Source organism: Pseudomonas hamedanensis, from assembly GCF_014268595.2.
In the GTDB taxonomy this organism is placed as follows: domain Bacteria; phylum Pseudomonadota; class Gammaproteobacteria; order Pseudomonadales; family Pseudomonadaceae; genus Aquipseudomonas; species Aquipseudomonas hamedanensis.
This window is the reverse complement of record NZ_CP077091.1, coordinates 2721337-2952022: the sequence shown is the minus strand read 5'-3', so window position 1 is coordinate 2952022 and position 230686 is coordinate 2721337. Positions and strand designations below refer to the sequence as shown.

The 230686-nt window shown below is 59.7% G+C and carries 196 protein-coding genes and 2 pseudogenes (2 of these 198 running past the window's edge); 119 read left to right on the top strand and 79 right to left on the bottom strand.

All coding sequences use genetic code 11. The features are described from left to right. The 4 genes from HU739_RS12810 to HU739_RS12795 all read left to right on the top strand — a co-directional run. A protein-coding gene (locus HU739_RS12810; protein WP_186547189.1) for an efflux transporter outer membrane subunit crosses the window boundary here: on the top strand, positions 1-831 show its 3' portion. Its footprint begins 669 nt before the window's first position; only the last 831 of its 1500 coding nucleotides appear in the window; its start codon lies off the left edge, out of view; it ends in the stop codon at positions 829-831. 138 nt (positions 832-969) lie between these two features. After that, positions 970-3162: an FUSC family protein gene (locus HU739_RS12805; RefSeq protein ID WP_186551331.1), complete on the top strand. Its 2193-nt coding sequence runs from the start codon at positions 970-972 to the stop codon at positions 3160-3162. After that, positions 3152-3352, top strand: coding sequence for a DUF1656 domain-containing protein (locus tag HU739_RS12800; RefSeq protein WP_186551330.1), 201 nt, complete (start codon positions 3152-3154; stop codon positions 3350-3352). Before HU739_RS12805 ends, HU739_RS12800 begins: the two co-directional genes overlap by 11 nt. A gap of 25 nt (positions 3353-3377) precedes the next feature. Further along, positions 3378-4244, top strand: coding sequence for an efflux RND transporter periplasmic adaptor subunit (locus tag HU739_RS12795; protein ID WP_186551329.1), 867 nt, complete (start codon positions 3378-3380; stop codon positions 4242-4244). A gap of 55 nt (positions 4245-4299) precedes the next feature. On the opposite strand, the gene HU739_RS12790 is transcribed toward HU739_RS12795, so the two are convergent. The 3 genes from HU739_RS12790 to HU739_RS12780 form a co-directional block, all read right to left on the bottom strand. Then, the gene (locus tag HU739_RS12790) at positions 4300-5574 is read right to left on the bottom strand and encodes a hypothetical protein (RefSeq protein WP_186551328.1); all 1275 of its coding nucleotides are present in this window, start codon (positions 5572-5574) and stop codon (positions 4300-4302) included. A gap of 175 nt (positions 5575-5749) precedes the next feature. Further along, positions 5750-6574 (bottom strand): SDR family oxidoreductase, encoded by an 825-nt coding sequence (locus tag HU739_RS12785; RefSeq protein WP_186551327.1) that lies wholly within the window; start codon positions 6572-6574, stop codon positions 5750-5752. Positions 6575-6609: 35 nt separating this feature from the next. Further along, positions 6610-7074 (bottom strand): multidrug transporter, encoded by a 465-nt coding sequence (locus HU739_RS12780; protein WP_186551326.1) that lies wholly within the window; start codon positions 7072-7074, stop codon positions 6610-6612. 169 nt (positions 7075-7243) lie between these two features. Between HU739_RS12780 and HU739_RS12775 the strand changes: the two genes are divergently transcribed. Together HU739_RS12775 and HU739_RS12770 are read left to right on the top strand one after the other, a co-directional pair. Next, a complete protein-coding gene (locus tag HU739_RS12775) occupies positions 7244-10075 on the top strand; it encodes an RHS repeat domain-containing protein (protein ID WP_186551325.1) in 2832 nt (943 codons plus the stop codon). Between the two features lie 114 nt (positions 10076-10189). Further along, positions 10190-12895, top strand: a complete 2706-nt coding sequence (locus HU739_RS12770) for an RHS repeat domain-containing protein (protein WP_186551324.1) — start codon at positions 10190-10192, stop codon at positions 12893-12895. A 78-nt stretch (positions 12896-12973) separates the two neighbouring features. Here HU739_RS12770 and HU739_RS12765 read toward each other — a convergent pair whose 3' ends face one another. The 13 genes from HU739_RS12765 to yaaA form a co-directional block, all read right to left on the bottom strand. Then, complete coding sequence (locus tag HU739_RS12765) at positions 12974-14425, bottom strand: mannose-1-phosphate guanylyltransferase/mannose-6-phosphate isomerase (protein WP_186551323.1); 1452 nt, start codon at positions 14423-14425, stop codon at positions 12974-12976. A gap of 155 nt (positions 14426-14580) precedes the next feature. Continuing rightward, positions 14581-15237 carry an alginate O-acetyltransferase AlgF gene (locus HU739_RS12760; RefSeq protein WP_186551322.1) on the bottom strand — a complete coding sequence of 219 codons (657 nt, stop codon included), beginning with the start codon at positions 15235-15237 and terminating at the stop codon, positions 14581-14583. 14 nt (positions 15238-15251) lie between these two features. Beyond that, complete coding sequence (locus HU739_RS12755) at positions 15252-16424, bottom strand: alginate O-acetyltransferase (RefSeq protein WP_186551321.1); 1173 nt, start codon at positions 16422-16424, stop codon at positions 15252-15254. Between the two features lie 10 nt (positions 16425-16434). Next, positions 16435-18000, bottom strand: a complete 1566-nt coding sequence (locus HU739_RS12750) for an MBOAT family O-acyltransferase (protein WP_186551320.1) — start codon at positions 17998-18000, stop codon at positions 16435-16437. Positions 18001-18211: 211 nt separating this feature from the next. After that, the gene (locus tag HU739_RS12745; RefSeq protein WP_186551319.1) at positions 18212-19336 is read right to left on the bottom strand and encodes a mannuronate-specific alginate lyase; all 1125 of its coding nucleotides are present in this window, start codon (positions 19334-19336) and stop codon (positions 18212-18214) included. Positions 19337-19344: 8 nt separating this feature from the next. Beyond that, positions 19345-20811, bottom strand: a complete 1467-nt coding sequence (locus HU739_RS12740) for an alginate O-acetyltransferase (protein ID WP_186551318.1) — start codon at positions 20809-20811, stop codon at positions 19345-19347. Between the two features lie 10 nt (positions 20812-20821). Then, on the bottom strand, positions 20822-22408 hold the full coding sequence (gene algG / locus HU739_RS12735; protein ID WP_186551317.1) for a mannuronan 5-epimerase AlgG: 1587 nt from the start codon (positions 22406-22408) through the stop codon (positions 20822-20824). A 26-nt stretch (positions 22409-22434) separates the two neighbouring features. Then, on the bottom strand, positions 22435-23916 hold the full coding sequence (locus HU739_RS12730; protein ID WP_186551316.1) for an alginate export family protein: 1482 nt from the start codon (positions 23914-23916) through the stop codon (positions 22435-22437). Beyond that, entirely contained in the window at positions 23913-25418 is a 1506-nt protein-coding gene (gene algK / locus HU739_RS12725) for an alginate biosynthesis TPR repeat lipoprotein AlgK (protein WP_186551315.1), read from the bottom strand. The genes HU739_RS12730 and algK overlap by 4 nt, the downstream gene beginning before the upstream one ends. 9 nt (positions 25419-25427) lie before the next feature. After that, the gene (locus HU739_RS12720) at positions 25428-26597 is read right to left on the bottom strand and encodes an alginate biosynthesis protein Alg44 (RefSeq protein ID WP_186551314.1); all 1170 of its coding nucleotides are present in this window, start codon (positions 26595-26597) and stop codon (positions 25428-25430) included. A 35-nt stretch (positions 26598-26632) separates the two neighbouring features. Next, positions 26633-28114, bottom strand: coding sequence for a mannuronan synthase (alg8, locus tag HU739_RS12715; RefSeq protein WP_186551313.1), 1482 nt, complete (start codon positions 28112-28114; stop codon positions 26633-26635). Positions 28115-28212: 98 nt separating this feature from the next. Further along, positions 28213-29529: a nucleotide sugar dehydrogenase gene (locus tag HU739_RS12710; RefSeq protein WP_186551312.1), complete on the bottom strand. Its 1317-nt coding sequence runs from the start codon at positions 29527-29529 to the stop codon at positions 28213-28215. Between the two features lie 811 nt (positions 29530-30340). After that, positions 30341-31120 carry a peroxide stress protein YaaA gene (yaaA, locus tag HU739_RS12705; protein ID WP_186551311.1) on the bottom strand — a complete coding sequence of 260 codons (780 nt, stop codon included), beginning with the start codon at positions 31118-31120 and terminating at the stop codon, positions 30341-30343. Between the two features lie 265 nt (positions 31121-31385). On the opposite strand from yaaA, the gene HU739_RS12700 reads away from it, so the two are divergent. The 6 genes from HU739_RS12700 (at position 31386) to HU739_RS12675 (ending at position 36671) form a co-directional block, all read left to right on the top strand. Beyond that, entirely contained in the window at positions 31386-32510 is a 1125-nt protein-coding gene (locus tag HU739_RS12700) for a polysaccharide deacetylase family protein (protein ID WP_186551310.1), read from the top strand. A 337-nt stretch (positions 32511-32847) separates the two neighbouring features. Further along, positions 32848-34242 (top strand): PhoH family protein, encoded by a 1395-nt coding sequence (locus tag HU739_RS12695; protein WP_186551309.1) that lies wholly within the window; start codon positions 32848-32850, stop codon positions 34240-34242. A 238-nt stretch (positions 34243-34480) separates the two neighbouring features. Further along, a complete protein-coding gene (gene moaC / locus HU739_RS12690; protein ID WP_007972660.1) occupies positions 34481-34954 on the top strand; it encodes a cyclic pyranopterin monophosphate synthase MoaC in 474 nt (157 codons plus the stop codon). Then, positions 34951-35193, top strand: coding sequence for a MoaD/ThiS family protein (locus HU739_RS12685; RefSeq protein ID WP_186551308.1), 243 nt, complete (start codon positions 34951-34953; stop codon positions 35191-35193). Before moaC ends, HU739_RS12685 begins: the two co-directional genes overlap by 4 nt. A 2-nt stretch (positions 35194-35195) precedes the next feature. After that, positions 35196-35648 carry a molybdopterin synthase catalytic subunit MoaE gene (gene moaE / locus HU739_RS12680; RefSeq protein WP_186551307.1) on the top strand — a complete coding sequence of 151 codons (453 nt, stop codon included), beginning with the start codon at positions 35196-35198 and terminating at the stop codon, positions 35646-35648. A 246-nt stretch (positions 35649-35894) separates the two neighbouring features. Further along, positions 35895-36671 carry an ABC transporter substrate-binding protein gene (locus HU739_RS12675; protein WP_186551306.1) on the top strand — a complete coding sequence of 259 codons (777 nt, stop codon included), beginning with the start codon at positions 35895-35897 and terminating at the stop codon, positions 36669-36671. 106 nt (positions 36672-36777) lie between these two features. Here the strand turns inward: HU739_RS12675 and HU739_RS12670 are convergent, their stop codons facing one another. The 5 genes from HU739_RS12670 to HU739_RS12650 form a co-directional block, all read right to left on the bottom strand. Further along, positions 36778-37404, bottom strand: a complete 627-nt coding sequence (locus HU739_RS12670) for a helix-turn-helix transcriptional regulator (RefSeq protein ID WP_186551305.1) — start codon at positions 37402-37404, stop codon at positions 36778-36780. Positions 37405-37495: 91 nt separating this feature from the next. After that, on the bottom strand, positions 37496-38623 hold the full coding sequence (locus tag HU739_RS12665) for an NAD(P)/FAD-dependent oxidoreductase (protein WP_186551304.1): 1128 nt from the start codon (positions 38621-38623) through the stop codon (positions 37496-37498). Positions 38624-38754: 131 nt separating this feature from the next. Beyond that, the gene (locus HU739_RS12660; protein WP_186551303.1) at positions 38755-39708 is read right to left on the bottom strand and encodes an ornithine cyclodeaminase family protein; all 954 of its coding nucleotides are present in this window, start codon (positions 39706-39708) and stop codon (positions 38755-38757) included. Positions 39709-39825: 117 nt separating this feature from the next. After that, entirely contained in the window at positions 39826-41304 is a 1479-nt protein-coding gene (gene rhlB, locus HU739_RS12655; RefSeq protein ID WP_186551302.1) for an ATP-dependent RNA helicase RhlB, read from the bottom strand. A 97-nt stretch (positions 41305-41401) separates the two neighbouring features. Next, positions 41402-42058 (bottom strand): alpha/beta hydrolase, encoded by a 657-nt coding sequence (locus tag HU739_RS12650; RefSeq protein WP_186551301.1) that lies wholly within the window; start codon positions 42056-42058, stop codon positions 41402-41404. A 467-nt stretch (positions 42059-42525) separates the two neighbouring features. Here HU739_RS12650 and HU739_RS12645 point away from each other — a divergent pair, with 467 nt between their 5' ends. The 4 genes from HU739_RS12645 (at position 42526) to HU739_RS12630 (ending at position 46688) form a co-directional block, all read left to right on the top strand. Next, on the top strand, positions 42526-43557 hold the full coding sequence (locus tag HU739_RS12645; RefSeq protein ID WP_186551300.1) for an amino acid ABC transporter substrate-binding protein: 1032 nt from the start codon (positions 42526-42528) through the stop codon (positions 43555-43557). A gap of 66 nt (positions 43558-43623) precedes the next feature. Beyond that, positions 43624-44805: an amino acid ABC transporter permease gene (locus tag HU739_RS12640; RefSeq protein WP_186551299.1), complete on the top strand. Its 1182-nt coding sequence runs from the start codon at positions 43624-43626 to the stop codon at positions 44803-44805. Between the two features lie 10 nt (positions 44806-44815). Continuing rightward, positions 44816-45910 (top strand): amino acid ABC transporter permease, encoded by a 1095-nt coding sequence (locus HU739_RS12635; RefSeq protein WP_186551298.1) that lies wholly within the window; start codon positions 44816-44818, stop codon positions 45908-45910. Positions 45911-45923: 13 nt separating this feature from the next. Then, positions 45924-46688 (top strand): amino acid ABC transporter ATP-binding protein, encoded by a 765-nt coding sequence (locus HU739_RS12630; RefSeq protein WP_016771581.1) that lies wholly within the window; start codon positions 45924-45926, stop codon positions 46686-46688. Positions 46689-46743: 55 nt separating this feature from the next. Here HU739_RS12630 and HU739_RS12625 read toward each other — a convergent pair whose 3' ends face one another. Both HU739_RS12625 and HU739_RS12620 read right to left on the bottom strand, forming a co-directional pair. Beyond that, on the bottom strand, positions 46744-47232 hold the full coding sequence (locus tag HU739_RS12625) for a type II toxin-antitoxin system MqsA family antitoxin (protein ID WP_186551297.1): 489 nt from the start codon (positions 47230-47232) through the stop codon (positions 46744-46746). Continuing rightward, positions 47229-47540 carry a type II toxin-antitoxin system MqsR family toxin gene (locus HU739_RS12620; RefSeq protein WP_186551296.1) on the bottom strand — a complete coding sequence of 104 codons (312 nt, stop codon included), beginning with the start codon at positions 47538-47540 and terminating at the stop codon, positions 47229-47231. The genes HU739_RS12625 and HU739_RS12620 overlap by 4 nt, the downstream gene beginning before the upstream one ends. 165 nt (positions 47541-47705) lie before the next feature. Between HU739_RS12620 and HU739_RS12615 the strand changes: the two genes are divergently transcribed. Beyond that, a complete protein-coding gene (locus HU739_RS12615) occupies positions 47706-48365 on the top strand; it encodes a FadR/GntR family transcriptional regulator (RefSeq protein ID WP_186551295.1) in 660 nt (219 codons plus the stop codon). Beyond that, positions 48355-49659 (top strand): CynX/NimT family MFS transporter, encoded by a 1305-nt coding sequence (locus HU739_RS12610; protein WP_186551294.1) that lies wholly within the window; start codon positions 48355-48357, stop codon positions 49657-49659. The genes HU739_RS12615 and HU739_RS12610 overlap by 11 nt, the downstream gene beginning before the upstream one ends. A 123-nt stretch (positions 49660-49782) precedes the next feature. Here HU739_RS12610 and HU739_RS12605 read toward each other — a convergent pair whose 3' ends face one another. Next, positions 49783-49974: a hypothetical protein gene (locus HU739_RS12605; protein ID WP_186551293.1), complete on the bottom strand. Its 192-nt coding sequence runs from the start codon at positions 49972-49974 to the stop codon at positions 49783-49785. A 687-nt stretch (positions 49975-50661) separates the two neighbouring features. On the opposite strand from HU739_RS12605, the gene HU739_RS12600 reads away from it, so the two are divergent. The 3 genes from HU739_RS12600 (at position 50662) to HU739_RS12590 (ending at position 52494) form a co-directional block, all read left to right on the top strand. Then, entirely contained in the window at positions 50662-51132 is a 471-nt protein-coding gene (locus HU739_RS12600; RefSeq protein WP_186551292.1) for a nuclear transport factor 2 family protein, read from the top strand. Positions 51133-51171: 39 nt separating this feature from the next. Beyond that, complete coding sequence (locus tag HU739_RS12595; RefSeq protein ID WP_186551291.1) at positions 51172-51474, top strand: GIY-YIG nuclease family protein; 303 nt, start codon at positions 51172-51174, stop codon at positions 51472-51474. Between the two features lie 84 nt (positions 51475-51558). Next, positions 51559-52494 carry a glutathione S-transferase family protein gene (locus tag HU739_RS12590; RefSeq protein WP_186551290.1) on the top strand — a complete coding sequence of 312 codons (936 nt, stop codon included), beginning with the start codon at positions 51559-51561 and terminating at the stop codon, positions 52492-52494. 116 nt (positions 52495-52610) lie between these two features. Here the strand turns inward: HU739_RS12590 and HU739_RS12585 are convergent, their stop codons facing one another. Both HU739_RS12585 and yejK read right to left on the bottom strand, forming a co-directional pair. Next, a complete protein-coding gene (locus tag HU739_RS12585; RefSeq protein WP_186551289.1) occupies positions 52611-52961 on the bottom strand; it encodes a glutaredoxin family protein in 351 nt (116 codons plus the stop codon). Beyond that, positions 52961-53965, bottom strand: coding sequence for a nucleoid-associated protein YejK (yejK, locus tag HU739_RS12580; protein WP_186551288.1), 1005 nt, complete (start codon positions 53963-53965; stop codon positions 52961-52963). Before yejK ends, HU739_RS12585 begins: the two co-directional genes overlap by 1 nt. Before the next feature lie 395 nt (positions 53966-54360). Here yejK and HU739_RS12575 point away from each other — a divergent pair, with 395 nt between their 5' ends. After that, entirely contained in the window at positions 54361-54642 is a 282-nt protein-coding gene (locus HU739_RS12575) for an HU family DNA-binding protein (RefSeq protein ID WP_186551287.1), read from the top strand. A gap of 210 nt (positions 54643-54852) precedes the next feature. Here HU739_RS12575 and rlmF read toward each other — a convergent pair whose 3' ends face one another. Beyond that, positions 54853-55872 carry a 23S rRNA (adenine(1618)-N(6))-methyltransferase RlmF gene (gene rlmF / locus HU739_RS12570; protein ID WP_186551286.1) on the bottom strand — a complete coding sequence of 340 codons (1020 nt, stop codon included), beginning with the start codon at positions 55870-55872 and terminating at the stop codon, positions 54853-54855. On the opposite strand from rlmF, the gene HU739_RS12565 reads away from it, so the two are divergent. Continuing rightward, positions 55871-56059 carry a hypothetical protein gene (locus tag HU739_RS12565; RefSeq protein ID WP_186551285.1) on the top strand — a complete coding sequence of 63 codons (189 nt, stop codon included), beginning with the start codon at positions 55871-55873 and terminating at the stop codon, positions 56057-56059. The two genes, rlmF and HU739_RS12565, sit on opposite strands and share 2 nt — an antisense overlap. Positions 56060-56104: 45 nt before the next feature. Here the strand turns inward: HU739_RS12565 and HU739_RS12560 are convergent, their stop codons facing one another. From HU739_RS12560 to HU739_RS12545, 4 genes are all read right to left on the bottom strand, one after another. Beyond that, entirely contained in the window at positions 56105-58951 is a 2847-nt protein-coding gene (locus tag HU739_RS12560) for a valine--tRNA ligase (protein ID WP_186551284.1), read from the bottom strand. A gap of 124 nt (positions 58952-59075) precedes the next feature. Further along, positions 59076-59456, bottom strand: a complete 381-nt coding sequence (locus tag HU739_RS12555) for a DNA polymerase III subunit chi (protein WP_186551283.1) — start codon at positions 59454-59456, stop codon at positions 59076-59078. A gap of 8 nt (positions 59457-59464) precedes the next feature. Next, complete coding sequence (locus HU739_RS12550; protein WP_186551282.1) at positions 59465-59893, bottom strand: DNA polymerase III subunit chi; 429 nt, start codon at positions 59891-59893, stop codon at positions 59465-59467. 56 nt (positions 59894-59949) lie between these two features. Next, positions 59950-61440 (bottom strand): leucyl aminopeptidase, encoded by a 1491-nt coding sequence (locus HU739_RS12545; RefSeq protein ID WP_186551281.1) that lies wholly within the window; start codon positions 61438-61440, stop codon positions 59950-59952. 307 nt (positions 61441-61747) lie between these two features. Here HU739_RS12545 and lptF point away from each other — a divergent pair, with 307 nt between their 5' ends. The 8 genes from lptF (at position 61748) to pdxJ (ending at position 70154) form a co-directional block, all read left to right on the top strand. Continuing rightward, a complete protein-coding gene (gene lptF / locus HU739_RS12540) occupies positions 61748-62869 on the top strand; it encodes an LPS export ABC transporter permease LptF (protein WP_186551280.1) in 1122 nt (373 codons plus the stop codon). Beyond that, positions 62862-63923, top strand: coding sequence for an LPS export ABC transporter permease LptG (gene lptG / locus HU739_RS12535; protein WP_186551279.1), 1062 nt, complete (start codon positions 62862-62864; stop codon positions 63921-63923). The genes lptF and lptG overlap by 8 nt, the downstream gene beginning before the upstream one ends. A 172-nt stretch (positions 63924-64095) precedes the next feature. Continuing rightward, the gene (gene lepA, locus HU739_RS12530; protein WP_186551278.1) at positions 64096-65892 is read left to right on the top strand and encodes a translation elongation factor 4; all 1797 of its coding nucleotides are present in this window, start codon (positions 64096-64098) and stop codon (positions 65890-65892) included. Between the two features lie 9 nt (positions 65893-65901). Further along, positions 65902-66756 (top strand): signal peptidase I, encoded by an 855-nt coding sequence (lepB, locus tag HU739_RS12525; protein WP_186551277.1) that lies wholly within the window; start codon positions 65902-65904, stop codon positions 66754-66756. A gap of 169 nt (positions 66757-66925) precedes the next feature. Continuing rightward, entirely contained in the window at positions 66926-67615 is a 690-nt protein-coding gene (rnc, locus tag HU739_RS12520; protein ID WP_024011703.1) for a ribonuclease III, read from the top strand. Beyond that, positions 67608-68510, top strand: coding sequence for a GTPase Era (gene era / locus HU739_RS12515; protein ID WP_016771562.1), 903 nt, complete (start codon positions 67608-67610; stop codon positions 68508-68510). Before rnc ends, era begins: the two co-directional genes overlap by 8 nt. A 171-nt stretch (positions 68511-68681) precedes the next feature. Further along, entirely contained in the window at positions 68682-69371 is a 690-nt protein-coding gene (gene recO, locus HU739_RS12510; protein WP_186551276.1) for a DNA repair protein RecO, read from the top strand. Positions 69372-69410: 39 nt separating this feature from the next. Then, positions 69411-70154, top strand: a complete 744-nt coding sequence (pdxJ, locus tag HU739_RS12505; RefSeq protein WP_186551275.1) for a pyridoxine 5'-phosphate synthase — start codon at positions 69411-69413, stop codon at positions 70152-70154. Between the two features lie 126 nt (positions 70155-70280). Here pdxJ and mltF read toward each other — a convergent pair whose 3' ends face one another. After that, a complete protein-coding gene (mltF, locus tag HU739_RS12500; protein WP_186551274.1) occupies positions 70281-71741 on the bottom strand; it encodes a membrane-bound lytic murein transglycosylase MltF in 1461 nt (486 codons plus the stop codon). Between the two features lie 285 nt (positions 71742-72026). Between mltF and purL the strand changes: the two genes are divergently transcribed. Together purL and HU739_RS12490 are read left to right on the top strand one after the other, a co-directional pair. Continuing rightward, on the top strand, positions 72027-75923 hold the full coding sequence (purL, locus tag HU739_RS12495; RefSeq protein ID WP_186551273.1) for a phosphoribosylformylglycinamidine synthase: 3897 nt from the start codon (positions 72027-72029) through the stop codon (positions 75921-75923). Positions 75924-75928: 5 nt separating this feature from the next. Beyond that, complete coding sequence (locus HU739_RS12490) at positions 75929-76240, top strand: Nif3-like dinuclear metal center hexameric protein (protein ID WP_186551272.1); 312 nt, start codon at positions 75929-75931, stop codon at positions 76238-76240. Positions 76241-76343: 103 nt separating this feature from the next. Here HU739_RS12490 and HU739_RS12485 read toward each other — a convergent pair whose 3' ends face one another. The 8 genes from HU739_RS12485 to HU739_RS12450 all read right to left on the bottom strand — a co-directional run bounded on the left by HU739_RS12485 (position 76344) and on the right by HU739_RS12450 (position 91878). Continuing rightward, positions 76344-82073 (bottom strand): membrane-targeted effector domain-containing toxin, encoded by a 5730-nt coding sequence (locus tag HU739_RS12485; RefSeq protein WP_186551271.1) that lies wholly within the window; start codon positions 82071-82073, stop codon positions 76344-76346. A 1198-nt stretch (positions 82074-83271) separates the two neighbouring features. Next, a complete protein-coding gene (gene nagE / locus HU739_RS12480) occupies positions 83272-84987 on the bottom strand; it encodes an N-acetylglucosamine-specific PTS transporter subunit IIBC (RefSeq protein ID WP_186551134.1) in 1716 nt (571 codons plus the stop codon). Positions 84988-85021: 34 nt separating this feature from the next. Beyond that, positions 85022-87535 carry a phosphoenolpyruvate--protein phosphotransferase gene (gene ptsP / locus HU739_RS12475; protein ID WP_186551133.1) on the bottom strand — a complete coding sequence of 838 codons (2514 nt, stop codon included), beginning with the start codon at positions 87533-87535 and terminating at the stop codon, positions 85022-85024. 34 nt (positions 87536-87569) lie between these two features. After that, positions 87570-88592: an SIS domain-containing protein gene (locus HU739_RS12470; protein ID WP_186551132.1), complete on the bottom strand. Its 1023-nt coding sequence runs from the start codon at positions 88590-88592 to the stop codon at positions 87570-87572. Further along, entirely contained in the window at positions 88573-89679 is a 1107-nt protein-coding gene (nagA, locus tag HU739_RS12465) for an N-acetylglucosamine-6-phosphate deacetylase (protein ID WP_186551131.1), read from the bottom strand. The genes HU739_RS12470 and nagA overlap by 20 nt, the downstream gene beginning before the upstream one ends. Positions 89680-89703: 24 nt before the next feature. Continuing rightward, positions 89704-90435, bottom strand: a complete 732-nt coding sequence (locus HU739_RS12460) for a GntR family transcriptional regulator (RefSeq protein ID WP_186551130.1) — start codon at positions 90433-90435, stop codon at positions 89704-89706. A gap of 282 nt (positions 90436-90717) precedes the next feature. Next, complete coding sequence (locus HU739_RS12455; RefSeq protein WP_186551129.1) at positions 90718-91233, bottom strand: L,D-transpeptidase family protein; 516 nt, start codon at positions 91231-91233, stop codon at positions 90718-90720. 93 nt (positions 91234-91326) lie between these two features. Beyond that, positions 91327-91878 carry an NUDIX hydrolase gene (locus tag HU739_RS12450; RefSeq protein WP_186551128.1) on the bottom strand — a complete coding sequence of 184 codons (552 nt, stop codon included), beginning with the start codon at positions 91876-91878 and terminating at the stop codon, positions 91327-91329. A gap of 147 nt (positions 91879-92025) precedes the next feature. Here HU739_RS12450 and HU739_RS12445 point away from each other — a divergent pair, with 147 nt between their 5' ends. The 5 genes from HU739_RS12445 (at position 92026) to purT (ending at position 95313) form a co-directional block, all read left to right on the top strand. Next, positions 92026-92625 carry a CoA pyrophosphatase gene (locus HU739_RS12445; RefSeq protein WP_186551127.1) on the top strand — a complete coding sequence of 200 codons (600 nt, stop codon included), beginning with the start codon at positions 92026-92028 and terminating at the stop codon, positions 92623-92625. A 46-nt stretch (positions 92626-92671) separates the two neighbouring features. Beyond that, the gene (locus HU739_RS12440; protein ID WP_186551126.1) at positions 92672-93196 is read left to right on the top strand and encodes a gamma carbonic anhydrase family protein; all 525 of its coding nucleotides are present in this window, start codon (positions 92672-92674) and stop codon (positions 93194-93196) included. Next, positions 93193-93408 carry a DUF1289 domain-containing protein gene (locus tag HU739_RS12435; RefSeq protein ID WP_186551125.1) on the top strand — a complete coding sequence of 72 codons (216 nt, stop codon included), beginning with the start codon at positions 93193-93195 and terminating at the stop codon, positions 93406-93408. The genes HU739_RS12440 and HU739_RS12435 overlap by 4 nt, the downstream gene beginning before the upstream one ends. Positions 93409-93563: 155 nt before the next feature. After that, positions 93564-94031, top strand: a complete 468-nt coding sequence (locus tag HU739_RS12430) for a VUT family protein (RefSeq protein WP_090281913.1) — start codon at positions 93564-93566, stop codon at positions 94029-94031. A gap of 100 nt (positions 94032-94131) precedes the next feature. Continuing rightward, on the top strand, positions 94132-95313 hold the full coding sequence (gene purT, locus HU739_RS12425; protein WP_186551124.1) for a formate-dependent phosphoribosylglycinamide formyltransferase: 1182 nt from the start codon (positions 94132-94134) through the stop codon (positions 95311-95313). Positions 95314-95402: 89 nt separating this feature from the next. Here purT and HU739_RS12420 read toward each other — a convergent pair whose 3' ends face one another. The 3 genes from HU739_RS12420 to HU739_RS12410 form a co-directional block, all read right to left on the bottom strand. Further along, on the bottom strand, positions 95403-96719 hold the full coding sequence (locus tag HU739_RS12420) for an MFS transporter (protein ID WP_186551123.1): 1317 nt from the start codon (positions 96717-96719) through the stop codon (positions 95403-95405). Positions 96720-97128: 409 nt separating this feature from the next. Then, positions 97129-98361, bottom strand: a complete 1233-nt coding sequence (locus HU739_RS12415) for a transporter associated domain-containing protein (protein ID WP_186551122.1) — start codon at positions 98359-98361, stop codon at positions 97129-97131. 12 nt (positions 98362-98373) lie between these two features. After that, positions 98374-99186 carry a cytochrome C assembly family protein gene (locus HU739_RS12410; protein ID WP_186551121.1) on the bottom strand — a complete coding sequence of 271 codons (813 nt, stop codon included), beginning with the start codon at positions 99184-99186 and terminating at the stop codon, positions 98374-98376. Positions 99187-99396: 210 nt separating this feature from the next. Here HU739_RS12410 and ffh point away from each other — a divergent pair, with 210 nt between their 5' ends. The 12 genes from ffh to HU739_RS12350 all read left to right on the top strand — a co-directional run bounded on the left by ffh (position 99397) and on the right by HU739_RS12350 (position 110453). Then, positions 99397-100773 (top strand): signal recognition particle protein, encoded by a 1377-nt coding sequence (gene ffh, locus HU739_RS12405; RefSeq protein WP_003221977.1) that lies wholly within the window; start codon positions 99397-99399, stop codon positions 100771-100773. A gap of 249 nt (positions 100774-101022) precedes the next feature. Beyond that, positions 101023-101274, top strand: coding sequence for a 30S ribosomal protein S16 (gene rpsP / locus HU739_RS12400; RefSeq protein ID WP_003185073.1), 252 nt, complete (start codon positions 101023-101025; stop codon positions 101272-101274). Between the two features lie 5 nt (positions 101275-101279). After that, positions 101280-101816: a ribosome maturation factor RimM gene (gene rimM / locus HU739_RS12395; protein WP_186551120.1), complete on the top strand. Its 537-nt coding sequence runs from the start codon at positions 101280-101282 to the stop codon at positions 101814-101816. Positions 101817-101818: 2 nt separating this feature from the next. Then, a complete protein-coding gene (gene trmD / locus HU739_RS12390; protein WP_090281920.1) occupies positions 101819-102571 on the top strand; it encodes a tRNA (guanosine(37)-N1)-methyltransferase TrmD in 753 nt (250 codons plus the stop codon). A 45-nt stretch (positions 102572-102616) separates the two neighbouring features. Continuing rightward, on the top strand, positions 102617-102967 hold the full coding sequence (gene rplS / locus HU739_RS12385; protein WP_003175895.1) for a 50S ribosomal protein L19: 351 nt from the start codon (positions 102617-102619) through the stop codon (positions 102965-102967). A 187-nt stretch (positions 102968-103154) separates the two neighbouring features. Then, positions 103155-104051 carry a site-specific tyrosine recombinase XerD gene (xerD, locus tag HU739_RS12380; RefSeq protein WP_186551119.1) on the top strand — a complete coding sequence of 299 codons (897 nt, stop codon included), beginning with the start codon at positions 103155-103157 and terminating at the stop codon, positions 104049-104051. Between the two features lie 254 nt (positions 104052-104305). Further along, positions 104306-105037, top strand: a complete 732-nt coding sequence (gene dsbC / locus HU739_RS12375) for a bifunctional protein-disulfide isomerase/oxidoreductase DsbC (protein WP_186551118.1) — start codon at positions 104306-104308, stop codon at positions 105035-105037. A gap of 130 nt (positions 105038-105167) precedes the next feature. Then, a complete protein-coding gene (locus HU739_RS12370; protein WP_186551117.1) occupies positions 105168-106472 on the top strand; it encodes a homoserine dehydrogenase in 1305 nt (434 codons plus the stop codon). A gap of 105 nt (positions 106473-106577) precedes the next feature. Beyond that, complete coding sequence (gene thrC / locus HU739_RS12365) at positions 106578-107987, top strand: threonine synthase (RefSeq protein WP_186551116.1); 1410 nt, start codon at positions 106578-106580, stop codon at positions 107985-107987. 120 nt (positions 107988-108107) lie between these two features. Beyond that, positions 108108-109481, top strand: a complete 1374-nt coding sequence (locus tag HU739_RS12360; protein ID WP_186551115.1) for a transporter substrate-binding domain-containing protein — start codon at positions 108108-108110, stop codon at positions 109479-109481. Between the two features lie 117 nt (positions 109482-109598). Continuing rightward, positions 109599-110006, top strand: coding sequence for a response regulator (locus HU739_RS12355; RefSeq protein ID WP_186551114.1), 408 nt, complete (start codon positions 109599-109601; stop codon positions 110004-110006). A 165-nt stretch (positions 110007-110171) separates the two neighbouring features. Beyond that, positions 110172-110453 carry a DUF3509 domain-containing protein gene (locus tag HU739_RS12350; protein WP_186551113.1) on the top strand — a complete coding sequence of 94 codons (282 nt, stop codon included), beginning with the start codon at positions 110172-110174 and terminating at the stop codon, positions 110451-110453. A 177-nt stretch (positions 110454-110630) separates the two neighbouring features. On the opposite strand, the gene HU739_RS12345 is transcribed toward HU739_RS12350, so the two are convergent. Together HU739_RS12345 and HU739_RS12340 are read right to left on the bottom strand one after the other, a co-directional pair. Beyond that, positions 110631-111551, bottom strand: coding sequence for a TIGR02285 family protein (locus HU739_RS12345; RefSeq protein ID WP_186551112.1), 921 nt, complete (start codon positions 111549-111551; stop codon positions 110631-110633). Further along, positions 111538-112737: a CaiB/BaiF CoA transferase family protein gene (locus HU739_RS12340; protein ID WP_186551111.1), complete on the bottom strand. Its 1200-nt coding sequence runs from the start codon at positions 112735-112737 to the stop codon at positions 111538-111540. Before HU739_RS12340 ends, HU739_RS12345 begins: the two co-directional genes overlap by 14 nt. Before the next feature lie 146 nt (positions 112738-112883). On the opposite strand from HU739_RS12340, the gene HU739_RS12335 reads away from it, so the two are divergent. From HU739_RS12335 to HU739_RS12325, 3 genes are all read left to right on the top strand, one after another. Further along, entirely contained in the window at positions 112884-113426 is a 543-nt protein-coding gene (locus HU739_RS12335; RefSeq protein WP_007908961.1) for a YaeQ family protein, read from the top strand. A gap of 55 nt (positions 113427-113481) precedes the next feature. Then, positions 113482-115191: a single-stranded-DNA-specific exonuclease RecJ gene (gene recJ / locus HU739_RS12330; protein WP_186551110.1), complete on the top strand. Its 1710-nt coding sequence runs from the start codon at positions 113482-113484 to the stop codon at positions 115189-115191. Between the two features lie 266 nt (positions 115192-115457). Further along, positions 115458-116564, top strand: coding sequence for an NADH:flavin oxidoreductase/NADH oxidase (locus HU739_RS12325; RefSeq protein ID WP_186551109.1), 1107 nt, complete (start codon positions 115458-115460; stop codon positions 116562-116564). A gap of 180 nt (positions 116565-116744) precedes the next feature. Here the strand turns inward: HU739_RS12325 and HU739_RS12320 are convergent, their stop codons facing one another. After that, a complete protein-coding gene (locus HU739_RS12320; RefSeq protein ID WP_186551108.1) occupies positions 116745-118373 on the bottom strand; it encodes a glucan biosynthesis protein D in 1629 nt (542 codons plus the stop codon). Positions 118374-118777: 404 nt separating this feature from the next. Between HU739_RS12320 and HU739_RS12315 the strand changes: the two genes are divergently transcribed. Then, the gene (locus HU739_RS12315; RefSeq protein ID WP_016771524.1) at positions 118778-118963 is read left to right on the top strand and encodes a hypothetical protein; all 186 of its coding nucleotides are present in this window, start codon (positions 118778-118780) and stop codon (positions 118961-118963) included. Between the two features lie 107 nt (positions 118964-119070). Here the strand turns inward: HU739_RS12315 and HU739_RS12310 are convergent, their stop codons facing one another. Then, complete coding sequence (locus HU739_RS12310) at positions 119071-119577, bottom strand: BRO-N domain-containing protein (protein WP_186551107.1); 507 nt, start codon at positions 119575-119577, stop codon at positions 119071-119073. A 484-nt stretch (positions 119578-120061) separates the two neighbouring features. Between HU739_RS12310 and HU739_RS12305 the strand changes: the two genes are divergently transcribed. From HU739_RS12305 to HU739_RS12295, 3 genes are all read left to right on the top strand, one after another. Continuing rightward, a complete protein-coding gene (locus tag HU739_RS12305) occupies positions 120062-120643 on the top strand; it encodes a ComF family protein (protein WP_186551106.1) in 582 nt (193 codons plus the stop codon). A gap of 5 nt (positions 120644-120648) precedes the next feature. After that, a complete protein-coding gene (locus HU739_RS12300; RefSeq protein WP_186551105.1) occupies positions 120649-121206 on the top strand; it encodes a hypothetical protein in 558 nt (185 codons plus the stop codon). 272 nt (positions 121207-121478) lie between these two features. Beyond that, complete coding sequence (locus tag HU739_RS12295; protein WP_186551104.1) at positions 121479-122201, top strand: tellurite resistance TerB family protein; 723 nt, start codon at positions 121479-121481, stop codon at positions 122199-122201. Positions 122202-122455: 254 nt separating this feature from the next. Here the strand turns inward: HU739_RS12295 and HU739_RS27010 are convergent. The 9 genes and pseudogenes from HU739_RS27010 to HU739_RS12255 form a co-directional block, all read right to left on the bottom strand. Continuing rightward, a pseudogene (locus tag HU739_RS27010) lies at positions 122456-122641 on the bottom strand (RHS repeat-associated core domain-containing protein); the annotation flags it as partial. 16 nt (positions 122642-122657) lie between these two features. Beyond that, the gene (locus HU739_RS12290) at positions 122658-122936 is read right to left on the bottom strand and encodes a hypothetical protein (RefSeq protein ID WP_186551103.1); all 279 of its coding nucleotides are present in this window, start codon (positions 122934-122936) and stop codon (positions 122658-122660) included. Between the two features lie 466 nt (positions 122937-123402). Then, positions 123403-123666, bottom strand: coding sequence for a hypothetical protein (locus HU739_RS12285; RefSeq protein WP_186551102.1), 264 nt, complete (start codon positions 123664-123666; stop codon positions 123403-123405). A gap of 590 nt (positions 123667-124256) precedes the next feature. Beyond that, a complete protein-coding gene (locus tag HU739_RS12280; protein ID WP_186551101.1) occupies positions 124257-124568 on the bottom strand; it encodes a hypothetical protein in 312 nt (103 codons plus the stop codon). 161 nt (positions 124569-124729) lie between these two features. Continuing rightward, complete coding sequence (locus HU739_RS12275) at positions 124730-125200, bottom strand: hypothetical protein (protein WP_186551100.1); 471 nt, start codon at positions 125198-125200, stop codon at positions 124730-124732. Continuing rightward, the gene (locus HU739_RS12270) at positions 125197-130230 is read right to left on the bottom strand and encodes an RHS repeat-associated core domain-containing protein (RefSeq protein WP_186551099.1); all 5034 of its coding nucleotides are present in this window, start codon (positions 130228-130230) and stop codon (positions 125197-125199) included. The genes HU739_RS12275 and HU739_RS12270 overlap by 4 nt, the downstream gene beginning before the upstream one ends. Continuing rightward, entirely contained in the window at positions 130227-130967 is a 741-nt protein-coding gene (locus HU739_RS12265) for a DUF4123 domain-containing protein (RefSeq protein ID WP_186551098.1), read from the bottom strand. Before HU739_RS12265 ends, HU739_RS12270 begins: the two co-directional genes overlap by 4 nt. Further along, a complete protein-coding gene (gene tssI, locus HU739_RS12260) occupies positions 130957-132999 on the bottom strand; it encodes a type VI secretion system Vgr family protein (RefSeq protein WP_186551097.1) in 2043 nt (680 codons plus the stop codon). The genes HU739_RS12265 and tssI overlap by 11 nt, the downstream gene beginning before the upstream one ends. Positions 133000-133133: 134 nt before the next feature. Beyond that, positions 133134-133649 carry an Hcp family type VI secretion system effector gene (locus tag HU739_RS12255; RefSeq protein ID WP_007949952.1) on the bottom strand — a complete coding sequence of 172 codons (516 nt, stop codon included), beginning with the start codon at positions 133647-133649 and terminating at the stop codon, positions 133134-133136. 749 nt (positions 133650-134398) lie between these two features. Between HU739_RS12255 and HU739_RS12250 the strand changes: the two genes are divergently transcribed. The 14 genes from HU739_RS12250 (at position 134399) to HU739_RS12185 (ending at position 149998) form a co-directional block, all read left to right on the top strand. Beyond that, the gene (locus HU739_RS12250; RefSeq protein WP_186551095.1) at positions 134399-136021 is read left to right on the top strand and encodes a methyl-accepting chemotaxis protein; all 1623 of its coding nucleotides are present in this window, start codon (positions 134399-134401) and stop codon (positions 136019-136021) included. Beyond that, positions 136021-136557, top strand: a complete 537-nt coding sequence (locus HU739_RS12245) for a chemotaxis protein CheW (protein ID WP_186551094.1) — start codon at positions 136021-136023, stop codon at positions 136555-136557. Before HU739_RS12250 ends, HU739_RS12245 begins: the two co-directional genes overlap by 1 nt. Further along, positions 136554-137825 (top strand): CheR family methyltransferase, encoded by a 1272-nt coding sequence (locus HU739_RS12240; protein WP_186551093.1) that lies wholly within the window; start codon positions 136554-136556, stop codon positions 137823-137825. Before HU739_RS12245 ends, HU739_RS12240 begins: the two co-directional genes overlap by 4 nt. Next, positions 137822-138505, top strand: coding sequence for a chemotaxis protein CheW (locus tag HU739_RS12235; protein ID WP_186551092.1), 684 nt, complete (start codon positions 137822-137824; stop codon positions 138503-138505). Before HU739_RS12240 ends, HU739_RS12235 begins: the two co-directional genes overlap by 4 nt. Next, the gene (locus tag HU739_RS12230) at positions 138502-140772 is read left to right on the top strand and encodes a hybrid sensor histidine kinase/response regulator (protein WP_186551091.1); all 2271 of its coding nucleotides are present in this window, start codon (positions 138502-138504) and stop codon (positions 140770-140772) included. The genes HU739_RS12235 and HU739_RS12230 overlap by 4 nt, the downstream gene beginning before the upstream one ends. Further along, complete coding sequence (cheB, locus tag HU739_RS12225; RefSeq protein ID WP_186551090.1) at positions 140769-141779, top strand: chemotaxis response regulator protein-glutamate methylesterase; 1011 nt, start codon at positions 140769-140771, stop codon at positions 141777-141779. The genes HU739_RS12230 and cheB overlap by 4 nt, the downstream gene beginning before the upstream one ends. A gap of 48 nt (positions 141780-141827) precedes the next feature. Then, complete coding sequence (locus HU739_RS12220; protein WP_186551089.1) at positions 141828-142829, top strand: response regulator; 1002 nt, start codon at positions 141828-141830, stop codon at positions 142827-142829. A gap of 226 nt (positions 142830-143055) precedes the next feature. Then, a protein-coding gene (prfB, locus tag HU739_RS12215) for a peptide chain release factor 2 (protein WP_099758102.1) occupies positions 143056-144151 on the top strand; the annotation gives its coding sequence in 2 pieces (ribosomal slippage) (positions 143056-143127 and positions 143129-144151; 1095 coding nt in all). 130 nt (positions 144152-144281) lie between these two features. After that, entirely contained in the window at positions 144282-145784 is a 1503-nt protein-coding gene (gene lysS, locus HU739_RS12210; protein ID WP_186551088.1) for a lysine--tRNA ligase, read from the top strand. 105 nt (positions 145785-145889) lie between these two features. Continuing rightward, positions 145890-146603: a TetR/AcrR family transcriptional regulator gene (locus HU739_RS12205; protein WP_186551087.1), complete on the top strand. Its 714-nt coding sequence runs from the start codon at positions 145890-145892 to the stop codon at positions 146601-146603. A gap of 147 nt (positions 146604-146750) precedes the next feature. Next, positions 146751-147305 (top strand): hypothetical protein, encoded by a 555-nt coding sequence (locus HU739_RS12200; RefSeq protein ID WP_186551086.1) that lies wholly within the window; start codon positions 146751-146753, stop codon positions 147303-147305. A 60-nt stretch (positions 147306-147365) separates the two neighbouring features. Continuing rightward, positions 147366-148616: a flavohemoglobin expression-modulating QEGLA motif protein gene (locus HU739_RS12195; protein ID WP_186551137.1), complete on the top strand. Its 1251-nt coding sequence runs from the start codon at positions 147366-147368 to the stop codon at positions 148614-148616. A gap of 150 nt (positions 148617-148766) precedes the next feature. Further along, entirely contained in the window at positions 148767-149672 is a 906-nt protein-coding gene (locus tag HU739_RS12190; RefSeq protein ID WP_186551085.1) for an alpha/beta hydrolase, read from the top strand. After that, positions 149669-149998, top strand: a complete 330-nt coding sequence (locus HU739_RS12185; RefSeq protein ID WP_039762415.1) for a hypothetical protein — start codon at positions 149669-149671, stop codon at positions 149996-149998. The genes HU739_RS12190 and HU739_RS12185 overlap by 4 nt, the downstream gene beginning before the upstream one ends. Positions 149999-150169: 171 nt before the next feature. Here the strand turns inward: HU739_RS12185 and HU739_RS12180 are convergent, their stop codons facing one another. From HU739_RS12180 to HU739_RS12170, 3 genes are all read right to left on the bottom strand, one after another. After that, on the bottom strand, positions 150170-150958 hold the full coding sequence (locus tag HU739_RS12180; protein WP_186551084.1) for an OmpA family protein: 789 nt from the start codon (positions 150956-150958) through the stop codon (positions 150170-150172). Positions 150959-151013: 55 nt separating this feature from the next. Beyond that, on the bottom strand, positions 151014-151418 hold the full coding sequence (locus tag HU739_RS12175) for a DUF4398 domain-containing protein (protein ID WP_186551083.1): 405 nt from the start codon (positions 151416-151418) through the stop codon (positions 151014-151016). A gap of 368 nt (positions 151419-151786) precedes the next feature. After that, positions 151787-152131, bottom strand: a complete 345-nt coding sequence (locus HU739_RS12170; protein WP_186551136.1) for a pilin assembly protein — start codon at positions 152129-152131, stop codon at positions 151787-151789. 212 nt (positions 152132-152343) lie between these two features. Between HU739_RS12170 and ppc the strand changes: the two genes are divergently transcribed. From ppc to HU739_RS12135, 7 genes are all read left to right on the top strand, one after another. Beyond that, positions 152344-154974 carry a phosphoenolpyruvate carboxylase gene (gene ppc, locus HU739_RS12165; protein WP_186551082.1) on the top strand — a complete coding sequence of 877 codons (2631 nt, stop codon included), beginning with the start codon at positions 152344-152346 and terminating at the stop codon, positions 154972-154974. A gap of 290 nt (positions 154975-155264) precedes the next feature. Beyond that, the gene (gene adk / locus HU739_RS12160; protein WP_186551081.1) at positions 155265-155915 is read left to right on the top strand and encodes an adenylate kinase; all 651 of its coding nucleotides are present in this window, start codon (positions 155265-155267) and stop codon (positions 155913-155915) included. A gap of 93 nt (positions 155916-156008) precedes the next feature. Continuing rightward, positions 156009-156683, top strand: a complete 675-nt coding sequence (tsaB, locus tag HU739_RS12155; RefSeq protein WP_186551080.1) for a tRNA (adenosine(37)-N6)-threonylcarbamoyltransferase complex dimerization subunit type 1 TsaB — start codon at positions 156009-156011, stop codon at positions 156681-156683. Between the two features lie 322 nt (positions 156684-157005). Further along, a complete protein-coding gene (locus HU739_RS12150; protein ID WP_186551079.1) occupies positions 157006-157314 on the top strand; it encodes a hypothetical protein in 309 nt (102 codons plus the stop codon). Next, entirely contained in the window at positions 157314-158174 is an 861-nt protein-coding gene (locus HU739_RS12145; RefSeq protein ID WP_186551078.1) for a DUF72 domain-containing protein, read from the top strand. Before HU739_RS12150 ends, HU739_RS12145 begins: the two co-directional genes overlap by 1 nt. 29 nt (positions 158175-158203) lie before the next feature. Beyond that, complete coding sequence (locus tag HU739_RS12140) at positions 158204-159040, top strand: isocitrate lyase/PEP mutase family protein (protein ID WP_186551077.1); 837 nt, start codon at positions 158204-158206, stop codon at positions 159038-159040. 2 nt (positions 159041-159042) lie between these two features. Further along, on the top strand, positions 159043-159735 hold the full coding sequence (locus HU739_RS12135; protein ID WP_186551076.1) for an extensin-like domain-containing protein: 693 nt from the start codon (positions 159043-159045) through the stop codon (positions 159733-159735). A gap of 3 nt (positions 159736-159738) precedes the next feature. Here HU739_RS12135 and HU739_RS12130 read toward each other — a convergent pair whose 3' ends face one another. Further along, on the bottom strand, positions 159739-160359 hold the full coding sequence (locus HU739_RS12130; RefSeq protein ID WP_186551075.1) for an energy transducer TonB: 621 nt from the start codon (positions 160357-160359) through the stop codon (positions 159739-159741). A gap of 92 nt (positions 160360-160451) precedes the next feature. Between HU739_RS12130 and HU739_RS12125 the strand changes: the two genes are divergently transcribed. Next, complete coding sequence (locus HU739_RS12125; protein WP_189684525.1) at positions 160452-161234, top strand: class I SAM-dependent methyltransferase; 783 nt, start codon at positions 160452-160454, stop codon at positions 161232-161234. Positions 161235-161348: 114 nt separating this feature from the next. On the opposite strand, the gene HU739_RS12120 is transcribed toward HU739_RS12125, so the two are convergent. After that, complete coding sequence (locus tag HU739_RS12120) at positions 161349-161984, bottom strand: TetR/AcrR family transcriptional regulator (protein ID WP_186551074.1); 636 nt, start codon at positions 161982-161984, stop codon at positions 161349-161351. A 94-nt stretch (positions 161985-162078) separates the two neighbouring features. Here HU739_RS12120 and HU739_RS12115 point away from each other — a divergent pair, with 94 nt between their 5' ends. From HU739_RS12115 to HU739_RS12105, 3 genes and pseudogenes are all read left to right on the top strand, one after another. Continuing rightward, on the top strand, positions 162079-163179 hold the full coding sequence (locus HU739_RS12115; protein WP_186551073.1) for an efflux RND transporter periplasmic adaptor subunit: 1101 nt from the start codon (positions 162079-162081) through the stop codon (positions 163177-163179). Between the two features lie 6 nt (positions 163180-163185). Further along, the gene (locus HU739_RS12110) at positions 163186-166254 is read left to right on the top strand and encodes an efflux RND transporter permease subunit (protein ID WP_186551072.1); all 3069 of its coding nucleotides are present in this window, start codon (positions 163186-163188) and stop codon (positions 166252-166254) included. 712 nt (positions 166255-166966) lie between these two features. Then, a pseudogene (locus HU739_RS12105) lies at positions 166967-168052 on the top strand (Fic family protein); the annotation flags it as partial. Between the two features lie 43 nt (positions 168053-168095). Here the strand turns inward: HU739_RS12105 and HU739_RS12100 are convergent. From HU739_RS12100 to plsB, 3 genes are all read right to left on the bottom strand, one after another. Beyond that, a complete protein-coding gene (locus HU739_RS12100) occupies positions 168096-168785 on the bottom strand; it encodes a DUF4197 domain-containing protein (RefSeq protein ID WP_110645885.1) in 690 nt (229 codons plus the stop codon). 25 nt (positions 168786-168810) lie between these two features. Then, on the bottom strand, positions 168811-169209 hold the full coding sequence (locus HU739_RS12095; protein ID WP_186551070.1) for a YbaY family lipoprotein: 399 nt from the start codon (positions 169207-169209) through the stop codon (positions 168811-168813). Positions 169210-169328: 119 nt separating this feature from the next. Continuing rightward, entirely contained in the window at positions 169329-171830 is a 2502-nt protein-coding gene (plsB, locus tag HU739_RS12090; protein ID WP_186551069.1) for a glycerol-3-phosphate 1-O-acyltransferase PlsB, read from the bottom strand. A 238-nt stretch (positions 171831-172068) separates the two neighbouring features. Between plsB and HU739_RS12085 the strand changes: the two genes are divergently transcribed. Beyond that, positions 172069-172278 carry a cold-shock protein gene (locus tag HU739_RS12085; RefSeq protein WP_186551068.1) on the top strand — a complete coding sequence of 70 codons (210 nt, stop codon included), beginning with the start codon at positions 172069-172071 and terminating at the stop codon, positions 172276-172278. Positions 172279-172505: 227 nt separating this feature from the next. Here the strand turns inward: HU739_RS12085 and HU739_RS12080 are convergent, their stop codons facing one another. The 4 genes from HU739_RS12080 to HU739_RS12065 form a co-directional block, all read right to left on the bottom strand. Further along, positions 172506-172883, bottom strand: coding sequence for a hypothetical protein (locus HU739_RS12080; RefSeq protein WP_186550146.1), 378 nt, complete (start codon positions 172881-172883; stop codon positions 172506-172508). Positions 172884-172958: 75 nt separating this feature from the next. Next, positions 172959-173768: a putative RNA methyltransferase gene (locus tag HU739_RS12075; RefSeq protein WP_186550148.1), complete on the bottom strand. Its 810-nt coding sequence runs from the start codon at positions 173766-173768 to the stop codon at positions 172959-172961. Further along, positions 173768-174919 carry a succinyl-diaminopimelate desuccinylase gene (gene dapE / locus HU739_RS12070; protein ID WP_186550150.1) on the bottom strand — a complete coding sequence of 384 codons (1152 nt, stop codon included), beginning with the start codon at positions 174917-174919 and terminating at the stop codon, positions 173768-173770. The genes HU739_RS12075 and dapE overlap by 1 nt, the downstream gene beginning before the upstream one ends. Before the next feature lie 238 nt (positions 174920-175157). After that, positions 175158-177749: a glycosyltransferase gene (locus tag HU739_RS12065; protein WP_186550153.1), complete on the bottom strand. Its 2592-nt coding sequence runs from the start codon at positions 177747-177749 to the stop codon at positions 175158-175160. A 213-nt stretch (positions 177750-177962) separates the two neighbouring features. Between HU739_RS12065 and tcdA the strand changes: the two genes are divergently transcribed. Then, positions 177963-178781, top strand: a complete 819-nt coding sequence (tcdA, locus tag HU739_RS12060) for a tRNA cyclic N6-threonylcarbamoyladenosine(37) synthase TcdA (RefSeq protein WP_186550155.1) — start codon at positions 177963-177965, stop codon at positions 178779-178781. Between the two features lie 104 nt (positions 178782-178885). Here the strand turns inward: tcdA and HU739_RS12055 are convergent, their stop codons facing one another. The 4 genes from HU739_RS12055 to HU739_RS12040 all read right to left on the bottom strand — a co-directional run bounded on the left by HU739_RS12055 (position 178886) and on the right by HU739_RS12040 (position 182071). After that, positions 178886-179290, bottom strand: coding sequence for a SufE family protein (locus HU739_RS12055; RefSeq protein ID WP_186550157.1), 405 nt, complete (start codon positions 179288-179290; stop codon positions 178886-178888). Further along, positions 179287-180492 carry an aminotransferase class V-fold PLP-dependent enzyme gene (locus HU739_RS12050; RefSeq protein ID WP_186550158.1) on the bottom strand — a complete coding sequence of 402 codons (1206 nt, stop codon included), beginning with the start codon at positions 180490-180492 and terminating at the stop codon, positions 179287-179289. Before HU739_RS12050 ends, HU739_RS12055 begins: the two co-directional genes overlap by 4 nt. Before the next feature lie 150 nt (positions 180493-180642). Then, positions 180643-181677 (bottom strand): 2,3,4,5-tetrahydropyridine-2,6-dicarboxylate N-succinyltransferase, encoded by a 1035-nt coding sequence (gene dapD, locus HU739_RS12045; protein WP_186550160.1) that lies wholly within the window; start codon positions 181675-181677, stop codon positions 180643-180645. 31 nt (positions 181678-181708) lie between these two features. After that, complete coding sequence (locus tag HU739_RS12040; protein WP_189684498.1) at positions 181709-182071, bottom strand: ArsC family reductase; 363 nt, start codon at positions 182069-182071, stop codon at positions 181709-181711. Positions 182072-182362: 291 nt separating this feature from the next. Between HU739_RS12040 and HU739_RS12035 the strand changes: the two genes are divergently transcribed. Further along, positions 182363-183994, top strand: coding sequence for a Na+/H+ antiporter (locus HU739_RS12035; protein ID WP_186550164.1), 1632 nt, complete (start codon positions 182363-182365; stop codon positions 183992-183994). A gap of 6 nt (positions 183995-184000) precedes the next feature. Here HU739_RS12035 and HU739_RS12030 read toward each other — a convergent pair whose 3' ends face one another. From HU739_RS12030 to map, 4 genes are all read right to left on the bottom strand, one after another. Further along, positions 184001-184735: a M12 family metallopeptidase gene (locus tag HU739_RS12030; protein ID WP_186550166.1), complete on the bottom strand. Its 735-nt coding sequence runs from the start codon at positions 184733-184735 to the stop codon at positions 184001-184003. A 165-nt stretch (positions 184736-184900) separates the two neighbouring features. Next, on the bottom strand, positions 184901-186100 hold the full coding sequence (dapC, locus tag HU739_RS12025; RefSeq protein ID WP_186550168.1) for a succinyldiaminopimelate transaminase: 1200 nt from the start codon (positions 186098-186100) through the stop codon (positions 184901-184903). 204 nt (positions 186101-186304) lie between these two features. Then, positions 186305-189007 (bottom strand): [protein-PII] uridylyltransferase, encoded by a 2703-nt coding sequence (locus HU739_RS12020; protein ID WP_186550170.1) that lies wholly within the window; start codon positions 189005-189007, stop codon positions 186305-186307. Positions 189008-189049: 42 nt separating this feature from the next. Next, positions 189050-189832, bottom strand: coding sequence for a type I methionyl aminopeptidase (gene map, locus HU739_RS12015; protein WP_186550172.1), 783 nt, complete (start codon positions 189830-189832; stop codon positions 189050-189052). A gap of 373 nt (positions 189833-190205) precedes the next feature. Between map and rpsB the strand changes: the two genes are divergently transcribed. From rpsB to ispD, 23 genes are all read left to right on the top strand, one after another. Beyond that, positions 190206-190943, top strand: a complete 738-nt coding sequence (rpsB, locus tag HU739_RS12010; protein WP_186533161.1) for a 30S ribosomal protein S2 — start codon at positions 190206-190208, stop codon at positions 190941-190943. Between the two features lie 190 nt (positions 190944-191133). Further along, entirely contained in the window at positions 191134-191997 is an 864-nt protein-coding gene (gene tsf, locus HU739_RS12005) for a translation elongation factor Ts (RefSeq protein ID WP_186533160.1), read from the top strand. Between the two features lie 208 nt (positions 191998-192205). Continuing rightward, positions 192206-192949: a UMP kinase gene (gene pyrH / locus HU739_RS12000; RefSeq protein ID WP_003222124.1), complete on the top strand. Its 744-nt coding sequence runs from the start codon at positions 192206-192208 to the stop codon at positions 192947-192949. Continuing rightward, positions 192946-193503: a ribosome recycling factor gene (frr, locus tag HU739_RS11995; RefSeq protein WP_186550174.1), complete on the top strand. Its 558-nt coding sequence runs from the start codon at positions 192946-192948 to the stop codon at positions 193501-193503. The genes pyrH and frr overlap by 4 nt, the downstream gene beginning before the upstream one ends. A 14-nt stretch (positions 193504-193517) precedes the next feature. Beyond that, on the top strand, positions 193518-194273 hold the full coding sequence (gene uppS / locus HU739_RS11990; RefSeq protein ID WP_186550176.1) for a polyprenyl diphosphate synthase: 756 nt from the start codon (positions 193518-193520) through the stop codon (positions 194271-194273). Beyond that, positions 194273-195079 (top strand): phosphatidate cytidylyltransferase, encoded by an 807-nt coding sequence (locus HU739_RS11985; RefSeq protein ID WP_186550178.1) that lies wholly within the window; start codon positions 194273-194275, stop codon positions 195077-195079. The genes uppS and HU739_RS11985 overlap by 1 nt, the downstream gene beginning before the upstream one ends. Continuing rightward, positions 195076-196266: a 1-deoxy-D-xylulose-5-phosphate reductoisomerase gene (gene ispC, locus HU739_RS11980; RefSeq protein WP_186550180.1), complete on the top strand. Its 1191-nt coding sequence runs from the start codon at positions 195076-195078 to the stop codon at positions 196264-196266. The genes HU739_RS11985 and ispC overlap by 4 nt, the downstream gene beginning before the upstream one ends. Before the next feature lie 54 nt (positions 196267-196320). Next, complete coding sequence (rseP, locus tag HU739_RS11975) at positions 196321-197673, top strand: sigma E protease regulator RseP (protein WP_186550182.1); 1353 nt, start codon at positions 196321-196323, stop codon at positions 197671-197673. 74 nt (positions 197674-197747) lie between these two features. Further along, complete coding sequence (gene bamA / locus HU739_RS11970) at positions 197748-200123, top strand: outer membrane protein assembly factor BamA (protein WP_186550184.1); 2376 nt, start codon at positions 197748-197750, stop codon at positions 200121-200123. A gap of 45 nt (positions 200124-200168) precedes the next feature. Then, positions 200169-200672, top strand: a complete 504-nt coding sequence (locus HU739_RS11965) for an OmpH family outer membrane protein (protein WP_003222140.1) — start codon at positions 200169-200171, stop codon at positions 200670-200672. A gap of 3 nt (positions 200673-200675) precedes the next feature. Next, complete coding sequence (gene lpxD, locus HU739_RS11960; RefSeq protein WP_186550186.1) at positions 200676-201731, top strand: UDP-3-O-(3-hydroxymyristoyl)glucosamine N-acyltransferase; 1056 nt, start codon at positions 200676-200678, stop codon at positions 201729-201731. A gap of 106 nt (positions 201732-201837) precedes the next feature. After that, complete coding sequence (gene fabZ / locus HU739_RS11955; RefSeq protein WP_016771469.1) at positions 201838-202278, top strand: 3-hydroxyacyl-ACP dehydratase FabZ; 441 nt, start codon at positions 201838-201840, stop codon at positions 202276-202278. Continuing rightward, positions 202275-203051 carry an acyl-ACP--UDP-N-acetylglucosamine O-acyltransferase gene (gene lpxA / locus HU739_RS11950; RefSeq protein WP_064364255.1) on the top strand — a complete coding sequence of 259 codons (777 nt, stop codon included), beginning with the start codon at positions 202275-202277 and terminating at the stop codon, positions 203049-203051. Before fabZ ends, lpxA begins: the two co-directional genes overlap by 4 nt. Before the next feature lie 2 nt (positions 203052-203053). Continuing rightward, entirely contained in the window at positions 203054-204184 is a 1131-nt protein-coding gene (gene lpxB / locus HU739_RS11945) for a lipid-A-disaccharide synthase (protein ID WP_189684499.1), read from the top strand. An 11-nt stretch (positions 204185-204195) separates the two neighbouring features. Beyond that, positions 204196-204822, top strand: a complete 627-nt coding sequence (rnhB, locus tag HU739_RS11940; protein ID WP_186550332.1) for a ribonuclease HII — start codon at positions 204196-204198, stop codon at positions 204820-204822. A 76-nt stretch (positions 204823-204898) separates the two neighbouring features. Next, positions 204899-208420, top strand: a complete 3522-nt coding sequence (gene dnaE / locus HU739_RS11935) for a DNA polymerase III subunit alpha (RefSeq protein ID WP_186550188.1) — start codon at positions 204899-204901, stop codon at positions 208418-208420. Between the two features lie 139 nt (positions 208421-208559). After that, a complete protein-coding gene (locus HU739_RS11930; RefSeq protein WP_186550190.1) occupies positions 208560-209507 on the top strand; it encodes an acetyl-CoA carboxylase carboxyltransferase subunit alpha in 948 nt (315 codons plus the stop codon). A 131-nt stretch (positions 209508-209638) separates the two neighbouring features. Beyond that, complete coding sequence (tilS, locus tag HU739_RS11925) at positions 209639-210967, top strand: tRNA lysidine(34) synthetase TilS (protein ID WP_186550192.1); 1329 nt, start codon at positions 209639-209641, stop codon at positions 210965-210967. A gap of 274 nt (positions 210968-211241) precedes the next feature. Continuing rightward, a complete protein-coding gene (locus HU739_RS11920; RefSeq protein ID WP_186550194.1) occupies positions 211242-212873 on the top strand; it encodes a CTP synthase in 1632 nt (543 codons plus the stop codon). A gap of 4 nt (positions 212874-212877) precedes the next feature. Then, entirely contained in the window at positions 212878-213723 is an 846-nt protein-coding gene (kdsA, locus tag HU739_RS11915) for a 3-deoxy-8-phosphooctulonate synthase (protein WP_007954807.1), read from the top strand. Positions 213724-213878: 155 nt separating this feature from the next. Continuing rightward, a complete protein-coding gene (gene eno / locus HU739_RS11910) occupies positions 213879-215168 on the top strand; it encodes a phosphopyruvate hydratase (protein ID WP_016771461.1) in 1290 nt (429 codons plus the stop codon). Between the two features lie 170 nt (positions 215169-215338). Next, positions 215339-215617 carry a cell division protein FtsB gene (gene ftsB, locus HU739_RS11905; RefSeq protein WP_007964293.1) on the top strand — a complete coding sequence of 93 codons (279 nt, stop codon included), beginning with the start codon at positions 215339-215341 and terminating at the stop codon, positions 215615-215617. Beyond that, a complete protein-coding gene (gene ispD / locus HU739_RS11900) occupies positions 215614-216321 on the top strand; it encodes a 2-C-methyl-D-erythritol 4-phosphate cytidylyltransferase (protein ID WP_186550196.1) in 708 nt (235 codons plus the stop codon). The genes ftsB and ispD overlap by 4 nt, the downstream gene beginning before the upstream one ends. A gap of 116 nt (positions 216322-216437) precedes the next feature. Here the strand turns inward: ispD and HU739_RS11895 are convergent, their stop codons facing one another. Beyond that, complete coding sequence (locus HU739_RS11895; protein WP_186550198.1) at positions 216438-217334, bottom strand: LysR substrate-binding domain-containing protein; 897 nt, start codon at positions 217332-217334, stop codon at positions 216438-216440. Positions 217335-217449: 115 nt separating this feature from the next. Here HU739_RS11895 and HU739_RS11890 point away from each other — a divergent pair, with 115 nt between their 5' ends. The 8 genes from HU739_RS11890 (at position 217450) to rpoS (ending at position 224689) form a co-directional block, all read left to right on the top strand. Next, positions 217450-218562, top strand: a complete 1113-nt coding sequence (locus tag HU739_RS11890) for an S-(hydroxymethyl)glutathione dehydrogenase/class III alcohol dehydrogenase (protein WP_186550200.1) — start codon at positions 217450-217452, stop codon at positions 218560-218562. Between the two features lie 88 nt (positions 218563-218650). Beyond that, the gene (gene fghA / locus HU739_RS11885; RefSeq protein ID WP_186550203.1) at positions 218651-219496 is read left to right on the top strand and encodes an S-formylglutathione hydrolase; all 846 of its coding nucleotides are present in this window, start codon (positions 218651-218653) and stop codon (positions 219494-219496) included. A 54-nt stretch (positions 219497-219550) separates the two neighbouring features. After that, entirely contained in the window at positions 219551-220024 is a 474-nt protein-coding gene (gene ispF / locus HU739_RS11880; protein ID WP_186550205.1) for a 2-C-methyl-D-erythritol 2,4-cyclodiphosphate synthase, read from the top strand. Further along, a complete protein-coding gene (truD, locus tag HU739_RS11875) occupies positions 220021-221079 on the top strand; it encodes a tRNA pseudouridine(13) synthase TruD (protein ID WP_186550207.1) in 1059 nt (352 codons plus the stop codon). Before ispF ends, truD begins: the two co-directional genes overlap by 4 nt. Next, positions 221067-221816, top strand: a complete 750-nt coding sequence (gene surE, locus HU739_RS11870; protein ID WP_186550209.1) for a 5'/3'-nucleotidase SurE — start codon at positions 221067-221069, stop codon at positions 221814-221816. Before truD ends, surE begins: the two co-directional genes overlap by 13 nt. Positions 221817-221857: 41 nt before the next feature. Beyond that, complete coding sequence (locus HU739_RS11865; protein WP_160768345.1) at positions 221858-222493, top strand: protein-L-isoaspartate(D-aspartate) O-methyltransferase; 636 nt, start codon at positions 221858-221860, stop codon at positions 222491-222493. 212 nt (positions 222494-222705) lie between these two features. After that, positions 222706-223575, top strand: a complete 870-nt coding sequence (locus HU739_RS11860) for a peptidoglycan DD-metalloendopeptidase family protein (protein WP_186550212.1) — start codon at positions 222706-222708, stop codon at positions 223573-223575. A gap of 106 nt (positions 223576-223681) precedes the next feature. After that, on the top strand, positions 223682-224689 hold the full coding sequence (gene rpoS / locus HU739_RS11855; protein ID WP_186550214.1) for an RNA polymerase sigma factor RpoS: 1008 nt from the start codon (positions 223682-223684) through the stop codon (positions 224687-224689). A 533-nt stretch (positions 224690-225222) separates the two neighbouring features. On the opposite strand, the gene fdxA is transcribed toward rpoS, so the two are convergent. Then, positions 225223-225546 carry a ferredoxin FdxA gene (fdxA, locus tag HU739_RS11850; protein ID WP_186550216.1) on the bottom strand — a complete coding sequence of 108 codons (324 nt, stop codon included), beginning with the start codon at positions 225544-225546 and terminating at the stop codon, positions 225223-225225. 163 nt (positions 225547-225709) lie between these two features. After that, the gene (gene mutS / locus HU739_RS11845; RefSeq protein ID WP_186550218.1) at positions 225710-228292 is read right to left on the bottom strand and encodes a DNA mismatch repair protein MutS; all 2583 of its coding nucleotides are present in this window, start codon (positions 228290-228292) and stop codon (positions 225710-225712) included. 211 nt (positions 228293-228503) lie between these two features. Here mutS and HU739_RS11840 point away from each other — a divergent pair, with 211 nt between their 5' ends. The 3 genes from HU739_RS11840 to HU739_RS11830 all read left to right on the top strand — a co-directional run. Further along, positions 228504-229238, top strand: coding sequence for a LexA family transcriptional regulator (locus tag HU739_RS11840; protein ID WP_186550220.1), 735 nt, complete (start codon positions 228504-228506; stop codon positions 229236-229238). 551 nt (positions 229239-229789) lie between these two features. Further along, entirely contained in the window at positions 229790-230212 is a 423-nt protein-coding gene (locus tag HU739_RS11835; protein ID WP_186550222.1) for a tail fiber assembly protein, read from the top strand. A gap of 142 nt (positions 230213-230354) precedes the next feature. Beyond that, positions 230355-230686: the 5' portion of a phage holin family protein gene (locus HU739_RS11830; protein ID WP_186550225.1), read on the top strand. The gene runs 7 nt beyond the window's last position; only the first 332 of its 339 coding nucleotides appear in the window; the start codon lies at positions 230355-230357; its stop codon lies off the right edge, out of view.

Here is a 230686-nt window from a genome sequence, read left to right as displayed (position 1 = left end):
ATCGGCACTCACTTCGAAGTCAGCCAGGCCGAAGCACCGCTGCCGGAAACCCATCGGCAACTCGATGCGCTCGATGAAGAAATCGCCCTCAGCCGCAACCAGATTGCCGCGCTGGCCGGGAAAGGCCCGGGCGCCGGTGCGCAGTTGCTGCGCCCGACTTTGTCCCTCGCGGCACCGTTGAAGTTGCCGTCGGCATTGCCTGCCGAATTGCTCGGGCAACGCCCGGACGTGGTCGCCAGCCGGTGGCAAGTGGCGGCGCAAGCCCGTGGCATCGATGTCGCTCATGCCGGGTTCTATCCCAACGTCGATCTGGTCGGCAGCCTCGGCTACATGGCCACCGGCGGCGGGGCGCTGGAGTTCTTGACCGGCAAGAAACTCAACTACAGCGTCGGCCCGGCGATTTCGTTGCCGATCTTCGACGGTGGGCGTCTGCGCGCTGAACTGGGTGAAGCGTCCGCTGGCTACGACGTCGCCGTGGCGCATTACAACCAGACGCTGGTCAACGCGCTGAAAAATATCTCCGACCAGTTGATTCGCCGCGAGTCGATGGACAAACAGCAGGCGTTCGCCGCCGAGTCCGTAGCCGCAGCGCAGAAGACTTACGACATCGCGATGATCGCGTATCAGCGCGGGCTGACCGATTACCTCAATGTGCTGAATGCCCAGACTTTGCTGTTCAAACAGCAACAAGTGCAGCAGCAGGTGCAGGCGGCGCGACTGAGTGCGCATGCCGAGCTGGTGACGGCGCTGGGCGGTGGACTGGGTGCCGGTTATGACGTGCCGACGACCGAGCAGACCCAGGCCCCGAAAACACCGGCGCTCCTGCGTTGAACACACAACCCCCTGTAGGAGTGAGCCTGCTCGCGATAGCGTTGTGTCAGGCAAAGCAAATGTCAGCTGACACACCGCTATCGCGAGCAGGCTCACTCCTACAGGGACCGTGTCATGCCCAAATTTGAGCGCTAACGAATGACCTCTTTGCCCGCCCCTTTACGCTGGCTCTACTCCCTTGAATGGCGCCGCGGTTTCTTCGACTGGGCACGCAGCGATGGCGTGACCTGGGTGTATATCTTCAAGGTGCTGATCGCAGCGTTCCTCACGCTGTGGCTGGCGATGCGTCTGGAATTGCCGCAGCCGCGCACGGCGATGATCACCGTGTTCATCGTGATGCAGCCGCAGAGTGGTCAGGTGTTTGCCAAGAGTTTCTACCGCTTCCTCGGCACGTTGGCCGGGTCGGCGGTGATGGTCACGCTGATCGCCTTGTTCGCGCAGAACACCGAACTGTTTCTCGGCGCGCTGGCGATCTGGGTCGGCCTCTGCTCGGCCGGTGCCGCGCGCTGCCGTAACTTTCGCGCCTACGGTTTTGTGCTCGCCGGTTATACCGCGGCGATGGTCGGTTTGCCGGCGCTCGCGCACCCGGACGGCGCCTTTATGGCGGCGGTCTGGCGGGTGCTGGAAATCTCGCTGGGGATTCTTTGCTCGACGCTGATCAGCGCCGCGATCCTGCCGCAAACCGCCAGTGCGGCGATGCGCAACGCCTTGTATCAGCGCTTCGGCGTGTTCGCGTTGTTCGTCACCGATGGCCTGCGTGGGCGCAGCAAAGCCGAGTCTTTCGAAGCCAGCAACGTGCGCTTCATCGCCGAAGCGGTGGGCCTGGAAGGGCTGCGCAGCGTGACCGTGTTCGAAGACCCTCACATGCGCCGGCGCAACGGTCGCCTGAGCCGTTTGAACAGCGAGTTCATGGGCATCACCACGCGCTTCAACGCACTTCATCAATTGCTCGAACGCCTGCGCGGCAACGCTGAAGAGCACGTGGTGGCGGCGATCAAACCGGGGTTGCAGGATCTCGCCGAAGTGCTCGACGGCTTCAGCGGTCGTGCCCTGACCAGCCCCGATGCGGCGCGTTTGGCCACGGCGCTTGCGACCTACAAGGAAGGCTTGCCGGCACGCGTGCGCAGCTTGCGCGGGATTTTTCAGCAGAGCGCGCCGAGTGAGGCTGAGCAGTTGGATTTCCACACCGCCTACGAATTGCTTTATCGCTTCGTTGATGACCTGCACAGTTATGCGCAGACCCACGCGTCGCTGGCCGATCACCGCCACGAACGCGAACGCTGGGACGAACCCTTCACCCCGCAAACCAACTGGTGGGCGGCTGCGGCTTCGGGGATTCGTGCTTCATTCATCCTGATCGTGCTGGGCAGCTACTGGGTCGCCACCGCGTGGCCGAGCGGTGCGACCATGACCCTGATTGCCGCTGCGACTGTCGGTTTGTCCGCGGCGACGCCAAACCCGAAACGCATGGCCTTTCAAATGGCTTGCGGGACGTTTCTCGGCGCTTTGATCGGCTTCGTCGAGATGTTTTTCATCTTTCCGTGGATCGATGGTTTTCCTTTGCTGTGCGTGATGCTCGCACCGGTGATCGTGTTCGGTTCGTTCCTCGCTTCGCGGCCACAATACGCCGGTGTCGGCCTCGGTTTGCTGATCTTTTTCAGCACCGGTTCGGTGCCGGACAACCTGACCGTTTACAACCCTTACGCCTTCATCAACGACTACATCGCCATGGTCATGGGCATGCTGGTGTGCGCGGCCGCCGGGGCGATTATTCTGCCGCCCAACAGCCGCTGGTTGTGGCAACGCCTGGAGCAGGACTTGCGCGGGCAAGTGGTCTATGCGATCAGCGGCAAGCTTAAAGGCCTGGCCTCGAGTTTCGAGAGCCGTACCCGCGATTTGCTGCACCAGGCTTATGGCCTCGCGGCCGGGCAACCGAAGGTGCAGAAACGTCTTCTGCGCTGGATGTTCGTGGTGCTGGAAGTCGGCCACGCGATCATTGAGTTGCGCAAGGAACAGGCGATCCTGCCGGTGCACCCGGCCTATGCCGAGTCGCAGCCATGGCGCCAGGCAATTCGTGTGATGGGCCGGGCGCTGGTGCGTCTGTTTCTGCAACCCAATGCGAGCAATCTTGAGCGCGCACTGGTCGCCGTCGATCACGCCATCAGCCGCGTCGCCGCCACCGATGAGCCGTTCGCGCCGCACTTCGACACGTCGGCGTTGCGCCGGGTGAAAAGCTATCTGCATTTCATCCGCACCTCGCTGCTCGACCCGCAATCACCGCTCGCCGAATTCGCTCCCGCCAGGCCCGAAGGACTTGCCCATGCCTCGTGAAATCGCCTTCCACGGCGTGTACATGCCGACCATGACCCTGATGTTTTTCATCGCTGCGGCACTGGCCTGGGCGGTGGATCGGTTTCTTTCGGGGTTCGACCTGTACCGCTTTTTCTGGCACCCGGCGCTGCTGCGCCTGAGCCTGTTTACCTGTCTGTTTGGCGCCATGGCGCTGACTATCTACCGTTGACTCTCTGTCTCTAAAGAAGGCTCTGATGAAAAAGTTTTTCAGCCTGCTCGCGACCCTGCTGGTGCTGGCTCTGGCGCTGTGGATCGGCCGCACCTTGTGGGAGCACTACATGAACACGCCGTGGACCCGCGATGGCCGTGTTCGCGCCGACATCATCAACGTCGCCGCCGACGTTACCGGCGAAGTGGTCGAAGTGCCGGTGCGTGACAATCAGTTGGTGAAGAAGGGGGACTTGCTGATGCGCATCGACCCCGAGCATTACCGCATCGCCGTCAAGCAGGCGCAGTCGCTGGTCGCTTCGCGCAAGTCGACCTGGGAGATGCGCAAGGTCAACGCCCATCGCCGCGCCGATCTGGACAACCTGGTGATCTCCAGGGAAAACCGCGACGACGCCAGCAACATCGCCGACGCCGCGCTGGCCGACTACCAACACGCCCAGGCGCAACTGGAGGCTGCCGAACTCAACCTCAAACGCACCGAAGTGCGCGCCGCGGTGGATGGCTACGTGACCAACCTCAACGTGCACCGCGGCGACTACGCGCGCATCGGCGAAGCGAAAATGGCCGTGGTCGACATGAACTCGTTCTGGGTTTATGGCTTTTTCGAAGAGACCAAACTGCCGCACGTTCGTATCGGTGACAAAGCCGACATGCAGTTGATGAGCGGCGAAGTGCTCAAGGGCCATGTGGAGAGCATTTCCCGCGGTATCTATGACCGCGACAACCCGGAAAGCCGCGAGCTGATCGCCGACGTCAACCCGACATTCAACTGGGTGCGGTTGGCCCAGCGAGTGCCGGTGCGGATTCACATTGACGAAGTGCCGGAGGGGGTATTGCTGGCGGCGGGGATTACCTGCACGGTGGTGGTGAATCAGACTCCGGCGAACCTCTGACAGACCGAGTCGCCTCATTCGCGAGCAGGCAATTGAATCCATTTTGATGGTGTTGTCAGCCGAGGTAGCTGTCAATTCGACCCAGACCATCCAGATGCTCGAAGTTGAAAGACAAAAGGATGCGGTTGTCGGAGCGCTTGATCAGTTGAAATGGGGGAAGCTGGCCCAAGTCCGCATTGTCCAGTTTTACCTGGCCCAGGTTGCCGAAATCCTTGTCGGGGATACCTTGAGGCAGAACGCGCGCCAGATACAGTTCGCTATCACCCGACAATGCCACCATGCAACCATTCGCTTGTACGTAGCCACAACGCCAGCGAGTGCCGGACTGTTGCGCGAGCTGCGTAAGCAGGGGATTACCTTCGTTAAAGCTTTGATCAGGCTTTCCATCCGGAGTCAGAAGGGTCAGCAGGCCTTGGCTTTCTGTCTCCAGGTCGGTCCCGCACTGACCAAAGCACGCCAGGCTGCCGTCGATTCTTTGATCCAGGTCGTTGAATCGACAATCCTTGTCATTGACTCTAAGGGTGTGCATTCCGCGTGTCTGCGGGTCGCCGAAACTGTCATCAAGTTGACCATCCGAAGTAAGTCGAGCGACATAAGCGGTGTCCAGACCTTCCTGAAGTGTGTTGCCAGCAATCAAGAGTCTGCCATCCTGTGACAAACAGGCGTTGACTGTAGTGAAGGGTCTTTGGGTGTCTTTGAAATCCAGTCGACCTGTTCGATTGAAATCCGTATTCCAGTCGCCATCCGGGTTGATACTGAAAATACTCCCGCTGAAGTGATCGGATGTTTGCGGATCGACGTAGTTTGCCGTCACCCAGAACTTGCCCTCGGCGTCGATGCTGAGCGATTGCGAAGTTTTTACCAACTTGCTTGTTGCAGTGTTTTCGATGACCAATTGTCCTCGGTCACCAAAACCCCCATCGACGTTTCCTTCTTGATCAAAACGGGCAATGACCAAATGCGCCCAACCGTCTTTGTAAAGTGTCCAGCCCAGTAACAGTAGTTTCCCATCGGGCAGCACCATTACTTTTTCACCACCACAGTGTTGACCATCGAGAAAGCTGCCGGATGTGATTCCTTTTGTGGCGAATGTGTCATCAAGGGCGCCATTATCATGCAAACGCATCAAAGCATAGACGTGAAGCCCCGGTACGCCGTTGAACAGTTCTGCCCCGACAATTATTTTCCCATCGGGTTGTAAAGCCAGGCCTTTAACCAGACGTGTTCCTTCAAATTCGGCGGGAATATTCAGTTGGCTTAGGGTAAGTTGACCCTGTAGTCCGAACTCCAGATCAGGGCTTCCGGTTTTATGCAATTGTCCAGTCTTCATGGCGCACCAAGGTTGAAGTTTCGTTGTTCAATGCCCTTCGGCATTGATCCGCGAGGCGTTCCGTCCCCGTGCGCTATCTTGTGACGTGCCTCCAAAGCGGTCTACTGTCAGAGTTGACAGGTGCTCTCGGCAAAAAAGTGTGAGTGAGTTTTCTCGACAACACGTGGGCGTGATGTCAGAGCTGCCCACGCAATCCGAAGCGCTTCATCAGCGTCGTTTCCAGCAAACCCTTGGGCACTAATGCCGCCAGCAACGGCAACGCCCGGCTGCCGTTACCGATGCGGATCAGCCGTGGCGGCTTGTTCCGCTGCACGGCTTGCAGCAACTGCGCAGCAAACTCAACCGTCGGTGTCGGTTTGTCCTGCGAGGCCTTGGCTCGTGCGCGAATGCCTTCACGCAAGGGAAACCACGGCGATTGCTCATTGATCAACTGTTCCGCTTCATGTCCGGCGTTTTTCGCGAAGCTCGATTCGATCGCGCCGGGCTGCACTTCCATCACACGGATACCGAATGGCGCGAGTTCCATGCGCAGGGCATCGCTCAACGCATGCACCGCCGCTTTCGAGGCGCAGTAGGCACCGGCAAATGGCGTGACCAGCACGCCTGACACGCTGCCGATATTCACCACCAGGCCTTTGCTCCGGCGCAGCATCGGAAACAGCGCGCGGGTGACGCCGACGATCGAGAATACGTTGGTTTCAAACTGCCGCTGCATGGCCGCCACGCCGCCATCGAGCAACGGCCCCATCGCGCCATACCCGGCATTGTTGATCAACACATCGAGGCCGCCATGTTGCTGGTTGAGGCGCTCGCCGAGTTGTTCCAGCGCTTTGCCATCGTTGACGTCCAACTGGACCGCAGTGAAACCGGCGACGCTGAGCGCGGCCACGTCTTCAGGCTTGCGCGCAGTGGTCCAGACTTCGTAGCCGGCCATCTTGAAAGCATCGGCAAGGGTGCGGCCAATGCCACTGGAACAACCGGTAATCAACGCAACGGGCATGGCGCATTCCTTGTGCAAAAAAGTGGGGGAGGGGATCAGTCGGAGAAACTACCCTGCAAATGCTCGGCGCGAAACTCCAGGGTTTGCGGCCGATAACCGGGGCGCAGCGGCGGCAGGGGCAAACAGTCTTCCCAGGTGCCGCCGGCCTGCAATTCGCCCGGGCCGCGGTAACGCGGCGCGGTGTATTGATTGTCGGCCAGGTTGACCGTGTCGCCGGGAGCATAGGCCGCAATGCGCCAGCGCAATTCGGTCAGGGGCACGCTATTGCCATTGCTCAGTTTCAGTTGTAACGGGCGATCCGCCGGGCATTGCTCGGGCGCATAGGCGATGCGCAAGTCCAGGCGCGCCAGTTGCTTGATTTCGCGATGGTCCAGCCACACCACCCACATCGCCACGAAGCCCAGGCCAATCGCCGCCGCCACCGAAACAGGCAGGGCCTTGGCCGGATAGCGCAGCAACAGGATCAGCCAGGTGATGACCAGCAGGATGCCGATGAACATGCTTGAACGCTCCGTCGGTGAATGAGCCCCATCCTACCGAAGGCGTCGCACAATGGATATTCGCGGCGGTTACCCGCACACCGCCCGTCGGAACTGTAATTTCTGACAGTGGGCGTCCCGGCCCGTTATTGCTCTTATGGAAAAAGGCACTCAGGGACGTTGACGGACTATGGGCATCCACAGCAACACGCCAACGCTTGCGGTGAGCGATCCGCGCGGGCTGGACATCGCGACAGTAAATTACTGGCGGGCTGAGGACACTCAAACCAATGCAACCCGGATCGAGCGAACCTTGCGCGACGCTGGCGGGCGTGCGGTCAAACAATGGGATGCGCGCCTGTGGGCGCTGCAAGCGACTGATCCGCAGGCACCTGCCAGCCTCCGCGCCGTCCATGGCTTGAACGATAGGCTTCTGCGCTCCGACAGTACCGATGCGGGAATGCACGTCCAGTTGCATGGCTTGGCTGGCGAGATGCTGTTTGGCTGGGATGGCCGGGGCACGCTTCGCGAAATTGGGTACGATGACTTGCTGCGACCGGTCGCTGTGTTCGAGGCAGGCATTGGCGTGCCGCGCCGCTGTGCCGAGCGTTTTACCTATGGCCGACCTGGCGCGGGCGACCCGCTGTGCAATCAGCTCGGTGAGTTGATTCGCCATGACGATCCGGCGGGCAGCGTCCTCTTCGCGCAGTTTGCAATCACCGGGCCGTGCAGCGAAAACACCCGTCACTTCAGCGCCGAGTTGGTTGCCCCGGATTGGCCTGAAGCCGTGGCTGATCGGCAGAAGCTGCTTGAACCCGGAGCAGGGGCAACCACACAGTGGCGCTTTGCGCCGCAGGGATCGCTGCTCGAACAGGTGGATGCCTGTGGTCATCGGCAGAGCTTCGCGCTGACCCTGGATGGGGGGCTGCGTGCGGTTGATCTGCTGCTCGAACCTCAGACCGAGGGGCATACGCTGGTCAGCGATATTCGCTACAACGCCGAAGGGCAGGTCACCCAGGAACGGGCGGGCAACGGTGTACTGACCGCGCTGAGTTACCGTCCCGAAGACGGCCGGTTGCTCACGCGTCATGCTCAGGACCGACTGGGCACGGTGTTGCAACACCTGCTGTATGCCTATGACCGGATGGGCAATGTAACAAGCATTGAAGACCTGGCATTGCCGGTTCGCCACTTCGCCAACCAGCGCATCGAGCCGATCAGTCGTTTCCGCTACGACACGCTTTACCAGTTGCGCCAAGCCACGGGTTGGGAGGCCGGCGCGGGTGGTGGCGGGCCGACAGCCGTGGCCAATTACACGCAGAACTATCGTTATGATGCCGGCGGCAACCTGCTCACGCTGACCCATGTCGGCGCGCAAAGTCCCGGTCATGATATGCAGGCCGCGCGCTACAGCAATCGTTGCCTGCCATGGCGCAACGGCGAGCCGCCCGATGAGGCAGAGATCGGCGCAGCGTTCGACGCACTTGGCAATTTGCTGGTGCTGGAGCAGGGACGCCAGTTGCAGTGGAATCTGCGCAATCAACTCCATTCAGTGGTGACCGTGCAACGTCAATCAGGCGCGGACGATTGCGAAAGCTATCGCTATGACGGCGCCGGTCAGCGGGTATGCAAAACGTACACGACACAGACGGGTGCGCGCAGTCTTCTGGCGCAGGTGCGTTATCTGCCGTCGCTGGAGTTGCGCACAGACACTGGCACGGGTGAGAGCTTGCAAGTGATCACCGTTCAGACCGGACTCAACAGCGTCCGCGTCCTGCATTGGGCAAGTCCGCCACCGGCGGGCGCCAATGATCTTTACCGATACAGTTTCAGCGATCATCTGGGTTCGCTCAGCCTTGAACTGGACGCTGATGCACAGCTGATCAGCCGCGAGCACTTCTATCCCTTTGGTGCGACTGCATGGGCCGACGAGCCTGATGTCAGCTACAAAACCGTGCGTTACTGCGGTAAGGAACGCGACGCCACCGGGCTTTATTACTACGGGTATCGCTATTACATGCCGTGGCGCCAGCGCTGGTTGAATCCCGATCCCAAAGGGTTTGTCGATGGGCCGAACCTTTACCAAATGGTCGGCAACTCGCCCATCCGCTACGTGGACAGTGATGGCGGCGGCAAGGCCGATACCTCAGCGCTGGCAGACAGTGCGCAGAAGCAAAGCGCTTTGCTCGAATCAATGACTTCGGCAGCCGCTGACGTCAGAAACGCGTTGCTCAACCATACCCAGGCGCGACATCGCTTTCGGGCGCTTGGCAGGCGAGTCGTTACGCAGTTGGCCAGCCACGCGGTGAGCGCGGGCGCTCAAACGTTAGGCGGGGCTATAGGCGGCGGATTGGGTGGCGCGCTCGGGCCGATGGGAAGTGCGCTGGGGACGAAGCTGGGTACGCAAGCCGGCGGCAAGTTGGCGGACGCTGCCATTGGTAAAGTCGTGAATACCTATCAGTTGAACCGCTCGATCAACTTCACCGGGCGGGAGATGAACCCCAAGGCTTTCGTCGAAAGCGTCGAACCCAAAAAACAGCAAAGTCTTGCCCAAGTGAAACTGCAACTGGTCGCACATGATCCTCGTACGCCAGAGGGACGATCAAGGCTGGTAAAAATCGCTCGCACCAAGGCTGAGGACAAGCTGATGTCGGTCGTCGGCGACACGCTTGGATCGCAGGCACCGGGGCTGATGAAGACGGGGCGGGAGTTTGCCCTTGCAGCCCGAGGGCTGAATGCAGAGGCGTTGAGTCAAACGTGGGAACACATTCCGGCAGACATTGATATGGCAACCTTCCGAACGCAGGCCATCGTGACCGAGCTGGCAACTGCCGGCAATCCGGACGCTGAGCTCTTCGAAGCGGTATCCGACCTGTCCATTCAAACATTGAGCACCGTTCAAGCGCTGGAGCGTACGCAGGACTTCATTGGCCTGGTGGCGCCAAAACCCTACGCGGGGAGGCAGCAATCAATGGGCGGCTATGCCCGGCCAAAACCACGACGGCAGAACACCCACAGCTGAAAAAGCCCCACTCAGCCGACAGCGGGCAGGAAAAGATTATTGACTATCAACGGACATGACCCGGCGTGCGTGACCGGATCTGCAAGGGGCGGGTTGCCCGAGGAGCTCTCAACAATGCCGCAAGCCATGCTCATTCATTGCCTTACGCCACAGGTAACAGCCTTCGACCCACGCCGCTTGACGATTCGTGCCGTGGATTATTGGCGTCAGGACAGCCGTCCCGCGCAGGCGCGGATCAATCGCGTGGCCCATGATTCGCTCGGTCGAATGACTGCGCAGTGGGACCCACGGTTCGCGCAGGCAGTGCAGCCGAATGTGGTCACGGTGAACTCGTTGTCTGCGAAGGTTACGGGCAGACTCTCGGTCGATGCCGGATGGCGTGTCGGCTTATGGGGCGAGAGTGGCCAGTTGCTGGAGGAGTGGGATGGCCGCGGCACCTGGCGCAAGCTTGAGTATGACGACCAGACGAGACCGCTTGCGATTACCGAAAATGGAGCAATCACTGAGCAGCTTGCCTATGGCGATGCAGCGTTGGGTGAACGCAACCAATGTGGACGCTTGATCCGCCACGATGATTCGGCGGGCACGCTACTGTTCAACGATTACGGACTGACCGGCGCGGTGTTGGAGCAGGAACGCCGTTTCACCGCAGGGGCGACTGCCGGTTTCGTCACCCGCATGCGCATGAGCCCGCTGGGCAATGTGCAGTCGCAAACCGATGCGCAGGCTAACGAGCAGCGATTCAGTCATTCGCTGGACGGCGAATTGGCCGCCGTGGATTTACGTTTGGGTGGGACCACGCAGTGGCTGCCGATGGTCGGCGCCATTGCCCGCAACGCTGCCGGTCAGGTTGAGACACAGGTGGCGGGTAACGGCGTAGTGACCCTTCTTGAATACGACGCTGAAAACGGCCGGCTGCGACGGTTGCTGTCCCGGCTCGGCCAGCAGGCACCGTTGCAGGACCAGCGTTTCGAGTACGATGCGCTCGGCAATGTGCTGAGCATCGAAGAAGCGGCGCTGCCGATCCGTTATTTCGCCAATCAGCGTATCGAGCCGACTCGCCGTTTTGTCTACGACACGCTGTCGCAACTGATTAAGGCGACCGGGTTTGAGGCGCTGACGTCCACTCACGGCCCTCTGTCCGAGCGCTCGGACAGTCTGGCTAACTACTGCCAGACCTACCGCTATGACGAAGGTAACAATCTCCTTGAACTGACCCACGTCGGAGCGCAAAGCCCCGGCCACCGGCTGGTCGCCGATGTCCGCAGCAACCGCTGTTTGCCCGTACGCGAAGGCGTGGAACCGAGCGAAGAAGACTTTCGGAACGGTTTCGACGGCAATGGCAATCTGCTCAGTCTGCAACCGGGACAAGCACTGTATTGGAACCTGCGAAACCAACTCAGCGAAGTGCGCACAGTCGTGCGCAATGACAGAGCGGAGCGAGCTGACGATAACGAATGCTATAGCTACGACGCCGCAGGCAAACGCGTGCGCAAGCTCCGTTCATTGCTGAGCAAATCGCAAACCAATTTCATCGAAACCCTTTATTTGCCAGGTCTGGAAATACGCACCCATAGCGGCACGGGTGAAAACCTGCAGGTGATTGACGTGCAGACCGGGCGCGGGAGTGTACGAGTGTTGCACTGGGTGACGAAAAGGCCGGAGCAGCTTGCCAACAATCAACAACGTTTCAGCCTGACGGATCATCTAGGTTCAATCACGCTGGAGCTCGATCAGGACGCCAGCATCATCTCGCGGGAAGCCTATTACCCATTTGGCGGCACCGCGTGGGTGGACGGCGATGCCGTGCAAGTCAGTTATAAAACGGTGCGCTATTCGGGCAAGGAGCGGGATGCAACGGGGCTTTATTACTATGGGTTTCGCTATTACCTGCCTGAATGGCAGCGATGGCTGAATCCGGATCCTGCCGGAGCGGTGGATGGATTGAATTTTTTCGCAATGGTTACGAATAACCCAGCCAGCAAAGTGGATGCTGAAGGACTGGTCGGTGAAAGATGGCGACACGTCCGTGACGTACTGCTTCCCGAAACGCGACCCGCTGCCTTGGTCCATCCCATGTTGGGCATAAAGCGTCGGGCTGAGTTTGTCGCTGAGAATATCTCAGACCCGTCACGCACACGGCCAGCCTCTCGCCAGTATCAAGGGGTGCATTATATGTCGCGAGAAGAACGCGCGGCCCACACCGTTTCGATAAAGGATAAGCGTATATATGCAACCTCGCCTTCAGGCGAAACAAGCCTTTTAACTTCTTCGGCCGAGTTCATCCATCGAGGAAAAGTTCTGACGGGAGAAACACCCAAAAAGACCAACGCGGATAATTGGAAATATTCGCAAATGAATTATGTACTGGGCTGGAGCGAAGAAGCACCGCATGACAAACAGCTTGTGATTTTCAAAAGGCAGGATAATAAAGTCCACCACAGCAGTGCTTTTGGTGGCGGCAGAGTTCTGGATGCAGGTCTGATGACACTTTATGAGGGACGCATAGCATTCATCGAAAATAAGAGCGGTCATTATAAGCCCCACATGGAGCAGAAAATGCACACGTTACAGTTTCTGCAACAAGCGGGCATGGACCTCTCGGATACATTCATATCGGACTTTGTGCCAATGATTCCGGCCGACCCCAAGGATCCGCATTCTTTTCCAACTCCGGATTTTGAAGGGGGGGATGTCTTTCGGGCAGATGACTTTTATAAAAAGAGAGGGGAAGGGAATATTTTCAAAGCCCCGGATTTCGACCCTGAGGACCCCAAGAGATTTACTACGCAAACACAGGTGTATTGGCCGATGCGCTAAGTAAAAAAGCCCCCGCCCAACCCGCTGCGGATAGGGGACGCAACGGGCTGGACGAGGGCTTCTTGTTTCAGCGAGCGATTACTGCGCGATGGTTTTCACCGACACGCCGCGTTCGATCGGGGTGGAGCGGCCGTAGATGTCTTCGAAGCGTTCGATATCGTCTTCGCCCAGGTAGCTGCCCGATTGCACTTCGATGATTTCCAGCGGGATCTTGCCCGGGTTGCGCAGGCGATGCACCGAGGCGATCGGGATGTAGGTCGACTGGTTTTCACAGAGCAGAAACACGTTGTCGTCGCAGGTCACTTCGGCGGTGCCGCTGACCACGATCCAGTGTTCGGCGCGGTGATGGTGCATCTGCAGCGACAGGCACGCGCCCGGTTTGACCGAGATGTGCTTGACCTGGAAACGCCCGCCCATGTCCACCGAGTCGTAGGAACCCCACGGACGATAGACTTCGCAGTGGTTCTGGGTTTCGCTGCGGCCCTGGGCGTTGAGGGTGTTGACCATCTGCTTGACGCCCTGGACCTTGTCCTTGTGGGCAATCATCATCGCGTCCTTGGTTTCGACCACGACGATGTTTTCCAGACCGATCACCGACACCAGTTTGCCGTTGCCGTGGATCATGCAGTTCTTGCTGTCCTGGATCACCACATCGCCTTTGCTGACGTTGCCGTTGGCGTCTTTCTCGTTGACTTCCCACAGCGACGACCAGCAACCGACATCGCTCCAGCCGGCAGTCAGCGGCACGACGCAGGCGCGCTGGGTTTTTTCCATCACCGAGTAGTCGATAGAATTGTCCGGGCAGCAGGCGAAGGTGGCTTCGTCGAAGGTGATGGTGTCGGCGTCCTGCTGGCTGCGCTCAAGGGTCAGCAGGCAGGTGTCGTAGATGTCCGGATCGTGCTTTTTCAGCTCTTCGAGGAAGCGGCTGGCGCGGAACAGGAACATGCCGCTGTTCCAGTAGTAGCCACCGGATTCGACGTATTCGGTGGCACGTTTGACGTCCGGCTTCTCCACGAAGTGCGCGACCCGGCTGACGCCTTCAGGCAGCAGCGAATCGGCAGTGGACTTGATGTAGCCATAGCCGGTTTCCGGTTTGGTTGCCGGCACGCCGAACAGCACCATTTCGCCGTTCTCGGCAGCGACGGTGGCCAGGGCGAGGGCGCGTTGCAGGGCTTTCTGGTCTTCCAGTACGTGGTCGGCCGGCAGCACCAGCATCAACTCGTCGCGACCTTCATTGACCAGCATCATCGCGGTCAGCGCCACGGCCGGCGCGGTGTTGCGCCCGAACGGCTCCATCAGGATGCGCTGGCATTCCAGATTGCGGTTGGCCAACTGCTCGTTGACGATAAAACGGTGATCCTTGTTGCAGACCACGATCGGGGTGTCCATGCCTTCAAACACCAGGCGTTCGAGGGTTTGCTGGAACAGCGTGTGTTCGCCGGTCAGGGCGAGAAATTGCTTGGGGAACTGCTTGCGCGAAAGAGGCCACAGACGCGAACCGCTACCACCTGACAAGATCACCGGAATCATAATGTTTACTCCATAAAATCAATTTGGTTAGAGCCCTGTGGGAGGGGGCTTGCCCCCGAAGGCGATGTATCAGTCGACATGAATGTTGAATGTCGGACCGCTTTCGCGAGCAAGCTCGCTCCCACAAGGGTTACTGCGTCAGTTCGGGAAAAGGGTTAGCGCGTCGACACCGGGCGTTTCACCCAGACTGGCGACAGGTTGCTGCCGGTGCCGGTGACGTACAGCACCGCTGCTTCACCGCGCTCCAGGGCGACCGGTTTCACGTCGCCGACTTTCTTGTCGCCTTCGTACAGCGCCAGGCTGACTTTCACCGGGTTGATTTCACGTTCGCCACGGCCCTTGGCGGCGACGTTCGGCACCACTTCGGTCTTGCCGTCGGCGGTTTTCAGGGTCAGTGGCTTGTCGCTGAGGTTCTGCACGCGCACCAGGGATTTCTGCTTGTTCTTGAAGGGCGGTTCTTCGATCAGTTGTGGCGCACCGGAAGCGTTGTTGACCAGGGTGTAGTAGTGGTCACCGGCGAGTTTCACAGGCAGGGTCTGGCTGCCGACCTTGGCGCTGTAATCGCCGCCCGGCATAAAGCTGAAGTCGCTGCTGGCCAATGGCGCAACATCGTTCAGGCTGGTGCTGCCGACGGTGGCGCTGACTTCAGCGTTGCTGGCGTTGTAGATGCGCACGAAGGTCGAGCCTTTCGGTGCGGTCGGGCCGTACAGCGCGGCGTCGCCGCCGGCGAAGGCCGGGACGGAAAGCACGCTGAGGCCAGCAACCAGTGCGAAGCTTTTAGCGAGACGACGAGGAGTTGTAGTGAAAGTCATGGTGTACCTCTCTTTCAGTTTTGCGCCCGATCGGGCGTCTCGGATTTAGTGTTGATGGCTACGTTTTGTTGGCGGGCGCCGGCTTGTTTAAGCTCTGCGACCCACTGCGGGTCGGCGTCGCCGATTTCGTTGTTCACAGGCAGATATCGTTCAGGAAACTCCCAGATCAGCACTTGCGGCGGGCTGTTCTTGAAGTCATCGCTTTTCAGGTAGCTGAGCATTGGCAGAATCGGGCCGTGGCCGTCTTCGGCGTAGTTGACGACGTCGCTGTGCAGCGCCTGTTTCAGCGCACCAACGAAGTTCCAGTTGGGGTTGGCGCTGTAGCTGGTGCCGATCAGCGCCACCGGCACTTCGCTGTTAGCAAACAGGGCGTCGTCACCGGCAGGTTGCTCGGCGGCAACGGTGTTGCGTTTCAGCAAAGGCTCAGGCGCCGGCATCATGTTTTCGAACAGCGGATCAAGCGGCAGGAACAGACGCAGGTCGCCCTTGTGCGTGACCTTCTCCGCCGGCGTGGTGACGAAGCGCTGCGGCTCGCCGCTCAGCGGGGATTGCTCGGCGATGGTTTTCGCCAGGGCATTGGCCGCGATTTCGGCGCCTTCTGGAGTCCAGTGGGTGTCGGTGCGCAGGAACACTTGCTGGCCGTTCTGCTTGGCCTGTTGCAATGGGCCGAGCAGGTCAGGGGCGAGGATCTTGTCGGCTGCCACTCGAGCGTGGAAATCCTGATAGAGGTTCTGGTGAATGCTCGAAGGCTTCACTTCATCCAGATGCTCCGGATACAGACGCACCTTGGCCGGCACGATCGCCATCACCAGTTTCACGCCTTTCTCTTTCAGGGTCTGGCGCACGCCTTCGACCAGCGCGTAGTTGCCTTGCAGGTTCAGCTCTTCATTGACGATCGGGTTGAATTCTTCATCGCTGTACAGCCACTGGTCGCGACCGAGCACGACACCCGGACGGCCTTCGTTGAACAGTTTGAAATCCAGCGCGGCCCAGAGGTTGGTGCCCAGACGCTTGATCGGGAATTCCTCGTCGTAATGGGTCTCCACAGCCTTGGTCCAGCGGCCGTTGAGCACCGTCGCGTCGGCGTTGGTGCTGAAGCCGAAGAAGCTGCGAATCGACCACAGACCGAGGACCAACAGCGTCACCAGAAACAGGGCGATGTAGAAGATGCGTAATGAGCGGGTCATGTCAGATCCCTCAGAACTGGAAGTAAAGGAACGGCGAGAAGCTTTGCGCCGAGAGTTTGAGAATCGAGGCGATGAACAGCAGCAGGATCAACCCGCGCATCACGTAGCGCGACCAGTCAGCGGTCCAGTAGGCGGGCTGCACCTGGGCTTCGACGCCGACGGTGTAGCCAGGCTCGTGGATGGCCGCCGGGTTTTCGCCGGGGGCTGCCTTGATCATTCCTGGGGTCGCGGTGGCAGGACCATCGGCCTCGACGTTGACTTCGGGTTTGGTCTTGGCGGGCGGCTGATTGGTGTAGAGGTCACGCAGGCCAAAGAACGCCAGCGTCACGTAAGCCACCACCAGGGTTGCCACTTGCAGACCGGTGAGGCTGGCCTGATTGAGTTCCGACAGCGACCAGTCGCCGAAGCTGAACATTGCGCCGTACATGCGGCCGGCAACGTGCAGGTTCTCGGCGCGGAAGATCACCCAGCCCATCACCACCAGCAGGAACGTCAGCGCCCAGCGGATCGGGTTGAGGCTGCGCGGCGAGGTGTTCAGCCCCAGCGCTTTCTCGATTGCCAGCCACATGCCGTGCCAGGCGCCCCAGATGATGTAAGTGATGTTCGCGCCGTGCCACAGACCACCGAGCAGCATGGTCAGGAACAGGTTGCGATAGGTCATCAGCGTGCCTTTACGGTTACCGCCGAGGGTGATGTACAGGTAGTCACGCAGCCAGGTCGACAGGCTGATGTGCCAGCGGCGCCAGAACTCGGTGATCGACTGGCTGATGTACGGCTGCTTGAAGTTTTCCATGAAGCGGAAACCCATCATCAAGCCCAGGCCGATGGCCATGTCGCTGTAACCGGAGAAGTCGAAATACAACTGCGCGGTGTACGCCAGTGCGCCAAGCCAGGCATCGCCCGTGGTCGGGTTCTGCAGGGCGAAGCAGTGGTCGGCGACCACGGCGAGGGTGTCGGCGATGAAAACTTTCTTGATGAAGCCCTGCATGAACCGCGTGCAGCCCTCGGAGAACTTGTCGAGGGTGTGCGTGCGGTTGTTGAACTGGTCGGCCAGATCGCGGAAACGCAGGACCGGGCCGGCAATCAGGTGCGGGAAGATCGCCACGAATGCCGCGAAGTCGATCAGATTGCGCGTTGCCGGCGTATCGCCACGGTACACGTCGATGATGTAGCTGATCGATTCGAAGATGTAGAACGAAATACCGATCGGCAGCAGCACGTGGGTGAGGATGAACGGCTCAAGACCCACCGACGTCATCATCGCGTTGATGCTGTCGACACCGAAGTTGGCGTACTTGAAGTAGCCGAGGATGCACAGGTCGACCGCCACGCCGAGCAACAGCCAGCGCTGCGCCGGTTTGGTTCTGACACCGGCGGCACCGACTTTGAGTCCGATCCAGTAGTTCCACAGCGTGACCGCTGCGAACAGCGCGAGGAAGTCCACCCGCCACCAGGCGTAGAACACGTAGCTGGCGATCAGCAGCAGCAGATTGCGATAGCGTTGCCCGCTCAAGTAGTACAAGCCGAGAAAGATCGGCAAGAACAGAAACAGGAACACGTTGGATGAAAATACCATCCCGATCTCTCCATGTTTGAATCAACAGTCAAGGGCCAAGGCCCCCCCAAACCCCCCGTGGTAGTGGAGGGGCAAAACGGTCGTGCGCTCGTTCCCACGCTCTGCGCGGGAATGCCTCATTGGACGCTCTGCGTCCGCTTCGGCATGGGACGCGGAGCGTCCCGGGCTGCATTCCCACGCGGAGCGTGGGAACGATCAGCCATCAATGTTTTCAGGAACCCTTGTTGCCCTTTTCATGGGACGGGTCGTAGACCTTGGTCAGGTCGCCGCCGAGGCGGAAAGTCTTGAACGGCTGCATGTCGCGCTTCTTCTCAAGCACATCCGGTGCACAGGTGTAGAGGGTGCAGTACGGTTCGAGCCAGGCGAATTTCATGTCCTCTTTGAGATCGGTCATGTCCTGTTTCTTGCCGTTTTTCTCTTCGAACGCGTCCGGGTCTTTCACCCCAGACAACACCCGATCACCCAGACGCTTGAGCGCGCCGTTGTTTTCCTGACGCAAATCGACACCGTTGACCTGGGCGAAACTGGCGATCATCGCCAGCGGCGGCAGGGCGTAGTTGTGATAGGCGAGGGCGCGTTGCTGACGCTTGAGTTCGTTGGGCAGGTAGCCGTCGGCATCGACTTGATTGACGCCGACCTTGTATTCCTTCACGGCCCAGTCAAACAGGTCGCGACGATTGGTCGCGACGGCGGTCGCCATCACCGACCAGGCAGCCCAGTACGAGTGGTTGTTGGTTTTTTCCAGCGGCAGGTTGTCCCAGTCGCTGACCACCTGATCGGCCATTTTGCTGAACCAGGCCTCGATCAGCTGCGCTTGCTGCTGATGCTCGGCCAGTGGATGCGAGTCGGAGAACTTCAGGTGAAGGTAGGAGGACGCCATGCTGCCCAGCGCCCATTTGCGCATCGACTTGCCGGTGTGGTTGAAGTCTTTCGACATCAACGCATCGGCCTTGGCCCACGCGGTCAGCCAGTCGAGCGTGCAGTCGAGCTGCTCCGGGCGACCGTCGCGCATGAATTGCATGACGCGCTTGGCGGTGCCGCGCTCCAGCGTAGTGATGTCCTTGGTGGTGTCGCGGAAGGCTTTTTCCGACTGCACGTTCAGCGTTGCGCGTGCCTTGTCCGAACCTTCGTATTTGCTGCGAAATTGCAGCGGACCGGTGTAGGGCGTCGGCATCGCGTCGCAGCCTTCGCTCTTGTCGCCGGTCTTGAATTTATCCACCGGTGCAAAGTAGCCCTGCGGTGGACGCAATGGCGCGGCGGCCTGGGTAGCCCCGGCGAACATCGCCAGGGTCAGCAGGGAAGGCGCAAGCAGGTGTTTGATCGTTCGATTTCGCATAGCAGACCTCATTGCCCGAGCTGCGCGGTCTGTTGACCTGCGCCCGGGAATACGTTGCGTTTGCAGATTTTCGCTTCGACTTTTTGTGGCGCGGCGCCGGGCTTGGCTTCAGGCCCCTGGACTTCAACGGCCAGCAGGTTTTGCGAGGCCCAGTCTTCGTCCGTGCGCAGCTCAAAGGCGAAACGACCGTCGGTGTCGGAGGTTTCCGGTTTCTCGATCTTGATGTCCTCGTGGCGACCGTTCATGTACCAGAGGGTGGCTTGCAGGGTTTTCACCGACGTGTCGGCGAAGCGGATGTCGACCTGATGGTTGCCGTTCTGCAGGTTGAGGTTTTTGCTGTTGACCATCAGTTCCTGTTTGCTGCCCGGCTTCAGCGTGGCGCTGCCGGACATTTGTGCATCTTTGCCTTCGCAGCCGTTATCGAGCAGCGCCATCATCTGGCGATAGATGGTTTCCTGGTCGAGGCGATACAGCGGCGAGAATTCCCAGATGAGAATTTTCGGCGGGGTTTTCTGAAATTCTTCGCTGCCCAGGTACTGCAGCATCGAACCTTCGAAACCGCCGCCGGGGAAAGCAACGTTGAGAATATCGGCGCCGATGGCTTCTTCCAGGAAGCCGGCGAAGTTGTAGTTCTTGCCGCTGTGCGAGGTGCCGACCAAGGTGATTTGCGGGTTGCCCGAATCGCCGAACAGGTCGCCGTCGCCTGCCTCGCCTTTCGGCTCGGTGGTGAACTGGTCCATGTACTGGATCGCGTAGCTGGTGCCGCACAGTTGCCCGGCCATGTTATGCAGGGTGCCGGTCTTGCCCATGCGCCCGGAGCGCTTGGTCTCGAACTCACGCTTGGGAATGTCGGCGAAGGCCGGGATCTGCTTGACCTTCTCGGCGACGATTTTCGCCGTGCGCTGGGCCCCGTATGGCGTCCAGTGCTGGTCGCCGCGGAAGTAGAAATCGTGAGCGGGCAGGGTCTCCGGCAGCGATTCGTTGGTCAGCGGCGACAGGTCCGGCACCACGTAACCCATCTGGGCGAAACGGCCGAGCATGGTCTTGTAGTTGCTCAGCGCTTTGTCGTAATCGAACGCGGCTTTTTCCTGCGGGTTGAGCTTGTTGCGGTTCACCAGGCCACGGGTCGGCTGGTAGACAATCACCAGCTCGACGCCTTTGCTCTTGAATGCATCGTGCAGCTGTTGCAGGCGCTTGTAGCCGGCCGCAGTGGTGTTGAACTCGGTGCGCAGGTCTTCCTGGGTGCGGAACAGCCAGTCGCCTTGCGCCTGCACCAGGGTGGTGAAGTTCTGCTGATAACGCGTGGTGTAGTTCTTCGCGTCATGGGCCGCCGGGCACAGGTTGCAGCATGGCTCGGCGGTGAATTTCGGTGGCGCGGCAGTTGCACCGCCAGCGTCGGCGCGCGCATTGCCGGCGGCGAGAATGCCAAGGGTCAGGGCCGAGAGGCTGAGCAGTTTGATCATGTGTGGGTGCATAAAGTTATCCTCAGTCCTGCATTTCGGTCTGGCGTTCGACAGGGTCGATCAGCACGGCTTTCTGCTGGCGCACCAGCAGGTCGAGAATTTCATCCTGGCGCTCGCCGAGGATGCCGTTGAAGCTGATGCCGCTGGATTTGGTCGGCGCCAGCATCGATACGCGGTACAGCTCGACACTCAACGGCGAGTCGATCGACAGCGGGCCGCTGCCATTGGCCGCCAGTTCACCGCCGACGACGATCAGCGACACTTGGGCATCGAACGGGTCGAGCTTGATGTCACGGTCGGTATCGGTCAGGTCCTTGATGTGGCCGTAGACGCCGGTCAGGCCGTTGGCCATGGCAATGTTTTCGTAGAGGCGGATGTTCACGCTGTTACGAATACGGATGCCGTGGCGCTGGTTGCTGATGACCTTGTTGCCCCACAGCAGGTTGTCGGCGGACTCGTAAAGGGTGATGCCGTCGGTGTGGTTCTTGTAGATCTCGTTGTAGGCAATGATGTTGTTGACGCTGTTACGGTCGATCACCAGGCCCGACAACTTGTTGTCGAAACTCTTGTTGTTGAAGATGAAGCTGTCGTTGACCTCACGGGAAATAATGATCCCGTGCTTCTTCTTCGTGCCGTAAACGGTGTTCTCGGCAATGATCAGGCGGTGCGAGCGGTCATGCGGGTCGATGCCGTAGACGATGTTGTCTTTGTAGGTGCTGCCCTTGACCACGAAGTCGCTGGTTTCGTAGCAGTAGAAGCCGTACCACATGTCCGAGAACTCGGAGCCGACGATCCAGCCGGTCGGCTCGGGACGCTTGAGAACTTTGGCCATGTTCGGCGTGTACTGGGAAATACTCACCCCGTACGACTTACTGTTGGCGTAGCCGAAGCTGGCCATCTTGCTGTTGACGATGTAGGTCTGCGTGCCGCCCCAGGCGAGCAGGAACGGGCGGAATTCCTTCGGCGAGCGGAAGGTTGCCGGGCCGTTGTCCTTCTCGCGCCAGCCAGTGACTTTGGTGTCACGCACAAACAGCTGGCCGTCGTTGACCAGGAATGCACCGGCCTCTTGCGAGAGGCGCAGTTCCTGAGTCTGACCGTCGATGTCGAGGATGCCTTTCTCGCCGACCACGATCGGCAGTCGGGCCAGGTACACGCCCGGCGAGGTCTCGCTGAAATACTGCTTGGGCAGTTTTTTCGCCAGATCCTTGAGGTTCATGTAGCCGTCGTCGATGAAGATCGCCTGCGGGATGCCGTGCTGACGCACCACCCATTCGGCCATCTTGTTATCGCCGCCGATGAAGTCCTTCAGGGCGTTTTCCTGCATCATCCGGCGCACGCTGATCTTGCCCGCTTTGCTGCGTACGATCTTCGCGGCCGCGGCCTCGGCGGTGTAACCGGAAAGGTCGGGCAGTTTCGGCTTGGCCAGTTCCAGCGCTTCGGTCGGTGCACTGCTGACCGTGTAAGTCTTGGCCTGCTGCAGCTCTTTGGTCATGGTCGCGGGCTTGCCTGGTTGAGGCGCAGCGGCCTCAACGTTGGCGAAGGCGCCAGCGCTGGCCAGCAGCATCGCGCCGGCCAGCAGGCTGAGTGAGCCTGTCCGGGTGCTGATCATGTCGGGCACTCCCTTGGCGGCTCGCATCAGAAGCGCCAGATCACGTCGATGAACGCACGGTGCATGTACGAATCCACCTGGCTGCCATAGGCATCGCCCGGTTTGAACACACCGCCACGGAAGCGCACCAGCGCCGAAGGCTCGTCGATCGACTGGCTCAACGCCGCCGGCAACAGGCCTTGCTTGAAGTACTTGGTGACCACCAGGTCCATCTCCTGACCCAGGTCCTTGTTGCCGTCTTCAAGCGGCAGCGAGGTGCTGGAGAGGATCGCGCCGGTGACGTCGTCGGTGTTGTTTTTCACGGCGTTGATGCCGTTGCTGCCCACCGGCTTGTTGCCGTCGACACGCCAGAACTTGTGGTAGATCAGGCTGGCGTCGTACTCGTCGTTGACCATCCACGAACCGAACAGGGTGGCGGTCTGCATGTTGTTCATTTCGCCACGGAACGCTTCGCCGAAACGGTGCACGCGCGAACGGGTGCCGGTGTAGTTGGAGCGGTTGCTCTCCAGACCGTTCTGTTCGTAGTCGGCACTGGCGCGGGCATAGGCACCGCCGACTTGCCATTGCGGATCGAGGCGCAGACGCACGCCGACATCGGCCGCCCAGCCGCTGATGTCATCACTGCGTTTGGCCTGTGCAGGGCGGCTGCCATCGGCGTTCAGCGCGTTGACCGTGTCGCGGTCGCCGCTCATGCCGGTGATGCTGCCCCAGTAGTTGACGGTGTTGGTGTTGCGCCAGTTGTAGGCGTCGCTGTCGGCGGTCAGACCGATCCAGCTGATGTCGCCGTTCTCGGTCTTGTCCAGCGAGTCGCGCGGGACGCCCGGCTCGGCGTAATCGAGTTTGCCGTCATCGTGGGTGTGATGACCACGAATGCCGACCCACTGGCCCGGCGTCCACTGATAGGCCGCATCGGCGTAGGCGTGCAGACGATCCTTGTCTTTCGGCGCCAGCTCTTTCAAGTCGGTGCGGTATTCGCTGAAGCGCTCGGCGACACCGGCGTTGGCACGCAGCAGGGTGGTGTCGAAGGTCCAGTTCAGCGCTTCGATGTTGGTGTCGCGCCATTGGCCGTCGTCATTGCGCAGGCGCTGGCGACCGAACTTGAGGATCTCGCCGGGGTAGGGCGTGAAGCCGCTGTAGCCGACCCAGAACTCGCGCATCGCCAGGTAGTTTTTCTTGGTTTCGCGATCACCGCTGTCGGTGGCTTGCGCACCGTCGGATTGTTGCAGGGTGTCGGTCTCGATGATGTCGGTCGAGGTCACGGCCTGGCCCATGGCGTAGGCGCTCCACGCGCCGCTTTCGCCGTAGACCCACGGACGCAGGTCGAGGCCGACGCCATTGACGTCGCCGCCACGGGCGGTGCCGAGGTCGCGGTCGTCTTCGGACTGGCCGGTGAGTTTCACTTCCAGGCCGAAGTTCTTGCTTTCAGTCATCGCGGCGAGTGTCGGGCAAGACCAGATCAGCGCGAACGTGAGGCCAATGCCAGCCTTCACAAATGGATTCAACTTCATAATTTTTCCTCGCCGTCTTCTTCTTGCAGGGCGTGCAGTTGCAGCGTGTTCGGGTTCAGGGCGCCGCGGCTGGCTTGCTCTTGTTGCAGCAGGCGGCGGGCTTCGGGCAGGCGCTCGGGCGGCAATTGCGCCTCAAGCGTGGCCGCCAGTTCATCGGCTTGCGGGGTGTTTTGCGCCTTGGCCAATTGGCTGAACACGTAGGCGTTCAGCGGGTCGGGCTTGGTGCCCTTGCCTTGGGAAAACAGCTGGGCGATGGCGAAATCGGCGCTGTTCTGGCCGTTGCGCGCAGCCGTCAGCAGATGATCGAGGGCCTTCTGCGGATAGACCTTGCCCAGGTAACCACGGCGGTAAATCTGGCCGAGGTAATAGTCGGCAGCGACCTCACGGCCAACGGCTTTCTGGAAATGTTCCTCGGCGACTTTGGCATCTGCCGGAACCACTTTGCCTTCGTAGTAAACCTTGCCCAGCAACAGCTCGGCGCGCGGCTGATCGGCGGCACGGCCGTTGTCCAGGTACTTCATCATCTGGTCGACATCGCCCAGTTCGGGGAAGTCGTAGAGCAGTTGCGCAAGGGTGACCCATGACGCCGGGTAGCCCGGAGCGATCGGCTCGAGCAGCGACTGCGCGGTTTTCTCGTCGGTCTTGCCCAGGGTCGAATCAGCCAGCACGCGGGCCACGGAATCGACCCGTTGCGCAGTGACGGTGCCACGGCTGTAACCGGCCTGCATCTGCTTGATCAGCTCGGCCTGTTGCTCGGGTTGGCCGCGTTTCTGATAGACCGTGGCCAGTTCGACATAGCAGATGTCGGTGGTGGTGAGCGCGGCCTTGCAGATTTTTTCCACGTCATCCAGGTGCTGATCGTAAGTGCCCTGGGTGCGATACAGCAGCACTTGGGCCAGACCGGCTTCCGGGTAACCGGCCTTGCGCCACTGATCGATTTGCTGCTGGGCGTTGACGTTGGGGAAGCTGTGCGGGTACTGCAAATAGAGCATCGCCAGCGGGATCAACGTATTGCCTTCGCCGTTGGCGGCAGCTTTTTTCAGCAGGGTTTCGGCTTCGTGGTGCTCGGCTTCGGTGGCGCCCGGTTTGGCCACGAGCAAGCGACCGAGACGGGCCTGGGCGCGCGGCGAAACACTGGCGGCGGCGCGGTAAGTCGCTTCGGCCTGTTTCATCTGCGCCGGGTCGCGGCTGTCGACCTGGATATCGGCCAGGCCCACTTGCGCTTCGCTGTAGCCCAGCTCGGCGAGTTGCTGGTAGTTCTGCGCCGCAGTGGCGGTGTCGCCACGCTTGAGCGCTTCGTTGGCCAGACGCTGATCGGGCAGACCGGCGCAACCGGCCAGAGACACTGCCAGCGCCAAGGCACACACCGTCCCAATGTAGGAGTGAGCCTGCTCGCGATGCAAGCGACTCGGTACATCAGACACACCACGGCGATCCTTTCGCGAGCAGGCTCGCTCCCACAGGGTCGGCGGTGTGTTCAAGTTATGAGTAGTCACAGGCATGTCCTCGACTTAAAGACCGGCAGCCATGGCTTTGTCGATCAGCCAGTTCAGGTTCGGGCCACGGTCGCTGTTCACTTCCACCGGGCGGCCGGCGAAGCTGCTGTCCAGCGGCTCGTCAGGCTGGATCTGCACACGGATGTCGGAAGACAGGTCGGCGCTCTTCAGGCTGCTGCTGCTGACGATCTTGCCGGTTCGGGTCTTGTCTTCGCCGGCGATCTGGAAGCTCACCGGGGTGCCCGGACGCACGTCGCCGAACTGGCGATAGGAGAAGCGCGCATCAACAGTCGCTTGAGTGTTGCGCGGCACCAGCTGGAAGATCACGTCGCCCTTGCTCGCGTACTGACCGTCAGCCACCAGTTGCTGGGCCACGGTGCAGTCGCACGGCGAAGTCAGGGTGCCGGTCATTTGTTTGCCGAACAGTTCTTCAACCTTGGCCGGGGCCAGTTGATCTTCCGCCAGATGACCCTTGAGGACGTCGAGCATGCTGGTGCTGAAGGTTGCCAGCGGGGCGCCTTTGGCGGCGACGCCGTCCGACTTGATCAGGCTCTGCACGGTGCCGTCGCGGGGCATGGTGATGTTCATGCCCGGCACGCTGACCAGACCGGCCTGGGCGTGGCTGACGAAGTACATGCCGTACACCGACTTGAAAATGAAACCGGCCGCCACCAGACCGACGGCGAAAATGCCGGCGCTGAAGGTCACCGCTTTCAGGCGTCCGAACGCGGTCATGCCATTGCCGCTGTCCTTGTTCTTGCGCGCCTTGGTGAAGTTGTCGCGCTGCAAGGTCGCCAGTACTTCGCCGATGCTGACGATGTCGCCGGCCAGGTGCGAAGTGATCAGGTGGCGCAGGGTGGAAATGTCCTGCGGCTCCAGGTTCTGGAACTGGCAACCGGTGCGGCCGGTCTGGCGATCAAAGGAGCGCACTTGCAGCTCGACGTCCATGGCGATGCCGAGGTTGTCGATGACAAATTGCAGGCGCGCCTTGTACACCTGGCCGACCGTCAACTGCAGCTGCCCGGCGTTGAACGCCAGACCACCGGCAGACAGGTCGATGACCCGAGCTTCGACCGGCGTGCGGTCAGGACCGAAAAAGCGCAGCTTGGCCGGGATTTTGACCCGGGCGTGTTGGCGCTGGGCTTCGGATTCATGCACTACGTTGACGTTCACGGCGGTATTCATAGGGGCGATTTCCTTGTTAATTCAATAGGGGCGGTTCAGACCATCATCAGCAACACGGCGACAAAAATGCTGCCGGCGGAGAAGGTCATGGTCCGAGACGACCAGGTGTTGAACCAACGTTGAAAGCTGGCGAGATCACGGGTCAGGGCGGTCGGTTGGCGAGTCCAGGACTGTTGGTCGAGACGGAAGAACACGTAGATCTTCACCAGCGCGCCAACGATCTGGTTGTAATACAGAATCGCCGGATAAGCCGGGCCGATGCGGTGACCGGAGCACGACAGCAGCAGCGTCAGGATCAGGCGGGTGATGCCGATCCACAGCAGGTACACCAGGATGAACGCGGTGCCGTACTTGAAGCTGGCGATGATTGCCACGGTCAGGCCGAGCAGCGAGGTCCACATCGACACGCGCTGATCAAACAGCACCACCGAAGTGAACGCACCGAGACGGCGGATACCCAGGCCCAGCGCGCGCGAATTCTGGCGCAGGTTGTTGCCGTACCAGCGGAACATCAGCTTGCGACTGGCCTTGATGAAGCTCTTTTCCGGCGGGTGTTCAACAGTGTTGATCGCCGCGTCCGGCACGTAAAAGGTGTCGTAGCCCAGGCGCATCAGGCTGAACCAGCTCGACTTGTCGTCGCCGGTGAGGAACTTGAAGCGGCCCAGACGCCAGTGCTGCAGCGAGTCGCTTTCGACGTCGGCGATGAATTCCGGGTTGGTCACTACGGACGCTTTGAACACCGACATACGACCGGTCATGGTCAGCACGCGCTTGGACAGGGCCATCGAGCACATGTTGATGTGGCGCTGGGCGAAACGCAGCTTGTGCCATTCGCTCATGATGTAGCCGCCGCGCACTTCGCAGAATTCGTTGGTGGTCAGGCCACCGACGTTGCCGAACAGCTGGAACCACGGCACGGTCTTGCGCACGACGCCTTCGCCGAGCACAGTGTCGCCGTCGATCACGGCCACCACGGCACGGTCGTCCGGCAGGTGGCGGGAGATGGCGCGGAAACCGAAGGCCAGACCATCGCGCTTGCCGGTGCCGGGAATGCGCACGAAATCGAGCTTGACCCGCTCCGGCGGATTCATCCGCGCCCACAGCGCCTTGACCAGCAACTCGTCGGACATTTCCACGATCGAGCAGACAATGGTGGTCGGCAGTTCGCAGTCGATGGCTTCGCGGATCACCGAGCTGTAGACCTGCGCTGTGGTCAGCGCGTCGATACGAAAGCTGGTGACCATCAGAAACACATGCGACGGGTCGGCCGCTTTACCCAGCTTGCGCACTTTGCGGCGCAGGTGCGGGTAAACGATGTAAAGAAAAATCATGCCGCGCACAAAGTGCGTTGCACCCATCGAGTAGCGCCAGATACCCACGGCGCCAATCAGGAAAATGAAGTCCTTCGACTCGGCGTCGAATGTGGACGTGGGCAGCATCAAGGCCAGGCCCATCAGCAGACTGAGATAAAAAAGCCAGCCGGCTGATTGCAGAAAAAAATGTTTGAGCTTGGTCATAACCGTCATCCGAAGGTGAGAAGGCTTCAAGCCGCAAGCCGCAAGCTGCAAGCGAAACGCTTTGGCTTGCAGCTCGAGGCTTGTCGCTCAGGGCTGCTTTACCAGCAGATACCTTCGGTGCGGCTACCGGCGCTGGTGGCCTTGGACATGAAGCCCACCAGGTCGATGACTTGCTTGCCCTGCGGCGCTTCCTGGGCCAGCGCACGGAATTTCTCGTCGCGGTTGCCGAGGATGATCACGTCGGAGTTGTCGATCACCGAGTCGAAGTCCGAATTGAGCAAAGACGACACGTGCGGAATCTTCGATTCGATGTAGTCCTTGTTCGCACCGTGGACACGGGCGTACTCGACGTTGCTGTCGTAGATGCTCAGGTCGTAGCCTTTGCCGATCAGCATCTCGGCCAGTTCCACCAGCGGGCTTTCGCGCAGGTCGTCGGTGCCGGCCTTGAAGCTCAGGCCGAGCAGGGCGACTTTGCGTTTTTCATGGCTTTCAACGATGTCGAAGGCGTTCTGCACTTGCGATTCGTTACTGCGCATCAGCGAGTTGAGCAGCGGCGCTTCGACGTCCAGGGAACCGGCTCGGTAGGTCAGGGCGCGCACGTCTTTTGGCAGGCACGAACCGCCGAAGGCGAAGCCCGGGCGCATGTAGTACTGGGACAGGTTCAGCGTCTTGTCCTGGCAGACCACTTCCATCACTTCACGGCCATCGACGCCGACCGCTTTGGCGATGTTGCCGATCTCGTTGGCGAAGGTCACTTTGGTGGCGTGCCAGACGTTGCAGGTGTACTTGATCATCTCGGCAACGGCGATGTCCTTGCGGATGATCGGTGCGTCGAGCTCTTCGTACAGCGATTGCAGAACGTCGCCCGAGGCGGTGTCGAACTCACCGATCACAGTCATCGGCGGCTGGTCGTAGTCGGCGATGGCGGTGGATTCACGCAGGAACTCAGGGTTGACCGCAACGCCGAAGTCGACGCCGGCTTTTTTGCCCGAGCAGTCTTCGAGAATCGGGATGACCACGTTGGCCACGGTGCCCGGCAGGACGGTGCTGCGCACGACGATGGTGTGGCGAGTGGTTTTTTCACGCAGGACGAAACCGATCTCGCGGCATACCGCTTCGATGTAGTTCAGTTCCAGGTCGCCGTTCTTTTTGCTCGGCGTGCCGACGCAAATCATCGACAGGTCGGTATCACGAATCGCCTCGGCGAAGTTGGTCGTACCGCGCAGACGACCGGTCTGGATTCCTTGTTGCAGAAGTTCTCCCAGGCCCGGTTCAACAATCGGCGATTTACCGGCGTTGATCATGTCGATCTTGTCTTTGGCAACATCGACGCCAACTACGTCATGGCCCCGTGCAGACAGGCAACCGGCACATACTGCGCCAACGTAACCCAAACCAAATATGCTGATGCGCATCGCAATTACCTCTGTATATATCAGGCCAAAGAGGCCGGAGTTAATGGTGTTCAGCGGACACTAGTGCACCCGAAACTGTGGCTTACAGGCGCCACAATGCCGTGTGCAGGCATACTAAGTTTCGAGTGTCTAAATAAGTGCACTCAAGATGTGCGCAACCAGGCCTTATAGTTATGACTTGCCCTGTTATGCAGCGGATCTTCTTTTCGGAAGACTCTTGTGCAATCGTCTTGCACGCTTGATGCGGGGATGAAAATCCCTGTAAATCAAGCGGTTCAGTGCTCAGGCGAGCACATTTAAAGGGGTACGACCATGGCCTTTGTAGGGGATATCAATGGTGCGTATCTCCTGCCCATCGTTTCGTTTTGAGACCCGTTAGTCACGTAGTCAAGTTGCTGTGGCAACTTGGTTACATGGCTATCTGCTCCGCGTAAGTTATCTCGTACATACTCGCCGAGAATCGTTACCGGTGGTATGAGCTACGCATTTGGACATAGTTCCTGTCCGCTCATCGTGCCAACTGAAATTTTTTGAAATATTGGTAAAGATGGCACTGCTTTCAAATTGATAGCACGCTCGCTTTCGCCCTTTAGTTTCGGGCCTTAAAATGCGCTAGATAGTTTTGTGCCACTACCTGAAAAAAATTTTGGTGCCACTACTGAAAAAACTGACGAGTGTCGAGTGAAACTAATCTTAGAAAAAACAGGGAGGTTTTTTTGGCGCCATTAAACTGGCGAAATGCGGCGGGGAATTTCTGACATCGTGCGCGGTGCACGACTCTTGCTGAAAAGAGTCGTGCAAACGGCATGCTTTATTCGGGGGCGTGGTCGCGCAGAAACACCAGATTGTCGGGTTTCGACTGTTCGGCGCTGTAGCGATAACCCTGCATGTCGAACTGCTTGAGGTGGGCCGGATCGTTGATTTTTTCCTGAATCACGAAACGGCTCATCAAGCCGCGGGCCTTTTTCGCGTAGAAGCTGATGATCTTGTACTGGCCGTTCTTCTGGTCCTTGAACTCGGTGTTGATGATCCGCGCGTTCAAGGCGCTACGCTTGACCGCTGAAAAGTATTCGTTGGAAGCAAGGTTGAGCAGGACATCGTCGCCTTGATCGGCCAGCGCTTCATTGAGCCATTCGCTGATGCGCGTGCCCCAGAACGCGTACAGATCCTTGCCGCGTGCATTGGCCAGTTTGGTGCCCATCTCCAGACGATAAGGCTGCATCAGGTCAAGCGGGCGCAACAGGCCATAGAGACCTGAAAGCATGCGCAGGTGTTTCTGCGCGTAATCGAACTCGGCTTCGCTGAATGATTGCGCATCGAGACCGGTGTAAACGTCGCCCTTGAATGCCAGCAGTGCCTGCTTGGCGTTCTCCGAGGTGAACGCCGGCGTCCAGCTGCCGAAACGCGCGGCGTTGAGGCCGCCGATCTTGTCGGACACGTGCATCAGCTCGCTGATTTGCGCCGGGCTCAGTTCGCGCAGTTGCTGGATCAGCTCCTGGGAATGGTCGAGGTACTGCGGCTGGGTAAAGCGCTGGGTCGCCGGCGGTGTTTCGTAATCGAGGGTCTTGGCGGGGGAAATCACCATCAGCATGAAGTCGTCTCCTTTAATCGTGGGGGCGATTCTAGGGGGTTGGCCGGGTTGACTCCAGCTATCAAGTCCATAGGTGATCGACGGCTCAACAGATTTCCAGTGTGGGAGGGGGCTTGCTCCCGAAGAGGGCGTGTCAGGCCATTCATTTGCTGATGGCCCACCGCATTCGGGAGCAAGCCCCCTCCCACAATGGATTCGTCTGGCTGCGGGAATCGGTGGCTTATCAGCTATAGTGCCGCGCGGGTTTTGTTATGGAGACATCCCTTTGCGCATTGTTCTTTTATTCACCGCGTGGCTGCTGAGCGTCGGTGCCGTCGCGGCGCCAGGTGATGTGGCGACGCTGGACCGCAGCACCTGGCCGGAGGCGCTCGGCAATCCGACCCTGTTCGACGTTGCGTCGCGAGCGGAAATTCTGATGTTCGCCCGCGGCCTGCTGGGCAGCGAGGCGCTCGACGAGGCGACCCTGGCCCAGCGCCTGGGCCTGCGCACGGTCAATATCGATGTGGTCAATCAGTTGCGCCTGCGCCTCTGGCAGCGTCTGTTGGCCAATTACAACCATGCCCAGCAAAGTTGTGATCAGGACGCTTCCTTCTGCTTCCTCGTCGAAGACTTGCCTACTCTGCGCGAGCAGGCCGCCAAGTTCGTGGTCAGTGACGACAGTTATTACACCCAGTGGGCCGAGCCGAGCCGGATCTTCCATTTGCACTACCTGGACGAGCTGCTGCGCAAGGCCGCGCTGTTCCCGCAGACCAGCAGCGAAATCGATCGTTTCGGCGACTACGAGCGCAATGGCGATGACATGCACGACCGCTTGTTTCTGCTGACTTTCGACAGCGCCGCCAATGTGCAACCGGACAACACCGGCTGGCTCACCGAATACCTGCGCAAGTCGAACCTGAGCGGTACGTTCTTTGTACTGGGCAAGGATATTCAGGCGCGCCTGAGCGATCGTTCGGTCAGCAGCCTGCAGGCGATGTTTTCACAGCAATGCGTCGGCGTGCAGGGCTGGGAGTTTCGTTCCCACAGCCACTGGCAGGACTGGCAGGACTCGGTGCGCCGCAGCGCCGATCTGGTGAAAAACAAATTGCCGGAAAACTACGTGCCGCTGTTCCGTCCGCCGGAAGGACAGCGACGCAGCGATGCTCAGGGTTTCTTCAACGCTCAGGGCCTGCATGTAGCGCTGTGGGACATCGATGCCCAGGACAGCGCCGGCAAACTCAAGGGCGCAGCGAGTGCGCAACGGGTGCTGACGCTGATGCTGTTGTGGCGCCACGGGGTGATCAGTTTCAACCTGAAACAGGACGCGGTGAAGACTTCGTTGCCGTGGCTGCTCTCGCAAACCGCGCAGAGCGGCATCGGTTGGGAAGACTGTCAGGACGGGTTTCGCTGAAAAACGGAAAAGGCCCGGAAACGTTGGGCTTTGGCTGATTTTTTCGGAAAATTCGATGCAGGCGGACTTCCGACTTTAGCGGGGTCTGGGGAGTCCGCCAAGGGCTTTTCGTCACTCTGCAAAATAAACTTAAAAAAACCGTCAAAGTACTTTTTTATGTCATGGGTTTTGGAGTATTACCAAGACAGACCGCCGAAACCTGCAACACAGGTGGCGTCTTCCAAGACCCGTTTGTTTGCAGTCACTTGAATCTCCGCAGGTGGGATTTCGGCAGTCACTTCGAGGCGCAGCACCGCTCAGGTATTGCGTCTACTGGCTCTGACAAAGGTGACCGAGTATGGATGATCACGGACGTAGCCCTTCCTCCAACCAGCCAATCCTTTATGTACTCGATACCAACGTATTGATTCACGATCCAAACGCCCTGCTTAACTTTGAAGAACACCACGTCGCGATTCCGATGACCGTGCTTGAAGAGCTGGACAAGCTCAAAAGCGGGCATCACAGCGTGGCCGCTGAATGCCGTCAGGCCATCCGGCTGATCGACAAGACCCTGGGCGATGCGTCCCCGGAGGACGTCGAACTGGGTGTGCCGATCCAGCGCGGCAAGGGTGGGCCAAAGGGCTTGCTGTCAATTCTGATGAGCAAGCAAGCCGAATCGAACCTGATTCTGCCCGAGCACCTGAACGACAACAAAATCATCAACCAGTTGATCGACCTGCACAGCCGCGATCCGAAAAAGCCCGTGGTGCTGGTCACCAAAGACATCAACATGCGTCTGAAGGCGCGTGCCTGTGGCATCGATGCCGAGGACTACAGCACCGACCAATTGGTCGACGACGTGTCCCTGTTGCCCAACGGCTATCACAACATGACCGGCTCTTTCTGGGACCGCGTGAGCAAGGTCGAAACCCGTCAGGACCACGGCCGCACCTGGCATCAGGTGCAATTGATCGACAACCTGCCGGCGGTGCACATCAACGAGTTCATCATCGACGAACAAGGCTTCGTCGGCTGGATCAAGGAAATTCAGCAAGACAAGCTGCTGATCCTCGACCTGCATCAGGAACCGCTGCTGCATCAAGAGGCCTGGGGGCTCAAGCCGCGCGACATCTATCAGAGTCTGGCGTTGTACGCGCTGCTCGATCCGGACATTCATCTGGTCAACCTGTCCGGCGCCGCAGGTTCCGGTAAAACCATTCTGGCGCTGGCCGCGGCTATCGAGCAGACCATGGTCAGCAAGCGCTATCGGCGCATCATCGCCACCCGCAGCGTGCAGGGCCTGGACCAGGAAATCGGCTTCCTGCCCGGTACTGAAGCGGAAAAAATGGAGCCGTGGCTGGGCGCCATCACCGACAACCTCGAAGCCTTGCACATGGATGACGAGAACACCCATGGCAGCGTCGACTACATCCTCAGCAAAGTGCCGTTGCAGTTCAAATCGCTTAACTACATTCGCGGTCGCAGCTTCCAGCAGAGCCTGATCCTGATCGACGAATGCCAGAACCTCACGCCGCACCAGATGAAAACCATCATCACCCGCGCCGGCGCCGGTTCCAAAGTGGTGTGCCTGGGCAACCTGGCGCAGATCGACACTCCTTACCTGTCCGCGACCAGTTCCGGGCTGACCTACCTGACCGAACGCTTCAAGGATTTCCCCAACGGTGTGCACATCACCCTGCAAGGGGTGCCGCGCTCGATCCTGGCCGAATACGCCGAATCGCATTTGTAACCCATCCCACAAAAACGGGCGGCCAAACGGCCGCCCGGTTTTTTATGCCGAACACAAATCCAGATGTAGGAGTGAGCCTGCTCGCGATGGCGGCGCATCAGCCACCAAGAATGTTGAATGTCATACCGCTATCGCGAGCAGGCTCACTCCTACAGGGATTTATGGTGAGTCGGTAATCGCGCTCGCGGATATCTGACCCACAGGTTTACAATCCACGCTCCTGATCAGGAGTAATCCCGTGCTGACTCATCTCGATTCCCAAGGTCGCGCCAACATGGTCGACGTCACTGAAAAAGCCGTGACGTTCCGTGAAGCGACGGCCCAGGCGCTGGTGCGCATGCTTCCCGAAACGCTGCAGATGATTGTCAGCGGTGGCCATCCCAAGGGCGATGTGTTCGCCGTGGCGCGCATCGCCGGGATTCAGGCGGCAAAGAAAACCAGCGATCTGATTCCCCTCTGCCATCCGCTGATGCTGACTGGCGTGAAAGTCGAGCTGAGCGCCGAAGGTGACGACAGTGTGCGTATCGTCGCCCGCTGCAAACTCTCCGGGCAGACTGGCGTGGAGATGGAAGCGCTGACCGCCGCCAGCGTCGCCGCGCTGACCATCTACGACATGTGCAAAGCCGTCGATCGCGGCATGACCATCGAAAGCGTGCGCCTGCTGGAAAAGGTTGGCGGCAAGAGCGGCCACTTTCAGGCAGAGCAACCATGAAGCTGAAGGTGAGGTTTTTCGCCCGTTATCGCGAAGCGCTCGGCGTCGATTCGATAGCGGTTGAAGGCGATTTCGCCACGATTGATGACGTTCGTGCACTGTTGGCGCAACGCGACGGCGCCGAAGTGTTGCGCGAGCAGAACCTGATGTGCGCCCGCAACGAAGAGCTTTGCCAGCTCGACGAGCCGGTGGTCGACGGCGATGAAGTGGCGTTCTTTCCTACCGTGACCGGAGGCTGAGCATGGCGATTCGGGTGCAGGCCACGCCGTTCGATCCGGGCGCTGAAGTCAATGCGATGCACGCGGCTAATGTCGGCATTGGTGCAGTGGTGAGTTTTGTCGGTTACGTGCGCGACTTCAATGACGGCCTCGACGTGGCCGGAATGTTCCTTGAACACTACCCGGGCATGACCGAAAAAGCCCTCGGCAAGATCGCCGTCGAAGCCGAACAGCGTTGGCCGCTGCTGAAACTGGAAGTGCTGCACCGCATCGGCGCGCTGGAGCCGGGCGAGCCGATCGTCTTCGTCGGCGCCGCCAGCGCTCATCGCCAGGCCGCGTTCGACGCCTGCGCCTTCGTCATGGACTACCTGAAAACCCGCGCGCCTTTCTGGAAGAAAGAAAACACCCGCGACGGACCGCGCTGGGTTGAAGGGCGCGACAGTGATCATGCGGCGGCGGATCGCTGGAAGAAATAGGTTCTGCGGTGCCTTCAAATCCGCTATCGCGAGCAGGCTCACTCCCACAGTTGAAATGGGTTCCCTGTGGGAGCGAGCTTGCTCGCGAAGAGGCCATCCGCAGCACCAGAATCCTTCCTGTTTCCCCGATTGACGATTTGTACATGTGAGTCCAATATGGATTTACAAGTACAAAAACAGCTTCTGTCTTGCCGCTTGTAGCTGCTCTTCTTCGCCAAACCAACAACAACCCGCGAGAGAACGAACATGAAGAAACTTCCCCTCATCACCGGCCTGGCCCTCAGCCTGTTGGCGTCGACCTGTGTGTTCGCCGCCGAGAAAACCCTACGCATTGGCATCGAAGCGGCTTACCCGCCGTTCGCTTCGAAAACCGACAAAGGTGAAATCGTCGGCTTCGACTACGACATCGGCAATGCCTTGTGCGCGCAGATGAAGGTCAAGTGCGTGTGGGTCGAAGGTGAGTTCGATGGGCTGATTCCCTCGCTGAAAGTGAAAAAAATCGACATGGCCCTGTCGTCGATGACCATCAACGAAGACCGCAAGAAATCCGTGGATTTCACCCACAAGTACTATTTCACTTCGTCGCGTCTGGTGATGAAGGAAGGCGCCAGCGTCGACGATCAGTACGCCAGCCTCAAAGGCAAGAGTGTCGGTGTGCAGCGCGCGACCACCACGGATCGTTTCGCGACTGAAGTGTTTGAACCCAAGGGCATCAACGTCAAGCGCTACAGCAACAACGAAGAAATCTACATGGACCTGGCGGCGGGGCGTCTCGATGCGATTTTCGCCGACACCATTCCGCTCAATGACTTTCTGACGATGCCGCGGGGCAAGGGCTACGCGTTTGTCGGACCGGAGCTGAAAGATCCGAAGTATGTCGGCGAGGGCGCGGGGATCGCGGTGCGCAAGGGCAATGCCGAGCTGGTCAGCCAGTTGAACAGCGCTATCGACGGAATTCGCGCGAGTGGCGAATATCAGAAGATCTCCGAGAAGTATTTCAAGACCGACATTTACGGCGACTGATAAACCGCTATCGCGAGCAGGCTCACTCCTACATTTGGAATGCGTTCCCCTGTAGGAGGGGGCTTGCTCCCGAATGGGCCAGACCAGGCGATACAACTTCTGGAATCTAGCCCTTCAATTCCTTCAAATGCTTGTACACCGTCGCCCGCCCCATGTTCAGCACATTGGCCACATAGTTCGAGGCGCTCTTGCCCTTGAACGCGCCCTCGGCATGCAGTGCCAGCACCAGTTCACGCTTGTGGTCGCGGGTCAGCAGATTCAGGCTCAATTGCCGTTCGCGCAGCCAGGCGTGGAGAAAAGTGTTGATGCGTTCCTGCCAGTCATCACGAAACAGTGAGTCCGGTTGTGCAATCAACTTGCTCGGCGACAGAAACAGATCCAGCGCAGCCTTGGCATTCTCGAACAGCGAAATATTCAGATTGATGCACAGCACCGCCAGCGGCAGGCCCTCGCTGTCGCGCAGCACGCTACTCAGGCTGCGAATTTTCTGACCATCCCAGTTGAGCTTTTCGTACGGGCCGATGTTGCGCTCGCTGACGTCCTCGCTGAGCATGTCCTCCAGCGAAGAGTCGTCGCCGATCTCTCGCTTGGACAGGTTGTTGGCGATGTAGTCGACCTTTTGCGTGCGCAGGTCGTGCAGCACCACCTCGGCATGGGGAAAGAACAGCGTGGCGATGGCATCGGCGATGGCGCGGAAGTTATCCAGCGCCGGGTCGAATTCAGAGGCGGTCATGACAGTGGAGCTCCAGGCAGCGTCAGCGCCCCGTGAGCAGGGGCGCTGCGAGTGTGCCGCAATCTTTTCAGTGAGTCATCCGCAGGTGCGTTCAGGACAGCCGGGCAGGGGACAGCATCGCGCTGTCGAGCCCGAACTCTTGCAAGTGCTCGGGCAACGGTTCGCCGCGCACCAAAGCCGCACTGGCCTGGCCCATCGCTGGCGATGTCTGAATGCCGTAGCCGCCCTGCGCCGCGACCCAGAACAGCCCCGGCACCTGCGGATCGAATCCGCTAAGCAAATCGCCATCGGCGACGAAACTGCGCAGGCCGGCCCAGGTGCGGGTCGGCCTGCGGATGGTCAGCGTGGTGGCTTCTTCGATCTGATAAATGCCCATGGCGATGTCGAGTTCTTCCGGCTGCACATCGTGAGGCTCCACCGGGTCGGCGTTGGCCGGGGAGCCGAGGAACATACCGGCATCGGGCTTCATGTAGAACGATTCGTCTAGGCTGACCAGCATCGGCCATTGGTGAATATCCACGCCTTCGGGGCCGGCGAAGATGAATGCAGCGCGACGTTTCGGTTGCAGGCCCAGCGGCTGCGCGCCGGCGAGTATGCCGATCTGGTCGGCCCAGGCACCGGCGGCATTGATGAGCACTGGCGCGCTGAAGGTCCGGCCATTGCTCTGCACCTGCCACAGACCGTCGTCGTTACGGCTCAGGCCGAGCACCTCGCAATCGGTGTGGACTTCGCCGTGGTTGCGACGGATGCCGCGCAGGTAGCCTTGATGCAGCGCGTCGGTATCGATGTCGCAGGCTGTTGGGTCATAGATCGCACCATGGACTTTTTCCCGCCGCAGGATCGGCAGTCGCGCACAGGCTTCGTCGGCGCTGAGCAATTGCATCTGCGGCACGGTGGCTTTGGCGCTGAGGTATTGGTTGTTCAGTTCGGCTGGGTAACCGATGAAATCCACGGTCATTTCGCCGCGCGGGGTCAGCAGCGGGTGTTCGCAAAAGCCTGTCGGCGGATGGTCGAAAAACGCCCGGCTGGCCTGGGTCAGCGCCCGTACTTGCGGCGTGCCGTAAGCCGCCGTGAACAGCGCGGCGGAGCGTCCGGTGGAGTGATAGGCCGGGTGGGATTCGCGTTCGAGCACGATCACCCTGGCGTGCGGCGACAGCCAGAAACCGGTGGAAGCGCCGGCAATCCCGCCGCCGATGATGATGAAGTCTGCCTGGCTCATGAAGGTCTCCGGTGTGTACACAATATCGAGAAATTACGCCGACCCCTGTAGGAGTGAGCCTGCTCGCGATAGCGGTCGATCAGCCGACATCAATATTGAATGTCAAACCGCTATCGCGAGCAGGCTCACTCCTACAAGGGATTTGTGCTGAGGTGATAAACCGCATTGGCCAAGGCAATGTCTTCCAAGCCCAAACCGATCGAGCGGAAGAACACGTGGCGGTCGTAATCCGGACGCGGGACTTTTTCGCTGAGCAGCTCGGCGAGGTCGCCAACGATCGAGTCCGGGTGCCAGCCATGCTGCTCGGCAGCAATCAACATCTCACCCGCCGACCCGGGCGTGGTCTGACGATAGTCGCAGAACACCTGCATATCGTTGAGGCTTTGCGGCGGTACTTCATGGGCGCGGGGGGCGTTGGTGCTGATCGAGGTGATCAGCGCCGGATTGTGCAGTTGCGCCGGATCGATCACCGGCCCGGCCGATGAGGTGCAGAGCATGATCACGTCAGCATCGGTGATGGCGGTCTCGCGGCTTTCAGCGATCTTCAGATCGGGCGCGATAGCTTTCAATACGGCCTGTGTTTCGGCATCTTCCAGCAGGGACGGCGAATACAGGCTGATGCTTTGCCAGTCGCGCAATGCCTTCACGTAGTGCAGATGCGCTTGAGCGACCTTGCCGCTGCCGATGATCGCCAGCCGTTGGGCGTTCAGCGGGGCGAGGGCATCGACCGCTACCGCTGTGGTCGCGGCGGTGCGCGCGGTGGTCAGTTCACCGGCATCGCAGAGCAACAGCGGCTGGCCGGTTTTCATCGACATCAACAGCGTCCATGCGGTCACCAGCGCGCCTTGTTCGCGAACGATGTACGGCGAGGTCTTTACGCCGTAGACGCCGTCCTCGGCCAGCACACCCAGATAGTTGATGAAGTCGCCGGCACCCTGCGGGAATTCCACCAGCTGCTGCGCCGGTTGCACGGCGTTGCCTGCCGCGAGATCGCGAAACAGCTGGCGCAGGATCTGCGGTACATCGAGGCGGGCCAGTGCCTCCCGGGCCTGGGCTTGGTCGATCACGTATGGCGCACTGGACATGTGAGGCTCCAAAATTAAACTTATTTTTCCATTATGGACTTTTACTTCTGTCGAGCAACCTCCGGGCGTAAAAAAAGCGCAGTCCGTTTCCGGCTGCGCTTTTTCGTTGAGTGGCGCTTACTGTGGACGCTTGCGCTCAACCGCACGCAGCAGATGCGTTGGCGGCGTTTCGCAGCTGATCTTGCGACCGAGCTTTTCTTCGATGGACGGTAACTGGTAGGAATCGTCCTCACCGGCGAAGCTGATCGATACGCCATCGGCGCCGGCACGACCGGTACGGCCGATGCGGTGCACGTAATCGTCCGGGACTTCTGGCAAGGTGAAGTTGATCACGTGGCTGATGCCGTCGATGTGAATACCGCGACCGGCCACATCCGTGGCCACCAGTACGCGAATCTTGCCTTCGCGGAAACCTTCCAGGGTCTTGATGCGCTTGTGCTGCGGCACGTCGCCGGACAGTTGCGCGGCGTTCACACCGTCGCGCACCAGGCGCTCTTCGATACGGCGTACTTCGTCCTTGCGGTTGGCGAACACCATCACGCGCTCCCAACCGTTGTCGTTGATCAGGTTGAAGAGCAGCTTGTACTTGTCGGCACCGGCAACGGCATAGATGTGTTGCTCGACGTTGTCGCTGGCGACGTTGAGTGATTCGATCTCGACGATGGACGGGTCGGTGGTCCATTGCTTGGCCAGGTTCATCACATCTTCGGTGAAGGTCGCGGAGAACAGCAATGTCTGGCGCTCGGCCTTCGGCGGGGTCTGGCGAATGATCTGTCGCACCTGCGGGATGAAGCCCATGTCGAGCATGCGGTCGGCTTCGTCCAGCACCATCACTTCGACCATGTCCAGGTGCACGTCGCCGCGCTGGTTGAAGTCGAGCAAGCGACCCGGCGTCGCGACGAGGATGTCGCAATGGCGCGCTTCGAGGTGCTTGAGCTGCTTGTCGAAGTCCATGCCACCGACGAAGGTCATCACGTTGAGGCCGGTGTACTTGGTCAGGTCAGCGGCGTCCTTGGCAATCTGCACCACCAGCTCGCGGGTCGGGGCGATGATCAATGCACGCGGCTCGCCCATGTAGCGTTCTTTTGGCGGCGGGGTCTGCAGCAGTTGAGTGATGATCGAGATCAGGAACGCGGCGGTCTTGCCGGTGCCGGTCTGCGCGCGGCCGATGGCGTCTTTGCCGGCGAGGGTGAAGCCGAGCACCTGCGCCTGGATCGGCGTGCAATATGGAAAGCCCAGGTCCTGGATGGCGTGCATCAGTTCGGGGGCGAGCTTGAAATCATGGAAGCGGGTTTTGCCTTCCTGCGGTTCGACGACGAAGTCTTCGAGTCTCCACGGGATGACGGCAGCCTTGGGCTTCGGTTCGCGACGCGGTTTTACCGCTTTCGGCGCTTCGCTGCGAGCCGGTTCGGCGGCGTCTGGCGCGATCGTGGCAAGTTCTGGCGAGTGTTTCGGGGGGGCGACGGGAGCGGGGCGGTCGGCTGCCGGGGCATCGTTGCGATGACCGGGGGCGTGCGACGGCGCGCTGGAAACTGGCGCGAGCTGCTCAGCCTCGCTTTTACCGAACATTTTCTTGAGTGCTTTGAGCACGGTCATCTCATCAATTGGTTAAGGAATGTACGCCGGCCAGTGTAATGCAAGAAACGGGCGCGGCGTAGTAGGAGGGATCAATGGGCCGACATTGGCCGCGAAATCAGCGCAAGCGTTCGCTCAGCCAGGTGCCGATGTCGCGAATCTCTTCGGGTAACACTTCGTGCTCCATTGGGTATTCCTGCCATGTCACGGTGACACCATGCTTCTTCAAATGCTCATAAGCGCTGCGGCCCATCGAGTTCTGTACCACGTTGTCGAACTGACCGTGCAGGCAAAGCACCGGAATGCGCTGCTGGCTGGCAGATAATTCCAGTTCATCGCTGAAGGTCGGCGCGTAGGTCGACAACGCCAGAACCCCACCCAAAGGTCCCTGCCACTTCAGGAATGCGGTGTGCAGCACCACCGCGCCACCTTGGGAAAAACCGGCGAGGAAAATCCGCGAGGCGTCTATTCCGCTGGCGCGCTCGGTTTCGATCAATTCGATGATGCGATCCGCCGACGCTTCGAGCTCGTCGCGGTCGATTGCCCGGGCCGGGCTCATGGCTTTGATGTCGTACCAGCTCGGCATGGCATATCCGCCATTTATCGTCACCGGACGCGTCGGTGCCTGCGGCAGCACAAAGCGCGTACTCAACAGACTTTCCTGCAGCGCTTCGGCCACCGGCAGGAAGTCGTAACGGTCGGCGCCGAGGCCGTGCAGCCAGATCACGCAGGCGTCTGCGGGCTTAACAGGCTGAAGAATCAAGGGCTCGGTCATGTTTGCTCCAAAAATGTGCGGGCGCTCTCATTGAGTGCGTGATGTGAGTGCGCGCCCGGTTGATCCGTTAAGAAGATGTCGCAAGGTTACAAGTTTTGCTATTGACGTGTGCATGAATCGACTTCGCAAGCGGTGTGGTACGGGCTTTGCTATGGGCTTTGCGTACGAAGCGTCCTACGCGTGGCGGTAACACTATCAGTGTCAGTCGCGCGATGGGATAGCAACGAATCCGGTGATGGATGTTCGCCAATGGCCGCTACGGGCTTAGCGAACGTGAAAGGGCTACAGCCCGTTCGGCCGATTGGTGAGAAGTGAGTGATCCATGATGTGGATTTTCTCCTACTAGACTCATAGCGAAGGTCTTACGTCGGTTGACCCCAAAAAAAGCCAACACGGGTCAACAACGCCTCAAAAGGGTGCGACTGGACTCAAGCTCCGACACAACAAGAGCAAAACTGGAGGTTTGAATGAAGATGTTGAAATCCACTCTGGCGGTCGTGACTGCTGCAGCAGTACTCGGCGTCAGCGGGTTCGCTCAGGCGGGTGCAACCCTGGATGCGGTACAGAAGAAAGGTTTCGTGCAGTGTGGCGTCAGCGACGGTCTGCCGGGCTTCTCGGTACCGGATGCAACCGGCAAGATCCTCGGCATCGACGCTGATGTCTGCCGCGCTGTGGCCGCTGCCGTTTTCGGCGACGCGACCAAAGTCAAATTCAGTCAGTTGAACGCCAAGGAGCGCTTCACCGCGCTGCAATCGGGCGAGATCGACATCCTGTCGCGCAACACCACCATGACCAGCTCCCGTGACGCGGGCATGGGCCTGAAATTCCCGGGCTTCATTACTTACTACGACGGCATCGGCTTTCTGGTGAACAACAAGCTTGGCGTGAAAAGCGCCAAGGAACTGGACGGTGCAACCATCTGCATCCAGGCCGGTACCACCACCGAGCTGAACGTTTCCGACTACTTCCGTGGCAACGGTCTGAAATACACCCCGATCACCTTCGACACCTCCGATGAAAGCGCCAAGTCGCTGGAATCCGGTCGTTGCGACGTGCTGACCTCCGACAAGTCCCAGCTGTTCGCCCAGCGCAGCAAGCTGGCCTCGCCGAAGGACTACGTGGTTCTGCCGGAAACCATTTCCAAAGAACCACTGGGCCCGGTCGTGCGTAACGGCGACGACGAGTGGCTGGCCATCGTGCGCTGGACTGGCTACGCGCTGCTCAATGCCGAAGAGGCCGGTATCACTTCGAAAAACGTCGAAGCTGAAGCCAAGTCGACCAAGAACCCGGACGTGGCCCGTATGCTCGGCGCTGACGGCGAATACGGTAAAGACCTGAAATTGCCGAAAGACTGGGTTGTGCAGATCGTCAAGCAAGTCGGCAACTACGGTGAAATCTTCGAGAAAAACCTCGGCAAGAGCACTCCGCTGGAAATCGACCGTGGCCTGAACGCCCTGTGGAACAACGGCGGCATTCAGTACGCACCACCAGTGCGCTAATGGTTCTATCACCCGGCGGGCCAACCGCCGGGTGATGTTCTTGTTCCATTTCTTCCGGGGCACTTCATGCAAAATTCAATCGGCGCACCAAAGCAGAGGCTCAGCCTCAGCGATCCACGAGTGCGTGCGTGGCTATTCCAGATCATCACTGTTGTGGCGGTGGTCTCGCTTGGCTGGTACCTGTTCGACAATACGCAAACCAACCTTCAGCACCGGGGCATCACCTCCGGTTTCAGCTTTCTGGAGCGCAGTGCCGGGTTCGGCATCGCTCAAACCCTGATCGACTACACCGAAGCGGACAGCTACGCGCGGGTGTTTGTCATCGGCCTGCTCAACACTCTGTTGGTGACCTTCATCGGCGTGATCCTGGCGACGATCCTCGGTTTCATCGTGGGTGTAGCGCGGCTGTCGCAGAACTGGATCATTGCCAAACTGGCGACGGTGTATGTGGAAGTGTTCCGCAACATTCCGCCGCTGCTGCAAATCCTGTTCTGGTATTTCGCGGTATTCCTGACCATGCCGGGGCCGCGCAACAGCCATAACTTCGGCGACACCTTCTTTGTCAGCAGCCGGGGCCTGAACATGCCGGCCGCACTGGCCGCTGATGGCTTCTGGGCGTTCGTGACCAGCATCGTGCTGGCCATCGTCGGCATCGTGCTGATGTGCCGCTGGGCCAACAAGCGCTTCGAAGAAACCGGCGTACCGTTCCACAAGTTCTGGGTCGGCCTGGCGATTGCGCTGGTGATCCCGACCTTGTGCGCGCTGATCTTCGGCGCCCCGCTGCACTGGGAAATGCCTGAGCTCAAGGGCTTCAACTTTGTCGGTGGCTGGGTGTTGATCCCGGAACTGCTGGCGTTGACCCTGGCCCTGACCGTGTACACCGCGGCGTTTATTGCCGAGATCGTGCGTTCGGGCATCAAGTCGGTCAGCCACGGCCAGACCGAAGCGGCCCGTTCGCTCGGCCTGCGTAATGGCCCGACCCTGCGCAAGGTGATCATTCCGCAAGCTCTGCGCGTGATCATCCCGCCGCTGACCAGCCAATACCTGAACCTGGCGAAAAACTCGTCGCTGGCCGCCGGTATCGGTTACCCGGAAATGGTTTCGCTGTTCGCTGGCACCGTGCTCAACCAGACCGGTCAGGCCATCGAAGTGATTGCCATCACCATGAGCGTGTACCTGGCGATCAGTATCAGCATTTCCTTGCTGATGAACTGGTACAACAAGCGCATTGCGCTGATCGAGCGGTAAGGAAAAGCGCATGAGTACTCATACTTTCAAACCCGACATGCCACCACCGAACAGCAGTATCGGTGTACTGGCGTGGATGCGCGCGAACATGTTCTCCAGCTGGCTCAACACCCTGCTGACGCTGTTTGCGTTTTATCTGATTTACCTCGTCGTGCCACCGATCATCAGTTGGGCAATCGTTGATGCCAACTGGGTCGGCACCACGCGCGCCGACTGCACCAAGGAAGGCGCCTGCTGGGTGTTCATTCAGCAGCGTTTCGGCCAGTTCATGTACGGCTACTACCCGACGGAACTGCGCTGGCGCGTCGACCTGACCGTGTGGCTGGCGGTGATTGGCGCGGCACCACTGTTTATTTCGCGGGTACCGCGTAAAGCGATCTACGGACTGAGCTTCCTGGTGCTGTACCCGATCATCGCCTTTATCCTGCTGCACGGCGGTTTCGGCATGACCACCGTGCCGACCAGTCAGTGGGGCGGTCTGATGCTGACCCTGGTGATTGCCACCGTCGGCATTGCTGGCGCCTTGCCGCTTGGGATCGTACTGGCGCTGGGGCGTCGTTCGAACATGCCGGCGATTCGTGTGGTCTGCGTGACCTTCATCGAGTTCTGGCGCGGCGTGCCGTTGATCACGGTGTTGTTCATGTCCTCGGTGATGCTGCCGCTGTTCCTGCCCGAAGGCATGAACTTCGACAAGCTGCTGCGGGCGCTGATCGGCGTGATCCTGTTCCAGTCGGCTTACGTCGCCGAAGTGGTGCGCGGCGGTCTGCAAGCGATTCCCAAAGGGCAGTACGAAGCGGCTGCGGCGATGGGCCTCGGTTACTGGCGTTCGATGGGCCTGGTGATTCTGCCGCAAGCCCTGAAGCTGGTGATCCCCGGCATCGTCAACACCTTCATCGCGCTGTTCAAGGACACTAGCCTGGTGATCATCATCGGCCTCTTTGACCTGCTCAACAGCGTCAAGCAAGCCGCTGCCGACCCGAAATGGCTGGGCATGGCCACCGAAGGCTACGTGTTCGCCGCCCTGGTGTTCTGGATTTTCTGTTTTGGTATGTCGCGCTATTCCATGCATCTGGAACGCAAGCTCGACACTGGCCACAAGCGTTAGGAGTTCTCTGTAAATGAGCGAAGCAATCAAAAAGCCAGTGGGTCCGGAAGGCATCATTCAGATGCAGGGCGTGAACAAGTGGTACGGCCAGTTTCACGTGCTCAAAGACATCAACCTCAACGTCAAGCAGGGCGAGCGTATTGTCCTCTGCGGCCCGTCGGGTTCCGGTAAATCGACCACGATTCGCTGCCTGAACCGTCTGGAAGAACACCAGCAGGGCCGCATCGTTGTCGATGGCGTGGAACTGACCAACGACCTCAAGCAGATCGAAGCGATCCGCCGCGAAGTCGGCATGGTGTTCCAGCACTTCAACCTGTTCCCGCACCTGACCATTTTGCAGAACTGCACCCTGGCGCCGATGTGGGTACGCAAGATGCCCAAGCGCAAGGCCGAGGAAATCGCCATGCATTATCTGGAACGCGTACGCATTCCGGAACAGGCGCACAAGTACCCGGGGCAATTGTCCGGCGGTCAGCAACAGCGTGTGGCGATCGCCCGCGCGCTGTGCATGAAGCCGAAAATCATGCTGTTCGACGAACCGACTTCAGCCCTCGATCCGGAGATGGTGAAAGAGGTTCTGGACACCATGATCGGTCTGGCTGAAGACGGCATGACCATGCTTTGCGTGACCCACGAAATGGGCTTCGCCCGCACCGTGGCCAACCGCGTGATCTTCATGGACAAGGGTGAGATCGTTGAACAGGCGGCGCCGAACGACTTCTTCGATAATCCGCAGAATGACCGGACGAAGCTGTTCCTGAGTCAGATTTTGCATTGATGGTTTATGTGTAAAAACCAAACCCGGCCACGTGCCGGGTTTGTTTTTTGGGATCTCAGGAGACGGAAAGGGATTCCTGTTCTTTATGCACTATGTGCTCGAAACCTCTCAAATCTGCACCTTCGCCGAGAGTCTTTGCATCGGTCAGCAAGTATGGGTAACGATCCAATAAACGCATCAACAGTATGAGTGCCTTGGGCGGTAATACTTCACCGCGCTCATAGCGAGAAAATGCGTTATGCCCCCCCCCAGACAGCAGCTGCACCGTCTCTTTTTGCGTCAGGTGCAATTTGCGACGGATACGCTTCATCTCGTTACCAATCATTTGTCTGGCAGCGATAACCAGCTCATCACCAGCATCGCAATAACGTTCCGCACTATCGGTGTCGGCATCCCATTCGATCTCACCGCAGTTCTGGCACTCCCAGCCAGAAAGATTATCAACACGACGCTCCATGCCTTTGACTCTCAGGGTTTCGCCACGACCGTGAAAATGCCTCATTCCCTCACACGCACCGCAGCTGACACATTGCCGGGTTTTCATGGGTTTTTCTCCTTGAAGGAGATTACCGGTGGGCTGCCGCCGGGGCGGTATGTCACCTTGATATAAATCTCCTGATCTTGTGAATGGGTGTGATACACGTCCTGCCAGACCCGATGATCGATGTAGGTAGTCATCGACTTGTACAACATCTTTTTTTGCAGACCGAAAACGGTCTCTTGCATCTCAACGACATTGAAACCTAACTTTTCCGCGGAATCGATCGAGGTCTTGGTGAAAGCTTTTTTGCCGAGCCGCCTCACCTCAGCTTTGATCACCGCCAAGTCGTAATGGGGCGTGTTCTTCTCCATAAGAAACCAAAACCCTGTCCCTGAAATTACCCTTAAAGGGTAATTTTGACCAATCGAAAATGCCGCTTCATGTGTCTCCGATTGACCCTAGGTGGTTGTCGTCCTACATGGGTCTGACTAACATGTCAGAAAATTCATCCTATGATTGGATGAAAAGGCGAGCTCATGTCTGAAATTTCTCCTCTGGTTAAACGATCCCTGGTCGATCAAGCCCTGGATCAATTGCGCCAGCGCATCAATAGCGGCGCTTGGCAAGTTGGCGAACGTTTGCCGACCGAGCCTGAGCTGTGCGCCGAGTTGGGCATCAGCCGCAACACTGTGCGCGAGGCCATGCGCGTTCTGGCGTTTTCGGGCTTGATCGAAATCCGCCAGGGCGACGGCAGTTATCTGCGCGCGGTGGTCGATCCCTTGGACACGCTCAAGGCGCTGTCCCGCTGTTCGCTGGAACAGGCCCGGGAGACCCGGCACATTCTTGAAGTGGAAGCCATCGGTCTGGCGGCGCTGCGCCGCACCGATGAGGACCTTGCCGCCCTGCGTGAAGCGCTCGGCATCAGCGGCAGTCACTATCATGGCGATCTCGACACCTATATCGCCTGCGATCTGGTGTTCCACCGTCGTCTGGTCGATGCCGCACACAACCCGACCCTCAGCGAGTTGTATCGCTATTTCTCCAGCATCGTCGGCGCGCAATTGCGCCAGACCCTGAACATCTCCCCGCGCCGTCAGGAAGTGTTCGACCTGCATATCGACTTGCTCGATGCAGTCGAGCAACGCGACCCGGAACGGGCCAAAGCCTTGTCGAGGCAGTTGATCAATGAACCTTGAAACCGAGAAAACCATGTCCCGCACTGAGTTATCCACAGCATCGAAGCGCACCACCGAGCTGGAAGAGCTGTTGATCGATGCCGAGGCCGATGATGAGCAAGTGCAGCAAAGCCAGCCGCTGGTAAAACGCCCGTGGCTGTTGCTGCTCGGACTGATTCTGGTGGCGTTGAACCTGCGCCCGGCATTGTCGAGCATGGCGCCATTGCTCAGCGAGGTCTCCAGAAGTCTCGGACTGTCTGCGGCGCAGGCGGGACTGCTGACCACGCTGCCGGTGCTGTGCCTGGGCTTGTTCGCACCGTTGGCACCGATTCTGGCGCGGCGCTTTGGCGCTGAGCGGGTGGTGCTGGGGATTCTGCTGACCCTGGCCTGCGGCATCATCCTGCGCAGCAACTTCGGCGAGATCGGCCTGTTCGCCGGCAGCGTGCTGGGCGGCGCCAGCATCGGCATCGTCGGCGTGCTGCTGCCGGGCATCGTCAAACGCGATTTCGCCAGACATGCCGGCACCATGACCGGCGTCTATACCATGGCGCTGTGCCTGGGCGCGGCGATGGCGGCGGGTTCGACCGTGCCATTGAGCGAGCACTTCGATAACAGCTGGGCGATGGGCCTGGGTTTCTGGGTGATTCCTGCATTGGTGGCTGCGGTGTTCTGGCTGCCGCAGGTCGGGCCGAAGCACGGCGCGCACAACGTGGCTTATCGCGTGCGCGGACTGCTGCGAGATCCGCTGGCCTGGCAAGTAACGTTGTATATGGGGCTGCAATCGTCACTGGCGTACATCGTATTTGGCTGGTTGCCGTCGATCCTCATTGGACGGGGTCTGACCCCTACCCAGGCCGGTCTGGTGCTGTCCGGTTCGGTGATCATCCAGCTTGCCAGTTCCCTGGCCGCGCCGTGGTTGGCGACGCGTGGCAAGGATCAGCGCCTGGCGATCGTCGTGGTCATGGCGCTGACACTGGGCGGTCTGTTCGGTTGCCTGTACGCGCCGATCGAAGGGTTGTGGGGCTGGGCGATTTTGCTGGGGCTGGGGCAGGGCGGCACGTTCAGTCTGGCGCTGACCCTGATCGTGCTGCGCTCGCGCGATTCCCACGTAGCGGCGAACCTGTCGAGCATGTCTCAGGGCTTTGGCTACACGCTGGCGTCGATGGGGCCGTTCGCGGTCGGCGTGGTGCATGACTGGACCGGCGGCTGGAATGCGGTGGGCTGGATCTTTGGCGTTATAGGCGCCGGTGCGATCATCGCCGGCCTCGGTGCGGGAAGAGCGCTGTATGTACAGGTGCTAAGCGAAAGATCATGAAGCAGGCGATCTCAAAGGGGGGCGCGTTCGAAACTGCATGCGTCAGGTTCGCGTAAGAGTGCAGCGGCTTGATCCCCTTGCGCAGGACAGCGTGCGCAAGGGAGGAAGCGGGCACTCGTCTGTTTAATTCAAGCCTAGAAGCACCATCAACTTTGGTGTGCCGTATATCGTTAGGCAAATAACAACGGGTATGGCGATCAGTTGCAGGTGTTTTTTCTGGATGATCGGGCCACACTTAAAGTTGATGGCATAAGCGATACCCTTGATCAACACCATCAGAATCAGGGCAAAAATTATGGAAACAGCGATTTGCATGGTCGAATTGATTCCAGACAATTTTTCGAAAGTGCGGGCTCTGGAGTTCTTCAGGTGCGATGACTCTGAACACCTCCAGGCCCATACATTGTTTAGAGCCAGCTGTTTATGAGCCGGTCAGTCGTCCTGTATTTCCGGTGACCACACCGCCACCGAAACCGACGCCCGCCATGCCCAAGGTACGACCTATGCCGGCAGGGCCCGTCAGGGCTCCGGACACAGCTCCAACCCCTACGGCGGCTGCAAACTCCCCGCCTTTGAATGTGCCTCCTCCGAGCAGGCTCCCGGCGTATGCCGTAGCACCTGCCAAGCCTCCGCCTACAGCACCAGGAACACCAAAAGCGCCGCCGATAGCTTCGGCTTCTTCCAATGTGATTTCACGCATCCTTACTCTCCTGCGGGGTTTTATATAAAGAGCAATTGGGCAAATTGATGTTCGTCCAATCAGGGTTAAACCTGCTGTGCAGGAATTCTGTGTTAAGTGGTTTGATGTAAATTTGAATGATTTTAACAGCCGGATCGGCACCCTGTTGCGCACATTTTTTGATGTGGTTTTTTCGGCGTGACCTTTAATACCAGTCAGCTGCGTTTCGTTTGTTAGCGGTATTCGAAATACGAATGCCGATAGTGTTTCGGGACGTTGCAGATTATCGTGATGGCCATCTGTATATTTTCCGGAGATTGTCCATGAGTGAAGCCCACGCCGCGTTGATCACCCGCTTCTACCAAGCTTTCCAGCGCCTCGACGCCGAAGCCATGGCGACCTGCTATACGGACGACGTGGTCTTCAGCGATCCGGCGTTCGGCGAACTGCGCGGCCGCGATGCCGGTGACATGTGGCGCATGCTCACCACTCGCGCCAAGGATTTCTCACTGACCTTCGACAACGTCCGCGCCGACGAGCGCACGGGCGGCGCGCATTGGGCGGCGACCTACCTGTTCAGCCAGACCGGCAACGTCGTGGTCAACGATATCCAGGCACGCTTCGTGTTTCGCGACGGCAAGATCTGCGAACACCACGATCATTTCGACCTGTGGCGCTGGTCGCGTCAGGCGCTTGGCTTCAAAGGTCTGCTGCTGGGCTGGACGCCGCTGGTGCGCAATGCCGTGCGGGCTCAGGCGCGTAAGGGACTGAAGGCATTTCAGATCGGTCGCTGATAAGATCGCGGCCTGTCTCCTGCATGTCTTGATTTCGAAGTGACCAGCCTTAGCGAAAAATCTGTCGATATTGCCGAACCGGTGAGCAAATCCTGGTTCGTCTACCTCGTGCGTGCAGCGAATGGCTCGTTGTACTGCGGGATCAGCGACGATCCGGTGCGGCGTTTTGCCAAGCATCAGAGCGGCAAAGGTGCGCGTTTCTTTCTCTCCAGCCCGGCCATGGCCCTCGTCTACACCGAGCGCTGCCTGGACAAAAGCGATGCGCTGCGTCAGGAACGGCTGATCAAAAAGCTGCGCAAAAGCGCCAAGGAATGCCTCGTGGCGTCTTATCAATCTGACTGATTGGTTCCCATCAGGCAGATCTGTAGGCCTGTCTGGCAATGCACGCTAAGCTGCGGATTCATTTTTCCAGCGGCGGAGCCGAGCATGTCCGAGTTGATTCTGCACCATTACCCGACCTCTCCATTTGCCGAGAAGGCCCGCCTGCTGCTGGGTTTCAAGGGACTGTCATGGCGCTCGGTGCATATCTCGCCAGTAATGCCGAAACCGGACCTCACCGCTCTGACCGGCGGCTACCGCAAGACCCCGGTGCTGCAGATCGGCGCGGATATTTATTGCGACACGGCACTGATCGCCCGACGCCTGGAACAGGAAAAAGCCCTGCCGACGTTCTTTCCCGAAGGTCAGGAAATGACCACCGCAAGCTTTGCGATGTGGGCGGACTCGGTGGTGTTTCAACATGCGGTGAGTCTGGTGTTCCAGCCAGAATCGGTGGCGGTGCGTTTCGGCAAGTTGCCGCCGGAAGCGATCAAGGCCTTTCTGGCTGACCGCGCCGGGTTGTTCAGCGGTGGCAGCGCCACGCGACTGTCTGCCGAGCAGGCCAAGCACCAGTGGCCGACGATCATGGCGCGGCTGGAGCAGCAGTTGCAGCGCGAGCAGGGCGACTTCCTCTTTGGCGAACCGTCGATTGCCGACTTCGCCCTGGCGCATCCGCTGTGGTTCCTCAAGGCGACCCACGTGACGGCACCGTGGGTGGATGAATATCCTGCGGTTGCGGCATGGTTGGGTCGGGTGCTGGGGTTCGGCCATGGTGCGGCGAGCGAGATGTCGTCCGCCGAGGCGCTGGAGGTCGCGCGTAACGCGACGCCGGCGGCATTGCCGGAGGAGCGGTTCGTTGATCCGAATGGTTTTGAGGCAGGGCAGCAAGTGGCGATCGCGGCTATCGATTACGGCGTCGATCCGGTGGTAGGTGAGCTTTTGTTTGCCGGGCGCGAGGAGTTGATTGTCCGTCGTGAAGACGAGCGGGGTGGGGTGGTGCATGTGCACTTCCCGCGCTTTGGTTTCCGTATCGAAGCACGCTGATTTATCAAATCAGCTGCAAAACCTTGTAGGAGTGAGCCTGCTCGCGATAGCGGTGTGCCAGTCAGCGGATTCATAGACTGAAACGCCGCAATCGCGAGCAGGCTCACTCCTACAGATTATTCCAGGGCCGCGAGGATTTCTTCCGGGTCAAACCCGCGAATCAACGTGCCGTTTACATCAATCAGCGGAATCCCGCGCCCGCCCAATGCCTCGTACGCCTTGCGCGCCTCGGCATCCTTCTCGATGTCGAACTCCTTGAACGGGATGCCCTTGCTGTCGAGAAAGCGTTTGGTCTGCTTGCAGTAGCCACACCAGTCGGTGGCGTAGAGCACGACACTGGCCTGCGCCCGCGTTTGTTCCGAGACCATTTGCGAGGGATTGAACACCCGCTCGATCTTGCCCCAGTTCTGATAAACCACGACCACCAGCAGAACCAGGGCAACCTTCTTCAGCACCTTGCCGAGCATCAGTTGCGCCGCTTCAACTGATCGGTCAGCGATGTCGGCAGACCCTTGATGATCAGCGTGCCGTTTTCTTCGTCGTACTCGATCTTCGAACCCAGCAGGTGCGCCTCAAAGCTGATCGACAGGCCCTCGGCGCGGCCGGTGAAGCGGCGGAATTGATTGAGGGTGCGTTTGTCTGCCGGAATCTCTGGCGACAAGCCGTAATCCTTGTTGCGGATGTGATCGTAGAACGCCTTCGGCCGCTCTTCGTCAATCAGCTCCGACAGTTCTTCAAGGCCCATCGGTTCGCCGAGCTTGGCCTGGCTGCTGGCGTAATCGACCAGGGTCTTGGTTTTCTCGCGGGCAGATTCTTCCGGCAGGTCTTCGCTTTCGACAAAGTCGCTGAAGGCCTTGAGCAAGGTGCGGGTCTCGCCGGGACCGTCAACGCCTTCCTGGCAGCCGATGAAGTCGCGGAAGTATTCCGAGACCTTCTTGCCGTTCTTGCCTTTGATGAACGAAATGTACTGCTTGGACTGCTTGTTGTTCTGCCATTCGGAAACGTTGATCCGCGCCGCCAGGTGCAATTGGCCAAGGTCGAGATGGCGCGACGGCGTCACGTCCAGCTCCTCGGTCACCGCCACGCCTTCGCTGTGGTGCAGCAGCGCGATCGCCAGGTAATCGGTCATGCCCTGCTGGTAGTGGGCGAACAGGACGTGGCCGCCGACCGACAGGTTCGATTCTTCCATCAGCTTTTGCAAATGCTCGACCGCGACTTTGCTGAAGGTGGTGAAATCGCGACCGCCTTCCATGTATTCCTTCAGCCAGCCGCTGAACGGGAACGCGCCGGATTCCGGATGAAACAGACCCCAGGCTTTGCCCTGTTTAGCGTTATAGCTCTCGTTGAGGTCGGCGAGCATGTTTTCGATGGCTGCGGACTCGGCCAGCTCAGTGTCACGTGCGTGCAGAACTGCGGGCGTGCCGTCGGGTTTTTTGTCGATCAGGTGGACGATGCAATGACGGATCGGCATGGGCTTCTCGGCTGTTGGAAGGGAGGAGGGCGGGCTCCCCCGAAAAAGCGCTCAGTGTACCGCAACCACTGGTTTTGGCGTGGGTTGCAGGGCGAAACCGGGGCGCGGGCCCGGCCTTATGCAGTTTTTTACCGATTTAGCGCAATAAAGCTGACCAAATGGGTAGCTAGAGGCGGATATTTAACAGGCGTTGTGCTAGTTTTGCCCGGTCTTACGCGAAGTCACTGCGTTAAGCGTGCATTCAGCATTTGTCAGGTCGAACCAAACCCTGATTTCGGCATCTATAACCCGACTCGTCGTGGTTATCGCCGAGGGTGCCAGATCCAGAAGATCGGGCTCGATGGCTGACACTGCACTCTGCAATCCATATGAATTTGATAGGGAAGGAACACTACATGGCTCTTACTAAAGACCAACTGATCGCCGACATCGCTGAAGCTATCGACGCGCCGAAAACCACCGCGCGTAACGCTCTGGACCAACTGGGCCAAATCGTTGCCGATCAGCTGGAAAATGGCGGCGAAATCACCTTGCCAGGTATCGGCAAGCTGAAAGTGACCGAGCGTCCTGCCCGCACCGGCCGTAACCCTTCGACTGGCGCTGCCATCGAAATCCCTGCCAAGAAAGTGATCAAGCTGGTTGTGGCCAAAGGCCTGACCGACTCTGTGAACAAGTAAGACGCAGCGAAAAAAAACCGTGCTTCGGAGTGATCCGGGCACGGTTTTTTTGTGTCTGTGATTTGGCGACTGACTCGCTGGGCCAAAAGTGGGAGCGGGCTTGCTTGCGAAAGCGGAGTGTCAGTCGACATGTTTAGTGACTGACCCACCGTATTCGCGAGCAAGCCCGCTCCCACATTCAGTCTCGCATTCCTTCAGAAATAGCTTGGTTTAGCGCACCCAGCGCTCACGCCGCCAGATCTGCTGCTCGGATTTGGTCTGGAACGTCCACGCCACGAAGCGGCTCTGCTTCTGGCCCTGCGACATCTCCACCACCTGGCTTTCCAGCACCCCAGCCTTCTTCAGCGCGGTTTCGATAGCCGGCAGGTTTGAAGCCTTCGACACCAGCGTGCTGAACCACAACACCTTGTGCTGAAAGTTGGCGCTCTCGGCGATCAGTTGCGTCACGAAGCGCGCTTCGCCACCTTCACACCACAACTCGGCTGACTGTCCGCCGAAGTTCAGCACCGGCAGTTTGCGTTTCGGGTCGGCCTTGCCCAATGCGCGCCATTTGCGCTCGCTGCCCTTGGTCGCTTCGTCCATTGAGGCGTGGAACGGCGGGTTGCACATGGTCAGGTCAAAGCGCTCGCCCGGCTCCAAAAGGCCGATCAGGATGTGCTTGCGATTCTCCTGCTGACGCAGCTGGATGACCTTGCTCAAGTCGTTGGACTGGACGATGGCTCTGGCGGCCGCCACGGCTGTCGGATCGATTTCCGAGCCGAGGAAGTGCCAGCGGTATTCGCTGTTGCCGATCAGCGGATAAACGCAGTTGGCGCCCATGCCGATGTCCAACACGTTGACGATCGCCCCGCGCGGGACCTTGCCGTCGTTCATGCTCGCCAGCAGGTCGGCGAGAAAGTGCACGTAATCGGCACGGCCCGGAACCGGAGGGCAGAGGTAATCCGCCGGGATGTCCCAATGCTGGATGCCATAGAACGCCTTCAGTAGCGCCCGGTTGAACACGCGCACCGCGTCGGGGCTGGCGAAGTCGATGCTTTCCTTGCCGTACGGGTTAGTGATCACGTACTTCGCCAGTTCTGGCGTGGTCTTGATCAGCGCCGGGAAGTCGTAACGACCCTGATGGCGATTGCGCGGGTGCAGGCTGGCCTTCTCGCGCGGCTCGACGGCTTTGCTCGGGGTCGCGGCGTCAGGCTTCTTGCGCGCAGGTTTGGGAGTGCGGGGGGCGTTCATGGGCGTGGTCGATTCGGGTATGGCTGAAAGTGGCGGGTATTGTCCCACATCTAAAGGCAACACCGTTCAAACTGTAGGAGTGAGCCTGCTCGCGATAGCGGTGTGTCAGGCGAAGATATGGCAATGGATAGACCGCGATCGCGAGCAGGCTCACTCCTACAAGGAATCTGTGGTGATCTGGGAATAAAAAAGGGAGGCCACTTGGGCCTCCCTTTTTTATTGCGATTTGCCGTTACAGGCTGGCAATCCGCGCATGCTGCTCGGCCAGCTTGCCCAGGGCCTGTTCAGCCTCGGCCAGTTTGGCGCGTTCCTTGTCGATGACTTCGGCCGGAGCCTTGTCGACGAATCCGGCGTTGGACAGTTTGCCGCCCACGCGCTGAACTTCGCCCTGCAAACGCAGGATTTCCTTGTCCAGACGCGCCAGTTCTGCGCCCTTGTCGATCAGACCGGCCATCGGCACCAGCACTTCCATCTCGCCGACCAGGGCGGTGGCGGACAGCGGTGCTTCTTCGCCTGCCGCCAGCACGGTGATCGATTCCAGACGCGCCAGCTTTTTCAGCAGCGCTTCGTTCTCGCTCAGGCGGCGCTGGTCTTCGGCGCTGACATTCTTCAGGTAGATCGGCAGTGGTTTGCCCGGGCCGATGTTCATTTCGCCACGGATGTTGCGCGTGCCGAGCATCAGTTCCTTGAGCCATTCGATGTCGTTTTCCGCCGCCGGATCGATGCGCTCTTCATTGGCCACTGGCCAAGGCTGCAGCATGATCGTCTTGCCCTGAATGCCGGCCAGCGGCGCAATGCGCTGCCAGATTTCTTCAGTGATGAATGGCATGAACGGGTGCGCCAGACGCAGCGCCACTTCCAGCACGCGCACCAGCGTACGGCGAGTGCCTCGCTGACGCTCAACCGGTGCGTTCTCGTCCCACAACACAGGCTTGGACAGTTCGAGGTACCAGTCGCAGTACTGGTTCCAGATGAATTCGTACAGCGCTTGTGCAGCGAGGTCGAAACGGAACTGGTCGAGTTGACGGGTTACTTCGGCTTCGGTGCGCTGCAGTTGCGAGATGATCCAGCGATCGGCCAGCGACAGCTCGTAGGCTTCGCCGTTCTGGCCGCAATCTTGGCCCTTGTCCAGAACGTAACGCGCGGCGTTCCAGATCTTGTTGCAGAAGTTGCGATAGCCTTCGACGCGGCCCATGTCGAACTTGATGTCACGTCCGGTCGAGGCCAGCGAGCAGAAGGTGAAGCGCAGGGCGTCGGTACCGTAGCTGGCGATGCCGTCGGCGAATTCGTCGCGGGTCTGCTTCTCGATCTTTTTCGCCAGTTTTGGCTGCATCATCCCGGAAGTGCGTTTCTGTACCAGCGCTTCCAGTTCGATGCCGTCGATGATGTCCAGCGGGTCAAGGACGTTGCCCTTGGACTTGGACATCTTCTGGCCTTGGCCATCACGCACCAGACCGTGCACATAAACCGTTTTGAACGGTACCTGCGGCGTGCCGTCTTCGTTCTTCACCAGGTGCATGGTCAGCATGATCATCCGGGCAACCCAGAAGAAAATGATGTCGAAACCGGTGACCAGCACGTCGGTGGAGTGGAATTTCTTCAGGAACTCGGTCTGCTCGGGCCAGCCCAGGGTGGAGAATGTCCACAGGCCGGAACTGAACCAGGTGTCGAGGACGTCGTTGTCCTGTTGCAGCGCCACGTCCGGGCCGAGGTTGTGCTTGGCGCGCACTTCGGCTTCGTCACGACCGACATAGACCTTGCCCGACTCGTCGTACCAGGCCGGAATCCGGTGGCCCCACCACAGCTGACGGCTGATGCACCAGTCCTGGATGTCGCGCATCCACGAGAAGTACATGTTTTCGTATTGCTTGGGCACGAACTGGATACGGCCGTCTTCGACGGCAGCAATCGCAGGCTCGGCCAACGGCTTGGTCGACACGTACCACTGGTCGGTCAGCCACGGCTCGATCACGGTGCCGGAGCGATCGCCTTTCGGCACTTTCAGGTTGTGATCGTCGACGCTGACCAGCAGGCCGGCGGCGTCGAACGCAGCGACGATCTGTTTACGCGCTTCGAAACGCTCAAGACCGGCGTATTCGGCCGGGATCTTGCCGTCGATGCTGTCGTTCAGCGTACCGTCGAGGTTGAACACTTGTGCGGCAGGCAGCACGTTGGCGTTCTTGTCGAAGATGTTCAGCAGCGGCAGGTTGTGACGCTTGCCGACTTCGTAGTCGTTGAAGTCGTGGGCCGGGGTGATTTTCACGCAACCGGTGCCGAATTCAGGATCGCAGTAATCGTCGGCGATGATCGGAATGCGGCGGCCAACCAGGGGCAGCTCGACGAATTTGCCGATCAGGGCTTTGTAGCGCTCGTCGTTCGGGTTAACCGCGACGGCGGAATCGCCGAGCATGGTTTCCGGACGGGTGGTCGCGACGATCAGGAAATCATTGCCTTCAGCGGTTTTTGCGCCGTCGGCCAGCGGGTACTTGAGGTTCCACAGGAAACCTTTCTCGTCGTGGTTTTCCACTTCGAGGTCGGAAATCGCCGTGTGCAGCTTGGTGTCCCAGTTGACCAGGCGCTTGCCGCGATAAATCAGGCCGTCTTCGTGCAGACGCACGAATGCTTCCTTGACCGCTTCCGAGAGGCCGTCGTCCATGGTGAAGCGCTCGCGGCTCCAGTCCACGGACGAGCCGAGACGGCGAATCTGACGACTGATGTTGCCGCCGGACTGATCCTTCCACTCCCAGACTTTCTCGAGGAATTTCTCGCGACCGAGGTCGTGACGATTCTGGCCCTGGGCTTCGAGTTGACGCTCCACCAGCATCTGCGTGGCGATACCGGCGTGGTCGGTGCCCGGCTGCCACAGGGTGTTGCGCCCCTGCATGCGGCGGAAACGGATCAGGGCGTCCATGATCGCGTTGTTGAAACCGTGGCCCATGTGCAGGCTGCCGGTGACGTTCGGCGGCGGGATCATGATCGTGTAGGAATCGCCCGCGCCTTGCGGTGCGAAGTAGTTCTCGGACTCCCAGGTCTTGTACCAGGAAGTTTCAATGGCGTGCGGCTGGTAGGTCTTATCCATGCGCGGCGGGACCCTATTGGCATTTATTCAGGAAAAGCCGGGAAGTATAGCGGGGCATGGGGCCGAGGGCGAGCGGGGGAGGCTGGGCGCAGATCCAAAAGCTCCCTCGCCACGGATCCCGGGACTATTCGTACTGGCTGAGCAGCCGTTCCATCCGCGCTTCGAGGCGGCGTTTGATTTCGGTTTCGATGTGCGGGGCGAAGTCGTCGATCACGTCTTGCATGATCAGTTGCGCGGCGGCGCGCAGTTCGCTGTCCAGATGGAGAAGGGCGTCCGGGCCTTTGTCGGCGGGCACGGCTGTCGGTGCGGGCGCCTGTGCGGGTTCGACGGCGGGAGGCTCGGCCCCGACCGGGTCGAACAGCATTGGAATCTGTTCCTGTTCGCTGTCATCGACTGTATCGGTCAACAGCGGCGGTTGCAGGTTGTCATCGCCGAGCAACTGACGGATCGATTCGAGATCGTCCAGCAGGTGTGCGGACTTTTGCTGCGGTTTCGGAGTGTCCATTGGAATGCTCAGAGTCGCTGTAAACGGTGGTCTTGCAGAGGATAGCCCTGTTCGCGGTAGAAACGGAAACTCTCCCGCGCGGCTGCCCGAATGGTCGGATCTTCAACGACAACTTCCGCCACGCGGGCGAATCTGTTGGCGAAAGCCGGGACTTTCAGGTCGAGATTGACCAGTAGATCCTGATGCTGGCCGCAGTCATCGCCCAGTCCCAGGACAATCAAGCCGTCCGGTTCACTCTCGGCCGGGCCGTGGGGCACGAAGCTTTCGCCCTTGAACGTCCACAGCCGCGCATCAAGCGCCTCACGCTGGGTGGCATCGCTGCAATGCAGGTAAATGCGATGGCCCATGCGCCAGGCTTTCTCGGTGAGCTTGCAGGCGAAGTCCAGGCGAGCCGAAGGGTCGGCGCTGGGCAGAATGTAGAAGTCGACTTTGGTCATTGCGGTTCCAGGGCAGCGAGCGGCGTCATCTGAAATGACGCCGCCCGTCAGCGGGTTCAGGCTTTGGCGCGGTCCAGCAGATACTGGGTCAGCAGGGGCACCGGACGGCCTGTGGCGCCCTTGTCCTTGCCGCCGCTGGTCCAGGCGGTGCCGGCGATGTCCAGGTGCGCCCAGTTGAGGTTCTTGGTGAAGCGCGACAGGAAGCATGCCGCAGTGATGGTGCCGGCCTTCGGCCCGCCAATGTTGGCGATGTCGGCGAACGGGCTGTCCAACTGTTCTTGATACTCGTCGAACAGCGGCAGTTGCCAGGCGCGGTCGTCAGCTGCCTTGCCGGCACTGAGCAGTTGCTCGATCAGCTCGTCGTTGTTGCCCAGCAGGCCCGAAGTGTGTGCGCCCAAGGCAACCACGCATGCGCCGGTCAGGGTGGCGATATCGATGACAGCCTGCGGCTTGAAACGCTCGGAATAAGTCAGTGCATCGCACAGCACCAGACGGCCTTCGGCGTCGGTGTTGAGGATTTCAACGGTCTGGCCGCTCATGGTGGTGACGATGTCGCCCGGACGCGAAGCGTTGCCGCTCGGCATGTTTTCGGCGCAGGCGAGGATGCACACCAGGTTGATCGGCAGCTTCAGTTCCAGCACCGCACGCAGGGTGCCGAACACGCTGGCAGCGCCGCCCATGTCGTACTTCATTTCGTCCATGCCGGCGCCCGGCTTCAGGCTGATGCCGCCGGTGTCAAAGGTGATGCCCTTGCCGACCAATGCGTAAGGCTTCTCGGATTTCTTGCCGCCGTTATATTGCATGACGATCAGGCGCGGCGGCTGGGCGCTGCCCTGGCCGACGGCGTAGAACGAGCCCATGCCCAGCGCTTTGATCTTCTTCTCGTCGAGGACTTCGACTTTCAGGTCCTTGAACTCTTTGTCGAGGTTTTTCGCCTGCTCGCCGAGGAACGTCGGGTGGCAGATGTTCGGCGGCAGGTTGCCCAGGTCGCGGGTGAAGGCCATGCCGTTAGCGATCGCGGTGGCGTGGTTCACGGCCCGCTGCACTTCGGCTTGTGCAGCCTTGATGGTCAGCAGGGTGATTTTCTTCAGCGCGCGCGGTTCGGCCTTCTGGCTTTTGAATTGATCGAAGGTGTATTGGCCATCCATCAGGGTTTCGGCCAGCAGACGGGTTTTGCCGTAGCTGTCGCGACCTTTGACGATGACTTCGTCCAGCGCGAGCACGGCGTCGCTGCCGCCCAGGCCTTTGAGGGTGCCGAGGGTGCCGGCAACGATTTTGCGGAACGGACGGTCGCCCAGTTCTTCGTCCTTGCCCACGCCGACCAGCAGCACGCGCTCGGCTTTGAGGTTTGGCAGGCTGTGCAGCAACAGGCTCTGACCGACCTTGCCGGCCAGGTCGCCACGCTTGAGTACGGCGCTGATCGCACCGCCGCTCAGTTCGTCGACCAGTCTGGCGGCGACGCCGAGTTTACGGCCTTCGCCGACGGCAACCACCAGGGTGGCGGTTTTCAACGTTTCCGGGCTAACGCTTTTTACAACCAGTTCCATGTGCGGATCCCTGAATGAATGGTCAACACGCAGGCGCTCGACGGTGGCCGCAGTCGCCTGCTTATAAAGAGAAGAGGCGCAGGCCAAAGCCTGCGACAAGGGCCGCAGTTTGAACCCCGCTCCCCGCGCCTGACAACCCTCGGTTGTACGATCTGCAACGGATTACAGATATGGATGAGTGCGCGCAGTGACAGGCGCACCCAATCACAGGATAATGCCGCATCTTTTTCGACGGCTCTGCGTTGCGGGCCGGTCGATGTGTTTGCTTGTTTGGCCGCCTTAGCCTGACAACCCTGGAGTGTCTGGTTTGATCGTCTTCCGCTATTTGTCCCGCGAAGTCTTGTTGACCCTCAGCGCCGTGAGTGCCGTGCTGCTGGTTATCATCATGAGCGGTCGCTTCATCAAATACCTGGCCCAGGCCGCTGCCGGCCAGCTGGATCCGGGCTCGCTGTTCCTGATCATGGGCTATCGCCTGCCGGGTTTTCTCCAACTGATCCTGCCACTGGGGCTGTTCCTCGGCATCCTGCTGGCCTACGGTCGCCTGTATCTGGAAAGCGAGATGACCGTGCTGTCGGCCACGGGCATGAGCCAGCAGAAGCTGTTTCGCATCACCCTGTTTCCGGCGACCCTGGTCGCGCTGGTGGTGGCGTGGCTGAGCCTGGGGCTTGCACCGCAAGGGGCCAATCAGTTCCAGCTGTTGCTCAACAAGCAGGATGCCCTGACCGAGTTCGATACGCTTGAGCCGGGTCGCTTTCAGGCGCTGCGTGACGGTACGCGTGTGACCTATACCGAATCCCTGAGCGACGATCGCGTCAATCTGGGCAACGTGTTCATCTCGCAGAAGAACCTCGGCGCCGATCAGAAGGACCGTGGGATTTCCGTGCTGGTGGCCGAATCGGGCCGTCAGGAAATCCGCCCCGACGGCAATCGCTACCTGATTCTCGGTAACGGCTACCGCTATGACGGCAGCCCGGGGCAGGCCGATTACCGCGCCATCCATTACGAAACCTACGGCGTACTGCTGCCCAAGCCGGACGTCAGCGAAGAGGTGACTGACCGCGACGCGATGCCGACCTCGAGTTTGCTGGGCAGTGATGACATTCGTTCCAGAACCGAACTGCAATGGCGCCTGTCCCTGCCGCTGCTGGTGTTTATCGTGACCCTGATGGCCGTGCCGCTGGCACGGGTGAATCCGCGCCAGGGGCGTTTCCTCAAGCTGCTGCCGGCGATTCTTCTTTATATGGCTTATTTGACGATCCTGATTGCCGCGCGCGGCGCCCTCGAAAAAGGCAAGATCCCGCCGGCCCTGGGGCTGTGGTGGGTGCACGGGATTTTCCTGTTGATCGGTCTGGGCTTGCTCTATTGGGAGCCGCTGCGCCTGAAAATGGCCAGTCGCCGTGCCGCTGCGCTGGAGGTGGCCCGTGGTTAAACTCGACCGTTACATCGGCAGCAGCGTGTTCATGGCGATCATCGCCGTGCTGGCAATCATCCTCGGCTTGGCGACCCTGTTCGCTTTCATTGATGAAATGGGTGACGTCAGCGATACCTACACCCTGGTCGATGTGCTTGGCTTTGTTCTGCTGACCGCGCCACGCCGTCTCTACGAAATGTTGCCGATGGCGGCGCTGATCGGCTGCCTGATCGGCCTCGGCAGCCTGGCCAGCAGCAGCGAACTGACCGTCATGCGCGCCGCTGGCGTGTCCATCGGCCGGATCGTCTGGGCTGTCATGAAGCCCATGCTGGTGCTGATGCTCGCCGGCGTCCTGATTGGTGAATACGTCGCCCCGGCCACCGAGAGCATGGCCCAGGCCAATCGCTCGCTGGCACAGGGCAGCGGCGACGCGCAGAGTGCCAAGCACGGTATGTGGCACCGCCAGGGTGAGGAATTCATCCACATCAACGCGGTGCAACCGAACGGCCTGCTGTATGGCGTGACGCGCTATCACTTCGACAAGGAGCGGCATCTGTTGCGCTCCAGCTTCGCCAAGAAGGCGGAGTTTGACGGTGATCACTGGCAATTGACCGATGTGGCGACCACGATTTTCAATGAGCGCAGCACCGAAGTGGTGAACACGCCGACCGAGCGCTGGGACGTAGCGTTGAGTCCGCAATTGCTCAGCACCGTGGTGATGGCACCGGAATCGCTGTCGATCAGCGGACTGTGGGGCTACATCCACTATCTGGCCGAGCAGGGCCTGAGCAACGGGCGTTACTGGCTGGCTTTTTGGGTCAAGGTGTTGCAGCCGCTGGTGACTGCTGCGCTGGTGCTGATGGCGATCTCGTTTATCTTCGGCCCGCTGCGTTCGGTGACCCTCGGTCAGCGTGTCTTTACCGGTGTGCTGGTGGGCTTTACCTTCCGCATCGTCCAGGATCTGCTCGGGCCGTCGAGTCTGGTGTTCGGTTTCTCGCCGCTGTTCGCGGTGCTGGTACCGGCCGGGGTCTGTGCGCTCGCGGGTGTCTGGCTGCTTCGCAGAGCCGGCTGATGGGCGCATTTTTGCCTGTGCTGTAACTTTGAGAACGCCTCGATCGACTGATCGGGGCGTTTTTGCATGTCATCCGGGTGACAGGCGAACGTGACGCTTGCGCCGTGTATCAGGTACAATTCCCGGCTATTTTTCGGCGGGCCAAGCCTGCAGCCTTTTTGAGTGTTGATCCGTGAGTGATTTGAGTCATATCCGCAATTTCTCCATCATCGCCCACATTGACCATGGCAAGTCGACGCTGGCTGACCGTTTCATCCAGATGTGCGGCGGCCTGGCCGAGCGTGAAATGGAAGCCCAGGTACTGGATTCCATGGATCTTGAGCGTGAACGCGGGATCACCATCAAGGCCCACAGCGTTACCCTCTATTACAAAGCCCGCGACGGCATCACCTACCAGCTGAACTTCATTGACACCCCCGGCCACGTCGACTTCACCTACGAAGTCAGCCGTTCCCTGGCGGCGTGCGAAGGTGCCTTGCTGGTGGTCGATGCGGGGCAGGGCGTAGAAGCCCAGTCCGTGGCCAACTGCTACACCGCCATCGAGCAGGGCCTTGAGGTCATGCCGGTGCTGAACAAGATCGACCTGCCGCAGGCCGATCCTGATCGCGTAAAAGACGAAATCGAGAAAATCATCGGCATCGATGCCACCGACGCCGTCACCTGCAGTGCCAAGACCGGCCTGGGTGTCGACGAAGTGCTCGAGCGTCTGGTCCATACCATTCCTGCGCCGACCGGCAACATCGAAGATCCGCTGCAAGCGTTGATCATCGACTCCTGGTTCGACAACTACCTGGGCGTTGTGTCCCTGGTGCGTGTCCGTCACGGCCGGGTGAAGAAGGGCGACAAGATTCTGGTCAAGTCCACCGGCAAGATCCATCTGGTCGACAGCGTTGGCGTGTTCAATCCGAAACACACCGCCACCGTCGATCTCAAAGCCGGTGAAGTGGGCTTCATCATCGCCAGCATCAAGGACATCCACGGTGCGCCGGTCGGTGACACCCTGACTCTGAGCTCCACGCCAGACGTTCCGGTGCTGCCGGGTTTCAAACGCATTCAGCCACAGGTTTACGCCGGTCTGTTCCCGGTCAGCTCCGACGATTTCGAGGATTTCCGCGAAGCGCTGCAGAAGCTGACCCTGAACGACTCGTCGCTGCAGTACACCCCGGAAAGCTCCGACGCACTGGGCTTCGGCTTCCGTTGCGGCTTCCTCGGCATGCTGCACATGGAAATCATCCAGGAGCGCCTCGAGCGCGAGTACGACCTGGACCTGATCACCACCGCGCCGACGGTAATTTTCGAGCTGGTGCTGAAAACCGGTGAAACGATTTACGTCGACAACCCGTCGAAGCTACCGGATGTCTCGGCCATCGAGGACATGCGTGAGCCCATCGTGCGCGCCAATATCCTTGTGCCGCAAGAACACCTGGGCAACGTCATCACCCTGTGCATCGAGAAGCGCGGCGTTCAGGTCGACATGCTGTTCCTCGGCAATCAGGTCCAGGTGACCTATGACCTGCCGATGAACGAAGTGGTCCTGGACTTCTTCGACCGTCTCAAATCCACCAGCCGCGGCTATGCTTCGCTGGATTACCATTTCGATCGTTACCAATCGGCTAATCTGGTGAAACTGGACGTGCTGATCAACGGTGACAAGGTCGATGCCCTGGCGTTGATCGTGCACCGTGACAACTCGCACTTCAAAGGTCGCCAGTTGACCGAGAAGATGAAAGAACTGATTCCTCGTCAGATGTTCGACGTGGCGATTCAGGCCGCCATCGGTGGTCAGATCGTCGCCCGGACAACCGTCAAGGCGCTCAGAAAGAACGTATTGGCCAAATGCTACGGCGGTGACGTCAGTCGTAAGAAGAAACTGCTCGAGAAGCAGAAGGCCGGTAAGAAACGCATGAAACAGGTCGGCAACGTGGAAATTCCACAGGAAGCCTTCCTCGCCGTGCTCAGGTTGGAATAATCAGGTCCTATGTCGCTAAATTTCCCGCTGTTGCTGGTCATCGCCGTGTTCGTCTGCGGCCTGTTGGCGTTGCTCGATCTGCTGTTCCTGGCGCCGCGTCGGCGTGCTGCCATTGCCTCCTATCAAGGCAGTGTCAGCCAGCCGGAAGCCGTGGTCGTCGAGAAACTGAACAAAGAGCCGCTGCTGGTTGAATACGGCAAGTCGTTCTTTCCGGTGTTGTTCATCGTACTGGTCCTGCGTTCGTTCCTGGTGGAACCGTTCCAGATTCCGTCCGGCTCGATGAAGCCGACCCTGGACGTTGGCGACTTCATTCTGGTGAACAAGTTTTCCTACGGGATTCGCCTGCCGGTGATCGACAAGAAGATCATCGACGTCGGTGATCCGCAGCGCGGCGATGTCATGGTGTTCCGCTACCCGAGCGACCCGAACGTCAACTACATCAAGCGTGTGGTCGGCCTGCCGGGCGACACCGTGCGTTACACCGCCGACAAGCGTCTGTTCGTCAATGGCGAATCGATTGCCGAGAAAATGGTCGGCGCCGAGCCGGGCACCTTGGGCAGTGCAGAACTCTACAAGGAAAAACTCGGCGCAGCCGAGCACCTGATCCGCAAGGAAATGAGCCGCTACCGCGCCACGCCGGATCGCTCGTGGACAGTGCCTGCCGGGCACTACTTCATGATGGGCGACAACCGCGACAATTCGAATGACAGTCGCTACTGGGATGATCCGAACATTCCCAAGGATCTGCTGGGCATGGTTCCCGACCGCAATATCGTCGGCAAGGCCTTCGCGGTCTGGATGAGCTGGCCGGAGCCGAAACTCAGCCACCTGCCGAATTTCTCGCGGGTCGGCCTGATCAAGTAATTACACACGGCGCTGTTGACCACAGCGCCGAATGCATTTTTGGAGCCGGCACAAGCGGCTTCGCAATCGCCAGGATCTCATTTTTGAACACAGCGTTAATTGTCCCAGGCCTGCGCCGTACCCCGGCGATGGCAGTGGAATCCAGCCACGAACTCAGCGTGGGTAAACCGTGAGCGTTTCTCTAAGCCGTCTCGAGCGCCAGCTCGGTTACACCTTCAAGGATCAGGAGCTGATGCTGCTGGCCCTCACGCATCGCAGTTTTGCCGGGCGCAACAACGAGCGCCTGGAATTCCTCGGTGATGCCATCCTCAACTTCGTCGCTGGCGAGGCGCTGTTCGATCGCTTCCCGCTGGCCCGCGAAGGCCAGTTGTCGCGTTTGCGCGCACGCCTGGTGAAAGGTGAGACGCTGGCCGTGCTGGCTCGCGGTTTTGACCTCGGCGATTACTTGCGCCTGGGTTCGGGCGAACTGAAAAGCGGCGGATTTCGTCGCGAATCGATTTTGGCCGATGCCCTTGAAGCCTTGATCGGTGCAATCTACCTCGACGCCGGCATGGACGTCGCTCGCGAGCGCGTACTGGCCTGGCTAGCCGGCGAGTTCGAAGGCCTGACGCTGGTCGACACCAACAAGGATCCGAAGACCCGCCTGCAGGAACACCTGCAATCGCGCGGCTGCGAGCTGCCGCGCTACGAAGTGGTGGATATCCAGGGCGAGCCGCACTGCCGAACCTTCTTCGTCGAGTGCGAAGTGGTCCTATTGAACGAAAAAAGCCGAGGTCAGGGTGTGAGCCGTCGTATTGCCGAACAGGTAGCGGCCGCCGCAGCACTGATTGCCCTGGGCGTGGAGAATGGCAATGACTGATACAAACGCAACTCGCTGTGGCTACGTTGCCATCGTCGGCCGTCCCAACGTCGGCAAGTCGACGCTGCTCAACCACATTCTCGGCCAGAAGCTGGCGATCACCTCGCGCAAGCCGCAGACCACCCGCCACAACATGCTGGGGATCAAGACCGAGGGCGACGTGCAGGCGATCTACGTCGACACTCCCGGCATGCACAAGGGCGGCGAAAAGGCCCTCAACCGTTACATGAACAAAACCGCTTCGGCGGCGTTGAAAGACGTCGACGTGGTGATTTTTGTCGTTGACCGCACCAAGTGGACCGACGAAGACCAGATGGTCCTCGAGCGTGTGCAGTACGTCACCGGCCCGCTGATCGTCGCGCTGAACAAGACCGACCGCATTGAAGACAAAGCCGAGCTGATGCCGCACCTGAGCTGGTTGCAGGAGCAGCTGCCGAACGCGCAGATCATCCCTATCTCTGCGCAGCACGGGCACAACCTCGAAGCGCTGGAAAAGGTCATCGCCGACCATCTGCCGGAGAACGATCACTTCTTCCCGGAAGACCAGATTACTGACCGCAGCAGCCGTTTCCTCGCCGCCGAACTGGTCCGCGAAAAAATCATGCGCCAGATGGGCGCCGAGCTGCCATACCAGATCACCGTCGAGATCGAAGAGTTCAAGCAGCAGGGCAAGACCTTGCACATCCATGCCTTGATTCTCGTCGAGCGTGACGGCCAGAAGAAAATCATCATTGGCGACAAGGGCGAGCGCATCAAGCGCATCGGCACCGAAGCGCGCAAGGACATGGAGCTGCTGTTCGACTCCAAGATCATGCTCAACCTGTGGGTCAAGGTGAAGGGCGGCTGGTCCGATGACGAGCGCGCGCTGCGTTCGCTGGGTTATGGCGACCTGTAACAGTCCCGGTTTTCTCATACACCAGAGAACCCCTGTGGGAGCGGGCTTGCTCGCGAAGACGGTGAATCAGTCGATACATTTTTTCGACTGACTCACCGTCTTCGCGAGCAAGCCCGCTCCCACATTTGGTTTATGTTGATCTCAAGAATGCGTTTCTTCATCGAGAACTCAATGTCGCAAAACCCGCCTCCCGCCCAGCCCGCCTACGTCCTGCACTCGCGTGCTTATCGCGAGACCAGCGCGCTGGTCGACTTCCTCACGCCGCAAGGTCGGTTGCGGGCGGTGTTGCGCAGTGCGCGGGGCAAGGCCGGGACGCTGGCGCGGCCATTCGTGGCGCTGGAAGTGGAGTTTCGTGGCAAGGGCGAGCTGAAGAATGTCGGGCGCATGGAAAGTTCCGGCACCTCGGCGTGGCTCAATGGCGAGGCGCTGTTCAGTGGTTTGTATCTGAACGAGCTGTTGATCCGTTTGCTGCCCGCCGAAGATCCGCATCCTGCCGTTTTCGATCACTATGCCGCGACGCTGCTGGCCTTGGCTGAAGGTCGCCCGTTGGAGCCGTTATTGCGGTCCTTCGAATGGCGTTTGCTGGACGATCTCGGCTACGGCTTTTCTCTCAACACAGATTTGCACGGCGACCCGATCGCGCCGGACGGTCTCTATCGTCTGCAAGTGGACGCCGGGCTTGAGCAGGTCCATCTGCTGCAGCCGGGCCTGTTCAACGGCACCGAACTGCTGGCCATGGCCGAAGCCGACTGGTCTGCCCCCGGCGCCCTGTCTGCTGCCAAGCGCCTGATGCGTCAGGCACTGGCCGTTCATCTCGGCGGTCGGCCCCTTGTAAGCCGCGAGCTGTTTCGCAAGCCCTGATATGCTGTGCGCCGAATCTCTCAATTCAGGAGCGCATCCGTGACCACCAGCAATCGCATTCTTCTTGGCGTGAACATCGACCACGTCGCCACCCTGCGTCAGGCCCGTGGCACGCGCTACCCGGATCCGGTCAAGGCGGCGCTGGACGCGGAAGAGGCGGGGGCCGATGGCATCACGGTGCACCTGCGTGAAGATCGCCGGCACATCCAGGAGCGCGACGTGCTGTTGCTCAAGGATGTCCTGCAAACCCGAATGAATTTCGAAATGGGTGTCACCGAAGAGATGATGGCGTTCGCCGAGCGCATTCGCCCGGCGCACATTTGTCTGGTTCCGGAAACCCGGCAGGAGCTGACCACCGAAGGCGGTCTGGATGTGGCAGGGCAGGAAGAACGCATCAGGGCAGCGGTCGAACGTCTGTCGAAGATTGGCAGCGAAGTCTCGCTGTTCATTGATGCTGATGAACGTCAGATCGCTGCATCGAAGCGCGTCGGTGCGCCGGCCATCGAGCTGCACACCGGGCGCTACGCCGATGCCGAAACTCCGATTGAAGTGGCTGAAGAACTCAAGCGTGTCGCGGACGGTGTCGCGTTTGGCCTGGCGCAGGGGCTGATCGTCAATGCCGGGCATGGCCTGCATTACCACAACGTCGAGGCGGTGGCGGCGATCAAGGGCATCAACGAATTGAACATCGGCCATGCGCTGGTGGCGCATGCGCTGTTTGTCGGGTTCAAATCCGCCGTATCGGAAATGAAGGCGCTGATCCTGGCTGCTGCCAAGCACTAAGCAACAACACAAACCCCTTGTAGGAGTGAGCCTGCTCGCCATAGCGGTGTGTCAGCCAGCATCAAATTGACTGACACACCGCTATCGCGAGCAGGCTCACTCCTACAATTCGATTTGTGGTGTTGGTTAGAGCGGAGCAGGCTCTTGGGCGGGTTTTGACTTGTCGATCCCCGGCACGTGCAGATTGCCCTCAGCCACCTGATCACCTTCAAGCTGCGGCTGGGTCACCCAGGTCAGGATGTCGTAGTAGCGACGGATGTTCGCCACGAAGTGCACCGGCTCGCCGCCCCGGGCGTAGCCATAGCGGGTCTTGCTGTACCACTGTTTCTGCGACAGGCGCGGCAGGATTTTCTTCACGTCCAGCCACTTGTCCGGGTTCAGACCTTCCTTGGCGGTCAATTTGCGCGCGTCATCCAGGTGACCGCTGCCGACGTTGTACGCGGCCAGGGCAAACCAGGTGCGATCCGGTTCCTTGATCGAATCGTCGAGCTGATCCTTCATATAGGCCAAGTACTTGGCGCCGCCCATGATGCTCTGTTTCGGATCGAGGCGATTGGACACGCCCATCGCCTGCGCGGTGTTCTGGGTCAGCATCATCAGGCCGCGTACGCCGGTTTTTGAGGTCACCGTCGGTTGCCACAGCGATTCCTGATAACCGATGGCGGCGAGCAGGCGCCAGTCGACTTTTTCCTTCTTGGCGTAGTTCTTGAAGTGCTGTTCGTATTTCGGCAGGCGCTGCTGCAGATGCTGGGCGAAAGTGGTGGCGCCCATGTAGCCCAGCACGTCAACGTGGCCGTAATAACGGTCTTTCAGGCGTTGCAGGGTGCCATTCTTCTGCACTTTGTCCAGATAAGCGTTGATTTCGCTGAGCAGGCTGTTGTCTTCGCCGGGACCGACCGCCCAGCTCTGGCTGCGCGCATCACCGAGGTCAAAGGCCACGCGAATATTGGTGAAGTACACCTGATTCATTGCCACTTCGTTGGAATCGACCAGGGTCAGGTCGATCTGGCCTTCATCGACCATGCGCAACAGGTCGACCACCTCGACGGCGTCAGATTCTTCGTATTCGATGCCGGGAAATTTCTGTTTCAGCTCAGCCAGCTGTTCGGCGTGGGTGCTGCCCTTGAGCACGGTGATCTTCTTGCCGACCAGGTCCGCCGGATCGGTCGGCCGCGACTGGCCGTTGCGATAGATGATCTGCGGGGTGACTTCGAGATAAGAGTGGGAAAACCGCACCTGCTTTTTGCGTTCGTCGCTGCTGACCAGGCCGGCCGCGGCGAGGACCGGGCCATTCGGCTTGCCGACCTGATTGAACAGGTCGTCGAGGTTGTCGGCGGTCTCGATCTTCAGTTCGACGCCCAAATCGTCGGCGAAGCGCTTCACCAGCTCGTATTCGAAGCCGGTTTCGCCGCTGCGATCCTGAAAGTAGGTGGCGGGGCTGTTTCGGGTAATCACCCGCAGCACACCGTCCTCCTTTACGCGCTCGAGCGTGTTGGGTTTATCAACACAGCCACCGAGCATCAGGAAGAGTCCGGTTGCGATCAGCCATTTGGCGTACCGCGGACGCAAAGCCGTTGGGAAAAACATCTGCGCAGTATACGCAAACGGCCACGGGCGCCATATCTCGACAGCACTGTATGAGTCTGCTAAGGGTCACAAAGTCGAGCGAAACCCCATGAAAACGGGCCTTCAGGGCATTTTGTTACAGTAAAAATAAGCAGCGCTCAAATGGACGATTTACCTGACTTTGGGGGCAGAAACACACAATGCGGTCAGAGTGCAACCGTGCGTAGTGTTTCGGGTGATGTTGAGGGCGGTTTAGGCTAGAATGCACGGCCTCAAAGCACACCCCTTCCCGAGGCTGTCCCGAAGATGTTGATCCTGCGCGGCGCTCCTGCCCTTTCTGCCTTTCGCCACAGCAAACTCCTTGAGCAACTGAGCCAGAAGGTTCCAGCTGTCAGTGGCCTGTATGCTGAATTCGCTCACTTCGCCGAAGTCACCGGCGTCCTGACCGGCGACGAACAGCAGGTGCTTGCGCGCCTTCTGAAGTACGGCCCAAGTGTTCCGGTTCAAGAGCCGACCGGTCGTCTGTTTCTGGTGTTGCCGCGTTTCGGCACCATCTCGCCGTGGTCGAGCAAGGCCAGCGACATCGCCCGCAACTGCGGCCTGAGCAAGATCCAGCGCCTGGAGCGCGGTATTGCCTTCTACGTCGCCGGGCAGTTCAGCGAAGCCGAAGCCCAAGTGATTTCGGACGCCCTGCATGACCGCATGACCCAGATCGTGCTGGCCAGTCTCGAGCAGGCCGCCGGTCTGTTCAGTCACGCCGAACCGAAACCGCTGACGGCCATCGACATTCTTGGTGGCGGTCGCGCTGCGCTGGAAAAAGCCAACACCGAGCTGGGCCTGGCCCTGGCCGAAGACGAGATCGATTATCTGGTCAACGCCTTCAATGGTTTGAAGCGCAACCCGCACGACATCGAACTGATGATGTTCGCCCAGGCCAACTCCGAGCACTGCCGCCACAAGATTTTCAACGCCAGTTGGGACATCGATGGCCAGAGCCAGGAAAAAAGCCTGTTCGGCATGATCAAGAACACCTATCAGATGCACAGCGAAGGCGTTCTGTCGGCGTACAAGGACAACGCCTCGGTGATCGTCGGCAACGTCGCCGGCCGTTTCTTCCCGAATCCTGAAACCCGCCAGTACGGCGCGGTGCAGGAGCCGGTGCACATTCTGATGAAGGTCGAGACTCACAACCACCCGACCGCGATCGCCCCGTTCCCGGGCGCATCCACCGGTTCCGGTGGCGAGATCCGTGACGAAGGCGCAACCGGTCGCGGCGCCAAGCCGAAGGCCGGCCTGACCGGTTTCACCGTATCCAACCTGCAGATCCCGGGCTTCGAACAGCCGTGGGAAGTGCCGTACGGCAAGCCTGAGCGCATCGTTACCGCGCTGGACATCATGATCGAAGGCCCGCTCGGCGGCGCCGCGTTCAACAACGAATTCGGTCGTCCGGCGCTGACGGGCTACTTCCGTACCTTCGAGCAGTCGATCAGCACCCCGCACGGCGATGAAGTGCGCGGTTACCACAAGCCGATCATGCTCGCGGGCGGCATGGGCAACATCCGCGAAGAACACGTCAAGAAAGGCGAGATCGTCGTCGGCTCCAAGCTGATCGTGCTCGGCGGCCCGGCGATGCTGATCGGTCTGGGCGGCGGCGCGGCTTCGTCGATGGCCACCGGCACCAGCTCGGCGGATCTGGACTTCGCTTCCGTGCAGCGCGAAAACCCTGAAATGGAGCGTCGCTGCCAGGAAGTCATCGACCGTTGCTGGCAACTGGGTGACAAGAACCCGATCAGCTTCATCCACGACGTCGGCGCGGGCGGTCTGTCCAACGCCTTCCCGGAACTGGTCAACGACGGCGACCGCGGTGGCCGCTTCGAACTGCGCAACATTCCCAACGACGAGCCGGGCATGGCCCCGCACGAAATATGGTCCAACGAATCCCAGGAACGTTACGTTCTGGCGGTTGGCCCGGAAGATTTCGAGCGCTTCCAGGCGATCTGCGAACGCGAGCGTTGCCCGTTTGCCGTCGTCGGCGAAGCCACCGCCGAACCGCAGCTGACCGTGACCGACAGCCACTTCGGCAACAACCCTGTGGACATGCCGCTGGAAGTGTTGCTGGGCAAGGCGCCGCGCATGCACCGTTCGGTGGTCCGCGAAGCCGAACTGGGCGATGATTTCGATCCGGCGAACCTCGATATCACCGAGTCCATCGAACGCGTTCTGCATCACCCGGCCGTGGCGAGCAAAAGCTTCCTGATCACCATCGGCGACCGCACCATCACCGGCCTTGTGGCGCGTGACCAAATGGTCGGCCCATGGCAGGTGCCGGTGGCCGACGTTGCCGTCACCGCCACCAGTTTTGACGTCTACACCGGTGAAGCGATGGCGATGGGCGAGCGTACTCCGCTGGCTCTGCTGGACGCTCCGGCGTCGGGCCGCATGGCCATCGGCGAAACCATCACCAACATTGCCGCCTCGCGCATCAACAAACTCTCCGACATCAAACTGTCGGCGAACTGGATGTCGGCGGCCGGCCACCCGGGCGAAGACGCGCGTCTGTACGACACCGTGAAAGCCGTCGGCATGGAACTGTGCCCGGAGCTGGGCATCACCATTCCGGTGGGCAAGGACTCGATGTCCATGGCCACGCGCTGGAACGACAACGGCGAAGAAAAAACCGTGACGTCGCCGATGTCGCTGATCGTGACCGGTTTCGCGCCAGTGGCTGACATCCGTCAGACCCTGACCCCGGAACTGCGTATGGACAAGGGCACCACCGACCTGATCCTGATTGACCTCGGTCGCGGGCAGAACCGCATGGGCGCCTCGATCCTTGCACAAGTGCACGGCAAACTCGGCCAGCACGCGCCGGACGTCGATGACGCCGAAGACCTGAAAGCCTTCTTCGCGGTGATCCAGGGCCTCAACGCCGACGGTCATCTGCTGGCGTACCACGACCGTTCCGACGGTGGTCTGCTGACCTCCGTAGTGGAAATGGCTTTCGCCGGCCACTGCGGTCTGAGCCTGAACCTGGACAGCGTTGCCGAATCCGCCTCGGAAATCGCCGCGATCCTGTTCAACGAAGAACTCGGCGCAGTGATCCAGGTGCGTCAGGACGCCACCCCGGACATCCTCGCGCAGTTCAGCGCCGCCGGCCTGGGCGACTGCGTGTCGGTGATCGGCCAGCCGATCAACAATGGCCAGATCAACATCACCTTCAACGGTGACACTGTGTTCGAAGGCCAGCGTCGTCTGCTGCAACGTCAGTGGGCCGAGACCAGCTACCGGATTCAGCGTCTGCGCGACAACGCCGACTGCGCCGAGCAAGAGTTCGACGTGCTGCTGGAAGAAGACAACCCGGGCCTGAGCGTCAAGCTCAGCTACGACGTCAACCAGGACATCGCTGCGCCTTACATCAAGAAAGGCATTCGCCCGCAAGTGGCCGTGCTGCGTGAGCAGGGCGTTAACGGTCAGGTGGAAATGGCCGCCGCGTTCGACCGCGCCGGTTTCAGCGCGATCGACGTGCACATGAGCGATATCCTCGCTGGCCGTGTCGACCTCAATGAGTTCAAAGGCTTGGTGGCGTGCGGCGGTTTCTCCTACGGCGACGTGCTCGGCGCCGGTGAAGGCTGGGCCAAATCGGCGCTGTTCAACAGCCGTGCCCGCGATGCCTTCCAGGGCTTCTTCGAACGTAACGACAGCTTCACCCTCGGCGTGTGCAACGGTTGCCAGATGATGTCCAACCTGCACGAGCTGATCCCGGGCAGCGAGTTCTGGCCGCACTTCGTGCGCAACCGCTCCGAGCAGTTCGAAGCGCGCGTGGCGATGGTGCAGGTTCAGGAGTCGAACTCGATCTTCCTGCAGGGCATGGCCGGTTCGCGCATGCCGATCGCCATCGCCCACGGTGAAGGGCATGCCGAGTTCTCCAGCGAAGAAGCGTTGCTGGAAGCCGATCTGTCCGGTTGCGTGGCGATGCGTTTTGTCGATAACCATGGCAAGGTCACCGAAGCCTACCCGGCCAACCCGAACGGCTCGCCGCGCGGGATCACCGGTCTCACCAGCCGTGACGGCCGCGTGACGATCATGATGCCGCACCCGGAGCGGGTTTTCCGCGCCGTGCAGAACTCGTGGCGCTCGGAAGAGTGGAACGAAGACGCACCGTGGATGCGCATGTTCCGCAACGCTCGCGTGTGGGTGAACTAAGCGTCGTGTACAAACTCGCTTTTTTTGTTCCCGACAGTCATGTCGAAGTGGTCAAAGACGCTGTGTTCGCTGCCGGTGGCGGGCGAATTGGCGACTATGACCATTGCGCCTGGCAAGTGCTCGGGTCTGGTCAGTTTCGGCCTCTGGACGGCAGTCAGCCGTTCATAGGCGAGGCGGGGCAGGTTGAGCGGGTTGAGGAGTGGAAGGTCGAGCTGGTGGTGGCAGACGAGCTGATTGTTGCTGTTGTGGCAGCGTTGAAGCTTAGTCATCCCTACGAAACACCGGCTTATGAGGTGTGGCAGTTGGCAGATTTCTGACCGCTGCTGCTGAAACAGAAAACCCGCTGAAAGTGATTTCAGCGGGTTTTTTGTTGCCTGCGATGGGCTACCAACCGCGGCAGCCCGGCGCAAGATCGTCGACTCAGGTCACCGGCCTGAGATTGAACTCGCTCCGTAGCATCATGATGAGCTCTTCGAGGGTTTTGAAACGGTCCAGCGCTCTATCCCGGTAATCAATGAAAAACAGACCTTTGTCGTCCACCTGGATCGGCGTCTCGACGGTTTCACCGGTGCGAGATCGATGAACGAGGCGGGTTTCCCGAGTATTCGGGCGCTCGATGATGAATTGCCCTTGCTCGGTCAAGCGTTCGCGTTGTACAGCTGCGGGGGCTGGGTCGAGCCGCTTGCCGGGGATGCCGACCTCCATTTTGAAATCACTGCGTATTGCGCGAGTGGCAGTGGGCATGCTTTCGGTGGCGACCTCCCAGTAACCGCGCTGAAGGCGTTGAGCGAGCGCGGGCGTCGTGTCGTGCACGTGCAGGCTGACGGCACCGAGCATATCCGCCAGGCCCGGTACCCCCAGGTTGTAACCAGTGTGGGCGCTGCCGACGAAGGCGATCCACTTGTGCGGCCCGTTGGCCAGTTGGTCGGCTTCGATCACTCTGGAGGCAAAATAGCTGAACATGCGGTTGCGCTGTACGCGCGGGTCGGAGAGCGCCTTCATGTGATAGCTGGCGACGCAATCAAGCGCTCTGATGCGATAGCCATATTTGGCCGCTTTTTCAATGACGCTGGTGTAATTGTCTGTCGTGCCTTTGTAGAACCGCATGTGCCCTTCGTCCTGACTGCTCAGGTATCGGCGCAAATGGGCGGACATGGTCTTGCCGGCACAGAAATCGTCCAGGTCAGCTTGATGCAAATCGGTCTGCAAATGTTCCACATACAGCGTTTTGTAGCGGCCTTTGTGTTTTTCCAGCTGCTTGATCAGCAGCGCCTTGCTCGATTGCGCCGAATGGGCTTCGCCGAGCACCAGGCCGGCAAAGTCACCGTCGGCCACTTGCTTGAATAACGAATCCGCTGTGGCGTCCGTAGTGAGCGTCGGCAGTGTCGCTCGAGCGGGTGGGGTGTAATGGGTGAAATGACTCTCTGCCTTCTCGAGCAGTTTTGTGCGCATGTCGATAAACGCTTCGGCCGCGTCGGACTTGGCTTTTACGACGTGCCCGTACCGCGGGTCCAGTCCGCGTGGCTGGTAATGCATTTCATGCAGCTGTTCGTGGTGCACCGATGCAATGTCGAACTCATCGAAATGCCCGCTACCGGAGCCGGAGGCAGCGACGGTTTTTGCCGGTGTCCTCGGCGCTTTGTACGCGGTGGGCAGCGTCATGTGGTAATCGCCTTTGGTCGCTGCGTCGCCGGTGATCGCGCCGGCGGTATCGACCTTGATGCTCGCCGGTTGACCCAGAGCGACATCCTCGATGCGCAAGGCGACGGCGTCATGCAGGTCGGCCAGGCCCGGCGTGGCGTTGTGCGTGACCATTCGCGACTCATCGGTCAGGACGACCCAGCGCTCGTCCGGAGCATCGGCGATGTCGGCGGCAATGGCCTTGTGCGAATAGAAGTTGCGGATGTTATTGCCTCGTGGCGTCAGCGGCGAAGCATCTTCAAGTTTCAACACATCGTCCAGCTGGTAGGAGGTGGAGGCATCCAGTGCCTTGATCTTCAGACCCTTTTTGCGCGCCTCGCGCACAAGCGCCACGAAAGAAAACGGGGCTTTGGGCGGGTACCCCAATGCGCGGTCGATGGCCTTCAAATGTTCTTTGATGTGCTGCCAGGTGCCTCCCTTATTCAGTTTTTCCAGCTTGAGATGAAAGACATCGTCCGGCAGGTATTCCAGATAAAGGCGCTTGAAGCCTCTTTCGATCAGCGCGTCAATGTTCGTGATCAGCGCTTGCTTGCTGGCAATGGAGCCGGGGCGGGCACCGATCACCAGGCTCTTGCCGCTGAAGGCTTCGCTGGCGATCAGTTGTGCAAAGGTCGTGTCGGCAGAGACAGCAGGAACCGGGGCCCGGGCCGACAGTGGCGCCAGCGTGTCCCAATGCCGGGTGGCGGCGGCGGTCAGTTTTTCGGCCTGTAGCAGGTGGGCCTTGCGCGTCTCATGAAGATCCATCACCGCGGCGCCGACAATCGTGTCGGGGTGGCTCCTAAAGTCCTTGCTGCGAGCGATGACCTCCTTGCGCGTTTCTGGATTCATGGCGCTTTCAAGGCGATCGCGGTATTGCGGCGGTATGCCGAATTCCTTGTGCAGCCCAGGCGTGTCCGAAACGGCTTCATACTTCGGCGCGCCGCCAGCCACACCGCTGCGCACCATGACCCCGTCGGCATTGGGCGATACCAGCATGCCGGTCGAGCGCAGTGTGCCGGTGTCAGGGTCGAGGCGATGCAACAGAAAGCGGCCGAGTGAGTCCGGATCTGTCGCAGCCCAAAAGGTCTGTCCACGGAAGACCACCGGTTGTATGTCCGTCGGCAGCGTGGAAACCGCTTCCAGCGGTTCGATCAGTTTCAATGCCTCTTCGGGGGTGGCTGCGGCGACCCGCAGGCGTGGCAAGCGCACCACCTGTTTGAGCGAACGCAGCGCCGGGCGCAGGTCGGTCAGCAGCGCGCCGGCACTGTTGAACAGGTAACCAAGCAAATGCTGCAACGCCATGGCGTTGTCACCCTGTCGGTAGGCGTGCAGGGCGAGCATGGCGTCTTTGAAGGCCAGCAGCACGCCGGTGGTCAGGCTCAGCAGCGGAAAGGGCGCGGTGGCAATCGCCGTGACCCATTCGACGCAGGTCCAGATCAGCCCGCCGATCATCTGCGCACGACTGGTGGTGGTAGCGTGAACATCGTCGATCTTGCGCTGCAATTTCATGTCGTAAAGGGCGTAGCGCATGTCACTGACCGGCGCGACCGAGCGGGTCGAGTCGTAACGCGCAGGGCTGGGAGTGGTTCTGTTCAGCGTGTCAGGCAAGCCTTTGCGAGCGCTGTCGAGGAACGTGCGAACCCGGCTTTGCGCTTGCACCCCAACCCGTCCTGCGAGGTATCCGCCGAATCCAGGCTGCTCTTTGAGCAGGTAATTGAACAGCCTGGCTTCGCGAAAGCTGACTCCGTCCGGTGCTTGCGGGGTGTAGAGCAGAACCGGGTTCTTGTCGTGGCTGAACAGCCAGGTGTCGATGACCCATTCGCCGTCGATCATCAGGCGATGCAGGGCGTAGCGAGTGCGTGTCGCTGGCGTCGTATCGCCCAGGCTGTCGATACTCTGTTCGAGCCATTGCAGGTCCGCACTGGCGATGTGTCCTTGCAACTGGCATTCAAGAGCGGCGCGCTTCATCTGGCGCTGGGTAATCGCCAGCGTGGTGTTGCGTCGCAATCCGTAGCCCACGCTTGCAGCGCTTTGCAGCTCGGCCTTGACCTTGTCGGTATAACGTTGGCCGATCCAAACGCCGGTGACCGAGCGCGCGACGTTTTGCGGGGTCAGTGCACTCACATCAATCCCCGGCGGGCCGGTGAAACGCGCCGACTGCGAAATTTTCGGATCGATCAGGCCGAAATCATCTGGATAGCCGTCACGAAACAACCGTGTGTAGGTCAGCGGCGCCGGTGTCTGTGACGGCACGACCGAGGTCTGAGCGTGTACCCGCACGCTATCCGGATCGACGTCGTTGGCGGGACGATTCAGCAGACGGTTGAGGCTGATTTTCGCCTGTTCGTGGACATAGGCGTCAAAGCCTTGAAAACCGCTGCCCGAAGAAGGGTGCTTATCGAATGCACGAAGGACACACTCGGCCTCTTCGGTCAGCGTGGTGAGCTTTTTGCGGTTGCTGGCCGAGGTCGAGCGGTACCACAGCGGGGTGCCAAAGTCATAGTCGTCAACCCGCGTAGCCAGCAAGTGCCGGGTCATAGCCCTGAGGCAATCGCGGTGAGTGCCGATATTGATGAATTTGACTTCCTTGTGTTCCATCGCCTCAGGCTTGAAGCCCAGCGCCGCGAGAATTTTCTGCATGTTCTGGCGAAAACGCAGCGGCGTGCGGTTGACCAGATAGGCTTTCATGCTGTCGGCGGCGTCATTGTGAGCAGCCCACCCGAGCAGATGGGTCTGACACTCCAGCTCGCTGGCAAACGCCTGAAACTGCTGCTCTCGCGGGGCTTGCGGAGTACACAGCAGTACGCGCTTGAGGGCGCCGGAGGCATCGATCTGGCGCAGGACCCAGAGGTCCTGGAGTTGCGCACCGTGCAGCGACAAAAGCGCGGCTTGCAGGTGTGACGCATTGCCGGCGCGCAAGTCCTGAATCAATTGCCAGTCACTTGCGAGCAAATGGCCTTGCAGCCACGCCGTGTAGGCCAGCGCGACAATGCGCTGATCGAACATATGCTCGATGGCCTGGCTGACGGCGGGCAACGCGTGCATTTGTTTTTGCACGTTGGAAAAGTCGATTCGTGGTTGCAGGCTCAGTGCTTGCCGGATCAGCCATGCCGGCGTCACGTCTGCGTATTCTTCAGGCAGCGGCGCGTTGTTGTACGTGAGGGTGGTCTTGAGCAGAAAATCCGAACCCGCCGACTCATCCCCCGTATGCGGGCCGAGCAGGGCCAGATCGGTCAGGCTGCGTTGGTGCTCATACACGCCGTACCCGGCGAGATAGCGACGGGTATTGATCTGTAAGTGGTCGGGATCAAGGTCGTCGATCTCCAGGTCATCGCTGAGCCGCTCCAGCCATTGGTAGCGTGCCAGCGTTGGTGGACTGGTCGCCGCCCCCATCAGTTGCAACAGATCGTGACGCGCCTGGCTGTAGTTGTGCAGATGCTGCGCCAGTTCGGTTCGGTGGGGTTCGCTGGCGCTGCGATACCAATTCGGTGCGCTGTAATAAAGGTGGCGTTCAAACAAGGTTTGCGCGCGTAGTTCGAGGCGCGGCGTGAGGTCCGGCAGTACGTCGGCGATGGCCCGGTCGAGCGCTGCGCACAGCCGGGCGGCGTCATGTTGCGGGTTGTCGATCAGGCTCAAGGCGCGTTCGACATCCTGCGTGCGTTTATCGATCAGCGCATCATAGGTATGTTCGAACAGTGGTTCACTGTCGATCAACGACAGCTGCAGCGGCCAGATTCCGGCGACGCCCACTCCATGGAAACGCGAGGGCAGCATTCGCATGAATTCGTCTTCGGCTGTGGCGTGCTTCACACACTTGAGCAGGTGAGCATCAAGGTCGGCCAGAGAGTCGAAGAACTCAATACCTCTGGCCGGGGTGAACAACACCGCATACCCGACGCTCTGGTCGGACAGCAAGTCGCTGACCCTGGGGTGATCCCTTTCGGTGATGACAAAGGCTCCGGCCAGTTCGACGGTGTTTGCCTGATAGCTGAACTGTAAGGCGTACATGGCCGGACGCAGCATCGGCGCCAGCGCGGTTTTTTCCAGGAGCGCGCCGACTTGCGGGTGCAGCAGCCGATCCTTGACGGCCTGGCGGGCCTCCTGTTCCAGAGCGGTAAACCCGGCCTCGTAGATCAGGTAGGTTTTCGCCGGCTTGCCCTCGATGCGCTCGTTCAGGTCCAGGTTGATCAGTTGCGTGTTGAGGCGGATTTTCAGTGTCGCGAGCAGCTTCTTGCCTTCTTCGCTGTGCAGGTCGCTGTTGGCCAGTTTCTGGTACAGCGGACGGCTACGTTGCAGGTAGCGTTCGCGGTAGTCCTTGAGCTGCTCGTCGAGGCGCTTGAGGTAGCGCTGTTCGGCGGTCGGCGGTTGTTCTTCGAGCAGTGGGGTGTCGATCCTGAACAGGTTTTGTCCGATCTGGTTGAGGTCGCTTTTGGTTTCTGCCGGTGAGGGTGGGCTGTTGGGTGTGCTCATGGACACGGTCTCCAGGCTGGTGGGAAGAGCCTTCAGCATGGCGAGGGGGGTGGCGGCTTTGGTGGTAGATATGTATTGCGGGGGATCGCTGGTTTTCGCGTAGTGCCCTTCACTGGGGGGGAGCGAGCTCCTGCTTGCGAAGGCGGCCTGACAGCCGGCCTGGCGCTGGCGGATTGGGGGGATATTCGTTTTTTGGGTGATGGCGGCTTAGGGTTCCGCCCTGACGGCGGGTCACTTTGGGGGCCCAAAGTAACCAAAGGCCTTTTACCCTGACGTGCGGCCCCTCGCCTAGGCTCGGGGTGCCTTCGCTGCGGGATCGATCCGGGCGCAGCGTTTCCGGTTTGCTTCGCTGCACCTCCTTCCGCTGTGTACGACTTCGTCGTACGGTCGCTGCGCTCCCACCCCCGGATCAATCCCTCCGCTCAGCCTTCCGACGGGCGCCGTGCATCAAGATCAAGAGCGTTACTCGAGCTAACGCTCATTGTGTTGAGTGGTGAGAAGCAAAGGCGGTACTTGAGCTAACGCTCATCGTGTTGAGTGGTCAGAAGCCAGAGCGGCTTGCTTTTGCTATGGGAGCTGGCTTGCCAGCGAAGGCGGCCTGCCAGCCGACCCATATCCTCCTGACCCGCCACAATCCCACTGTAGGAGTGAGCCTGCTCGCGAAGGCCTCCGACCAGCCACCTCATATCCATCGGATTCACCCAATCCCAACTGTGGGAGCTGGCTTGCCAGCGAAGGCGGCCTGCCAGCCGACCCATATCCTCCTGACCCACCACAATCCCATTGTGGGAGCGAGCCTGCTCGCGAAGGCCTCCGACCAGCCACCTCATATCCATCAGATTCACCCAATCCCAACTGTGGGAGCTGGCTTGCCAGCGAAGGCGGCCTGCCAGCCGACCCATATCCTCCTGACCCACCACAATCCCACTGTAGGAGTGAGCCTGCTCGCGATGACGGCCAACCAGCCACCTCATATCCATCAGATTCACCCAATCCCAACTGTGGGAGCTGGCTTGCCAGCGAAGGCGGCCTGCCAGCCGACCCATATCCTCCTGACCCACCGCAACCCCACTGTAGGAGTGAGCCTGCTCGCGAAGGCGTCCGACCAGCCGCCTCATTTCCGTCAGATTCACCCAATCCCAACTGTCGGAGCTGTCCATCGATCAAACAAACCCGGCCTCGCCGGGTTTGCAGTTGATCAAGCCTTCGCCGGCACCTCATTACGACGCACCAACCCCAGCATTGCCCCGCTTAAACCCGCCGCCTTCTCGCCCACCAGCAAATGCCACACCCCACCGTCCAGCGGGCTGACACCCTGACAGCCCAGCGCCTTCAGCTGCGCCTCGGACAGCGCCTTGCCGTCGGCCAGTTGCAAGCGGATCCGTGTCATTGCAATGCAATCGAGTTGCAGCACGTTGTCGCCACCGCCCAACGCGTCGAGCCATTGCTGTGCCTCGGCGTCGGTGACCGAAATTGCCTTCGGCTCATCGGCCACCGCCACGGGTTCACGCACCAACGCACGGCCGAGCGCCGGCATGGCCAGGCGTATTTCGTCGGCGATGCTGTCGGCCAGCGGCCCGACCACCACTTGCAGGCTGCCACCTTTGCCCGGACGCACCACGGCCATCGCGCCCAACGCTTTGAGTTCGGCATCCGACGCCTTGTTGCGATCCACCATTTCCAGCCGCAACCGCGTGGTGCAGGCGCCCACGGTCAGCAGGTTCTCGGCGCCGCCCAAGGCCTGGATGTAGGCGCCGGCGCGTTGGTTTTGTGAAAGCACGGCTTTCTCGGCTGTCGCGATATCTTCACGCCCGGGCGTCTTCAGATTGAAGCGGCGAATACAGAAGTCAAAAACGCAGTAATAGATCACGGCGTAGGCAAGGCCCACCGGGACCACCAGCCAACCGTTGGTGGACTTGCCCCAGCCCAGAATCATATCGATGAAGCCGCCGGAGAAGGTGAAGCCCAGGTGAATGTTCAGGCCGTTGGTGATCGCCATCGACAGACCGGTCAGCAGCGCATGCAGCAGATACAGCAGCGGCGCGAGGAACATAAAGGCGAATTCGATCGGTTCGGTCACGCCGGTGAGAAACGAGGTCAATGCCATCGACAGAAATATTCCGCCCATGACTTTGCGGCGCTCCGGCAGGGCGTTGCGGTACATCGCCAGGCACGCGGCAGGCAGACCGAAGATCATCATCGGGAACATGCCGGTCATGAACTGGCCGCCCTTCGGGTCGCCGGCGAAGTAACGCGAAAGGTCGCCGGTCACCAGCGCGCCGGTGGTCGGGTCGGTGAAGTTGCCGAAGACGAACCACGCCATGTTGTTGAGGATGTGGTGCAGGCCGGTGACGATCAGCAGGCGGTTGAACACGCCGAACACGAAGGCACCGATGCTGCCGCTTTCCATCATCAGCGTGCCGAAGGCATTAATACCGTGCTGGATCGGCGGCCAGATGTAGCCGAACACCACGCCCAGGCCGACCGCTGCAAACCCGGTGACGATCGGCACGAAACGCCGTCCGCCGAAAAACGCCAGATACTCCGGCAACTTGATGTCCTTGAAGCGGTTGTACAGCGCGCCGGCCATCAGTCCGCTGACGATGCCGGCAAGCATGCCCATGTTGATGGTCGAGTCGAGCACTTTGAGGGTGGAGATCATCACCAGATAACCGATCACCCCGGCCAGGCCTGCCGTGCCGTTGTTGTCCTTGGCGAACCCGACGGCGATACCGATGGCAAAGATCATCGCCAAGTTGGCGAAGATCACCTGGCCGGCGTCGTGGATGATCGCGATGTTCAGCAGGTCGGTGTCGCCCAGGCGCAGCAGCAGACCGGCAATCGGCAGGATCGCGATTGGCAGCATCAGTGCGCGACCCAGGCGTTGCAGGCCTTCAATGAAGAGTTGGTACATGGTGGTTCTCCTGCTCTTTGGACAGAGCTTGTTGTTAGGGCAGCGGCCAATACTGGTGACAGGCGTGACGCACGGCGGCGGCGCTGCTCAATTTCAGCAGGTCGCGGCTCAGGCGCTGACATTCGGCCTGGTGCAACTGACGTACGCGATCCTTGATTTCACCGATCTGCACCGGGCTCACCGACAGTTCGCTGACGCCCAGACCGATCAGCACTGGCGTCGCCAGCGGGTCAGAGGCGAGGGCGCCACACACACCGACCCAGCGCTTATGCACCGCCGCGCCTTCGCAGGTCATGGCGATCAGGCGCAGCAGCGCCGGGTGCAAGGCATCGACGCGCGCGGCCAGACCGGCATGATCGCGGTCCATGGCTAGGGTGTATTGCGACAGGTCGTTGGTGCCGATCGAGAGAAAGTCGGCGTGTTCGGCCAGTTGTTCGGCTTGCAGTGCTGCGGCGGGGACTTCGATCATCACGCCGATCTCGGGGCGTTGCGTGATACCCATTTCCAGGCACAACTGATCGACGCGCTGGCGAATGTGTAGCAGTTCGTCGACTTCGGTGACCATCGGCAACAGGATCCGACAGCGGTGCAGCGGTTTGACTTGCAACAGCGCGCGCAATTGCTGATCGAGGATTTCCGGGCGGGCCTGGGCCAGACGAATACCGCGCAGACCGAGCACCGGGTTGGCCTCGGCGGGCAGCGGCAGGTAGTCGAGTTGTTTGTCGCCGCCGACGTCGATGGTGCGGATGATTACCGAGTGCTCGCCCATCGCGTCCAATACGGCTTGATAGGCCGCACGCTGTTCTTCGACATCTGGCGCAGTCTGGCGATCGACGAACAGAAATTCGGTGCGCAGCAGCCCGACGCCATCGGCACCGTTGGCAAAGGCATCTGCCGCTTCGCTGCTTGAGGCGACATTGGCGACTACTTCGATGTGCACGCCATTGCGAGTTTCGGCGGGCAGATGGGCTTTGGCTTGTTGGCTTTCGCGGCGCCGCTGGCGCTCGGTTTGCGCTTGCTGCACTTCGGCCAGGCGTTCGGCGTTCGGCGCCAGTTCGAGACGACCACCGTCAGCGTCGAGCACCACTGCCTGGCCTTGCGGCTGATCAAGCAACTCTGCACCCAAGGCAACCAGACACGGCAGACCTTTGCCACGCGCCAGAATCGCTACGTGCGAGGTCGCGCCGCCCTCGGCCATGCACAATCCGGCGACACCTTGGGCGCTGAGTTGCAGCAGATCCGATGGCGTCAGTTCGAGGGCGGCGACGATGGCGCCGGCCGGTACTTCGTATTGCCAGGCCTCGCCGAGCAGGGCGCGGAGCACGCGTTGCTTGAGATCACGCAAGTCGTTGGCGCGCTCGGCCAACAGCGCGCTGCCGGTGCCCTGGAGCATGTCGCACTGGGCGTCGATCGACTGACTCCAGGCGTGGGTCGCCGCCGTGCCTTGCGCGATGAACTGCTGCGCTGCGTCGAGCAGGGCCGGGTCTTCAAGCAGCGCCATGTGCGCGGCGAAGATGGCTTCCTCGTCGGCGTTCTTGTGCTTTTTCGCCTGGGCAAGGGTGGCGGCGATTTCGCTGCGCACCGCGTTCAATGCCGCTTCGAAAATCTGTTGCTGTTGCGCTGGATCGTGATTGCCCGCATCTGTCGGCAAGGTCATTGCGTTCAAACGAAACAACGGCCCGGCGACCAGCCCCGGCGCCGCGCAGACGCCATGCAACACGCCAGCCTCGACCGGGCGTTTCAGCGGCGCAGTACTGACCGGTGCTTGCGCGTGATGATCGTCCGGCAACGCCGTCGCCAATGCGCTGAGCAAAGCTTGCAGCGCGGCATTGGCCTCCGGCCCCTGACAACTGACCTGCACTTCATCCTGCTCGCCAATGGCCAGCCCCATCAAACCGATCAGGCTGTTGCACGGCGCCGATTTGCCGTTGAAGTGCAGCTCTGACTGGCTATTGAAGCCCTGCGCCGTTTGCCGGATCAGCGCAGCAGGCCGCGCATGCAGACCGCCACGATGAGCCACCCGTACTTGGCCGCTAGCTTCAGGCCCACCGGCTCCTTCAGTGTTCGCCGCCACAGTGTTGCGTGCGATGACGTGCAGCAACGGTTCGCCGACCTTCACCGCTTTGAGCGTGATCGGCCGCACCTGAAAATCCGCGCTGTTGGTCAGAATCAACAGGCTGACCAGGCTTTTGCAGTGCTGGCCAACCTTGTCGAGGTCATAGCGCAACAATGGCTGACCGAGGCTGACGCGATCGCTCTCCTTGACCAGCATGGCGAAACCTTCGCCGTTCAGTTCAACGGTGTCGAGGCCCAGGTGCAGGAGGATTTCCGCGCCATTGTCGGCACGCACGGTCACCGCGTGGCTGCTGCGCGCGACGTGAATGACCACGCCGGCGCAGGGCGAATAGAGTGTGTCGTTAAGCGGGTCGATGGCGATGCCGTCGCCCATCGCGCCACTGGCGAACACCGCGTCCGGGACGTTGGCGAGCGTCAGCACGGGGCCGCTGAGCGGGGCGCTGAGGGTCAGCTCTTTATTGTTATCGGGCATGGCTGGATCTCATCAGGTGTGCAGTCAGTCGGACTTAATGCGTGCGGGTCACTTTGCTCAAATGGCGCGGCTGATCCGGATCCATGCCACGGGCCACGGCCAGGCCGGCGGCCATCACGTAAAAACTCTGGATCGCCAGGATCGGGTCGAGGGCCGGGTGTTCGGCGCGGGACAAGGTCAAGTCGCGTTCGCTGACGTCGTCCGGCGCAGCCAGCAATACCCGGGCGCCGCGTTGACGCATCTCTGCGGCCAGACTCAACAGGCCGGCCTGCTCGGCACCGCGTGGGGCGAACACCAGCAGCGGATAGTGTTCGTCGATCAGCGCCATCGGGCCGTGACGGACCTCGGCGCTGCTGAACGCTTCGGCCTGAATCGCCGAGGTTTCCTTGAATTTCAATGCCGCTTCCTGAGCGATGGCGAAACCGGCGCCACGGCCGATGACCATCAAACGCTCGCAATCGCGCAGCGCTTCGATGGCCACGCTCCAGTCCTGTTTGGCCGCGTCACGCAGACCTTCGGGCAGCGCATCGTGGGCTTGCAGCAACTCGCTGTCTTCTTTCCAGTGCGCGATCAAACGGGCGCTGGCGCTGAGGGTGGCGATAAAACTCTTGGTCGCGGCGACACTGCTTTCAGTCCCGGCGAGCAACGGCAGGCTGAATTCGCAAGCGGCTTCCAGTGGCGAGTCGGCGGCGTTGACCATCGACACACTGAGGGCGCCACGCTTGCGCAACAGACGCAGGCTGTTGACCAGGTCCGGACTCTGTCCCGACTGCGAGAAAGCGAAGGCGACCTGACCGCTGACCTTCAACGGCGCTTGCTGCATGGTCACCACCGACATCGGTAACGAGGCCACCGGCACTCCCATGTGCTGCATGGTCAGGTAAGCGAAGTAGCTGGCGGCGTGGTCGGAACTGCCCCGGGCGACGGTCATCGCCACTTGCGGCGGCTGGCGGCGCAGGCGTCCGGCGATCTCGATCATCGGCGCGTCGAGCTGTTGCAACTGGGCTTGCACGGCCTCGAATGAGGACAGCGCCTCCTCAAGCATTTTTGAAGTCAATGTTTTCTCCTTCGACCATCACGGCGGTCAGTGTCAGTGCGCGATCGAGCCGCACGCAGTCGGCCCAGGCGCCCGGTGCAAGGCGCCCGCGTTCGTTGAGGCCGAGGTAGTCGGCGGGAAATTGCGACAGGCGCTGCGAGGCTTCGTTGATCGGCAGACCGATCTTCACCAGATTGCGCAGGGCCTGATCCATGGTCAGGGTGCTGCCGGCCAGCGTGCCGTCGGGCAGACGCACGCCGCCCAGACATTTGGTCACGGTGTGGCTGCCGAGCTTGTATTCGCCATCGGGCATGCCGGCGGCAGCAGTCGAATCGGTGACGCAATACAGGCAGGGGATCGAACGCAGGGCCACACGAATGGCGCCGGGGTGCACATGCAACAGATCGGGAATCAGCTCGGCGTATTTGGCGTGGGCCAGGGCCGCGCCGACGATGCCCGGCTCACGGTGATGCAGTGGGCTCATGGCGTTGTACAAGTGGGTGAAACTGGTCGCGCCGGCCGCCAGCGCGGCGACGCCTTCCTCGTAACTGCCGAGGGTGTGGCCGATCTGCATGCGGATGCCGCGACTGCTAAGTTCCCGGATCAACGCATCGTGGCCGGCAATTTCCGGGGCGATGGTAATTACCCGGATCGGCGCCAGCGCCAGATACGCTTCGACTTCGGCCATCAATGCGGTGTGGGCGAAATTCGGTTGCGCGCCGAGTTTTCCAGGATTGATATAGGGGCCTTCGAGGTGTACGCCGAGGACTCGCGCGGTGCCTTTGGGACGCCGTTTGCAGAATTCTCCTACCTCTTTCAGGACGCTGGAAATCTCGGCACTCGGCGCGGTCATGGTGGTGGCCAGCAGCGACGTGGTGCCGAAACGTACGTGGGTTTTGCTGATGGTTTCGAAGGCGCTGGCGCCTTCCATGATGTCTTTGCCGCCACCGCCGTGAACGTGCAGGTCGATGAAGCCCGGCAGCAGATAGGGCAGATCGTTATCGGCCGGATCGCACGGCACGCCTTCGATCGATACGACTCTGCCGTGTTCGTGGATCAGCCGGCCGCGAACCCAGCCGCTGGCGGTGAGGATGTTGTCTTCGGACATTTTCGTTCTCGCTTGTGGCCGCGCCTAACGTCGCAGCTCTGCAACAAAGTCGTAGTAATCGTTGCGGCAGTAGGTGTCGGTGACTTCGATAGGGGTGTTGTCTTCCAGATAACCGACCCGGGTCATCAGCAACATGGCGGTGCCTGGGGCAATACCGACCAGTGCGGCGAACTCGTCCGAGGCGTTGATCGCCTGGATATGCTGCAAGGCGCGCACGATCGGTTTGCCGATGCCGTCGAGGTATTCGTACAGCGAATCACCCACCGCTTGCGGCTTGGGCATGATCGAGGCGGGCAGCGTGCTCATTTCGATGGCCATCACCGTGTCGTCGGCTTTGCGCAGGCGCTTCATGCGCGCGACCTTGTCGTTCGGCGACAGGCCGAGGCGGATCAGCTCTTCATGGGTCGGCAGGGTGATTTCCCGCTCCAGCCAGTGCGAACTCGGCACGAAACCTTTCAGGCGCAGCATTTCGCTGAAGCCGGACAGGCGCGACAGCGGTTGTTCCAGGCGGGGCGTGATGAAAGTGCCGGAACCTTGCAGGCGGCGGATCAGACCTTGATCGAGCAAGACTTCCAGGGCTTTGCGCGCGGTGACCCGGGAAATGCCGAGCTGGTCGCTGAGGTTGCGCTCGGACGGCATCGCCTGTTCGGCTTTCCATTGCCCGGCATGGATCGCGGCTTCCAGATTGCGCGCCAGTTGCAGGTACAACGGCGTCGGCTGGGAATCGTCGGGGCGCAAGGCGTGGAGGTCGTTCATGGCGGTCATTTCCGGCGCGGGTATAGGATTGTTGTGGCGCGCTTGTGGGGCGGAAATTAATACCACTTCAATACCATGTCAACGCGATGAAAGGGTGCCTGACCCAATGGAATGGTGGTTTTCAGGGGGCGTATTTTTAAGTGGTATTAGTGGTGGCCTGTACAAAGTAAAAGATCGCAGCCTGCGGCAGCTCCTACAGTTGAGAGTGGTATCACCTCTGTAGGAGCCGCCGCAGGCTGCGATCTTTTGATTTATTTTTTGCAGGTGACCAGTGGTCAGCGATTAAGGGCGAATTTCGACCATCGTGCCGTCCGGCACCAGGCTCCACACTTCGCGCATGTCGACGTTACGCATCGCGACGCAGCCGTCGGTCCAGTCCAGTGTGTGGAACAGCTCTTCAGGGGTTTCTTCCGAATCCGGCGTGCCATGAATCATGATCATCCCGCCGGGCTCGACGCCTTCACGCCGGGCGCGGGCCGAGTCGCTGATGTTGGGGTAGGAAATGTGCATCGACAGATTGAATTTGTCGCTGGTCTTGCGCCAGTCGATCCAATAGAACCCTTCCGGGGTGCGTTTATCGCCTTCTATCAGTTTCGGACCTTTTTTCGCGCCCTTGCCCAAGGAGATGCGATAGGTCTTGAGCGGCTTGCCGTCGACGATCAATTGCAACTGGTGCGCCGATTTGAGCACCAGGACCTTTTCGATGAGAGGGGTATTCGACGGCGTCACGGTGGTCACGAATGACGCTTGCGAGACTGCAACGAACGACAGGCAAAACAGGGCAAGCAACCAACGCATTGAAACGATTCCCCAGCAATGAAGCAGATACAGGATTGATAGACGCGGATGCTGTGCAGACGCGCTGTGGTTATCGGCCGCCCCTTGAAAAGATCAAGTGATCGCCGGCTGGACCAGTGGCGGAATGGATTCCGAGCGCACCGGATAAACCTCGTTGCGCCGATCCGCGAAGAAGCATTCCAGCGTACGCCCCACCGTGCGGAACGCCAGCTCGTCCCAGGGAATGTCGGCTTCGTCGAACAGTTGCACTTCGAGGCTCTCGGGGCCAGCGGCAAAATCCACATCGACCAGCTCGGCGCGAAAGAACACATGCACCTGGCTGATGTGCGGCACGTCGATCAGCGTGTAGATACTCAGGTGGCGAACCCGGGCGCAGGCTTCTTCAGCGGTTTCGCGGATGGCGGCCTGTTCGATGGTCTCGCCGTTTTCCATGAAACCGGCCGGCAACGTCCAGTAACCCAAACGCGGCTCGATGGCGCGACGACAGAGCAGCACTTTGCTGCCCCAGGTCGGCACACACCCGGCGACGATGTTGGGGTTCTGGTAGTGAATGGTCTGACAGCTGTCGCAGACAAATCGCAGCCGCGAATCGCCTTCGGGAATGCGCTGCGTCACCGGGTTACCGCATTGGCTGCAAAATTTCATGCTCAGGTTCCTGAATGCTGCGCCTATCTTGGCGTGCAGCGGTGCCGGTCGGCAAGTTGTCGTTTCGCGACACGACGGGTTTCGGGGGCTTGGGCACTCGCATCGATTGGTGCATGATGCAGGGTAAGGCCCCGATCGAGAACACTCATGCTGGACGAGCTACTGCATAGGGTAAGCAACCACACACCGCGCACGCTGGAGACCGACACGCGTTTCCCCGAAGCCGCCGTTCTGGTGCCGATCACCCGCAGTGACGAGCCGGAACTGGTCCTGACGCTGCGTGCCAGCGGGCTTTCGACCCATGGCGGCGAAGTCGCCTTTCCCGGTGGCCGCCGCGACCCTGAAGACCCGGATCTGATCTTTACCGCCCTGCGCGAGGCCGAAGAAGAGATCGGCCTGCCGCCGGGACTGGTCGAAGTCATCGGCCCGCTCAGCCCGTTGATTTCCCTGCACGGCATCAAGGTCACGCCGTACGTCGGGGTGATTCCCGACTTCGTCGAATACCAGCCCAACGATGCCGAAATTGCCGCAGTCTTCAGCGTGCCGCTGGAATTCTTCCGCAAGGACCCCCGCGAGCACACCCATCGCATCGACTATCAGGGCAGAAGTTGGTACGTGCCCAGTTATCGCTACGGCGAATACAAAATCTGGGGGCTGACGGCAATCATGATCGTCGAGTTGATCAATCTGCTCTATGACGCTGAAATCAGCTTGCACCAGCCGCCGAAGAGCTTTCTCAATACCTGAGCCGCCGTTCGAGTGGCCGAACACCGTAAGCCCCGAGGAAAACAACATGAAATACCGCCTGGGCGACGCCCGCGTCGAGACTCACCCGCAGAGCTGGGTCGCCCCCAATGCCGTGCTGGTCGGCAAGGTCAGACTGGAAGAAGGCGCCAACGTCTGGTTCAACGCCGTGCTGCGCGGCGACAACGAACTGATCCTGATTGGCAAAAACAGCAACGTTCAGGACGGCACGGTGATGCACACGGACATGGGCTATCCATTGACCATCGGCACTGGCGTGACCATCGGCCACAACGCCATGCTGCACGGCTGCACCGTTGGCGATTACAGCCTGATCGGTATCAACGCGGTGATTCTCAACGGCGCGAAGATTGGCAGGAACTGCATCATCGGCGCCAATTCGCTGATCGGCGAAGGCAAGGAAATTCCCGACGGTTCGCTGGTGATGGGCTCGCCTGGAAAAGTCGTACGGGAACTGACCGAGGCGCAAAAGAACATGCTCGAAGTCAGCGCCGCGCACTATGTGCATAACTCGCAGCGTTATGCCCGCGATCTGGTTGAGCAGGAAGAATGACTGCCGTCGAACGTCCCGTCGCCTCGCCCTGTGTGAATATTTGCGCGCTGGACGACGATGATGTTTGCACCGGGTGCCAGCGCACGGTCGCAGAGATCACCCGTTGGGGCCGCATGAGCAATGATGAGCGCCGCGTGGTGCTGGGGTTGTGCCATGAGCGGGCGAAGGCGAGTGGATTAGTCTGGATGATTCCCGCGAAGTCAGGCGTCTGAACCACCGCTTTCGCGAGCAAGCCCGCTCCCACATTTGGAATGAGATCTCATGTGGGAGCGGGCTTGCCCGCGAAGAGGCCAGTACATTCACTACATCTTATTGGCTCACAACACAGCCTGAAGTAACCTGTGCGCCACATTCACAGGCCACCTTCATGATTTTCCTCATCGCCTACATCAGCAGCGTCGTGCTGATCAACTTCGCTTTTTCCACCGCGCCGCACCTGGACATCATCTGGTCGGCGTGGGGCGGGTTGGTGTTTGTGCTGCGCGACATGGTGCAAACCCGTTTCGGTCATGGTGCGATTGTGGCGATGCTGGCGGCGCTGGTGCTGTCCTACGTGACGTCCGATCCTTCCATTGCCCTGGCCAGCGCCACCGCGTTCGCCGTTTCCGAGTGCATTGACTGGCTGGTGTTCAGCATCACCAAGCGTCCGCTGCGTGACCGCTTGTGGATCAGTTCGGCGTTGAGCATTCCGCTGGATACGTTCATTTTCTTCGGCATGATCGACCTGCTGACCCCGCCGGTGATCATCACCGCGCTGGCGTCGAAGTTTGCCGGCGTCACCGCCGTCTGGCTGATCATGGCCTGGCGCGAGCGCAAACAGGCTGTCGCCAGCTGAAGCCAAACCCTCGGGTTCATGTAAAATGCCGCGCTTTCTCCCCACGGAAAGCGCGTCTGGCGTTGCTTTCCTCGATGATCCGCTTCTTTGAGGACCTGAGATGACCCGTATCGGAACTCCATTGTCGCCAACCGCGACCCGCGTATTGCTGTGTGGCTGTGGTGAGTTGGGCAAGGAAGTGGTAATCGAATTGCAGCGCCTCGGCGTTGAAGTGATTGCCGTCGATCGCTACGCCAATGCGCCGGCCATGCAAGTCGCCCACCGCAGCCACGTGATCAACATGCTCGACGGCGCCGCCCTGCGTGCGGTGATCGAGGCCGAGAAGCCGCACTTCATCGTGCCGGAAATCGAAGCCATCGCCACCGCCACCCTGGTTGAGCTGGAGGCCGAAGGCTTTACCGTGATCCCGACGGCCCGTGCTGCACAGCTGACCATGAACCGCGGAGGCATCCGTCGTCTGGCCGCTGAAGAGCTGGACCTGCCGACCTCGCCGTACCACTTTGCCGACACCTTCGAGGATTACAGCAAAGCCGTGCAGGACCTGGGTTTCCCTTGTGTGGTCAAGCCGGTGATGAGCTCCTCGGGCAAAGGCCAGAGCCTGCTGCGCAGCGCCGATGATGTGCAGAAAGCCTGGGATTACGCGCAAGAGGGCGGTCGTGCCGGCAAAGGTCGGGTGATCATCGAAGGCTTCATCGATTTCGATTACGAAATCACCCTGCTGACCGTGCGCCACATCGGCGGCACCACCTTCTGTGCTCCGGTCGGTCACCGTCAGGAGAAGGGCGATTACCAGGAATCCTGGCAGCCGCAGGCCATGAGTCCAATTGCCCTGGCTGAATCCGAGCGCGTCGCCAAAGCGGTGACGGAGGCGCTGGGTGGTCGTGGCCTGTTTGGCGTCGAGTTGTTCATCAAGGGCGATCAGGTGTGGTTCAGCGAAGTGTCGCCGCGTCCGCATGACACTGGCCTGGTCACGCTGATTTCTCAGGATCTGTCGCAGTTCGCCCTGCACGCCCGGGCCATTCTGGGCTTGCCGGTGCCGCTGATTCGTCAGTTCGGGCCTTCGGCGTCGGCGGTGATTCTGGTGGAAGGGCAGTCGACCCAGACCGCGTTCGCCAACCTGGGCGCCGCGTTGAGCGAGCCGGATACCGCGCTGCGCCTGTTCGGCAAGCCAGAAGTGAACGGCCAGCGCCGCATGGGCGTGGCGCTGGCGCGCGATGAATCGATCGAGGCCGCGCGTGCCAAGGCGACTCGTGCGTCTCAGGCGGTTGTTGTAGAACTCTAAACCGAGTCGCGCCCATCGCGAGCAGGCTCACTCCTACAATTTGGAATGCGTTCCCCTGTAGGAGTGAGCCTGCTCGCGATAGCTGTCTATCAAGCGACCCGATTCAGGTCATTGCCACGGGTCTCCTTCAAACACAACACCGCAATCACACTCAACACCGCCGCCGCCGACACATACCCGCCGACATAGCTCAACCCGCCCATCGCCACCAGTTTCTGCGCAAAGAACGGTGCCGCCGAGGCGCCGACGATCCCGCCCAGGTTGTACGCCGCTGACGCGCCGGTGTAACGCACATGGGTCGGAAACAGCTCAGGCAGCAGCGCTCCCATCGGCGCGAACGTCACGCCCATCAAGAACAATTCGATGCACAGGAACAGCGCCACGCCCCAGGTCGAACCCTGAGTCAGCAACGGCTCCATCAGAAACCCGGAAAGAATCGCCAGTACACCACCGATGATCAGCACCGGTTTGCGCCCATAACGGTCGCTAGCCCAAGCCGACAACGGCGTGGCCGCTGCCATGAACAGCACCGCAAAGCACAGCAGGCCGAGAAACGTTTCTCGGCTATAACCCAGCGTGGACACGCCGTAGCTGAGGGAAAACACCGTCGAGATGTAGAACAGCGCATAGCAGACCACCATTGCCGCTGCGCCCAGCAAGGTTGGTGCCCAGTACTGACTGAACAGCTCGACCAGCGGCACCTTCACCCGCTCCTGACGGGCGATGGCGTTGGCGAACACTGGCGTTTCGTGAAGCTTGAGGCGCACGTAGAGGCCGACCATTACCAGCGCGGCGCTGAGCAGAAACGGAATGCGCCAGCCCCAACTGCGGAACTGTTCGTCATCCAGAGTCATTGCCAGGGTCAGGAACAGACCGTTGGCTGCAAGGAAACCAATCGATGGCCCGAGTTGCGGGAACATGCCGAACCAGGCGCGTTTGCCTTTCGGTGCGTTTTCCGTGGCCAGCAGCGCAGCGCCACCCCATTCACCACCCAGGCCCAGGCCCTGACCGAAACGTAGTACACAGAGCAGAATCGGCGCCCAGGCACCGATACTGTCGTAGCCCGGGAGCACGCCGATCAAGGTTGTACACACGCCCATCAGCAGCAGCGAAGCGACCAGCGTCGATTTACGGCCGACGCGGTCGCCGAAATGGCCGAACAGCGCCGAACCCAGTGGGCGGGCAAGGAAAGCGATGCCAAAGGTGAGAAACGCCGAGAGCATTTGCGCTGTCCCGGACGTCTGCGGAAAGAACACCGGCCCGATCACCAGCGCCGCAGCGGTGGCGTAGACATAGAAGTCGTAAAACTCGATGGCGGTGCCGATAAAGCTGGCCGTCGCCACGCGAGTGGCGGAGTTGGTCGGTTGGGCAGGCGCGGTTTCGCTGTAAGCGGTTTGGGTCGTCATGCGGTGATCCCTGACAGTCATGAGCTCCGTTGGAGCGAATTATTATGGTCGAACACCCAGGGATGTGGGATGAGGCGCGATCGCTGTTTCGAGTAGGAACAGTCGTCGGTGTGTAGCGGAAACAGTCGGGATCCATGGAGTGCCGGGTAAGCACAGGGATCGACGGCGCTTGGGTAAGCGCCTCGATTATAGGAAGGGGGCTAACAATCGAACAAGCGCAATTAAAGCTTCGCCCATTCTGCAGGCAAATGATGATGTGGCGAGGGAGCTTGCTCCCGCTGGGTTGCGAAGCAGCCCTATCTATTGATGTGGTGCCGCTATTTTGCGGCCGCTGCGCGCCCGAGCGGGAGCAAGCTCCCTCGCCACAAGGCTTAGACCTTGGCGGGAGCAAGCTCCCTCGCCACAGGGCTTAGGCCTTGGCGGGTGCCAGGCTCGTAAGCCAGATCAACACCTTGCTCACCCGGTTCTCTTCGGTCTCAAGGATTTCCAGGCGATAACGGCCAATCTTCAGACAAACCGCACTCTCCGGAATGGTCTCCAGCGCTTCGGTCACCAGACCATTCAGCGTCTTCGGACCATCGCTCGGCAAATGCCAGCCCAGGCACTTGTTCAGTTCGCGGATCGAGGCGGCGCCATCGATCACCATGCGCCCGTCGGCTTGTGGATGAATGTGCGGGTTTTCGAGGCTGTGTTCGCTTTCGAATTCGCCGACGATCTCTTCAAGAATATCTTCCAGCGTGACGATACCCAGCACTTCGCCGTACTCGTCGACCACCATGCCCAGGCGCCGCTGCTGTTTGTGAAAGTTCAGCAACTGCAGTTGCAACGGCGTGCTTTCCGGGACGAAGTACGGCTCGTAACTGGCCGCCAGCAGTGCTTCGCGGGTCAGTTGGCCGTTGTTCAGCAAGTGGCCGATCTGGCGGGTGTTGAGGACCGCTTCGACCTGATTGATGTCGCTGTGAAACAGCGGCAGGCGCGTGCGCCTGTTGTGGCGCAGTTGCTCAATGATTTCTTCGATCGAATCGTCAAGGTTGATGCCGTCGACGTCACTGCGCGGGACCAGAATGTCATTGACCGTGATGTTTTCCAGCGCGTGGATGCCCGACACCGGATGGGCGCGAACCGGGTGTTCGGAATCATCCTGATGATCGGCCGGCAGGTCGTCCTCACTCTGTTGCACGACCTGAGTCTTGCGCGTGAACGGCGTCATCAGCAAAGCGCTCAGACGGCTGAATAGCCAGGCGAACGGGTAGACGATTCGCAGTGGCACCGCCAGCAGGGCATTGCCGAACGTCAGCACCGCATCGGGATAGCGCCGGGCAACGGTGCGCGGGAAATAATCGGCAAACACCAGCAGGATGGCGCCCGCGCCGAGGCAAGCCGCCCATGGACCGTTTTCTTCACAAAGGAAAATCGCCAGCAACGTTGCGATGATTACCGCAAGCGCGCGACACAGGGTGTTGCACAGGATCAGGCTGTCGAGCGGGAAGCTCAGCTTCGCCAGCGGCTTATCGCTGGCGCGCGAGGCGGTGCGTTGCGCGAGCAGATGCTGCTGCGCGATTTCGACGGCGGTAAACAGTCCCGACCACAAAATCAGCAGGACAAATACCGCGAGCATCGGCCCTATGGGCAAACCGTCCATTTATGCCGCCCGTCAGATGTGCAGAATGTATTCACGAACCAGTTTGCTGCCGAAATACGCCAGCATCAGCAGGCAGAAACCGGCGAGGGTCCAGCGAATCGCCTTGTGGCCGCGCCAGCCAAGACGATTGCGGCCCCACAGCAGCACGCTGAACACGATCCACGCCAGGCACGCCAGCAAGGTCTTGTGCACCAGGTGCTGGGCAAACAGATTCTCGACGAACAGCCAGCCGGAGATCAGCGACAGCGACAGCAGCGTCCAGCCGGCCCAGAGGAAGCCGAACAGCAGGCTTTCCATGGTTTGCAGCGGCGGGAAGTTCTTGATCAGTCCGGACGGGTGCTTGTGCTTGAGCTGGTGGTCCTGGACCAGCAGCAACAACGCTTGGAACACCGCGATGGTGAACATGCCGTAGGCGAGGATCGACAGCAGAATATGGGCGAGGATGCCCGGTTCTTCATCAATGATCTGCACCGTGCCGGTCGGCGCGAACTGCGCCAGCAGCACGGTGATGGCGCCCAGCGGAAACAGCAGCACCAGCAGGTTCTCCACCGGGATCCGTGAACAGGCGAGCAGGGTCAGGGCGATCACCGCTGCGGCAATCAGGCTGGAGGCGCTGAAGAAATCCAGGCCCAGGCCGATCGGGGTCAGCAGATGCGTGAGCAAGCTGGCGCCGTGGGCCACGACGGCGAGGACGCCGAGGGTAACCAGCAGGCGCTTGTTCGCCTTGGCGCCGGTGGCCAGACGGGTGCTCTGATAAAGGGTCGCAGCGGCATAAAGAAGGGCGGCGGCGAGGGTGGTCAGCAAACTGGGTGACAAGGGGAGCATAAATCCTGTTAGGCAAGCCCGAAAGGGGCTGAGTTTGGCATAGAACCGCTATCGCACGAAAGACTCAGCAAGCTGACAGCGAGGTGTCCGCCGGCCGCAGTCTTCGCTATAATCCGCGACCTGCCCACGCCGCAGGCTCGCCGAGCACATGTTGATTCCGGTCTGGGCCGCCATTATCCCGGTCTGTACAGGGCCTGAAAGGATCGCGCAATGTTTGAAAACTTAACCGACCGTCTCTCGCAGACGCTGCGCCATGTCACCGGCAAGGCGAAGCTGACCGAGGACAACATCAAAGACACCCTGCGTGAAGTGCGCATGGCGTTGCTTGAAGCTGACGTCGCGCTGCCGGTCGTCAAGGACTTCGTCAATTCGGTCAAGGAGCGCGCTGTCGGCACTGAGGTGTCGCGCAGCCTGACGCCGGGCCAGGCGTTCGTGAAGATCGTCCAGGCCGAACTCGAAAGCCTGATGGGCGCGGCCAACGAAGACCTGAACCTGAGCGCCGTGCCGCCGGCGGTGATTCTGATGGCCGGTCTGCAGGGCGCGGGTAAAACCACCACCGCCGGCAAGCTGGCGCGCTTCCTTAAAGAGCGCAAGAAGAAGTCGGTGATGGTCGTGTCGGCGGATATCTACCGTCCGGCGGCGATCAAGCAGCTGGAGACCCTGGCCAACGACATCGGCGTGACGTTCTTCCCGTCCGACCTGAGCCAGAAGCCGGTCGACATCGCCACTGCTGCTATTAAAGAAGCAAAACTGAAATTCATCGACGTGGTCATCGTCGATACCGCCGGTCGTCTGCACATCGACGAAGAGATGATGGGCGAGATCAAGGCGCTGCACGCCGCGATCAACCCGGTCGAAACCCTGTTCGTGGTCGACGCCATGACCGGTCAGGACGCCGCCAACACGGCCAAGGCCTTCGGTGATGCACTGCCGCTGACCGGTGTGATCCTGACCAAGGTCGACGGCGATGCCCGTGGCGGTGCCGCGCTGTCGGTGCGCGCCATCACCGGCAAGCCGATCAAGTTCATCGGTATGGGCGAGAAGAGCGAAGCGCTCGATCCGTTCCACCCTGAGCGGATCGCCTCGCGGATCCTCGGCATGGGCGACGTGCTCAGCCTGATCGAACAGGCCGAAGCGACCCTCGACAAGGACAAGGCCGACAAGCTGGCCAAGAAGCTGAAGAAGGGCAAGGGCTTCGACCTCGAAGACTTCCGCGATCAGCTGCAACAAATGAAGAACATGGGCGGCCTTGGCGGGCTCATGGACAAGCTGCCGAGCATCGGCGGGGTGAATCTGTCGCAGATGGGCAATGCCCAGAACGCCGCAGAAAAGCAATTCAAACAGATGGAAGCCATCATCAATTCCATGACCCCGGCCGAGCGCCGCGACCCTGAGCTGATCAGCGGTTCGCGCAAGCGCCGGATCGCCATGGGCTCCGGCACTCAGGTGCAGGACATCGGTCGCTTGATCAAGCAGCACAAGCAGATGCAGAAGATGATGAAGAAATTCACCGCCAAGGGCGGTATGGCAAAAATGATGCGCGGCATGGGCGGTATGTTGCCCGGCGGCGGTATGCCAAAAATGTAACTAACTGGCCGGTCGTCGCACCGGCGCAGGCCCCGCAAGGATGCGGGATCAACAGCAAACCCGCACTCGGCGGGAGCTGACTGGCCGTTTTAACCGACGGCTCTCTATGCAAATCTGCACGGCATGCCACAGGCGCCGGAAAAAGTCATTTGCAAAAGTCCGGATATTCCTTAGAATATGCGGCCTTTCGGGCACCCATGCCCGCTGTGCATTTAGATTTGCAGCACCGACTACAGGAATGATGTTCACATGCTAACAATCCGTCTTGCCCTTGGCGGCTCCAAAAAGCGCCCGTTTTACCACCTGACCGTAACCGACTCGCGTAACCCGCGTGACGGCTCCCACAAAGAGCAGGTTGGTTTCTTCAACCCTGTTGCCCGTGGTCAGGAAATCCGTCTGTCCGTGAACCAAGAGCGCGTTGCCTACTGGCTGAGCGTTGGTGCACAACCTTCTGAGCGCGTTGCTCAGTTGTTGAAGGAATCTGCCAAGGCTGCGGCCTGAGCAATATGAACGCGACGCCTGCTGCTGCCGATGATTTGATCGTTATTGGCAAAATTTATTCTGTTCATGGCGTTCGCGGCGAAGTGAAGGTGTATTCCTTTACTGATCCGACTGAAAACCTGTTGCAGTACAAAACCTGGACGCTCAAGCGCGAAGGCAATGTCAAACAGGTCGAGCTGGTCAGTGGACGCGGGAGCGACAAGTTCCTGGTCGCCAAGCTCAAGGGTCTCGATGATCGTGAAGAAGCTCGTCTTCTGGCCGGTTATGAGATCTGCGTGCCGCGCAACCTGTTCGCTGAGTTGACCGATGGCGAGTACTACTGGTACCAGCTGGAAGGTCTGAAGGTCATCGACACCCTTGGGCAACTGCTCGGGAAAATCGATCATCTTCTGGAAACCGGCGCCAATGATGTAATGGTCGTCAAGCCTTGCGCTGGCAGCCTGGATGATCGCGAACGCCTGTTGCCCTATACCGAGCAATGCGTGTTGGCCGTCGACCTGGCCGCGGGCGAGATGAAGGTGGATTGGGACGCGGACTTCTAAACGTGGCTAACTTGCGCGTAGAAGTGATCAGTCTGTTTCCCGAGATGTTTTCTGCCATTGGCGATTACGGCATCACCAGTCGTGCGGTCAAGCAGGGGCTGTTGCAGCTGACCTGCTGGAATCCGCGAGATTACACGACGGATCGGCATCACACTGTGGACGATCGCCCGTTTGGCGGTGGTCCGGGCATGGTGATGAAGATCAAGCCCCTGGAAGATGCTCTGGTTCAGGCCAAGGCAGCAGCCGGGGAGGCGGCGAAGGTAATTTACCTGTCCCCCCAAGGCCGTCAACTGACTCAGTCGGCGGTACGCGAGCTGGCACAATCGGATGCATTGATCCTGATTGCCGGCCGTTACGAAGGCATTGACGAGCGCTTTATTGAGGCTCATGTCGATGAAGAGTGGTCGATTGGCGACTATGTATTGTCTGGCGGCGAGCTGCCGGCCATGGTCCTGATCGATGCGGTTACACGACTGCTGCCCGGAGCTTTAGGGCATGCGGATTCCGCTGAGGAAGATTCCTTTACGGATGGTCTGCTGGATTGCCCGCACTACACCCGACCGGAGGTGTATGCGGATCAGCGTGTTCCCGACGTGTTGCTAAGTGGCAATCACGCGCATATCCGGCGTTGGCGTTTACAGCAGTCCCTTGGTCGGACCTATGAACGACGCGCCGATCTTCTGGAAAGCCGCTCGCTTTCTGGAGAAGAGAAGAAGCTGCTCGAGGAATACATCCGCGAGCGGGACGATAGTTAACAACGTATCGATGGTAGATCGAACGATTTACCTTAGGAGCACAGCATGACCAACAAAATCATCCTTGCACTCGAAGCAGAGCAGATGACCAAAGAAATCCCTACCTTCGCCCCAGGCGACACTATTGTCGTTCAGGTGAAAGTGAAGGAAGGCGATCGTTCCCGTCTGCAAGCGTTCGAAGGCGTTGTCATCGCCAAGCGTAACCGCGGCGTGAACAGTGCGTTCACCGTTCGTAAAATCTCCAACGGTGTTGGCGTAGAACGTACTTTCCAGACCTACTCGCCGCAAATCGACAGCATGGCTGTCAAGCGTCGCGGTGACGTACGTAAAGCCAAGCTGTACTACCTGCGTGACCTGTCGGGTAAAGCAGCTCGCATCAAGGAAAAACTGGCTTAAGTCCAGCTTCCGATGCAGAAAAAAGCAGCCTGCGGGCTGCTTTTTTGTTGCCTGCGATTTAGCAAATCCATCTCGAACGCCTCGTTCAGCGAATCTCGCTGTTCCTTGATCTGGCCGGCTATGAAAGACTGACGCCCATTCACTGTCTATTTGCGCGCCGCGCGAAAAAGCCCTGCCCTGAGTATCCATGCCTGCCATCGACCATCCGCTGATTGATCAATTCCTCGACGCCTTATGGCTGGAGAAAGGCCTGTCCGACAACACCCGCGACGCCTATCGCAGCGACCTTGCGCTATTCAACGGCTGGTTGCAGGAGAAAAACCTTGAACTGATCAACGCCGGCCGGGAATTGATTCTCGACCACCTGTCGTGGCGTCTGGAGCAAAACTACAAGCCACGCTCGACCGCGAGATTCCTCTCCGGGGTGCGTGGCTTTTATCGCTATCTGCTCCGGGAAAAGCTGATCAGCGTCGATCCGACGTTACGCGTCGACATGCCGCAACTCGGTAGGCCATTGCCCAAATCCCTGTCGGAAGCCGACGTCGAAGCGCTGCTCAAGGCGCCGGATCTGAGCGAAGCCATCGGCCAGCGTGACCGCGCCATGCTTGAGGTGCTGTATGCCTGTGGTTTGCGCGTGACTGAACTGGTCAGTCTGACACTGGAACAGGTCAACCTGCGCCAAGGTGTATTACGGGTGATGGGCAAGGGCAGCAAGGAGCGCTTGGTGCCGATGGGCGAGGAGGCGATTGTCTGGGTCGAACGCTACATGCGTGACGGTCGCGGTGAACTGCTTGGTGGCCGGCCCAGCGATGTGCTGTTCCCCAGCCAGCGCGGTGAGCAGATGACTCGCCAGACTTTCTGGCACCGGATCAAGCATCAGGCCAAGGTCGCCGGGATCGGCAAGTCGCTGTCGCCGCACACCTTGCGCCATGCGTTCGCCACGCACCTGCTCAACCACGGTGCAGACCTGCGCGTGGTGCAGATGTTGCTCGGGCACAGCGACTTGTCCACAACCCAGATTTACACCCACGTCGCCCGCGCCCGCCTGCAAGACCTGCACGCCAAACACCACCCGCGCGGCTGAACACAGATCCCTGTGGGAGTGAGCCTGCTCGCGAAGAGGGAGTTTCAGTCAGCGTTCATTTAGCTGACACACCGCTTTCGCGAGCAGGCTCGCTCCCACAAGGAGCTGTGCAGTCCTGAAAGTGTGGCGACAGGCGCATTCGGCCGCCGTGGCCTTATGTGTTAGGCTTTCCCGGTTTGCACGATGGACGGTCATGACCCGGTGTTTCGCACGGGCGTTCTGAACGTTCCATTTGTCCGCCTTCAGGAGTTCTCATGCGTCTGACCCAGATTTTCGCCGCCGCCGCCATTGCGTTGGCGAGCACCTTTGCCGTCGCCGATGACGCGGCCGACAAAGCCATTCGTCAAAGCCTGGAAAAACTCGAACTCGAGGTTCCGGTAGAAAGCATCCATTCAAGCCCGCTGCCAGGCATGTACGAAGTCAAGCTCAAGGGCAGCCGCGTGTTGTACGCCAGCGCCGATGGTCAGTACATCGTTCAGGGCAACCTGTACCAGCTCAAGGACGGCAAACCGGTCAACCTGACCGAGAAGACCGAACGCCTGGGCATTTCCAAACTGATCAACGCCATCCCGGTGGCCGAAACCGTGGTCTACCCGGCCGTGGGCGAGACCAAATCGCACATCACCGTGTTCACCGACACCACCTGCCCGTACTGCCACAAACTGCACGCTGAAGTGCCCGAGCTGAACAAGCGCGGCATCGAAGTGCGCTACGTGGCGTTCCCGCGTCAGGGCCTGAATTCGCCAGGTGACGAGCAGTTGCAAGCCGTGTGGTGCTCGAAAGACAAGAAAGCTGCCATGGACAAAATGGTCGATGGCAAGGAAATCAAGGCCGCCAAGTGCGATAACCCGGTTTCCAAACAGTTCGCCCTCGGTCAGTCGATCGGCGTGAACGGTACACCGGCCATCGTTTTGGCCGACGGACAAGTCATTCCGGGCTACCAGCCTGCGCCACAAGTCGCCAAACTGGCGCTGGGCGCGAAGTAATTCGCATCGTCACGGTCAGCCTTGACGATCATGGTCCGGTGGTCACTTCACCGGGCCATTAATAGAGAGCCGCGAGCACGCGGTTGTTTTCCGGCCGACCTCGAGTCGGCCGTTTCATGGGGAGTTCACAGTGAATCCGGTCAAAGTAGGCATCTGTGGGTTAGGGACCGTCGGTGGCGGGACCTTCAACGTACTTCAGCGCAACGCCGAGGAAATTGCTCGTCGTGCCGGGCGTGGAATCGAAGTGGCACAAATTGCCATGCGCACGCCAAAGCCTCAGTTCCAGACGACCGGTATTGCGATTACCAACGATGTCTTCGAAGTGGCCACGAACCCTGAGATCGACATCGTCATAGAGCTGATGGGCGGCTACACCGTTGCCCGCGAGCTGGTACTCAAGGCCATCGAGAATGGCAAGCATGTGGTCACCGCGAACAAGGCGCTGATAGCCGTTCACGGTAATGAGATTTTCGCCAAGGCACGCGAGAAAGGCGTGATCGTGGCATTCGAAGCAGCAGTGGCCGGTGGCATTCCGGTGATCAAGGCGATTCGTGAAGGCCTGTCGGCCAACCGCATCAATTGGGTCGCAGGGATCATCAACGGTACCGGCAACTTCATCCTCACCGAAATGCGCGAGAAGGGCCGTACGTTCGAAGACGTGCTCGCCGAAGCGCAGGCGCTGGGCTATGCCGAAGCCGATCCGACCTTCGATGTCGAAGGCATCGACGCCGCGCACAAACTGACGATTCTGGCATCGATCGCATTCGGTATTCCGCTGCAATTCGACAAGGCTTACACCGAAGGCATCACCAGGCTGACCACCGCTGACGTCAATTACGCCGAAGCGCTGGGGTATCGCATCAAGCACCTCGGTGTCGCGCGCAGCACTGACGCGGGCATTGAACTGCGCGTTCACCCGACGCTGATTCCGGCCGATCGCCTGATCGCCAACGTCAACGGCGTGATGAACGCGGTGATGGTCAACGGTGATGCGGCCGGTTCGACGCTGTTCTACGGCGCCGGCGCCGGCATGGAGCCGACGGCGTCGTCGGTGATCGCCGACCTGGTCGACGTGGTTCGCGCCATGACGTCCGATCCGGAAAACCGTGTGCCGCACCTGGCCTTCCAGCCGGATTCGCTGTCGGCCCATCCGATCCTGCCGATCGAAGCCTGCGAAAGCGCGTATTACCTGCGCATTCAGGCCAAGGACCATCCGGGCGTACTGGCACAGGTGGCGAGCATCCTCTCGGAGCGCGGCATCAATATCGAATCGATCATGCAGAAAGAAGTCGAAGAGCATGATGGTCTGGTGCCGATGATCCTGCTGACCCACCGCGTGGTGGAGCAGCGCATCAACGATGCGATCGCCGCCCTTGAAGCGCTGGCGGGTGTCGACGGCCCGGTCGTACGGATCCGTGTCGAACATTTGAATTAACAGCAGCGGCAAGCTTCAAGCTTCAAGCTGCAAGTAAAAGCACAGCCGCTTTTCACTTGTAGCTTGCAGCTTACCGCTTGCAGCTCAAACCAAAGGTTTGCCCCTATGCGTTATATCAGTACTCGCGGCCAGGCACCGGCCCTGAATTTCGAAGACGTCCTGCTGGCCGGTCTCGCGACCGACGGCGGTCTGTACGTTCCGGAAAACCTGCCACGTTTCACCCAGGAAGAAATCGCTTCCTGGGCCGGCCTGCCGTATCACGAACTGGCTTTCCGGGTGATGCGCCCGTTCGTCACCGGCAGCATTCCGGACGCCGATTTCAAAAAGATTCTTGAAGAAACCTACGGTGTGTTCGCCCACAGCGCCGTCGCCCCGCTGCGTCAGCTCAACGGCAATGAATGGGTGATGGAGCTGTTCCACGGCCCGACCCTGGCGTTCAAGGACTTCGCCCTGCAACTGCTCGGTCGCCTGCTCGACTACGTGCTGGAAAAACGCGGCGAGCGCGTGGTGATCGTCGGTGCCACTTCCGGTGATACCGGTTCGGCCGCCATCGAAGGTTGCAAGCACTGCGAAAACGTCGACATCTTCATCCTGCACCCGCACAACCGTGTGTCGGAAGTGCAGCGTCGGCAGATGACGACGATTTTCGGCGAGAACATTCACAACATCGCCATCGAAGGCAACTTCGATGACTGCCAGGAAATGGTCAAGGCCAGCTTCGCCGACCAGAGCTTCCTCAAGGGCACGCGTCTGGTGGCGGTGAATTCGATCAACTGGGCGCGGATCATGGCCCAGATCGTCTACTACTTCCACGCTGCCCTGCAGTTGGGCGGGCCGGCACGTTCGGTGTCGTTCTCGGTGCCGACCGGCAACTTCGGCGACATCTTCGCCGGTTACCTGGCGCGCAACATGGGCCTGCCGATCAACCAGTTGATCGTCGCCACCAACCGCAACGACATCCTGCACCGCTTCATGAGCGGCAATCAGTACGTCAAGGAAACCCTGCACGCCACGCTGTCGCCATCGATGGACATCATGGTGTCGTCGAACTTCGAACGCCTGCTGTTCGACCTGCACGGTCGCAATGGTGCGGCGATTGCCGGCCTGATGAACTCGTTCAAAAAGGACGGCAGCTTCAGCGTCGAGCAAGAGCGCTGGACCGAAGCGCGCAAGCTGTTCGACTCACTGGCCGTAGACGATGCGCAGACCTGCGAAACCATCGCTGAAGTCTACGAGCAGACGGGTGAAGTCCTTGACCCGCACACTGCCATCGGTGTGAAGGCCGCGCGCGAATGTCGTCGCAGCCTGGACATCCCGATGGTCATTCTCGGCACCGCCCACCCGGTCAAGTTCCCGGACGCCGTGGAGAAAGCCGGTGTAGGAAAAGCGCTCGAACTACCTGCACATCTTTCTGATTTGTTTGAGCGAAACGAGCGCTGCACTGTTCTGCCAAACGAGCTGAAAGCCGTGCAGGCCTTTGTCAGCCAGCATGGCAACCGCGGCAAACCGCTCTAAGCCTGCAAAAGCTGTCACATTTTGAAGCCCGTCTCCTGACGGGCTTTTTTGTTTCTGCTGCCACACTGCTCGGGTTTTCACCCTCGAAGGACGGGTGAGCCGATCACGAAGGAAGTGGCAATGCGGTTTTATAGAGGTGTTAAACCGGCACTGGGCTGGTTGTTGTTATTGGCAGTGCTCGGCTGGGGGCAGGCAGGGATGGCGGCGCAGTTGGCGTTGCATGGGGAAGCTGTGGCCAGCGATATTGAGCCTATCGAGCTGGAAGAGCATGAGCGTCAATGGATTCGTGAAAACCCTACAGTGGCGGTGGCCTCGGTGCAGTACCCTTTGTATCTGTTTCAGGATGAGCACGGACATTGGAGTGGCCTCAACAACGACGTACTCAAACGCGTCAGCGCGATGACCGGACTGCAATTCGAGCATCAGGAGTCGTTCTCCACCGATCACATGCTCGAACGCCTCGAAAGCGGGTCGGCAGATATCAGCACAACGTTGGCGATGAGCGATGAGCGCAAGCTGTTCCTGGATTTCAGCCATGCCTTCGGCGGGGCGGGCTGGGTATTTGTCGGGCGCTCCGGCGCGCCGGCGGTGGAGTCGTTTGAACAACTGAGCCAGCGCACAGTGGTGCTACCGGCGCGGCATGCTCTGGAAGACGTGATCCGGCGTGACTATCCGGCGATAAACATACGCTCGGTCAAAACCTACGCCGAGGCCCGGGCGCTCGTCGAGAGTGGCGAAGCCTACGCGACCATCGAAAACGAGATCGGCGCGCAGCTTTATCCGCTGGGCTTGCTCAAGGTCGGCGGACTGGTCGAAGGCAAATGGGAGGCCGACCACTTGGCCGTACGCAAGGGCTTGCCGGTGCTGCTGAGCATTCTCAACAAGGCGCTGGAGGCGTTTCCCGCCGCTGAACTGCGATCCATTCGCCTGAAGTGGCTGGAGGGCATCACCCCGGTGCCCGTGCCGTCGGTCAGTCAACGGCTGACACAGTGGGGCTTTTGGGGAATGGGCGGGCTGGGGCTGTTCGGTCTGCTGTCATTGGTGTGGAACCGGCGGTTGACGGCGGTGATCAAGCTGCGCCGCGAAGCGGAAAAGGATCTGAGCGATCAACTGGCGTTTCAGCAGGCGTTGATCGATTCAATGCCCGATCCGCTGTTCGTGCGTGACCTGCAGGGACGCTTGATTCTGTGTAATCGCAGTTACGAAGAGGCGCTCTCGGTTCGCCTGGATCAAGTGCAAGGACGGCTGTTGTTCGAGGTCGACGCGCTGCCGGAAACCACCGCAAGGACGCTGCACGATGAGTTCATGGTGCAACTGCGCACGCGTAAAGCGCGCTTCAGTAATCGTCAGTTGCAGTTCAAGAGCGGGCCGCGCGAGGTCTATCAGTGGACGGTGCCGTTTTACAGTGCCGACGGCAAATTACGCGGATTGCTGGGAGGCTGGACGGACATCACCCAGCGTCGGGTAGAGAGTGGGTGTCGTTGTCTGCATTGAAGATGGGAAATGTCCTATAAGACGCGGCTACTTTTCTGATGGGAGGCTTAAGACGCCTGCCCTAGAGTGAACGACAAATGCGGTGAGAGTCCGCGATTGTCGTTCCAGAGGTCGCCCATGCGCTCGCTTAAAGTCCTGATATTCGAACCTAACCCGTTCCAGCTGATGGCATTGCACCAAATGCTCAATGCCGTTGGCATTTATGACGTACTGACGGCGCCGTCGCTGGCCTCGGCCATGTGTTCGCTGGGGCATCGCGGTGCGGTGGACATCGCCATTTGTGATCCGCAGCTCAAGGGCGGCGAGGGCCTGGCCCTGATCCGGCATCTGGCGGTCGAGCAGGAGGCGCGTGCCCTGATCCTGCTGGGCTCGGTCGCCGCGAGCCTGCTGAGCGATCTCGAACCCTTGTTGTACGAGCATCGCCTGCGCCTGCTTGGGCGCCTGCAAACGCCGGTCTCGGCGGTATTGATGCGAGGCCTGCTGGACAACTACCTGTTGACCCCGTTGCAGCCTGTCGGGGCTTGAAGCGGGTCGTTTTTGTTCTGTAATCTTCGCAAGGCATGCTCTGTCAGGCCGGCGCCACGCCCGGATCGAGGCGCCTGCAGGCAGAACTTTCTTCTCGGGCCGATGGTCACTTATTGTGAGCACGCCCCAGGCACAATGTTTTCGGACTATTGAGTGGAGATCGAGATGGAAAGTATCAGTCTATTGCTCGGTGAGGCTCTGAGCCCGTATCACGTGACGTTGACCCCTCGCGGCAGCCATGGCGAATGCCTGGTCACCCTGAAGAACAGCAACGGCGCGATTGTCGTTGAGCGCGAATTCAATCAGGCCCAGTTAAGCGACAAACGCTTGCTGACGGATGTCGTCGATGGCTTGCACCGTGACGTGATGATTGCCGAAGGACGGCTGGAACCCTGCGTCATTGCAGCGTTACGCAATGCAGCGCTGGACAAGCGTGCGCTGCTCTGAAGATGAAATTTATTTTGTGGGAACCTTCCTGCATCCCTGTCAGTCAGACCCCATAACAGCAGGATCAAGCATTGTGCTCCGGTGCTTGTCGCTTGCTGCTACGGGTCTTTTTACAGACCACGTTTAACCCCGGGTTGTCTCCCCACTACTCGGGGTTTCTTTTTGCCCGGCGTTTGTTCATCGGGCAGCCTGATCCTTGAAAAATGCCCGGGCGTGTTCCAGATAATCGATTTGGCGCTCAGGGTCCAGCCACGCGGCGTAGCGCTGGTCCAGCGGCTCGCGGGGCAGGGCGCGGAGCAACCGGTTGATCTCCTTGATGGCCTGCCGTCCCAGCTTTGTATCGGAACAGCCGACGTAGCTGGAGAGATATTTCTCGGTGCCCTGGATCGAGTAAAACGCCAGCTCATCCTCGGTAATCTGCGCCTGTTTCGCCTGATAGCGGATTTCCGGCCAATAGCCCATCACCAGATGCAGTCGACCCATACGCTGCATGGACAGCAGATTGCTCAGCGCATCGTCAGCGTAATGGACGGTCAGCGCGCTGCCCGGGGCGTTGTCGAGGACGCTGTCGAGAAATTCACCATAGCTGCGCCCGGCGACTACGCCGACTTTTCGCTCGCCACCCGCCAACAGGTCGGACAGGTTGACCTCGCCCGCTACCAGATAGGGCTTGAGCATGTTTCGATCCTGCTGACGAACCACCAGTCCATTGCTTACGGCGCGAACGGCCGGGATCGAATAGGCAATCCATTGCGCGCGCGCGCGGCTCCACAGCAGCGCCGGATCGCAGGCAAAGGGGTTTTCATGGAGCATTTGCAGGCCACGCGCGCGGTTGACTCGCATCAGTGAATGTTCATATTGCGGCATGCCGGCGATCAACAGCGGTATCAGTTGATCGATCACGCCCTGGCCCTGTTTCGGACCCTCCAGTATCGTCATCGGCGGCAAGTCGCGCAGCAGCCAGATCAAGGTCGGTTTCGCCTGCGCTCCGGCCGACACGGTGAGCAGAAACATCAGGCCGAACAGCCGCCATGTCCACCCGTGACGGGCTCGGTTGTTGCCGGATGTCTGGAGGGGGCTCAGCTCAAATGGCGCCATCTTCGCGCAACCGGGCGATCTGTTTTTCGTCGTAGCCAAGGTCGTGCAGTACCTGCGCATTGTGTTCACCCAGCTGCGGTCCGACCCATTCGGAACTGCCTGGTGTTTCAGAGAGTTTCGGCACGATGCCCGGCATCTTGAAGTCCTTTCCGTCGGGCAGCTTGGCGTGCAGGAACATTTCCCGGGCCAGGTACTGAGGATCGCTGAACATATCCTCGGCGCTGAAGATCCGGCTGGCCGGCACCTCGGCCTGATTGAGCAGCTCGAGCACGCTTTGCAGCGGCAACGAATTGACCCAACGATCGATCACGCCGTACAACTCGTTGCGGCGATTGTCGCGCCCGTCATTGCTGGTCAGCGTCGGGTCATTGGCGAGGTCTTCGCGGCCGATGATCAGCATGAAGCGCTTGAAGATCGCATCGCCGTTGGCGCCAATCTGCACGTGTTTGCCGTCGGCGCTGGTGTGGATCGAGGAGGGCGTGATGCCGGGCATGATGTTGCCGGTGCGCTCGCGGATGAAACCGAACACATCGAACTCCGGCACCATGCTTTCCATCATGGCGAAAATGGCTTCATACAAGGCCACGTCGACCACTTGGCCAAGCCCGCCGTTGACCTCGCGGTGCCGCAGGGCCATCAATGCGCCAATCACGCCCCACAGGGCGGCGATCGAATCGCCGATGGAGATCCCGGTGCGCACCGGCGGTCGGTCCTCGAAGCCGGTGATATAACGCAGGCCGCCCATGGACTCACCGACCGCGCCGAAACCTGGCTGATCTTTCATCGGGCCGGTCTGGCCGAACCCGGACAGGCGCACCATCACCAGTTTTGGATTGAGGGTGTGCAGGGTGTCCCAGCCCAGGCCGAGTTTTTCCAGCACGCCGGGGCGGAAATTCTCGATAAGGATATCGGCTTCGCCGAGCAGTTTTTTCAGGATCGCCAAACCGTCGGGGTGCTTGAGGTTGAGCGTCAGCGACTTCTTGTTGCGCGCCTGCACAAACCACCACAACGAAGTCCCTTCGTACAATTTGCGCCACTTGCGCAGCGGATCACCGCCGTCCGGCGACTCGATCTTGATGACTTCAGCGCCGAACTCGCCGCAAATGCGCGAGGCAAACGGCCCGGCAATCAGCGTACCCAATTCAATGACTTTCACACCGCTGAGCGGTTTGTTGGCGAACGGCATACTCGATCCTGTAGGACGACGTTGTGCGGATACAGCGTTTTAACATAGCCGGCTGTCAGGCGCCGCAGGTTGATCGCCATCAATTCGATGATTGCCTGCCGCATCGGTTAGACTTGCCGACTTTCCTCGTATCAAGAAGCCCGTTCATGGCCCAGCCGTCCACCACCTACAAATTTGAACTGAACCTCACCGACCTCGACCGCAGCGTCTACGAGAGCGTCAAGCAGACCATCGCCCGTCACCCTTCGGAGACCGAAGAGCGCATGACCGTGCGGCTGCTGGCCTACGCTCTCTGGTACAACGAGCAGTTGTCGTTCGGCCGTGGTCTGTCAGACGTGGATGAACCTGCGCTGTGGGAAAAGAGTCTGGACGACCGCGTCCTGCACTGGATCGAAGTCGGCCAGCCAGACGCCGATCGCCTGACCTGGTGCTCGCGCCGCACCGAGCGCACCAGTCTGCTGGCCTACGGCAGCCTGCGCGTCTGGGAAACCAAGGTGATCCCGGCGATCAAGAACCTGAAAAACGTCAACATCGCCGCGGTCCCGCAGGAAGTGCTGGAGACCCTCGCCAAGGACATGCCCCGCGTGATCAAGTGGGACGTGATGATCAGCGAAGGGACGATCTTCGTCACCGACGACCGCGGTCAGCACGAAGTCCAGTTGCAATGGCTGCAAGGCGAGCGCGGCTGAGGTCGCGGCACTTGCTGATTAATCCCACGTACTGAAGAGAAGTCTCCGTCACCCCATGCGTATCGAACCTCGTCAACTGCCTGCCACGCTGCCCTTCCTGGGCGATCTGCCGCCACTGCTGACTCGCCTGTACGCGGCGCGGGGCGTGCAATCAGAGGCAGAGCTGGACAAGCGTCTGGCGCGGTTGATTCCGTTTCAACAGCTCAAGGGCATCGATGCGGCGGTGGACCTGCTGGTGACCGCGCTGGAACAGCGTCAGCGCATTCTTATCGTCGGTGACTTCGATGCAGACGGCGCCACCGCCAGCACCGTCGGTGTGCTTGGCTTGCGCCTGCTGGGCGCAGCCCACGTCGATTATCTGGTGCCCAACCGCTTCGAATACGGTTATGGCCTGACGCCGGAAATCGTCGACGTCGCGTTGACCCGCGAACCGCAATTGCTGATTACCGTGGATAACGGCATTTCAAGTGTCGAAGGCGTCGCAGCGGCCAAGCGTGCGGGTTTGAAAGTCCTGATTACTGACCACCATTTGCCCGGCGATGAGCTGCCGCAGGCCGATGCGCTGGTCAATCCGAACCAGCCCGGTTGCGAATTCCCGAGCAAGGCACTGGCCGGCGTCGGGGTGATTTTCTATGTCTTGATGGCGCTGCGCGCGCGCCTGCGCAGCCTCGGCTGGTACGAAAGCAAGCCCCAACCGAACATTGGCGAACTGCTTGATCTTGTGGCCCTGGGCAGCGTTGCCGACGTGGTGCCGCTGGATGCCAACAACCGCATCCTCGTTCACCAGGGTCTGGAGCGGATTCGCGCCGGGCGCGCGCGGCCGGGGATCAAGGCGATTCTGGAAGTGGCCAAGCGTGATGCTGCGCGCATCACGTCCACCGATCTGGGCTTTATCGTCGGTCCGCGTCTGAACGCCGCCGGGCGCCTGGACGACATGAGCCTGGGCATCGAATGCCTGCTCACGGCTGACGCCCATCTGGCCCGGGAAATGGCCGCGCAACTGGACGGCATGAACCAGGATCGCAAATCCATCGAGCAGGGCATGCAGCGCGAGGCACTGGCACAGCTCAAGGACTTGCCGGTCGAATCGATGCCGTTTGGTCTGTGTTTATTCGATCCTGAATGGCATCAGGGGGTGATCGGTATTCTCGCTTCGCGCATGAAAGAACGGTATTTCCGCCCGACCATCGCCTTCGCCGATGCCGGCGATGGGCTGCTCAAGGGCTCGGGACGTTCGGTGCAAGGCTTCCACATTCGCGATGCCTTGAGCGTAGTGGCCGCACAACACCCGACGCTGATCGCCAAGTACGGCGGCCATGCGATGGCGGCCGGTCTGACCCTGCGCCAGGAGAATTTTCCGCTGTTCGCCGAAGCATTCGACGCCGAAGTGCGTCGACAACTTCGCGAGGAAGACCTTACCGGACGAATGCTCACCGATGGCACTCTGGCGGTTGAAGAGTTCCACCTGGAACTGGCGCGCGCTTTACGTCACGCCGGGCCGTGGGGGCAGCATTTCCCCGAGCCGGTGTTTCACGGCGTGTTTCAGTTGGTCGAGCAGCGCGTCGTTGGCGAGCGGCATCTGAAAGTGGTGCTGAAAAGCGAATGCGGCTCGGTGAAACTCGACGGCATCGCCTTCGGGATTGATCGCGATATCTGGCCGAATCCGACGATTCAGTGGGTTGAGCTGGCCTACAAGCTCGACGTAAACGAGTTTCGCGGCAACGAGACCGTGCAGTTGATGATTGCCCATATCGAACCGCGTTAAGCCCTTCGCGAGCAGGCTCGCTCCCACAGGTACGGTGGTGTCCTTGTGGGAGCGAGCCTGCTCGCGAAAGCGTCCTATCACACCCTGAATCACTCTGAACCCTCCCGCATCGGCGGTTGTCGACTAGGCTCTAAGCACTGCTTGATTGGCCTTGTGACGTCCTGTCGAATTTTTGCCCGCGGGGGCGGGTGCTGCACCTTTTTCTGTCACTCGTCGACTTTTCAAACAGAACCCTGGAGCCTGCCCACTGATTCGAGAGGTGCCCCATGAGTCTGCTGCTTGAACCCTTTACCCTTCGCCAACTGACTTTGCCCAACCGCATTGCCGTTTCGCCGATGTGCCAGTATTCCAGCGTCGATGGCCTGGCCAACGACTGGCACCTGGTGCATCTCGGCAGCCGTGCGGTGGGCGGCGCCGGTCTGGTTTTCACTGAAGCCACAGCGGTCACGGCCGACGGGCGGATCACCGCCGAAGATCTCGGTCTGTGGAACGACGAACAGATCGCGCCGCTGCAACGCATCACCCGTTTCATTACCGCACAAGGCGCGGTGGCCGGCATTCAACTGGCCCACGCCGGACGCAAGGCCAGCACCCACCGGCCGTGGATCGGCAAACATGGCAGCGTCAAACCCGAGGATGGCGGCTGGACACCGGTCGGGCCGTCGCCGATTGCCTTCGATCCCCAGCACACCCAACCGAAACAGCTCGATGAGCAGCAGATCGCCGAAGTGATTCAGGCCTTCGTCGACGCTGCCAGGCGCGCGTTGACAGCAGGTTTCAGTGTGGTCGAGGTGCACGCAGCGCACGGCTATCTGCTGCATCAGTTTCTTTCACCGCTGAGCAATCAACGTCGCGATCAGTACGGCGGTTCGTTCGAAAACCGAATCCGTCTGGTGCTGCAAGTCACCGAAGCGGTGCGGACGGTGTGGCCGGAAGAGTTGCCGGTGTTTGTCCGCGTCTCGGCGACTGACTGGGTCGAGGATGGCTGGAACCCGGATGAAACCGTGGAGCTGGCGCGACGTCTGCACACGCTGGGGGCCGATCTGATTGACGTGTCGTCGGGCGGTACCGCGGCCAATGCCGAGATTCCGGTCGGGCCGGGTTATCAAACGCGCTTCGCCGAACGGGTGCGCAAAGAGTCAGGCATCGCCACTGGCACCGTAGGCATGATTACCGAGCCCGCACAGGCCGAGCACATCCTGCGTACCTGTCAGGCTGATATCATTTTCCTCGCGCGGGAATTGCTGCGTGATCCGTACTGGCCGTTGCATGCAGACGATGATCTGGGAGGACGTAAAGCAGTGTGGCCGGCGCAGTATCAGCGGGCGACCCATCGGGATCAGCCGATTCATGAGTCGGATCTACGTGATTGATGGACGGTTGAAAAGCAAAAGCCCCGAGCCGGTGATGGTCGGGGCTTTTCTTGTGTCCTGAAAATCATCGGTTGCCTGGTCTGGCGCTATCGCGAGCAGGCTCACTCCTACATTTTGGAATGCGATCCCCTGTAGGAGTGAGCCTGCTCGCGATGAGGCCCTATCAGACGCTACGAAACCTCAAGGGTATTTGCGCTTCTCCGGCGCCGGCGGGAAATACTGGTACAACCACGTCTCGCTCAACGTGCGGTCATTGGTACGGATGAACAAGCGCAGCTCCACCGGCTCGACGCTGTCATTGGTCGGATACCAGTCGAACAGGATCCGGTAACCCTTGATGTCGTCCAGCACCAACACGCTGAAGTCCTGCACCTTGCCGTTGGAACAGGTAACCACCGGTTCGATCCCGGTGCCCTGCGGCAGGCGCTCCAGGCCGCCACCGGTGAAGTCCACGGCAAAGCGCCGCGCCCACACCTTCGGATAGTGCTCGCCCGGTGCCCAGCCTTCGGTGAAGCCGCCCATGCCCGAGCGCGTCGCATGCACCCGCGCCAACGGTGTGCTGACCGGTGGCAGCGCGCTCCAGTACAGCTTGTAGCCGTAATTCAGCGAATCACCAGCAGCCACTGGCTTCGTCGGCGTCCAGAACGCGACGATGTTATCCAGCGTCTCGCCCGTCGTAGGAATTTCCAGCAAATCGATAGAGCCTTCGCCCCATGCGGTTGTAGGTTCTACCCACAGGCTCGGGCGCTTGCTGTACCAGTCGACGGTGTCCTGATAGTTGGCGAACTCGTGGTCGGTCTGCACCAGGCCGAAACCTTTCGGGTCCTTGTCGGCGAACGCGTTGAATTGCAGCTTCGCCGGGTTATTCAGCGGTCGGCAGATCCACTCGCCGTTGCCGCGCCACATCGCCAGGCGATCCGAATCGTGGATTTGCGGGTGGATGGTGTCGCACATGCGGCGTTCGTGGGTGCCGCAGCTGAACATGCTGGTCATTGGCGAAATGCCCAACTGTTCAATGGCAGTGCGCGCGTTGATGTGCGCGTCGATTTCCATGACCACGCGCTCGGCCTGGCAATCGATGTCGAAGCGATAGGCGCCAGTGGCGCTTGGCGAGTCGAGCAGGGCGTAGACTACGAAGCGTGTGGCGTTCTTGTCCGGGGTCTCGAACCAGAACTTGGTGAAGTCGGGAAACTCTTCGCGCTTCTTCGCGTAAGTGTCAATCGCCAGACCACGCGCCGACAGGCCATATTGGCCAGTGGCATCGACGGCACGGAAATAGCTGGCGCCGAGAAACGACACCACGTCATGACGGTCCAGTTCCGGCGCCTTGAACAGTTTGAAGCCGGCGAACCCCAGGTCACCCTTGAGCTGCTGGGTGTCGACCGAGGTGTTTTCGTAGTTGAACAGGGCAGGGCGAAAATGTACTTCGCGCGCCATGCGGGTCTTCGGATCGACGCTGTACATGCGCACCGGCTGGCGGAAACCCATGCCGACGTGGAAGAACTGCACGTCCAGCTGACCTTTGTTCTCCTTCCACAGGGAATGCTCGCCGTCATAGCGGATCGCGTTGAAGTTTTGCGGCGTCATGGTCGCCAGGGTTGGCGGCAAGACCTGCTTCGTATCCTGATAGGCGCTGCCGGCGAGCTGCTTTGCCTGCCGCTTCAACGATTCGAAATCGAAGGCCTGGGCCTCCCCATCGGCGGCGCCACCATTCGCAGCCCAGGCGCGCGTAGCCAGCAGGCCAGTGGCCGACAGACCGGTGTAAGCCGCGATGGCCATGGACGCTTTGAGCAAATTCCTGCGATGCATAAATACAACCTGTCGTGTGCAATCCCGCGCCTTTCCTGGCACGTGCTGGATCAGAAATATCGGTTTGGACATGCCTTTGGCCAAACGCAGCGGACTAGTAACAGATGCCGGCTAGCTTAAACGGTTCGCTCGAATAGCAAAATTCGTTGATAGCACAGCGATGGCGCGTCAATGAAACAAGACATGTCGGTTAAATTTCCGACAGGGTCTTCTGATTTAGAGGGCATATCTGCTTTTTTCGATTAATTACTCTAAAAACTGCTTTTCAGCGCCGATTTAATTCCTATTCTATGGGCAAGACCGGATACAAGCCTTCGTGCCGGCAGGGCACACGACGCTGCTCGAAGAGGCAGGGCGATGTGGGGTTTTGCAGTTTCTTGACTCAATAGAGAAGGACATCGTCCATGGCAAAAATACAGGGCATCACCGAAATGTTAGGCATCTTCCCTTGCTTGGGCGGCGGGCGCAGAAGACGCCGGCTCAACTCCGAAGAATTGAAACTGGTGGAGCGTTATCGAGAGCTGTCGGAGAGCGACCGGATAGCCATGCGGTATCTGGTGGATGCGATGCGGAGTGTTTCGCGGTTTTAACGCCGGGGCAGGCACCGTGAAAGCCATTTGACTTTCACGGAGGCCGGTTCAATAAACCTGTGGCGAGGGAGCTTTCTCCCTCGCCACAGAATTTTGCTCACCAGGTTTTAGCGACAACTTCCCTGAACCGGATACGGCCGCTGGCCGTGCATCAACTCCGGCACATCACGCCATTTGACCCATGCCTGCTGTTGCCAGTGCAACAACGGCACGGTAACGCCCGCCCAATGCATCGAACTCAGGCACGGGTGGTTTTCCTGTGGGCTTGAATGGATTTCGCGCATCGTCGGAATGACCTCATGGCTCAGCCATTGGCGCAGGTGACGGTTTTCCGGGACGAAGTGATGGACGAGGAGGGCGAACAGTCCGGACTCGCTGACCACTGCGCAATCGAGGATTTCGCCGTCCCGGCGCAGGAGGACTTTGCGACGCTGGTCGGGATCGAGTTTCAGCGTGAGGCGTTCGTTCAGCGGATAACCCATCAGACGTCCGAGATCCTGGACACAGAACCAGGCTTGGTGGTCTTGCATGAACGCGTGGAGGAAGCGGTTGTGGCGGGTGAAGACGGTGGGGGTGAAGTGCGTGGACGGCGGATTCTGGATTTGCGTAGACATTTAGTGACTTCCGTTTCGAGTTGGAAAGTCGCCACCAATTCTTCGAAAAATTGGGTGGCGAGCCGAGGGGCGTTCGAAGTCGGGTTGCTTCCTGTCGAAACGGTAAAGCCGGAAGGCCCGCGCCAAACGGCCCGCCATAAAACAGAACTGAAGCCATGAAAAATCCGCAGTTCAATGGAGGGCATGCAAGCACCGTTTTGACAGTTTCCGGCTTCGACCCCGGGTCGCTGAATTGGCAGCGACGGGATAAAGCGTATCGGTTAGGCGCTCGCGGCGACAAGTCTACTCCTTCGACGCACAGCGTAGGAAATTAGGCTTTTTCATGCAGGCTACATCTGTAGGAAATGCCTGTTTTTGCGCTCACGCCAGCGTGACCAACCCTAACCAGTGTTTTTTCCGTTATTTGTTTGAATCTTGCGCATCGCTGCAGGTGCTCGGCCCTTGATTTAAGGGTTCGAAGGATTTATGACTAACGGAGAATTCAATGAAGGTTTGCCTCAGACAGATCAACGGCCCCTGGGATCAGGGCTGGGTGCTGGACAAACACATGGTAAGTAGTACCTTTCTCGGCAACGATGATCGCGGGCATCCATGCTTCGATAATCAGCGTACTGAAATAGGCGAGGCGACTTACCAGCTCAAATACCAAAAGGATTGGACTCAGGTCGGCCCGCTCGCTCAAGCCGTAGCGACAAATGTGTTTCCAAAACTGGAGCAGGTAGGGTTTGTAGTGCCAATGCCAGCTTCAAATGTTCGCCAGCGACAACCGGTAAATGAGGTTGCATTGGCGTTGGGGCGAATGATCGGGCGGCCGGTTTTCTCGGATTTGCTTCGCAAGGCGGCTACGGGAAAATCGCTCAAGGACCTGCATTCCAAAGCAGACAAGGTTGCCGCGATTGGGAACAGTTTTAGCGTTAATGATGAAATCGCTACTGATGGGCGCTGGAATGTTTTGGTAGTAGATGATCTTTTTGATAGTGGGGCGTCGATGGACGCGGCCTGCGCCGTTTTACGTAAATACCCGAAGGTCGGTAAGATTTACGTAGCAGCGCTAACTTGGAAATGAACCCAATGACAACTGTATTTATTGCTGGCTCTATCAATATCAAGAACCTTGATCCAAAGGTTAAAGAGCGCATCAATAATATCGTGGCGTCTGATTTTGACGTGGTTGTGGGTGATGCGGGTGGCGCCGATACTTCGATTCAGGAGTATTTATTGAGCCTCGAGCGGTCCAAAACCACCGTTTTTTGCAGCGGTTCAGCGCCGCGTAACAACCTTGGTCAATGGCCCGCCAAAACAGTCGAATCCAGACATTCAAAGGGGTCGAGAGCTTTTTTTACTGAAAAAGACGTAGCGATGGCAGAACAGGCTGACTACGGATTGATGATCTGGGACGCAAAAAGCACCGGTACGCTCAGCAACGTCATAGAGCTGCTGTCGAGGAAGAAGAAGTCGCTTGTTTTCGTCAATAAAGAAAAGTCGTTCAAAGTAGTGGGTGACGTCTGGCAGCTCGAAGAGTTGATTGCGTTCATGCCCGAACACGCCAAGCAAAAAGCCAACGAAAAAATCAGGTTGTTTGAGCGGATTTCCTTGCTGAAACACGATCAGGCAGAGCTTTCTTTGTGATAATGCGCTTCGTCTTTCTGAGCCCGGCACCGTCCCGGTAGCGGGGCCAAAGGGTTCTGGCGAGTCCCTGCCCGCTGCAATGAAATGACGGTTTGACGCAGGGCCATCATCAGGGTTAACCGTGGTGGGTTCTGATAGATCGGCATGAGTGCATATCCAAGCGTCCGCTGTGATCGAGCAACATCTGGAAGCACACTCGCAGGTCGGGTTCGGGCACTTTCGAACTAGGCTGAGGGCCTTAGATCCGGATAACCCTTGTTTGGAGGCGGAACATGAACACCCGTGGATTGCTCGATCAACTGCTCAAGTCCGGGCAGGAAATGCTGCAGAACAAGGCCGGCGGCGCTCAGAACAAATCGGCCAGTGGTGGCTTGGGCGGCTTGCTGGGCGGCGCCTCTGGTAGTGGCGGCCTTGGCGGCCTGCTCTCCGGCGCGGGCGGTGGTGCATTGGCCGCAGGCGCGATGGGCCTGCTGCTCGGCAATAAAAAGGTGCGCAAGGTCGGCGGCAAAGTCGCGATCTACGGCGGCCTCGCCGCGCTGGGCGTTCTGGCCTACAAGGCCTACGGCAACTACAACGCGCAAAAAGGCAGCGCCCCCCAACGGGAACCGCAAACCCTCGACCGTCTGCCTCCGGCACAGGTCGAGCAGCACAGCCAAGCCATTCTCAAAGCTCTGGTCGCAGCCGCCAAAGCCGACGGCCACATCGATGAGCGTGAGCGCGAACTGATCGAAGGCGAGTTCACAAAACTCGATAACGATCAGGAACTGCAACACTGGCTCCATGCCGAACTCAACAAACCCCTCGACCCTACCGACGTTGCCCGCGCGGCGAGCACGCCGGAAATGGCGGCGGAAATGTACATCGCCAGTGTGATGCTGGTGGACGAGGAGAATTTCATGGAGAAGAGCTATCTGGACGAACTGGCGCGGCAGTTGAAATTGGAGCCGGGGTTGAAGGTGGAGTTGGAGAGGCAGGTGCGGTTGGCGGCGGTTTAAAGTTATCGTTTAAAAAAATCGCAGTGTTAGCTGCGATTTTTTTGCCTGCGGACTGGAGAAAAGCAGTAGTGGATCGTGGTTAGAAAGATCTGACACTGCCTTTTGCGCCTGTGACCAGAGCTGTCTGGCTGCCGCAGGAAGCGCGGTTTTGGCGAGAGCAACGGTGGGCGATTCGGCGCGTTCAATGACGTAGCCTGAAGCGGTTGCCATAGCTTGATGAAAATCGTCTCCCAGCGTGGCGGTGTACCTGTCACGCTGTAGTCGGTGAGTTCCTGCGGCGTGCCGAGGTGGTTGAATTGGCAGCAGAACGGCTTAGCTTTGCGTGGGCCTTTGCCGTCGAGCATTGCCTACGGTCGTAAGGCACCCAATTCGTAGACATAGCTGCGGTAGCGGTTCTCTGCGCTTTCTACAATCAGGTGTTCGCCTTGCCAAAGGAAATTCCGCAGTCTGGAATCATTAACTTGAGATTGTTTGAAGCCATATTTCGCATATGTTGGCTTTTTCATTATTATTCATTGTGTGAGATGTTTTTTTGTCTAATTCTTGATATTTATTTGGAGAAGTTTCCTTGTGAAGGATCAACCATCCATTTCTTCCGTCGTTGTCAATCATATATGTGGTATTACTCTTTGTTACTCGTAATGACCAAGATGAAAAAAAATCTGGGTGATCGGAAAATAATGCAACAATAAATCCGTTACGTTTAGCAATTTCGTGGAGGAGAGCTTGATTCATCTTTCGCCTGCTCAATTGGGTGTTTTTTTCATAATTATCTTTCGAAGCATTGAGAAGTTACACACCTCCTCCGGGTAGGATTGAGCCATCCCGCGCACAACTCAGGCCTTTTGATCACAGTACTCTTTATGGTTTTTCGCAAAGAGGCGGTTTTTTACGGAACTAATGGCCATCCATCAGATGTGTTTCAAGTGAGAGCAGATTTGTTTTTAGTGTCCATTTTAGTGGCGTCGGGTCGGGTCGCTGAAGGAGATGTACTCGACGACGGTAATGCCGGTTTTGACCCGCTTGCCTTTTTGCGTCTCGCCCGTTGCCGTGCTTGAGATCCGGTGCCGCACTGTTGGCACTCGTAGAGCTGTCGCGGGTCGCATCATGGCGGACGGGTTCCTGAAAGAATTCGGGAGCACAGCATCTGGGATCACTTGGCAGCTTTGAATGTGTAGTTCATGGAGCGGTCACAAATTTTTTAGGTCGCCACTCCGCGGTCTGCGCCTGGCTTGACCATAAGAGATTCGTCTTCTTGTCTAGCTTTACAGCGCTCTACAAATATCAGTGCTGCGGACGGATCTCTAAGAAAGAGTTCGTATGGCTCTCTGCTTATTTCATAATACTCGTCATAGTCAACCAACCGGTTGCTAACAGGGATAGAAACATAATACTTTCCACTGGCGGCTTCTATTCCTAAAGTGAATCGCTTGTCTGTATTGACAAAAGTGTCATTGAATTTCATGTTTCTCTTATAGCGACAGTGGTGATATTTCAAGTTTCGGTGCAATCGGGCCTTTAGCGTCGACTATTGCTTCACTGTTTCCATTTGGCAACTTTCCACCCGGAATCCATAGGTCGTTAGCGACGGCTTCATTTTCTGATGGAAATCTTAATCCTCGTTCCCTTGGGTTAGTGATGTCAATGCGCAGTAATTGATTGTTGTAAGAAAGCCAAGTTCAAGGCTCAAGGAGCTCTCAAGACAGAGCTATCTCCGTTAGCGGATGCTAGCAGCCTATCGGCTTCGCTTCTCGGCATAACAAAGGGATGTGCCATCACGTTGTCCAATACCATATCTGTCCACGTTGTTTTGAGTCATAAAACGGGTCGCACCGCCATCAAACTGGGAAAGATGATTCGATATGTAGTCGGCGGACAGATAACTGATTGGGTCGGGGCGCATACCCTTCGGTGTCGCAATAATCTCGTCTATTTGCGACTGTGTTAGTGGAGGTGAAACATCAGGGCAGTCTCCTTTACCACACATCGGACAAATGCGGGACGGATTTATATGCAGTGTTTAAACAACAAATCTGCCAAAATTTTGGGGATTAGTCAAAATGTTATTATGTCTACTTTTTCAGTGTGTGCGGTTAGTTTGTCAAGGAAATCCTTTTCGCTAGTGAAGTTAGTGTTGTCAATCATATTTAAGAACCAGGTCGAGTCTAAAGCTGTAAATATTTCAAGCCATTCTGGTCTTTTAGCTTTCGATTCGTGCATGTCGTTCGCCACAAAACCGTGGCCCTTGCCTTCGGATAAGTAGAAATAGTTATCTTTGAATGAGTAGCCTATTACTTTTGGCCAGTTTGAGCTATGCGGAAGATTTGGCTCCATATCCTTTCTGGCAATCACATAAAAAGTTCTCATTTATCTTTCGAAAGTATAACTATTTTTTCGGATTTAACTTTTTGTCCATCTAAGTGGAATTGTGGTGCTCCTCCGTCGCCATATTTTCCATATGCCTCAACTAAAGGCAGGTTAGGTATCGAGCGTTCGGTGGCGTGAGGTAGTGGCATTAACTATATTGCTCAAAGGTGTTCAAGGTCGATTAGACACCCTTTGAGTTTTAATCTTTTGATCTCATCATCAAATTTGTACTTGGGCAAATCTTCGTTTTTTATGTCGTACTGCTGTTTAAGGAGTCGAAATAATTTTCCTATATTTTTCTTGCTTTTTTCGTCAAGGCTTTCAATTAAGTCGTAATTATTTTCCGAAAGAAACGCTATTTTGCTTTTAAGTGTGTAGTAAGCGCTTATATTTGAAAGCAAGCCTTCTGCATTCGAATAATCTTCTTTTAAATATTTTACGTAATCTTCAAATATTGTTGTCAGCAGATTTTGTGCAGCTTTTTGATATTTTAAAACTCCGCACATTTCCTGCCAGTTGCTAATGAAGAGATGGTCTCCCCAGTCGGAGCCACGGGCAAAATATTTTCCATTGCCTTTAAAGAAATCAGATATCTCATGAGATTCTAAAGCCGTTTCAAAAGTGGTCTTCATTGAAGCTTTTCCCAGTCGTCAAAGTTTTTCAACAACGTTCCAATGTCACTGTTGTGAGTGACGTTTTCTGAACCGATCAAAGCCGCCTCTTTTGTTCCGCTTTTAGTAGCTCCGCCCGGGACCCATTCGTTAGGATAAGCGCCGTTTTCACGCCCGTTTGGCATCTCGTAGCTAAATCTCGGATCATCTGGTTTTATTTTAACGATGTATATGCCTTCACCTTCTAGGGTTTTTGCACCGAGATTGAGTTCCTTGTTGAGAACATTCCAGTCGTTTCCCGATGCTCTATATTTCTCAACTACTTTTTCCATTTCAGAGGAGAGTCCTACAAATTTTCTCTGTGGAAAACTTGGATATCTGGAGTCGGTGATCCAGCTTTCGATCACTATGAAGGATCCCCCTTCTTTTGCAAAAAGCTCGCGGTGCGCACTGACATAACTATCCGGCAAATATTCATTGGGGCTTGGTGGCCTATCGGCCTTGTTCATGTCGATAATTTCATCGAACTTTTCCTGACTCATAGGCAGGTGGTCAGGTTTTGTAGCATTCGCAGTGTTCGTTGGTAATTTGCAATCGGGTCCAGGGCACGTTGCATTTAACCCCAACGGATCCACCCACCCCGTAGGGTTAGGCACGTACTGGTAGTTGTTCAACCCACCCGCAAGCCTGATCGGATCCGGTGTCAGAAACCGTCCAGTCCCAGGATTGTAGTAGCGGTGCCGGTTGTAATGTAACCCCGTCTCGGCGTCGAAGTATTGACCTTGGAAACGCAGCGGGTTGTCGATTTCGCTGACGTCCAGGGCGGCAAGATTGCCGTAGGCACGATATTTCGCCGACCACATGATTTCGCCGCTGTAGTCGGTGAGTTCTTGCGGCGTGCCGAGGTGGTCGAGTTGGTAGTAGAACGGCGTTGCCTTCAGCGGGCCTTCGCCGTCTAGCATCACCAGCGGACGGAAGCTACCGGGTTCGTAGATATAGCTGCGGTAGCGATTCTCGGCGCTTTCTGCGATCAGGCGCTCGCCTTGCCAGAGGAATTCAGTCGTTTGCCCGTCAACGGTCTTTTCAATACGGCGGCCGAAGGCGTCGTATTTGTAGGCTGCGGTGCTGCCGCCGGGTAGGCTGACGCCGATCAGGCGGTGCTGGCAGTCGTAGCGATATTCGGTGACGAGCTTCTGGCCGGTGCCACGTCGTTCGCGGGTCAGGTTGCCATAGGCGTCATAGTCATAGTGGCGGTCGCCTTGCATCAGCAGGCGATTACCTTTGACGTTGGCGAGGTTCGCAACTGGCAGATCGTTTTGACCGAGCAAGTTGCCGGCCGGGTCATGAGCGAACGTTTCCGGTGTGGCGCCGCGAACACTGATCAGACGATCCAGTGGGTCGTAGTGGTAGCTGCGGTTGCCTTTGCGGCTGTCATCGATGCCGGCAAGATTGCCGTTGGCGTTGTAGGCGTAGCGGCGCTGAAAGAGATTGCGATTCTGCTGACCTACACTGTGAGCTTGAAGCCTGCCCTGTTCGTCGTACTGGTATTGGCTGAGAAGCAGACCTTGTTGGCGCTGCCGTTCGCGGCCAGCGTCGAATTGGTGCGTAGTCAGGCGCGAGCCATTGAGGTCGATACTGCTCAGCCGACCGCCGGACAGGTGACGATAATCAAGCGTGCTGCCATCAGGGAGTCGGCAGTGACTCAATTGGCCGACGCTGTCGTACTCGTAACGCGTGGTGCCCCAGCCTTGGTGCTCAGTGATCAGGCGATCTTGTATGTCGTATTCATAGGCGAGGGGCCAGTGGCCGTCGTCAACGTTTACCAAGCGACCCAAGGCATCGTAGCTGTAATGGATTTCCTCGCCATCAGCGAGGGTTTTGACCAGCAAGCGGCCAGCGGCATCGCGCTGATACTCGGTCACCAGCTCACTGCCGTCGTCACCAAACTCGGTTTTCTTCAACAGTTTGCCGTTGAGGTCGTACTCGTACGCAGTGCGACGCCCGTCGAAGCCGGTTTCCTGCTGGATCAGGCCGTTGCTGTAGTAATCGAGATGGTAATGCTCACCGCGTTCGTTTTCGATTTCAGTGAGCAGAAGGCGCGCGTTATCGTAGCGATAGCGCAGTTGGCTGCCGTCCGGATTGATTCGACGGCTGACCAGATGGAGATTGTCGGCGTACTCATAGCGGGTGATGCGCCCCAGTTCGTCGCGTTCTGCAGTGACGCGGCCGTATGGGTTGTAGGTGAAGGCACGGGTAGCGCCGCCGGGCAGAGTGATTTGTGCCAGCCGATTGGCTGCATCCCACTGATAATGAGTAATCGCTCCGGTTTCAGCCTGACGTGTGATCTGTCGGCCTAGCGCATCGTAGCGGTACTTACGCTGGCCGCCGTCCGGCAGACGCTCCTCCAGCAATTGGCCGAGATTGTTCCACCCCAGTTGGTGACGGCTACCGTCAGGATGGCGGATCTCCAGCAGGCGTCCTTGGCGATCATAGGTGTAATGCGTCGAATTGCCGTCCGGGTCGACTTGTTCAGTGATGTCACCCTGGTCGTTACGCCAGTAGACCCATTTGGCGGTACCGCGATTCACCACACGGACAAAGCCCTTGTAGTACTCGTAGGTAGTCGGCGCATCTTCTGGCGGTATCACCGCGATCAAACGGCCGGCCTCGTTGTACTGATATTCCGTGACCGCCCCCATCGGGTCTTTTTCGGCGATCAGTCGGCCTTTGTCGTCATAGGCTTTTAAGTGCTCGGCACCATCCGGATCGACCTTGGCGACGAGCCGAGCCTGGTCATCGTGGGTGTAGATTTCTTCACTGCCATCGGCGTTGGTTACCGTGACACTACCGTTGTCATCCCAGGCGTAATGCGCGTCCATCTGCGAGAAACTGGCCCAGTGATGGATGCAACGCGCGGACTTGCCTTCCTTTTCCCACTCCCAGTAAAAGCTCGCGCCACCTGCAAGTTGCCGCTCGAGAATGACGTTCTGTTCGTTGTAGGTGTAACGCTCAGACTCACCGGCAGCGTTCGTGGCTTTGGTCAGGCGCTGCTGAGCATCGTACGTGTAGGTGACCAGGGTCTGGACGGTGCTCCACGCATCTTCCAGTGTGTCTGCCGGGACAAATTGCTGATAGTCGATAGCGATGATGTGTTTGCGGTCATACCGAACCAGAAGTGCTCGACCGGCCCCGTTGTCCACGCGCTTGATCCGACCGTGGATGTCACGGGTGATGTGCAGGCGGTTGTCGTAGTTGTCGCTGATAGCAATCAGCGTCGCGCCTTTGCTGTTGAAGCGGAAGTGATAGAACTGCTTACGTTCACCAGCCTGTGTGAGAACGAGCTCCGAAGGATCACTGCCAATGAAGATAGCCGCTTCCGAAAGGCTATTGGTGATTGCCGGGCGCTGTTCGCTCGGCATCGGAAAGGTCGTGACACGGTTTTCGTGGTCAGTCCAAACGACTTCATCGCCATTGATGTCCACCCGCTGGGCGAGGGCGTGACTCCAACCATAACCGAGGCCGCAGTCGATTTCCGCCGCACTGGTGCGATAGAGACGCGTCCATGTAAAGGGCAACAAACCGCCAAGTTCACCGTCGGTAATCGTCAACAGCTCTTCACCCGTCACCATCGAAACCGGGCAGCCATTGGTGCAGGTTTTCTTGGCGCAGGTGGCACTTTTGTCGTCGGGCGTCTTGGATTGATCGGGGGCGTCGTCGACCTTTTCTTTTGGCTGAAGCGAGGTCTGATTTTGCTTTTTATCTCGTGGAAACGAAGAGGCTTCTTTGACTTCCTGTTTCGGAGTATCTGCAGTTTTCGGCAGCTGGCTTCTGGGCGGGAGCCCCTCTACATGGCTTTTGGACTCAGCCCTCCCTGGGGCAGCCTTTGGTGCTTCGGTAGTAGCTTCATCGATTTTCAGCGCTGCGGTTTTGGCCGGCTTCATCGGCACGTTTTTAGCGCTGGCGATGATGGGCTTCGACGCTTGCGCGTGGGCGGGCAGGGCGTGTTTGTTGCTGAGTGTCATTAGGGTCGAGGCAAGATCGTCCAGGTACTTGATTGCTTCGCCCGATTTGACCGTGGTAATGACTTTTGTCCCGGCTCTTACAGCAAGTCCAGCGCCACCTGTCAGGCAGATACCCAGTAGTACGTTGATCAGAAACTCCGAAGCGATCGCTGTCATAACGTCGACGATGACCTGCGGCGGGAGCATGCCGACCCAAGCCACGATCGCCGAGACATAGATGAACATCAGCGGTTCGTCGCTGAGGATCAGCAACCCTGAAGCAATGGACTCTTTCGAAGCAGCGTATAGCTTGTCGATTTCGACGTCCGACAAATATTCTTTGAGTTTTGCGTAGTTTTTTTGAGGGTGGGCGAGCAGGTCGAACAGGCTTTTGATGTCATCCCACAGACGGAGTAGAGCTTGCTCAAAACCGTCCAGCGCTCGTTTGAGCAAAATGACCGAGCGCCCCGCACGATCTGCCGCCGAGTAGCTGGCCCACTGCGGTTGAAACTTGCTCGACCATTCGCTTTGCAGCCAGCCTTCAAGCTTGCCGATAACGCCTTGATAGGAGTCATAGAGTGCTTTGACGTCACTCTGGGATACGTTGGGGAAGAACGTAATGCGATAGGTCTGGCCCTTCTTGGCCCCCTCGATCACTTTGATGCCGCTTGGGCCGATCATGGTTTCGATGACCGGACCGGTAACGTCATCGTAAAAGGTGCCTTTGGTGACTGGCTCCAATTTCACTGGAGTATTTCCGATAGGTACAAATCGCGCTGACTCAAACATGTGGATCAGCGTGAAATCACCCACCAGTGGGCAGGTCGCATAGGTTTCAACGGCGCCAGTCTTGGTCTTGCGTTCTGTCACGCTGACTTCGTTGCCGACCTTGAAGGTCTGATCGACGTCCAGTGCCCAGCCACTCCAAAACCCGTCTGCCCATTCTTTGTAATCGCTCAGGCAGTTTTTGAAGTCCTTGAGAATCAGGCTCACGTCGGGCGCTTTGGCGTCCAGCACTCGCAGGACCAGGGTACCAATCGGGGTATTCATGACGTGACTTCCTTTGTCAGCTGTGCAGCGAGACGCTCTGCCATATCTTCTGTGTTTGGGTTTTGGCGCACGAAGCGCTCAACCTTTCTGCGCAAATTGGCTTCGGGGAATTCGAAGAACAACTCAGGACAATCTTCTGATAGCCACTGCATCAGGTTCTCGACGACGGTGGTTTGATCCTTTGCCGCGAGGGCATCCAATAGCGTTTGAGGAATCTCCCACCAAGGCCACTCTTTTGCAGGACGTACCGCTCTTCTGCCGACTTCGAGAGCGTGTCCGTTGATCAGGTAACGTTGGAATACTGGCAGCAACTCACCTGCTGTGGCACCTAACCCTTCGATGATCGGATGAAGATGTCTACCATCCCAGAACCTGAAAAACACTTCGGTAGCGTCCGGCATTTTCACCTGAGTCAGGCTGCGCAAATGTTCCAGCACGGTCTCCGGCGTGCTTGTGGATACAGCTAGCCAACCCCAGTCCAATGCGTCGGTTTCAGCTATCCATTGCAGAAAACTGGCATGGGAGGTGATCTCGGCGAGATACGGCATTACGGGAAGCCAATCGGCGTAGGGCGTTCCGCTCCAGATTGGCAGCAGTTGCGCTGCGTGATCTTGCTGGTAGAAAGGTTTGAGCGGCTCGGCATCACTCGCCGCGCTGATGACCAGATACAAACGCTCGCCACTTTGCAGCGGCTGTTGCGCCAGCCAGTCCTTCGGGGTGATTCGTTCAGATGGCACAGGCACCTGCCTTGCATTTTTCGCATTCTTCGCAGAACGGCGCGTTGCGTTTGAGGGTGTTGATTTGCGCCGGGGTGAGGACTTGGCCAGCCTCGTCCGCATCAGCCTGTTTCAACACGCCCGGCATCAACGGCGCAGCGCCAGTCCCACTGCCCGGGCTACCGCCGGAGTTCATGTTGATCACCGGCCCGCTCATCGTCACGCCGCCGGCATCGATCTTGATAAAGCTGCCGCCGCCCACCAGCGTCAGTTCCGCCCCGGCTTCCATCACCACTTTCATGCCGCTGCTGAGGTGGATTTCCTGGCCGGCGTCGATGAACTGGCCGGTGCCGATCTTGACGTGCTGGTTGACGCCGACGGTGAGGTGGTCGTTGGCGCGGGTTTCGACTTTGCGGTCGGCGTAGACGGTGTGGTGTTCTTCGGCTTTGAATTCCGTGTAGCTGTTCTTTTCCACGGTGTCGTGGCGTTCGTTGCCGACGCGGATTTTCTGGTCGTGTTCGATGTTCTCGTCCCAGTCGCGCTGGGCGTGCAGGTAGATCTGTTCCTGGCCTTTTTTGTCTTCGATGCGCAGTTCGTTGTAGCCACCACCGCCCATGGAACTCAGGGTCTTGAAGGTGCTGCGGGTCTTGTTCGCCGGCAGTGCGTAGGGGACGGTGTTTTCCTTGTGGTACAGGCAGCCGCTGATCAAGGGCTGATCGGGATCGCCTTCGAGGAAGGTGACCAGCACTTCCATGCCGATGCGCGGAATGGCGATGCCGCCGTACTGGGCGCCGGCCCAGGCGCTGGAGACGCGTAGCCAGCAGCTGGTCTTGTCGTCGGCCTGGCCTTCGCGGTCCCAGTGGAACTGGACTTTGACGCGGCCGTATTCGTCGCAGTGGATTTCTTCGCCTTTCGGGCCGGTGACCACGGCGCTCTGGCTGCCGAGGATGCGTGGTTTCGGGTGGCGCAGGGGCGGGCGGTTGGGCACGTCCCATGGCGTGGCCTGAAAGCGGTTGCGGTAGCCCTGGTGGAAATCGTCTTTCAGCGCGGTGGTGTCGCTGGTGACGGACTCTTCAAGCACCTGCGGTTGCTTGCCTTCGTGCAGCACTTCGGTGAGCAGCCAGAGGTCGTTCCATTTGGCTTTCGGGTGCTCGGTCAGAGCGAGGAAGTGGCCGCTGACCAGTAATGGCTGATCGCTCTTGCCTTCGGCGAGCTGGAAGTCGCTGCGGTGGCGTTCGAGGGCGCGTTTGGCCAGGTGCTTGCCGCGCTCGCGGTCGATGAAGCGGCCCGGGTAATCGTAGTCTTCGAGGTCGGGCAAGGCGTCGCCACGGTTTTCGCTTTCCAGGGTCAGGCGCGGTTTTTCGAAGTCGTAGTCGCGGCGGGTGGTGCGGCTGGTGCGGGTTTCCAGGCGCAGGTCGAAGCGCTTGATCACCGGGTTATTGGCGACCATGCCGGAGTCTTGCTGATAGGCCACGGGTGCGAGTTTCGGGAACACCGTCTGGTCATCGCCGAAGACGAGTTTGTGCGCCGTCGCCGTGTGCTGGAAGTGGTAGTGAATGCCTTCTTCTTCGCACAGGCGCTGGATGAAGTGCAGGTCCGACTCGTCGTATTGCACGCAGTAGAGGCGCTCGGGGTAGATCGAGCCGGTCTTGAATTCGTAGGCGTTGCTTTGAATGCCGTGCTCTTCCAGCACCATGCCGATGATTTTCGGCACCGTGAGGTTCTGGAAGATGCGTTGATTGATGCGGTGCGCGAGGTAGGACAGTTGCGGGCGCAGCGTCACCGAATAACGGGTCAGGCGCTTGCCCGAATCGCCTTGCGCGGCGCGGTAGATCTGGCCATGAATGCCGCTGCCGTCGGGTGACAGTTGCAGAAAGGCCGGTTTGTGCAGCAGGGTTTCGAGGTCCAGCGACGGCTGCTCACTGACCAGCTCCACCTCAAACACAAAAGGCTGGCTGATGGCTTCCCGGCCTTGCAGGGTAAACACCTGAAAGTCGGCAGAAAGCCCTTCGATGGTCAGGGCAAAGTGGGTTTCATTGGCCGGCGCGAACATCCCTTGTTCCTCGTGCTGTACAGCGGCGCTCGTCGACGGCCGCGAAAAAGCGGCTCAACGTACGCGAAATTCTGGAGGGGCGTAAACAACATCGACCAGCAGAGCTGGCCGATGCGTGTAACGGTCAGCCGTAATTAAACGACTGGAGCACGCCAGTCATCGGAACCCGAAGTACCGGATACTTCGTGGGTCCAGGTGATTTTGCGGTAGGTGAACTGCACTTCTTCCAGGTGGGTGAAGTGCGCGTTGCCTGGATCCTGGCAGTTGTGCATTTTGTTGTTGATGGCGACGATGATCGCGTCTTCCAGTTTGGTGGTGTAGTAGTGCTCTTGGGTGCCTTGCGCCGAAGTGCGGTACCACTGGATAACGATCTCGCTCATGCGCTCGCCGGAAGTCAGTGCGGCTTGCAGCAGTGGCGAAGCCTTGTCGTAGACCTTGGTGATCACGACTGGCTTGTGTACGCGCTGACCGGTTGGCTGACCGGATTGCGGGTCACGCGGGATGATCACGTCGTGGGTGAACGCCTGAACCATGACCTGGTCTTCGTGACCTTCCTGGTAGGTGTTGCCAACGGAGTCGGCGGTGAAGGCGCCGGCAGTGATCAGGCCTTGTTTTTCGCCGGTAACCGACATGTACGCTGGTGTTGCCATGGGGTGCTCTCCTTGCGGAATAAAGTTAAGGGCCCGGAGGCGAAATCGCCCGGTGGGTGGCTGAGGGGTATCAAGGAGCGTGCCAGGTTTGGTGAAGTGCCCGGCGGGTGGGGACTTGAGAGCAGTGAGTTACCAAATGGCGGGTTTTTCGGCGTGATAATCAAGAGAAAGTGCGCAAGAAGTTGCGCAGTACTGCGCAACTTCTTGCGCACTTGGCTGCAGGCCTTTCTCCATAAGGGCTACAGCGCAATTGACCCCCGAAATATTACGACCTACTGCGCAACTTCTTGCGCAGTTGGGCATTGGCCGGGACCGAGGTGTTTGCTTCGCGAGCAGGCTCGCTCCCACAGGGGGTGTGTGGGTTGCCCGAAAGCCCGGGTCCACCGCAAAACCTGTGGGAGTGAGCCTGCTCGCGAAGGCGTCCGTGCAGGCAAATCGTTGGCGACTGGCAAACCGCTATCGCGAGCAGGCTCACTCCTACAGGGGATGTGTGGTTTGCCCGGAATTCGTGTTCATCCGCAAAACCTGTGGGAGCGAGCCTGCTCGCGAAGGCGGCGGTTCAGGCAAATCATTGGCGACTGGTAAACCGCTATCGCGAGCAGGCTCACTCCTACAGGGGATGTGTGGTTTGCCCGGAATTCGTGTTCATCCGCGAAACCTGTGGGAGTCGCCAGTTAGAAAGCGTCTTATAAATGAAACAGCGCGCTCGGCTATACTCCCCGCATTTCGATCAGGTACGAGGATTCACTGTGAAGAACTGGACGTTGCGCCAACGCATTTTGGCGAGCTTTGCGGTGATTATCGCCATCATGTTGCTGATGGTGGTGCTGTCCTATTCGCGGCTGTTGAAGATTGAAGCCAGCGAAAACAGCGTGCGTGACGATGCGATTCCCGGTGTCTATTACAGCTCGATGATCCGTGGGGCGTGGGTCGACAGCTACCTGCAGACTCAGGAACTGCTGGGCCTCAAGGAAGGCCAGGGCATTTCCAGCGAGGATGCGGCGGACTACAAGGCCTTCGAGGCGCGCCTGCAAGATCAGATGGCCAATTATCGCAAGACCATGGCCACTGACGAGGACCGTTCCGAGTTCGCCCTGTTCGAGAAATACCATGACACTTACATTCAGATTCAGGACGCTGTGCTGGACTTGCACCGTCGCAATCTGGAAGCCGATGCCATCAAGCTGTTTAACGAAAAACTGACCCCGGCGTGGTACAGCGGGCGAATGAAGCTCAACGACATCATTGGCGAGAACAAAGTTGTCGCCGATAACGCCATGGCCAATATCGACGATGCCGTAGCGACGGCCAAAGTCAGCATGATCGTCTCTTTGCTGGTCGCCGTCCTGGTTGCCGGTCTGTGCGGCCTGTTGTTGATGCGCGCGATCATGGCGCCGATGAACCGCATCGTGACAATCCTCGACATCATGCGCACCGGCGACCTCAGCTCGCGCTTGAACCTCGACCGCAAGGACGAATTCGGCGCGGTGGAAACCGGCTTCAACGACATGATGACCGAGCTGACGTCGCTGGTGTCCCAGGCGCAGCGCTCGTCGGTGCAGGTGACAACCTCCGTCACCGAGATCGCCGCGACCTCCAAGCAACAGCAAGCCACCGCCACCGAAACCGCGGCCACCACCACCGAGATCGGCGCAACGTCCCGGGAAATCGCCGCCACCTCGCGGGATCTGGTGCGCACCATGACCGAAGTTTCCACCGCCGCTGATCAGGCTTCTGTACTCGCCGGCTCCGGTCAGCAGGGCCTGGCGCGCATGGAAGACACCATGCATTCGGTGATGGGCGCGGCGGATCTGGTCAACGCCAAACTGGCAATCCTCAACGAGAAGGCCGGCAACATCAATCAGGTGGTGGTGACGATCGTCAAAGTCGCCGACCAGACCAATTTGCTGTCGCTCAATGCGGCGATCGAAGCCGAGAAGGCCGGCGAGTACGGTCGCGGTTTTGCCGTGGTTGCCACTGAAGTGCGGCGTCTGGCCGATCAGACCGCCGTCGCCACTTACGATATCGAACAGATGGTGCGCGAAATCCAGTCGGCGGTATCGGCCGGGGTGATGGGCATGGACAAGTTCTCCGAAGAAGTGCGTCGGGGCATGTCCGAGGTGCAGCAGGTCGGCGAGCAGTTGTCGCAAATCATCCATCAGGTGCAGGCGCTGGCGCCGCGGGTGTTGATGGTCAACGAAGGCATGCAGGCACAGGCCACCGGCGCCGAGCAGATCAACCATGCGCTGGTGCAGTTGGGCGATGCCAGCAGCCAGACTGTCGAATCGTTGCGTCAGGCCAGTTTCGCCATCGATGAACTGAGCCAGGTGGCCGTCGGGCTGCGCAGCGGCGTCTCGCGATTCAAAGTCTGATGAGCGACATCATCGCCAAACGCGGCGTTGCGCCAGTGGCGAAGCAGGCGTTGTTCCTGCTGTTTCGCATCGGCAGCGAACGCTATGCCCTGCGCGCCACCGAAGTGGCGGAAGTATTGCCGCGCCTGCCATTGAAACCGATCGCCCGGGCGCCGCAGTGGGTGGCGGGCGTGTTCGCCTATCGCGGCGCAGTGGTGCCGGTGATCGACCTCAGCGCGCTGACCTTTGGCCAACCTGCCGAGGCGCGTACCAGCACCCGGCTGGTGCTGGTGCATTATCGCCCGAACGCCACGCAATCGGCGCAATGGCTGGGGCTGATCCTGGAACAGGCCACCGATACCCTGCGCTGTCATCCCGAGGATTTTCAGCCCTACGGCCTCGACAACCGCGAGGCGCCTTACCTCGGTCCGGTGCGCGAGGACGCGCACGGACTGGTGCAATGGGTGCGGGTCAGTGACTTGCTTGATGAATCGGTGCGCGCCTTGCTCTTCCCCGATCCGCCGCTGGACCCGGCGCAGCTTGAGGCGCAGTCATGAGCAGCGATCAGCGCTTTTTCGATTTCCTCAAGGAACGCATCGGCCTGGATGTCGCTTCGGTGGGCGCGGCGATCATCGAGCGTGCCGTGCGCCAACGCACGACGCTGTCGCAAGCGGCGCACGCCGATGAGTATTGGTATTTGCTGCAAGGCTCGCGGGATGAGCAACAGGCGCTGATCGAAGCAGTGATCGTCCCTGAGACCTGGTTTTTCCGTTATCCGGAGTCCTTCGCCACCTTGGGAAAACTGGCTCGCCAACGTCTCGCCGAATTGAACAACATGCGCGCGTTGCGCATCCTCAGCCTGCCGTGCTCGACCGGCGAAGAACCCTATTCAATCGCCATGGCCTTACTCGACGCCGGGCTCAAGCCGCATCAGTTCAAGGTCGACGGCATGGACATCAGCCCGTTGTCGGTGGACAAGGCGCGCCGCGCTGTTTACGGCAAAAACTCGTTTCGCGGGCAGGATTTGCAGTTTCGCGAGCGGCATTTCATACCGGAGCAGGACGGCCACCGGGTCAACGAATACGTTCGCGAACAAGTGCGCTGGCAGGTCGGCAATGTCCTCGATCCGTCGTTGTTGGCGAACGAGCCAGCCTTTGATTTCGTGTTCTGCCGCAACCTGCTGATCTATTTCGACCAGCCGACGCAGAAGCAGGTGTTCGAAGTGCTTAAGCGCCTGACCCATGTCGACGGCGTGCTGTTTATCGGCCCGGCCGAGGGCAGCCTGCTCGGGCGCCTGGGTATGCGCTCGATCGGTATTCCACAGTCGTTCGCCTTCAGTCGTCACAGCGAGCCGCACCCCGAACCGCTGCCGACGCCCAAGCCGGTTGCCGTGCCGCACAGCCAACCACTGCGCAGCACGCCGCCAGCGCCAGTGCGCAACCGGCCGTTCACCGCAGTGACCGCTTTGCCTGTGACGAAAAAAACCGCCAACCCGGACGCCGCAACGTTGCTGGCCCAGATCGCCGCACTGGCCAACGAAGGCAAAAGCGCTGAGGCCCGTGCCGCGTGCGAGCAGTATCTGCGCAGCCATGAGCCGGTGGCTCAGGTATTTTACTGGCTCGGCCTGCTCAGCGATGTCTCCGGTCTGAGCCTCGAAGCGCAGGGGTTCTATCGCAAGGCTTTGTACCTCGAACCGCAACACCCCGAAGCGCTGATGCACTTGGCCGCGTTGATGCAGGCCCAGGGCGACACCGCGGGTGCCCGACGATTGCAGGAGCGCGCCGCCCGCAGCGGGCGCACCGCCGACAGTGAGCGTAAACGATGAACGCGTCCGACACCTTGAACGTTACCCACGAAGACGCCCGGGCCATCGACGATTGCTGGAACCGCATCGGCATCCATGGCGACAAGTCCTGCCCGTTGCTGGAAGAGCACATCCATTGCCGCAACTGCTCGGTGTATTCCGCTGCCGCCACGCGCTTGCTCGACCGATATTCGTTGCAGCAGGACCAGCGTGATGCGGTGGCTACCCGAGTCGAAACCAACGTCAAAACCCGCTCGCTGTTGATGTTCCGCCTCGGCGAAGAATGGCTCGGACTGGCCACGCGCAGCCTTGTCGAAGTCGCGCCGCTACAGGCGATTCATTCGCTGCCGCATCAGCGCTCGCGCGCTTTGCTTGGCGTGGCCAATGTGCGTGGCGCGCTGGTTGCCTGCCTGTCGCTGGTGGAATTGCTTGACCTCGACGGCAGCGTTGCGCCGGCCAGCGGCGGGCGTGTGATGCCACGCATGCTGATCATCGCCGCCCATGGCGGGCCGGTGGTGGTGCCGGTGGATGAGGTCGACGGTATTCATGCCATCGACGAACGCATCCTCGATGCCGCGTCGCAATCCGGTGCGCAGGCCAGTGCCAAATACACCCGTGGCGTTCTGCAATATCGTGGTCACAGCCTGCGCTGGCTGGATGAAGAACAGCTGTTGTCCGCCGTGACCCGGAGCCTGACATGACCCCCGAGCAAATGCGCGACGCCTCTCTGCTCGAACTGTTCAGCCTCGAAGCCGAGGCCCAGACCCAGGTGCTCAGCGCCGGGCTGCTGGCGCTGGAGCGCAACCCGACCCAGGCCGATCAACTGGAATCGTGCATGCGCGCGGCGCACTCGCTCAAGGGCGCGGCGCGAATCGTCGGTATCGACAGCGGCGTCAGCGTCGCGCATGTCATGGAAGATTGTCTGGTCAGTGCGCAGGAAGGTCGTTTATTGCTGCGCCCCGAGCACATCGACGCGTTGCTGCAAGGCACCGACCTGCTGATGCGTATCGCCACGCCGGCCAGCGCGCCGCAGCCATCAGACATCGAAGCCTATGCGGCGCTGATGGGGCGCTTGCTCGATCCGTCTGCGGCAGCCCTTGTCGTTGCCGCGCAGCCGATGGCTGAATTGCCAGTCGAACCAGCGCCAATAGCGTCAGCGCCCATGGTTGACGAGCCCACAGAGCCGGCACCGCGCAAAAGCAAGCGCACCACTGAAGGCGGCGAGCGCGTGCTGCGCGTCACCGCTGAACGCCTGAATAGCCTGCTCGATTTGTCGAGCAAATCGCTGGTGGAAACCCAGCGGCTGAAACCGCATCTGGCGACCATGCAGCGTCTCAAGCGCATGCAGAACAACGGCCTGCGCGCCCTGGAAAACCTCAACGTACATTTGAAGGAACATGCGCTGAGCCTGGAAGCGCTCGAGTCGCTGGAGGATGCGCGGCGCCTGCTCGCCGAGTCGCAGCAATTGCTCAGCGAGAAGAACGCCGAACTCGACGAGTTCGCCTGGCAGGCCAGCCAGCGCGCGCAAGTGCTCTACGACACCGCGCTGGCCTGCCGCATGCGCCCGTTCGCCGACGTGTTGAGCGGGCAGGCGCGCATGGTGCGTGACTTGGGTCGCAGCCTCGGCAAACAGGTGCGCCTGGAGATCGAAGGCGAGAAAACCCAGGTCGACCGCGACGTGCTGGAAAAGCTCGAAGCGCCGCTGACCCATTTGCTGCGCAACGCCGTCGATCACGGCATCGAAACCCCGGAGCAGCGTGTACTCAAGGGCAAACCGGAGGAGGGGGTGATCCGCCTGCGCGCCTCCCATCAGGCCGGTCTGCTGATGCTGGAATTGAGCGATGACGGCCAGGGCGTCGATCTGGAAAAAGTCCGCCGCAGCATCGTCGAGCGGCAGTTGTCTCCAACTGAAACTGCTGCGCAACTGAGTGAAGAGGAGCTGCTGACGTTCCTGTTTCTGCCGGGATTCAGCCTGCGCGACAAAGTCACCGAAGTCTCCGGGCGTGGCGTCGGCCTTGATGCCGTTCAGCACATGGTCCGCCAGTTGCGCGGGGCGGTGGTGCTGGAGCAGACGGCGGGCGAGGGCAGTCGTTTTCATCTGGAAGTGCCGCTGACGTTGTCGGTGGTACGCAGTCTGGTGGTGGAAGTCGGCGAAGAGGCCTATGCCTTTCCGCTGGCGCACATTGAACGCATGTGCGATCTGCTGCCCGAAGACATCGTGCAAGTGGAAGGCCGCCAGCATTTCTGGCACGAAGGCCGGCATGTCGGGCTGGTTGCCGCCAGCCAGTTGCTCAATCGCCCGGCCAGTCAGAACGCCGGCGATACCCTGAAAGTCGTGGTCATCCGCGAGCGCGAGGCGATTTACGGCGTGGCGGTCGAACGCTTCGTCGGCGAGCGCACGCTGGTGGTGTTGCCGCTCGATGAGCGTCTGGGCAAGGTTCAGGACATCTCCGCCGGTGCCTTGCTCGATGACGGCTCGGTGGTGCTGATCGTCGATGTCGAGGACATGCTGCGTTCGGTGGACAAGCTGCTCAATACTGGCCGCCTGGAGCGCATTGCCCGCCACGGCAACCAGGCCGCGGAGGCTGCACGCAAGCGGGTGCTGGTGGTCGACGACTCGCTGACCGTGCGCGAACTGCAACGCAAGCTGCTGCTCAATCGCGGCTACGACGTCGCGGTCGCGGTGGACGGCATGGACGGCTGGAACGCGCTGCGTTCGGAAAACTTTGATCTGCTGATCACTGACATCGACATGCCGCGCATGGACGGCATCGAACTGGTCACGCTGTTGCGCCGCGACAGCCGTCTGCAATCGCTGCCGGTGATGGTCGTGTCTTATAAGGATCGTGAAGAAGACCGGCGCCGTGGACTGGACGCCGGCGCCGACTATTATCTAGCCAAAGCCAGTTTTCATGACGACGCCCTGCTCGATGCAGTGGTCGAGCTCATCGGGGGAGCGCGGGCATGAGGATCGCAATCGTCAACGACATGCCAATGGCGGTGGAGGCCCTGCGTCGAGCGCTGGCCTTCGAGCCTTCGCATCAGGTGGTCTGGGTCGCGAGCAACGGCGCCGAGGCGGTGCAACGCTGCGCCGAATACACGCCGGACCTGATTCTGATGGACCTGATCATGCCGATCATGGATGGCGTTGAAGCCACGCGCCGGATCATGGCCGACACGCCGTGCGCGATCGTCATCGTCACGGTCGACCGCCAGCAGAACGTGCACCGGGTGTTCGAAGCCATGGGCCACGGCGCCCTGGACGTGGTCGACACCCCGGCTCTGGGCGCCGGCAACGCTCAGGAAGCCGCGGCGCCGCTACTGCGCAAAATCCTCAATATCGGCTGGCTGATCGGCGAGAAACCGCCGCGATCGCGCCCGGCACCGACCGCTCAACGCAGTTCGGCTTCGCGCCAGCGGCTGGTCGCCATCGGTTCGTCCGCCGGTGGACCGGCTGCACTCGAAGTGCTGCTCAAAGGCCTGCCAAACAATTTCTCGGCGGCGATTGTGCTGGTGCAGCATGTCGATCAGGTGTTCGCCGCCGGCATGGCCGAATGGCTGGCCAGTGCCAGCGGCCTGGATGTGCGTCTGGCCCGCGAAGGCGAGCCGCCACAGAGCGGTGCGGTGCTGCTGGCCGGGACCAATCACCATATTCGGTTATTGAAAAACGGCACGCTGGCGTATACCGCCGAGCCGGTCAACGAGATTTATCGCCCTTCCATCGACGTGTTTTTCGAGAGTGTCGCCAGTTACTGGAATGGCGACGCGGTCGGCGTTTTGTTGACCGGAATGGGGCGCGATGGCGCCCAAGGGCTTAAGCTCATGCGTCAGCAGGGCTATTTGACCATCGCGCAAGACCAGCACAGCAGTGCGGTATACGGCATGCCCAAGGCCGCCGCGGCGATTGATGCCGCGGTGGAGATCCGCCCTCTGGAAAAGATAGCGCCACGATTGCTCGAGATTTTCCCTCAATGAACAGGCTTATCCGCAATCCTGGCCCCCGCAGTACTCAGGTGACCGCCCATGAATGATTTACAGATCGACGACATTAAAACCGACGAAAACGCCGCCATGGTGTTGTTGGTAGACGATCAGGCGATGATCGGCGAAGCCGTGCGCCGTGGGCTGTCGAACCAGGAAAACATCGACTTCCACTTTTGCTCCGACCCACAACAGGCCATCGCTCAGGCGGTGCGCATCAAACCGACGGTGATCCTGCAGGATCTGGTGATGCCCGGCCTCGACGGCCTGAGCCTGGTGCGTGAGTATCGCAACCACCCGGCGACCAAGGACATCCCGATCATTGTCCTGTCGACCAAGGAAGACCCGCTGATCAAGAGTGCGGCGTTCTCCGCCGGGGCCAACGACTATCTGGTGAAGCTGCCAGACACCATCGAACTGGTCGCGCGCATCCGTTACCACTCGCGCTCCTACATGACCTTGTTGCAACGCGATGCGGCGTACCGCGCGCTGCGCGTCAGTCAGCAGCAACTGCTCGACACCAACCTGGTGCTGCAACGGTTGATGAATTCCGATGGCCTGACCGGGCTGTCCAACCGCCGGCATTTCGACGAATACCTGGAGCTGGAGTGGCGCCGTTCGTTGCGCGATCAGAGCCAGTTGTCATTGCTGATGATCGACGTCGATTACTTCAAGTCCTACAACGACAGTTTTGGCCACGTCGAGGGTGACGAGGCGCTGCGCAAGGTCGCCACGGCCATTCGTGATGCCAGTGCGCGGCCGTCTGATCTGCCGGCGCGTTACGGCGGTGAGGAATTTGTGCTGGTGTTGCCGAACACCTCGCCGGGCGGTGCGCGGCTGTTGGCAGAGAAGCTGCGCCAGACCGTGGCGGCATTGAAGATTCCACACAACACCCCGGCCGAAGGTTCGAACCTGACCATCAGCATCGGCCTGGCGACCATGGTGCCGCAGGCGGGCAGTGATTGCCGGTTGCTGATTTCGGCGGCGGATCGCGGGTTGTATCTGGCGAAGAACAACGGGCGTAATCAGGTCGGGATTGAATAGCGACGCGATACCCTTGTGGGAGCGGGCTTGCTCGCGAATACGGTGTGTCATTCAGCATTGGTGTCGCCTGACACGCCGCTTTCGCGAGCAAGCCCGCTCCCACAGGGAATCTCCATCAGGCCATGTCAAGTGAATCGCCCCCACACCCGCCAGACGGGCTGCCGCGACAGCCTGTTTACGTTATACTCGCCGGCTTTCAAAAGTTCGCCAACGAGTGCTGCCCGTCATGGAAATCAACCCGATCCTGAACACCATCAAGGACCTGTCCGAGCGCTCCGAAACTATTCGGGGGTATCTTTGACTACGATCAAAAGCATGAGCGTCTGACCGAGGTCAATCGCGAGCTTGAAGATCCGAGTGTCTGGAACAAACCTGAATACGCCCAGGAGCTGGGCCGCGAGCGTGCCGCGCTGGCGCAGATCGTCGATACCCTCGACGAACTGAACGGCGGTCTGGCCGATTGCCGCGACTTGCTGGACATGGCCGTCGAAGAAAACGACGAAGGCGCAGTGGGCGATGTCGTCGCCGAACTGGCCCGTCTCGAGGAAAATCTGGCCAAGCTGGAATTCCGCCGCATGTTCAGCCATGAAATGGACCCGAACAACGCCTACCTGGACATCCAGGCCGGCTCCGGCGGCACCGAAGCGCAGGACTGGGCCAACATCCTGCTGCGCATGTACCTGCGCTGGGCCGACAAACGCGGTTTCGACGCGACCATCATGGAGCTGTCGGCCGGTGAAGTCGCCGGGATCAAAGGCGCGACCGTGCACATCAAGGGCGAATACGCCTTTGGCTGGCTGCGTACCGAGATCGGCGTGCACCGTCTGGTGCGCAAAAGCCCGTTCGACTCCGGCAACCGTCGCCATACCTCGTTCTCCGCGGTGTTCGTCTCGCCAGAGATCGACGACAAGGTGGAAATCGAAATCAACCCGGCAGACCTGCGGATCGACACCTATCGTTCCTCCGGTGCCGGTGGTCAGCACGTCAACACCACCGACTCGGCCGTACGTATCACTCACGTACCGACCAACACCGTGGTCAGCTGCCAGAACGAGCGTTCCCAGCACGCCAACAAGGACACCGCGATGAAAATGCTGCGGGCCAAGTTGTACGAGCAGGAAATGCAGAAGCGCAACGCTGCGTCGCAGGCGCTTGAAGACACCAAGTCCGACATCGGCTGGGGTCATCAGATCCGCTCCTACGTGCTCGACGCGTCGCGGATCAAGGATCTGCGCACCAACATTGAACGCAGCGACTGCGACAAGGTACTCGACGGCGATATCGACGAATACCTGGAAGCCAGCCTGAAATCGGGCCTGTAACAGACGCCAACACAGGATCGACCGATTCGACTCGATCACTGTAGGAGCTCAGGGGGACGCCTGGTCCCTGCTGAGCGATTCCCGGGCCGCAAGGTCCGGGGGCAATGAACCTGATGGAATACTTAAAGACATGAGCGACCTACAACTCGACCCGCAAGCCCTGCAACAGGAAGAAAACTCCCTGATCGCCCTGCGCAAGGAAAAGCTTGCTGCCGAGCGCGCCAAGGGCAACGCCTTCCCGAACGACTTCCGCCGCGACCACTACTGCGATGCACTGCAGAAACAGTACGCGGACAAGACCAAGGAAGAGCTGGCCGAGGCTGCAATCCCGGTCAAGGTTGCCGGTCGCATCATGCTCAACCGTGGCTCGTTCATGGTGATCCAGGACATGACCGGTCGCATTCAGGTCTACGTCAACCGTAAAACCCTGCCGGAAGAAACCCTGGCCGCGGTGAAAACCTGGGACATGGGCGACATCATTGCCGCCGAAGGCACCCTGGCGCGTTCCGGCAAGGGCGACCTGTACGTTGAAATGACCAACGTGCGCCTGCTGACCAAGTCGCTGCGCCCGCTGCCGGACAAGCACCACGGCCTGACCGACACCGAACAGCGCTACCGTCAGCGCTACGTCGACCTGATCGTCAACGAAGACGTGCGCCAGACCTTCCGAGTGCGCTCGCAGGTGATCGCGCACATCCGCAGCTTCCTGATGAAGCGCGACTTCCTTGAAGTCGAAACGCCGATGTTGCAGACCATTCCCGGCGGCGCCGCGGCCAAGCCGTTCGAAACCCACCACAATGCACTCGACATGGAAATGTTCCTGCGCATCGCCCCGGAGCTGTACCTCAAGCGCCTGGTAGTCGGCGGTTTCGAGAAAGTTTTCGAGATCAACCGCAACTTCCGTAACGAAGGCGTTTCGACCCGTCACAACCCTGAATTCACCATGTTGGAGTTCTATCAGGCGTACGCCGATTACGAAGACAACATGGACCTGACCGAAGAACTGTTCCGCGAGCTGGCGCAGTTGGTACTGGGCAGCACCGACGTGCCGTACGGCGACAAGGTGTTCCACTTCGGCGAGCCGTTCGTGCGCCTGTCGGTGTTCGATTCGATCCTCAAGTACAACCCTGAGCTGACCGCCGATGATCTGAACGACATCGACAAGGCTCGTGCCATCGCCAAGAAGGCCGGCGCCAAGGTGCTGGGCTTCGAAGGTCTGGGCAAACTTCAGGTGATGATTTTCGAAGAACTGGTCGAGCACAAGCTGGAGCAGCCACACTTCATCACCCAGTACCCGTTCGAAGTGTCGCCGCTGGCGCGTCGCAACGACGACAACCCGAACGTCACCGACCGTTTCGAGCTGTTCATCGGCGGCCGTGAAATCGCCAACGCCTACTCCGAGTTGAACGACGCCGAAGACCAGGCCGAGCGCTTCATGGCGCAGGTCGCCGACAAGGACGCTGGCGACGACGAAGCCATGCACTACGACGCCGACTTCGTGCGGGCGCTGGAATACGGCATGCCGCCAACCGCCGGCGAGGGTATCGGCATCGACCGTCTGGTGATGCTGCTGACCAACTCGCCGTCGATCCGCGATGTGATCCTGTTCCCGCACATGCGACCGCAAGCGTAAACGTTTCAGTTAAAAAGCCGCCTAAAACAGGCGGCTTTTTATTGCCTGTCTGGTACAAATGTATCAATTGGTTAATTTGCAAATAGCAGAGGAAGTGCTGTCGTGATGGGTGCAATAGCTCAAGAAGGTGCAGCGGGTATCGCCACTGCGGTCGCTGAAAGTGTTCAGTACCAGGGCCGCAAGGCCAGCCGACAGGGCAGTGAGCAGCGTCGCCAGGACATTCTCGATGCGGCGATGCGCATTGTCGTGCGCGACGGCGTGCGTGCCGTACGACACCGGGCGGTAGCGGCGGAAGCCGGTGTGCCACTGTCGGCGACAACGTATTACTTCAAGGACATCGATGACCTGCTCACCGACACCTTCGCGCAATACGTTGAACGGAGCGCGGCCTACATGGCCAAGTTGTGGATCAACAATGAAGGCCTGCTGCGTGAGATGGTGGTCAGCGGCGACGGCAGCCCCGAGTCGCGCTCGCAACTGGCCGACGATATCGCGCGGCTGATGGCCGACTACGTTCACCGGCAACTGGTCAACCGCCGCGAGCACCTGATGGCCGAGCAGGCCTTCCGCCAGGAAGCGCTGCTCAACCCGCGTCTGGCGCTGCTGGTGCGCTCCCATCAGCAGATTCTGTTGCAGGGCACCTGCCAGTTGTTTCAGGTCCTGGGCTCGCGTGAACCGCAACAGGATGCCAAAGTGTTGACGGCGATTATCGGACGGATGGAATATCAGGGCCTGCTCAACGACGCCGAGCCTTTGGCCGAAGAGGACATGCTCGGGATTCTGACGCGGTATATGCACCTCGTCCTGGCGTCGGTGTAACGTAAACCCTTGTAGGAGTGAGCCTGCTCGCGATGGCTGTCTCTCATTCAACATCTTTGTTGGCTGACACTCTGCTATCGCGAGCAGGCTCACTCCTACAGGGAAAGCGATCACCCTAAGGGCGGCGAATGTTCATAGGAGTATCAAATGAAACCCTGGCGTGGCGTGCTGATGGCCCTGTCGTTGCTGCTGCTCAGTGGCTGTCTGGTGACGTTCAAGGAACCACTGGCGGCCAGCGGTCCGGCGCCCAAAGGCTTGCTCGGCAAGTGGTCGAGCACCAATGCCTGGGGTGAGCCGATGAACCTTGAGCTGACCCGCGTCGGCAAGGATCGTTATCAGGCCGTCACGTATTTCAAGGCCAAACCGCGCGAGCGCGAAGCCTATCCGTTCACCGTGTCGCGCCACGGCAACCGCTGGTATCTGTCGGCAAAAGTCCCGGCGCAATACGGCGGCCACTTCACCATCGCCGGTTTCGAGCTGACCGACACGCACGAACTGGTGGTCTACAACCTCGACCTCGATCAGATCAATCAGGCCATCAAACAGCAAGCCCTGAGTGGTCAAGCCTTTCAGACCGATGACGGCGACGGCGTGCAGGTCGACAGCAATCTCGACAAGGTCTTCGCTTACCTCGACGATCCGGCCAATTCCGATGTCTTCGTCGAAGCCGTGCGCTATCAACGCCAGGCGCGCGGCCAATAATTCAGTACGTCACGTTTTCTACAGGAGTTTCGGGTGGACGATTACCAGCAGACGATACGCATGTTGTCCGACCGCATTGTGCTGGCGCAGACGCCGATCCGCGTGCTCGACGCGGTGAAATGGGACGAGAACGTGCGCAAGGGCTTTCTCAAGGCCAAGGGTAAGGAACTGCCCGCCGTTGATCGCGACTATTACCTCAACCGGCCGCTGTCGTTCGACTCAAGCCAGGTCAAACTGGAATTCCAGAACATCGAGCGCGACATCACCCGTCAGCTCGGTCAGTTCAACCCGGTCGGGCAGATCATGCGGCGCATGTGCAAGGAGTACCGCATGGTCGTGCGCATGCTCGAAGCGCGCGGCACCGAGGATTTCGGCCTGATCTCGCAAGAGTTGTACGGTGCTGCCTCCGATGCCTTTCATGCGGGGGATCCGACCCTGGCCGATCTCGGCCTGATGATGTCCGACTACCTCAACAACATCGATGGCCGCGGCGACTTGAAGGACGAACCGAAGGTCCTCACCGCCAAGGAGGCTGTGCACCTGCTGCAAACCCGGCTGAACAAAGTGTTCGGCGAGGCCGAGGAAACCATCCGCGTGTTCGAGTCCGACGGTATTGTGGCCGACGCGGCGGCGGGCGCTGACTACATCAAGATCCGCACCGACGCGATGTTCAACGAGCGCGACGTACGCGCCCTGGAAGTCCACGAAGGGCTGGTCCACGTCGGCACCACGCTCAACGGGCTTAATCAGCCGATCTGCACCTTCCTGTCCAAAGGCCCGCCCTCGTCGACGGTGACCCAGGAAGGCCTGGCGATCCTGATGGAAATCATCACCTTCGCTTCCTACCCGAGCCGCCTGCGCAAACTGACCAACCGCACCCGTGCGATCCATATGGTCGAGGAGGGCGCTGACTTTTTGCAGGTGTTCGAATTCTTCCGCGAGCAGGGCTTCGAGATGGCCGAAAGCTACGGCAACGCCAGTCGTGTTTTCCGTGGCTCGACACCGACCGGTCTGCCATTCACCAAAGACTTGTCCTACCTCAAGGGCTTTATCATGGTTTACAACTACATTCAGTTGGCCGTGCGTAAAGGCAAGCTTGAGCAGATTCCGCTGTTGTTCTGCGGCAAGACCACCCTGGAAGACATGCGTACCCTGCGGCAACTGGTGGACGAAGGACTGGTGGTGCCGCCCAAATATCTGCCGGATCAGTTCCGCGATTTGAACGCGCTGTCGGCGTGGATGTGCTTCTCCAACTTCCTCAACCATTTGAGTCTGGACCGGATTGAGGCGGATTATTCCAATATCCTTTAACCCCAACGCAAACCCCTGTAGGAGTGAGCCTGCTCGCGATAGCGGTGTGTCAATCAACCGATATATCGACTGACACAATGCTATCGCGAGCAGGCTCACTCCTACAGGTTTGTTCTGCATTCCAACCTGAATTCTGCGAGGTTTCACCGGATGAGAATCCTCGGCATCCTTTGCCTGCTCCTGACCCTCGGCGGTTGCAGTTCGCTGCTGTTCTACCCTGAACCCGGCCAGGTCTTTACCCCCGATAAAGCCAAACTCGAATACCGCACGGTCACCCTGACCACCGCCGACGGCCTCAAACTCAACGCCTGGTGGCTACCAGCCAAACCCGGTGTCGAGGTCAAAGGCACTGTCCTGCACCTGCACGGCAACGGCGGCAATCTGCCGATGCACCTGGGCGGTAGCTGGTGGTTGCCGAAGAACGGCTATCAGGTTCTATTGGTCGATTATCGCGGCTACGGTTTGTCCGAGGGCAAGCCGAGCCTGCCGGCGATCTATCAGGACCTCGACGCCGCGTTCGCCTGGCTCGACAACGCGCCCGAAGTCAAAGGCAAACCGCTGGTGCTGCTCGGGCAAAGCCTCGGCGGTGCGATGGCGGTGCATTGGCTGGTGCAGCACCCCGAGCGACAAAGGCAGCTCAAGGCGCTGGTGCTCGACGGCGTGCCGGCCAGCTACCGCAGCGTCGGTCAGTTCGCCCTCAGCACCTCATGGCTGACCTGGCCATTGCAAGTGCCGCTGTCGTGGCTGGTGCCGGATGGAGACAGCGCGATCAACTCGATGGCGCAGCTCACGGGCGTGCCCAAGTTGATCTTCCACAGCATCGACGATCCGCTGGTGCCGATGGCCAACGGCATCCGTCTGTATCAGGCAGCGCCGCCACCACGCGTGCTGCAACTGACGCGCGGCGGCCACGTGCAGACCTTCGGCGACCCGGTATGGCGGCAGGTCATGCTGCGCTATCTCGACGACCCCGAACACTTCAACGGCCTGCGCCGCCTCGGCGAAATCCCCAATTACCCGCCACCCCCGAATTCTGAAGATGAGAGTCCGCAATGACTGAAGAACGTAACGCCATCCCGCTGATCATCACCGGTATCTGCAGCATTCTCGGTACTGTCGGGGCGCTGTGGTACTACGGCTACCTGCACTTCGCCAAACCCGAGGATGCGCTGCTGCTCAACGAATTCACCATGCTCAAGACCGTTCCCGGCGAGGACTACAAAGTCTCGCTGACGCCCGCGCCGCAGGTGGCGCAGTGCATTGATGGCGTGCTGGTGCTATTCGATACCGAGCAGAAAGGCCTGACCGGCGTGTTAGTCAATGCGCAGAAGAAAGCGGTGCGCTGCATGGGCGAAGAGACCCCACAAAAGCTCGAGCAGTAACCCGATCCAATGTAGGAGTGAGCCTGCTCGCGATAGCGGTGTGTCTGCCAAATCAATGTTGGCTGATCGGGCGCTATCGCGAGCAGGCTCACTCCTACAGGATTTGTCTTCATGCACAAAAAAGCCCCGCCTGATGAAGTCAGGCGGGGCTTTTGCGTTACGCGGTGAAGCTTAGTTCGAGCTCATCGAAGAACGCGGTGCAACCGGTTGGTTGTCGTTGGAAATGGTTACTTCCACGCGACGGTTCATCGCACGGCCCGAGACACTGCTGTTATCAGCGACCGGGTATTCCTTGCCATAACCCTGAGCGACGATGCGTGCTGGATCGACGCCCATCTTGATCAGGGCCATCTGCACGGAAGTCGCGCGGCGCTCGGACAGCGACTGGTTGTAGCTCGCGGTACCGGTGCTGTCGGTGTAACCCTCGACAATCACTTTGCGATCCGGGTTTTCCTGGAGGAACTGCGCCAGTTTGTTGATATTCACCAGGCCGCTGGATTTCAGTTCAGCCTTGTTGGTGGCGAACAGCACGTCACCGAAAGTCACCAGCGTGCCGCGATCGGTCTGCTTGGCGTTGAGGCTGTCCTGCAGCTGTTTGATCTGCTGATCACGAGCGTCCAGACGTGCCTGGGCACGTTGGGCTGCGGCGTTTTTCAGATTGTTCTCAGCGGTGCGCAGAGCGATGGTCTGCTTGGCCACTTCCACGCGCTGGTTGGTCAGGTAAGCCAGTTGATCAACCTTGGCCGCGTCTTCTTTGTCCAGATAAGCCTTGTCGGCCTTGTCCAGGTAATCGCTGGCATCTTTGGTTTCCAGCGCCGCGACTTTGCTCGCCTGTGGGTTGGCTTGCAGGCCTGCGTAGTTGGTGCGCGCCTGTTCCAGGTTCGGGTTCGGCGGGGTGGAGCAGGCAGCCAGAGCAACACTTGCGGCGAGGAGAGCGGGAATCATCAGTTGCTTACGCATAATTTGTCGTCCTTTCTATCGGTAAGAGTTTCAGCTTTGCGGTCCGGATGCGCGCTTACTGCACGGTGCGCTGGCTTTCCTGACGCAGTTCCTGAACACCTTTCTGGGAATCCTTCACAGCCTGTTCGGCCTTGGCGGCCTGTGCCTTGCGTTCAGCGACACGAGCGTCCCACTCAGCCTGTTCGGCCAGGCGACGGGCCTCGTCATACTTCTTGTCGTGCATGGCGATTTCAGCTTGTTTCAGTTTGTCCTGCGCCTGCTTCATTTCCACGGCGGCGAATTCGGTACCGCCAGCGCTGACCGCGCTGTTGACCGCCGACTGGGTGACCGCGTATTGCTCGGTGGGTGGGTTACCGGCGCAACCGGCAAGGATGAAGCTGGTGCCGATGGCCAGAGCGGCCAGTTTCAGACCGCGCAGGTGGGAAAACGAGGTTTGGGTTTTCATGGTCTTCAACTCCATTAGGCATCTCCTGAAAATACAACTGAATCCATCCTGGCAGAGGAGCCGAAAGCATCGCTTGTTGACGCGAATTGAAACGCTCGTTCCAGGCGTGGTTACCTGTTCCGACCGAAGGCATTTTTGAAAAGTTCAGAAAAGATGGCCTATCGCCAAAAATTAAATTGACCGTTTGGACAAGGCTCTGGGACGGGAACTTTGGCGGTTTAGAGCGGTACGCGTGTGGTGTAATGGAAGCGGATAGGAAGGGTGTTCACGGTCAATTGTAGGCCTTCGCCTGCTCGCGATCGCGGTGTATCAGGCACTGGATATGTCGCCTGACACACTGCTATCGCGAGCAGGCTCACTCCTACAGTTTGATCTGCGTTTCGTCAGTGTTTTTGTTTGTTTTCAGATGACGAGAGGTCATGCAGATGCCGTCTCGACAAGGCCAGGAATCGCGGCGTCGGCCCGACATCCTCATACAGCGGATCGCCTTCCTCATCGGTCGCAACCACGGTCGAACCCTTCACGTACGGCAGGCTCGCCTCAAACTCTTCAAGCGCCGCGCCGATCAGTTCGCCGAGCAGTTCCTCGGGATGGCGTTTGGGATACATCTCGGCAATCGCCGCCAGACGCGCAGCGGCCTCGACGTCCAGGTGAATTGTGTAGCCGGTGTCGGTCAGGCGACCTTTGGCATTTTCTTCCCAATGCTGGGCAAGTTCACGGATTTTCATGATGGCCTCATTGCGCACCCGCTCATGGCAGGTCTGGGTGAGTGTCCGCCGTCGCGGCGGCCAGCCGTTGTGCGGCTTACTGTTGAGACTAGCTTTCGCCCGCAAGGTTTGAAGTCCCTTCGTCGCCTGCTTGTAAGAAGCGCCGCAGCGCGGCACTCTCTGAGTCATTCACTCGTTTCTAGGCCGCCCGGATTACCGCTGGAGAACTGCTGATGACCGATATTGATGCACGCTTGCGCGAAGATGTTCACCTGCTCGGAGAGCTGTTGGGCAACACCATTCGAGACCAGTACGGCGAGGCGTTCCTCGACAAGATCGAAGAGATCCGCAAGGGCGCCAAGGCTGACCGTCGCGGCTCGATGGACGCCGAACTGAGCGCCAGCCTCAATCAATTGAGCGAGGACCAACTGCTCCCGGTGGCGCGGGCCTTCAACCAGTTCCTCAATCTGGCGAACATCGCCGAGCAGTATCAGTTGATCCACCGGCGCGAAGAGACGCAGGCCGCGCCATTTGAATCCCGCGTGTTGCCTGAATTGCTCGCGCGCTTGCGCAGCGAAGGCCACAGCGCCGAATCCCTGGCGCGACAACTGGCGCGCCTGGACATTGAACTGGTGCTGACTGCGCATCCCACCGAAGTGGCGCGGCGCACGCTGATCCAGAAGTACGACGCCATCGCCGCGCAACTGGCTGCGCAGGATCACCGCGACCTGACCAGCGCCGAGCGTGAGCAGATCCAGAGTACGCTTCAACGGCTGATCGCCGAAGCCTGGCACACCGAAGAAATCCGCCGCACCCGGCCGACGCCGGTGGACGAGGCCAAGTGGGGTTTTGCGGTGATTGAGCATTCGCTGTGGCAAGCGATTCCCCACCACATGCGCAAGGCCGACCAGGCGCTGTTCGCTGCGACCGGCCTGCGCCTGCCGCTGGAAGCCGCGCCGATTCGTTTCGCCTCGTGGATGGGCGGCGACCGCGACGGCAATCCCAACGTTACGGCGTCAGTGACCCGCGAAGTGTTGCTGCTGGCACGCTGGATGGCGGCTGACTTGTACCTGCGCGATGTCGACCACCTCGCGGCCGACCTGTCGATGCAGCAGGCCAGCGACGCGCTGCGGGCCAGGGCCGGCGACAGTGCCGAACCGTATCGCGCAGTGCTCAAGCAATTGCGTGAGCGCCTGCGTGCTACGCGCAATTGGGCCCATGCCGCGTTGACCGCGCCGACGCCGGCGCCGGCCGATGTCTTGCACAACAATCGTGATCTGCTCGAACCGCTGGAGTTGTGTTTCAACTCCCTGCACGAATGCGGCATGGGCGTGATCGCTGACGGCCCGTTGCTCGACTGCCTGCGCCGGGCGGTGACGTTTGGCCTGTTTCTGGTGCGTCTGGACGTGCGCCAGGACTCGTCGCGACACAGTTCGGCGATGACCGAAATCACCGATTATCTGGGCCTTGGTCGTTATGAGGACTGGAACGAAGACCAGCGCATCGACTTCCTCACCGGCGAATTGAACAACCGTCGGCCATTGCTGCCGGCGCATTTCAAACCTTCGGCCGATACCGCTGAGGTGCTCGACACCTGCAAGGAAATTGCCGCAGCACCGGCGGCTTCGCTGGGTTCTTACGTGATCTCCATGGCTGGCGCCGCTTCCGATGTGCTCGCCGTGCAATTGCTGCTCAAAGAATCTGGCGTGTTGCGTCCGATGCGCGTGGTGCCGCTGTTCGAAACCCTCGCTGATCTTGATAACGCCGGGCCGGTGATGGAACGCCTGCTGCACCTGCCGGGCTACCGCGCACGGCTGCAAGGCCCGCAGGAAGTCATGATCGGCTATTCCGACTCGGCCAAGGACGCCGGCACCACCGCTGCGGCGTGGGCGCAATACCGCGCCCAGGAACGGCTGGTGGAGATTTGCCGCGAACAGCAAGTCGAGCTGTTGTTGTTCCATGGTCGTGGCGGCACCGTAGGCCGTGGTGGTGGCCCGGCCCACGCGGCGATTCTGTCGCAGCCGCCGGGTTCGGTGGCAGGACGTTTCCGCACCACCGAACAGGGCGAAATGATTCGTTTCAAATTCGGCCTGCCAGACATCGCCGAGCAAAACCTCAACCTGTATCTGGCGGCGGTGCTCGAAGCAACGCTGCTGCCACCCCCACCGCCGACGCCCGAGTGGCGGCACCTGATGGATGAATTGGCGGCGGACGGTGTCAGCGCTTACCGCCAGGTGGTGCGGGAAAATCCGCAATTCGTCGAGTACTTTCGCCAGTCCACGCCGGAGCAGGAGCTGGGCCGTTTGCCCCTTGGCAGTCGTCCGGCCAAACGTCGTGCCGGCGGCATCGAAAGCCTGCGGGCGATCCCGTGGATCTTCGGCTGGACCCAAACGCGCCTGATGTTGCCGGCGTGGCTTGGCTGGGAGACTGCCCTGAGCAAGGCCCTGGCGCGCGGCGAAGGCGAGCTGCTCGGACAAATGCGCGAGCAATGGCCGTTCTTCCGCACGCGCATCGACATGCTGGAAATGGTCCTGGCCAAGGCGGACGCGGACATTGCGCGCTCGTATGACGAGCGTCTGGTCGAGCCGGATCTGCTGCCGTTGGGCGCGCAGTTACGCGACCTATTGTCGCAGGCGTGCTCGGTGGTACTCGGCCTGACCGGGCAGTCGCAGCTGCTCGCACACAGCCCCGATACCCTCGAATTCATCCGCTTGCGCAACACCTATCTCGACCCGCTGCATCTATTGCAGGCGGAACTGCTGGCCCGTTCGCGGCAGCAGGATGTCGAGCAGGGCAGCCCGGTGGAACAGGCGCTGCTGGTGTCTGTGGCGGGGATCGCCGCCGGATTGCGCAACACCGGCTGAGGTTTTTGAGCAGACCTGCGACGCCCGAGGCCCACCTCGGGCGTCGCTTTGTGCAGCGCGTGAAAGTATCGCCAGGCGACAGTTAATGCTCGGGTTGCGACTTGGCTCACCGTGGCGCAGCGTCGCGGCGCGCGTCGGTTTCTCCGACTTTTGGCGTCTTGTGTGGGCGCAGCCTGCTGTGTATCTTGATCAGCCTTTGGCCGTTTGTGCGGTCACGACCCGTATTTTTAAGATTGGCCCCAAGAGGCGAATCCTGTTGTTTTCTATATAAAAAATTGAGGAGCACATCGATGCGCGTCATTCTGCTGGGAGCTCCCGGGGCCGGTAAAGGTACTCAGGCAAAGTTCATCACCGAGAAATTCGGCATTCCGCAAATCTCCACCGGCGACATGCTCCGTGCTGCGGTCAAGGCCGGCACTCCACTGGGCGTGCAAGCCAAGAGCATCATGGATGCCGGCGGCCTGGTGTCGGATGACCTGATCATCGCGCTGGTCAAGGACCGCATCGCTCAACCTGATTGTGCCAACGGTTTCCTGTTCGATGGCTTCCCGCGCACCATTCCGCAGGCTGAAGCGCTGGTCACTGCCGGCGTCGAGCTGGACGCCGTCGTTGAAATCGCTGTTGAAGACGAAGAGATCGTTCAGCGCATTGCCGGTCGTCGTGTTCACGAAGCCAGCGGCCGCGTCTACCACATCGTCTATAACCCGCCGAAGCTGGCTGGCAAAGACGACATCACCGGCGAAGAACTGGTCCAGCGCAAGGACGACACCGAAGAAACCGTGCGTCATCGCCTGTCGGTCTACCATTCGCAGACCAAGCCGCTGGTGGAGTTCTATCAGAACCTCTCCGCGCAGAATGGCGGCAAGCCGAAGTACAGCCACATTCCAGGCGTGGGTTCGGTCGAAGCGATCACCGCCAAGGTACTTGAAGCGCTGAGCTGAAAAGTCTGCAGGGCGGCATCATCCACGGCCCGCTTGCGGGCCGTAGTTGTTTATACTGACGCACTTTTTCCCACCCCTGTTTTGGAAACATCGATGAGCACCTTGCTGGCCCTGGACACCGCGACTGAAGCTTGCTCCGTTGCCTTGCTGCACGACGGCAAGGTCACGAGCCATTACGAGGTGATCCCGCGCCTGCACGCGCAGAAGCTGCTGCCGATGATTCAGCAATTGCTGGCCGACGCCGGCACCACGTTGCAGGCAGTCGATGCGATTGCCTTCGGTCGTGGCCCGGGGGCGTTTACCGGTGTGCGCATCGCCATTGGTGTGGTGCAGGGCCTGGCCTTTGCGCTGGATCGTCCGGTGTTGCCAGTGTCCAACCTTGCGGTGCTGGCGCAGCGGGCCTTTCGTGAACACGGCGTGAGCCAGGTCGCGGCCGCCATCGATGCACGAATGGATGAAGTCTATTGGGGCTGCTACCGCGAGACGGCGGGGGAGATGCGTCTGGTCGGCGCCGAAGCGGTGCTGCCGCCGGAAGTCGCTGCGCTGCCGGCCGATGCCAGCGGCGAGTGGTTCGGTGCCGGAACCGGTTGGGGCTACAGCGAGCGCATTGCAGTTAACCTGACCGGCTCCGATGCCGGCATGCTGCCCCACGCCGAAGACCTGCTGACCCTGGCGCGCTTCGCCTGGGAACGCGGTGAGTCGATTGTGGCGGACGACGCACAACCGGTTTACCTGCGCGATAAAGTCGCCACCCCCAAGGCCCGCTGATACATCCGGAGATTCCCTGATGAGCGGATTTCTGTGGTGAGGGGATTTAGCGAAACGTCGCACCGCCCCGTTCGGCTACGCAGCAGTCGTCAGTCCTGAAAAATGCGCTGCCACTGAAAAATTGCAGAGGAGTGCTGCGCACTCCAACGGGGATAAATCCCCTCGCCACAGGCACATGCGACATTCCGCAACCCTGCCAATCGTCAGTTTCCAACTTCGGTTTTAAACCTTTTGCGCTTTCTGTGTTCTAGTTATCACTCGGCAGTTTGCTAAGTCGGTCAGGTGCCGCTAAATTGCCATCATTGATACCGAGCATGAAATTATGCGTATAGACGGCGTTTCCTCTCAGTCCTACCCCATCAAGCGCAAGCCTCGCAAAGGCAATGCGGCGCTGGATGAGTCCGTCGAGATTATCGACGGCGAGCTGGAATTACCGACCGAAGAGCAGTTGGCTGCCCGTGCCGCCCAATCTGCTGCGCAACGCCTGAGCAATCTGCCTGCCCGTCAGCAAGACATGATCTACCACCGCGCGATGAAGAAAAGCGTAGCCATGGCCTTGGCCAGCTACCTGAGCACTGCCGGTTTTGTCGATTGGGATGCGGACGTGCTGGGCCTCGATCTGTACATCTGATGGATCTGCCTTACTACCTCGGTTGCCCGTCCTGGAGCGAAAACGCCTGGCGCGAGTATCTGTATCCGGTAGACGCCAAGACCTCCGACTTTCTCGCCCTCTATTGCCAGGTATTCAACGCCGTCGAAGGCAACACGACCTTCTACGCCAGCCCGTCGCCCGCTACCGTGCAGCGTTGGGCCGAGATCATGCCGACGCACTTTCGCTTCACCGCCAAATTCCCCGGCGACATCAGCCACAGCGGCGATTTACGCGAACAATTGACCGCTGCCGAAACCTTCCTGCAATTGCTCAAACCGTTAGGCCAACGTGTATCGCCGTTGTGGCTGCAATTATCCAAGAGTTTTACACCGCAGCGTCTGCCCGAGCTGGCCGCTTTCATCGATGCGCTGGACTGTCCGCTGGCAGTTGAAGTGCGCCACGACCAGTTTTTCGCCAAAGGCGAGAGTGAGCGTCTGCTCAATCGTCTGCTGCTCGATCGCGGCGTGGAGCGCATCTGCCTCGACCCGCGCGCATTGTTCAGTTGCCTGTCGACCGAGTCTTCGGTGATTCACGCACAGTCGAAAAAGCCCCGCGTGCCGACGCGGCCGGCCGCGTTCACTCAATGTCCGCAGGTGCGTTTCATCGGCCATCCACAGCTGGAAGCGAACGACACGTTTCTCGCGCCGTGGGTGGCAAAAATCGCCGAGTGGATCGAAGAAGGCCGCACGCCCTATATCTTTCTGCACACGGCCGACAACCTGCTGGCAGCGAAACTGGCGCAACGTTTTCATGCGCAACTGATGCAACGTTTGCCTGGCTTGCCCGCGCTGCCTGAGCTATACAGAGAACCCGCCGCCGAGCAGCTTGGCCTGCTCTGAGGCGGTTTTTTCTGCCCGGGAGCCCGTCGATGAATGTTCAAGCCAGTCAAGACCAACTTCGCAAAGCCCAGGCCTTCAAGGCTCTGCATGATCGTCCAGAGATCTTCGTCATCCCCAACCCGTGGGATGCCGGCTCGGCGAAAATGCTCGCCAGCCTCGGCTATCCGGCACTGGCAACCACCAGCGCCGGTTATGCGTTTTCCCAAGGCAAGGCCGATGGTGCCTTGAGTCTTGATGAGAGTCTGGCCAACGTCCGTGCCATCGTCGCCGCGACGGATTTGCCGGTGGCGGTGGATCTGGAGAACGGCTTTGCCGACGATCCGGTCGAGTGTGCGCAGAGCTTGTTGCGCGCCGCCGAGGCGGGCGCTGTGGGCGGTTCGATCGAAGATGCCACGGGCCGCCCGGACGCGCCGATCTATTGCTTCGAACACGCTGTGGCGCGGATTGAAGCTGCCGTCGCTGCGGTGCGCACACTAGCGTTTCCCTTCGTGCTCACCGCCCGGGCGGAAAACTACCTGCACGGCAATCCCGACCTCGACGACACCATCCGCCGCTTGCAGGCGTTCGCCGAAGCCGGCGCCGATGTCTTGTACGCGCCGGGTTTGCGCAATGCCGAAGAAGTGCTGGCGGTGGTGCGTGCGGTGGCGCCGAAACCGGTCAACGTGCTCATGTCTGGCGGATTGAAACTGACCGTGCAGCAACTCGCAGATATGGGTGTACGACGGATCAGCACCGGTTCGGCGCTGGCGCTGGCAGCGTTCGGTGAGTTTTTCCGCGCCGCTGAAGAAATCCGCCAGTCCGGCACATTCGGCTTCACCTCGCAATCAATGCCGTACGCCAAGGCCAACCAGTTCTTCAAGGATTGAGCATGGGGCGGTGGTTGTTCTGGCTGGTCGTCTTGGGGTTTGGCGGCACTGCGGTGAGTGTCTGGCGCGGCTGGCTCGATGTGCCGCCCGAATGGAATCCGTGGGCACCACTGGACGTAAAGGCTGCGCCCAACGGGTTGACCGGTTACAAACTCATGCGCTTGCGCGGCGATCCCGCGCTATGCGCGCAGGCATTGAGCAGTTCCGCACTGCGCGTCAGCCGGCAAGCCGACAGCCCTGGCGCCAAGTGCCCGCTGATCGGCGCGTTGCGTGTGCAGGGCGGCGAAGTGGCGCTGAGCAGCAGTTTCATCGCCAGCTGCCCGCTGGCCGTGGCCTACGCGATGTTTGAACAGCACACCTTGCAACCCGCGGCGCAGTCCATTTACGGTCAGAAGGTCACGCGCCTCGATCACCTCGGCAGCTTTGCCTGCCGCAATGTCTACAATCGCGAGAGCGGTGCACTCAGCCGCCATGCCAGCGCCGATGCGCTGGATATCGCCGGTTTTCGCATGGCCGACGGGCGCGCCGTCAGCGTACTCAAGGACTGGCCGAAGCAAAATCAGGATGCACAGTTTTTGCGTCAGGTGCGTGACGGCGCCTGCGAGGCGTTCAGTGTGGTGTTGAGTCCGGATTACAACGCCGCCCATCGCAATCACTTTCATGTCGATGTCGGGCGCTGGAGTGTGTGTCGCTGAGGATCAGGCGGCGAGGCGCAGGTTCTGCAGAACGATCGGGCGCGCCCAGCCGTTATCGAAGTCCAGTGCCTTCTGCTGCTCGACGATTTCTTCCGGCGGGAACGGCGGGTAAGGCTTTTGCAGCAGGTCCAGGTCGAACTCGGCAATCGGCAGGTAGAGCGGACGTTTCTGCGGAGCAGGGCCCGGCTCTGGCAGTGGCTGGCCATTGTTGATGACGATCGGGCGCACCCAGCTGCTGTCGAAATCCTGTTGCTCTTGCTGAGCCTTGAGTTCTTCCGGCGGGAACGGTGGGAACGGCTTGTCCAGCAGTTCCATTTCAAATTCGGCGATCGGCAGGAACAACGGTTCTGGCGGGCGAACCTGGGTTTCGACCACATCGCACTCGCGCTGGCTGATGATGTGCGCGTGCAGCTCGCTGCCGACGGTCGGTTCTTCAGGGCTGTTCAGGTCAACCGGAGGAAACGTGCCGCAGGCGGGCACCACATCACTCGTCTGTTCGGCCAGGGCCTGGGCAAAGAAATCCTGCCACAGGTGACTGACGCCGCTCAGTGCTTGAGTGTTATGACGGCTGAAATCGCCATGGGGCGAAATGTAGCCAATCGATGTGGGAAGAATGCCTGACATTTTTTTCGGTTGACGCTCAGCTCTGGCAAAATGCGCGTTGAATGGTTTATCGGCGGTTTTTGTCGATCCTTAACTTTTTTGAGCGTTTTTTCATGATTGAGTCACCCGCGGCCTGCCGCATCCATGTCCAGGCGCTCGGCCCGGCGTTTCAAGCGCAAGCCGAGCAGTGGGCCGAGCGTCTTGGCCTACCACTCGACGAGGCTGACGGCGAGTTCGCCTTGCAGGTCGGCGAGCAGGGTTTGCAGTTGCAACAGCTCGGCCCGGACGCCCCGGGACCGGTACGGGTCGACTTTGTCGAGGGCGGCGCGGCGCACCGCCGTTTGTATGGCGGCGGCAGCGGGCAGATGATCGCCAAGGCGGTCGGTATCGCCCAAGGCGTGCGCCCGCGGGTGCTGGATGCCACGGCGGGGTTGGGCAAGGATGCGTTTGTGCTGGCCAGTCTGGGCTGCGAAATGAGCCTGATCGAACGCCAGCCGTTAATCGGTGCGTTGCTTGAGGACGGTCTGGCGCGCGCGGCGGAAGATTTCGAGGTGGCGCCGATTGTCGCGCGAATGAAATTGCTCAAGGGCAATTCCATTGAGGTCATGCAGAACTGGGAGGGAGAGCCGCCGCAGGTGATCTACCTCGATCCGATGTTTCCGCATCGCGAGAAAACCGCATTGGTGAAGAAAGAGATGCGCCTGTTCCGGCCGCTGGTCGGCGATGATCCGGACGCGCCTGCGCTGTTGCAGGCGGCGCTGGCATTGGCCACGCACCGGGTGGTGGTCAAGCGTCCGCGCAAGGCACCGTGCATTGACGGGCCGAAACCGAGCCATGCGCTGGATGGCAAGTCGAGCCGGTACGATATCTACCCGAAGAAAGCGCTCAAGCCGTGAGACCGAGTTGCTTTATTCGCGAGCAGGCTCGCTCCCACAACTGATCTGTGGTGAACGCAAATCCACTGTAGGAGTGAGCCTGCTCGCGATAGCGCCAGTTCAGGCAGCGAAGAGTCAGGGTTTGTACGCCCGCATAAACAACCCCACCACCTCGCGCACATGCCGCTCGGCCGCTTCCCCGGTCAGCGGCTCGCCACAGCCATACAACAAGCGAAAATTGCCCGCGCCCTTGATCAGGCAAAAGAAATGCTCGGCGGCATTGCGTGGCTGATCGATGCTCAACGCGCCGCTGGCGTGGATTTTCGTCAGCAACCCTTCCATTCCGCTCACCACCCGCTCGGGGCCTGCTTCGAAGAAGATTTGCGACAGCTTTGGATCCTGGCTGCCAAGGGCCATGATCAGCCGGTGCAGATTCACCGATTCATCGCTGTTGATCAGTTGGTGAAAGCCGCGGGCAATATTCAACAATACGTCTTCAACCGCGATGCCGTCCGGCAATTCGAAGAACAGCGGCGGCAGTTGCTCCTCGCATTTCGCGACCACGGCAGCGGAGAACAGCGTCTCCTTGTCGTTGAAGTGGCTGTAGACCGTCAGTTTCGACACGCCAGCCTCGCTGGCCACGGCGTCCATGCTGGTGTTGGCGTAGCCATGACTCAGAAACAGAGTTTTCGCCGCCTCGAGGATGGCCTGGCGCTTGGCCAGATCCTTGGGACGGCCCGGGCCGTTTGGAGCGGAAAGATTGTTCGACATTTTTCGTTTTTAATACTGGACTGGTGAGTTTGCTATTAATACCATACCCGCCAGTATAAATATTCCAAGCCTCATTCGCGAAAGGTCCGTCACCATGTTCCGCCATGCGTTGTCCTTTGCATTGCCAGCCAGTCTGGCATTCCTGTTATCGGCCTGCGGTCAGGAAGAGGTGACGAAAGTCACCGTGCGACCGGCCATGGTGGTTCAGCCCGAGCCTTCGGCGCAGGCGATGGAAAGTTATCCGGGCGAGGTGCGCGCCCGCTATGAGCCTGATCTGGCGTTCCGCATTGGCGGCAAAGTCAGCCGACGACTGGTCGATGAAGGCCAGCGCGTGAAGGCCGATCAACCGCTGGCCGAACTCGACCCGCAGGACGTGCGCCTGCAACTGGAGGCCACCCGCGCGCAAGTCGCCGCCGCCGAAGCCAATCTGAATCTGGTGCGCGCCGAACGGGATCGCTACAAGACCCTGATGGAACGGCAGATGGTCAGCCGCTCGGCCTACGACAACGCAGAAAATCTATATCGCTCCGGCGAAGCCCGCCTTAAACAAATCAAAGCCGAATTCAACGTTTCGACCAACCAGGCCAGTTACGCAGTACTGCGTGCGCCACAGGATGGCGTAGTGGCCAAGCGTTCGGTGGAAGTTGGACAGGTAGTCGCTGCCGGGCAAACGGTGTTCACCCTCGCCACCGACGGCGAGCGCGAAGTGTTGATCAGCCTGCCGGAGCAGAGTTTCGGCCGTTTCAAGGTCGGTCAGCCGGTGTCCGTGGAGTTGTGGGCGCAGCAGAATCAGCGTTTTGCCGGGCAGATCCGCGAACTGTCGCCATCGGCCGACCCGCGTTCCCGCACCTTCGCCGCGCGAATCTCGTTCACCAGCGGCAAAGTCCCGGCTGAGCTGGGCCAGAGCGCCCGCGTTTTCGTGCAATCGGCCGACAGTGTTTCGCTGTCAGTACCGCTTTCCGCGCTGACCGCTGAAAACGGCGCGACCTATGTCTGGGTGGTCAACGGCAACAACACGTTAAAGAAAGCCCCGGTGCGGGTCGGCCCGTTCGGCGAGAAAAGCGTGGCGGTGCTTGAAGGCCTGAATGCCAGCGACTGGGTGGTGGCCGCTGGCGTTCATGTGTTGCTCGATGGTCAGCAGGTGCGGCCGGTGGATCGCTCCAACCGTGTGGTCAATCTGGCGAACAAGGAGTAAGCCCCGATGCGCTTCAACCTTTCCGAATGGGCGTTGCGTAATCGCCAGATCGTACTGTTCCTGATGCTTTTGCTCGCTGTCGTCGGTGCGTTGTCCTACACCAAACTTGGCCAGAGCGAAGACCCGCCGTTCACCTTCAAGGCCATGGTCATCCAGACCCGCTGGCCCGGCGCGACGGCACAGGAAGTCTCGCGCCAGGTCACCGAACGCATCGAAAAGAAGCTGATGGAAACCGGTGAGTACGAACGCATCATGTCGTTCTCCCGCCCCGGTGAATCCCAGGTGACCTTCATTGCCCGTGATTCGATGCATTCCAAGGACATTCCCGACCTCTGGTACCAGTTGCGCAAAAAGGTCGGCGACATCCGCCAGACCCTGCCGCCGGGGATTCAGGGGCCGTTCTTCAACGATGAATTCGGCACCACCTTCGGCAATATTTACGCGCTGACCGGTGACGGCTTCGATTACGCCGTGCTCAAGGATTACGCCGACCGCATCCAGATCCAGCTGCAACGGGTTAAGGATGTCGGCAAGGTCGAACTGCTCGGACTGCAGGACGAGAAAATCTGGGTCGAGCTGTCCAACGTCAAACTCGCCACCCTCGGTTTGCCGCTGGCCGCGGTGCAGCAGGCCCTCGAGGAACAGAACGCGGTGTCCACGGCGGGATTCTTCGAGACCGGCAGCGAGCGCTTGCAGCTACGCGTCTCGGGGAATTTTCAGACGGTCGATAAGATAAAAAACTTTCCGATCCGCGTCGCCGATCGTACGTTCCGCATCTCCGATATCGCTGACGTGCGTCGCGGTTTCAGCGATCCACCGGCGCCGCGCATGCGTTTCATGGGCGACGATGCGATCGGTCTCGCCGTGGCGATGAAGGATGGCGGCGACATTCTGGTGCTTGGCAAAGCGCTGGAGGGCGAGTTCTCGCGGATCCAGAAAAACCTTCCGGCCGGCATGCAATTGCGCAAGGTTTCCGATCAGCCGGCCGCAGTGAAAACCGGGGTCGGTGAGTTCGTCCAGGTGTTGGTCGAGGCGCTGGCAATCGTATTGCTGGTGAGCTTCTTCTCCCTCGGTGTGCGCACCGGCATGGTCGTCGCGTTGACCATTCCGTTGGTACTGGCGATGACCTTTGCCTGCATGTATTACCTGGGGATCGGCTTGCACAAGATCTCCCTCGGTGCGTTGGTGCTGGCGCTGGGCTTGCTGGTGGATGACGCGATCATTGCTGTGGAAATGATGGCGATCAAAATGGAGCAGGGCTTCGATCGCATTCGCGCGGCGAGTTATGCCTGGACCAGTACCGCGTTTCCGATGCTCACCGGGACGCTGATCACCGCCGCCGGCTTCCTGCCGATTGCCACCGCCCAATCGGGCACCGGCGAATACACCCGTTCGATTTTTCAGGTAGTGACCATTGCCTTGCTGGCCTCATGGGTGGCAGCGGTGATGTTCGTGCCGTATCTGGGGGAAAAGCTCCTGCCGGATCTGGCGAAAATTCACGCGGCGAAACACGGCACTGGCAATGGCCAGCCCGATCCGTATGCCACACCGTTCTATCAACGTGTGCGGCGTCTGGTGGAGTGGTGCGTGGCGCACCGCAAAACGGTGATTGTGCTTACCGTTGGCCTGTTTATCGCTTCGGTGATGTTGTTCCGCTTCGTGCCGCAGCAGTTTTTCCCGGCCTCCAACCGGCTGGAGCTGATGGTCGATTTGAAACTCGCCGAAGGTGTTTCGCTGGCCAACACCACCGCTGAGGTCAAACGCCTCGAAGCGCTGCTCAAGGAACACGCCGGCATCGACAATTACGTGGCTTATGTCGGCACCGGTTCGCCGCGTTTCTATCTGCCGCTGGATCAGCAACTGCCGGCGGCAAGTTTTGCTCAGTTTGTGGTGTTGGCAAAAACCATCGAAGAACGTGAAGCGCTGCGCAGTTGGTTGATCGAAACCCTCAATGAACAATTCCCGGCCCTGCGTTCGCGGGTCACACGTCTTGAGAACGGCCCGCCGGTTGGTTATCCGGTGCAATTCCGCGTCACCGGCGAACACATCGAGGAGGTCCGCGCGCTGGCCCGCAAGGTGGCAGCGAAGGTTCGCGAGAACCCGCATGTGGTCAACGTCCATCTGGACTGGGAAGAGCCGAGCAAGGTTGTCTATCTGAACATCGACCAGGATCGCGCCCGCGCCCTCGGCGTGAGCACGGCCAATCTGGCGAAATTCCTGCAGAGTTCGCTGGTTGGCTCGACGGTCAGCCAGTACCGCGAAGACAACGAATTGATCGAAATTCTGCTGCGCGGCACCGTGCATGAACGCACTGAATTGTCGTTGCTGCCGAGCCTCGCGGTGCCGACCGATAACGGCCGCAGTGTCGCGCTGTCGCAGATTGCCACGCTGGAATACGGTTTCGAGGAGGGCATCATCTGGCACCGCAATCGGCTGCCGAACGTGACGGTGCGAGCGGACATTTATGGCAAGGAACAACCGGCGACTCTGGTGAAGCAGATCATGCCGACGCTGGATTCGATTCGCGCCGAACTGCCCGATGGTTATCTGCTGGACGTCGGCGGCACCGTGGAGGATTCCGAGCGCGGGCAAAAATCGGTGAACGCCGGGGTGCCGATGTTTATTGTGGTGGTGCTGACTTTGCTGATGGTGCAACTGCGCAGTTTCTCGCGCACGGCGATGGTGTTTCTGACGGCGCCGTTGGGGTTGATCGGGGTGACGCTGTTTCTGATGGTGTTCCGTCAGCCGTTCGGGTTTGTGGCGATGCTGGGGACGATTGCGCTGTCGGGGATGATCATGCGTAATTCGGTGATTCTGGTCGATCAGATCGAGCAGGATATTGCGTCCGGGCTTAAGCCCTGGCAGGCGATTATCGAGGCGACCGTGCGGCGGTTCAGGCCGATTGTGTTGACGGCGCTGGCGGCGGTGCTGGCGATGATTCCGTTGTCGCGCAGTGTGTTTTTCGGGCCGATGGCGGTGGCGATCATGGGTGGGTTGATTGTGGCTACGGCGCTGACTTTGTTGTTTTTGCCGGCGTTGTATGCGGCCTGGTTTCGGGTGCGTAAGGAGGCTTGAGTTTCTTTGTCTTGGCGGCCTTCGGGCCGACCATGACTAGGGGGTTTTGGGTGTATATCCGTTGCTGTGGGGGTTGCTGATTACGGTTCCGCCCTTACGGCGGGTCACCTTTTTCAAACGCCAAAAAGGTAACCCAAAACGCTTGCTCCTGCGTTCGGCCCTCGCAGGCTCGGGTTCCTTCGCTGCGGGATCGATCCGGGCGCAGCGGCTCCGGTTTGCTTCGCTGCACCTCCTTCCGCTGTGTCTGGCTGCGCCAGACGGTCGCTGCGCTCCCACGCCCGGATCAATCCCTCCACTCAGCCTTCCGACGTCGCCCGTGGATCAAGATCAAGAGCGGTACTCGAGCTAACGCTCATTGTTGAGTGGGGCGGCTTTGCCGCGGGCAGCTGCGCTGCTTTGTTTTTCTGTGGGAGCGAGCCTGCTCGTGAAGGCGGCCTGACAGCCGACCTGTTTCTTGAGGTTGTACTCGATCCAATTGTAGGAGTGAGCCTGCTCGCGATGACGTCCTCTCGGCCAACCGCTCGCCTTCAGATGCACTCGGTCTCCTGTGGGAGCGAGCCTGCTCGCGAAGGCGGTCTGACAGCCGATTCATTTCAACTCGCCAACTCACGCTGCCTTCCTACAGCTTTTTCAGAATTCTCCGATCTTGAGGCGCTGCCCGTCCAATGCTGTACTCAAGGTTCTGCTTTCCCGAATCTTTGAGCCTGCCCCGATGAAGAAACCACCGGCATCAACCGGCAGAACCGATCCTTTCTTCGACCTGTTGGCCCGCCCGCCACATAAACAGCGTTTGCCCGATTACCTGGCATTGCTGAAGCCGCTCGATGATCAGGGGCGCTATCTGCCCTTCGAGGCGTTGCGCTATCGCTGGGCTGCAGGATTGGATGCCAATCTGTGTTGGGCGTTGGTGAAAAAGGCTCGGGCGGCCCAGTACATCCATTTGTTGCCGTTGGGCGAACCGGTGCAGTGGGGCAAATATGTATCGACACCGTTGGCGCGAAAAACACTGTCTGTAGTGGATCGTCACACCAGTACCGCCGCGCTGGAGTACATGACCAGTCAGATCGGCGAGCGCGCGCATTTCTCTTATCTGCTCAATGACCTGATCGAAGACGAAGCCATCGCCAGTAGCCAACTGGAGGGCGCGGCGACCACGACTCGTGTTGCCAAGGACATGCTCAAGCATCAGCGCCAGCCGCGTACTCCGGATGAGCGCATGGTGATGGGTAATTATCGGATGATGAATTTCGCCTGGGAAAAGCGTTATGAGCCGCTGAGCGTTGAGCTGATTGCAGAGATCCATCGAGTGGGTGTGGAGGGGATCGATGACGAGCAGTATTCACCCGGGATGTTCAGAACCAATGATGAAGTAGTTGTTCAGGATGGCGCGGGCAACACTGTGCACCGACCGCCTCCTGTTACTGGATTGGTTTTGCGGTTGGCGAGGCTGTCCGGCTGGATCAACCAGCCCGATGGCTCGATTCTGGACAACAACTTTCTGCATCCAATGATCAAGGCCATCACGCTGCATTTCGCATTGGGTTTTGAACACCCCTTTCGCGACGGTAACGGTCGGGTCGCCCGGGCGCTTTTCTACTGGTTCATGTTCAAACACGAGTTTGCTGCGTTTCGCTACATTGCGATCAGTCTGTTGCTGCGCAATGCGCCGGTGAAATACGGACGCTCCTATCTGCACACCGAGGCGGATGAACTGGATCCGACTTATTTCATCGAGTTTCAGTGCTCAGTTATTTTGCGAGCCGTGGTCGGATTTACCGAGGTTTACCGAAAAAGGCTGAATGACTTGAGGGCGAATCACTTCGCCCCCGTGTGATGACCGTTTAAAGCGTACCAAACACCTTCTTCGCCAAACTCGTCGCCGCTGCGGCCGGGTTCTGACGAATCGTTTCTTCCTGTTTGCCGATCATCTCGAACAGGCCATTGAGCGCCTGCTCGGTGACGTAGCTTTCCACATTGGCGCTCTTCGCATCGACCACGCCGAAGGCCGCAGCTTGACCTGCAAAGGAGTTGTATTTCTGCGCGACGCCAACCTTGTCGGTAGCTTGTTTGACGATGGGCAGGAATTTGGCGCGGATCTGTTCGCGGCTGGATTTGTTGAGGTATTGGGTCGCCGAGTCGTTGCCGCCGCTGAGGATGCCTTTGGCGTCGGCCACGCTCATTTTCTTCACGGCGTCGACGAGGATCGGTTGCGCCTGGGTCACGGCGGATTCGGCGGCTTTGTTCATCGCTGTTTCCAGCTCTTCGACCTGGGCGCCCATGCCGAAGGCTTTCATCTTGCTTGCGGCTTTGCCGAGTTTGCCCGGCAGTTCGATTTTGACCTCGGGATTGTTGCTGAAGCCGCCCGGGGTGCCGAGTTGTTTGACGGCGATCTGCGCGCCTTGGGTCAGGGCGTCTTTGAGGCCGCCGGTGGCGTCTTGTTGCGACAGGTCGTTGAGCGACAGGGCCAGGGCGTTGGCGGAGATCAGCAGGCCGGCGCAGGCGGCGGCGAAGCGAAGGGTAGGGCGGCGCATGGCGGCTTCCTTGTGGCGAGGTGGATTAACGAACGGCGTCGACTCGGACTTTCAGCGGCTGCGGGTCGTTGCCGTCGAGTTGCACGGCGTGGTTTTCGGTGGTGATGAACATCAGCTCGCCGTTGACTTCAATGCGCGCGCTGACCGAGTAACGGTGGCCGGGTTGGACCTGCGCCGGATCGTAGCTCAAATGGAATGGCAGCGGCACCTGGCCTTTGATCGGGCCTTTCTGTTCGGCGAGAACGACGGCTGGCGCATCGGCCAGTGACACGTCTTGCAGGCTGACGCTCAGGGTGGCGCTCGGCGGCAGGGCAATGCGTTGCAGGTAAAAGACCTCGCCGTCGAGGCTCGCCTTGCCGGCGGGGGCGGTTGATTGGCAGGCGCTGAGCAGCGTGGCGGCGGCGAGGGTCAGTAGTTTTTTCATGGATGAATCTCCTTTCAATTGTAGGAGTGAGCCTGCTCGCGACAGCGGTGTGTCAGTCACCATTGCTGTCATCTGACACACCGCTATCGCGAGCAGGCGAAGGCCTACAGGTATTTGCGTCAGGCTTCCGGCAGAGCGGTGACCTGGTCAGCGGCATCTTCACTGCGGTGCAGCGCGACCTGGCGGATCGACAGGCGAATTTCTGCCGGCAATACGCGCTTGGCTGCGCCTTCGGCCAGTTCGCCGAGCAGTTCGTGGTAGCTGAGTTTGCCGGCTTCGTCGCGGCGCAGCACGTCGAGGTCCAGCAGGGTCTGGATGAAGTGGCGGAACAGACTCTTGTCGAAGAACTCCGGCGCATTCAGGCCATGCAGGATCGACAGACGCTGGGCCATGACTGTGCAGAGGTCTTCCAGCTCTTCGGCGCTGATGCTGTTCTGTCCGCTGTTGAGCAGCAACGACACAGTCATGTAGAAGCGCTGCAAGGTCTGCGCAATGCTTTTGGACAGCAGCGTCAGCAGGACGAAATGTCGCGAACTCGGTGCCGGACGCAGGTACAGGTCCTTCTCGAACCGCAGCAGACCCTGCTCGACGAACGCTTCCAGCCACTGATCGATCACCGCATCGAGTTCCTCCAGACTCCAGCGGATGAACAGCTCCGATTGCAGGTACGGATACAGCGCGCGGGTGTAGCGCAGGATCTGCTCGCGGCTCATGCGCGAGGTGCTCTGGAAGAAACTCGCCAGCAGCGACGGCAGCGCAAAAATGTGCAGCACGTTGTTGCGGTAGTAGGTCATCAGGACGGCGTTCTGTTCGTCCAGATACAGAATCTTGCCCAGCGCGTCGTTCTGCTCGGCGAGCAGGTCCATGTCCTTCACGTGCTCGATCAGCGCGCGACCATCGCCCTCGGGCAATGTCGTGTGCGGCGAATACGGTACCTTGCGCAGCAGCGCCAGATACAGATCCAGCACCCGTGCCATGGCGCGGTCATCCAGCGCCAGACGCGTGGTCGACAGCAGGGCCAGTGCCACCAGGTTCACCGGGTTGATCGCCGCCGCTTCGTTGAGGTGCCGGGCGACTTTTTCGCCGAGGCGGTTGGTGGTTTCGTTGAGCCACGCCGGTTTGAACTGCGGGCCGAGTTCCTGCTGGCGCCAGTCCGGTTGTTCAGCGTCGAGGAACTCCGCCAGTTTGATCGGCTCGCCGAAGTTCACCGCGACCTGGCCGAAGCGCTGCTTGAGCGCGCCGATCACTTTGAAAATATCGAAGATCGATTCTTTCTTCTTGCTTGCCCCGCGCAACTCGCCCAGGTAAGTGCGGCCTTCGAGCACGCGCTCGTAACCGATGTACACCGGCACAAACACGATGGGCATGCGCGACGAGCGCAGGAAGCTGCGCAACGTGATGGCAAGCATCCCGGTTTTTGGTTGCAGCATGCGCCCGGTGCGCGAGCGGCCGCCTTCGACGAAATACTCGACCGGGAAGCCTTTGGTAAACAGCGTGTGCAGGTATTCGTTGAACACCGAGGTGTACAGCGGATTGCCCTTGAAGGTGCGGCGCATGAAAAACGCGCCGCCACGGCGCAGCAGGCTGCCGATCACCGGCATATTGAGGTTGATCCCGGCGGCGATGTGCGGCGGGGTCAGGCCGTTGCGAAACAGCAGGTACGAAAGCAACAGATAGTCGATGTGGCTGCGGTGGCACGGCACGTAGATCACTTCGTGACCCTGAGCAACGTTCTGCACGCCTTCGATGTGGTTGACCTTGATGCCGTCGTAGATTTTGTTCCAGAACCAGCTCAGCACCACTTCGAGGAAGCGGATCGCCGTGTAGGTGTAGTCCGAAGCGATCTCGTTGCCGTAGCGCAGGGCCTGGGCCTTGGCTTTTTCCGGGGAGATATTTTCACGCTCGGCTTCGTCGAGAATCGCCTGCTTGACCAACGGCTGATTGAGCAAACCCTTCACCAGGTTACGACGGTGGGAAATGTCCGGGCCGATGACTGCTGCTTTCAGGTTGCGAAAGTGCACGCGCAGGATGCGCTGGGCCATGCGCACGGTGCGCTCGTGGCCCTTGTTGTGATCGATCAGTTCGCGCAGGTGGATCGGCGCGGAAAACTGCACGCGGGTCTTGCGGCCGAGGACGATGATGCTCAGCAACCGACGCAGGCGACCGGTGACTGCCCAGCTATCGGCAAACAACAGTTTCCACGGGCTGTTTTCGCTGTCCGGCGACTGGCCCCAGAACACGCTCACCGGAATGATCTGCGCGTCTTCGGCAGCATTCTGGGTCAATGCGCTGACCAGTCGGGTCAAGGTTGGCGGTGCACCGCGCTTGTCCTGGCGGCCGAGCCAGTCCGGGTCCGGCGTCAGATAGAAAAACGCTGCCGGCTCGATCAGCGAACCCACCGATACCGCCAGCACCGGACGCGGCAGTCCGGCCTTGGTGCACTCGGTGTCGAGCACGGCCAGATCGGTCAGCGAAGGGTTTTGCAGGACGTAGAACACCGGACGACTGCGGTCGAGGTTGAGGGTGAACGACGACTGGTTGATGGTCTCGGAGCGAACCCAGAGATACAACAAGCGGCGCAGGGTGCCAAACACAAGACGGCGGAACGGGGAACGGGTCATACGGCTTCTGCGTGAGTGAATAAAACCGAGCAGGCGCTCGGGCGGTCGATAGTGTGCCGGATTCACGGAAAATCGGCAAAAAAGCGCCGAAGTAATCTCCTGTTGAGAGTTTCCGCACCTGTCATATACTCGGCGGTCTGTTGCCGGTGCCCTCTTGTGGACTTCGGACGCAGGCTGACGTTCCTCGAAGGCTTTCCTGCGAAAAGCCCGTTCAATAATAAAAAAGGAGTATGAACAGATGGCAACACGCGAAACCGGCAACGTGAAGTGGTTCAACGACGCCAAGGGCTACGGCTTTATCCAGCGCGAAGACGGAGCGGACGTGTTCGTGCACTACCGCGCGATTCGCGGCGAAGGGCACCGCTCGCTGACCGAAGGTCAACAGGTCGAGTACGCCGTGATTACTGGCGAGAAGGGGTTGCAGGCAGAAGACGTAGTTGGCCTGTAATTGATCGTTCCCACGCTCTGCGTGGGAATGCAGCCCGGGACGCTCCGCGTCCCAAATCGGACGCAGAGCGTCCATTGAGGCATTCCCACGCGGAGCGTAGGAACGATCAAACCACTGTGGGAGCGGGCTTGCTCGCGAATGCGGTGTATCAGTCGCCATTTGAATTGGCTGATACACCGCATTCGCGAGCAAGCCCGCTCCCACATTTGGATCTGAGTTGCCTGTTGTTAAGCGGTTTTCCAGGTGATCTCTTCTTCTCCATCGGCGCTGATGCGAATCCAGCGATCGGCGGTTTCTTCACCTTCTTCCTCAACCCACGTACCCGGTGCGCAACGCACTTCGACGTTCAGCGCGGCAAAGGCTGCGCGGGCACAGGCGATGTCGTCGTGCCATGGGGTCTGGTCGCTTTCCAGGTACAGGCTGTTCCACTTGCCCACCGCTTTCGGCAGCCAGGTCACCGGCACGTTGCCGGCCTTGCATTTATACGTCTGGCCTTTCTGCACCCAGTCGCTGCACGGGCCGAGTGCTTTGCCGAGCCAGGCGGCGATGGCCTTGTGGTCGACGTCGGCGTCTTTCAGGTAAATCTCGATGTCCGGTTGGCGCATGGATGTCCTCACTGCGGGTCTGAAAAATCCATTCGCGGATTTAGCCGGCCCCGGGCCTGTGCCCGAGACCAAAAGTTATTGAAGAACGAAATAATCGTAGCGCATCGACACGGTGGTCACGAACGGCTCGGCCTGTTCGATCACCGCTGCGCGGCGTTCGGCACTGGCGCGCCAGCCGTGGGGCGTCATCGCCAACAGGTTGGCGCGATCCTCAGGCTTGTCCAGCGTCAGCTTGAACTCCAGGGTTTCACTGTGCGCCAACGCCATGCCCTCAGGCACCAGGGCCAGGTGCTTGTCATCGGTGTATTCGCGCACTTCGTCGTACAGGCGTTCGCGCAGTTCCATCAGATGGCCGCGGGTCGGGCCGACTTTCATCAGGCCGCCGCCGACGCTGAGCAAGCGCTTGGCCTCTTCCCAGTCCAGCGGACTGAAAACACTCGCCAGAAACTGGCAACTGCCCGAGGCCAACGGCACACGTGCCATGCTGGCAATCAACCAGGTGATCGCCGGATTGCGCTTGCAGGCGCGTTTGACGGCTTCGCGCGAGATATCCAGCGCGTAGCCATCGGCGTTGGGCAGAGCCTCGGCGATTTGCGCGGTGTAGTAACCCTCGCCACAACCGATGTCGACCCAGCGCTGCGGCGCATAACCGGCCGCCAGTTCCGCCAGACGCCTGGCGACCGGCGCGTAATGCCCGGCGTTGAGGAAATCACGCCGCGCCTCGACCATTGCCTGATTGTCGCCGGGGTCGCGGCTGTTCTTGTGCTGCACCGGCAGCAGGTTCAGATAACCCTGGCGCGCGCGGTCGAAACGATGCCCGGCGGGGCAGACTACGCCGTTGTCTACCGCGTTGAGCGGTTCACTACAGATCGGGCACGCAAGCATCAGGCAAGCAACTTGATCAGGGTCTGGTAGTAGATCTCGGTCAGCACGTCGAGATCCGCCGCCAGTACGCGTTCGTTGACCTGGTGAATGGTCGCGTTGACCGGCCCCAGCTCAACCACTTGCGTGCCCATGGTCGCGATGAAGCGGCCATCGGATGTACCGCCGCTGGTCGACGCCTTGGTTTCGCGACCGGTGATGTCCTTGATGCTCGATGACACGGCATCGAGCAACGCGCCCGGCTCGGTGAGGAACGGCAGACCAGACAGCGCCCAGTCGATGTGCCAGTCCAGACCGTGTTTGTCGAGAATGTCGGCAACGCGTTTCTGCAGGCCTTCGACAGTGGATTTTGTGGAAAAACGGAAGTTGAACACCGCCACCAGATCGCCCGGAATCACGTTGGTCGCGCCGGTGCCGGAATTGAGGTTGGAAATCTGGAAACTGGTCGGCGGGAAGAAATCGTTGCCGTGGTCCCAATGCTCGGCGGCCAGTTCTGCCAGTGCCGGAGCGGCGAGGTGGATCGGGTTCTTCGCCAGATGCGGGTAGGCCACGTGACCTTGCACGCCTTTGACCGTGAGCTTGGCGCCGAGGGAGCCGCGACGGCCGTTTTTCACCACATCGCCGACCAGCGTGGTGCTCGATGGCTCGCCAACGATGCACCAGTCCAGACGCTCGTTGCGCGCAACGAGGCGCTCGACCACGGCTTTGGTGCCGTGATGCGCCGGGCCTTCTTCGTCGCTGGTGATCAGGAAGGCGACCCTGCCCTTGTGGTTCGGGTAATCCGCAACGAAGCGTTCGGCGGCGACGGTCATCGATGCCAGGCTGCCTTTCATGTCCGCTGCGCCACGACCGCAGAGCATGCCGTGCTCGTCGATCACGGCGTTGAATGGATCGATCTGCCACGCGGTGACCGGACCCGTCGGCACTACATCGGTGTGGCCGGCGAAGCAAAGCACCGGGCCCTCGTTGCTGCCGTGAGTGGCCCAAAAGTTATCCACATCTTCGATGCGCATCGGCTCCAGGGTGAAGCCGGCATCGCCCAGGCGCTGCATCATCTGCTTCTGGCAGTCAGCATCGACCGGGGTCACGGAAGGACGGCGGATCAGGTCGATGGCCAGTTGAAGGGTCGGCGATAGGTCGGCGTGGGCCGTCATGGAAAACTCCGGATCATGGGGTATGGGCTTGGCTTCTAGTGTGGGAGCGAGCCTGCTCGCGAAAGCGGTGTATCAGACAACTTAAAGGTTGAATGTTACCAAGCCTTCGCGAGCAGGCTCGCTCCCACAGGGGCAGTTCCGTCAGTCAGACCGGATGCCGCGCCAAGCCCCGCAAAATGGCGGTTATCTTAAAGCAAAACGGCGACCATTGGCCGCCGTTTAGTGCATCGGTACGGATTTAGACGACCGGCGCCGGTTCCGCCACCGCTGCAGGTTTTGGCAGCGACGACAGAAACGCCATGATCAGCGCCGCCACGTACGGCAGCGACTGCACCAGCAACATGGCGACCCAGAAGCGCATGTCGTTGCTCGGCATGCCGTTGACCAGATAGATCCCCAGCGCCGCGCCCCACAACAGCAGCATGATGAACAGCTCTTCCCGCGCTTCGGAAATCGCCACCCAGAAGCCATGGTTGTCGGCGTTTTTCGGCGTGCGGAAGAACGGAATGCTGCTGGTGAAGAAACCGTACAGCACCGCTTTGGCGATGGTGTGCGACAACGCCAGCCCGGCCAGTGCCGCGCAGAACGCATCCTTCAGATTCACACCGACGGCGCGGCGATAAAGAAAGATGATCTTGCCGACCTTGAACACGAACAGCGCCAGCGGCGGGATCGCGAAAATCAGCAACGGCGGATCGACCCGTTGCGGCACGATGATCATCGCCGCCGACCACAGCAACGCGCCGACGGTGAAGAAGATGTTCATGCCATCGGCGACCCACGGCAGCCAGCCGGCGAGGAAGTGATAGCGCTGGCCGCGCGTCAGTTCGGTGTCCTTGCCGCGCAGCAGGCTGCGGGTGTGGCGCTTGATGATCTGGATCGCGCCGTACGCCCAGCGGAAGCGCTGTTTCTTGAAGTCGATGAAGGTGTCGGGCATCAGGCCCTTGCCGTAGCTGTCATGGTAATACGCCGCCGACAGGCCTTTTTCGAACACACGCAGACCCAGTTCGGCGTCTTCACAAATGCACCAGTCGGCCCAGCCCAGTTCTTCCAGTACCGAGCGCCGGGTCATGGTCATGGTGCCGTGCTGGATGATCGCGTCCCGGTCGTTGCGGGTGACCATGCCAATGTGGAAGAAGCCTTTGTACTCGGCGTAGCAGAGCTTCTTGAAGGTGCTTTCGTTTTGGTCGCGATAATCCTGCGGCGACTGCACCACGGCGATTTTCGGATCGGCGAAGTGCGGCACCATGTGCTTGAGCCAGTTCGGGTGCACGCAATAATCGGAGTCGATCACCGCAATGACTTCGGCATCCTTGGCGGTATGCGGGATCAGGTAATTCAGCGCGCCGCCCTTGAAACCGGCCAGTGGCGATACGTGGAAGAACTTGAAGCGCGGGCCGAGGGTGGCGCAGTAATCGCGCACCGGTTCCCAGACGGCCGGGTCCTTGGTGTTGTTGTCGATGATCAGGACTTCGAAGTCCGGGTAATCGAGATTGGCCAAGGCGTCGAGGGTCTGTTTGACCATCTCCGGCGGCTCGTTGTAGCAGGGCACGTGGATCGAGACTTTTGGCCGGTAATCGGAATCACCCAGCACTGGCAGAAATTCGCGCCGGCGTTTATGAATCCACACCGCTTCGGCCAGCTCGTGGGCTTCGGTCAGCAAAACGATGAACACACCCAGCGCGCCGAGCGCGAGCAGGAAGCCGACCGTCAGGCTGAACCACGTGCTGTATTGCTGGCTGTAGTCGTAGCCGATCCACACCAACACCGAACCACACAGAAACGCGATAAAGGTCAGGAACGTGCGACCACGCTGGCGCAGGGCCGAACCGTCGATCATCAACAGGGTCAGCGACAGCAGCGCGAGCACCACGGAACCGATGGCCAGCACGCGCCATTGCGGAATCGCGACGACCGGGCCTTCGAAATTGAATTTCTGCTGACGCGCGGCGTTGAACACGCCCCAATAAGCGCCAACCGAGCCTTCGTCACTGGCCTTCCACGGCTGGTCGAAGGCTTCGATCACGAAATAGTTGAAGCCCTGGCGGTTGAGCTTGTTGACCAGCGTGCGCAGGTAGATCGCCTGATCGGCTGGCGACGCATCGGCGCCACCGCGCATGCGCCCGTTGCTCGGCCAGCCGACTTCAGACAACAGCAACGGTTTTTTGGGGAAGAGCTTTTTCAGATCGCGAGCGCGATCCAGAACGAACTGGCCGGCCTTGTCCACCGGAATAAATTCCCAGTAGGGCAGAACGTGGGCGGCGATCAGGTCGACGTGTTTGGCCAGTTGCGGGTATTTCTCCCAGATGTGCCACTGCTCGGACGTGGTCACCGGAACCTTGACGGCGGCACGCACGCGATCCAGCAGGACGATCAAGGCTTCAGGGGTAATCTCTTCGCGGAACAACGCCTCGTTACCGACCACCACCCGCACCACGCTGCGCGAGGTGTTGGCCAGTTCGATGGCTTTGCTGATTTCCCGCTCGTTGCGCTCCTGGTCGGGGCTGATCCAGATTCCGAGGGTGACGCGCAGGCCGAACTCTTCAGCCAGTTTCGGGATGTTCTGCAGCGAACCGTCGACCGAATAGATGCGGATGTTGTCGGTCAGCTTGCTCATGATCTCCAGATCACGGCGCATCTCGTCATCAGACGGGTACTGATCCTTTTGCGGGTATTGTCCCTGCTGGAACGGCGAATAGGAGAAGCCGGAGATTTGCTGTGGCCAGTTCGGCGCCGAGACCGGGCGGTTGACCAATGCCCAGAAACCGGTGAACAGGGCAGCGATGGCCAGCACCACTACCAGGTTGAGTCCAAATTTACGCGATGACATAGCTGTTTCGGGTTCCAAAGGCTGTGGAACGGAGGATCGGTCGGCTAGACGCCAGAGGGCGCGCATCCTACACCGGCAATTCACCCGTCGTACATCAGACGGCGAAATACCTGACTTTGGGCAGCCGACTCTGACTTAAGTTCTTACACTTGCAGCTCGACGGTTAAAACTTGTCGCTGTCTGGCCCTATAATGCGCGCCGGTTTTTGGGGTAATGGTCATGAGTACAGAAGATCCGCGGTTTGCAGGCATCGCCCGTTTATATGGCATCGAAGGCATGGAGCGCTTGCGCGCGGCCCATGTGGCGATCGTCGGCGTTGGCGGCGTCGGTTCCTGGGCGGCGGAAGCCATTGCCCGCTGCGGCGTCGGCGAGATTTCGCTGTTTGACCTGGATGACGTTTGCGTCAGCAACGCCAACCGCCAATTGCACGCGCTCGACAGCACCGTCGGCAAGCCCAAGGTCGAGGTGATGGCCGAGCGTTTGCGCGGAATCAACCCCGATTGCACCGTGCACGCCGTCGCCGACTTCGTTACCCGCGAGACCATGGCCGAATACATCACGCCGGACATCGACTGCGTGATCGACTGCATCGACGCGGTCAACGCCAAAGCGGCACTGATTGCCTGGTGCAAACGCCGCAAGATCCAGATCATCACCACTGGCGGTGCAGGCGGACAGATTGATCCGACGCTGATTCAAGTCTGCGATCTCAACCGTACCTTCAACGATCCGCTGGCCTCGAAAGTGCGCTCGACCTTGCGCCGCGATTACGGCTTCTCCCGCACCATGACCCGCCATTACAGCGTGCCGTGTGTGTTCTCCACTGAACAACTGCGCTACCCGAAACCGGATGGCAGCATTTGTTTGCAGAAGAGTTTTGTCGGTGACGGCGTCAAGCTCGACTGCGCCGGCGGTTTTGGTGCGGTGATGATGGTGACGGCGACGTTCGGCATGGTCGCGGCGACCAAGGCGGTGGACAAGATTGTGGCGGGGGTGCGGCGGCCTTCGGACCGGGTTAAACCTCAGGCTTGATGTCCGGGCTGAAGACCCAATCGCGAGCAGGCTCACTCCTACAGGGGAACGCGTTTCAAATTGTAGGAGTGAGCCTGCTCGCGATGGCTGCGAAGCAGCCGCTGTTATTTGGCTAACTCATTCATCCGAGTGAGCACCGCATTCAACCCATTACTGCGCGACGGCGACAACTGCCGCGACAGCCCCAACTGATTAAACCAGTCCGGCAAATCGACCTGCCGTAACGCAGCCGCCGACAGCCCGTTGACCCGCAACAGCAGTAACGCCACCAAGCCACGAATCATCCGCGCATCGCTGCTCGCTGCAAATTGCCAGTGGCCGTCGCGCAACTCGCCGACCAGCCACACCAGGCTTTCACAGCCATGCACGCGATTGGCCTCGCACTTATCCGTCTCGCTCAACGCTGGCAAGTGATCGCCAAACTGCATCAGCAATCGCGCCCGCTGCTCCCAGCCCGCGGCGCTCTGGAAGGTTTGCAGGGCGTCGGCGGCTTCAGCCGGCAACGTCATCGCAGCATCTCCAGCGCCTGGTCGAGGGCTTCAAAGAAGCGCTCCAGGTCCTCGGAATCGTTGTACAGCGCCAGCGACACGCGAATCGCGCCGGCCAGTTCGAAGCTTTTCATCAATGGCATGGCGCAATGGTGCCCGGCGCGCACGGCGATGCCTTGCTCGGTCAACAGGTGCGCCAGATCGGCGTTATGCACGCCTTCGACAACAAAACTGGCCAGCGCCAATTGCGGCTTGCCCAGCAGACGAATGCCGTTGCGTGCGGCGAGGCCGCGCAGCAGATAGTCGTGCAGTGCCGCTTCATGGGCGGACACCGCGTCCTGGTCCAGGCCGGCCAGGTAATCAAGGGTCGCACCGAGGCCGATCACGCTGGCAATCGGCGGTGTGCCGGCCTCGAAACCCAGTGGCGCCGGGCGAAAGCGCGAGTCTTGATAGTTGGCTTCCAGCACCATCTCGCCGCCGAACTGCCATGGCTGTAACTGCTCAAGCGCAGCGTTGCGCCCGAACAGCACGCCGAGGCCATCCGGGCCATACAGCTTGTGGCTGGAAAATACATAGAAGTCGCAACCCAGCGCCTGCACATCATGCCGGCCATGCACCACGCCTTGCGCCCCATCTACCACGGTCAATGCGTTCTGCGCCTTGGCCATGCCCAGCAAAGCGGTCAGTGGCTGCCAGGCACCAAGCACGTTGGACAACTGGCTGACCGCCAGCAAGCGAGTGCGCGGGCCGATCAAGTGCACGGCGGCGGCGAGGTCGATCAGGCCGTCGGCATCCAGTGGCAGGATCACCAGTTTCAGCTGGCGACGCTGTGCCAGTTGCTGCCACGGCAGCAGGTTGGCGTGATGCTCCAGCGCGCTGATGACGATCTCATCGCCCGGCTGGAAAAGATGCTCCAGGCCATAAGCCAAGAGGTTCAGCGCACTGGTGGCGCCATGGGTGAAGATGATCTGGCCGCTATCGCCTGCGTTCAGCCACTGCGCAACCTTCAGCCGACTGTCTTCGAACGCCTGCGTGGCATGGGCGCCGGGCAAGTGTTGCGCACGGTGCACATTGGCCGCGCCATTGGCGTAGTAATGCGTCAGGGCGTCGAGCAAAGCCTGGGGTTTCTGCGTGGTGGCGGCATTGTCCAGATAGGTCTGGTCTTGCCGTTGCAGGGCGGCGATGGCCGGAAAGTCGGCGCGCCACGGGGAGGGAATCATCATCTGTTCAGCCCTGTGAAATTGGGCGGGGTGTACCGGACCTTGTGGGAGCGGGCTTGCTCGCGAAAGCGTAGTGTCATTCTGCACAGTTGTTACTGACAGGACGCCTTCGCGGGCAAGCCCGCTCCCACAGGGGATCGATCGTATGGCTGCTTAGTTGTGAGCGTGCAGCGCTTCGTTCAGTTCGATCGCCGATTTGTGGGTCTTGCACTCCACCGCACCGGTTTGCGAATTGCGACGGAACAGCAGGTCGGTCTGGCCGGCCAGCTCACGCGCTTTAACAACCTGAACCAGATTGTTGTGCTCATCGAGCAGCGCCACCTTGGTGCCGGCCGTCACGTACAGGCCCGACTCGACCGTGGTGCGGTCGCCCAACGGAATACCGATACCGGCGTTGGCGCCGATCAGGCAGCCTTCGCCAACCTTGATCACGATGTTGCCGCCGCCCGACAGGGTGCCCATGGTCGAGCAACCGCCGCCCAGGTCCGAACCCTTGCCGACAAACACGCCAGCGGAGACACGGCCTTCGATCATGCCCGGGCCTTCGGTACCGGCGTTGAAATTGATGAAACCTTCGTGCATGACGGTGGTGCCTTCGCCCACGTAAGCGCCCAGACGCAGGCGCGCGGCGTCAGCGATACGCACACCGGCCGGAACCACGTAATCGGTCATTTTCGGGAACTTGTCCACCGAGAACACTTCCAGCAGCTCACCGCGCAGACGCGCTTCGAGTTGCATTTCGGCCAGTTCGCTCAGGTCGATCGCGCCCTGGCTGGTCCAGGCCACGTTCGGCAGCAGCGGGAAGATGCCGGCCAGGCTGACGCCATGCGGCTTGACCAGGCGATGCGACAACAGATGCAGCTTGAGGTAGGCCTCAGGCGTGGAGGTCAGTTGCGTGTCTTCGGCCAGAAGGGTGGCGACCAGCGGCTTGTGGCTTTCGGCCAGACGGGTCAGCAGCTTGCCTTGCACGGCGTCGATGCCTTTGACCGCTTCAGCCAGTTGCGCAGCCTGCGCAGTGGTGAAGGTGATGGCCTGGTTGCCTTCGGTGTAACCGAGGATCGGCGCAACGGCGGCGGCCAGCTCAGCCGAAGGGTTGAGCAATGGCTGTGCGTAGAACACTTCCAGCCAGGCGCCTTGACGGTTCTGAGTGCCGACACCAAAGGCGATGCTGAACAGGGAATTGGACATGTGAATACCTCTACATAGAGTGACGGGCTGCTTACTTCAGAGCGGCCGCGTAGATGTCTGGCTTGAAGCCAATCAGGGTTCGGTCACCGAGATCGAGCACCGGGCGCTTGATCATCGAGGGTTGCGCGAGCATCAGTTCGATGGCTTTCGACTGGTCGAGATCGGCTTTGCGTTCGTCGTCGAGTCTGCGAAAGGTCGTGCCTGCACGGTTCAACACCGTTTGCCAGCCGTGCTCGTCACACCATTGCGTCAGGTGCGCACGGTCGATACCGGCCGTTTTGTAATCGTGAAAGTCGTAGCTGACAGCGTGTTCATCGAGCCAGGTGCGCGCCTTCTTCATGGTGTCGCAGGCTTTGATGCCGAAAAGGTGCAACGTTTTACTTGAAACGGCCAAGGAATCGCCCCCTTTACAGGTGCTGGAGAAAAATGGTGACGGATTATGCCATGACCAAACGGTTTCGTCGGCCACGGTTGTCGTAACGCTGTAAAACCTGTGGGAGCGAGCCTGCTCGCGAAGGGGGTGTGTCAGTCGACATTGATGGTGAATCTTGCACCGCTTTCGCGAGCAGGCTCGCTCCCACAAGGGAGTTGCGTTCCAGCCGTGCGACATAGGTGCAACGGTCATCCACAGCCTAAGGCGCTAATATGGCAGTTCAACGCTGTCGATCGCCTGAGATACTGCTTTATGCAAACTGCTTACACCGTCCTGATCCTGCTGATGCTGGTCAGCGTCTCGCGACTGGTTGGCCGGGTCATCCCGCTGCCGCTGCCTTTGGTGCAAATCGCCGCCGGCGCCTTGTTGGCCTGGCCGACGCTGGGCCTGCACGTGGCCCTCGATCCGGAGCTGTTCCTGTTTCTGTTCCTGCCGCCGTTGCTGTTTTCCGACGGCTGGCGCATGCCCAAACGCGCGCTCTGGCAATTGCGCGGGCCGATTCTGACCCTGGCCGTGGGCCTTGTTTTGTTCACCGTGGTCGGTGCCGGCTATTTCATTCATTGGCTGTTGCCGACGATTCCGCTGCCAGTAGCCTTTGCCTTGGCGGCCGTATTGTCGCCCACCGACGCCGTAGCGGTTTCAGCGATTGCGCAGAACCGCTTGCCGACGCCGCTGATGCACATGCTGCAGGGCGAGGCGCTGATGAACGACGCCTCCGGTCTGGTGACTTTCAAGTTCGCCCTGGCAGCGGCGGTGACGGGGGTGTTCTCGCTGACCAACGCCAGCCTGACCTTCGTCGCGGTGGCGCTGGGTGGTCTGGCGGTCGGCGTGGCGCTGAGCTGGCTGGTTGGACGCCTGCGCGTGTGGATGATCGCCCGTGGCTGGGATGATCCGGCTACTCACGTAGTGTTCATGTTGCTGTTGCCCTTCGCTGCTTATGTATTGGCCGAGCGCCTGGGCGCATCGGGCATTCTTTCGGCGGTCGCAGCGGGGATGATGCAGAGCTGGCTCGACCTGCTGCCACGGCAGACCAGCACCCGGTTGCTCAATCGCAGTGTCTGGTCGCTGCTGGAGTTCGCCTTCAATGGCCTGATCTTTCTGCTGCTCGGCCTGCAATTGCCGGACATCATCAAAGCGGTGGTCAGTCACGAGCCGACGCTGTGGCCGACGCTGTTCTACCGTTGCCTCGATGTGCTGGCGATTTTCCTCGCGCTGGTGTTGCTGCGGTTTGTCTGGGTGCAAAGCATCTGGCGCTTGTCGGTACTGCTGCGGCGTTTGCGCGGCAAAGGCGAGCTGACGCAAGTGCCGACGGCGCGTTCCTGCTGGTTGCTGACGGTCGGTGGCGTGCGCGGGGCGGTAACGCTGGCAGGCGTGATGTCGGTGCCAATGTTGATGGGCGCGCAGGCGTTTCCCGAGCGAGACCTGCTGATCTTTATCGCGGCCGGGGTGATTCTGCTGTCGCTGGTGTCGGCGTGTATCGCCTTGCCCTTGTTACTGCGCGGGATCGAAAAAAGCCCGGACGATAAACGCCGCCAGGAAGTGCGCGATGCCTGGCGCAAAACCGCCGAAGCCGCGATCCACTCGCTGGAAACCGAAGAAGTGGTGCCTCAGGATGCGGCGCAGGCGGCACTGTCCGCTGAGCTCAAGGCGCGAATCATGTCCGAGTATCGCCATCAACTCGATGTCTTCAATGACTCCGCCGAAGCCCAGGCCCTGGCGTTCCAGATGGATCTGCTGGAACGTCGGCTGCGTCTGAAGGCGCTGCGCGCGCAACGCCTGGAGTTGTACCGGCTGAGCCGCCAGCACCAGATCGGCGACGATGTGCTCAGGGAAGTGTTGGGAGAGCTTGATTTGAGCGAGGCCAACCTGGGGCAGGTCAAATAAACGGCGTTACCTAGGATAGAGCAGTCGCATCAGGCGTTTGTCCTTCTTGCTGATCTTGCGGTTGACCGGTAATTCCCAGTCGCCCAAGGTCAATGTGTTCGCCACCGGGTGATGCATGATCGAGTGCTTGTCATAGGCGGTGTAAATCGCATCGAGCGTATCGAAGGAGGCAAAGAGGTTGCGGTCGACCTGTTCGCGGGTCAGCGGATTCATCTGCCGATTCTGATAAAACTCATACACCTTGGGCTTATCCCACGGAATGTTCGCCTGGGGATGCTGGTGTTCATGCAGGGCGCCCAGTGCATGACCGAACTCGTGGGTGACGATCACCTCGAAGTCGACATGGTCGGGGCTGACCCCCAGATTCATGGTTGGATGGTCAGGATGAATCAGCAGCGCATCGGTGCCGAGCATGGCGCTGTTGTCATTGTTTTTTGTGGCGATGCGAATATCGCCCTGGCGCTCTTCGACGAATTCAAACTTGAGGTTGATGTACGGCAACCAACGGCTGGCCGCGGCGATGATTTTGCTTTGGTGATCAGGCTCGGGCGCATCCATGAAGGCAATCTTCAGCGTGCGGCCGTTGGCCCACAATTTCGAGTAGTTGAGCACGGCGCGCTTGCGCCGCGTACCGCTGGTGCGATCGCTGTCGGCATTCGCCGGATTTTCGCTGATGGCGGCCGCGTAGGCTGCCTGATCGTCTGGCCACTGTAGGAGTTGGCAATCCAGGAGTTCTTGCATTTCACTTCTTCCATGAAGTCTGGAGCGGTGGTTTTTGAGACGCGGCGAACCGCGCAGCCCAAGACTAACGTCTGGCCGGCGCAGGGACGGGAAATAAGATCGGGCGAACTGTTACGCGATATTTGCAGCGCCTGTGCCGGATTGCCCGACACAGGCGCTCAGGCCTCAGCGGCGACGCTGGATGAAATCGCGAATACGCTCAGCCGCTTCGACACACTCGGCCAGCGGCGCAACCAGTGCCATGCGCACGCGGCCGGCCCCCGGATTGACGCCATCGACCTTGCGCGAAAGGTACGAGCCCGGCACCACGGTCACATGCTCCTGCTCGAACAGATCGCGGCAGAACTGCGCGTCATCGCCGTTCACGCTCGGCCACAGGTAGAAGCTGCCGTCCGGGCGCTGCACATCCAGCACCGGGCCAAGAATCGCCAGCACCGCATCGAACTTCTCGCGATACAGCGCGCGGTTGGCGCGCACGTGGACTTCGTCGTTCCAGGCGGCAACGCTGGCCAGTTGGGTTTGCACCGGCATTGCGCAGCCGTGATAGGTGCGATACAGCAGAAAACCCTTGAGGATCTCGGCGTCGCCGGCGACGAAACCGGAACGCAGGCCCGGCAGGTTGGAGCGCTTGGACAGGCTGTGGAACACCACGCAACGCTTGAAGTCCTGACGACCCAGTTCCACACAAGCGCTGAGCAGGCCCGGCGGCGGCGTCTGCTCGTCGAAGTACAGCTCGCTGTAGCATTCGTCCGCGGCAATCACAAAATCGTACTGGTCGGCCAGGGCGATCAACTTTTTCAGCACATCGACCGGAATCAATGCGCCGGTCGGGTTGCCCGGCGAGCACAGGAACAGGATCTGGCAGCGCTGCCAGATGTCCGGCGACACCGCATCGAAATCCGGGTTGAAGCCGTTTTCATCCAGGCACGGCAGGTAGTGCGGCTTGGCCCCGGCGAGGAACGCGGCGCCTTCGTAAATCTGATAGAACGGGTTCGGGCTGACCACCAGGGCGTCGTCGCCACGGTTGACCACGGTCTGGGTAAACGCAAACAGCGCTTCGCGGGTGCCGTTGACCGGCAGCACGTTGCGCGCCGGATCGACCCAGCCGCTTGGCACGCCAAAACGCCGCTCGCACCAGCCAGCGATGGCTTCACGCAGCGCCGGGATGCCGAGGGTGGTCGGATAAACCGCCATCTGCTCCAGATTATTGGCCAGCGCTTCGGCGACAAAGCTCGGCGAGCGATGCTTCGGCTCGCCGATCGACAGGGCGATCGGACGCTTGTCCGGGTTTGGGGTCACGGTGCCGAGCAGTGCGCGGAGCTTTTCGAACGGGTAGGGCTGGAGCTGGTTCAGAGCGTTGTTCATGGGGGCCTCGGTCAAAGTGGGGCAAAACGCCGATACTGGGCCGTTCACCAGACCTGTAGGAGTGAGCCTGCTCGCGATGAGGGCTGCACATTCAATATCTGTGCAAGCTGATGCATCGCCATCGCGAGCAGGCTCACTCCTACAAGGAATTTGATTTACAGGCTGGAATCGGAGTGATCCTTCCCACCGGGGTAATGGGTTAATTCAAATACTGATTCGGGACAGCTTGATATCCGGTTCCTGATTGACGCTCAGTTGTTCAACGATCGCATCCTGCAAGCGGCTGCACAGCAAGGGATCGGACAGCGGCTGGTTGTGCGCATCGGTGATAAAGAACACGTCTTCGACCCGTTCGCCCAGGGTCGCGATCTTGGCGTTCTGCAACGACAGGTCGAACTCGAGGAAAATCCCGCCGATGCGCGCCAGCAGGCCCGGGCGATCGGGTGCGGTCAATTCCAGCACCGTCACCGGGCGTTGCGCATCGTTATGGATGGTCACCTGTGGCGCGAAGGCAAAATGCTTGAGCTGGCGCGGCACCCGGCGCTGGATGATCGTCGGGTAGTCGTCCGGGTTGCGCAGGGCTTCGGTCAGCCCTTCGCGGATCTGTTTGACCCGCACCGGATTGTCGCCGATCGACTCGCCGTCGTTGTCGAGCACGATGTAGGTGTCGAGGGTGAACTGGCTGCTCGAGGTAATGACCCGGGCGTCGTGAATGTTCAGGTTGAGCTGGTCCATCGCGGCCACGGTCACAGCGAAGAAGTCGTGTTGGTCCGGTGCATAAATGAAGATCTGCGTGCCACCCTCGAACTCGCGTTGGGTGGTTTCCTTGATCAGCACCAGCGGCCCGCCATTGACCGGTTGCTGCAGGATCGCATCGCTGTGCCAGGCCACGTCGCCGGCGGTGTGCCGCAGGAAATAGTCATCGCCCAGTTGCGCCCACAGTTGCTCGACATCGTCCGGGTCGGTGCCGCCGCGCACCAGAATGTCCAGTGCGGCGCTCTGGGTCTGGCGAATCTGCTCTTCGCGATCCACCGGGTTCTCCAGGCCGCGGCGCAAGGCGCGCTTGGTTTCGGTATACAGCTGGCGCAGCAGGCTGGCGCGCCAGGAGTTCCACAGCGTCGGGTTGGTCGCGTTGATATCGGCGACGGTCAGCACATAGAGATAGTCGAGGCGGGTTTCATCGCCGACGGCCTGGGCGAAGTCGTGAATCACCTGCGGATCGGACAGATCCTTGCGTTGGGCGGTGGTCGACATCACCAGATGGTTCTGCACCAGCCAGACGATCAGGCGGCTGTCCCACACCGGCAGTTGGTGGCGCTGACAGAACGCTTCGGCATCGACCGCGCCGATTTCCGAGTGGTCGCCATGCCGGCCCTTGCCAATGTCATGGTAGAGGCCAGCCATGTAAATGAGTTCGGGCTTGGGCAGCTTGGCCATGAGCTTGGCCGCGAGAGGAAATTTTTCCGAGACCTGGGTGTACTGCAGTTTGCGCAGGTGCTTGATCAGATTCAGCGTGTGCGCATCAACCGTATAAATGTGGAACAGGTCGTGCTGCATCTGCCCGACGATAAAACCGAACTCCGGCAGATAACGCCCGAGAATGCCGTAACGGTTCATTCGCCGCAGGTTGCGGTGGATACCGATCTTGCACTTGAACAGCTCGATGAACAGGCTGGTGTTGCGAATATCGTTGCGGAAGTTGTCGTCGATCAGGTGACGATGCTCGCGTAGCAGACGGATGGTGTCAGCGCGCACACCTTTGATTTCCGGCTGCTGGGCCATTAGCACGAAGATTTCCAACATGGCGAACGGCGTGCGGCGGAACACGTTGTCGTTGCGTGCCTCGATGTAGCCGTCGTGCAACTGGAAGCGCGCGTTAATCGGCTGCGGCGGCGCCTCGTCTTCCGGGGCGAGAATGACTTCCTCGAAGTGCTGAATGATCAGGTCGCTCAACTGGGCGATGCTCATCACCGTGCGGAAGTACTGCTGCATGAAGTTTTCGACCGCCTGTTTGGCGTCGTCACCTTCAAAACCGAGCAGGCCGGCAATGGTGCGCTGATGATCGAACAACAAGCGATCTTCGGAGCGGCCGGCAAGCATGTGCAGGGCATAGCGCACTTTCCACAGAAATTCCTGGGAAGAGGCAAGTAGGGCGTTCTCGCTTTCGACCAGAAAACCTTCGCCGGCGAGGGCGCGCAGGTTCAGGGTGCCGTACTGGCGGCGGGCGACCCAGAGAATCGTCTGAATATCGCGCAGGCCACCGGGCGAACCTTTGACGTTGGGTTCCAAGTTGTACTCGGTGTCGTTGTACTTATGGTGACGGGCCTTCTGTTCGGCATGCTTGGCGAGAAAAAACTCCTTGGCCGGCCACATGTGTGCGGTGCTGGTGACCTCGAGCATGCGCTGGCGCAGGCGCTCGGGGCCGCAGATGGTGCGGCTTTCCATGAGGTTGGTGACCACGGTCAGGTCGGCACGGGCCTCAACGGCACATTCATCGACCGAGCGCACGCTTTGACCGACCTCCAGGCCGATGTCCCACAACAGCGTCAGAAAACGCTCGATGGAATCGCGGAAAACTTCGTGATCGGCGCTGTCCAGCAGGATCAGCAAGTCGATATCGGAATAGGGGTGCAGTTCGCCCCGGCCGTAGCCGCCGACCGCGACCAGCGCGATGTCGGCGTCTTCGCTCCAGTTGAACTGGTCCCAGGCCTTTTGCAGGATGTTGTCGACGAACCAGGCGCGGTCTTCGATCAGCCGACGGATGTCGCGGCCGCTGCGAAAACGCGCGTCAAGCACCTCGCGGGCCTGGCGGATCGCCTTCTTGAACGCCGCGATAGGACTCGCTTTGAGCGCCAGTTCAGCCTGGAACTGGCCGCGGTCGAAGAGTTCGGGATCCACCTGCGGCATCGATTGGCTTTCCTTCTATAAAAGCTGGGAGCGTTTGGTGTATCAGGCCGAGACGCGCGCGATGGTGTCATCGCTGCGCAGGGTGAAGATCTCGTAGCCCGTGTCGGTGACCAGCAGGGTGTGTTCCCACTGCGCCGAGAGCTTGCGGTCCTTGGTAATCGCGGTCCAGCCGTCGCCCAGTACCTTGGTGTCGGCCTTGCCCTGGTTGATCATCGGCTCGATGGTGAAGGTCATGCCGGCTTTCAGTTCCATGCCGGTGCCCGCGCGACCGTAATGCAGGATCTGTGGCTCTTCGTGGAATACCTTGCCGATGCCATGGCCGCAGAACTCGCGAACTACCGAAAAACCGTTCTTTTCCGCGTGCTTCTGAATCACTTCGCCGATGTCGCCGAGGCGGCAGCCGGGTTTGACGATCTCGATCGCCTTGTACATGCATTCCTGAGTGACTTGCGACAGGCGCTCGGCCCACACCGGCACCTCGCCGACATGGAACATGCGGCTGGTGTCGCCGTGGTAGCCGTCCTTGATCACAGTGACGTCAATGTTCAGGGTATCGCCGTTTTTCAGTGGCTTGTCGTTCGGGATGCCATGGCAGACCACATGGTTGATCGAGGTGCAGATCGACTTCGGGTAACCCTTGTAGTTGAGCGGGGCAGGGATGGCCTGCTGCACATTGACGATATAGTCGTGGCAGATCTGATTCAACTGATCGGTGGTCACGCCCGCTTTGACATGTTCGGCAATCATTTCCAGCACATCGGCGGCCAGTTTGCCGGCGACACGCATGCCAGCGATGTCCTCGGGGGTTTTGAGGTTGACGGTCATACAGGCTCTCTCTGCGCTCGGCGGCGCTTGCTGATACAAATAGGGTGGCACGTGTGCATTTGGCGACCCTGAAAAACGCGATTCTAACAGACGGAAGGTGCAAATCCGCGCCTGCGTGCATCGCTTCTGTCTATACAATGGTGGGCATCAGGCCGATTCCAAGGGGGCTGCGTCTGTGTCCCGGTACCGTTAGATATTCCGGGTTCCGTTTTTGCGCACCCTGTGGTATAAAATGCGCCGCTTTCCGGGGATGCCCCGAAAAGCTTAAATCCACACACGTGTCGACACGATGACCTGGGTGCCTTGGGCTTTTATGCCTCTGGTTGGTCATTGGGATACGTGGAGGCCAAACCCGACTTATCAAGGAACTATCATGTCCCAAGTCAATATGCGCGATATGCTGAAGGCCGGTGTGCACTTCGGTCACCAAACCCGTTACTGGAATCCGAAAATGGGTAAATACATTTTCGGCGCGCGTAACAAGATTCACATCATCAACCTTGAAAAAACCCTGCCAATGTTCAACGAAGCTCTGACTTTCGTAGAGCGTCTGGCCCAGGGCAAAAACAAGATTCTGTTCGTCGGCACCAAGCGTTCCGCTGGCAAGATCGTTGCTGAAGAAGCAGCACGTTGCGGTTCGCCGTACGTCGATCACCGCTGGTTGGGCGGCATGCTGACCAACTTCAAGACCATTCGTGCTTCCATCAAGCGTCTGCGTGACCTTGAAGTTCAAGCCGAAGACGGTACTTTCGCCAAGCTGACCAAGAAAGAAGCGCTGATGCGCACTCGCGATCTTGAGAAGCTGGATCGTTCGCTGGGCGGTATCAAGGACATGGGCGGTCTGCCAGACGCACTGTTCGTGATCGACGTTGACCACGAGCGCATCGCGATCACCGAAGCCAACAAGCTGGGCATTCCGGTCATCGGCGTTGTCGATACCAACAGCAGCCCGGAAGGCGTTGACTACATCATCCCAGGCAACGATGACGCCATTCGCGCTATCCAGCTGTACATGGGTTCGATGGCTGACGCAGTTATCCGCGGTCGCAACAACAATGCTGGCGGTACTGTTGAATTCGCAGCTGAAGAAACTCAGGCTGCAGCTGAGTAATTGACGCCCTGGCGTTGACTCAGTAAGCAAAAAGGGGGCTTGGCCCCCTTTTTGCCACCTCGAAAACCATTTGTCGGCGCCCACGTCTCTGTTTGTAACGTGCGGCAGCTAACAAGGGTGGTTCGGGAAGAATTGAACGCCCGTTCGGTCGGGTGGAATGGTTGAAAACCTATCCAAGAGGAATTTGAAAATGGCAGCAATTACTGCAGCGTTGGTCAAAGAACTGCGCGAGCGTACCGGCGAAGGCATGATGGATTGCAAGAAAGCCTTGGAAAAGGCTGACGGCGACATCGAAAAAGCCATTGATGACATGCGTGCTTCGGGCGCGATCAAGGCTGCGAAAAAAGCCGGCAACGTTGCCGCTGAAGGCGCAATCGCAATCAAGGACGACGGTAAAGCTGCCGTTATCCTGGAAGTGAACTCGCAGACCGACTTCCTCGCTCTGCAAGACGACTTCAAGAACTTCGTTGCTGACAGCGTTGAAAAAGCCTTCGCTGACAAGCTGACCGACGCTGCTCCGCTGATCGCCGCTCAAGAATCTGCTCGCGAAGCACTGGTTGGCAAAGTAGGCGAAAACGTCAACATTCGTCGTCTGACCCGCATTGAAGGTGACGTTGTAGGTTCGTACCTGCACGGCAACAAGATCGGTGTTGTTGTCGCTCTGAAAGGCGGCGACGTCGAGCTGGCCAAAGACATCGCGATGCACGTAGCGGCAAGCAACCCTGAGTTCCTGCTGCCTTCGCAAGTTTCGGCTGAAGCGATCGAGCGTGAAAAAGCTGTGTTCCTGCAGCTGAACGAAGAGAAAATCAAAGGCAAGCCAGAAAACATTGTTGAGAATATGGTCAAGGGCCGTATCAGCAAGTTCCTGGCAGAAGCTAGCCTGGTTGAGCAGGCGTTCGTCAAGAACCCTGAAATCAAGGTCGGCGAGCTGGCCAAGAAAGGCGGCGCAGAAATCGTCTCCTTCACTTACTACAAAGTAGGTGACGGCATCGAGAAGCCGGTCGACAACTTCGCTGAAGAAGTTGCTGCCCAGCTGGCTGCCGCCAAGCAATAAGACGGTTTTTCAACTGTCGCCCGAGAGAGGCTGCCCGCTTACGCGCGCAGCCTCTTTTCAGATGGGGTACCAATTTTTATTTGGTTTCCACCCGGAACTGACTTACAAAGCCATGTTCCGATGGCGCTGCAGCAGCGCCAAGCTAGAGTGAACGCCAGCTGTAAACAGCTCGCAAAGAATTTTTAATACGCCGCAGGAGAGATTCGCAATGGCTCAGCAGGGCAGTGGTTATCAGGCTCGCTATAAACGCATTCTACTCAAGCTTAGCGGCGAGGCCCTGATGGGCTCGGAAGAGTTCGGGATCGATCCAAAAGTGCTGGATCGGATGGCACTGGAAGTCGGCCAACTGGTCGGCATCGGTGTGCAGGTCGGTCTGGTGATCGGCGGTGGCAACCTGTTCCGCGGCGAAGCCTTGAGCAAAGCCGGCATGGATCGGGTTACAGGCGACCACATGGGCATGCTGGCCACTGTGATGAACGCCCTGGCCATGCGCGACGCGCTGGAACGTGCCAATATCTCGGCCATCGTCATGTCGGCCATTTCCATGGTGGGTGTGACCGATCACTATGATCGCCGCAAAGCCATGCGCCACCTGAACTCCAAGGATGTGGTGATCTTCGCCGCCGGTACCGGCAATCCGTTTTTCACCACCGATTCGGCAGCGTGCCTGCGCGCAATCGAAATCGATGCCGATGTCGTGCTCAAGGCGACCAAGGTCGACGGCGTCTACACCGCTGACCCGTTCAAAGACCCGCATGCCGAGAAGTTCGATCATCTGACTTATGATGAAGTGCTGGATCGCAAGCTGGGTGTAATGGACCTGACCGCTATTTGCCTGTGCCGCGATCACAAGATGCCGCTGCGCGTATTCAACATGAACAAACCCGGCGCCCTGCTGAACATCGTACACGGCGGCGCTGAAGGGACTTTGATCGAGGAAGGCCAACAATGATCAACGAAATCAAGAAAGACGCCCAAGCGCGTATGCAGAAATCCCTGGAATCTCTGAGCCATGCATTCGGCCAGATTCGCACCGGCAAGGCTCACCCGAGCATCCTCGGCAGCGTGATGGTGCCTTACTACGGCACTGACACCCCGTTGAGCAGCGTTGCCAACGTCACCGTGAAGGACTCGCGCACCCTGCAAGTCGTGGCTTTCGAGCGCAACATGCTGGCGGCCGTCGACAAGGCGATCCAGAGCGCCGGTCTGAACCTCAACCCGACCAACCTGGGCGAGTTGCTGCTGATCCCGATGCCGGCCCTGACCGAGGAAACTCGTAAAGGTTTCACCAAGCAGGCCCGCAGCGCCGCCGAAGACGCGCGTGTTGCCGTGCGCAATATTCGTCGCGATGCCTTGGGCGAGCTGAAGAAACTGGTCAAGGACAAGGAAATCAGCGAAGACGAAGAGCGTCGTGCCGTCGCTGATATCGATAAGCTGACCAAAGACTCCGAGGCCCAGATCACCAAGGCCACGGAAGAGAAAGAAAAAGACCTGATGGCCGTATAAGGGTCGAGCGTTAAATGGACAAGACCAAGCAGTCTGCGCCGTCCGCGGTGCCGCGCCATGTCGCGATCATCATGGATGGCAACAATCGCTGGGCGAAAAAACGCTTTATGCCGGGTGTCGCCGGGCATAAAGCGGGCGTGGATGCTGTGCGGGCGGTGATCGAGGTGTGTGCCGAGGCCAAGGTTGAAGTGTTGACCCTGTTCGCCTTTTCCAGTGAAAACTGGCAGCGCCCAGCCGATGAAGTCAGTGCCTTGATGGATCTGTTCTTCAAGGCCTTGCGTCGTGAGGCCAAGCGCCTCAACGACAATAACATCAGTTTGCGCATCATTGGCGATCGCTCGCGCTTTCATCCTGAGCTTCAGGCGGCAATGCGCGAGGCCGAGGCCATGACGGCCGGTGCCAATCGTTTTATCCTGCAGATCGCGGCCAACTATGGCGGTCAGTGGGATATCGCGCAGGCGGCTCAGCGTCTGGCGCGTGAGGTTCAGGCCGGGCACCTGCGTCCGGAGGACATCACGCCGGATCTGCTGCAAACCTGTCTGGCGACCGGTGACTTGCCATTGCCTGACCTGTGCATCCGCACCGGTGGCGAGCATCGCATCAGCAATTTCCTGCTGTGGCAGCTTGCCTATGCCGAGCTGTACTTCTCCGACCTGTTCTGGCCGGACTTCAAACACGAGGCCATGCGCAATGCGCTGGCTGATTTCGCTTCGCGTCAGCGTCGGTTCGGTAAAACGAGCGAGCAGATCGAAGCTGGAGCCCGGGTTTAATGCTTAAACAACGAATCATCACTGCGCTGATCCTGCTGCCGATCGCCTTGTGCGGGTTTTTCCTGCTCAAGGGCTCCGGTTTCGCCCTGTTCATTGGTCTGGTGGTGAGTCTTGGCGCCTGGGAGTGGGCGCGTCTTGCGGGCTTCACCGCGCAGTCGTTCCGTGTCGGCTTTGCAGCCGTCGTCGCCTTGATGCTGTTCGTCATGTACGTGCTGCCCGGTCTCGCGCCGTGGGTGCTGGGGGCGTCGGTGCTGTGGTGGGCTGTCGCGACGTACCTGGTGCTGACCTATCCGCACTCCAGCAAGCGCTGGTCCAGTGCCGCCACCAAACTGATGATCGGCCTGCTGATTCTGCTGCCTGCGTGGCAAGGACTGGTGCAGATCAAGCAGTACCCGCTGGGCAACTGGCTGATCATGGCGGTGATGGTGCTGGTCTGGGGGGCGGACATCGGTGCGTATTTCTCCGGTCGCAAATTCGGCAAGCGCAAACTGGCGCCGCAGGTCAGCCCGGGAAAAAGCTGGGAAGGCGTTTACGGTGGTCTGGCGCTGAGTCTGGTGATCACCGCCATCGTCGGGCTGGTGCGCGACTGGACCGTCGCCGAACTGCTTAAGGGCTTGATTGGCGCCGCGCTGATCGTCTTCATCTCGGTTGTCGGCGACCTCACTGAAAGCATGTTCAAGCGCCAGTCCGGCATCAAGGACAGCAGTAACCTGCTGCCCGGTCACGGCGGCGTGCTGGATCGCATCGACAGCCTGACCGCGGCCATTCCGCTGTTTGCCGTCCTGCTGTGGATGGCTGCACCGTGAGTCGACCACAACAGATTACGGTGCTCGGGGCCACCGGCTCGATCGGTCTGAGCACCCTTGATGTCATTGCCCGTCATCCTGAGCGTTATCAGGTATTCGCGCTGAGTGGTTTTACTCGCCTGAATGAATTGCTCGCCTTGTGCGTGCGTCATGTGCCGCAATTTGCCGTGGTACCGAACATCGAGGCTGCACGCCGATTGCAGGATGATCTGCGCGCCGCCGGGCTTTCCACCCGCGTGCTGGTCGGGGAGGAGGGGTTGTGCGAGGTTGCCTCTGCGACTGAAGTCGATGCAGTAATGGCGGCAATTGTCGGCGCTGCGGGCCTGCGTCCGACGCTGGCGGCGGTCGAGGCGGGCAAGAAGATCCTGCTCGCCAACAAGGAAGCGCTGGTGATGTCCGGCGCTCTGTTCATGCAGGCAGTGCGCAAGAGCGGTTCGGTGCTGCTGCCAATCGACAGTGAGCACAATGCGATTTTTCAGTGCATGCCGCAGGATTTTGCGCGTGGCTTGAGTTCGGTAGGTGTGCGAAGGATTTTACTTACAGCTTCTGGCGGCCCCTTCCGGCAGACGCCGATGGCTGAGCTGGTGCATGTTTCACCTGAGCAGGCCTGTGCGCATCCGAACTGGTCCATGGGGCGCAAGATCTCCGTGGATTCGGCGAGCATGATGAATAAGGGGCTTGAGCTGATCGAGGCCTGCTGGCTGTTCGATGCCAAGCCTTCACAGGTTGAAGTGGTGATCCATCCGCAGAGCGTCATTCATTCGCTGGTCGACTATGTGGATGGCTCGGTGTTGGCGCAATTGGGTAATCCCGACATGCGCACGCCGATTGCCAATGCCCTGGCGTGGCCGCAGCGTATCGACTCCGGTGTGGCACCGCTGGATCTGTTCGCGATTGCGCGGCTGGATTTCGAAGCGCCGGATGAGCAGCGTTTTCCTTGTCTGCGTCTGGCGCGTCAGGCCGCCGAAGCCGGTGACAGTGCGCCAGCGATGCTTAATGCGGCCAACGAGGTGGCGGTGGCGGCGTTTCTCGACGGACGGGTTCGCTATCCGGAAATCGCGAGTATCATCGAGGAAGTCCTGAACCTCGAGCCGGTGGTTGCGCTGGATGATCTCGATGCCGTGTTTACGGCGGACGCCAAGGCGCGAGTGCTGGCGGAACAATGGTTGAGTCGGCACGGCCGATAGGATCAGCAACACAATGGCTGCACGCGACACTGAACAGGATTGCGGAGAAAGTAGATGAGCGCGCTCTATATGATTGCCGGCACCCTGATCGCCTTGGGAGTGTTGGTCACTTTTCACGAATTCGGCCACTTCTGGGTCGCGCGTCGCTGTGGCGTCAAGGTTCTGCGTTTTTCCGTGGGTTTTGGCATGCCGCTGCTGCGCTGGCACGACAAGCAAGGTACCGAGTTCGTCGTGGCGGCGATCCCGCTGGGCGGCTACGTCAAAATGCTCGACGAGCGCGAAGGCGAAGTACCGGTCGATCAGCTCGATCAGTCGTTCAATCGCAAGTCCGTGCGCCAGCGCATCGCCATTGTCGCCGCCGGTCCGATCGCCAACTTCCTTTTGGCGCTGGTGTTCTTCTGGGTGCTGGCGATGCTTGGCAGCGAGCAGGTGCGCCCGGTCATCGGGGCTGTCGAGTCCGGCAGCATCGCCGCGAAGGCGGGTTTGACCTCGGGTCAGGAAATCGTTGCCATCGATGGTGAGCCGACATCCGGCTGGGCGGCGGTGAATTTGCAGCTGGTCCGTCGCCTCGGTGAAAGCGGTTCGGTGCAAGTGGTCGTGCGCGAGCAGGGTTCAACCGCTGACTCGCCCCGTGAACTGGCCCTGGATAACTGGCTCAAAGGTGCCGACGAGCCGGATCCGATTCGTTCGCTCGGCATTCGCCCATGGCGTCCGGCGTTGCCACCAGTGCTTGCTGAGCTCGATCCGAAAGGCCCGGCGCAGGCGGCCGGGCTGAAGACCGGTGATCGTTTGCTGGCCCTCGACGGTCAGGCGCTGAACGACTGGCAGCAAGTGGTCGATACAGTTCGTACGCGCCCTGATACCAAAATCATGCTGCGCATCGAGCGCGAGGGTGCTCAAATCGACGTCCCGGTGACGCTGGCGGCGCGCGGTGAAAGCAAATCGCCGAGTGGTTATCTGGGCGCTGGCGTCAAAGCCATCGACTGGCCGCCGGAAATGATCCGCGAGGTCAGTTATGGCCCGCTGGCCGCGATTGGCGAGGGCGCCCGTCGCACTTGGACCATGAGCATTCTGACGCTGGATTCACTGAAGAAAATGCTCTTCGGCGAGCTCTCGGTAAAAAACTTGAGTGGACCGATAACCATTGCTAAAGTGGCGGGCGCTTCTGCCCAGTCGGGCGTCGCTGATTTCCTGAATTTCCTTGCTTATCTGAGTATTAGCCTGGGGGTTCTGAATTTGCTGCCCATCCCGGTACTGGATGGGGGGCATTTGTTGTTTTATCTGATCGAGTGGGTGCGTGGTCGCCCCTTGTCGGATCGGGTGCAAGGTTGGGGGATACAGATCGGTATCAGTTTGGTGGTCGGGGTGATGTTGCTTGCTCTGGTCAACGATCTGGGTCGTCTGTAACGCTTCGCTGAATTGCGAATCTGCCGCATTTTGCGGCAGTTTGTTTATTGCCAGTTGGAATAAGAAAGGACTTCATGAAACGTCTGCTGCTAACTGCGGTTCTCACCGTATTGATGATCGCCGAAGTTCACGCCGAGTCCTTCACTATCTCTGATATTCGCGTCAATGGCCTCCAGCGGGTCTCCGCGGGTAGCGTCTTTGGTGCCTTGCCGTTGAACGTCGGCGAGCAGGCGGATGATCGTCGCCTGGTGGAATCCACTCGTGCGTTGTTCAAAACCGGTTTCTTTCAAGATATCCAGCTGGGCCGCGAAGGCAACGTTCTGGTCATCACCGTGGTCGAGCGTCCATCGGTCGCCAGTATCGAGATCGAGGGCAACAAGGCGATCTCGACCGAAGACCTGATGAAGGGCCTCAAGCAATCCGGTCTGGCCGAAGGCGAGATCTTCCAGCGTGCCACCCTCGAAGGCGTGCGTAACGAACTGCAACGTCAGTACGTCGCGCAAGGTCGCTACTCGGCGACCGTCGACACTGAAGTAGTGTCGCAGCCGCGTAACCGCGTCGGTCTGAAAGTGAAGATCAACGAAGGTACCGTTGCCGCCATCCAGCACATCAACGTGGTGGGCAACACGGTGTTCCCCGAGGAAGACCTGACCGACCTGTTCGAACTGAAAACCACCAACTGGCTGTCGTTCTTCAAGAACGATGACAAGTACGCCCGTGAAAAACTGTCCGGTGACCTGGAGCGTCTGCGTTCCTACTACCTGGACCGTGGCTATATCAACATGGACATCGCTTCGACCCAGGTATCGATTACCCCGGACAAGAAGCACGTCTACATTACTGTCAACGTGACGGAAGGCGAGAAGTACACCGTTCGTGACGTCAAGCTCAGCGGTGACCTGAAAGTCCCGGAAGACCAGATCAAGTCCCTGCTGCTGGTGCAGAAGGGCCAGGTGTTCTCGCGCAAGCTGATGACCACCACCTCCGAGCTGATCACCCGTCGCCTGGGTAACGAGGGTTACACCTTCGCCAACGTCAACGGCGTGCCTCAGCCGCATGACGACGACCACACCGTGGACATCCTGTTCGCTGTTGATCCGGGCAAGCGTGCCTACGTCAACCGCATCAACTTCCGTGGCAACACCAAGTCCGAGGACGAAGTGCTGCGTCGTGAAATGCGTCAGATGGAAGGTGGCTGGGCTTCGACCTATTTGATCGACCAGTCCAAGACCCGTCTGGAGCGTCTGGGCTTCTTCAAGGAAGTCAACGTTGAAACTCCCGCCGTGCCAGGTGTCGACGACCAGGTTGACGTGAACTACGCCGTTGAAGAACAGGCGTCCGGCTCGATCACCGCCAGCGTCGGTTTCGCCCAGAGTGCCGGTCTGATTCTGGGTGGTTCGATCACCCAGAACAACTTCCTCGGCACCGGTAACCGCGTCAGCGTCGGCCTGACCCGCAGCGAATACCAGAGCCGTTACAACTTCGGCTACGTTGACCCCTACTGGACCGCCGATGGCGTGAGCCTGGGTTACAACGCGTTCTATCGCACCACTGACTATGATGAACTCGACGCCGATATTTCGAGCTATGCGGTCGACAGTCTGGGTGCTGGCGTCAACGTCGGTTACCCGATCAGCGAGACTTCGCGTCTGACCTTCGGTCTGTCGGCCCAGCAGGACAAGATCAACACCGGTCGCTACACCGTTGACGAGATTTTTGATTTCGTTGAGAAGGAAGGCGATAACTACCTGAACTTCAAGGCGTCGGCCGGCTGGTCCGAGTCGACCTTGAACAAAGGTGTACTGCCGACCCGTGGCCGCTCGCAGAGCCTGACACTGGAATCCACTATTCCGGGCAGCGACCTGTCGTTCTTCAAGCTTGATTACCGCGGCCAGCTGTTCCAGCCGATCACTGAGAATTACACCCTGCGTCTGCACACCGAGCTGGGTTATGGCGACGGCTACGGTTCGACTGACGGCTTGCCGTTCTATGAAAACTACTATGCCGGTGGTTTCAACTCGGTACGTGGCTTCAAGGACAGCACGCTTGGCCCGCGCAGTACGCCGAGCCGGGGCACCAACCCGGGGACCATCGCGGACCCGGACCAGGATCCGCTGCCGTTCGGTGGTAACGTCCTGATCCAGGGCGGTGTTGAAGTTCTGTTCCCGCTGCCATTCGTCAAGGATCAGCGCTCCCTGCGTACTTCGGTATTCTGGGATGTCGGTAACGTGTTTGACTCGCAGTGCAAGGACACTACGAACGCGAACGGTTCCTCGTCCAACACCAAGTGCAATGACATCAGCCTGAGCAACATGGCCAGTTCCGTCGGTGTCGGCGTGACCTGGGTCACCGCGCTGGGTCCTCTGAGCTTCGCACTGGCAATGCCGATCAAGAAACCGGACGAAGCTGAAACTCAAGTGTTCCAATTCTCCCTCGGCCAGACGTTCTAAGCGTCTGACCCAAGATAACGACAATGGATTTTGTAGGAGTGCATCGTGCGTAAGTTGACTCAATTGGTTCTCCTGGCCTCCGTACTGGTGGCAGGCCCGGCGTTTGCCGACATGAAAATTGCCGTGCTGAACTATCAGATGGCCTTGCTGGAATCCGACGCGGCCAAGAAGTACGCCGTGGATGCCGAGAAGAAATTCGGCCCGCAACTGACCAAGCTGAAAACCCTGGAAAGCAGCGCCAAAGGCATTCAGGACCGTCTGATGGCCGGTGGCGACAAGATGCAGCAGGGCGAGCGTGAGCGTCTGGAGCTGGAATTCAAGCAAAAGGCCCGTGACTTCCAGTTCCAGTCCAAGGAACTGAACGAAGCCAAAGCCGTTGCCGACCGCGAAATGCTCAAGCAGCTGAAGCCGAAGCTGGACAGCGCTGTGGAAGAAGTCATCAAGAAAGGTGGTTTTGACCTGGTGTTCGAGCGTGGCGCAGTGATCGATGTCAAGCCTCAGTACGACATCACGCGCCAGGTTATCGAGCGCATGAATCAGCTGAAGTAACCCATGACCGTGACTATCAAACTCGGCCAGTTGGCCGAGTACCTCGGCGCCACCCTGCGTGGCGACCCGGAGAAGCAAATTACTGGGCTAGCCACTTTACAAGAGGCTGGCCCAGCTCAGTTGAGCTTTCTGGCAAATCCCCAATACCGCAAATACCTGGCCGGTTCGCAGGCGGCTGCACTGCTGCTCAAGGACGCCGACGCTGAAGGTTTTGCCGGAAATGCGTTGGTGGTGCCGGATCCTTATCTGGCTTACGCGCGCCTCTCGCATTTGTTCGATCCGAAACCAAAAGCGGCTGCGGGGATACATTCGACAGCGGTGATTGCAGCGGACGCGGTAGTCGATCCTAGTGCCAGCATCGGCCCGTTCGTGGTGATCGAAGCCGGCGCGCGGATTGGCGCAAACGTGACGCTGGGCGCGCATTGCGTCGTCGGTGCTCGCAGTGAAATCGGCGAAGGTGGCTGGCTCGCGCCGCGCGTGACGCTGTATCACGATGTGCGCATCGGCAAACGCGTGGTCATCCAGTCCGGTGCGGTGCTCGGCGGCGAAGGTTTCGGTTTTGCCAATGAGAAAGGCGTCTGGCAGAAAATTGCCCAGATTGGTGGCGTGACCATCGGCGACGATGTCGAGATCGGCGTGAACACCGCCATCGACCGCGGCGCGCTGGCCGATACCGTGATTGGCAATGGCGTGAAGCTCGACAACCAGATCCAGATTGCGCACAACGTCCAGGTCGGTGATCACACCGCCATGGCCGCCTGTGTCGGCATTTCAGGCAGCACCAAAATCGGCAAGCACTGCATGCTCGCCGGTGGTGTCGGTCTGGTCGGCCACATTGAAATTTGCGACAACGTTTTCCTGACCGGGATGACCATGGTGACCCACTCGATTACCGAGCCGGGCGCTTACTCATCCGGTACAGCCATGCAACCGGCGGCCGAATGGCGCAAAAGCGCGGCCCGCATTCGTCAGCTCGATGACATCGCGCGACGGTTGAAACAGCTGGAAAAGCGCGTCGGGGAAGTGACCCCTGACGGTAATGCTTCATCTGATGGCTGATACCATTTCCATATCAAGTGTGCACAGCCTCTAGACTGCCTCCTTGATTTGCTAGAGGAGTGCGCGTCAGTCGCGCTCCCAATCTTTACATAGGCTTTCCCCTGAAATGATGGACATCAACGAGATTCGCGAATACCTGCCTCACCGTTACCCGTTCCTGCTGGTGGACCGGGTGGTGGAACTGGACACTGAAGGCAAGCGCATTCGCGCCTACAAGAATGTCAGCATCAATGAGCCGTTTTTCAATGGTCACTTCCCGGCGCATCCGATCATGCCGGGCGTGCTGATCATCGAAGCGATGGCTCAGGCTGCCGGGATCCTCGGTTTCAAAATGCTTGACGTCAAACCGGCCGACGGCACCCTGTACTACTTCGTCGGTTCCGACAAGCTGCGCTTCCGCCAGCCTGTCAAACCGGGCGACCAGTTGATCCTCGAAGCGACCTTCATCAGTTGCAAGCGCAAGATCTGGAAATTCGAGTGCCAGGCTTCGGTGGATGGCAAGCCGGTCTGCTCGGCCGAGATCATCTGTGCGGAACAAAAAGTATGAGTTTGATTGACCCTCGCGCAATCATCGATCCGTCTGCCGTCCTGGCTGACGGCGTCGAGGTCGGCCCGTGGTCGATCATCGGCGCAGGTGTGGAAATCGGCGAGGGTACCGTGATCGGGCCGCATGTGATCCTCAAGGGGCCGACCCGCATTGGTAAACACAATCGCATCTACCAGTTCTCTTCGGTAGGCGAAGACACCCCGGATCTGAAGTACAAGGGCGAGGAAACCCGCCTGGTGATCGGTGACCACAACGTCATCCGCGAAGGCGTGACCATTCACCGTGGCACCGTTCAGGATCGCTCGGAAACCACGCTGGGTGATCACAACCTGATCATGGCCTATGCCCACATCGGTCACGACAGTGTCATCGGCAACCACTGCATTCTGGTCAACAACACCGCGTTGGCGGGCCATGTGCATGTTGATGATTGGGCGATCCTCTCCGGTTTCACCCTGGTGCATCAGTATTGCCACATCGGCGCCCACAGCTTTTCCGGCATGGGCACGGCGATCGGCAAGGACGTTCCGGCGTTTGTCACGGTATTCGGCAACCCGGCCGAAGCCCGCAGCATGAACTTCGAAGGCATGCGCCGTCGTGGCTTCAGCGAAGATGCGATCCATGCGCTGCGTCGCGCCTATAAAACCGTCTATCGCCAAGGGCTGACGGTCGAGCAGGCGTTGGCCGAACTGGTCGAACCTTCTGCGCAGTTCCCTGAAGTCGCCGTGTTCCGCGATTCGATCCAGGCGTCGACTCGCGGCATCACCCGCTGATTATGGCCAGTCTGCGTATTGCGCTGGTGGCGGGTGAGGCTTCCGGTGACATTCTCGGCGCCGGCCTCATGCGTGCGCTCAAGGCTCAACACCCGGCGATCGAATTTATCGGCGTCGGCGGTCCGCTGATGCAGGCCGAAGGCCTGACGTCGTATTTCCCGATGGAACGCTTGTCGGTCATGGGCCTGGTGGAAGTTCTCGGTCGGCTGCGCGAGCTGCTTAAACGCCGCAAGGACCTGATCGCCACGCTGATCGCTCAGAAGCCGGACGTGTTCATTGGCATCGACGCGCCGGACTTCACCCTCAATATCGAACTCAAGCTGCGTCAGGCCGGGATCAAGACCGTGCACTACGTCAGCCCGTCGGTGTGGGCGTGGCGACAAAAGCGTGTGCTGAAGATCCGCGAAGGCTGCGACCTGATGCTCACGTTGCTGCCGTTCGAAGCCCGATTCTATGAAGAAAAAGGCGTGCCGGTGCGTTTCGTCGGCCACACCCTGGCCGATACCATTCCGCTGGAAGCCGATCGCGCCGCCGCGCGTGCCGAGCTGGGCTTGCCCGACGGGCCGCTGGTGGCCCTGATGCCGGGCAGCCGTGGCGGTGAAGTCAGTCGCCTCGGCGCGCTGTTCCTCGACACTGCCGAACGCCTGCGCGCGATGCGCCCGGGGTTGCGTTTTGTGATTCCGTGCGCCAATCCTGAGCGTCGTGAGCAAATCGAAACCCTGCTGGCCGGTCGAGATCTGCCGGTGACGCTGCTCGACGGCAAATCGCATCTGGCCTTGGCCGCCTGCAACGCCGTGTTGATCGCCTCCGGCACCGCGACCCTTGAAGCGCTGTTGTACAAGCGGCCGATGGTGGTGGCGTATCGTCTGGCGCCGCTGACGTTCTGGATCCTCAAGCGCATGGTCAAGAGTCCATACGTCTCGTTGCCGAACCTGCTCGCCCAGCGCTTGCTGGTGCCGGAGCTGTTGCAGGATGACGCAACGGTCGAGGCCTTGGCGCAGACCCTGTCACCATTGATTGACGGCGGTGAGGAACAGACCCGCGGCTTCGACGAGATCCACCGCACATTGCGGCGCGATGCTTCCAATCAGGCGGCGGACGCCGTCCTTAACCTGATCGGCGAAAAACGATGAGCAAGGCAAGCATGCAGATGGGCCTGGATTTCACCCTGGTCGCTGAAGTCGAAGAATTGGTCGCCGGTGTCGATGAAGTCGGCCGCGGCCCGTTGTGCGGTGCAGTCGTGACGGCGGCGGTAATCCTCGACCCGAACCGGCCGATCCTTGGTCTCGACGACTCGAAGAAACTCACCGAGGCCAAGCGCGAAAAGCTCTACGACGAGATTTGCGAAAAGGCCCTGAGCTGGTGCATTGCCCGTGCCGAGGTCGAAGAAATCGACGAGCTGAACATCCTCCACGCGACCATGCTGGCGATGCAGCGTGCGGTGGCCGGCCTGCACATCCAGCCGAAACTGGCGATGATCGACGGCAACCGCTGCCCGCAACTGCCGATGCGCGCTGAGGCGGTGATTCAGGGCGACGGCAAGGTGCCAGCGATCGCGGCGGCGTCGATTCTGGCCAAGGTCAGTCGCGACCGCGAAATGGCAGCGTTCGAATTGATCTATCCGGGCTACGGCATCGGCGGTCATAAAGGCTACCCGACCCCCGTTCATCTGGAAGCGTTGGCACGGCTCGGTCCGACGCCGATTCACCGCCGCTCGTTCGCCCCGGTACGCCTGGCTTACGAGGCGCTGGAAAGCCTGACGCAGGTTTAGTCGCAAGGCTGATGTTTTGTTCGAGGCCCGGTACAATCCGGGCCTTGTTGTTTCCATGTAACTGGACAGGATCACTATGCCGGCTTCATTCGTTCATCTACGCCTGCACACTGAATACTCCCTGGTCGACGGGCTGGTGCGAATCAAGCCGCTGGTCAAGGCGCTGACGGGCATGAACATGCCGGCGGTCGCGGTCACCGATCAGAACAACATGTGTTCGCTGGTCAAGTTCTATAAAAACGCCATGGGCGCAGGCATCAAGCCGATCTGCGGCGCCGACCTGTGGCTGGCGAACAAGGATCCGGATGCGCCGCTGAGCCGCATCAGCCTGTTGGTGATGAATGCCAAGGGCTATCGCAACCTGACCGAGTTGATCTCGCGCGGTTTCATTGAAGGCCAGCGCAACGGCATGGTCATCGTCGAGCGCGAGTGGGTCGCCGAGGCCAGCGAAGGCCTGATCATGCTGTCCGCCGCCAAAGAAGGCGAGATCGGCATGGCCATGATTGGCGGCAACCCGGCAGAGGCCGAGGCCTTGGCGCGCGAGTGGATGGCGGTGTTCCCGGATCGTTTCTATCTGGAAATCCAGCGCACCAACCGCCCGAACGACGAAGAGCAACTGCACGGTGCCGTGGCGCTCGCCGACAAGCTTGGCGCGCCGTTGGTGGCGACCAACGATGTGCGCTTCATCAAGCAGGAAGACTTCGCCGCCCACGAAACCCGCGTGTGCATCGGTGAGGGCCGTGCCCTCGACGATCCGCGGCGTTCGAAGAATTACAGCGATCAGCAGTACCTGAAAAGCGCCGAGGAAATGATCGAGCTGTTCAGCGACATTCCCGACGCTGTCGAAAACACCGTCGAGATCGCCAAACGCTGCAACATCGAAGTGAAACTGGGCACCCACTTTTTGCCCAACTTCCCGATTCCCGATGGCATGACCATCGACGAATATTTCCGCAAGGTCTCCTTCGACGGTCTCGAAGAACGACTGGCGGTACTGCTGCCCAAGGACACCACCGAAGATTACGAAGCCAAGCGCCAGGTCTATGTCGACCGCTTGAATTTCGAGCTGGATATCATCATCCAGATGGGCTTCCCCGGTTACTTCCTGATCGTGATGGACTTTATCCAGTGGGCCAAGAGCAACGGCGTGCCGGTCGGTCCTGGCCGGGGGTCGGGTGCCGGCTCGCTGGTGGCTTATGTCCAGAAGATTACCGATCTCGACCCGCTGGAATATGACCTGCTGTTCGAACGTTTCCTCAACCCGGAACGGGTCTCGATGCCCGACTTCGACGTCGACTTCTGTATGGACGGCCGTGACCGGGTGATCGACTACGTGGCCGAGAAGTACGGCCGCAATGCGGTCAGCCAGATCATCACGTTCGGTTCCATGGCCGCCAAGGCTGTGGTCCGCGACGTGGCGCGGGTGCAGGGCAAGTCCTACGGCCTGGCCGATCGCCTGTCGAAGATGATTCCGTTCGAAGTCGGCATGACCCTGGAAAAAGCCTACGAGCAGGAAGAAATCCTGCGTGACTTCATCAAGGTCGATGAAGAAGCGGCGGAAATCTGGGAAATGGCGCGCAAGCTCGAGGGCGTGGTGCGTAACGTCGGTAAACACGCCGGTGGTGTGGTCATCGCGCCGACCAAGCTGACCGACTTCTCGCCGATCTACTGCGACGAGGCCGGCGACGGTCTGGTGACCCAGTTCGACAAGGACGACGTTGAGGCGGCCGGTCTGGTGAAGTTCGACTTCCTCGGCCTGCGAACCCTGACGATCATCGACTGGGCGCTGAAAACCATCAACCGCGACCGCGCCAAGGTCAACGAGCCGCCACTGGATATCGCGTTTATCCCGCTGGACGACAAACCGACCTACACGCTGCTGCAAAAAGCCGAAACCACGGCGGTGTTCCAGCTTGAGTCGCGGGGCATGAAAGAGCTGATCAAAAAGCTCAAGCCCGACTGCCTGGAAGACTTGATCGCACTGGTGGCACTGTTCCGTCCAGGTCCGCTGCAATCGGGCATGGTGGACGACTTCATCAACCGTAAGCACGGTCGCGCCGAATTGGCCTACCCGCACTCGGATTACCAGTACGACGGCCTCAAGCCAGTCCTGGCACCGACTTACGGCATCATCCTGTACCAGGAACAGGTGATGCAGATTGCCCAGGTCATGGCCGGTTACACCCTCGGCGGTGCGGACATGCTGCGGCGAGCCATGGGTAAGAAAAAACCCGAAGAAATGGCCAAGCAGCGCGGCGGCTTCATTGAAGGTTGTGCGACCAACGGCATCGACGCCGATCTGGCCGGTAACATTTTCGACCTGGTGGAAAAATTCGCCGGTTACGGCTTCAACAAATCCCACTCCGCCGCCTACGGCCTGGTGTCGTACCAGACCGCCTGGCTGAAAGCCCACTATCCGGCGCCGTTCATGGCCGCGGTACTCTCGGCGGATATGCACAACACCGACAAGGTCGTGACCTTGATCGAAGAAGTGCGCACGATGAAGCTGCGCCTCGACGCGCCGGACGTGAACACCTCTGAGTTCAAGTTCACGGTGAACGACGACGGCCGCATCGTCTACGGCCTCGGCGCGATCAAAGGCGTCGGTGAAGGTCCGGTGGAAGCGATCACTGAAGCGCGTCAGGCCGGTCCGTTCAAGGATCTGTTCGATTTCTGCGCCCGCGTCGACCTCAAACGCATCAACAAGCGCACCCTCGACGGTTTGATCCGCAGCGGTGCCCTGGATCGTCTGGGCCCGTACTTCCATGACGAGCAAAAGGCTTATCAGGCCAACATCGACCGCAACCGCGCCGTGCTGCTGGCGGCGATGGAAGAGGCGATCAAGGCTGCCGAGCAGACCGCGCGTACCCACGACTCCGGTCACGCCGACTTGTTTGGCGGCTTGTTCGTCGAGGAAGACGCCGATGTTTACGCCAGCCATCGCAAGGCCAAGGAGCTGACCCTGAAGGAACGCCTCAAAGGTGAAAAAGACACCTTGGGCCTGTACCTGACCGGTCACCCGATTGACGAGTACGAAGGCGAGATTCGCCGTTTCGCCCGTCAGCGCATCATCGACCTGAAACCGGCCCGCGACACCCAGACCGTGGCGGGAATGATCATTGCCCTGCGGGTGATGAAGAACAAAAAGGGCGACAAGATGGGCTTCATCACCCTCGACGACCGCTCGGGGCGGATCGAGGCGTCGCTGTTTGCCGAAGCGTTCCATTCGGCGCAATCGCTGTTGCAGACCGACGCGATGGTGGTGGTCGAAGGCGAAGTCAGCAACGACGACTTCTCCGGCGGCCTGCGCCTGCGGGTCAAGCGGGTGATGAGCATGGAGGATGCGCGCACCAACCTGGCCGAGAGCTTGCGCCTGAAACTGCACACCCAGGACCTCAAAGGCGATCAGCTACGCTGGTTGGGTGAGTTGCTCAAGCGTCATCGTGGCGCCTGCCCGATCACCATGGAGTACACCAGCCCCGAAGCGAAGACCTTGCTGCAGTTCGGCGAGACCTGGCGGATCGACCCGGCGGATGCGTTGATTCAAGCACTGCGTGACCAGTTCGGGCGAGACAACGTCTTCCTCCAATACCGTTGACCGGCAAGTGCCATTATTGCGCTTGTGCACAACCTGAATTTTTAATCTCGACCTCAGCGCGCCTCTCCCTTAAGGTAGGGCGCGAATAGACAACCGGCCGGCCCAAGCTCATTTGGGACACGACCCAAGACGGACGCCTATGAACCCGAATTTTCTAGATTTCGAACAGCCGATCGCCGACCTGCAAGCCAAGATCGAAGAGTTGCGCTTGGTCGGTAATGACAATTCGCTGAATATCGGCGATGAGATCTCCCGCCTGCAGGACAAGAGCAGAACGCTGACCGAAGACATCTTCGGCAAGCTGACCAGCTGGCAGATCGCACGCCTGGCGCGCCACCCGAAACGCCCTTACACCCTCGATTACATCGAACACATCTTCACCGAGTTCGATGAACTGCACGGTGACCGTCACTTCTCCGACGACGCTGCCATTGTTGGTGGTATCGCCCGCCTGGAAGACCAGCCGGTGATGATCATCGGCCACCAGAAGGGCCGTGAAGTCCGCGAGAAGGTACGCCGCAACTTCGGCATGCCGCGTCCGGAAGGCTACCGCAAGGCTTGCCGTCTGATGGAAATGGCCGAGCGTTTCAAGATGCCGATCCTGACCTTCATCGACACCCCGGGCGCCTACCCTGGTATCGACGCTGAAGATCGCAACCAGAGCGAAGCGATCGCCTGGAACCTGCGTGTGATGTCGCGTCTGAAAACCCCGATCATCGCCACTGTGATCGGTGAAGGTGGTTCCGGCGGTGCGCTGGCCATCGGTGTCTGCGATCAGTTGAACATGCTGCAATATTCCACCTACGCGGTGATCTCGCCGGAAGGTTGCGCGTCGATCCTGTGGAAAACCGCAGAAAAAGCACCGGATGCCGCCGAAGCGATGGGCATCACCGCTGAGCGTCTGAAAGGCCTGGGTATTGTCGACAAGGTGATCGGCGAGCCACTGGGCGGCGCGCATCGTGATCCGGCGGCTGCTGCGGCGTCGATCCGTGCCGAGCTGAGCTCGCAACTGGCGATGCTCAAGCAGTTCGATAACGAAGCGCTGCTCAAGCGCCGTTACGATCGCCTGATGAGCTACGGTCTCTAAAGACAAGCGCTACCCCTTGTAGGAGTGAGCCTGCTCGCGATAGCGGTGTAACATTCAACCCATGTGTTGGCTGTTACACCGCTATCGCGAGCAGGCTCACTCCTACATTCGATTGGGGCAAAGAGAAAGATATGGGCCAGTCCCCGATTGATTTGCCATCCTGGCTTCTGCTGAACCTTGAGCCTTGGCGCCACGCCACTCACTGGCGCATCGCGTTTTCCGGTGGCCTCGATTCCACTGTCCTCCTGCACCTTCTTGTCACTCTGGCAAAAAACGAATCCCTCCCTGCGCTAAGCGCTATCCACATCCATCACGGTCTTCAAGCTGCGGCAGATGCGTGGCCGCAACATTGCCAAGCCGTTTGCGATGCTTGGGGTGTGCCGTTGCAAGTGCAGCGGGTGAGGGTGCAACCGGGGGCGAGCCTTGAGCGGGCGGCGCGGGATGCGCGGTATACGGTGTTCAGTTCGCTGACGCAGACCAATGAGGTGCTGCTGACCGGCCAGCACCGCGACGATCAAGCGGAAACGCTACTGTTTCGGCTGTTGCGCGGTGCCGGTGTGCGCGGGCTTGGCGGGATGCCATCGCAGCGGCCAGTGGGGCAGGGCGTGTTGGTTCGTCCGTTACTGGATGTTGGCCGCGCCGAGCTGGAACGTTATGCACAGGCTCATCAGTTGCGCTGGATCGAGGACCCGTCGAATCAGGATCAGCACTTCTCACGAAACTTTCTGCGCCAGCGGATCATGCCTGCGTTGACCGAGCGCTGGCCGCAAGCGCAGGCCAGCCTGTCGCGCACGGCTGCGCATCTGCGTGAGGCGCAAGGCTTGCTGGATGAACTGGCGCGGATCGACCTGGCACAGGCCGAAACGGCCCATGAATTCGACTGGCTGGGTGTGCCATCGCTGGCGCTGGCTCCGTTGGCCGCCTTGTCCGCCGCGCGCCAGCGAAACGCCCTCAGTCACTGGCTCGAACCGCTGACTCGTCTGCCCGACACTGACCATTGGTCGGGTTGGACCCATCTGCGCGACGCGGCCCAGGATGCTGCACCGGTCTGGCGACTGGCCGATGGCGAACTGCACCGCGGCGCTGGCCGCCTCTGGTGGCTGAGCGGCGACTGGCTGCAAGCTCCAGTGATCGGCGGCGAATGGCAGGCCCCGGCGTCAGCGCTACGCTTGCCGGGTAACGGTCGCGTCATGTTCAGTGGGCAGCCTCCCCAGGGGCCGCTGCGGATTGCTTATCGGCAGGGCGGCGAAGTGCTGCGGCTGGCCGACCGTGGTCACCGTGATTTAAAGCGCCTGCTCAACGAGCGCGCGGTGCCGGGTTTCTTGCGTGGCAGATTGCCGCTGCTGTTTCGCGGCGATGAATTACTCGCGGTGGCCAACCTGGCGGGCCTTGATGGCGATACGCACGGCGACTGGAAATTGCATTGGCAGCCAACAGACGAAGATCTAGGTTTGAGATGAAAGGGGCATTCCGGTAGACTACGCTCCCTTCTTGATACAACTTCTGTGGATTCGCCTGAATCGCAGGAGTTGCCGATTACCAAGCAGTCTTTGCTGGGCGATTCCAAAAAATGTGTAGCGAGCAACCTACCGGTGTTTCATCTGCCGGTCTGTCCCAACGCGGCGGTTTTTTTGAAAGGTGCACTGTGATTAATGCAGGTGATCGGGGGCTTCGGCCTTCCTTCGCTTTCCCCGGCGGCTCGTACCGCTTTAACGCAGACTTCTAGGGTTTTTCATGACGCGCTACATATTCGTCACGGGCGGTGTTGTTTCTTCATTGGGGAAAGGCATTGCCTCGGCTTCATTGGCGGCCATCCTGGAGGCGCGGGGGCTTAAGGTCACCATGCTTAAGCTGGATCCGTACATCAACGTCGACCCGGGCACCATGAGCCCGTTCCAGCACGGTGAAGTGTTCGTCACCCACGACGGCGCCGAGACTGACCTGGACCTGGGCCACTACGAGCGGTTCATCCGCACGACCATGACCCAGAACAACAACTTCACCACCGGCCGTGTCTACGAGCACGTGCTGCGCAAAGAGCGCCGTGGTGACTACCTGGGTGCAACCATCCAGGTGATTCCGCACATCACCGACGAAATCAAGCGCCGCATCATTAAGGGTGCCGGTGACGCTGACGTGGCAATGGTCGAAATCGGTGGCACCGTCGGTGACATCGAGTCGCAACCGTTCCTCGAGGCCATCCGTCAATTGCGTTTCGAGGTCGGCGCCAAGCGCGCGATGCTGATGCACCTGACGCTGGTGCCGTACATCGCCACCGCCGGCGAGACCAAGACCAAGCCGACCCAGCACTCCGTCAAGGAACTGCGTTCGATCGGCCTGCAGCCAGACGTGCTGGTGTGCCGCTCCGATCACCCGATCGACATCTCGTCGCGTCGCAAGATTGCGCAGTTCACCAACGTTGAAGAGCGTGCGGTCATCGCGCTGGAAGACGCCGACACCATCTACAAGATCCCGGGCATCCTGCACTCGCAGGGTCTGGACGATTTCGTCGTCGAGCGTTTCGGTCTGCAATGCGGCAGCGCCGATCTGTCCGAGTGGGAAGCGGTGGTTGACGCCAAGCTGAACCCGGAACACGAAGTGACCATCGCCATGGTCGGCAAGTACATGGAGCTGCTGGACGCCTACAAGTCGCTGATCGAAGCGATGAGCCACGCCGGTATCAGCAACCGCACCAAGGTCAATCTGCGCTACATCGATTCCGAAGACATCGAGAACCAGGGCACTGCGCTGCTCGAAGGTGTCGACGCGATTCTGGTGCCGGGCGGCTTCGGTCTGCGTGGCGTGGAAGGCAAGATTACTGCCGTTCAGTACGCTCGTGAAAACAAGGTGCCGTACCTGGGCATCTGCCTGGGCATGCAAGTGGCGGTCATTGAATTCGCCCGTAACGTGCTGGGCTGGAAAGACGCCAACTCCACCGAGTTCGATCGTGCCAGCGGCCATCCGGTTGTCGGTCTGATCACCGAGTGGGAAGACGCCACCGGCGCGGTTGAAGTGCGTACCGAATCGTCGGATCTGGGCGGCACCATGCGCCTGGGCGCTCAGGACTGCCTGCTTGAGCCAGGCTCCAAAGTGCACGACTGCTATGGCAAGGACGTGATCGTCGAACGTCACCGTCACCGCTACGAAGTGAACAACAACCTGCTGCCGCAGATCATCGAGGCCGGCCTGAAGATTTCCGGTCGCTCCGCCGATGCTGCGTTGGTCGAAGTGGTTGAAGCGCCGGACCATCCTTGGTTCGTCGCCTGCCAGTTCCACCCTGAGTTCACCTCGACACCACGTGACGGCCATCCGCTGTTCAGCGGTTTTGTCAAAGCCGCGTTGGCTCAACACCAGAAGAAGGCGTAACCCGATGGCACAGAAGATTATCCGCGTCGGCGACATCGAGATTGCCAACGACAAACCCATGGTGCTGTTCGGCGGCATGAACGTGCTGGAAAGCCGTGACATGGCCATGCAGGTTTGCGAAGAGTATGTGAAGGTCACCGAAAAACTCGGCATCCCTTACGTGTTCAAGGCCAGCTTCGACAAGGCCAACCGTTCTTCTGTGACCTCCTACCGCGGTCCTGGCCTGGAAGAGGGCATGCGCATCTTCCAGGACATCAAACAGGCCTTTGGCGTGCCGATCATCACCGACGTCCACGAGCCGGATCAGGCCGCGGTTGTTGCTGAGGTCTGCGACATCATCCAGTTGCCGGCCTTCCTGTCGCGCCAGACCGATCTGGTCGTCGCGATGGCCAAGACCAACGCCGTGATCAACATCAAGAAAGCCCAGTTCCTCGCGCCCCAGGAAATGAAACACATCCTGAACAAGTGCGTCGAAGCGGGTAACGATCAACTGATTCTCTGCGAGCGTGGTTCGAGCTTCGGCTACAACAACCTCGTGGTCGACATGCTCGGCTTCGGCATCATGAAGCAGTTCGAATACCCGGTGTTCTTCGACGTGACCCATTCGCTGCAAATGCCTGGCGGTCGTTCCGACTCCGCCGGCGGTCGCCGCGCACAGGTCACTGATCTGGCCAAGGCCGGCATGAGCCAGTCGCTGGCGGGTTTGTTCCTCGAAGCACATCCGGATCCGGACAACGCCAAATGCGACGGCCCTTGTGCCTTGCGTCTGGACAAACTGGAGCCATTCCTGGCCCAGCTCAAGGCTTTGGACGAACTGGTGAAGAGTTTTCCGACGGTAGAAACCGCGTAACGCTCGATTCTCCGGTAAAGTACCGCACGATTTGTCGCTCATGCCCTCGGGCGTGAGCGCTGTCGTCTGCAAGTCTGCCCGCTGTACTTCGCTTGCCGACGATAAAGATTTCCTCTAGCTGCGTCGTTTTCGTCAACTTTGGAGTGTTTACAACAATGGCAAAAATCGTCGACATCAAAGGTCGTGAAGTTCTCGACTCCCGTGGCAATCCCACCGTGGAAGCGGACGTGCTTCTCGACAACGGCATCATCGGCAGCGCCTGCGCGCCGTCCGGTGCATCCACTGGCTCGCGTGAAGCACTCGAGCTGCGTGATGGCGACAAGAGCCGTTACCTGGGCAAGGGCGTGCTCAAAGCGGTAGCCAACATCAACGGTCCGATCCGCGATCTGCTGCTGGGCACCGACCCAAGCGACCAGAAAGCCCTCGACCACGCGATGATCAAGCTCGACGGTACCGAAAACAAAGCGACCCTGGGCGCCAACGCCATCCTCGCGGTGTCCCTGGCTGCGGCCAAGGCGGCTGCTCAGGATCAGGACCTGCCGCTGTACGCACACATCGCCAACCTCAACGGCACCCCGGGTGTGTACTCGATGCCGGTGCCGATGATGAACATCATCAACGGTGGCGAGCACGCCGATAACAACGTCGACATCCAGGAATTCATGGTGCAGCCGGTGGGCGCCAAGTCGTTTTCGGAAGGTCTGCGCATGGGCACCGAGATTTTCCATCACTTGAAAGCCGTGCTGAAGGCCCGTGGCCTGAGCACTGCCGTTGGCGACGAAGGCGGTTTCGCACCGAACCTGGCGTCCAACGAAGACGCGCTGAAAGTGATCTCCGAAGCCGTGGCCAACGCCGGTTACAAGCTGGGCACCGACGTGACCCTGGCGCTGGACTGCGCCGCGAGCGAGTTCTACGAAGACGGCAAATACAACCTGTCCGGCGAAGGCCAGGTGTTCACCGCTGAAGGTTTCGCCGACTACCTCAAGGGCCTGACCGAGCGCTACCCGATCATCTCCATCGAAGACGGCCTGGACGAGTCCGACTGGGCTGGCTGGAAAATCCTCACCGACAAGATCGGCGAGAAAACCCAGCTGGTCGGCGACGACCTGTTCGTGACCAACACCAAGATCCTGAAAGAAGGCATCGATAAAAAGATCGCCAACTCGATCCTGATCAAGTTCAACCAGATCGGCACCCTGACCGAAACCCTGGAAGCCATCCAGATGGCCAAGGCTGCCGGTTACACCGCAGTGATCTCGCACCGTTCCGGCGAAACCGAAGATTCGACCATTGCCGACCTGGCTGTTGGTACCTCGGCTGGCCAGATCAAGACCGGTTCGCTGTGCCGTTCCGACCGTGTTTCCAAGTACAACCAACTGCTGCGTATCGAAGAGCAGTTGAACGGCAAGGCCAAGTACAACGGTCGCGCCGAGTTCCGCGGTTAAGCGCAACCTGATCAAAGGACACCGGATTGTGTCGAAAAAGTCGTGACAGCGATGGATTTGCCACTAATCTGATGCCTTAAGCACAAGCCTGGACCTTTCCAGGCTTCGTGCTATCAGATGCTTCAAAGTTGTGGCGTGGCTGTCTTTTTTCACTGGATACCTGATATTCGATGCGCAGTCCTTACTGGTTGTTTCTCGTTTTGCTCTTGCTGCTGGCCGGTCTGCAGTACCGCCTGTGGGTGGGCAATGGCAGTCTGGCGCAGGTCGCCGAGCTGAAACAGCAGATTGCCGACCAACACGCCGAGAACGAAGGCCTGCTGGAGCGCAACCGGGTCATGGACGCCGAAGTCAGCGAACTGAAAAAGGGCATGGAGACCGTTGAAGAGCGGGCTCGTCACGAACTGGGCATGGTCAAGGACGGCGAAACCCTTTACCAGTTGGCCCAATGATCGATTCTCTGCCGGCCTTCTGGGCCGTGATTCCTGCCGCGGGCGTCGGTGCCCGGATGGCCGCGGACCGTCCCAAGCAATACCTGCAACTGGGCGGGCGCACAATTCTTGAACACAGCCTCGGCTGTTTCCTTGATCACCCAAGCCTGAAGGGGCTGGTGGTCAGTCTCGCTGTTGACGACCCTTATTGGCCGCACCTGGCGTGCGTCAACGATCCGCGGATTCAGCGGGTTGACGGCGGAGCGGAGCGTTCTGGCTCGGTGCTCAACGCCTTGCTGCATCTGCATGCGCACGGTGCTGATGACGAAGATTGGGTGCTGGTGCACGATGCGGCACGGCCGAACCTGAGTCGCGACGATCTCGACAAACTGCTCGCCGACCTGGCTGATGACCCGGTGGGCGGCCTGTTGGCCGTGCCTGCCCGCGACACGCTTAAACGCGTCGATAAAAACGGGCGCGTGGTTGAAACCGTGGATCGCAGCGTGATCTGGCAGGCGTATACGCCGCAGATGTTTCGCCTCGGCGCGTTGCATCGGGCGTTGGCCGACAGTCTGGTGGCGGATGCCGTGATTACCGATGAAGCTTCGGCGATGGAGTGGGCCGGTCTGGCGCCGCGCCTCATCGAGGGGCGGGCAGATAACCTCAAGGTGACCCGGCCTGAAGATCTGGAGTGGTTGCGCCAGCGGTGGGCTAATCGCCGCTGAGTGCTGTGTGTCGGTCAAACCGCCATCGCGAGCAGGCTCACTCCTACATTTTGAAATGCATTCCCCTGTAGGAGCGAGCCCTGCTCGCGATAGCGCCCGTCCGGGCAACACATGATTTACTCCCTGTACTCCGGCCGCTCAGCCAACCCCACCTTCAAAAAGTCCACCAACTTGCGCACCTTCGGCGACAAATGCCGCTGCTGCGGATACAACGCCCACACCGCCGTATTCGGCGGCTGGTGCGCCTCCAGCAAGGAAATCAACGCGCCGCTGTGCAAATGTTCAAGCACGTAGTAATCCGGCAGTTGACACAATCCCACCCCTTGCAGCGCCGCGTCCAATACCGCCTGCCCACTGTTGCAACGCCAGTTGCCCTGCACCCGCTGGGAAAATTCCCGCCCGTTCTGTTCCAGTTGCCAGATGTCCGAGCTGCCAATCAGGCAATTATGCCGACTCAGCTCCGACAAACTGTGTGGGCGACCGTACCGTTCCAGGTAGGACGGCGATGCGCACAGGTACATGCGCCGTGGTGCCAGGCGAGTGGCGACCAGTCGCGAATCCTGCAGCCGGCCGAGGCGGATTGCCAAGTCCAGACCCTCGTGCACCAGGTCCAGTTGGCGATTGCTCAGTTCGATATCGATGCGCAGTTGCGGGTAAAGCCCCATGAATCGCGTCACCAGCGGCACGATAAACCGTTCGCCATAGGCCACGGCACAGGTCATGCGCAGCATGCCTTTCGGTTCACTGGTCAGGTCGCCAACCGCGCGCAACGCCTCTTCGCGGCCATCCTGCAAGCGCTGACAATGCTGGAGGAAAGTCTGCCCTGCCTCGGTCAGCGTCACCCGCCGGGTGCTGCGATACAGCAGGCGCGTCTGTAAACGTTCCTCCAGCCGGACGATTTGGCGACTGACGTGCGAGGACGAAACCCCGAGTCGCTCTGCCGCTGCGGTGAATTGGCTGCATTCGGCGACGGCAACGAACTCGTCGATGCCTTCCCAACGGTTTTCCGACATGAAGATTGTCCCTGTACAGCAATAATATTTTGCATTTGTTCGGATTATTAATCACTGAGCGCTGAACTACACTGTTTGTCTGTTTTATATTCATTGGATTCACTGGAGAGTCAGCATGATCAAGTCACGCGCCGCCGTTGCCTTCGAGGCCAAGAAGCCGCTGGAAATCGTAGAAGTCGATGTCGCCATGCCCAAGGCGGGTGAAGTGCTGCTGCGCGTTGTCGCTTCCGGGGTTTGCCACACGGACGCCTACACCTTGTCCGGCGCCGATCCGGAAGGCATCTTCCCGTCGATCCTCGGTCACGAAGGTGGCGCCATCGTTGAGGCCATTGGCGAGGGCGTGACCTCGGTCGCTGTAGGCGATCACGTCATTCCGCTGTACACCCCGGAATGCGGCCAGTGCAAATTCTGCAAGTCGGGCAAGACCAACCTGTGTCAGGCGATTCGTGCGACCCAGGGCAAGGGCTTGATGCCTGACGGCACGTCGCGTTTTTCCTACAAGGGCGAAACGATTTTCCACTACATGGGCACCTCGACGTTCTCGGAATACTCCGTGCTGCCGGAAATTTCCGTGGCCAAGATCGCCAAGGACGCGCCGCTGGAGAAGGTCTGCCTGCTCGGCTGCGGTGTCACCACCGGCATCGGTGCGGTGATTAATACCGCCAAGGTCAAACCAGGCGACACCGTGGCCATCTTCGGCCTCGGCGGTATCGGTCTGTCCGCCGTGATCGGCGCAGTGAAAGCCAAGGCTGCACGGATCATCGCGATCGACATCAACCCGGCCAAATTCGAAATCGCCAAACAACTGGGTGCCACCGATTGCGTGAATCCGAAGGACTTCGATCGTCCGATCCAGGAAGTCATCGTCGACATGACCGATGGCGGCGTCGACTTCTCCTTCGAGTGCATCGGCAACGTGCAACTGATGCGCGCCGCGCTTGAATGCTGCCACAAAGGCTGGGGCGAGTCGGTGATCATCGGCGTTGCCGGCGCCGGCCAGGAAATCGCTACCCGGCCGTTCCAGTTGGTCACCGGTCGCGTCTGGCGCGGTTCGGCGTTCGGCGGCGTGCGTGGCCGTAGCGAATTGCCAAGCTACGTCGATATGGCCCAGAGCGGCGAAATCCCGCTGGACACTTTCATCACCCACACCATGGGCTTGGAAGATATCAACAAGGCGTTCGATCTGATGCATGAAGGCAAGAGCATCCGCACAGTCATTCATTTCTAAGGAGCAGCGACAAGCTACAAGCCATTAGCTGCAAGCAGGCGCAACGCCCTCTTGCAGCTTGACGCTCGCAGCTTGCGGCTGAAGTGCTATGAATCTGGAAAACATTTCCTGTCAGAAGAGTTTCGGCGGTTGGCACAAGCGCTATCGCCATCGCTCCGAGGTGCTTGATTGCGACATGGTGTTCGCCGTGTACCTGCCGCCGCAGGCAGAGCAGGGCGGCCAGCTACCGGTGCTGTACTGGTTGTCGGGTTTGACCTGCACCGATGAGAACTTCATGCAAAAGGCCGGTGCGATGCGCATGGCCGCCGAGCTCGGGCTGATCATCGTTGCGCCAGACACCAGCCCGCGTGGCCCGGATGTTCCGGACGATGCGGACAAGGCTTGGGATTTTGGCCTCGGCGCCGGGTTTTATCTGAATGCCACGCAGGAACCCTGGGCACGCCACTATCGGATGCATGACTATGTCGTGCAGGAATTGCCTTCACTGGTTGAAGCGCATTTCCCCGCTTCCGACAAACGCAGCATCAGCGGCCACTCCATGGGCGGTCACGGTGCTTTGGTGTGTGCATTGCGCAATCCGGGGCGTTACCTGTCGGTTTCGGCGTTTTCGCCGATTACCCATCCGATTGATTGCCCTTGGGGTCAGAAAGCCTTCTCTCATTACCTGGGCGAAGACCGTTCCAAGTGGAAAGAGTGGGACGCCTGTGCGCTGATCGCGGAGGCCTCGGAGAAGCTGCCGCTGCTGGTCGATCAAGGTGATCGCGACGATTTCCTCGCCTCCCAGCTCAAACCCGAAGCGCTGCAACAAGCGGCGAAACAGGCGGGCCACCCGCTGACGTTGCGCCTGCAACCGGGCTACGACCATAGCTATTTCTTCATCTCAAGCTTTATTGACGACCACTTGCAGCATCACGCGCGCGCTCTAGGCGCCTAATGTCTGACAAAGCAGGTAGAATCACGCCCTGACAAAAATCGGGGCGTTTTTTTTATGCGTATTGGCCACGGCTATGATGTGCACCGTTTCGCTGAAGGCGATTTCATTACTCTGGGCGGGGTGCAGATTGCACACAGCTTCGGGCTGCTCGCTCATTCCGACGGTGACGTCCTGCTGCACGCCTTGAGCGATGCCTTGCTCGGCGCTGCGGCGCTGGGTGATATCGGCAAACACTTCCCGGACACCGACCCGCAATTCAAGGGCGCCGACAGTCGAATACTGCTGCGTCATGTGGTCAGCCTGATCCATGCCAAGGGCTGGAAGGTCGGTAACGTCGATAACACCATTGTTGCCCAGGCGCCGAAGATGGCCCCGCATATCGAATCGATGCGCGCGCTGATCGCTGCGGATCTTCAAGTTGAGTTGGATCAAGTGAACGTGAAAGCTACCACTACCGAAAAGCTCGGCTTTGTCGGTCGCGAAGAAGGCATCGCCGTGCATTCCGTTGCCTTGTTGCTGCGCGCATGAATGAACTGCAATTGCTCGGCCCACGGGCTTACGGTGAACCCCTCGGCACAGCGGTACTGAAAGCCATTGCCGAAGATTTCCAGGTCGATGAAGTTCTGGATATTCCGTTCAGTGGCGACGGCGAACACCTGTGGATCTGGGTGGAAAAGCGTGGCTTGAATACCGAAGAAGCAGCACGGCGAATCGCCAAGGCCGCCGGCGTGCCGTTGCGCACGGTCAGTTATGCCGGCCTCAAGGATCGTCAGGCCCTGACCCGCCAGTGGTTCAGCGTGCAACTACCCGGCAAGGCCGATCCGGATCTGTCGGCGGCGGAAAACGACACGTTGAAGATCCTCAAGACCACGCGCCACAAGCGCAAGCTGCAACGCGGCGCGCACTCGGCCAATGGCTTCACCTTGCGCCTGACTCAGTTCAGCGGCGACGGGGCTGCGCTGGATCAGCGCCTGCAACTGATCGCCAGACAAGGTATTCCCAATTATTTCGGCGCCCAGCGTTTCGGTCATGACGGCGGCAACGTCGTCGATGCGCGGGCGTGGGCGGCGCGCAAGGCCTTGCCGGAACAGCGCAACGTACGTTCGCGTTTGCTGTCGACGGCGCGCAGCTTTCTGTTCAATCAGGTGCTGGCGGCGCGCGTCGCTGATGGCACCTGGCAGCGTGCGCTGGTCGGCGATCTGCTCGCGTTCACTGACAGCCGCAGCTTTTTCCCGGCCGGTGAAGCCGAGTGCAGCGACCCGCGACTGGCGATTCTCGATCTGCATCCGACCGGTCCGCAGTGGGGGGCAGGTGACTCTCCGGCCACAGGGACAGTCCATGATCTGGAGCAGGGGATCGCCGCGCGTGAAGCGGATCTGCGTGATTGGTTGATTCACGCGGGCATGAGCCACGAACGTCGCATCCTGCGACTGCCCATTGGCGGGTTGACGTGGCATTATCCCCAGCCTGACATTCTGCAACTGGAATTCGTCCTCCCGGCCGGATGCTTCGCCACCGTATTGGTGCGCGAACTCGTTGATCTGGTGCCGGTGGGGCAGACGGACAGCCCATGCGTATTCTGATTTCTAACGACGATGGGGTAACCGCACCCGGTCTCGCCGCGCTTTATGCTGCGCTGGCGGATTACACCGAGTGCGTGGTTATCGCCCCCGAGCAGGACAAAAGCGGCGCCAGCAGTTCGCTGACGCTCGACCGTCCGCTGCACCCGCAATACCTGGCCAATGGCTTCATCAGCCTCAATGGCACGCCGACCGACTGTGTGCACCTGGGCCTTAACGGTCTGCTGGAGCGCGAAGCGGACATGGTCGTTTCCGGCATCAATCTCGGCGCCAACCTTGGCGATGATGTGCTGTATTCCGGGACGGTGGCGGCGGCCCTGGAGGGACGTTTCCTCGAACGCCCCTCGTTTGCCTTTTCGCTGGTCTCGCGTCAGGTGGATAACCTGCCGACGGCGGCCTACTTTGCGCGCAAACTGGTCGAGGCCCATGCCGGGCTCGATTTGCCGCCGCGCACGGTGCTCAACGTGAATATTCCCAATCTGCCGATCGATCACATCCGTGGCATCCAGCTGACCCGACTCGGCCATCGCGCCCGGGCGGCGGCACCGATGAAAGTGGTCGACCCGCGTGGCAAGGCCGGTTACTGGATTGCAGCGGCCGGCGATGCCGAAGACGGCGGCCCGGGGACGGACTTCCATGCAGTGATGCAAGGCTACGTTTCCATCACCCCGTTGCAGCTCGATCGCACCTTCAACGATGCCTTCAGAAGTCTTGACGGTTGGCTGGGAGGACTCGGCTGATGGCGCGTGAACACGAAGATCGCCTGCGTAGCGGCATCGGCATGACGTCCCAGCGCACACGCGAGCGCCTGATCCAGCGCCTGTATGAAGAAGGCGTGAGCAACGCCAAGGTGCTGGAGGTTATTCGGCGAACGCCGCGTCACCTGTTCGTCGATGAGGCGCTGGCCCATCGCGCTTATGAAGACACCGCATTGCCGATTGGCAACAACCAGACCATTTCCCAGCCTTATATGGTGGCGCGCATGAGCGAGCTGCTGCTGGAAGCGGGGCCGCTGGATAAAGTACTGGAAATCGGTACCGGCTCCGGTTATCAGACGGCGGTGCTGTCGCAACTGGTCGAACGGGTGTTCTCGGTCGAGCGCATCAAGGTGCTGCAGGATCGCGCCAAGGAACGTCTGGTCGAACTGAACCTGCGCAACGTGGTGTTTCGCTGGGGCGATGGCTGGGAAGGCTGGCCGGCGCTGGCACCGTACAACGGCATTATCGTCACGGCGGTCGCAACCGATGTACCGCAAGCCTTGCTCGATCAACTGGCCCCAGGCGGGCGCATGGTGATTCCGGTCGGGTCGGGCGAGGTGCAACAACTGATGCTGATCGTGCGCGAAGAACACGGCTTTTCCCGCCACGTTCTGGGCGCTGTGCGCTTCGTGCCTTTGCTCAATGGGCCACTGGCCTGAGCATTTGTTTGCCGCTGTTGAATTCCTTTCAACGGCCTCGGTCTTACAGCGGCAATGTCGGATTAAACGTAGCGTATTGCCAGCTGGCAAACGTGTGCGCACAGCGATTTCGCTTCATTAAGGGTAAAGCCGGTTCTGCCCGTTATACTTGCGACATTTGATGCCGGGTACCGGTATCACACATTTTTCAGCCACCACATAGGGAGCGGCGGGTGAGTCTCAGAGTCATTGCGCAGCGTATGGGTAACACGAGCTTTCAGCGCCTGGTGACTGGCCTTGTCTTGAGCACCCTGCTGGTCGGTTGCTCCAGCACCAAATCGAGCAACGTGAGTGTCGTCGATCGCAACAAGGCGGTGGCCCAGCGGCCGACCGTAACGACCGGGCAGTATGTAGTCCGTCCGGGCGACACGCTGTTTTCGATCGCGTTTCGCTACGGCTGGGACTACAAAGCCCTCGCCGCGCGGAACAATATTCCTACGCCGTATACGATCCACCCGGGTCAGACAATTCGCTTTGACGGGCGTAGCGGATCAACGTCGACAGCCGTGGTGAGAAACACCAGTTCTTCGCCTTCTTCGTCGAGCAAAACCACAGTAATCCGGCGCCAGGCCAATGGCACGACGACCACCACAACCACCGGTTCTGCCGGGGCTGTACCGTCCGTCGCGAACAAGCCAACCCCTGCACCATTGCCTCGGGCAGGGCCAGCCCCGACCGGCTGGGGATGGCCATCTAATGGCATTCTTATTGGAAAATTCTCTTCAAACGGTAGTTTGAATAAAGGAATTGATATCGCCGGAGATTTGGGACAGCCTGTTTTAGCTGCGTCTGATGGGACGGTCGTATACGCCGGGAGTGGCTTAAGGGGCTACGGCGAATTGGTCATCATCAAACACAGCGAAACCTACGTCAGTGCCTACGGTCACAACCGCAGGCTGTTGGTTCGGGAGGGACAGCAGGTCAAGGTCGGACAGACAATTGCCGAAATGGGGTCGACGGGTACGGACCGGGTGAAACTGCACTTTGAGATTCGCCGCCAAGGTAAACCTGTGGATCCGCTGCAGTTCCTGCCAAGACGTTGATTTGTAAGCCAGCCTGTTCCGTCGCGTAGAGGGGACAGGCTCCAGCGCTGCCAAGGATAAAGGCGTCGCTTGAGCTTGGGGTCGAACTCACCAAAGGACTATAACAATGGCTCTCAGTAAAGAAGTGCCGGAGTTTGACATCGACGATGAGGTTCTCCTTATGGAGACCGGCATCGATTCGGATTCGATGTTGAATGATGAAGGGGCTGCTCCACCTTCCGTTCGTTCCAGATCCAAACACTCCGTTTCACTTAAACAACACAAGTACATCGACTACACGCGTGCACTTGATGCCACGCAGTTGTATCTCAACGAAATCGGCTTTTCCCCATTGCTCTCCCCGGAGGAAGAAGTTCATTTTGCGCGCTTGTCGCAAAGTGGCGATCCGGCCGGGCGCAAGCGCATGATTGAAAGTAACCTGCGGCTGGTGGTCAAAATCGCCCGGCGTTACGTCAATCGGGGCCTGTCGCTCCTGGATCTGATCGAAGAGGGCAACCTCGGGCTGATCCGCGCGGTGGAAAAGTTCGATCCCGAGCGCGGTTTCCGCTTCTCGACCTACGCGACCTGGTGGATTCGTCAGACCATCGAGCGCGCCATCATGAATCAGACCCGAACCATCCGGTTGCCGATTCATGTGGTCAAGGAGCTCAACGTGTACCTGCGGGCCGCACGGGAGCTGACGCAAAAGCTCGACCACGAACCTTCACCCGAAGAAATCGCCAACCTGCTGGAAAAACCGGTAGGCGAGGTCAAGCGCATGCTTGGCCTGAACGAACGGGTTTCTTCGGTCGACGTCTCGCTGGGTCCGGATTCGGATAAAACCCTGCTGGACACCCTCACCGATGATCGTCCGACCGATCCCTGCGAACTGCTGCAGGACGACGATCTGTCCCAGAGCATCGATCAGTGGCTGTCCGAGCTGACCGACAAACAGCGCGAGGTGGTGATACGCCGCTTCGGCCTGCGCGGTCATGAAAGCAGCACGCTGGAGGATGTAGGTCTGGAAATCGGCCTGACCCGGGAACGGGTACGGCAGATCCAGGTAGAAGGCCTCAAGCGTCTTCGTGAAATTCTTGAGAAGAATGGCCTGTCGAGCGAGTCGCTGTTTCAATAAGCACTTGAGCGGCCGCCCGCGAAAAGCCCCGACTGGTTCGACCAGTCGGGGCTTTTTGTTTTTGCGTTGAGGAAAAGACCGACCCGGCACGAGCGAGGCACCGGACCAGCGGTCGGCACTTTCTGCGTTTGTAGTCTCCTGCTGTAAGCCATTGCTTACTGTGTCGTAAGTGTTCGTTATTTTTACACAGTGGCAGACGTCTATCGCGGCTGTGGGTACGGCTTAACCTATTGATTTGAAATGTTATTTTTTTATGTTAAGGGCTGATGACACCGCAGTCGCGCGCTCAGCGCCGATTGCTCCCGCCGGGGAACTCTCTAATATCTGAGTTGTGTCGACGGACGGACACGCCCTTTACGGATGAAGGGAACGGACATCGCAGGACGCGATTCATCAGGACGATGAAAAGGAATACAGGGAATAGGGAAAAAATGTGGGCGGGTCATACCGCCCCTTTTTTCGTCTGCAGAAAAGTAGAACCTTCAAAAAGCAAAAAGGCCCGCGAGGGCCTTTTAAATCGAGCGCGGGGAAGATCAGCGTTCGAGGTCAGCAATTTTACCGGTCTTGCCATCCCACTCTTCAGCACCCGGCAACGGATCTTTCTTTTCAGTAATATTCGGCCAGATATCCGCCAGCTCGGCATTGAGCTCAATGAAGTTTTCCATGCCAGCCGGAATCTCGTCTTCCGAGTAGATCGCCACGGCTGGGCACTCTGGTTCACACAGCGCGCAGTCGATGCACTCATCCGGGTGAATCACCAGGAAGTTCGGGCCTTCGTAAAAGCAGTCCACCGGACAGACTTCTACGCAGTCGGTGTACTTGCACTTGATGCAGTTGTCGGTGACGACGAAGGTCATTTCTAATTCTCTCCTCAGGCGGCGGCAGCGTTGCCCCTTCACGGTTGGGGTCGCCAGGTTCGGGAGCGATACCTGCCAGCCAGGCTATTAGCCGGCAGCATCCCAAACCGCGCGAGATTCTAACAGCTTGAAGCCGTTTGCGTTATATCCGCTTCTTTAGTGCTTATATCCGCTTCTTCAGTGCATAAAGCATTTCGAGCGCACGGCGGGGCGTCATGTCGTCCAGATCCACTTTTGCCAGTTCGTCGAGTACCGGGTGCGGCAGGCTGGCGAACATGTCGCTTTGCTGCGGTGTCGACGGTTTGCCTTTGGCGGCCGGTTTCGGTGCCTCGTGAGGCAGGGCGGTGTCTTCCAGACGGCTCAAATGCTCACGGGCGCGCACGATGACTTCGCTGGGTACGCCGGCCAGTTGTGCCACCGCCAAGCCATAGCTCTGGCTGGCCGGTCCGGGCAGGACGTGATGCAGAAACACGATGCGCTCGTTGTGCTCGGTTGCATTGAGATGCACGTTGGCTACCAGAGGTTCGGCCTCCGGCAGTACCGTCAGTTCAAAGTAGTGCGTAGCGAACAGCGTATACGCACGCAGATGGGCCAGACGCTCGGCGGCCGCCCATGCCAGGGACAGGCCGTCAAAGGTGCTGGTGCCGCGTCCGACTTCGTCCATCAGCACCAGGCTGCGCTCGGTGGCGTTGTGAAGAATGTTGGCGGTTTCGCTCATTTCCACCATAAAGGTCGAGCGTCCGCCGGCGAGGTCATCACTGGAGCCGATTCGGGTGAAGATGCGGTCGACCAGCGACAATTCACAGCTCGCTGCCGGGACAAAGCTGCCGATGTGCGCGAGCAGCACGATGAGTGCGGTCTGCCGCATGTAAGTGGATTTACCGCCCATGTTCGGCCCGGTGATCACCAGCATCCGCGTGTTGTCATCAAGGCTCAGGTCGTTGGCCACGAACGGCGTCGTCAGCACTTGCTCGACCACCGGGTGACGACCCTGAGTAATGCGCATGCACGGTTCGCTGACAAAACGCGGGCAGTTCAGGTCAAGATTCAGCGCCCGTTCGGCGAGGTTGCTCAGCACGTCCAGTTCGGCCAGTGCGCCGGCGGTGTCCTGCAGCGGTGGTAGCTGACTGATCAGGTCTTCAAGCAGCGCCTCGTAGAGCATTTTCTCCCGTGCCAGCGCCCGACTCTTCGCCGACAGCGCTTTGTCTTCGAACTCTTTCAATTCCGGGGTGATAAAACGCTCGGCGCCCTTCAGCGTCTGCCGGCGGATGTAGTCCGCTGGAGCCGATTCAGCCTGCTTGCTCGGCAGTTCGATGAAGTAGCCATGAATACGGTTATAACCGACCTTCAGATTCGCCAGACCGGTGCGGGCTTTCTCGCGGGTCTCCAGATCAATCAGGAACTGGCCGGCGTTTTCGCTCAGCGATTGCAGTTCGTCGAGTTCGCTGTCGTACCCGGTTTTCAACACGCCGCCGTCGCGGATGACCGCCGGCGGGTTGTCGATAATGGCTTTTTCCAGCAGCGCGGCGAGGTCCGGGTAGGTGCTGGTGATCGTTGCCAGCGATTGCAGGTGCGGCGCTTCCAGGTCAGCCATTGCTACTTGCAGCTCAGGCAGGGCGCCAAGGGCATCGCGTAAACGGGCAAGGTCCCGGGGGCGCGCATTGCGCAAACCGATTCGCGCGAGAATTCGCTCGATGTCGCCAATTTCCTTGAGCTGCGGCTGCAGTTTTTCGAATCGATAGCCGTCGAGCAGGCAACGGATCGAACTCTGCCGCGCCAGCAGCACGGTGAGATCGCGCAGCGGGCGGTTCAACCAGCGGGTCAGCAAGCGGCTGCCCATGGCGGTCTGGCAGCGATCCACCACCGATTGCAGGGTGTTGTCGCGACCGCCGGCCAGGTTGGTGTCGAGTTCCAGATTGCGTCGGCTGGCGCCGTCGAGCACCACGGTGTCATCAAGGCGCTCATGGCGCAGGCTGCGCAGGTGGGGCAGGGCGGTGCGCTGGGTTTCCTTGGCGTACGCCAACAGGCAACCGGCGGCGCCGATGGCCAGGGTCAGGTTCTCGCAACCGAAACCCTTCAGGTCTTGGGTGGAGAACTGCTGGCAAAGACTTTTCAACGCCGAATCACGTTCGAAATCCCACGGCGCGCGACGACGGACCCCGCGACGTTTTTCCGCCGGCAGGTCTTTCGGCCAGTCATCGGGGATCAGCAGTTCCACCGGGTTGACCCGCTCCAGTTCCGCCAGCAGGTTTTCCCAGCCCTTGATCTCCAGCACGCTGAAGTTGCCGCTGGTGATGTCCAGCACCGCCAGGCCGAACAGGCGTTCGTCACCCAGTACCGCCGCGATCAGGTTGTCGCGACGCTCGTCGAGCAGCGCTTCATCGCTGACTGTGCCCGGCGTGATGATCCGCACCACCTGACGTTCCACCGGACCCTTGCTGGTGGCCGGGTCGCCGACTTGCTCACAAATCACCACCGACTCGCCGAGCTTGACCAGTTTCGCCAGGTAACCTTCCGCTGCATGGTAAGGAATCCCACACATCGGAATCGCCTGACCCGCCGACTGCCCGCGCGCGGTCAGGGTGATGTCGAGCAATTTGGCCGCCTTCTTCGCGTCTTCGTAGAAGATCTCGTAGAAGTCGCCCATGCGGTAGAACATCAGCTGATCCGGGTGCTGGTTCTTCAGGCGCCAGTATTGCTGCATCATCGGAGTGTGGGAGGACAGGTCAGAGACGGCTTTATTCATCGGATTGTCAGGCAACTCGTTAAAAGATGTAGGGCAAAAGCAAGGGCAACGGCCGGGCTTTTCCGTAATGGACGCAAGGTTACCATGGGCAGTCGGCGGGACGCAGGCATCACGGTCGGGAGACAGCTTTCTGCTTGAAAATGGTGATTTATGCATCTTTTATGCAAATCAGCATTTGTCTTCCGCAAAAACTTCAAGCACTATGCGCGTTATGCAAAAACGCAACGTATCCTCCGTCTTAAGAGCACTGCTCGATCAACACGGGATCTCCCCCACGGAGCTTCACCGTCGTACCGGCGTGCCGCAATCCACGCTCTCGCGAATTCTCAGCGGGAAGATCGTCGATCCTTCGGATAAACATATTTCGAAGATCGCCGAATACTTCAATGTAAGCACCGATCAGCTGCGCGGGCGCGCAGACGTCGCTCAGTCGGCGGCTGGCGCGCGCGATGACATGCATGCAGAACTCAAGGACATAAGCCTGTGGGACGACGATACCCCTGTCGATGATGACGAGGTGTCGGTGCCCTTTCTACGTGAGGTTGAATTGGCTGCTGGATCAGGAAGATTCGTCATCGAAGAGAGCGAACGCTCTAGCCTGCGCTTCGGCAAGCGCAGCCTGCGCCATAACGGCGTGCAGTTCGACCAGGCCAAATGCGTGACGGTGCGTGGCAACAGCATGTTGCCGGTGTTGCGTGACGGCGCCACGGTCGGCGTAAATGCGGGTAAATGCGGGATCGGCGACATCATCGATGGTGATCTTTACGCGATCAATCACAACGGCCAACTGCGCGTGAAGCAGCTCTACCGTCTGCCCACCGGCATTCGTCTGCGCAGCTTCAATCGGGATGAGCATCCGGATGAGGACTACAGCTTCCAGGAAATCCAGGAAGAACAGATCGTGATCCTCGGTCACGTCTTCTGGTGGGGCATGTACGCCCGCTGACCTTTCGCGATTCAACTGAAACCTGCCGCCCGGCAGGTTTTTTTTCGCCTGCACAAAACACTCCAGCCCTTGCCCAGCGCGGCCCTCATGCGTCAGTGCATTTATTTCGCATAAATAAATGCATCTACGCATTGACTGTATATGCATCCATGCATATTCTTGCCACCAAGCCGCTCGACAAAGCGGCTGGCAAGACAAGCTCTTTAGTTCCACAAGAACAGGCAGCGATGAACCGGCCTCAACGGTTCAGAGGGTTGGCAACTGACCCGGGTGTGCAGCGTAAAGCACCAGAAGCAGTTATCCGGCGGGCAGGGACCGCGGTCGGAAAAACAATTTGAATGGACTCGTACCGCGCCAGTAGCGCCGAAAAGTCAGCTTCCTTCTTGAACACAGGATTTGAAGGAAGGCGAAGGAGCGCATTACTGAAAAGCCCGGCGTGCAAGCGCCGGGCTTTTTGGAATGCCTGCCTGACATCGCTCCGCTCTAGAGCGGAAGTTTGGAAGAGCGGAAAGCAACGGCACATTTGCCGTTAGTTACTTAAGGAGCCGTAAATGAACCGTTATGCTTATGTTCTGGTTGACTATGTAAAACCTTTTAACAAGGTGATGCAGATTGTAGATGCTGAGGAAACACCAACGTACCTCCCCAATGGTTTCTGGGTTGAGATTACTGGCAACACAGCCGTTCAGGTAGGTTGGAAGGCCACGACTGTGAATTATGTCGATTGGTTCTTCAGTGAACCGACTTATGACGAACGTGAAAAAGACATTGCCTATGAGGTGCTGACATTGCTGAACGCGGCTGGCAAGTGGCTGCTGGTAAACCCGCTTGAGTATAAAAATGACATCGGAGTTGCTTCACCTGAAGAGCAAGCGCTGTTACTTGCTTACAAGCATTACTGCGTTGATGTCAGCGGCGTTAAAACACAATCCGGCTACCCGTACACGGTCAATTGGCCGGTCGCTCCGTTCTGATTCAATCACGCGTCAACCTTCCCCCGGCGAGCGCATTACTGAAAAGCCTGGCGTGCAAGCGCCGGGCTTTTTGGAATGCCTGCCTCAAAAGAAACCGTTTGAACCCAACCCACCACTCATCAACGACCCACGGAGGCGTGACATGACAAACGAGCAACAAGCGTTGGCGGACATGCCGATCTGGCTGGTCATCCTCCTGGCCGTTGTCGGCGGGGTGTCCGGCGAAATGTGGCGCGCGGACAAGGAGGGCGCCCGCGGCTGGTCATTGCTGCGGCGCCTGGCCTTGCGCTCCGGCGCCTGCATGATCTGCGGCGTGTCGGCGATCATGCTGTTGTATGCCGCAGGACTGTCCATATGGGCCGCCGGCGCATTCGGCTGCCTGACCGCCATGGCCGGTGCCGACGTCGCCATCGGTCTTTACGAACGCTGGGCCGCCAAGCGCATCGGCGTCTGCGAAGTGCCACCGCGCGATTC

Coding starts and splice junctions, on each gene's coding strand:
- HU739_RS12805 (WP_186551331.1), top strand. CDS start 970: ATGACCTCTTTGCCCGCCCCTTTACGCTGGCTCTACTCCCTTGAATGG.
- HU739_RS12800 (WP_186551330.1), top strand. CDS start 3,152: ATGCCTCGTGAAATCGCCTTCCACGGCGTGTACATGCCGACCATGACC.
- HU739_RS12795 (WP_186551329.1), top strand. CDS start 3,378: ATGAAAAAGTTTTTCAGCCTGCTCGCGACCCTGCTGGTGCTGGCTCTG.
- HU739_RS12790 (WP_186551328.1), bottom strand. CDS start 5,574: ATGAAGACTGGACAATTGCATAAAACCGGAAGCCCTGATCTGGAGTTC.
- HU739_RS12785 (WP_186551327.1), bottom strand. CDS start 6,574: ATGCCCGTTGCGTTGATTACCGGTTGTTCCAGTGGCATTGGCCGCACC.
- HU739_RS12780 (WP_186551326.1), bottom strand. CDS start 7,074: ATGTTCATCGGCATCCTGCTGGTCATCACCTGGCTGATCCTGTTGCTG.
- HU739_RS12775 (WP_186551325.1), top strand. CDS start 7,244: ATGGGCATCCACAGCAACACGCCAACGCTTGCGGTGAGCGATCCGCGC.
- HU739_RS12770 (WP_186551324.1), top strand. CDS start 10,190: ATGCCGCAAGCCATGCTCATTCATTGCCTTACGCCACAGGTAACAGCC.
- HU739_RS12765 (WP_186551323.1), bottom strand. CDS start 14,425: ATGATTCCGGTGATCTTGTCAGGTGGTAGCGGTTCGCGTCTGTGGCCT.
- HU739_RS12760 (WP_186551322.1), bottom strand. CDS start 15,237: ATGACTTTCACTACAACTCCTCGTCGTCTCGCTAAAAGCTTCGCACTG.
- HU739_RS12755 (WP_186551321.1), bottom strand. CDS start 16,424: ATGACCCGCTCATTACGCATCTTCTACATCGCCCTGTTTCTGGTGACG.
- HU739_RS12750 (WP_186551320.1), bottom strand. CDS start 18,000: ATGGTATTTTCATCCAACGTGTTCCTGTTTCTGTTCTTGCCGATCTTT.
- HU739_RS12745 (WP_186551319.1), bottom strand. CDS start 19,336: ATGCGAAATCGAACGATCAAACACCTGCTTGCGCCTTCCCTGCTGACC.
- HU739_RS12740 (WP_186551318.1), bottom strand. CDS start 20,811: ATGCACCCACACATGATCAAACTGCTCAGCCTCTCGGCCCTGACCCTT.
- algG (WP_186551317.1), bottom strand. CDS start 22,408: ATGATCAGCACCCGGACAGGCTCACTCAGCCTGCTGGCCGGCGCGATG.
- HU739_RS12730 (WP_186551316.1), bottom strand. CDS start 23,916: ATGAAGTTGAATCCATTTGTGAAGGCTGGCATTGGCCTCACGTTCGCG.
- algK (WP_186551315.1), bottom strand. CDS start 25,418: ATGCCTGTGACTACTCATAACTTGAACACACCGCCGACCCTGTGGGAG.
- HU739_RS12720 (WP_186551314.1), bottom strand. CDS start 26,597: ATGAATACCGCCGTGAACGTCAACGTAGTGCATGAATCCGAAGCCCAG.
- alg8 (WP_186551313.1), bottom strand. CDS start 28,114: ATGACCAAGCTCAAACATTTTTTTCTGCAATCAGCCGGCTGGCTTTTT.
- HU739_RS12710 (WP_186551312.1), bottom strand. CDS start 29,529: ATGCGCATCAGCATATTTGGTTTGGGTTACGTTGGCGCAGTATGTGCC.
- yaaA (WP_186551311.1), bottom strand. CDS start 31,120: ATGCTGATGGTGATTTCCCCCGCCAAGACCCTCGATTACGAAACACCG.
- HU739_RS12695 (WP_186551309.1), top strand. CDS start 32,848: ATGGATGATCACGGACGTAGCCCTTCCTCCAACCAGCCAATCCTTTAT.
- HU739_RS12685 (WP_186551308.1), top strand. CDS start 34,951: ATGAAGCTGAAGGTGAGGTTTTTCGCCCGTTATCGCGAAGCGCTCGGC.
- moaE (WP_186551307.1), top strand. CDS start 35,196: ATGGCGATTCGGGTGCAGGCCACGCCGTTCGATCCGGGCGCTGAAGTC.
- HU739_RS12675 (WP_186551306.1), top strand. CDS start 35,895: ATGAAGAAACTTCCCCTCATCACCGGCCTGGCCCTCAGCCTGTTGGCG.
- HU739_RS12670 (WP_186551305.1), bottom strand. CDS start 37,404: ATGACCGCCTCTGAATTCGACCCGGCGCTGGATAACTTCCGCGCCATC.
- HU739_RS12665 (WP_186551304.1), bottom strand. CDS start 38,623: ATGAGCCAGGCAGACTTCATCATCATCGGCGGCGGGATTGCCGGCGCT.
- HU739_RS12660 (WP_186551303.1), bottom strand. CDS start 39,708: ATGTCCAGTGCGCCATACGTGATCGACCAAGCCCAGGCCCGGGAGGCA.
- rhlB (WP_186551302.1), bottom strand. CDS start 41,304: ATGACCGTGCTCAAAGCACTCAAGAAAATGTTCGGTAAAAGCGAGGCT.
- HU739_RS12650 (WP_186551301.1), bottom strand. CDS start 42,058: ATGACCGAGCCCTTGATTCTTCAGCCTGTTAAGCCCGCAGACGCCTGC.
- HU739_RS12645 (WP_186551300.1), top strand. CDS start 42,526: ATGAAGATGTTGAAATCCACTCTGGCGGTCGTGACTGCTGCAGCAGTA.
- HU739_RS12640 (WP_186551299.1), top strand. CDS start 43,624: ATGCAAAATTCAATCGGCGCACCAAAGCAGAGGCTCAGCCTCAGCGAT.
- HU739_RS12635 (WP_186551298.1), top strand. CDS start 44,816: ATGAGTACTCATACTTTCAAACCCGACATGCCACCACCGAACAGCAGT.
- HU739_RS12630 (WP_016771581.1), top strand. CDS start 45,924: ATGAGCGAAGCAATCAAAAAGCCAGTGGGTCCGGAAGGCATCATTCAG.
- HU739_RS12625 (WP_186551297.1), bottom strand. CDS start 47,232: ATGAAAACCCGGCAATGTGTCAGCTGCGGTGCGTGTGAGGGAATGAGG.
- HU739_RS12620 (WP_186551296.1), bottom strand. CDS start 47,540: ATGGAGAAGAACACGCCCCATTACGACTTGGCGGTGATCAAAGCTGAG.
- HU739_RS12615 (WP_186551295.1), top strand. CDS start 47,706: ATGTCTGAAATTTCTCCTCTGGTTAAACGATCCCTGGTCGATCAAGCC.
- HU739_RS12610 (WP_186551294.1), top strand. CDS start 48,355: ATGAACCTTGAAACCGAGAAAACCATGTCCCGCACTGAGTTATCCACA.
- HU739_RS12605 (WP_186551293.1), bottom strand. CDS start 49,974: ATGCAAATCGCTGTTTCCATAATTTTTGCCCTGATTCTGATGGTGTTG.
- HU739_RS12600 (WP_186551292.1), top strand. CDS start 50,662: ATGAGTGAAGCCCACGCCGCGTTGATCACCCGCTTCTACCAAGCTTTC.
- HU739_RS12590 (WP_186551290.1), top strand. CDS start 51,559: ATGTCCGAGTTGATTCTGCACCATTACCCGACCTCTCCATTTGCCGAG.
- HU739_RS12585 (WP_186551289.1), bottom strand. CDS start 52,961: ATGCTCGGCAAGGTGCTGAAGAAGGTTGCCCTGGTTCTGCTGGTGGTC.
- yejK (WP_186551288.1), bottom strand. CDS start 53,965: ATGCCGATCCGTCATTGCATCGTCCACCTGATCGACAAAAAACCCGAC.
- HU739_RS12575 (WP_186551287.1), top strand. CDS start 54,361: ATGGCTCTTACTAAAGACCAACTGATCGCCGACATCGCTGAAGCTATC.
- HU739_RS12565 (WP_186551285.1), top strand. CDS start 55,871: ATGGGCGTGGTCGATTCGGGTATGGCTGAAAGTGGCGGGTATTGTCCC.
- rlmF (WP_186551286.1), bottom strand. CDS start 55,872: ATGAACGCCCCCCGCACTCCCAAACCTGCGCGCAAGAAGCCTGACGCC.
- HU739_RS12560 (WP_186551284.1), bottom strand. CDS start 58,951: ATGGATAAGACCTACCAGCCGCACGCCATTGAAACTTCCTGGTACAAG.
- HU739_RS12555 (WP_186551283.1), bottom strand. CDS start 59,456: ATGGACACTCCGAAACCGCAGCAAAAGTCCGCACACCTGCTGGACGAT.
- HU739_RS12550 (WP_186551282.1), bottom strand. CDS start 59,893: ATGACCAAAGTCGACTTCTACATTCTGCCCAGCGCCGACCCTTCGGCT.
- HU739_RS12545 (WP_186551281.1), bottom strand. CDS start 61,440: ATGGAACTGGTTGTAAAAAGCGTTAGCCCGGAAACGTTGAAAACCGCC.
- lepB (WP_186551277.1), top strand. CDS start 65,902: ATGTCGCTAAATTTCCCGCTGTTGCTGGTCATCGCCGTGTTCGTCTGC.
- era (WP_016771562.1), top strand. CDS start 67,608: ATGACTGATACAAACGCAACTCGCTGTGGCTACGTTGCCATCGTCGGC.
- recO (WP_186551276.1), top strand. CDS start 68,682: ATGTCGCAAAACCCGCCTCCCGCCCAGCCCGCCTACGTCCTGCACTCG.
- mltF (WP_186551274.1), bottom strand. CDS start 71,741: ATGTTTTTCCCAACGGCTTTGCGTCCGCGGTACGCCAAATGGCTGATC.
- purL (WP_186551273.1), top strand. CDS start 72,027: ATGTTGATCCTGCGCGGCGCTCCTGCCCTTTCTGCCTTTCGCCACAGC.
- HU739_RS12485 (WP_186551271.1), bottom strand. CDS start 82,073: ATGAGCACACCCAACAGCCCACCCTCACCGGCAGAAACCAAAAGCGAC.
- nagE (WP_186551134.1), bottom strand. CDS start 84,987: ATGTACCAACTCTTCATTGAAGGCCTGCAACGCCTGGGTCGCGCACTG.
- ptsP (WP_186551133.1), bottom strand. CDS start 87,535: ATGCCCGATAACAATAAAGAGCTGACCCTCAGCGCCCCGCTCAGCGGC.
- nagA (WP_186551131.1), bottom strand. CDS start 89,679: ATGTCCGAAGACAACATCCTCACCGCCAGCGGCTGGGTTCGCGGCCGG.
- HU739_RS12460 (WP_186551130.1), bottom strand. CDS start 90,435: ATGAACGACCTCCACGCCTTGCGCCCCGACGATTCCCAGCCGACGCCG.
- HU739_RS12455 (WP_186551129.1), bottom strand. CDS start 91,233: ATGCGTTGGTTGCTTGCCCTGTTTTGCCTGTCGTTCGTTGCAGTCTCG.
- HU739_RS12450 (WP_186551128.1), bottom strand. CDS start 91,878: ATGAAATTTTGCAGCCAATGCGGTAACCCGGTGACGCAGCGCATTCCC.
- HU739_RS12445 (WP_186551127.1), top strand. CDS start 92,026: ATGCTGGACGAGCTACTGCATAGGGTAAGCAACCACACACCGCGCACG.
- HU739_RS12440 (WP_186551126.1), top strand. CDS start 92,672: ATGAAATACCGCCTGGGCGACGCCCGCGTCGAGACTCACCCGCAGAGC.
- HU739_RS12435 (WP_186551125.1), top strand. CDS start 93,193: ATGACTGCCGTCGAACGTCCCGTCGCCTCGCCCTGTGTGAATATTTGC.
- HU739_RS12430 (WP_090281913.1), top strand. CDS start 93,564: ATGATTTTCCTCATCGCCTACATCAGCAGCGTCGTGCTGATCAACTTC.
- purT (WP_186551124.1), top strand. CDS start 94,132: ATGACCCGTATCGGAACTCCATTGTCGCCAACCGCGACCCGCGTATTG.
- HU739_RS12420 (WP_186551123.1), bottom strand. CDS start 96,719: ATGACGACCCAAACCGCTTACAGCGAAACCGCGCCTGCCCAACCGACC.
- HU739_RS12415 (WP_186551122.1), bottom strand. CDS start 98,361: ATGGACGGTTTGCCCATAGGGCCGATGCTCGCGGTATTTGTCCTGCTG.
- HU739_RS12410 (WP_186551121.1), bottom strand. CDS start 99,186: ATGCTCCCCTTGTCACCCAGTTTGCTGACCACCCTCGCCGCCGCCCTT.
- ffh (WP_003221977.1), top strand. CDS start 99,397: ATGTTTGAAAACTTAACCGACCGTCTCTCGCAGACGCTGCGCCATGTC.
- rpsP (WP_003185073.1), top strand. CDS start 101,023: ATGCTAACAATCCGTCTTGCCCTTGGCGGCTCCAAAAAGCGCCCGTTT.
- rimM (WP_186551120.1), top strand. CDS start 101,280: ATGAACGCGACGCCTGCTGCTGCCGATGATTTGATCGTTATTGGCAAA.
- rplS (WP_003175895.1), top strand. CDS start 102,617: ATGACCAACAAAATCATCCTTGCACTCGAAGCAGAGCAGATGACCAAA.
- xerD (WP_186551119.1), top strand. CDS start 103,155: ATGCCTGCCATCGACCATCCGCTGATTGATCAATTCCTCGACGCCTTA.
- dsbC (WP_186551118.1), top strand. CDS start 104,306: ATGCGTCTGACCCAGATTTTCGCCGCCGCCGCCATTGCGTTGGCGAGC.
- thrC (WP_186551116.1), top strand. CDS start 106,578: ATGCGTTATATCAGTACTCGCGGCCAGGCACCGGCCCTGAATTTCGAA.
- HU739_RS12360 (WP_186551115.1), top strand. CDS start 108,108: ATGCGGTTTTATAGAGGTGTTAAACCGGCACTGGGCTGGTTGTTGTTA.
- HU739_RS12355 (WP_186551114.1), top strand. CDS start 109,599: ATGCGCTCGCTTAAAGTCCTGATATTCGAACCTAACCCGTTCCAGCTG.
- HU739_RS12350 (WP_186551113.1), top strand. CDS start 110,172: ATGGAAAGTATCAGTCTATTGCTCGGTGAGGCTCTGAGCCCGTATCAC.
- HU739_RS12345 (WP_186551112.1), bottom strand. CDS start 111,551: ATGGCGCCATTTGAGCTGAGCCCCCTCCAGACATCCGGCAACAACCGA.
- HU739_RS12340 (WP_186551111.1), bottom strand. CDS start 112,737: ATGCCGTTCGCCAACAAACCGCTCAGCGGTGTGAAAGTCATTGAATTG.
- HU739_RS12335 (WP_007908961.1), top strand. CDS start 112,884: ATGGCCCAGCCGTCCACCACCTACAAATTTGAACTGAACCTCACCGAC.
- recJ (WP_186551110.1), top strand. CDS start 113,482: ATGCGTATCGAACCTCGTCAACTGCCTGCCACGCTGCCCTTCCTGGGC.
- HU739_RS12325 (WP_186551109.1), top strand. CDS start 115,458: ATGAGTCTGCTGCTTGAACCCTTTACCCTTCGCCAACTGACTTTGCCC.
- HU739_RS12320 (WP_186551108.1), bottom strand. CDS start 118,373: ATGCATCGCAGGAATTTGCTCAAAGCGTCCATGGCCATCGCGGCTTAC.
- HU739_RS12315 (WP_016771524.1), top strand. CDS start 118,778: ATGGCAAAAATACAGGGCATCACCGAAATGTTAGGCATCTTCCCTTGC.
- HU739_RS12310 (WP_186551107.1), bottom strand. CDS start 119,577: ATGTCTACGCAAATCCAGAATCCGCCGTCCACGCACTTCACCCCCACC.
- HU739_RS12305 (WP_186551106.1), top strand. CDS start 120,062: ATGAAGGTTTGCCTCAGACAGATCAACGGCCCCTGGGATCAGGGCTGG.
- HU739_RS12300 (WP_186551105.1), top strand. CDS start 120,649: ATGACAACTGTATTTATTGCTGGCTCTATCAATATCAAGAACCTTGAT.
- HU739_RS12295 (WP_186551104.1), top strand. CDS start 121,479: ATGAACACCCGTGGATTGCTCGATCAACTGCTCAAGTCCGGGCAGGAA.
- HU739_RS12290 (WP_186551103.1), bottom strand. CDS start 122,936: ATGAATCAAGCTCTCCTCCACGAAATTGCTAAACGTAACGGATTTATT.
- HU739_RS12285 (WP_186551102.1), bottom strand. CDS start 123,666: ATGAAATTCAATGACACTTTTGTCAATACAGACAAGCGATTCACTTTA.
- HU739_RS12280 (WP_186551101.1), bottom strand. CDS start 124,568: ATGAGAACTTTTTATGTGATTGCCAGAAAGGATATGGAGCCAAATCTT.
- HU739_RS12275 (WP_186551100.1), bottom strand. CDS start 125,200: ATGAAGACCACTTTTGAAACGGCTTTAGAATCTCATGAGATATCTGAT.
- HU739_RS12270 (WP_186551099.1), bottom strand. CDS start 130,230: ATGAATACCCCGATTGGTACCCTGGTCCTGCGAGTGCTGGACGCCAAA.
- tssI (WP_186551097.1), bottom strand. CDS start 132,999: ATGTTCGCGCCGGCCAATGAAACCCACTTTGCCCTGACCATCGAAGGG.
- HU739_RS12255 (WP_007949952.1), bottom strand. CDS start 133,649: ATGGCAACACCAGCGTACATGTCGGTTACCGGCGAAAAACAAGGCCTG.
- HU739_RS12245 (WP_186551094.1), top strand. CDS start 136,021: ATGAGCGACATCATCGCCAAACGCGGCGTTGCGCCAGTGGCGAAGCAG.
- HU739_RS12240 (WP_186551093.1), top strand. CDS start 136,554: ATGAGCAGCGATCAGCGCTTTTTCGATTTCCTCAAGGAACGCATCGGC.
- HU739_RS12235 (WP_186551092.1), top strand. CDS start 137,822: ATGAACGCGTCCGACACCTTGAACGTTACCCACGAAGACGCCCGGGCC.
- HU739_RS12230 (WP_186551091.1), top strand. CDS start 138,502: ATGACCCCCGAGCAAATGCGCGACGCCTCTCTGCTCGAACTGTTCAGC.
- cheB (WP_186551090.1), top strand. CDS start 140,769: ATGAGGATCGCAATCGTCAACGACATGCCAATGGCGGTGGAGGCCCTG.
- HU739_RS12220 (WP_186551089.1), top strand. CDS start 141,828: ATGAATGATTTACAGATCGACGACATTAAAACCGACGAAAACGCCGCC.
- lysS (WP_186551088.1), top strand. CDS start 144,282: ATGAGCGACCTACAACTCGACCCGCAAGCCCTGCAACAGGAAGAAAAC.
- HU739_RS12205 (WP_186551087.1), top strand. CDS start 145,890: ATGGGTGCAATAGCTCAAGAAGGTGCAGCGGGTATCGCCACTGCGGTC.
- HU739_RS12200 (WP_186551086.1), top strand. CDS start 146,751: ATGAAACCCTGGCGTGGCGTGCTGATGGCCCTGTCGTTGCTGCTGCTC.
- HU739_RS12195 (WP_186551137.1), top strand. CDS start 147,366: ATGTTGTCCGACCGCATTGTGCTGGCGCAGACGCCGATCCGCGTGCTC.
- HU739_RS12190 (WP_186551085.1), top strand. CDS start 148,767: ATGAGAATCCTCGGCATCCTTTGCCTGCTCCTGACCCTCGGCGGTTGC.
- HU739_RS12185 (WP_039762415.1), top strand. CDS start 149,669: ATGACTGAAGAACGTAACGCCATCCCGCTGATCATCACCGGTATCTGC.
- HU739_RS12180 (WP_186551084.1), bottom strand. CDS start 150,958: ATGCGTAAGCAACTGATGATTCCCGCTCTCCTCGCCGCAAGTGTTGCT.
- HU739_RS12175 (WP_186551083.1), bottom strand. CDS start 151,418: ATGGAGTTGAAGACCATGAAAACCCAAACCTCGTTTTCCCACCTGCGC.
- HU739_RS12170 (WP_186551136.1), bottom strand. CDS start 152,131: ATGAAAATCCGTGAACTTGCCCAGCATTGGGAAGAAAATGCCAAAGGT.
- ppc (WP_186551082.1), top strand. CDS start 152,344: ATGACCGATATTGATGCACGCTTGCGCGAAGATGTTCACCTGCTCGGA.
- adk (WP_186551081.1), top strand. CDS start 155,265: ATGCGCGTCATTCTGCTGGGAGCTCCCGGGGCCGGTAAAGGTACTCAG.
- tsaB (WP_186551080.1), top strand. CDS start 156,009: ATGAGCACCTTGCTGGCCCTGGACACCGCGACTGAAGCTTGCTCCGTT.
- HU739_RS12150 (WP_186551079.1), top strand. CDS start 157,006: ATGCGTATAGACGGCGTTTCCTCTCAGTCCTACCCCATCAAGCGCAAG.
- HU739_RS12145 (WP_186551078.1), top strand. CDS start 157,314: ATGGATCTGCCTTACTACCTCGGTTGCCCGTCCTGGAGCGAAAACGCC.
- HU739_RS12140 (WP_186551077.1), top strand. CDS start 158,204: ATGAATGTTCAAGCCAGTCAAGACCAACTTCGCAAAGCCCAGGCCTTC.
- HU739_RS12135 (WP_186551076.1), top strand. CDS start 159,043: ATGGGGCGGTGGTTGTTCTGGCTGGTCGTCTTGGGGTTTGGCGGCACT.
- HU739_RS12130 (WP_186551075.1), bottom strand. CDS start 160,359: ATGTCAGGCATTCTTCCCACATCGATTGGCTACATTTCGCCCCATGGC.
- HU739_RS12125 (WP_189684525.1), top strand. CDS start 160,452: ATGATTGAGTCACCCGCGGCCTGCCGCATCCATGTCCAGGCGCTCGGC.
- HU739_RS12120 (WP_186551074.1), bottom strand. CDS start 161,984: ATGTCGAACAATCTTTCCGCTCCAAACGGCCCGGGCCGTCCCAAGGAT.
- HU739_RS12115 (WP_186551073.1), top strand. CDS start 162,079: ATGTTCCGCCATGCGTTGTCCTTTGCATTGCCAGCCAGTCTGGCATTC.
- HU739_RS12110 (WP_186551072.1), top strand. CDS start 163,186: ATGCGCTTCAACCTTTCCGAATGGGCGTTGCGTAATCGCCAGATCGTA.
- HU739_RS12100 (WP_110645885.1), bottom strand. CDS start 168,785: ATGCGCCGCCCTACCCTTCGCTTCGCCGCCGCCTGCGCCGGCCTGCTG.
- HU739_RS12095 (WP_186551070.1), bottom strand. CDS start 169,209: ATGAAAAAACTACTGACCCTCGCCGCCGCCACGCTGCTCAGCGCCTGC.
- plsB (WP_186551069.1), bottom strand. CDS start 171,830: ATGACCCGTTCCCCGTTCCGCCGTCTTGTGTTTGGCACCCTGCGCCGC.
- HU739_RS12085 (WP_186551068.1), top strand. CDS start 172,069: ATGGCAACACGCGAAACCGGCAACGTGAAGTGGTTCAACGACGCCAAG.
- HU739_RS12080 (WP_186550146.1), bottom strand. CDS start 172,883: ATGCGCCAACCGGACATCGAGATTTACCTGAAAGACGCCGACGTCGAC.
- HU739_RS12075 (WP_186550148.1), bottom strand. CDS start 173,768: ATGCTTGCGTGCCCGATCTGTAGTGAACCGCTCAACGCGGTAGACAAC.
- dapE (WP_186550150.1), bottom strand. CDS start 174,919: ATGACGGCCCACGCCGACCTATCGCCGACCCTTCAACTGGCCATCGAC.
- HU739_RS12065 (WP_186550153.1), bottom strand. CDS start 177,749: ATGTCATCGCGTAAATTTGGACTCAACCTGGTAGTGGTGCTGGCCATC.
- tcdA (WP_186550155.1), top strand. CDS start 177,963: ATGGTCATGAGTACAGAAGATCCGCGGTTTGCAGGCATCGCCCGTTTA.
- HU739_RS12055 (WP_186550157.1), bottom strand. CDS start 179,290: ATGACGTTGCCGGCTGAAGCCGCCGACGCCCTGCAAACCTTCCAGAGC.
- HU739_RS12050 (WP_186550158.1), bottom strand. CDS start 180,492: ATGATGATTCCCTCCCCGTGGCGCGCCGACTTTCCGGCCATCGCCGCC.
- dapD (WP_186550160.1), bottom strand. CDS start 181,677: ATGTCCAATTCCCTGTTCAGCATCGCCTTTGGTGTCGGCACTCAGAAC.
- HU739_RS12035 (WP_186550164.1), top strand. CDS start 182,363: ATGCAAACTGCTTACACCGTCCTGATCCTGCTGATGCTGGTCAGCGTC.
- HU739_RS12030 (WP_186550166.1), bottom strand. CDS start 184,735: ATGCAAGAACTCCTGGATTGCCAACTCCTACAGTGGCCAGACGATCAG.
- dapC (WP_186550168.1), bottom strand. CDS start 186,100: ATGAACAACGCTCTGAACCAGCTCCAGCCCTACCCGTTCGAAAAGCTC.
- HU739_RS12020 (WP_186550170.1), bottom strand. CDS start 189,007: ATGCCGCAGGTGGATCCCGAACTCTTCGACCGCGGCCAGTTCCAGGCT.
- map (WP_186550172.1), bottom strand. CDS start 189,832: ATGACCGTCAACCTCAAAACCCCCGAGGACATCGCTGGCATGCGTGTC.
- rpsB (WP_186533161.1), top strand. CDS start 190,206: ATGTCCCAAGTCAATATGCGCGATATGCTGAAGGCCGGTGTGCACTTC.
- tsf (WP_186533160.1), top strand. CDS start 191,134: ATGGCAGCAATTACTGCAGCGTTGGTCAAAGAACTGCGCGAGCGTACC.
- pyrH (WP_003222124.1), top strand. CDS start 192,206: ATGGCTCAGCAGGGCAGTGGTTATCAGGCTCGCTATAAACGCATTCTA.
- frr (WP_186550174.1), top strand. CDS start 192,946: ATGATCAACGAAATCAAGAAAGACGCCCAAGCGCGTATGCAGAAATCC.
- uppS (WP_186550176.1), top strand. CDS start 193,518: ATGGACAAGACCAAGCAGTCTGCGCCGTCCGCGGTGCCGCGCCATGTC.
- HU739_RS11985 (WP_186550178.1), top strand. CDS start 194,273: ATGCTTAAACAACGAATCATCACTGCGCTGATCCTGCTGCCGATCGCC.
- rseP (WP_186550182.1), top strand. CDS start 196,321: ATGAGCGCGCTCTATATGATTGCCGGCACCCTGATCGCCTTGGGAGTG.
- bamA (WP_186550184.1), top strand. CDS start 197,748: ATGAAACGTCTGCTGCTAACTGCGGTTCTCACCGTATTGATGATCGCC.
- lpxD (WP_186550186.1), top strand. CDS start 200,676: ATGACCGTGACTATCAAACTCGGCCAGTTGGCCGAGTACCTCGGCGCC.
- fabZ (WP_016771469.1), top strand. CDS start 201,838: ATGATGGACATCAACGAGATTCGCGAATACCTGCCTCACCGTTACCCG.
- lpxA (WP_064364255.1), top strand. CDS start 202,275: ATGAGTTTGATTGACCCTCGCGCAATCATCGATCCGTCTGCCGTCCTG.
- lpxB (WP_189684499.1), top strand. CDS start 203,054: ATGGCCAGTCTGCGTATTGCGCTGGTGGCGGGTGAGGCTTCCGGTGAC.
- rnhB (WP_186550332.1), top strand. CDS start 204,196: ATGCAGATGGGCCTGGATTTCACCCTGGTCGCTGAAGTCGAAGAATTG.
- dnaE (WP_186550188.1), top strand. CDS start 204,899: ATGCCGGCTTCATTCGTTCATCTACGCCTGCACACTGAATACTCCCTG.
- HU739_RS11930 (WP_186550190.1), top strand. CDS start 208,560: ATGAACCCGAATTTTCTAGATTTCGAACAGCCGATCGCCGACCTGCAA.
- tilS (WP_186550192.1), top strand. CDS start 209,639: ATGGGCCAGTCCCCGATTGATTTGCCATCCTGGCTTCTGCTGAACCTT.
- HU739_RS11920 (WP_186550194.1), top strand. CDS start 211,242: ATGACGCGCTACATATTCGTCACGGGCGGTGTTGTTTCTTCATTGGGG.
- kdsA (WP_007954807.1), top strand. CDS start 212,878: ATGGCACAGAAGATTATCCGCGTCGGCGACATCGAGATTGCCAACGAC.
- eno (WP_016771461.1), top strand. CDS start 213,879: ATGGCAAAAATCGTCGACATCAAAGGTCGTGAAGTTCTCGACTCCCGT.
- ftsB (WP_007964293.1), top strand. CDS start 215,339: ATGCGCAGTCCTTACTGGTTGTTTCTCGTTTTGCTCTTGCTGCTGGCC.
- ispD (WP_186550196.1), top strand. CDS start 215,614: ATGATCGATTCTCTGCCGGCCTTCTGGGCCGTGATTCCTGCCGCGGGC.
- HU739_RS11895 (WP_186550198.1), bottom strand. CDS start 217,334: ATGTCGGAAAACCGTTGGGAAGGCATCGACGAGTTCGTTGCCGTCGCC.
- HU739_RS11890 (WP_186550200.1), top strand. CDS start 217,450: ATGATCAAGTCACGCGCCGCCGTTGCCTTCGAGGCCAAGAAGCCGCTG.
- fghA (WP_186550203.1), top strand. CDS start 218,651: ATGAATCTGGAAAACATTTCCTGTCAGAAGAGTTTCGGCGGTTGGCAC.
- ispF (WP_186550205.1), top strand. CDS start 219,551: ATGCGTATTGGCCACGGCTATGATGTGCACCGTTTCGCTGAAGGCGAT.
- truD (WP_186550207.1), top strand. CDS start 220,021: ATGAATGAACTGCAATTGCTCGGCCCACGGGCTTACGGTGAACCCCTC.
- surE (WP_186550209.1), top strand. CDS start 221,067: ATGCGTATTCTGATTTCTAACGACGATGGGGTAACCGCACCCGGTCTC.
- HU739_RS11865 (WP_160768345.1), top strand. CDS start 221,858: ATGACGTCCCAGCGCACACGCGAGCGCCTGATCCAGCGCCTGTATGAA.
- rpoS (WP_186550214.1), top strand. CDS start 223,682: ATGGCTCTCAGTAAAGAAGTGCCGGAGTTTGACATCGACGATGAGGTT.
- fdxA (WP_186550216.1), bottom strand. CDS start 225,546: ATGACCTTCGTCGTCACCGACAACTGCATCAAGTGCAAGTACACCGAC.
- mutS (WP_186550218.1), bottom strand. CDS start 228,292: ATGAATAAAGCCGTCTCTGACCTGTCCTCCCACACTCCGATGATGCAG.
- HU739_RS11840 (WP_186550220.1), top strand. CDS start 228,504: ATGCAAAAACGCAACGTATCCTCCGTCTTAAGAGCACTGCTCGATCAA.
- HU739_RS11835 (WP_186550222.1), top strand. CDS start 229,790: ATGAACCGTTATGCTTATGTTCTGGTTGACTATGTAAAACCTTTTAAC.